This is a genomic window from Thermosynechococcus sp. GLH187 (assembly GCF_031583395.1).
In the GTDB taxonomy this organism is placed as follows: domain Bacteria; phylum Cyanobacteriota; class Cyanobacteriia; order Thermosynechococcales; family Thermosynechococcaceae; genus Thermosynechococcus.
In genome coordinates, this window is sequence record NZ_CP134175.1 from 918,544 (window position 1) to 1,149,229 (window position 230,686).

At 53.5% G+C, this 230,686-nt stretch carries 204 protein-coding genes, 1 tRNA gene, 4 pseudogenes and 1 CRISPR repeat array (2 of these 210 running past the window's edge); of the genes and pseudogenes, 103 read left to right on the plus strand and 106 right to left on the minus strand.

The window, feature by feature from the left end; all coding sequences use genetic code 11:
• On the minus strand, positions 1 to 810 hold the 5' portion of the coding sequence (locus RHI63_RS04310) for a folylpolyglutamate synthase/dihydrofolate synthase family protein (protein ID WP_315863473.1). The gene continues 501 nt to the left of window position 1, outside the view; 810 of the gene's 1,311 nt are visible here — the first part of the coding sequence; the start codon lies at positions 808 to 810; the stop codon falls past the left edge of the window.
• Complete coding sequence (locus RHI63_RS04315) at positions 780 to 1,412, minus strand: MORN repeat-containing protein (RefSeq protein WP_206201218.1); 633 nt, start codon at positions 1,410 to 1,412, stop codon at positions 780 to 782. Before RHI63_RS04315 ends, RHI63_RS04310 begins: the two co-directional genes overlap by 31 nt.
• Positions 1,413 to 1,827: 415 nt before the next feature.
• On the opposite strand from RHI63_RS04315, the gene RHI63_RS04320 reads away from it, so the two are divergent.
• The 5 genes from RHI63_RS04320 (at position 1,828) to purU (ending at position 8,813) form a co-directional block, all read left to right on the plus strand.
• Positions 1,828 to 2,652 carry a carbohydrate ABC transporter permease gene (locus RHI63_RS04320; RefSeq protein WP_315862916.1) on the plus strand — a complete coding sequence of 275 codons (825 nt, stop codon included), beginning with the start codon at positions 1,828 to 1,830 and terminating at the stop codon, positions 2,650 to 2,652.
• Between the two features lie 187 nt (positions 2,653 to 2,839).
• Positions 2,840 to 3,151 (plus strand): co-chaperone GroES, encoded by a 312-nt coding sequence (gene groES, locus RHI63_RS04325; RefSeq protein ID WP_149820030.1) that lies wholly within the window; start codon positions 2,840 to 2,842, stop codon positions 3,149 to 3,151.
• A 69-nt stretch (positions 3,152 to 3,220) separates the two neighbouring features.
• Positions 3,221 to 4,858: a chaperonin GroEL gene (gene groL / locus RHI63_RS04330; protein WP_310821911.1), complete on the plus strand. Its 1,638-nt coding sequence runs from the start codon at positions 3,221 to 3,223 to the stop codon at positions 4,856 to 4,858.
• A 174-nt stretch (positions 4,859 to 5,032) separates the two neighbouring features.
• The gene (gene uvrA / locus RHI63_RS04335) at positions 5,033 to 7,894 is read left to right on the plus strand and encodes an excinuclease ABC subunit UvrA (RefSeq protein ID WP_310821912.1); all 2,862 of its coding nucleotides are present in this window, start codon (positions 5,033 to 5,035) and stop codon (positions 7,892 to 7,894) included.
• Positions 7,895 to 7,937: 43 nt separating this feature from the next.
• Positions 7,938 to 8,813 carry a formyltetrahydrofolate deformylase gene (gene purU / locus RHI63_RS04340; protein ID WP_310821914.1) on the plus strand — a complete coding sequence of 292 codons (876 nt, stop codon included), beginning with the start codon at positions 7,938 to 7,940 and terminating at the stop codon, positions 8,811 to 8,813.
• Between the two features lie 7 nt (positions 8,814 to 8,820).
• Here the strand turns inward: purU and RHI63_RS04345 are convergent, their stop codons facing one another.
• Together RHI63_RS04345 and RHI63_RS04350 are read right to left on the minus strand one after the other, a co-directional pair.
• Positions 8,821 to 9,042, minus strand: coding sequence for a type ISP restriction/modification enzyme (locus tag RHI63_RS04345; RefSeq protein WP_225901655.1), 222 nt, complete (start codon positions 9,040 to 9,042; stop codon positions 8,821 to 8,823).
• Positions 9,043 to 9,071: 29 nt separating this feature from the next.
• Positions 9,072 to 9,618 (minus strand): annotated as a pseudogene (locus RHI63_RS04350) (transposase).
• 121 nt (positions 9,619 to 9,739) lie between these two features.
• Here RHI63_RS04350 and RHI63_RS04355 point away from each other — a divergent pair.
• Positions 9,740 to 9,928, plus strand: a pseudogene (locus RHI63_RS04355) (hypothetical protein); the annotation flags it as partial.
• A gap of 13 nt (positions 9,929 to 9,941) precedes the next feature.
• On the opposite strand, the gene yidD reads toward RHI63_RS04355, so the two are convergent.
• Both yidD and cobM read right to left on the minus strand, forming a co-directional pair.
• Complete coding sequence (gene yidD, locus RHI63_RS04360; protein ID WP_206201226.1) at positions 9,942 to 10,202, minus strand: membrane protein insertion efficiency factor YidD; 261 nt, start codon at positions 10,200 to 10,202, stop codon at positions 9,942 to 9,944.
• Positions 10,203 to 10,238: 36 nt separating this feature from the next.
• Complete coding sequence (cobM, locus tag RHI63_RS04365; RefSeq protein WP_206201227.1) at positions 10,239 to 11,024, minus strand: precorrin-4 C(11)-methyltransferase; 786 nt, start codon at positions 11,022 to 11,024, stop codon at positions 10,239 to 10,241.
• Positions 11,025 to 11,122: 98 nt separating this feature from the next.
• Here cobM and RHI63_RS04370 point away from each other — a divergent pair, with 98 nt between their 5' ends.
• Positions 11,123 to 11,722 (plus strand): DJ-1/PfpI family protein, encoded by a 600-nt coding sequence (locus RHI63_RS04370; RefSeq protein WP_310744872.1) that lies wholly within the window; start codon positions 11,123 to 11,125, stop codon positions 11,720 to 11,722.
• Between the two features lie 12 nt (positions 11,723 to 11,734).
• Entirely contained in the window at positions 11,735 to 12,313 is a 579-nt protein-coding gene (locus tag RHI63_RS04375) for a hypothetical protein (RefSeq protein WP_206201229.1), read from the plus strand.
• Positions 12,314 to 12,346: 33 nt separating this feature from the next.
• Here the strand turns inward: RHI63_RS04375 and RHI63_RS04380 are convergent, their stop codons facing one another.
• Complete coding sequence (locus tag RHI63_RS04380) at positions 12,347 to 13,969, minus strand: hypothetical protein (RefSeq protein ID WP_310743437.1); 1,623 nt, start codon at positions 13,967 to 13,969, stop codon at positions 12,347 to 12,349.
• 418 nt (positions 13,970 to 14,387) lie between these two features.
• Here RHI63_RS04380 and RHI63_RS04385 point away from each other — a divergent pair, with 418 nt between their 5' ends.
• Positions 14,388 to 16,202 (plus strand): ABC transporter ATP-binding protein, encoded by a 1,815-nt coding sequence (locus RHI63_RS04385; protein WP_310821915.1) that lies wholly within the window; start codon positions 14,388 to 14,390, stop codon positions 16,200 to 16,202.
• Here the strand turns inward: RHI63_RS04385 and RHI63_RS04390 are convergent.
• Complete coding sequence (locus tag RHI63_RS04390) at positions 16,186 to 17,343, minus strand: MFS transporter (RefSeq protein WP_302678957.1); 1,158 nt, start codon at positions 17,341 to 17,343, stop codon at positions 16,186 to 16,188. The genes RHI63_RS04385 and RHI63_RS04390 overlap by 17 nt on opposite strands.
• A 74-nt stretch (positions 17,344 to 17,417) precedes the next feature.
• Here RHI63_RS04390 and RHI63_RS04395 point away from each other — a divergent pair, with 74 nt between their 5' ends.
• The 4 genes from RHI63_RS04395 to RHI63_RS04410 all read left to right on the plus strand — a co-directional run bounded on the left by RHI63_RS04395 (position 17,418) and on the right by RHI63_RS04410 (position 21,414).
• Entirely contained in the window at positions 17,418 to 18,401 is a 984-nt protein-coding gene (locus RHI63_RS04395) for an AEC family transporter (protein WP_302678958.1), read from the plus strand.
• An 83-nt stretch (positions 18,402 to 18,484) separates the two neighbouring features.
• Positions 18,485 to 19,849 (plus strand): type IV pilus twitching motility protein PilT, encoded by a 1,365-nt coding sequence (locus tag RHI63_RS04400; RefSeq protein WP_302678959.1) that lies wholly within the window; start codon positions 18,485 to 18,487, stop codon positions 19,847 to 19,849.
• Positions 19,850 to 19,853: 4 nt separating this feature from the next.
• A complete protein-coding gene (locus tag RHI63_RS04405; RefSeq protein ID WP_310821916.1) occupies positions 19,854 to 20,582 on the plus strand; it encodes a circadian clock KaiB family protein in 729 nt (242 codons plus the stop codon).
• A 52-nt stretch (positions 20,583 to 20,634) separates the two neighbouring features.
• The gene (locus tag RHI63_RS04410; protein WP_310821917.1) at positions 20,635 to 21,414 is read left to right on the plus strand and encodes an FAD-binding domain-containing protein; all 780 of its coding nucleotides are present in this window, start codon (positions 20,635 to 20,637) and stop codon (positions 21,412 to 21,414) included.
• A gap of 2 nt (positions 21,415 to 21,416) precedes the next feature.
• Here the strand turns inward: RHI63_RS04410 and RHI63_RS04415 are convergent, their stop codons facing one another.
• The 5 genes from RHI63_RS04415 to RHI63_RS04435 all read right to left on the minus strand — a co-directional run bounded on the left by RHI63_RS04415 (position 21,417) and on the right by RHI63_RS04435 (position 25,247).
• On the minus strand, positions 21,417 to 21,854 hold the full coding sequence (locus RHI63_RS04415) for an ATP-binding protein (RefSeq protein WP_149817272.1): 438 nt from the start codon (positions 21,852 to 21,854) through the stop codon (positions 21,417 to 21,419).
• Between the two features lie 234 nt (positions 21,855 to 22,088).
• A complete protein-coding gene (locus RHI63_RS04420; protein ID WP_206201237.1) occupies positions 22,089 to 23,033 on the minus strand; it encodes a branched-chain amino acid ABC transporter permease in 945 nt (314 codons plus the stop codon).
• 8 nt (positions 23,034 to 23,041) lie between these two features.
• Positions 23,042 to 23,338, minus strand: a complete 297-nt coding sequence (locus RHI63_RS04425; protein WP_310821918.1) for a hypothetical protein — start codon at positions 23,336 to 23,338, stop codon at positions 23,042 to 23,044.
• Between the two features lie 14 nt (positions 23,339 to 23,352).
• Positions 23,353 to 24,594 carry a hypothetical protein gene (locus RHI63_RS04430; RefSeq protein WP_206201239.1) on the minus strand — a complete coding sequence of 414 codons (1,242 nt, stop codon included), beginning with the start codon at positions 24,592 to 24,594 and terminating at the stop codon, positions 23,353 to 23,355.
• Between the two features lie 44 nt (positions 24,595 to 24,638).
• A complete protein-coding gene (locus RHI63_RS04435; protein WP_310454368.1) occupies positions 24,639 to 25,247 on the minus strand; it encodes a hypothetical protein in 609 nt (202 codons plus the stop codon).
• Between the two features lie 173 nt (positions 25,248 to 25,420).
• Between RHI63_RS04435 and RHI63_RS04440 the strand changes: the two genes are divergently transcribed.
• From RHI63_RS04440 to RHI63_RS04465, 6 genes are all read left to right on the plus strand, one after another.
• Positions 25,421 to 26,431, plus strand: a complete 1,011-nt coding sequence (locus RHI63_RS04440) for an isochorismatase (protein WP_310821920.1) — start codon at positions 25,421 to 25,423, stop codon at positions 26,429 to 26,431.
• A 77-nt stretch (positions 26,432 to 26,508) separates the two neighbouring features.
• A complete protein-coding gene (gene fbp, locus RHI63_RS04445) occupies positions 26,509 to 27,555 on the plus strand; it encodes a class 1 fructose-bisphosphatase (RefSeq protein WP_206201242.1) in 1,047 nt (348 codons plus the stop codon).
• A gap of 3 nt (positions 27,556 to 27,558) precedes the next feature.
• The gene (zwf, locus tag RHI63_RS04450; RefSeq protein WP_206201243.1) at positions 27,559 to 29,088 is read left to right on the plus strand and encodes a glucose-6-phosphate dehydrogenase; all 1,530 of its coding nucleotides are present in this window, start codon (positions 27,559 to 27,561) and stop codon (positions 29,086 to 29,088) included.
• 66 nt (positions 29,089 to 29,154) lie between these two features.
• Positions 29,155 to 30,489, plus strand: a complete 1,335-nt coding sequence (gene opcA, locus RHI63_RS04455) for a glucose-6-phosphate dehydrogenase assembly protein OpcA (protein ID WP_310821922.1) — start codon at positions 29,155 to 29,157, stop codon at positions 30,487 to 30,489.
• Positions 30,490 to 30,500: 11 nt separating this feature from the next.
• Complete coding sequence (locus RHI63_RS04460; protein WP_310821923.1) at positions 30,501 to 32,750, plus strand: cation:proton antiporter; 2,250 nt, start codon at positions 30,501 to 30,503, stop codon at positions 32,748 to 32,750.
• 299 nt (positions 32,751 to 33,049) lie between these two features.
• Positions 33,050 to 34,132: a hypothetical protein gene (locus tag RHI63_RS04465; protein ID WP_310744877.1), complete on the plus strand. Its 1,083-nt coding sequence runs from the start codon at positions 33,050 to 33,052 to the stop codon at positions 34,130 to 34,132.
• Between the two features lie 145 nt (positions 34,133 to 34,277).
• On the opposite strand, the gene RHI63_RS04470 is transcribed toward RHI63_RS04465, so the two are convergent.
• The 4 genes from RHI63_RS04470 to RHI63_RS04485 all read right to left on the minus strand — a co-directional run bounded on the left by RHI63_RS04470 (position 34,278) and on the right by RHI63_RS04485 (position 38,278).
• Positions 34,278 to 35,114 carry an EcsC family protein gene (locus RHI63_RS04470; protein WP_310744878.1) on the minus strand — a complete coding sequence of 279 codons (837 nt, stop codon included), beginning with the start codon at positions 35,112 to 35,114 and terminating at the stop codon, positions 34,278 to 34,280.
• Between the two features lie 224 nt (positions 35,115 to 35,338).
• Complete coding sequence (locus RHI63_RS04475) at positions 35,339 to 35,911, minus strand: Uma2 family endonuclease (RefSeq protein ID WP_206201247.1); 573 nt, start codon at positions 35,909 to 35,911, stop codon at positions 35,339 to 35,341.
• 134 nt (positions 35,912 to 36,045) lie between these two features.
• A complete protein-coding gene (gene mnmG / locus RHI63_RS04480) occupies positions 36,046 to 37,959 on the minus strand; it encodes a tRNA uridine-5-carboxymethylaminomethyl(34) synthesis enzyme MnmG (protein WP_310821925.1) in 1,914 nt (637 codons plus the stop codon).
• A gap of 28 nt (positions 37,960 to 37,987) precedes the next feature.
• Positions 37,988 to 38,278, minus strand: a complete 291-nt coding sequence (locus tag RHI63_RS04485) for a YggT family protein (protein ID WP_149817300.1) — start codon at positions 38,276 to 38,278, stop codon at positions 37,988 to 37,990.
• 292 nt (positions 38,279 to 38,570) lie between these two features.
• Between RHI63_RS04485 and RHI63_RS04490 the strand changes: the two genes are divergently transcribed.
• A complete protein-coding gene (locus RHI63_RS04490; protein ID WP_310821926.1) occupies positions 38,571 to 39,521 on the plus strand; it encodes a hypothetical protein in 951 nt (316 codons plus the stop codon).
• A 69-nt stretch (positions 39,522 to 39,590) separates the two neighbouring features.
• Here the strand turns inward: RHI63_RS04490 and RHI63_RS04495 are convergent, their stop codons facing one another.
• The 4 genes from RHI63_RS04495 to RHI63_RS04510 all read right to left on the minus strand — a co-directional run bounded on the left by RHI63_RS04495 (position 39,591) and on the right by RHI63_RS04510 (position 42,187).
• Complete coding sequence (locus tag RHI63_RS04495) at positions 39,591 to 40,343, minus strand: BsaWI family type II restriction enzyme (RefSeq protein WP_310800501.1); 753 nt, start codon at positions 40,341 to 40,343, stop codon at positions 39,591 to 39,593.
• Positions 40,344 to 40,422: 79 nt separating this feature from the next.
• The gene (gene dcm / locus RHI63_RS04500; RefSeq protein WP_310743447.1) at positions 40,423 to 41,400 is read right to left on the minus strand and encodes a DNA (cytosine-5-)-methyltransferase; all 978 of its coding nucleotides are present in this window, start codon (positions 41,398 to 41,400) and stop codon (positions 40,423 to 40,425) included.
• 41 nt (positions 41,401 to 41,441) lie between these two features.
• Positions 41,442 to 42,074, minus strand: a complete 633-nt coding sequence (gene ruvA, locus RHI63_RS04505) for a Holliday junction branch migration protein RuvA (protein WP_310453314.1) — start codon at positions 42,072 to 42,074, stop codon at positions 41,442 to 41,444.
• 41 nt (positions 42,075 to 42,115) lie between these two features.
• Positions 42,116 to 42,187: transfer RNA gene (locus tag RHI63_RS04510), tRNA-Thr, on the minus strand.
• 142 nt (positions 42,188 to 42,329) lie between these two features.
• On the opposite strand from RHI63_RS04510, the gene RHI63_RS04515 reads away from it, so the two are divergent.
• The 3 genes from RHI63_RS04515 to RHI63_RS04525 are packed head-to-tail and all read left to right on the plus strand — an operon-like array spanning position 42,330 to position 45,511.
• A complete protein-coding gene (locus RHI63_RS04515) occupies positions 42,330 to 43,673 on the plus strand; it encodes an adenylosuccinate synthase (protein ID WP_149817309.1) in 1,344 nt (447 codons plus the stop codon).
• A gap of 14 nt (positions 43,674 to 43,687) precedes the next feature.
• The gene (gene rplY, locus RHI63_RS04520; RefSeq protein WP_310743449.1) at positions 43,688 to 43,993 is read left to right on the plus strand and encodes a 50S ribosomal protein L25; all 306 of its coding nucleotides are present in this window, start codon (positions 43,688 to 43,690) and stop codon (positions 43,991 to 43,993) included.
• A 51-nt stretch (positions 43,994 to 44,044) separates the two neighbouring features.
• Positions 44,045 to 45,511 carry a TldD/PmbA family protein gene (locus RHI63_RS04525; protein WP_206201254.1) on the plus strand — a complete coding sequence of 489 codons (1,467 nt, stop codon included), beginning with the start codon at positions 44,045 to 44,047 and terminating at the stop codon, positions 45,509 to 45,511.
• Positions 45,512 to 45,745: 234 nt separating this feature from the next.
• Here the strand turns inward: RHI63_RS04525 and ftsH4 are convergent, their stop codons facing one another.
• Complete coding sequence (gene ftsH4 / locus RHI63_RS04530) at positions 45,746 to 47,605, minus strand: ATP-dependent zinc metalloprotease FtsH4 (protein ID WP_206201255.1); 1,860 nt, start codon at positions 47,603 to 47,605, stop codon at positions 45,746 to 45,748.
• 188 nt (positions 47,606 to 47,793) lie between these two features.
• On the opposite strand from ftsH4, the gene prfB reads away from it, so the two are divergent.
• Positions 47,794 to 48,907 (plus strand): peptide chain release factor 2 gene (prfB, locus tag RHI63_RS04535; protein WP_206201256.1). Its coding sequence is split into 2 segments (ribosomal slippage): positions 47,794 to 47,868 and positions 47,870 to 48,907, totalling 1,113 coding nucleotides; the frame shifts between segments, so codons are not numbered across the junction.
• A 55-nt stretch (positions 48,908 to 48,962) separates the two neighbouring features.
• Here prfB and atpC read toward each other — a convergent pair.
• The 3 genes from atpC to RHI63_RS04550 form a co-directional block, all read right to left on the minus strand.
• Positions 48,963 to 49,379 carry an ATP synthase F1 subunit epsilon gene (gene atpC, locus RHI63_RS04540; protein ID WP_206201257.1) on the minus strand — a complete coding sequence of 139 codons (417 nt, stop codon included), beginning with the start codon at positions 49,377 to 49,379 and terminating at the stop codon, positions 48,963 to 48,965.
• A 67-nt stretch (positions 49,380 to 49,446) separates the two neighbouring features.
• Positions 49,447 to 50,895: a F0F1 ATP synthase subunit beta gene (gene atpD, locus RHI63_RS04545; RefSeq protein ID WP_310744881.1), complete on the minus strand. Its 1,449-nt coding sequence runs from the start codon at positions 50,893 to 50,895 to the stop codon at positions 49,447 to 49,449.
• Between the two features lie 228 nt (positions 50,896 to 51,123).
• Positions 51,124 to 51,318 (minus strand): DUF2862 domain-containing protein, encoded by a 195-nt coding sequence (locus RHI63_RS04550; RefSeq protein ID WP_149817325.1) that lies wholly within the window; start codon positions 51,316 to 51,318, stop codon positions 51,124 to 51,126.
• Between the two features lie 72 nt (positions 51,319 to 51,390).
• On the opposite strand from RHI63_RS04550, the gene RHI63_RS04555 reads away from it, so the two are divergent.
• The 6 genes from RHI63_RS04555 to RHI63_RS04580 all read left to right on the plus strand — a co-directional run bounded on the left by RHI63_RS04555 (position 51,391) and on the right by RHI63_RS04580 (position 58,625).
• Entirely contained in the window at positions 51,391 to 52,422 is a 1,032-nt protein-coding gene (locus RHI63_RS04555) for a D-alanine--D-alanine ligase family protein (RefSeq protein WP_302678976.1), read from the plus strand.
• A gap of 146 nt (positions 52,423 to 52,568) precedes the next feature.
• Positions 52,569 to 53,063 (plus strand): 4Fe-4S binding protein, encoded by a 495-nt coding sequence (locus RHI63_RS04560; protein ID WP_310821927.1) that lies wholly within the window; start codon positions 52,569 to 52,571, stop codon positions 53,061 to 53,063.
• Between the two features lie 48 nt (positions 53,064 to 53,111).
• A complete protein-coding gene (locus RHI63_RS04565) occupies positions 53,112 to 53,606 on the plus strand; it encodes an isoprenylcysteine carboxylmethyltransferase family protein (protein ID WP_206201260.1) in 495 nt (164 codons plus the stop codon).
• 84 nt (positions 53,607 to 53,690) lie between these two features.
• A complete protein-coding gene (locus RHI63_RS04570; RefSeq protein ID WP_310743451.1) occupies positions 53,691 to 56,414 on the plus strand; it encodes a CBS domain-containing protein in 2,724 nt (907 codons plus the stop codon).
• Positions 56,411 to 57,346 carry a DNA polymerase III subunit delta' gene (locus RHI63_RS04575; RefSeq protein WP_310821928.1) on the plus strand — a complete coding sequence of 312 codons (936 nt, stop codon included), beginning with the start codon at positions 56,411 to 56,413 and terminating at the stop codon, positions 57,344 to 57,346. The genes RHI63_RS04570 and RHI63_RS04575 overlap by 4 nt, the downstream gene beginning before the upstream one ends.
• A 37-nt stretch (positions 57,347 to 57,383) precedes the next feature.
• Complete coding sequence (locus RHI63_RS04580; RefSeq protein WP_310821929.1) at positions 57,384 to 58,625, plus strand: efflux RND transporter periplasmic adaptor subunit; 1,242 nt, start codon at positions 57,384 to 57,386, stop codon at positions 58,623 to 58,625.
• A gap of 8 nt (positions 58,626 to 58,633) precedes the next feature.
• On the opposite strand, the gene RHI63_RS04585 is transcribed toward RHI63_RS04580, so the two are convergent.
• Positions 58,634 to 60,142, minus strand: a complete 1,509-nt coding sequence (locus RHI63_RS04585) for a pyruvate kinase (RefSeq protein WP_310800503.1) — start codon at positions 60,140 to 60,142, stop codon at positions 58,634 to 58,636.
• A 376-nt stretch (positions 60,143 to 60,518) separates the two neighbouring features.
• Here RHI63_RS04585 and RHI63_RS04590 point away from each other — a divergent pair, with 376 nt between their 5' ends.
• From RHI63_RS04590 to RHI63_RS04625, 8 genes are all read left to right on the plus strand, one after another.
• Positions 60,519 to 60,851, plus strand: a complete 333-nt coding sequence (locus tag RHI63_RS04590; RefSeq protein ID WP_206201264.1) for a hypothetical protein — start codon at positions 60,519 to 60,521, stop codon at positions 60,849 to 60,851.
• Between the two features lie 89 nt (positions 60,852 to 60,940).
• Positions 60,941 to 61,252, plus strand: a complete 312-nt coding sequence (locus RHI63_RS04595) for a hypothetical protein (protein WP_310744885.1) — start codon at positions 60,941 to 60,943, stop codon at positions 61,250 to 61,252.
• 65 nt (positions 61,253 to 61,317) lie between these two features.
• Complete coding sequence (locus RHI63_RS04600; RefSeq protein ID WP_206201265.1) at positions 61,318 to 62,388, plus strand: Fe(3+) ABC transporter substrate-binding protein; 1,071 nt, start codon at positions 61,318 to 61,320, stop codon at positions 62,386 to 62,388.
• Positions 62,389 to 62,426: 38 nt separating this feature from the next.
• Complete coding sequence (gene cbiB / locus RHI63_RS04605; RefSeq protein ID WP_310821930.1) at positions 62,427 to 63,422, plus strand: adenosylcobinamide-phosphate synthase CbiB; 996 nt, start codon at positions 62,427 to 62,429, stop codon at positions 63,420 to 63,422.
• Positions 63,423 to 63,488: 66 nt separating this feature from the next.
• Positions 63,489 to 63,761 (plus strand): hypothetical protein, encoded by a 273-nt coding sequence (locus RHI63_RS04610; protein ID WP_310821932.1) that lies wholly within the window; start codon positions 63,489 to 63,491, stop codon positions 63,759 to 63,761.
• A 27-nt stretch (positions 63,762 to 63,788) separates the two neighbouring features.
• Positions 63,789 to 64,442, plus strand: a complete 654-nt coding sequence (locus tag RHI63_RS04615; protein WP_310821933.1) for a GAF domain-containing protein — start codon at positions 63,789 to 63,791, stop codon at positions 64,440 to 64,442.
• A 45-nt stretch (positions 64,443 to 64,487) separates the two neighbouring features.
• Positions 64,488 to 65,081 carry a PAS domain-containing protein gene (locus RHI63_RS04620; RefSeq protein WP_310821934.1) on the plus strand — a complete coding sequence of 198 codons (594 nt, stop codon included), beginning with the start codon at positions 64,488 to 64,490 and terminating at the stop codon, positions 65,079 to 65,081.
• Positions 65,082 to 65,194: 113 nt separating this feature from the next.
• Positions 65,195 to 66,379: a hypothetical protein gene (locus RHI63_RS04625; protein WP_206201267.1), complete on the plus strand. Its 1,185-nt coding sequence runs from the start codon at positions 65,195 to 65,197 to the stop codon at positions 66,377 to 66,379.
• Between the two features lie 13 nt (positions 66,380 to 66,392).
• On the opposite strand, the gene RHI63_RS04630 is transcribed toward RHI63_RS04625, so the two are convergent.
• Complete coding sequence (locus RHI63_RS04630) at positions 66,393 to 67,130, minus strand: 7-carboxy-7-deazaguanine synthase QueE (RefSeq protein WP_225901699.1); 738 nt, start codon at positions 67,128 to 67,130, stop codon at positions 66,393 to 66,395.
• 156 nt (positions 67,131 to 67,286) lie between these two features.
• Here RHI63_RS04630 and RHI63_RS04635 point away from each other — a divergent pair, with 156 nt between their 5' ends.
• The 3 genes from RHI63_RS04635 (at position 67,287) to coaE (ending at position 69,477) form a co-directional block, all read left to right on the plus strand.
• Positions 67,287 to 68,210 (plus strand): DUF928 domain-containing protein, encoded by a 924-nt coding sequence (locus tag RHI63_RS04635; RefSeq protein WP_206201269.1) that lies wholly within the window; start codon positions 67,287 to 67,289, stop codon positions 68,208 to 68,210.
• A gap of 99 nt (positions 68,211 to 68,309) precedes the next feature.
• Positions 68,310 to 68,873 carry an FxLYD domain-containing protein gene (locus RHI63_RS04640; RefSeq protein WP_310821937.1) on the plus strand — a complete coding sequence of 188 codons (564 nt, stop codon included), beginning with the start codon at positions 68,310 to 68,312 and terminating at the stop codon, positions 68,871 to 68,873.
• A complete protein-coding gene (coaE, locus tag RHI63_RS04645; protein WP_310437874.1) occupies positions 68,866 to 69,477 on the plus strand; it encodes a dephospho-CoA kinase in 612 nt (203 codons plus the stop codon). Before RHI63_RS04640 ends, coaE begins: the two co-directional genes overlap by 8 nt.
• Here the strand turns inward: coaE and RHI63_RS04650 are convergent.
• Positions 69,448 to 71,640: an ATP-binding protein gene (locus RHI63_RS04650; protein ID WP_206201272.1), complete on the minus strand. Its 2,193-nt coding sequence runs from the start codon at positions 71,638 to 71,640 to the stop codon at positions 69,448 to 69,450. The genes coaE and RHI63_RS04650 overlap by 30 nt on opposite strands.
• A gap of 158 nt (positions 71,641 to 71,798) precedes the next feature.
• Between RHI63_RS04650 and cobN the strand changes: the two genes are divergently transcribed.
• A complete protein-coding gene (cobN, locus tag RHI63_RS04655) occupies positions 71,799 to 75,476 on the plus strand; it encodes a cobaltochelatase subunit CobN (protein ID WP_310743457.1) in 3,678 nt (1,225 codons plus the stop codon).
• A 10-nt stretch (positions 75,477 to 75,486) separates the two neighbouring features.
• Here cobN and RHI63_RS04660 read toward each other — a convergent pair whose 3' ends face one another.
• Positions 75,487 to 76,029: a biotin transporter BioY gene (locus RHI63_RS04660; RefSeq protein WP_399382237.1), complete on the minus strand. Its 543-nt coding sequence runs from the start codon at positions 76,027 to 76,029 to the stop codon at positions 75,487 to 75,489.
• A 74-nt stretch (positions 76,030 to 76,103) separates the two neighbouring features.
• On the minus strand, positions 76,104 to 76,478 hold the full coding sequence (locus RHI63_RS04665; protein ID WP_206201274.1) for an FHA domain-containing protein: 375 nt from the start codon (positions 76,476 to 76,478) through the stop codon (positions 76,104 to 76,106).
• A 318-nt stretch (positions 76,479 to 76,796) separates the two neighbouring features.
• Between RHI63_RS04665 and RHI63_RS04670 the strand changes: the two genes are divergently transcribed.
• The 10 genes from RHI63_RS04670 to RHI63_RS04715 all read left to right on the plus strand — a co-directional run bounded on the left by RHI63_RS04670 (position 76,797) and on the right by RHI63_RS04715 (position 88,131).
• The gene (locus RHI63_RS04670) at positions 76,797 to 78,131 is read left to right on the plus strand and encodes an HlyD family efflux transporter periplasmic adaptor subunit (RefSeq protein WP_310801567.1); all 1,335 of its coding nucleotides are present in this window, start codon (positions 76,797 to 76,799) and stop codon (positions 78,129 to 78,131) included.
• 163 nt (positions 78,132 to 78,294) lie between these two features.
• Positions 78,295 to 80,130, plus strand: coding sequence for an NAD(P)H-quinone oxidoreductase subunit F (locus tag RHI63_RS04675; RefSeq protein ID WP_310821940.1), 1,836 nt, complete (start codon positions 78,295 to 78,297; stop codon positions 80,128 to 80,130).
• A 27-nt stretch (positions 80,131 to 80,157) separates the two neighbouring features.
• The gene (locus tag RHI63_RS04680) at positions 80,158 to 81,633 is read left to right on the plus strand and encodes an NADH-quinone oxidoreductase subunit M (protein WP_206201277.1); all 1,476 of its coding nucleotides are present in this window, start codon (positions 80,158 to 80,160) and stop codon (positions 81,631 to 81,633) included.
• Between the two features lie 15 nt (positions 81,634 to 81,648).
• Positions 81,649 to 82,962: a CO2 hydration protein gene (locus RHI63_RS04685; protein WP_206201278.1), complete on the plus strand. Its 1,314-nt coding sequence runs from the start codon at positions 81,649 to 81,651 to the stop codon at positions 82,960 to 82,962.
• A 96-nt stretch (positions 82,963 to 83,058) separates the two neighbouring features.
• Positions 83,059 to 83,322 (plus strand): glutaredoxin 3, encoded by a 264-nt coding sequence (grxC, locus tag RHI63_RS04690; RefSeq protein WP_206201279.1) that lies wholly within the window; start codon positions 83,059 to 83,061, stop codon positions 83,320 to 83,322.
• A gap of 10 nt (positions 83,323 to 83,332) precedes the next feature.
• Positions 83,333 to 84,289 carry a glutathione synthase gene (gshB, locus tag RHI63_RS04695; RefSeq protein ID WP_310801690.1) on the plus strand — a complete coding sequence of 319 codons (957 nt, stop codon included), beginning with the start codon at positions 83,333 to 83,335 and terminating at the stop codon, positions 84,287 to 84,289.
• A 67-nt stretch (positions 84,290 to 84,356) separates the two neighbouring features.
• Positions 84,357 to 85,358: a DNA methyltransferase gene (locus RHI63_RS04700; protein ID WP_315863346.1), complete on the plus strand. Its 1,002-nt coding sequence runs from the start codon at positions 84,357 to 84,359 to the stop codon at positions 85,356 to 85,358.
• 17 nt (positions 85,359 to 85,375) lie between these two features.
• Positions 85,376 to 86,041: a hypothetical protein gene (locus RHI63_RS04705; protein WP_310801570.1), complete on the plus strand. Its 666-nt coding sequence runs from the start codon at positions 85,376 to 85,378 to the stop codon at positions 86,039 to 86,041.
• A 145-nt stretch (positions 86,042 to 86,186) separates the two neighbouring features.
• Positions 86,187 to 87,590 carry a 3-isopropylmalate dehydratase large subunit gene (gene leuC, locus RHI63_RS04710; protein WP_310437865.1) on the plus strand — a complete coding sequence of 468 codons (1,404 nt, stop codon included), beginning with the start codon at positions 86,187 to 86,189 and terminating at the stop codon, positions 87,588 to 87,590.
• Positions 87,591 to 87,729: 139 nt separating this feature from the next.
• On the plus strand, positions 87,730 to 88,131 hold the full coding sequence (locus RHI63_RS04715) for a hypothetical protein (protein ID WP_206201284.1): 402 nt from the start codon (positions 87,730 to 87,732) through the stop codon (positions 88,129 to 88,131).
• Between the two features lie 5 nt (positions 88,132 to 88,136).
• Here the strand turns inward: RHI63_RS04715 and RHI63_RS04720 are convergent, their stop codons facing one another.
• Genes RHI63_RS04720 through RHI63_RS04735 form a run of 4 tightly spaced genes read right to left on the minus strand, consistent with a single transcriptional unit; the run spans position 88,137 to position 90,680 of the window.
• A complete protein-coding gene (locus RHI63_RS04720; RefSeq protein WP_206201285.1) occupies positions 88,137 to 88,838 on the minus strand; it encodes an MgtC/SapB family protein in 702 nt (233 codons plus the stop codon).
• Positions 88,839 to 88,841: 3 nt separating this feature from the next.
• On the minus strand, positions 88,842 to 90,218 hold the full coding sequence (gene mgtE, locus RHI63_RS04725) for a magnesium transporter (protein ID WP_206201286.1): 1,377 nt from the start codon (positions 90,216 to 90,218) through the stop codon (positions 88,842 to 88,844).
• 13 nt (positions 90,219 to 90,231) lie between these two features.
• Positions 90,232 to 90,480, minus strand: coding sequence for a hypothetical protein (locus tag RHI63_RS04730; RefSeq protein WP_225901658.1), 249 nt, complete (start codon positions 90,478 to 90,480; stop codon positions 90,232 to 90,234).
• A 44-nt stretch (positions 90,481 to 90,524) separates the two neighbouring features.
• Positions 90,525 to 90,680: a hypothetical protein gene (locus tag RHI63_RS04735; RefSeq protein WP_206201287.1), complete on the minus strand. Its 156-nt coding sequence runs from the start codon at positions 90,678 to 90,680 to the stop codon at positions 90,525 to 90,527.
• 712 nt (positions 90,681 to 91,392) lie between these two features.
• Here RHI63_RS04735 and RHI63_RS04740 point away from each other — a divergent pair.
• Positions 91,393 to 95,115 carry an EAL domain-containing protein gene (locus tag RHI63_RS04740; protein WP_310821942.1) on the plus strand — a complete coding sequence of 1,241 codons (3,723 nt, stop codon included), beginning with the start codon at positions 91,393 to 91,395 and terminating at the stop codon, positions 95,113 to 95,115.
• Here RHI63_RS04740 and RHI63_RS04745 read toward each other — a convergent pair.
• The 5 genes from RHI63_RS04745 to RHI63_RS04765 form a co-directional block, all read right to left on the minus strand.
• Positions 95,112 to 95,561 (minus strand): hypothetical protein, encoded by a 450-nt coding sequence (locus tag RHI63_RS04745; RefSeq protein ID WP_206201289.1) that lies wholly within the window; start codon positions 95,559 to 95,561, stop codon positions 95,112 to 95,114. The genes RHI63_RS04740 and RHI63_RS04745 overlap by 4 nt on opposite strands.
• Before the next feature lie 9 nt (positions 95,562 to 95,570).
• Complete coding sequence (locus tag RHI63_RS04750) at positions 95,571 to 96,740, minus strand: cysteine desulfurase family protein (protein ID WP_310821943.1); 1,170 nt, start codon at positions 96,738 to 96,740, stop codon at positions 95,571 to 95,573.
• Positions 96,741 to 96,794: 54 nt separating this feature from the next.
• The gene (locus tag RHI63_RS04755) at positions 96,795 to 97,025 is read right to left on the minus strand and encodes a hypothetical protein (RefSeq protein ID WP_149817400.1); all 231 of its coding nucleotides are present in this window, start codon (positions 97,023 to 97,025) and stop codon (positions 96,795 to 96,797) included.
• A 135-nt stretch (positions 97,026 to 97,160) separates the two neighbouring features.
• Positions 97,161 to 98,366, minus strand: a complete 1,206-nt coding sequence (gene rnz / locus RHI63_RS04760) for a ribonuclease Z (protein ID WP_310821944.1) — start codon at positions 98,364 to 98,366, stop codon at positions 97,161 to 97,163.
• Between the two features lie 2 nt (positions 98,367 to 98,368).
• Positions 98,369 to 99,016: a DUF3386 domain-containing protein gene (locus RHI63_RS04765; RefSeq protein WP_310821946.1), complete on the minus strand. Its 648-nt coding sequence runs from the start codon at positions 99,014 to 99,016 to the stop codon at positions 98,369 to 98,371.
• Between the two features lie 163 nt (positions 99,017 to 99,179).
• Here RHI63_RS04765 and RHI63_RS04770 point away from each other — a divergent pair, with 163 nt between their 5' ends.
• Positions 99,180 to 99,713: a P-loop NTPase family protein gene (locus RHI63_RS04770; RefSeq protein WP_310821947.1), complete on the plus strand. Its 534-nt coding sequence runs from the start codon at positions 99,180 to 99,182 to the stop codon at positions 99,711 to 99,713.
• Positions 99,714 to 99,725: 12 nt separating this feature from the next.
• On the opposite strand, the gene RHI63_RS04775 is transcribed toward RHI63_RS04770, so the two are convergent.
• The 6 genes from RHI63_RS04775 to RHI63_RS04800 all read right to left on the minus strand — a co-directional run bounded on the left by RHI63_RS04775 (position 99,726) and on the right by RHI63_RS04800 (position 105,534).
• On the minus strand, positions 99,726 to 100,592 hold the full coding sequence (locus RHI63_RS04775; protein ID WP_310801574.1) for an alpha/beta hydrolase: 867 nt from the start codon (positions 100,590 to 100,592) through the stop codon (positions 99,726 to 99,728).
• Positions 100,593 to 100,765: 173 nt separating this feature from the next.
• Positions 100,766 to 100,963, minus strand: coding sequence for a hypothetical protein (locus RHI63_RS04780; protein ID WP_206201295.1), 198 nt, complete (start codon positions 100,961 to 100,963; stop codon positions 100,766 to 100,768).
• Positions 100,964 to 101,083: 120 nt separating this feature from the next.
• Positions 101,084 to 101,896 carry a carbon-nitrogen hydrolase family protein gene (locus tag RHI63_RS04785; protein WP_302676632.1) on the minus strand — a complete coding sequence of 271 codons (813 nt, stop codon included), beginning with the start codon at positions 101,894 to 101,896 and terminating at the stop codon, positions 101,084 to 101,086.
• A 60-nt stretch (positions 101,897 to 101,956) separates the two neighbouring features.
• Positions 101,957 to 102,154 (minus strand): hypothetical protein, encoded by a 198-nt coding sequence (locus tag RHI63_RS04790; protein WP_206201297.1) that lies wholly within the window; start codon positions 102,152 to 102,154, stop codon positions 101,957 to 101,959.
• 444 nt (positions 102,155 to 102,598) lie between these two features.
• On the minus strand, positions 102,599 to 103,663 hold the full coding sequence (queA, locus tag RHI63_RS04795; RefSeq protein WP_206201298.1) for a tRNA preQ1(34) S-adenosylmethionine ribosyltransferase-isomerase QueA: 1,065 nt from the start codon (positions 103,661 to 103,663) through the stop codon (positions 102,599 to 102,601).
• Positions 103,663 to 105,534 carry a serine/threonine-protein phosphatase gene (locus RHI63_RS04800; RefSeq protein ID WP_310743465.1) on the minus strand — a complete coding sequence of 624 codons (1,872 nt, stop codon included), beginning with the start codon at positions 105,532 to 105,534 and terminating at the stop codon, positions 103,663 to 103,665. Before RHI63_RS04800 ends, queA begins: the two co-directional genes overlap by 1 nt.
• A 443-nt stretch (positions 105,535 to 105,977) precedes the next feature.
• On the opposite strand from RHI63_RS04800, the gene RHI63_RS04805 reads away from it, so the two are divergent.
• On the plus strand, positions 105,978 to 108,296 hold the full coding sequence (locus tag RHI63_RS04805; RefSeq protein WP_310821948.1) for a diguanylate cyclase domain-containing protein: 2,319 nt from the start codon (positions 105,978 to 105,980) through the stop codon (positions 108,294 to 108,296).
• On the opposite strand, the gene RHI63_RS04810 is transcribed toward RHI63_RS04805, so the two are convergent.
• Positions 108,291 to 109,553, minus strand: a complete 1,263-nt coding sequence (locus tag RHI63_RS04810) for a PAS domain-containing sensor histidine kinase (RefSeq protein WP_206201301.1) — start codon at positions 109,551 to 109,553, stop codon at positions 108,291 to 108,293. The genes RHI63_RS04805 and RHI63_RS04810 overlap by 6 nt on opposite strands.
• A gap of 57 nt (positions 109,554 to 109,610) precedes the next feature.
• On the opposite strand from RHI63_RS04810, the gene RHI63_RS04815 reads away from it, so the two are divergent.
• Genes RHI63_RS04815 through RHI63_RS04830 form a run of 4 tightly spaced genes read left to right on the plus strand, consistent with a single transcriptional unit; the run spans position 109,611 to position 114,812 of the window.
• Entirely contained in the window at positions 109,611 to 111,341 is a 1,731-nt protein-coding gene (locus tag RHI63_RS04815; protein ID WP_206201302.1) for an ABC transporter ATP-binding protein, read from the plus strand.
• The gene (locus RHI63_RS04820; RefSeq protein ID WP_206201303.1) at positions 111,342 to 112,202 is read left to right on the plus strand and encodes a 3'(2'),5'-bisphosphate nucleotidase CysQ; all 861 of its coding nucleotides are present in this window, start codon (positions 111,342 to 111,344) and stop codon (positions 112,200 to 112,202) included.
• A gap of 28 nt (positions 112,203 to 112,230) precedes the next feature.
• Complete coding sequence (ftsY, locus tag RHI63_RS04825) at positions 112,231 to 113,616, plus strand: signal recognition particle-docking protein FtsY (RefSeq protein ID WP_310743467.1); 1,386 nt, start codon at positions 112,231 to 112,233, stop codon at positions 113,614 to 113,616.
• Positions 113,613 to 114,812, plus strand: a complete 1,200-nt coding sequence (locus RHI63_RS04830) for an LL-diaminopimelate aminotransferase (protein WP_206201305.1) — start codon at positions 113,613 to 113,615, stop codon at positions 114,810 to 114,812. Before ftsY ends, RHI63_RS04830 begins: the two co-directional genes overlap by 4 nt.
• Here the strand turns inward: RHI63_RS04830 and RHI63_RS04835 are convergent.
• The 4 genes from RHI63_RS04835 to RHI63_RS04850 are packed head-to-tail and all read right to left on the minus strand — an operon-like array spanning position 114,799 to position 118,545.
• On the minus strand, positions 114,799 to 114,960 hold the full coding sequence (locus tag RHI63_RS04835) for a hypothetical protein (RefSeq protein ID WP_190278145.1): 162 nt from the start codon (positions 114,958 to 114,960) through the stop codon (positions 114,799 to 114,801). The genes RHI63_RS04830 and RHI63_RS04835 overlap by 14 nt on opposite strands.
• An 11-nt stretch (positions 114,961 to 114,971) precedes the next feature.
• Positions 114,972 to 115,676, minus strand: a complete 705-nt coding sequence (fabG, locus tag RHI63_RS04840) for a 3-oxoacyl-ACP reductase FabG (RefSeq protein ID WP_206201306.1) — start codon at positions 115,674 to 115,676, stop codon at positions 114,972 to 114,974.
• A complete protein-coding gene (locus tag RHI63_RS04845) occupies positions 115,673 to 116,395 on the minus strand; it encodes a M15 family metallopeptidase (RefSeq protein WP_206201307.1) in 723 nt (240 codons plus the stop codon). The genes fabG and RHI63_RS04845 overlap by 4 nt, the downstream gene beginning before the upstream one ends.
• 41 nt (positions 116,396 to 116,436) lie before the next feature.
• Complete coding sequence (locus RHI63_RS04850; protein WP_310743468.1) at positions 116,437 to 118,545, minus strand: transglycosylase SLT domain-containing protein; 2,109 nt, start codon at positions 118,543 to 118,545, stop codon at positions 116,437 to 116,439.
• A gap of 232 nt (positions 118,546 to 118,777) precedes the next feature.
• Between RHI63_RS04850 and RHI63_RS04855 the strand changes: the two genes are divergently transcribed.
• The 5 genes from RHI63_RS04855 to mreD all read left to right on the plus strand — a co-directional run bounded on the left by RHI63_RS04855 (position 118,778) and on the right by mreD (position 121,947).
• Positions 118,778 to 119,092: a hypothetical protein gene (locus tag RHI63_RS04855; protein WP_206201309.1), complete on the plus strand. Its 315-nt coding sequence runs from the start codon at positions 118,778 to 118,780 to the stop codon at positions 119,090 to 119,092.
• Positions 119,089 to 119,448, plus strand: a complete 360-nt coding sequence (locus tag RHI63_RS04860) for a YtxH domain-containing protein (RefSeq protein ID WP_206201310.1) — start codon at positions 119,089 to 119,091, stop codon at positions 119,446 to 119,448. The genes RHI63_RS04855 and RHI63_RS04860 overlap by 4 nt, the downstream gene beginning before the upstream one ends.
• A 188-nt stretch (positions 119,449 to 119,636) precedes the next feature.
• On the plus strand, positions 119,637 to 120,677 hold the full coding sequence (locus tag RHI63_RS04865) for a rod shape-determining protein (protein WP_206201311.1): 1,041 nt from the start codon (positions 119,637 to 119,639) through the stop codon (positions 120,675 to 120,677).
• 12 nt (positions 120,678 to 120,689) lie between these two features.
• Positions 120,690 to 121,454, plus strand: coding sequence for a rod shape-determining protein MreC (gene mreC, locus RHI63_RS04870; RefSeq protein WP_206201312.1), 765 nt, complete (start codon positions 120,690 to 120,692; stop codon positions 121,452 to 121,454).
• Complete coding sequence (mreD, locus tag RHI63_RS04875; RefSeq protein ID WP_206201313.1) at positions 121,420 to 121,947, plus strand: rod shape-determining protein MreD; 528 nt, start codon at positions 121,420 to 121,422, stop codon at positions 121,945 to 121,947. The genes mreC and mreD overlap by 35 nt, the downstream gene beginning before the upstream one ends.
• Positions 121,948 to 121,992: 45 nt before the next feature.
• On the opposite strand, the pseudogene RHI63_RS13155 reads toward mreD, so the two are convergent.
• Positions 121,993 to 122,163, minus strand: a pseudogene (locus RHI63_RS13155) (hypothetical protein); the annotation flags it as partial.
• Positions 122,164 to 122,410: 247 nt separating this feature from the next.
• Positions 122,411 to 123,093 (minus strand): annotated as a pseudogene (locus RHI63_RS04880) (IS630 transposase-related protein).
• A gap of 549 nt (positions 123,094 to 123,642) precedes the next feature.
• Here RHI63_RS04880 and RHI63_RS04885 point away from each other — a divergent pair.
• Positions 123,643 to 123,996: a hypothetical protein gene (locus tag RHI63_RS04885; RefSeq protein ID WP_206201314.1), complete on the plus strand. Its 354-nt coding sequence runs from the start codon at positions 123,643 to 123,645 to the stop codon at positions 123,994 to 123,996.
• Here RHI63_RS04885 and RHI63_RS04890 read toward each other — a convergent pair.
• The 5 genes from RHI63_RS04890 to RHI63_RS04910 all read right to left on the minus strand — a co-directional run bounded on the left by RHI63_RS04890 (position 123,993) and on the right by RHI63_RS04910 (position 129,190).
• Entirely contained in the window at positions 123,993 to 124,265 is a 273-nt protein-coding gene (locus tag RHI63_RS04890; RefSeq protein ID WP_149817855.1) for a DUF3143 domain-containing protein, read from the minus strand. The genes RHI63_RS04885 and RHI63_RS04890 overlap by 4 nt on opposite strands.
• The gene (locus tag RHI63_RS04895; protein WP_310801582.1) at positions 124,262 to 124,735 is read right to left on the minus strand and encodes a J domain-containing protein; all 474 of its coding nucleotides are present in this window, start codon (positions 124,733 to 124,735) and stop codon (positions 124,262 to 124,264) included. The genes RHI63_RS04890 and RHI63_RS04895 overlap by 4 nt, the downstream gene beginning before the upstream one ends.
• Positions 124,736 to 124,743: 8 nt before the next feature.
• Positions 124,744 to 125,964 (minus strand): type II secretion system F family protein, encoded by a 1,221-nt coding sequence (locus tag RHI63_RS04900; protein WP_206201316.1) that lies wholly within the window; start codon positions 125,962 to 125,964, stop codon positions 124,744 to 124,746.
• A gap of 36 nt (positions 125,965 to 126,000) precedes the next feature.
• Positions 126,001 to 127,098 carry a type IV pilus twitching motility protein PilT gene (locus RHI63_RS04905; protein WP_206201317.1) on the minus strand — a complete coding sequence of 366 codons (1,098 nt, stop codon included), beginning with the start codon at positions 127,096 to 127,098 and terminating at the stop codon, positions 126,001 to 126,003.
• A 67-nt stretch (positions 127,099 to 127,165) separates the two neighbouring features.
• Entirely contained in the window at positions 127,166 to 129,190 is a 2,025-nt protein-coding gene (locus RHI63_RS04910; protein WP_206201318.1) for a GspE/PulE family protein, read from the minus strand.
• 261 nt (positions 129,191 to 129,451) lie between these two features.
• On the opposite strand from RHI63_RS04910, the gene RHI63_RS04915 reads away from it, so the two are divergent.
• From RHI63_RS04915 to RHI63_RS04925, 3 genes are read left to right on the plus strand one after another with little or no spacing between them, the layout of a single operon-like run.
• Entirely contained in the window at positions 129,452 to 129,664 is a 213-nt protein-coding gene (locus RHI63_RS04915; RefSeq protein WP_206201319.1) for a hypothetical protein, read from the plus strand.
• Positions 129,665 to 129,862 carry a lipopolysaccharide assembly protein LapA domain-containing protein gene (locus tag RHI63_RS04920; RefSeq protein ID WP_206201320.1) on the plus strand — a complete coding sequence of 66 codons (198 nt, stop codon included), beginning with the start codon at positions 129,665 to 129,667 and terminating at the stop codon, positions 129,860 to 129,862.
• Between the two features lie 47 nt (positions 129,863 to 129,909).
• Complete coding sequence (locus RHI63_RS04925; RefSeq protein WP_310743471.1) at positions 129,910 to 131,385, plus strand: right-handed parallel beta-helix repeat-containing protein; 1,476 nt, start codon at positions 129,910 to 129,912, stop codon at positions 131,383 to 131,385.
• On the opposite strand, the gene RHI63_RS04930 is transcribed toward RHI63_RS04925, so the two are convergent.
• Positions 131,382 to 132,344, minus strand: a complete 963-nt coding sequence (locus RHI63_RS04930; protein ID WP_206201322.1) for an SPOR domain-containing protein — start codon at positions 132,342 to 132,344, stop codon at positions 131,382 to 131,384. The genes RHI63_RS04925 and RHI63_RS04930 overlap by 4 nt on opposite strands.
• A 90-nt stretch (positions 132,345 to 132,434) precedes the next feature.
• Here RHI63_RS04930 and RHI63_RS04935 point away from each other — a divergent pair, with 90 nt between their 5' ends.
• Complete coding sequence (locus RHI63_RS04935; RefSeq protein ID WP_206201323.1) at positions 132,435 to 133,391, plus strand: glycosyltransferase family 2 protein; 957 nt, start codon at positions 132,435 to 132,437, stop codon at positions 133,389 to 133,391.
• Here RHI63_RS04935 and leuD read toward each other — a convergent pair.
• The gene (gene leuD / locus RHI63_RS04940) at positions 133,384 to 133,974 is read right to left on the minus strand and encodes a 3-isopropylmalate dehydratase small subunit (RefSeq protein ID WP_286626447.1); all 591 of its coding nucleotides are present in this window, start codon (positions 133,972 to 133,974) and stop codon (positions 133,384 to 133,386) included. The genes RHI63_RS04935 and leuD overlap by 8 nt on opposite strands.
• Positions 133,975 to 133,983: 9 nt before the next feature.
• Positions 133,984 to 135,036, minus strand: coding sequence for an adenosine deaminase (locus RHI63_RS04945; protein ID WP_206201325.1), 1,053 nt, complete (start codon positions 135,034 to 135,036; stop codon positions 133,984 to 133,986).
• A 211-nt stretch (positions 135,037 to 135,247) separates the two neighbouring features.
• Between RHI63_RS04945 and RHI63_RS04950 the strand changes: the two genes are divergently transcribed.
• From RHI63_RS04950 to cas5, 10 genes are all read left to right on the plus strand, one after another.
• The gene (locus RHI63_RS04950) at positions 135,248 to 137,002 is read left to right on the plus strand and encodes an RDD family protein (protein WP_310821952.1); all 1,755 of its coding nucleotides are present in this window, start codon (positions 135,248 to 135,250) and stop codon (positions 137,000 to 137,002) included.
• A 12-nt stretch (positions 137,003 to 137,014) separates the two neighbouring features.
• The gene (locus tag RHI63_RS04955) at positions 137,015 to 137,626 is read left to right on the plus strand and encodes a hypothetical protein (RefSeq protein ID WP_206201326.1); all 612 of its coding nucleotides are present in this window, start codon (positions 137,015 to 137,017) and stop codon (positions 137,624 to 137,626) included.
• A gap of 20 nt (positions 137,627 to 137,646) precedes the next feature.
• A complete protein-coding gene (locus RHI63_RS04960; protein ID WP_149817833.1) occupies positions 137,647 to 138,219 on the plus strand; it encodes a Uma2 family endonuclease in 573 nt (190 codons plus the stop codon).
• 46 nt (positions 138,220 to 138,265) lie between these two features.
• The gene (locus tag RHI63_RS04965; protein WP_302676608.1) at positions 138,266 to 139,924 is read left to right on the plus strand and encodes a type I-MYXAN CRISPR-associated endonuclease Cas4/Cas1; all 1,659 of its coding nucleotides are present in this window, start codon (positions 138,266 to 138,268) and stop codon (positions 139,922 to 139,924) included.
• A 3-nt stretch (positions 139,925 to 139,927) separates the two neighbouring features.
• Positions 139,928 to 140,221 (plus strand): CRISPR-associated endonuclease Cas2, encoded by a 294-nt coding sequence (gene cas2, locus RHI63_RS04970; protein WP_149817829.1) that lies wholly within the window; start codon positions 139,928 to 139,930, stop codon positions 140,219 to 140,221.
• Between the two features lie 251 nt (positions 140,222 to 140,472).
• A CRISPR array of direct repeats spans positions 140,473 to 141,362; the repeat unit is 36 nt; unit sequence GTGCCTCTACCTTTGATGCCGTAAGGCGTTGAGCAC.
• A gap of 221 nt (positions 141,363 to 141,583) precedes the next feature.
• Positions 141,584 to 142,252 carry a type I-MYXAN CRISPR-associated protein Cas6/Cmx6 gene (cas6, locus tag RHI63_RS04975; protein WP_206201328.1) on the plus strand — a complete coding sequence of 223 codons (669 nt, stop codon included), beginning with the start codon at positions 141,584 to 141,586 and terminating at the stop codon, positions 142,250 to 142,252.
• A gap of 88 nt (positions 142,253 to 142,340) precedes the next feature.
• Positions 142,341 to 144,521 carry a CRISPR-associated helicase Cas3' gene (gene cas3, locus RHI63_RS04980; protein WP_310834785.1) on the plus strand — a complete coding sequence of 727 codons (2,181 nt, stop codon included), beginning with the start codon at positions 142,341 to 142,343 and terminating at the stop codon, positions 144,519 to 144,521.
• A gap of 14 nt (positions 144,522 to 144,535) precedes the next feature.
• Positions 144,536 to 146,053 carry a type I-MYXAN CRISPR-associated Cas8a1/Cmx1 gene (gene cas8a1 / locus RHI63_RS04985; RefSeq protein ID WP_310743476.1) on the plus strand — a complete coding sequence of 506 codons (1,518 nt, stop codon included), beginning with the start codon at positions 144,536 to 144,538 and terminating at the stop codon, positions 146,051 to 146,053.
• Between the two features lie 29 nt (positions 146,054 to 146,082).
• Positions 146,083 to 146,955, plus strand: a complete 873-nt coding sequence (gene cas7i / locus RHI63_RS04990) for a type I-B CRISPR-associated protein Cas7/Cst2/DevR (RefSeq protein WP_206201331.1) — start codon at positions 146,083 to 146,085, stop codon at positions 146,953 to 146,955.
• A complete protein-coding gene (gene cas5 / locus RHI63_RS04995) occupies positions 146,955 to 147,620 on the plus strand; it encodes a CRISPR-associated protein Cas5 (RefSeq protein ID WP_302676603.1) in 666 nt (221 codons plus the stop codon). The genes cas7i and cas5 overlap by 1 nt, the downstream gene beginning before the upstream one ends.
• A gap of 52 nt (positions 147,621 to 147,672) precedes the next feature.
• On the opposite strand, the gene RHI63_RS05000 is transcribed toward cas5, so the two are convergent.
• On the minus strand, positions 147,673 to 148,287 hold the full coding sequence (locus RHI63_RS05000; protein ID WP_206201333.1) for a histidine phosphatase family protein: 615 nt from the start codon (positions 148,285 to 148,287) through the stop codon (positions 147,673 to 147,675).
• Between the two features lie 123 nt (positions 148,288 to 148,410).
• Here RHI63_RS05000 and thrC point away from each other — a divergent pair, with 123 nt between their 5' ends.
• A complete protein-coding gene (thrC, locus tag RHI63_RS05005; RefSeq protein ID WP_206201334.1) occupies positions 148,411 to 149,499 on the plus strand; it encodes a threonine synthase in 1,089 nt (362 codons plus the stop codon).
• On the opposite strand, the gene RHI63_RS05010 is transcribed toward thrC, so the two are convergent.
• The 6 genes from RHI63_RS05010 to rsfS form a co-directional block, all read right to left on the minus strand.
• Positions 149,496 to 149,738, minus strand: a complete 243-nt coding sequence (locus RHI63_RS05010) for a hypothetical protein (protein WP_286626438.1) — start codon at positions 149,736 to 149,738, stop codon at positions 149,496 to 149,498. The genes thrC and RHI63_RS05010 overlap by 4 nt on opposite strands.
• A gap of 291 nt (positions 149,739 to 150,029) precedes the next feature.
• On the minus strand, positions 150,030 to 154,295 hold the full coding sequence (locus RHI63_RS05015) for a filamentous hemagglutinin N-terminal domain-containing protein (protein ID WP_310834786.1): 4,266 nt from the start codon (positions 154,293 to 154,295) through the stop codon (positions 150,030 to 150,032).
• A 322-nt stretch (positions 154,296 to 154,617) separates the two neighbouring features.
• A complete protein-coding gene (locus tag RHI63_RS05020) occupies positions 154,618 to 156,294 on the minus strand; it encodes a ShlB/FhaC/HecB family hemolysin secretion/activation protein (protein ID WP_310821957.1) in 1,677 nt (558 codons plus the stop codon).
• A 127-nt stretch (positions 156,295 to 156,421) separates the two neighbouring features.
• Entirely contained in the window at positions 156,422 to 159,247 is a 2,826-nt protein-coding gene (locus RHI63_RS05025; protein WP_399382212.1) for a cation-translocating P-type ATPase, read from the minus strand.
• 45 nt (positions 159,248 to 159,292) lie between these two features.
• Positions 159,293 to 161,164, minus strand: a complete 1,872-nt coding sequence (locus RHI63_RS05030) for a GTPase (RefSeq protein WP_310821959.1) — start codon at positions 161,162 to 161,164, stop codon at positions 159,293 to 159,295.
• Between the two features lie 3 nt (positions 161,165 to 161,167).
• Complete coding sequence (gene rsfS / locus RHI63_RS05035) at positions 161,168 to 161,587, minus strand: ribosome silencing factor (RefSeq protein ID WP_206201339.1); 420 nt, start codon at positions 161,585 to 161,587, stop codon at positions 161,168 to 161,170.
• A gap of 50 nt (positions 161,588 to 161,637) precedes the next feature.
• Between rsfS and RHI63_RS05040 the strand changes: the two genes are divergently transcribed.
• The gene (locus RHI63_RS05040) at positions 161,638 to 162,924 is read left to right on the plus strand and encodes an AMP-binding protein (RefSeq protein WP_310821960.1); all 1,287 of its coding nucleotides are present in this window, start codon (positions 161,638 to 161,640) and stop codon (positions 162,922 to 162,924) included.
• A 5-nt stretch (positions 162,925 to 162,929) separates the two neighbouring features.
• Here the strand turns inward: RHI63_RS05040 and RHI63_RS05045 are convergent, their stop codons facing one another.
• The 8 genes from RHI63_RS05045 to msrB form a co-directional block, all read right to left on the minus strand.
• Positions 162,930 to 171,095, minus strand: coding sequence for a hypothetical protein (locus tag RHI63_RS05045; RefSeq protein ID WP_310828271.1), 8,166 nt, complete (start codon positions 171,093 to 171,095; stop codon positions 162,930 to 162,932).
• 210 nt (positions 171,096 to 171,305) lie between these two features.
• On the minus strand, positions 171,306 to 173,051 hold the full coding sequence (locus tag RHI63_RS05050) for a ribonuclease J (protein ID WP_206201342.1): 1,746 nt from the start codon (positions 173,049 to 173,051) through the stop codon (positions 171,306 to 171,308).
• A 58-nt stretch (positions 173,052 to 173,109) separates the two neighbouring features.
• The gene (gene dapA, locus RHI63_RS05055; RefSeq protein WP_302679018.1) at positions 173,110 to 174,000 is read right to left on the minus strand and encodes a 4-hydroxy-tetrahydrodipicolinate synthase; all 891 of its coding nucleotides are present in this window, start codon (positions 173,998 to 174,000) and stop codon (positions 173,110 to 173,112) included.
• Positions 173,997 to 174,437 (minus strand): hypothetical protein, encoded by a 441-nt coding sequence (locus RHI63_RS05060; protein ID WP_310821962.1) that lies wholly within the window; start codon positions 174,435 to 174,437, stop codon positions 173,997 to 173,999. The genes dapA and RHI63_RS05060 overlap by 4 nt, the downstream gene beginning before the upstream one ends.
• Before the next feature lie 6 nt (positions 174,438 to 174,443).
• Positions 174,444 to 175,265, minus strand: coding sequence for a pyrroline-5-carboxylate reductase (proC, locus tag RHI63_RS05065; protein ID WP_206201345.1), 822 nt, complete (start codon positions 175,263 to 175,265; stop codon positions 174,444 to 174,446).
• Positions 175,240 to 175,809 (minus strand): cell division protein SepF, encoded by a 570-nt coding sequence (locus tag RHI63_RS05070; protein WP_206201346.1) that lies wholly within the window; start codon positions 175,807 to 175,809, stop codon positions 175,240 to 175,242. Before RHI63_RS05070 ends, proC begins: the two co-directional genes overlap by 26 nt.
• Before the next feature lie 288 nt (positions 175,810 to 176,097).
• On the minus strand, positions 176,098 to 178,278 hold the full coding sequence (locus tag RHI63_RS05075) for a GAF domain-containing protein (RefSeq protein WP_310821963.1): 2,181 nt from the start codon (positions 178,276 to 178,278) through the stop codon (positions 176,098 to 176,100).
• On the minus strand, positions 178,278 to 178,682 hold the full coding sequence (gene msrB, locus RHI63_RS05080; protein WP_206201348.1) for a peptide-methionine (R)-S-oxide reductase MsrB: 405 nt from the start codon (positions 178,680 to 178,682) through the stop codon (positions 178,278 to 178,280). Before msrB ends, RHI63_RS05075 begins: the two co-directional genes overlap by 1 nt.
• A 128-nt stretch (positions 178,683 to 178,810) precedes the next feature.
• Here msrB and RHI63_RS05085 point away from each other — a divergent pair, with 128 nt between their 5' ends.
• Positions 178,811 to 180,187 carry an isochorismate synthase MenF gene (locus tag RHI63_RS05085; RefSeq protein WP_206201349.1) on the plus strand — a complete coding sequence of 459 codons (1,377 nt, stop codon included), beginning with the start codon at positions 178,811 to 178,813 and terminating at the stop codon, positions 180,185 to 180,187.
• On the opposite strand, the gene RHI63_RS05090 is transcribed toward RHI63_RS05085, so the two are convergent.
• From RHI63_RS05090 to RHI63_RS05120, 7 genes are all read right to left on the minus strand, one after another.
• Positions 180,184 to 180,492, minus strand: a complete 309-nt coding sequence (locus tag RHI63_RS05090; RefSeq protein ID WP_226971987.1) for a hypothetical protein — start codon at positions 180,490 to 180,492, stop codon at positions 180,184 to 180,186. The two genes, RHI63_RS05085 and RHI63_RS05090, sit on opposite strands and share 4 nt — an antisense overlap.
• Before the next feature lie 178 nt (positions 180,493 to 180,670).
• On the minus strand, positions 180,671 to 181,831 hold the full coding sequence (petH, locus tag RHI63_RS05095; RefSeq protein ID WP_310821964.1) for a ferredoxin--NADP reductase: 1,161 nt from the start codon (positions 181,829 to 181,831) through the stop codon (positions 180,671 to 180,673).
• 147 nt (positions 181,832 to 181,978) lie between these two features.
• Positions 181,979 to 183,001, minus strand: coding sequence for a diguanylate cyclase domain-containing protein (locus RHI63_RS05100; RefSeq protein ID WP_310453412.1), 1,023 nt, complete (start codon positions 182,999 to 183,001; stop codon positions 181,979 to 181,981).
• A gap of 34 nt (positions 183,002 to 183,035) precedes the next feature.
• Positions 183,036 to 183,593 (minus strand): methanogen output domain 1-containing protein, encoded by a 558-nt coding sequence (locus RHI63_RS05105; protein ID WP_206201353.1) that lies wholly within the window; start codon positions 183,591 to 183,593, stop codon positions 183,036 to 183,038.
• Between the two features lie 151 nt (positions 183,594 to 183,744).
• Positions 183,745 to 184,209, minus strand: coding sequence for a PAM68 family protein (locus RHI63_RS05110; RefSeq protein ID WP_206201354.1), 465 nt, complete (start codon positions 184,207 to 184,209; stop codon positions 183,745 to 183,747).
• A gap of 5 nt (positions 184,210 to 184,214) precedes the next feature.
• Entirely contained in the window at positions 184,215 to 184,484 is a 270-nt protein-coding gene (gene rpsO / locus RHI63_RS05115; protein WP_206201355.1) for a 30S ribosomal protein S15, read from the minus strand.
• Between the two features lie 106 nt (positions 184,485 to 184,590).
• Positions 184,591 to 185,631, minus strand: a complete 1,041-nt coding sequence (locus RHI63_RS05120) for a LysR family transcriptional regulator (protein ID WP_310744911.1) — start codon at positions 185,629 to 185,631, stop codon at positions 184,591 to 184,593.
• A 373-nt stretch (positions 185,632 to 186,004) separates the two neighbouring features.
• On the opposite strand from RHI63_RS05120, the gene RHI63_RS05125 reads away from it, so the two are divergent.
• The gene (locus RHI63_RS05125; protein WP_302676583.1) at positions 186,005 to 188,182 is read left to right on the plus strand and encodes a CHASE2 domain-containing serine/threonine-protein kinase; all 2,178 of its coding nucleotides are present in this window, start codon (positions 186,005 to 186,007) and stop codon (positions 188,180 to 188,182) included.
• The gene (locus RHI63_RS05130; protein ID WP_206201358.1) at positions 188,179 to 188,439 is read left to right on the plus strand and encodes a FeoA family protein; all 261 of its coding nucleotides are present in this window, start codon (positions 188,179 to 188,181) and stop codon (positions 188,437 to 188,439) included. The genes RHI63_RS05125 and RHI63_RS05130 overlap by 4 nt, the downstream gene beginning before the upstream one ends.
• Here RHI63_RS05130 and RHI63_RS05135 read toward each other — a convergent pair.
• The 5 genes from RHI63_RS05135 to RHI63_RS05155 form a co-directional block, all read right to left on the minus strand.
• Positions 188,422 to 190,053 (minus strand): CTP synthase, encoded by a 1,632-nt coding sequence (locus tag RHI63_RS05135; protein ID WP_206201359.1) that lies wholly within the window; start codon positions 190,051 to 190,053, stop codon positions 188,422 to 188,424. The two genes, RHI63_RS05130 and RHI63_RS05135, sit on opposite strands and share 18 nt — an antisense overlap.
• A gap of 79 nt (positions 190,054 to 190,132) precedes the next feature.
• Entirely contained in the window at positions 190,133 to 190,477 is a 345-nt protein-coding gene (locus tag RHI63_RS05140; protein ID WP_206201360.1) for a helix-turn-helix transcriptional regulator, read from the minus strand.
• Positions 190,478 to 190,594: 117 nt separating this feature from the next.
• A complete protein-coding gene (locus RHI63_RS05145; RefSeq protein WP_206201361.1) occupies positions 190,595 to 192,280 on the minus strand; it encodes a B12-binding domain-containing radical SAM protein in 1,686 nt (561 codons plus the stop codon).
• 69 nt (positions 192,281 to 192,349) lie between these two features.
• Positions 192,350 to 193,135 (minus strand): 3',5'-cyclic-AMP phosphodiesterase, encoded by a 786-nt coding sequence (cpdA, locus tag RHI63_RS05150; RefSeq protein WP_310438436.1) that lies wholly within the window; start codon positions 193,133 to 193,135, stop codon positions 192,350 to 192,352.
• 62 nt (positions 193,136 to 193,197) lie between these two features.
• Positions 193,198 to 194,136: a DMT family transporter gene (locus RHI63_RS05155; RefSeq protein ID WP_399364969.1), complete on the minus strand. Its 939-nt coding sequence runs from the start codon at positions 194,134 to 194,136 to the stop codon at positions 193,198 to 193,200.
• Positions 194,137 to 194,357: 221 nt separating this feature from the next.
• Between RHI63_RS05155 and RHI63_RS05160 the strand changes: the two genes are divergently transcribed.
• From RHI63_RS05160 to RHI63_RS05175, 4 genes are read left to right on the plus strand one after another with little or no spacing between them, the layout of a single operon-like run.
• Complete coding sequence (locus tag RHI63_RS05160) at positions 194,358 to 196,292, plus strand: hypothetical protein (RefSeq protein ID WP_310821965.1); 1,935 nt, start codon at positions 194,358 to 194,360, stop codon at positions 196,290 to 196,292.
• Between the two features lie 53 nt (positions 196,293 to 196,345).
• Positions 196,346 to 198,154 carry a proline--tRNA ligase gene (locus RHI63_RS05165; protein ID WP_310821967.1) on the plus strand — a complete coding sequence of 603 codons (1,809 nt, stop codon included), beginning with the start codon at positions 196,346 to 196,348 and terminating at the stop codon, positions 198,152 to 198,154.
• Entirely contained in the window at positions 198,151 to 198,780 is a 630-nt protein-coding gene (locus RHI63_RS05170; protein ID WP_310801600.1) for a methyltransferase domain-containing protein, read from the plus strand. Before RHI63_RS05165 ends, RHI63_RS05170 begins: the two co-directional genes overlap by 4 nt.
• Positions 198,780 to 199,352, plus strand: a complete 573-nt coding sequence (locus RHI63_RS05175) for a hypothetical protein (RefSeq protein WP_206201367.1) — start codon at positions 198,780 to 198,782, stop codon at positions 199,350 to 199,352. The genes RHI63_RS05170 and RHI63_RS05175 overlap by 1 nt, the downstream gene beginning before the upstream one ends.
• Here the strand turns inward: RHI63_RS05175 and murA are convergent.
• Positions 199,308 to 200,627, minus strand: coding sequence for a UDP-N-acetylglucosamine 1-carboxyvinyltransferase (gene murA / locus RHI63_RS05180; RefSeq protein WP_206201368.1), 1,320 nt, complete (start codon positions 200,625 to 200,627; stop codon positions 199,308 to 199,310). The genes RHI63_RS05175 and murA overlap by 45 nt on opposite strands.
• Before the next feature lie 129 nt (positions 200,628 to 200,756).
• On the opposite strand from murA, the gene RHI63_RS05185 reads away from it, so the two are divergent.
• The 4 genes from RHI63_RS05185 (at position 200,757) to aroB (ending at position 206,427) form a co-directional block, all read left to right on the plus strand.
• The gene (locus RHI63_RS05185) at positions 200,757 to 201,188 is read left to right on the plus strand and encodes a hypothetical protein (protein ID WP_310821968.1); all 432 of its coding nucleotides are present in this window, start codon (positions 200,757 to 200,759) and stop codon (positions 201,186 to 201,188) included.
• A 163-nt stretch (positions 201,189 to 201,351) separates the two neighbouring features.
• On the plus strand, positions 201,352 to 203,952 hold the full coding sequence (locus tag RHI63_RS05190; protein ID WP_206201370.1) for a glycogen/starch/alpha-glucan phosphorylase: 2,601 nt from the start codon (positions 201,352 to 201,354) through the stop codon (positions 203,950 to 203,952).
• A 56-nt stretch (positions 203,953 to 204,008) separates the two neighbouring features.
• Positions 204,009 to 205,274 carry an AmpG family muropeptide MFS transporter gene (locus RHI63_RS05195; protein ID WP_206201371.1) on the plus strand — a complete coding sequence of 422 codons (1,266 nt, stop codon included), beginning with the start codon at positions 204,009 to 204,011 and terminating at the stop codon, positions 205,272 to 205,274.
• 46 nt (positions 205,275 to 205,320) lie between these two features.
• The gene (gene aroB / locus RHI63_RS05200) at positions 205,321 to 206,427 is read left to right on the plus strand and encodes a 3-dehydroquinate synthase (RefSeq protein WP_310821970.1); all 1,107 of its coding nucleotides are present in this window, start codon (positions 205,321 to 205,323) and stop codon (positions 206,425 to 206,427) included.
• Here the strand turns inward: aroB and RHI63_RS05205 are convergent.
• The gene (locus tag RHI63_RS05205) at positions 206,424 to 206,657 is read right to left on the minus strand and encodes a hypothetical protein (protein WP_206201373.1); all 234 of its coding nucleotides are present in this window, start codon (positions 206,655 to 206,657) and stop codon (positions 206,424 to 206,426) included. The genes aroB and RHI63_RS05205 overlap by 4 nt on opposite strands.
• Before the next feature lie 257 nt (positions 206,658 to 206,914).
• On the opposite strand from RHI63_RS05205, the gene RHI63_RS05210 reads away from it, so the two are divergent.
• Complete coding sequence (locus tag RHI63_RS05210; protein WP_206201374.1) at positions 206,915 to 207,349, plus strand: hypothetical protein; 435 nt, start codon at positions 206,915 to 206,917, stop codon at positions 207,347 to 207,349.
• On the opposite strand, the gene nusB is transcribed toward RHI63_RS05210, so the two are convergent.
• The 9 genes from nusB to RHI63_RS05255 form a co-directional block, all read right to left on the minus strand.
• Entirely contained in the window at positions 207,328 to 207,966 is a 639-nt protein-coding gene (gene nusB / locus RHI63_RS05215) for a transcription antitermination factor NusB (RefSeq protein WP_206201375.1), read from the minus strand. The genes RHI63_RS05210 and nusB overlap by 22 nt on opposite strands.
• A gap of 24 nt (positions 207,967 to 207,990) precedes the next feature.
• Complete coding sequence (locus tag RHI63_RS05220; protein WP_206201376.1) at positions 207,991 to 208,662, minus strand: DUF502 domain-containing protein; 672 nt, start codon at positions 208,660 to 208,662, stop codon at positions 207,991 to 207,993.
• 33 nt (positions 208,663 to 208,695) lie between these two features.
• Positions 208,696 to 209,805, minus strand: coding sequence for a M48 family metallopeptidase (locus tag RHI63_RS05225; RefSeq protein ID WP_206201377.1), 1,110 nt, complete (start codon positions 209,803 to 209,805; stop codon positions 208,696 to 208,698).
• 43 nt (positions 209,806 to 209,848) lie between these two features.
• The gene (dnaJ, locus tag RHI63_RS05230) at positions 209,849 to 210,982 is read right to left on the minus strand and encodes a molecular chaperone DnaJ (RefSeq protein ID WP_302676564.1); all 1,134 of its coding nucleotides are present in this window, start codon (positions 210,980 to 210,982) and stop codon (positions 209,849 to 209,851) included.
• A gap of 17 nt (positions 210,983 to 210,999) precedes the next feature.
• A complete protein-coding gene (dnaK, locus tag RHI63_RS05235) occupies positions 211,000 to 212,955 on the minus strand; it encodes a molecular chaperone DnaK (protein WP_206201379.1) in 1,956 nt (651 codons plus the stop codon).
• Between the two features lie 169 nt (positions 212,956 to 213,124).
• Positions 213,125 to 213,664 (minus strand): DUF2854 domain-containing protein, encoded by a 540-nt coding sequence (locus RHI63_RS05240; protein WP_310821972.1) that lies wholly within the window; start codon positions 213,662 to 213,664, stop codon positions 213,125 to 213,127.
• A 13-nt stretch (positions 213,665 to 213,677) separates the two neighbouring features.
• On the minus strand, positions 213,678 to 214,169 hold the full coding sequence (locus tag RHI63_RS05245) for a YajQ family cyclic di-GMP-binding protein (protein ID WP_206201381.1): 492 nt from the start codon (positions 214,167 to 214,169) through the stop codon (positions 213,678 to 213,680).
• A 2-nt stretch (positions 214,170 to 214,171) separates the two neighbouring features.
• The gene (locus RHI63_RS05250; protein ID WP_206201382.1) at positions 214,172 to 215,458 is read right to left on the minus strand and encodes an ABC transporter substrate-binding protein; all 1,287 of its coding nucleotides are present in this window, start codon (positions 215,456 to 215,458) and stop codon (positions 214,172 to 214,174) included.
• Between the two features lie 169 nt (positions 215,459 to 215,627).
• Positions 215,628 to 215,990: a hypothetical protein gene (locus tag RHI63_RS05255; protein WP_206201714.1), complete on the minus strand. Its 363-nt coding sequence runs from the start codon at positions 215,988 to 215,990 to the stop codon at positions 215,628 to 215,630.
• A 207-nt stretch (positions 215,991 to 216,197) separates the two neighbouring features.
• Here RHI63_RS05255 and petB point away from each other — a divergent pair, with 207 nt between their 5' ends.
• Positions 216,198 to 216,845 (plus strand): cytochrome b6, encoded by a 648-nt coding sequence (petB, locus tag RHI63_RS05260; protein WP_011056639.1) that lies wholly within the window; start codon positions 216,198 to 216,200, stop codon positions 216,843 to 216,845.
• Between the two features lie 106 nt (positions 216,846 to 216,951).
• Positions 216,952 to 217,437, plus strand: coding sequence for a cytochrome b6-f complex subunit IV (gene petD, locus RHI63_RS05265; RefSeq protein ID WP_011056640.1), 486 nt, complete (start codon positions 216,952 to 216,954; stop codon positions 217,435 to 217,437).
• Between the two features lie 57 nt (positions 217,438 to 217,494).
• Here petD and RHI63_RS05270 read toward each other — a convergent pair whose 3' ends face one another.
• Together RHI63_RS05270 and RHI63_RS05275 are read right to left on the minus strand one after the other, a co-directional pair.
• Positions 217,495 to 218,025, minus strand: a complete 531-nt coding sequence (locus tag RHI63_RS05270; protein ID WP_206201383.1) for an NYN domain-containing protein — start codon at positions 218,023 to 218,025, stop codon at positions 217,495 to 217,497.
• Between the two features lie 416 nt (positions 218,026 to 218,441).
• Positions 218,442 to 218,915 carry a hypothetical protein gene (locus RHI63_RS05275; protein WP_206201384.1) on the minus strand — a complete coding sequence of 158 codons (474 nt, stop codon included), beginning with the start codon at positions 218,913 to 218,915 and terminating at the stop codon, positions 218,442 to 218,444.
• Between the two features lie 175 nt (positions 218,916 to 219,090).
• On the opposite strand from RHI63_RS05275, the gene RHI63_RS05280 reads away from it, so the two are divergent.
• The 6 genes from RHI63_RS05280 (at position 219,091) to RHI63_RS05305 (ending at position 224,055) form a co-directional block, all read left to right on the plus strand.
• On the plus strand, positions 219,091 to 220,542 hold the full coding sequence (locus RHI63_RS05280) for a RecQ family ATP-dependent DNA helicase (RefSeq protein ID WP_310821973.1): 1,452 nt from the start codon (positions 219,091 to 219,093) through the stop codon (positions 220,540 to 220,542).
• A 120-nt stretch (positions 220,543 to 220,662) separates the two neighbouring features.
• The gene (locus RHI63_RS05285; protein WP_206201386.1) at positions 220,663 to 221,361 is read left to right on the plus strand and encodes an FxLYD domain-containing protein; all 699 of its coding nucleotides are present in this window, start codon (positions 220,663 to 220,665) and stop codon (positions 221,359 to 221,361) included.
• Between the two features lie 35 nt (positions 221,362 to 221,396).
• A complete protein-coding gene (locus RHI63_RS05290; protein ID WP_206201387.1) occupies positions 221,397 to 222,182 on the plus strand; it encodes an HAD family hydrolase in 786 nt (261 codons plus the stop codon).
• A gap of 65 nt (positions 222,183 to 222,247) precedes the next feature.
• Positions 222,248 to 222,529 carry a hypothetical protein gene (locus tag RHI63_RS05295; protein ID WP_206201388.1) on the plus strand — a complete coding sequence of 94 codons (282 nt, stop codon included), beginning with the start codon at positions 222,248 to 222,250 and terminating at the stop codon, positions 222,527 to 222,529.
• Between the two features lie 150 nt (positions 222,530 to 222,679).
• On the plus strand, positions 222,680 to 223,246 hold the full coding sequence (locus RHI63_RS05300; protein WP_206201389.1) for a DUF2808 domain-containing protein: 567 nt from the start codon (positions 222,680 to 222,682) through the stop codon (positions 223,244 to 223,246).
• Between the two features lie 122 nt (positions 223,247 to 223,368).
• On the plus strand, positions 223,369 to 224,055 hold the full coding sequence (locus RHI63_RS05305; protein ID WP_310743487.1) for a 1-acyl-sn-glycerol-3-phosphate acyltransferase: 687 nt from the start codon (positions 223,369 to 223,371) through the stop codon (positions 224,053 to 224,055).
• Between the two features lie 6 nt (positions 224,056 to 224,061).
• Here RHI63_RS05305 and RHI63_RS05310 read toward each other — a convergent pair whose 3' ends face one another.
• Both RHI63_RS05310 and hslO read right to left on the minus strand, forming a co-directional pair.
• Positions 224,062 to 225,435 (minus strand): 1-acyl-sn-glycerol-3-phosphate acyltransferase, encoded by a 1,374-nt coding sequence (locus tag RHI63_RS05310; RefSeq protein WP_206201391.1) that lies wholly within the window; start codon positions 225,433 to 225,435, stop codon positions 224,062 to 224,064.
• 26 nt (positions 225,436 to 225,461) lie between these two features.
• Positions 225,462 to 226,361 carry an Hsp33 family molecular chaperone HslO gene (gene hslO / locus RHI63_RS05315; protein WP_206201392.1) on the minus strand — a complete coding sequence of 300 codons (900 nt, stop codon included), beginning with the start codon at positions 226,359 to 226,361 and terminating at the stop codon, positions 225,462 to 225,464.
• A gap of 139 nt (positions 226,362 to 226,500) precedes the next feature.
• Here hslO and mazG point away from each other — a divergent pair, with 139 nt between their 5' ends.
• Positions 226,501 to 227,622 (plus strand): nucleoside triphosphate pyrophosphohydrolase, encoded by a 1,122-nt coding sequence (gene mazG / locus RHI63_RS05320; protein ID WP_310743544.1) that lies wholly within the window; start codon positions 226,501 to 226,503, stop codon positions 227,620 to 227,622.
• On the opposite strand, the gene RHI63_RS05325 is transcribed toward mazG, so the two are convergent.
• Genes RHI63_RS05325 through trxA form a run of 3 tightly spaced genes read right to left on the minus strand, consistent with a single transcriptional unit; the run spans position 227,619 to position 229,933 of the window.
• The gene (locus RHI63_RS05325; protein ID WP_302679040.1) at positions 227,619 to 229,367 is read right to left on the minus strand and encodes an ABC transporter substrate-binding protein; all 1,749 of its coding nucleotides are present in this window, start codon (positions 229,365 to 229,367) and stop codon (positions 227,619 to 227,621) included. The genes mazG and RHI63_RS05325 overlap by 4 nt on opposite strands.
• A complete protein-coding gene (gene thiS, locus RHI63_RS05330) occupies positions 229,367 to 229,588 on the minus strand; it encodes a sulfur carrier protein ThiS (RefSeq protein WP_302679041.1) in 222 nt (73 codons plus the stop codon). The genes RHI63_RS05325 and thiS overlap by 1 nt, the downstream gene beginning before the upstream one ends.
• A gap of 21 nt (positions 229,589 to 229,609) precedes the next feature.
• Complete coding sequence (gene trxA / locus RHI63_RS05335) at positions 229,610 to 229,933, minus strand: thioredoxin (RefSeq protein WP_310801613.1); 324 nt, start codon at positions 229,931 to 229,933, stop codon at positions 229,610 to 229,612.
• 207 nt (positions 229,934 to 230,140) lie between these two features.
• On the opposite strand from trxA, the gene psaX reads away from it, so the two are divergent.
• Positions 230,141 to 230,251 carry a photosystem I protein PsaX gene (gene psaX, locus RHI63_RS05340; protein ID WP_081711791.1) on the plus strand — a complete coding sequence of 37 codons (111 nt, stop codon included), beginning with the start codon at positions 230,141 to 230,143 and terminating at the stop codon, positions 230,249 to 230,251.
• A gap of 180 nt (positions 230,252 to 230,431) precedes the next feature.
• On the opposite strand, the gene RHI63_RS05345 is transcribed toward psaX, so the two are convergent.
• Positions 230,432 to 230,686, minus strand: partial view of a YccF domain-containing protein gene (locus RHI63_RS05345; RefSeq protein WP_206201395.1) — the 3' portion only. Its footprint extends 114 nt past the window's final position; 255 of the gene's 369 nt are visible here — the last part of the coding sequence; its start codon lies beyond the right edge, outside the window; the stop codon is at positions 230,432 to 230,434.

Here is a 230,686-nt window from a genome sequence, read left to right on the forward strand (position 1 = left end):
GATCGCGATCGCTGAATTGACCAACTGCATTTCTCCAGCCAAGGGCAAGGGGTACTCCATCCCCCTCCAAATCGCCCATCCCGGCCGCTTTGCACACCACTGGGCTGGTTCTGGCCAGATCGCTGGGCACCCCAAAGCTTCCAAACGCTGCGCAATCACCGCCTCTGCCTCGGGGGGAACAGGGCCAATGACGGCTGGCACGCCCGGCTTGAGAATACCTGCTTTTTCGCCAGCGATCGCCCCCAAGGTATTGCCCAACCGCTGCCAATGATCCCAACCGATGGAGGTAATCACACTCACCAAAGGGGGCTGACATACATTGGTCGCGTCCAAGCGCCCCCCCAAGCCCACCTCTATCACCGCCACATCCACCCGCTGCTGGGCAAAATACAACCATGCCGCCGCCGTGATCACTTCAAACTGACTGGGGGGATAAGCCACCTGTGGCAGTACCGCTTCAATGTGTTGAATCAAGGTCAAAAAGACCTCAGGGGCAATGGGTTCACCATCGACACAAATGCGCTCACACCAACTCAACAGATGGGGTGAAGTATAACGCCCCGTGCGATAGCCCGCCGCCCGCAAAACACTATCCAAATAGGCACACACCGACCCTTTGCCATTTGTCCCCGCAACGTGGATCAAGGGCACCTGTAACTGGGGAGACCCCAAAGCACTCAGCAGCGCTTGGATGGGTTCAAGGCCAAGGCGCACCCCAAAGCGGGCGTAGGGACTTAGCGCCGCCGTCAGCGGATCACTCACAGCCTGATTGAAGCAGATTAGCGGGGTTCGCGGCGACCATTGCGCCATGTGGCCACAATGCGGGAGCCATCCGGTAGCGTAAAGACCCCCTGTCCTTCAAATAAGCCATTGCGAAACTGTCCGGCATAGCTTGTGCCATCTCCGAAGGAGAGCGTTCCAGTTCCATGATACTTGCCCGCTAGAAACTGCCCCTCATAGCGGGTACCGTCGGGAAAGGTGAGCACCCCCTCCCCATGGTATTGACCATTGAGAAACGTGCCCTCGTAGCGTTGACCATTGGCCAGTTGGAGAGTGCCCTTGCCATTGAAGATGCCATCCACAAACCCCCCTTCGTAGCGTCCCCCATCGGCATAGGTGAGCACCCCCTGACCGTGGTAGCGGCCATTGCGAAATTCCCCTTCATAGCGGTTGCCATTGGCCATTGTAAGGATACCTTGGCCATTAAAACGACCATTGAGCAATTCCCCTTTGTAGGTGCTGCCGTCGGGAAGTGTCATGGTAACATCCCCGGTGACACGCCGCCCTTCATAGACGGCAATTTGGGCAGTTACAGGAGCTAAGTGCAGGGTTGCACATCCTAAACCAACAAGGCAAGAACTCATCACCCAGCGGTAAATAACAGCAGGATTTGGGTTGTACAGATGAGTCATTACTGGACACTCCACAAGGGTGGACAATTGCAACTTCTCTAACTGGCACAGCTTGTCTCCTATGCAAACTTGGGGAGGAAACTCAAAGCTTTGTCTTGGAATCGGTCTCTGTGCCTGCAGCACTTTGAATAAGCAAGTCCTCAGGAGGGTGGTCAAACACTCTCTTGCGAGACGCAAAGGGTGGTATAGTGCTCCCTTGATAGCGTCTTGAGCAAAATCTTGATTGCAAGGATGTCCTCAAGAGCCCTCCCAACCCCCTGAGTGGGGCAGATCAATCTCTATGAAAGGGGGAAGGAGAATGTACCTCACTGGCAGTTAAAGCAGGGATGAGGGAGAATTGGACATGCAGCTCTCAAGAGGCTGGCTTTCCGAAGGGCGCAGGGTTTTGTTTGGGGAGCGGAAGGTTGTGGATGGGCTGAAACGGCTCTTGGGCAGAGGTCACTCCTTGGGGTTGACCCTAGTATTGACATTGGGGGCGTTGCTGGTTCTCAGCCCCCTACTGGTGGTGCTCTGTACGTCGGGCTGGCCACCGGGAACCCTACCTACCCAATTGTTGCCACCCCAAGGCTGGACATGGCAGAGCTATCAGGCAGCATGGCAGGAGGGACACTTTATCTTGGCCTTTGCCAACTCAACGTTTGTGGCTTTAGCGGTAACGGCGCTCCAGTTGGTGACCTCAGCCCTAGCGGGTTACGCCCTTGCGCGACTTTCGTTTCCGGGGCAACAGACGATTTTGCTGCTGATGCTGGCAACCCTAGTGATCCCATTTCAACTTTTGGTGATCCCAATTTTCCTCATCCTCAAGGCGGGTCATCTGATCAATACCTATGGCGCCTTGATCTTGCCGACGGCGGCCAATGGCTTTGGCGTCTTTTTGATGCGGCAGTTTTTTCTCACATTGCCCGTTGCCCTTGAGGAGGCAGCCCTCTTGGATGGGGCAAATCGCTGGCAAGTCCTCTGGCATATTCTCTTGCCCCTGAGCCGACCGGCCTTGGTCACACTCTTTATCTTTACCTTTATTGGGGAGTGGAATGACCTCTTTAAGCCCTTGGTCTTTACCACTAAACCAGAACTGATCACAGTGCAGCTTTCCTTGGCCAGTTTTCAAGAGCAGTTCACCAATGATTGGCCGTTGATGATGGCGGCGGCGGTGATTGCCACTGTGCCGGTGATGATTTTGTTTATCTTGGGTCAGCGGCAACTGATTCGCGGCATTGCCACGACGGGACTAAAGAGCTAAAGTTCCGTTCGGAAAACCGTACTGCAACAGGAGTTGCGATCGCCAACCGTCTCTCGCTACATTAGCACTCGAAGGGTGAGAGTGCTAAACAACTGTAAGTGATGCTCTTGCCCCCCAGAAACTGCGCGATGAGCCGTGCAGTGAGTGCTATCAATCCATACTCTTACAATTGGGAGAACAGTACGCTATGGCAGCCGTATCTCTAAGCGTTTCAACTGTGAAGCCGTTGGGCGATCGCATTTTTGTCAAAGTCAGCGAAAGTGAAGAACGTACCGCAGGGGGGATTCTCCTGCCCGACAACGCCCGTGAAAAACCCCAAGTGGGCGAAGTGACCGCCGTCGGTCCTGGCAAACTCACTGAAGACGGCAAGCGTCAGCCCATGGATGTGAAAGTGGGGGACAAAGTGCTGTACTCCAAATATGCCGGTACTGAAGTGAAACTGGCGGGCGAAGACTACGTTCTCCTCTCGGAAAAAGACATCTTGGCCATTGTTGGCTAAGTCGCTGACACTCCTTACATTTCTGTGCGATTTTTCATCACTGTTGAACGATTGAGGTAGGAAACACCTATGGCGAAGCGCATTATCTACAACGAAAATGCTCGTCGTGCCCTCGAAAAAGGGATGGACATCTTGGCTGAATCCGTGGCCGTGACCCTTGGTCCTAAAGGACGGAACGTAGTTCTGGAGAAAAAATTTGGCGCCCCCCAAATTGTCAACGACGGGGTGACGATCGCCAAAGAAATTGAACTGGAAGATCACATTGAAAATACCGGTGTGGCGCTGATCCGCCAAGCCGCCTCGAAAACCAATGATGCTGCCGGTGACGGTACGACTACGGCAACGGTTCTTGCCCATGCCATGGTGAAAGAGGGGCTGCGCAACGTGGCTGCCGGTGCTAACCCCATTGCCCTGAAACGCGGGATTGACAAAGCCACCCACTTCCTTGTGGAAAAAATTGCTGAACATGCCCGTCCGGTGGAAGATTCCAAAGCCATTGCCCAAGTGGCAGCGATCTCTGCCGGTAACGATGAAGAAGTGGGTCGGATGATTGCCGATGCCATGGACAAAGTGGGCAAAGAAGGCGTGATCTCCCTCGAAGAAGGCAAATCCATGACCACCGAACTCGAGGTCACTGAGGGGATGCGCTTTGACAAGGGCTACATCTCCCCCTACTTTGCCACCGACACCGAGCGCATGGAAGCGGTGCTTGATGAACCCTTCGTGCTGATCACCGACAAGAAAATTACCTTAGTGCAAGATCTGGTGCCGATCCTCGAACAAGTGGCTCGCGCCGGTAAACCGCTGGTGATCATTGCTGAAGACATCGAGAAAGAAGCCTTGGCGACCCTCGTGGTCAACCGTCTGCGCGGTGTCTTGAATGTGGCTGCGGTGAAAGCTCCCGGCTTTGGCGATCGCCGTAAAGCAATGCTCGAAGATATTGCCGTCCTCACAGCGGGTCAAGTGATCACCGAAGATGCCGGTCTGAAGCTGGAAAATACGAAGCTGGATATGCTCGGTAAAGCTCGCCGCATCACCATCACCAAAGATCACACCACGATTGTGGCCGAAGGCAATGAAAAAGCCGTCAAAGCTCGCTGCGAGCAAATCCGTCGCCAAATCGAAGAAACCGACTCCAGCTATGACAAAGAAAAACTGCAGGAGCGGTTGGCCAAACTGGCCGGTGGTGTGGCCGTGATTAAAGTCGGTGCTGCCACTGAAACCGAAATGAAAGATCGCAAACTCCGTCTGGAAGATGCGATTAACGCCACCAAAGCCGCTGTTGAAGAGGGGATTGTCCCCGGCGGTGGTACCACCTTGGTGCACTTGGCGCCTGAGTTGAGCAACTGGGCGGCTGAGCACCTGACGGGTGAAGAACTGATTGGTGCCAACATTGTTGAGCGTGCCCTTAGCGCTCCCCTGCATCGCATCGCTGAAAACGCGGGTCAAAACGGTGCCATCATTGTCGAACGGGTGAAAGAAAAACCCTTCGATGTGGGTTATGATGCTGCCAAAGATGAATATGTCAACATGTTCGATGCTGGTATCGTTGACCCTGCCAAAGTCACCCGCTCGGCTCTGCAAAATGCGGCCTCTATTGCCGGTATGGTGCTGACCACCGAGTGCATCATCGTTGACAAACCCGAACCCAAGGACAACAATCCTGCGGGTGCCAGTGCCGGCATGGGCGGTGACTTCGACTACTAAGCCCAACCCGTTGGTGAATCCCTCAGACTCACTGGGTTCACCGCAAGTAACCTAAGTCACACTCACAGCGGGGAAACCACACCCCGCTTTTTTATTGCGTGGCGCCAAACGGGTCTGGCAGCGTTGCTATAATAACCCTCAATGTAACGTTTTTTAACATTCGCAGTTTGCAGCATGGGCGATCCAGTGCCTACGGGTGAAATTCGGGTTCGGGGTGCACGGCAGCATAATCTGAAAAACATTGACCTCGATCTGCCCCGCGATCGCCTGATTGTGATGACAGGGGTTTCTGGTTCCGGTAAGTCCTCTCTGGCCTTTGACACGATTTTTGCTGAAGGGCAACGCCGCTATGTGGAGTCCCTGAGTGCCTATGCACGGCAATTCCTCGGTCAGTTGGATAAGCCGGATGTGGATGCCATTGAGGGGCTGAGTCCAGCGATTTCCATTGATCAAAAGTCCACTTCCCACAATCCTCGCTCGACGGTGGGCACGGTGACGGAAATCTATGATTACCTGCGGCTGCTCTATGGCCGTGCGGGTGAACCCCATTGCCCCCATTGCGATCGCTCGATTCGCCCCCAAGCCGTTGATGAAATGGTGGATCAGGTGATGCAGTTGCCCCCTCAGACCCGCTTTCAAGTTCTAGCTCCTATTGTCAAGGGGAAAAAGGGCACGCATAAAAAACTGCTGTCGAGTCTTGCTAGTGAAGGCTTTGTGCGGGTTCGCATTAATGGCGAGGTGCGCGACCTCAGTGATGCCATTGAACTGGATAAAAACCATGCCCACACGATTGAAATTGTTGTCGATCGCCTTGTGCTGAAGCCGGGGATTGAGGAACGCTTAGCGGACTCGCTGCGAACTGCCTTGCACCATGCCAATGGTACGGCAATGGTCAGTGTGGTACCCCGCGAGGGTGAGGCTGAGGGTCAAACGCTCCTATTTTCCGAAAATTTTGCCTGTCCGGAGCATGGGGCAGTGATGGATGAGCTATCGCCGCGGCTCTTTTCCTTTAACTCCCCCTACGGTGCCTGTCCAGAGTGTCATGGCTTGGGCTATTTGCGCAAATTTAGCCCGGAGTTGATTGTCCCCAATCCTGAACTACCGGTCTATCTGGCGATCGCCCCCTGGGCCAAGAAAGAACATGATTACTACCTTGCTCTCCTCTGTGGTATTGCTGAGGCCTTTGGCTTTGACATCAATACACCGTGGTACCGCCTCACGGAGTTGCAACGGGAAATTATCCTCTACGGCACCGATACCCCAATTCTCATCCCCGCCGATTCCCGCTATCGCAAACGGGACTATTACCGCCAATTCCAAGGGGTGATCCCAATTCTAGAGCGGCAGTACCGCGAGACCACCTCCGAGGCCTACAAGCAAAAATTGGAAGAGTACCAAGTCAATCAAACCTGCCCCGCCTGTGGTGGTCAACGCCTAAAACCCGCCGCCCTAGCAGTGCGCTTGGGGCAATATCGCCTCACGGATCTCACCAGTGTCTCGATTCGCGAGTGTTTAGCACGGCTGCGATCGCTCCAACTGAGTGCCCGCCAACAGCAGATTGCGGAGCTGGCTCTGCGGGAAGTGATCGCGCGATTACAGTTTCTCGTGGATGTGGGGCTAGATTACCTGACGCTGGATCGCAGTGCGGCCACCCTCTCTGGTGGTGAAGCCCAACGCATTCGCTTGGCCACTCAAATTGGCTCTGGCCTGACGGGAGTGCTCTATGTCCTCGATGAACCTAGTATTGGCTTGCATCAGCGGGATAATGATCGCCTGCTGCAAACGCTGTTTCGCCTGCGGGACTTGGGGAATACGCTGATTGTGGTTGAACACGATGAGGACACGATCCGCGCTGCCGATCACATTGTTGATATTGGCCCAGGGGCGGGAATCCACGGCGGCCAGATTGTGGCTCAAGGCAGCCTAGAGGCGATTCTCAATCATCCCGACTCCCTGACGGGGGCTTATCTGTCGGGGCGCAAGCGCATTGAAACTCCCAGCGATCGCCGGCCGGGGAATGGTCAATCCCTGATTCTCAAACAGGTATCTCGCAATAATCTCAAGAACATCACCGTAGAAATTCCCCTCGGTAAGCTGGTGTGTCTGACGGGGGTATCGGGGTCGGGGAAATCCACCCTCATGCACGAAGTCCTCTATCCTGCCCTGCAGCACCATCTTGGTCACAGTGTGCCGCTCCCCAAGGGACTTGGCGAGATTGAAGGCTTAAATGCCATTGACAAGGTGATTGTCATTGACCAGTCTCCCATTGGTCGTACCCCCCGCTCGAACCCTGCCACCTACATTGGGGTGTTTGATGTTATCCGTGAGGTCTTTAGCCAAACCGTGGAGGCCAAGGCACGGGGCTATAAACTAGGGCAATTTTCCTTCAATATCAAGGGCGGACGCTGTGAAGCCTGCGCTGGCCAAGGGGTCAATGTGATTGAGATGAACTTTTTGCCCGATGTCTATGTGCAGTGTGAAGTGTGCAAGGGGGCACGCTACAATCGCGATACCCTGCAAGTGAAGTACAAAGGCTGCTCGATCGCCGACGTTTTGGATATGACCGCCGAGACGGCACTGGCCTTTTTTGAAAATATCCCCAAGGCAGTGAGCAAGCTGCAAACTCTCGTGGATGTGGGCTTGGGCTATCTCAAACTAGGGCAAACGGCACCGACCCTCTCTGGGGGCGAAGCCCAACGCCTCAAATTGGCGTCTGAACTGTCGCGGCGTGCCACGGGCAAAACGCTCTACTTGATTGATGAACCCACCACCGGTCTGTCCTTCTACGATGTGCATAAACTCCTCGATGTATTGCAGCGTCTCGTGGACAAGGGCAACTCGATTTTGGTGATTGAGCACAATCTGGATGTGATTCGCTGTGCCGATTGGATTATTGACCTTGGACCAGAGGGGGGCGATCGCGGCGGAGAGGTGGTTGCCGTCGGCACCCCTGAAGCGGTGGCACTGGTGCCCCAATCCTACACAGGGCAGTACCTCGCCAAGGTGTTAAATCGCGCCGCCAGTCCTCAGCAGTAGTAGAATACAGGTTGCTCTGCCTTGCTTTATTCCCTTTATTCCTATGTCCATGCCCACCATGACCCTCTGCATTTCCTGTCCTGATCAGCGGGGGTTAGTGGCCAAGTTGGCGCAGTTTGTCTATCGCTACAACGGTAACATTGTTCATGCTGATCACCACACGGATGCTGTCGCGGGCATTTTTCTCTCCCGCCTCGAGTGGGAACTAGAGGGCTTTGAAATCCCCCGCGATCAGATTGCTGCCACATTTATCAACTATGCACAGCGGGAAAAAGTCTTTGCCAGTTGGCAGGGGGTGCGCTGGCAGTTGCGGGTGTCGGATATTCCCTATCGCTTGGCCATTTGGGTGAGCCGCCAAGATCATTGCCTGTGGGATTTGCTCCTGCGGCAGCGAGCCGGGGATCTCTTTGCGGAAATTCCCCTGATTATCAGTAACCATGAGCATTTACGTCCCATTGCCGAACAGTTTGGCATTGACTTTCACTATATCCCCGTGACACCAGAGACCAAGCCCCTTGCCGAAGCCAAGCAGCTGCAACTGCTCAAGGACTACAACATCGATCTGGTGGTGCTGGCCAAGTATATGCAGGTACTCAGTCCAGAATTTATTGAGGCCTTTCCCCAAGTGATCAACATTCACCATTCATTTTTGCCTGCCTTTGCGGGGGCGAATCCCTACCACCGTGCCTATGAGCGGGGGGTAAAAATCATTGGTGCCACGGCCCACTATGCTACAGCGGATTTGGATGAAGGACCGATTATTGAGCAGGCAGTTGTGCACATTAGCCATCGCGATACGGTGGCAGATCTGATTCGCAAGGGCAAGGATTTAGAACGGGTGGTCTTGGCACGGGCAGTACGGCTGCATTTGCAAAATCGGATTCTGGTGTATGGCAATCGCACGGCAGTCTTTGCCTAGGCGCTAATCAGGGGGCAGTTGCCTTTTTGCTGAGGAGCTTGAACTTTGGAAGCTGTTGGACAATCTGGAGCGTTTCGACGCTCACTCGCACCACGCGCTTCAGTAAGTCAATAATGTAGCGGGGATCTGCTGACCAGTCGTTGGGGTCATTGCGAATTTGGCTGTCTTTATCCACAGTGACTTGATAGCGATCCATCACCCACTCGATGGCAGGCTTGCCATTCACCACATATAGCTATTCCAATAAAAAATGAGATATCATCCAGCACAATACTTGCGAATCACTTCATCAATCGAACTGTTTGACCCTGCATACATCCGCGCTCGCTTCAGCGCACTAAAGTCGTGCTCAATCACATTCAAATCAGGAGAGTATTTCGGTAAAAATAACACCGCGTGACCCGCCGCTTTCACCACTGCCTGAATCGCCCCTTTTGGATGAATCGGTGCATTATCCATCATCAACAACGACGGTCTCTTTAACGCCGGCAAACAGTACTGACTTAGCCAGCTCACAAACCCTAACGCATTCAAGTATCCGCAAAACAGCATTGGGGCGATGAAGTCTTTCTGGTGTCTATACCGTCCTGCGACTCAACTCTCTCTTTTCTGACGCTTCCCCGCTCGCTCTCCATCAATCGGGATGGGCAGCAACATCGGCTGCTAAGGCCGCCCAATCCAGTTTCCAAGGACGACGGGGGACAACCGTGGGGGCTGAGTCCTCTCGCTTCAGCCAGCGATGGATAGTGGCGCGACTGACCTGGAAGATTTGAGTTGCTTCACTGATTTTGCCACCTTGCTGGATGTAGGAGACAACCCGCTCTCGTCAGTCCAAGCCATAGCTCATATTCTTGAGTAACATTCATGACGCTTTGAGTATAGCCTATCCCTCTTGAAAATATCTCACTCCTTTTCGAAATAGCTATAAATCTTCAATTGACAAGGCAGGGATGTATATCTTTGATCGCAAGGTGAATTTTTATGCACGCCACCCCCAACGCCAAATTGACCGTAAAATCGTGATTTCGCCAATGGTAGAGGATCGGGCACGACCAGTTGCCGCAGCATTGGGAATAGAAATTTATCGCTATGCCGATGCCGTAGAGGGTCGATAGGCTCTCCCGGACACTAACAAGGGGAAGAGGGGGGCACAGAGTCATCGTGGGGATCGGGTACAGGGTCATAGCCGCCGGCGGCAAAGGGGTGGCAGCGCAAAATACGACGAATAGCTAAATAGGTTCCCTTGACTGCTCCAAATCGGGCGATCGCCTCAATCGCATAGACAGAACAAGTGGGCCTATAGCGACAGGTGGGCAAAAATAAGGGCGAAATCCAATGCTGATAAGCGCGAATCAAAAAGATCAGTGCTTTGCTTAGCCAGTTGTCCACAGCCTTTGCCTACAAGGTATCCCAATTATACGCAGGTTAATGGGGGCGAAATAGATGGTGATGTTCTGGACTATAGAGGCAGGAGCGCAATGAGCCATGGCCTTGATGTTGTACTGCCAGTGCTGGACTGATCAGGTAAAGGGTGGTGCGCGTCAAGCGCTGCTGCTGACTAAACGCCGCCATTTCAGCCAAGGGAACCAGCCACAACTGCTCATCGGGCCATCCCAAGCGGTAGCCCACAGCAACTGGGGTTTCGGGTGGATAGTGCTGAAGCAAATCTCGCTGGGCACGGTGGACACAATTCGCACTCAGGTAGAGGCAAAGGCTGGCTTTGTGGGCGGCTAGACTGGCCAATTCTTCTGTTGGTGGGACGCGTGTACGGCCACTGGCACGGGTGAGGATAATTGTCTGTACCAATTCGGGTAGGGTGAGTTCGGCATTGAGGCGGGCGGCGGCCAATTGATAGGCACTGATGCCGGGGACAACTTCAACGGTAATGCCTGCTTCGGTGAGGCGGGCAATCTGCTCGTGAATGGCACTGTAGAGGCTCGGATCTCCCGATTGCAACCGTACCACTTTTTTACCCGCTTGGACTGCTTCAACCATCAGCGGAATCATTTCTTCAAGAGTCATTGCGGCTGTGGGAATACAGGTGGCACTCGGCGGTGCAAACTGCAAAATCCCCGTCGGCACAAGAGAATCGGCATAGAAAATCACATCGGCCTCTTGGATCAGCCGTTGTCCCTTGAGGGTGAGTAATTCTGGATCACCGGGGCCAGCACCCACAAAGTAAACCCCAGCCGAGGTCTGTCTTTTTAGCACTACACTGCACCTGATTATTCCCCTTACTAAGATTAACTTTTGCCGGTAACACAAGTTATGTCAGGATCAAGACAGGTCAGTTTAAGAGGCAGCGAATCATGAGCGGCAAACGGATTCTCATGCTTGTGGGTGACTATGTGGAAGATTACGAAGTGATGGTGCCGTTCCAAGCCCTCCAAATGGTGGGTCATACCGTGCATGCTGTCTGCCCTGATAAAGTCGCTGGGGACATTGTTCGCACGGCAGTTCACGATTTTGAGGGGGATCAAACCTATAGTGAAAAGCGGGGACATAACTTTACCCTCAATGCCACTTTTGCAGAGATTGACCCCGTTACCTACGATGCACTAGTGGTGCCGGGGGGTCGTGCCCCAGAGTATTTGCGCCTCAATCCACGGGTCCTAGAAATCACCAAGCACTTCGGCGAGACCCAAAAACCGATTGCAGCCATTTGTCACGGCCTCCAACTGTTGGCGGCAGCAGGCGTTATTGCGGGCAAAACCTGTACGGCCTATCCGGCCTGTGGCCCTGAGGTCGTGAGTGCTGGGGGTAACTTTACCAGTGTGGCAGTGGATGCAGTCGTAGTGGATGGCAATCTGGTCACGGCGCCCGCTTGGCCTGCCCATCCCCAGTGGTTGGCGGCATTTTTAGAGATTTTGGGAACAACGATTAGCCACCAACCCTTGGCAGCAGTGTAGGATCACCGTGGCATGGCGATCGCCCTCAGCCAAATTGCCCAATATCTCCAACGGCACCAACTGAACTATCGGTTGAATGCGGCCAACCACCAAATTATTACGGGCGTCAACGGTGATCACCTTGAGCGATTTATCGTCGTCATTGAGCTAGATGAGGGAGGCGAGTTTTTTAAGCTTTATGCCCCCAATCTTTTGCCGGGGATTAAAACCCACCAGTTTCGTGATGCCATTTTGCAAACGCTACTGTGCATTTCGTGGCAGACAAAAATGTTGCAGTGGGAGTACGACCCCAATGAGGGTGAAGTGCGTGCCATGATTGAATTCCCCATTGAGGACAGCACCCTCACCGAACGGCAATTTTTTCGCTGCTTGGGGGCACTCGTGGAAATCGTTGACAATACAGTGCCGCGACTGCGAGAGTTGGTTGAACAGGAGCCTCCGCCGCTCGACGCGGATCTGGCCATGGGCGAACGCCTATTGCTGACGATTCAGGAAGAAGCACCGGGGCTATTGGATCTCATTGCCCAAGCTCTTGAAGCCCGTCGCCAACGGGGTCGGGTTAGTTTGAATTTAGAGAATTTAGACACCTAAGTCAGACATCTAGAGTTCTGTTTAGATTCAGATTCAAGACGAGGGGGGTGCAGGGGGCGTTTGCCGCGCGTAGAAGCGGCCATTCTTCATTTCAATCAACCCTTGACACTTTTCACAACTAAAGCGCCACAGCTTACCGACCGGAACTTTCAGCGGGTGATGACAATGGGGACACTCGCCACTCCATACCTCCTCATCCCCAAGCATCCACATACTGCCCACGACCATCGGCAGACCGATGATGGTTCCTAATCCCGTGGCACAAAAGCCCAGACCCATGACTATGCCGGCAAGACCTGCCACCTTTGATTGATGATCGCGGGGGACTTTTTCAATGGTGGGAATGGTGTAAATCTCGGATTCAGAGGGGGGCTGGGGGGGTTCTGTGGCGGTTTCAGGGGGTGGTGGGGGTTCTTGTGTCTTATCTGCCTGAACCTGTGGCCCAGGCTCGGCCTCTAACCAAGGATCCCGTAGGGGAGGATAGTTGGCGGCTTCTTGGTGTTGGGGAAGGGCAGAAGATTCTGAAGGAACTGGGGGTGCAGTGGGCAACATGTCTGAGACTGCCCAAGGATCCTCAACAACAGAGGCAGCGTCTGGGGCGATCGCCCCCTCAGGCGAGGATTCAGCTTCAGCCGTCATCTCAGCAGTCATGGCGGGCTGGGGGTCGATCTCCGCCTCTAAGGCTTCTAGGGCGGCAATGTCCTCAGTCGTCGGTTCAGGGAAGTCGTATGCTTCAAGGGTCGGTTGCTCTAGGGTAGCTTCAGAGAGTTCGGGTGCTGGTTCAGGGATCTCAGCAATACTGTCTTGGGCTTCTGGTGTTGCAATGCTCTCTTCTATGGACTCAGAAGCTTCTGGAGGTGGTTCAGCAGCGACCTCGAAGACTGGCAATTCTCCTGAGAACCCATCAAGGGTGTCGGATTCAATACGCTCTTCTTGAAGGGGGGGCGACTCAGATGGAGATTCTTCACGATCAGTATTGGGTTCTGGTGAGGGTGGGTTGGGGTCAAAGGCGGCAGCTAAATCTGCCAAACTAATGTCCTCATCAGGATCGATTTCTGGAATCTCATCTAGGAAACGCTCTTGCGGCTCACTGATGGGTTCTGCCCCTGTTCCATTCTCAGTGACTTGCTCTAGGGGAGGAGCTACATCCCCATATTCAGGTATGCTCTCTACTGGAATTGGCTGTTCTTTCTCTTCGGGCGATCGCGCCACAGCATCCTGACTTTCAGATGTGGCAGGTACCTCGGAGGTCATAAAAGCAGACATTAAATCCAGCAGCGTGGGTTCAGGGGAGGGTGGCTCAGTCGCTGCCGTTTCGGTGCCCCATGGATCCTCGACCACGTCTCGATGGGGTTGGGTGGGTGGCAGGACTTGGAGCTGAAAATGACTTTCCCAGAGAGGGACGCCCAACACCCGTGACTCAATGAAAACCCGTTGAATCTCTGGCAAGTGCAATTTTTCTAAGGCAGTGCGGATCAAGGTTACGGCTGCCCCCTGATTGAGTATTTTTTCTGAATGCAGCGTGATCATTAACTCCTCGGCCTGACGTACCACAGTGGCCTTTACCCGCTTTGGCAGGAGGACAGCATTCAGCAGCGTACCAATGGCACGGGGGTCGCCCTGCCGCGCAATATCCAGCAAACGGGAATCACTCATAAACCGATCAATAGAATGGAACGGGGTGCCGCTAGTTCTAGCCTACTGCGATTTCAAAAGAGTGATAGGAAGCGGGTGGCGATCGCTTGACTATCCTACGTATCAACGACCAAGCTAACCTACACCCTAAGTTTAGAGCGGTTGAGAAGCTTGGAAAAAATCCCTTCGGCATCAAGGACGTCCATACCATTTTCTGAAGCGGCGGCTACAGGATCCTTGATTTGTGCGTTACCCTTTCGGCGTAACTTACCTTTTCGGGGATTTCAGTGGGGCTATGCGGGGGATTAATAGCCCGAACTACCTTTAGTGTAGCTAAGGGATGGCCAGATGACAACTCCCTAAAGCGTGTAAATTGTTACAAACAATTACAAGCACCCACTAGACTGGGAAAAAGGATGTTCACAAATTTCAGCAGGGCATGACAGCGGCAACACGCTCCACGGATTGGCAACTTTTGCAACGACTGATTCCTTACCTCAAGCCCTATCGCTGGGGACTGGTGGGAAGTGGCTTGCTCTTGATTCCCTTGGCGGCAGCAGCAGCATTACAACCGATCATCATTGGTCAGGCGATCGCCTTCCTCAAAGGCGAAGAGAGTACCTATAGCTTTTTGAAACCTTTGACCCTGACCCAAGGGATTGATCTACTGAGCATTGCACTGCTGATGACTGTGGTGCTGCGCTTTGGGGTGCAGGCGGTGCAGGGGTACTGGATTCAAAAAATTGGCCAAAACATTACTGCCGATATTCGCCATGACTTATTTGACCACGTGCTCCGGTTATCGTCGCGCTTTTTTGACCGCACCCCCGTCGGTAAGCTCATTACCCGCTTGACCAGTGATGTGGATGCTCTGGGGGATGTGTTTGCCACTGGCGCCGTGGGGGTTCTCAGCGATGTCTTCTCAATGCTGGTGGTCATCCTGACAATGTTTTTCATTGACCGCCTCCTAGCAACGCTGCTGCTGGCCTTGGTACTGCCGATCACTGCCCTGATTATCTATTTTCAACATCGCTACCGCGTGGCCAACTACAAATCCCGCGAGGAGCTGTCGCTACTGAATGCCGATCTTCAGGAAAACATCGTTGGCATTACCGTGGTGCAACTGTTTCGCCGTGAGGCCTTTAATAGCCAACTGTTTCGGCGGCGCAATCAACGCTACATCAAAGAGGTGGATCGGACGATTTTCTACGATTCGGCAGTATCAGCAACGTTGGAGTGGATTGCCTTTGTGGCGATCGCGGGGGTTCTCTGGCTGGGCGGTGCCTTGGTGGAGCAGCGCACGATTGACTTTGGCACTTTGGCCACGTTTATTCTCTTTTCCCAGCGCGTTTTTGATCCGTTGCGGCAGTTGGCGGAGAAATTTACCACGGTGCAAGCGGGCTTAACCGCCATTGAGCGCATCCATGATCTGCTCTCAGAACCGATTGAAATTCAGGATCCCGATCGCACCTTTTTGCGTTTGCCCAAGCCAGAAAATACAGCCGCTGCCGTTGAGTTTCGCGATGTCTGGCTGGCCTACAAAGACGATGACTATGTCCTCAAGCAACTTTCCTTTCAGATCCATGCTGGCGAAAAGGTGGCGATTGTTGGTCCTACGGGTGCAGGTAAAAGTTCAATTATTCGCTTGCTTTGTCGCCTCTATGATCCAACGCGCGGTGAAGTCCTTGTTAGTGGTCGCAATGTCCGCGACTTTACCCAAGCAGAACTGCGGCAGCACATTGGCGTGATTTTGCAGGATAGCTTTCTCTTTTCAGGGGATGTGAAAAGCAACATTGCCCTCGGTGACAACTACACCCTTGCCGAAATTCAGCGGGTGGCCGCCGAAATGAACATTGCCGACTTCATTGAGCAGTTGCCCCAAGGCTATGACACTCCCCTGCGGCAGCGGGGCACGAATCTATCAGCGGGGCAGCGACAACTTTTAGCCTTTGCGCGGGTAGCGATTCGCAATCCAGAAATCCTTGTCCTTGATGAGGCAACCGCCAATTTGGATGTGGGTACAGAGGTAATGATTCAGGAGGCCTTGAACCGCCTGTTGGTGAATCGAACCGCCATTATGATTGCCCACCGCCTAGCCACGATTCGCCATGTGGATCGCATTTTTGTGCTCAAACGGGGACAACTGGTGGAGCAGGGCACCCACAGTGAACTCTTGGCCCGCAATGGGGTGTATGCCCATCTCTACCGGTTACAGGCGCTTGCCGAAGAAGCAGCCCCTACCCAGGACGCCTGATCCTAATCCACAACAGCAGTGGCAGCCCTAGCAGTTGTAGCACTACCGACACCAATACCAACAGCCCCAAGGAGCGATCGTAGAGCACTCCCATGAGGAAACTGCCGAGAAACCACGCTAAGCCATAGCCAGTGCTAAAGATGCCATAGGCTGACCCCCGCCGCTCTGGGGGGACGAGGTTGGCGACGATCGCCCGCACAATGGATTCTTGGGCACCCATGCCAATACCCCACAGCACCATGCCCCAAATCACCGCAGAACTGAGGAAGACCAAGGGAGCAAAGCCTACCGACAGCACAACCGCAAGGATCAAGGCCATGATGCCAATGCGATCCAGTAAGTACCCAAAGAGCAGCGCAGCCACGGCATCAACCCCCATCGCCAAGGCGTAGAGCAGCGGGATTTGGCTCGTTTGCAGACTGTCTCCCTGCTGTAAATGAAAAGCAATCAAGGGGAAATCCACATAACCGGCGCCCAGAAAGGCCACGGCCAATAGATAAATCCAAAACAGTGTTGGTAGTCTTTTGGTATTCAGATCCTGCACCACCGTTTCAAAGTCCCGTGGCTCTGGGTACCGCCGCTGCGTCACCAATAAAACGACCAGCCCCATCAGGGCAGGGATGGCGAGGACGGCAAAACTCCATTGATAGTGCTGGGTGCGGGCAAAGACGCCGGCCACCATCAGCGGCCCAACAACGGCACCAATTTGATCCATCGCCTCATGGAGACCAAAGCCAAAGCCGCGACCCACTTGGCGAGCACCGTAGGAGAGCAACACATCGCGGGGGGGTGTACGAATCGCTTTACCGGTGCGCTCAGCAATCATGAATCCCGCTAGGACTTCCCAACGATGGGTCAAGGCCATGAGGGGCACAGCTAAGGTATTGATGGCATAACCAAGGGTGGTAATGCGCCAATAGGCACGGGTACGATCGCTGAGATAGCCAATCCCAAGGCGTAGACCATAGCCGATGAATTCCCCCAAACCCGCTACGAGGCCGACAACGGTACCACTGGCACCCAATACTCCTAAATAGACCCCCGTAAGACTGCGGGCGCCTTCATAGGTGGCGTCGGCACAGAGGGAAACCACCCCTAGGAGCACGACAAACCTGAGGGCGGAGCCTTTTTGGCAAACCATGACTCAACTCCTGTATTTAGGAATTTAGGAATGTCCACAGTATATTGAGTGGAGAATCGTTAAGGGCGATCGCGATGGTGGGTGCACTCAGCGCAGCTAGTCCCTTAGTCATTTGGACAAGTCTGGGGTTCATCTGTGGCCGTTGGTTGCCAGCAGTGATTCCCCAATGGTTGGGGCGCAGCCTCTATTGGGTCGGGGTACCCATTCAAATTTTTGCTTTGGTGCGGCAAACCAACTTCGCGGGGTTAATTTGGTTGGCACCGCTGCTGGCCTTTGTGGCGCTCATTGTCGGCTATACCCTTGCCCAAGGCCTTTACTATTGGCAGCAACGCTACTTTCAGCCCCAATGGCTCCACTATACTCCTCCCTTCCTGACAAGTACAGTTCCCGAAGGAGAAAGTCGCCGCTTTCAGGGGAGCTATCTGATTGCCAGCATTCTCGGCAATACGGGCTTTGTCGGTTTGGGGGTCACGATTCCTCTCCTGAGTGCCACGGCATTGCCCTGGGCGGCCTTCTATGCCATTACCCAAAATGCCCTCGGCACCTATGGATTGGGTTCATTTCTCGGTCAGTACTACGGTAAGGGCAATGATCAACCTTGGTGGCGCGCCTTGGCGGTGATTCCAACCGTGCCGACCCTTTGGGCCTCCATGGCCGGCTTTGCGACCCATGATCTTTCCTTTCCCGAGGCGATTGAAAAGTTGTGTGAGATGGATATTCACTTGGTGATTCCCTTTGCCTTTGTCCTCACTGGAATTCGTTTGAGTCGGCTCCCCGGCTGGCAAAGTTTTCGTATGGGGTTGCTGCCTATGTTAGTGAAGACGTTGTTGCTGCCATTGACGATGATGGCGATCGCCTATGGTTTGGGCTTGCGGGGCGATACGTTGCTGGCGATCGCGATTATGACTGGTACGCCCACCGCCTTTGCCGCGCTAATTTTGGCAGAGGAATACGAACTCAATACCGAACTGCCACCGGCGGTGATTGCTCTGAGTACCCTGAGCTTTGTGGCGGTGTTACCGCTGTGGGTGTTCCTGTGCCGCCAAGTTTTAACATAACGCTAACGACTGCTCTCCTTTTCCAAGAACAGTGGCACACTGAAAATACCTGATCCATTGCTAGCCCTCTCACGAGTTTCCCTATGACGAATCCCCAAAGTCCTCCTCCTCCACCGCCACGTGTTCCCAATTCACCCCCGATGCCACCGCCCCGGCCGCCAATGGGGGCGGGTGTTCCGCCGCTGCCTCCCCAACCGGGAATGGCGCCTCCCCGTCCTGCTGCCCCCCCACCGCCTCCCCAAGGGATGCCCCCACAGCCCGGCATGCCGCCTCGACCCATGCCACCACAACCGGGGATGCCGCCACGACCAATGCCGCCGCAGCCGGGAATGCCCCAACAGGCAGTACCGACCCAACCGATGCCCACACCAGCCGCGCGGATCTCTGGCCCGACAATGGAACAACTGGTGCGGGAGGCTTTTGAGCACGGCTATTCCGATATTCATGTTGGGGTTGGCGAAGCGCCGCGCTTTCGCGATCGCGGACGTTTAGAAATTACCAACTATCCCGTTACTGATGAGGAAACCTTTAACTACTGGCTGAATGAACTGCTGACCCCCCAACAAATTGAGCAGTTTCGCACCCACCTTGAATACGATGGTGCCTATCAGTACGAAGGGCTATGCCGTGTGCGGATCAACATCTTTGTCGCCCTCAAAGGCCCCGCCATGGTGCTGCGCTTGATTCCGGTGAAGATTCTGACCCTAGAGCAATTGAATTTGCCGCCGGTCTTCAAGGATCTCTGCCACTACCACAAGGGTCTGATTCTGGTGACAGGGCCAACGGGTTCCGGGAAATCCACCACCCTTGCGGCAATGGTGGACTATATCAATACCGAAATGCCGAAGCACATTATCTCCATTGAAGACCCGATTGAGTTTGTGCACCAAAGTCGCCGTGCCCTGATCCGCCAGCGGGAGGTGGGTATCCATACACTGAAGTTTGACAATGCTCTGAAGGCGTCATTGCGGGAAGACCCCGATATTATTCTGATTGGGGAGATGCGCGATCGCGAGACAGTGAATACAGCCCTAAAAGCAGCGCAAACGGGTCACTTGGTCTTTGGTACGTTGCACACCAACAGTGCCGTGAAAACGATTGAGCGGATCCTCAACCTCTACAACCCCGATGAACAAGGACCGATGCGGATGCAGGTGGCGGAGTCGCTGGTGGCAGTCATTGCCCAAGCCCTTGTGCGTACGACGGATGGTAAGCGGGCAGCGATTCACGAGATCATGATCAACACCGATGCCATCAAGGACTACATTTTACGGGGTGAAGTGGAGGAAATTGAGGCGATTATTCCGCAGTGTCGGTATGACGGCATGTGCACGATGAACCAATGCCTCTACGAACTCTATGAGGCGGGGCGCATTGATGAGGAAACCGCCATCGAAAACTCCCCCAAACCCAACGAAATGGCGCAAATTCTACGGGGTCGTGTCTAGGGCAATGGTTGGCCTCAAGCCTGTCTTATACAAGGGGTTGGCCCTCTTTACACCGGGGGAGGATGTGGTCTTTTGCCGTGACCCATCAAAACAGGGGCATTGGCATCAGTCGCTTTGTCAAGCCCTGCAACAACTGTTGGATTTGGAGGAGCCGCCCCTTTTCCTATCCCCCTGCTACACAGCGGCGGTAGATTACTGGTTTGATGAGGAGCAGCAATGCCTGCGAGTGGCGGCGGAGGTCTATCCCTTGGCATGGCCCCATCGTCCCCTATTGAATGCCCTCTTTGCCCCTGCTCATCAGCCCACATTGCCGTGGCAGTTGGTACAGGATCCGCAGCATCCCTGCGATGTCCAAGCCCTAGAGGCCTACCGCAGCAGCTTTCCCCAACTGTGGGAGCATCACCAACTGATCTATGATTTGCAGGAAGCCACCCCCCTGAGCAGTTTTGCACCGCGTCCTTCGGAACCCGATCGCTATGTCTTTCGCCTCTATGTGCGTGGAGAAACCCATGCCACGGAACTTGCCCTGAAGAATCTCCATGACTTGCTGAGTCGCTCCCTCAAGGTGCCCTATACGCTCAAAGTGGTGGATGTCACCAAGCAACCCGATCTGGCGGAGGAGGATCAAGTGCAGGCCACGCCAACCTTAGTGCGGGTCTATCCCCAGCCGGTGCGCCGCCTTGTGGGACACTTGGATAATCGCGATCGCCTGCAACGTTTATTAAGCCCTTAGACCGATGCCAAATTCTGCTAAAGATCTGCTCGCGGCTGCTGCTGTGGAGCGAATGGCGGGAACTCGTGATGCCTATGTGCCCTATCTGCGCCAAGTCTTTGCCGATGTGGTGGGGGCGGATGACGCGGTCAGTGAAACCCGTGGTGGCTTAGCAGCAGCCCAAGAGCGTTTGGCCAAGATACAGCCTCTACGGTATGGCAAAAGTCGCAACTTTTTGGCGGGGGCAGTAACGGGGCTTTCGGCCTATTTGCGCCATGGGGTGATTAGTTTGGCAACTGTGCGCGATCGCCTGCGGGAAGTGGTGTCTCACCCCCATCAAGCGGAAGCCTTACTGCAACAACTGGCGTGGCGAGACTATTGGCAGCGCCTCTATGCCCGTTGGGGCGATCGCCTGTGGCAGGACATCGAACCCTATAAAACGGGTTGGCAAGCAACCGATTATCAAACCGACTTACCTCCTGCACTCATCGCAGCGAAAACGGGACTGGCCTGTATGGATGCCTTTAGTGCCGACCTACAACGAATGGGCTACTTGCATAACCATGCGCGGTTATGGTTGGCGGCCTATGTGGTGCATTGGTGTCGGGTGCGCTGGCAGGCGGGAGCCGCTTGGTTTTTGCAGCATCTCCTCGATGGCGATCCGGCCAGTAATAACCTCTCGTGGCAGTGGGTGGCCAGTACCTTTAGCCACAAGCCCTACTTTTTTAACCGTCAAAACCTCGAGCGCTATAGCGATGGCAAATACTGTCGCCAGTGTGCGATGGGCGATCGCTGTCCCTTTGATGCCACCTACGAGGAATTGGCAGCCCGCCTTTTCCCCCACAAGGAATAGGGTTATTGGGGAGTCGGCTTCACGGTTTTGCGCAGAATCAAACAGTTACCCGTATTGCCCACGCGCTGATAGTCCAATTCATCCATGATGGTTGCCAAGAGGCGTAGGCCGCGTCCCCCTTCGGCATCGAGGGCAATTTGGCTGGGGAGTGTTGCCAGTTTGGCCATCAAATCAAAGGGATCCCCTTGATCCCAAATGCGCAATTCAATCACAGTGTCTGCAAGGGAGAGATCAATGCGAATGGGGGTATCGCTGGCGCGATCGCGATGGGCATGGCGCACAGCATTGGTAAACCCCTCGGCAAGGGCGAGTTCCAATTTCAACCACTCTTCGATGGGCAGCGTCGTGGGGCGATATTGATTGAACCATGCCAAGAGAGCCTCCAGTTGGGTCAGGTCACTGGTCAGGGTTAGGGAAACCGTGGTGAAGGGAGGCGTCATAGGCTGAGTTGTCCTTGCTGGGGTGGAATCAGTTGCAGAGCTTTAGGATCGGATACCAAGAGGTCAAAAACAGCTCCGCAGCTCGCCCTGCCCACTGAATGTAAAGGATGCAAATGGAGCCATGACGAATAGACGTTTCGCCGCTGGAGGGCTGCTGAGATGGGCTGCAGGAGAAAGAGGGTTCAATGGGGCAACGCAGATGGGACATGAAGCAGCCAAATGCAGGAGGACTGATTACATTTTCCTCGTTTTGTTGCCCAATAGGGTGCACCAGAGAGATCGCCAGTTGGGAGGCTGGCACAACCCCTGGGGAAAGAACCGTGTGCCGAGGATAATCAGCAACCCATAGAGCATCAGACGGCCATCGCGGAAAAAAGTGGCCACTGCCACTGGCAAATAGGGTTGATCGGCGAGTCCCCGCAGGAGTTCAGGCAGAGCTGTAAAGAGCATACCGCCAGCGATCGCCCCCACAAACGTGCGATTGCCCCCCACCAGCACTGCTGTCAGTGCCAACACCCCCATATCAAACGTGCCCTGACGCGGATTCCAAGTATTCAAAAGATGGGCCGCCAAAACTCCCGCCACCCCCGCTAGAATTGCCCCCAAGACAAAACCCAAAACCTTGTAGCGAGTGGTATCAATACCGAGGGTCTGTGCCACCAATTCATCGGCACGAATGGCCTGCATCGCCTTGCCCGCACGGGTCTGTTCCAAGCGACCGATGGCGATCGCCACCATGACCAGCAAGGGCAGCGTCAGCCACAAATAGCCCAAGGGTGTACTAAAGGGTTGGGGAATGCCAAAGATGCCGATCGCCCCCCCGGTCACCTCCAGATTGAGTGCCAACACCCGCAGCACCTCAGAGAAAGCAATCGTGGCAATGGCAAAATAAATGCCCCGTAACCGCAGCACCGGCACCCCCAAGCCCCAGCCCACCACACCACAGACCACAGCCGCCAACACCATTTCCCCCAGCACCAAGGGCACGGGATAGGGGTTCAGGTCAGGAAAAAGACGGGTTGAGACCAAGGCAGCAATATAGCCACCCATGGCATAAAACGCTGGACTCGCAAGGGAGAGTTGGCCACTCATCAGGGGCAAATACAGCGACAAGGCCAGCATCGCCCCCAAGGTCATCGAAACCAGTAGGAAGTCGTACGTGCCGAGCCAACCCGCCATAATTACTGCTAAGCATCCATTGCACAGGCCGGCACGCTGGCCGCAGCAAGCTGCTGCAACTCCGCAATAATGGCTGCTTTGAGGGCGTTATCCCCAAGGCGAATCGTCAGACGCGACAGCCGCAGGGAGGCCGTAATCCGACCGCTAGGGAAATCGAGCCACACCAACTGTTGAAATTGGCGACAGCGACCACCATGGCGCTGGGCAAGGGTAGTGAGTTCCTCGTTGGTGGGCGATCGCCCCAGATCCACATCAACCACCCATGTACCGCCACATTCCCGCCGTTTAGAGAGTTGAATTGGCATTCTCAGAACTGAACTTATAGGCGTTGAGCATAAAATTCACACCAGGGATCGCCCTTTTCCCGCGCCTTCACCTCTGCCCCTTGAAACACACCGCCCCGTTGAAAGAGACGATTGTAAAACGCCTCATCTAAGACAGGCTTCTGTTGAATGCGCCCGTTATAGACAATGTTCATCATTGCCGGTACCGCCCCTTGGGCAAAATAACAGGCCGGTTGCAGGGTATGGGGATAGGAAGCCAAGAAGTAGTTGGTTTCGTAGTTGCCATCAATGGCCACCCGACAGGATTCATTCCCGACCACCTCTAGGGCTTGCCAACGCCCCCATCCCAAACTACTGGCAACAGCATACCCCCCGTGAATCCAATCGGTATCGGTTTTTAACATCGGGCCAACGACCGTTTCCCACTCCAAAGACTCCATGATATTGCCAAAGGTGTAAAAGACACAAACATGGCCTGATTCACGGATCAAGGCCTGCCCCACCTCTAGAAGCTGCGGATCTACCTTTTGCAGCTCATCCAAGAAACGGTACTGAATGCGGTTGTAGTAGTTGGCGGGCATCCGCGTCAGCAGCACATTAAAGGCACGAATTTGACCATTCACATCCCCTTCTAGGGGCAGTCCCCAGAGGGCTTCGTTCACCGCATCGTAGTCCACACTGGTTTCTGGCTGCGGCAGGGGCGCTGGTTGATCAATGAGCTTGCCCATTTGCGGACTCGGTGTTAGGGAGCGGCGCACCGGTGCTTTGGTCACATGGATCATGCAGTGATCCTGCCGCGTCACTACCATACAACTGGTTTCTTCAGCCACATAGGTACCCAACGCCGCAAAGGTGGCATCTAGGGCTGCGGCCACATAACCCACCGCCAAGTGATCAATGGGTTTCGTGCGGCTCACCTGCTCACCGTATTTTCCAAGCCAGCCCTCTGCATAGTGGGAGTGGGTTAATTCCACCTCACCCCCCTCTTCTGTCACCTCAAAGTTGAGGCGGCCAAAGCCCAAAAAGCTAAAAATCTGGGCGGCGGTGGCAAGGCGTTCCGCTGGCGTTTGCACTCCCAACGTATTAAAGGCATTGGCGAGCAAGCTATAGAAAATCTCTTGGGCTGAGGTCTGTAGGATACTGACGCCATCAATCCAGTCGGGGTCTTCAATGGTTTGCTGGAGAAATAGGTTGTAGTGGTGGCAGTGGAAAATCACTGGTTCGTCAAAAAAAGCCACCAGCTTGCGGGGGCGATCGATACGGAGATGCTCAAACATAGGGCCAATCTTTTGTTAAATGGTGAAGGGTGAGTCAAATCAACCTAGGGAAGGGCAACCGGCAGGCGTTCCACACCCAAGATATCGGCCACGCCCTTGTAGAGAATCCGCACTTCCCGTTCATCCAACTGGCCTTTTTCCAATCGCTCGCGGTGCAAGCCCGTTTTCAACGACAACCGCAGCGTCACAAAGTTGGGATCCGGAGCATAGCGACGGGCATAGCTAAGCAGCAGTTGAGCGACGGAGGTCGTGTTATCCTGCACGGGGGGCAACAGGGGCTTGCCATCCGCCAAGATCGCCTTGATCCGCTCAAAGACCAGCTTCAGGTTCGTGCTACCCTTGGTGAGAAACAGGACAAAGTAGGGAGTTTTGCTAAAGGCTTTGATCACCAATCGCACCTCTGCCGAACCCGCTAGCAGATAGTCTGCCTCCGAGGCCGGATCCACCACTTGGCACACGCGATTGTTGGCTCGCAGCAGATCGCTGGCATAGGCCCCCAAAGAACTCAAGGACTCATTTTCAAGGCTATTGCCACTGTAGTTAATTTCGGCAATGGTTGCTCCATCCGTCATGCGGCCAATTAACACAGCTAACACACCCGGAACTCCGGCAATATGTTGCTCTAAAACACTCTTGAGTGTACGCACCAGCATTGCGAGTTTCCCAATCAAGATTAAGCTTTGACTAACTCTACTTTATAGAGGTAATCAATTGTTGCGCATCCGTAGAATTTCTGATATTCTAGACTTTTATTAAAAATTAACAATTGTATCCACAAATACTTTTTACACTATTTTGCAGCGGGTCTGCAGCGGATCCCTTGCCTATGGCGCCGATCAAAGAACTGCCTATCCCCGATTTTTTTGATGCCACTAAGGTTGCTCAAGTGTGGCGCGTTCCCTACCAAGAGCGAGCAGTGCAGGCGCGGCAATGGGCACAGCAGTATCAAATTCCCCCTGCCGCTGAGGATCGGCAGCGTACGATCCTGTTGCTCATTGATGTGCAAAACACCTTTTGCCTACCCGACTTTGAGCTATTTGTCCAAGGGGCGGTTGCGGATAATCAACGCCTCTGCCGCTTTATCTACACCCACCTTGCCCACATTAGCGAGATTATCGTTACCCTCGATACCCATACCGCCAGTCAAATTTTTCATCCCCTCTTTTGGAGAGATGCTACCGGGGAACCGCCGCCACCTCTAACCACGATTAGCGTTGACGATGTTGAGCGCGGGCGCTGGCAACCCAATCCCCATCTGCTGACCTCCCTCGGCATGACTGATCAAGAGAGTTTGCAGGCCTATGCCCGGCACTACGTTGCCCAGTTAGCCGCCAAAGGCAAATTTCCGTTGACGATTTGGCCTTACCACTCGATGCTGGGGGGGATTGGCCATGCCCTTGTGTCTGCTGTGGAGGAGGCCTGTTTCTTTCATACTGTGGCGCGACAGCAGCAAACCCGCATCGAACTCAAGGGGAGCCACCCCCTGACGGAGAATTATTCGGTGTTGCGTCCAGAGGTGAGCCATGACCTCCAAGGGCGTCCTTTAGTGGCGGTGAATAGCGCTTTGATTGAGCATCTGCTGGCGGGCGATCGCCTGATCATTGCCGGTCAAGCCAAAAGTCACTGTGTTGCTTGGACGGTAGCCGACCTGCTCAGTGAAATTCAGCAGCGCGATCCCCAACTCGCCCAGCGGGTCTATCTCCTTGAGGATTGTATGTCCCCTGTGGTGGTGCCGGGGGTCGTGGACTTTAGCGAAACTGCCAATGCAACCTTTGCCGAGTTTGCTGCTGCCGGCATGCACCGGATCACCACTAGCAGTGCTCCTTGGAATCTTTAGTTGATCTAAAGACTTACCACTTCTGAAAAGAGACAGTTTAGGATCGGGGCTAGATGCATCCTCACTAGGGAGGGGCTATGACTGATTTTGCAGCCCACGAACAAGCCCTCGATCGCGATTGTTTGACCCTATCTCGGCACGTTCTCCAGCAACTCCAAAGCTTTGACGCCGCTGCCCAAGACCTGAGTGCCCTAATGAATCGCATTGCCCTTGCTGGCAAGCTCATTGCCCGCCGTTTGAGTCGAGCGGGTCTCATGGAGGGGGTGTTGGGCTTTACAGGGGCAGTGAACATCCAAGGGGAAGACGTCAAAAAAATGGATGTCTATGCCAATGAAGTCTTTATTGCGGCCTTCAAGCAAAGTGGCTTGGTGTGTCGCCTTGCTTCTGAGGAAATGGAGAAACCCTACTACATTCCCGAAAACTGCCCCATTGGCCGCTACACGCTGCTTTACGATCCCCTCGATGGTTCCTCCAATGTGGACATTAACCTGAACGTAGGCTCCATTTTTGCGATTCGCCAGCAGGAGGGCACTGATCTAGACGGCACCGCTGCTGATCTTCTACAAGATGGCCACAAGCAAATTGCCGCGGGCTATATTCTCTATGGCCCTAGTACGATGCTGGTCTATTCCCTGGGCAGGGGCACCCATGTTTTTGTCCTTGACCCTAGCCTCGGCGAGTTTATTCTGGCGATCGAGAACCTGCAAATTCCCGCTAGTGGCTCCATCTACAGTGTCAACGAAGGCAACTTCTGGGCATGGGAAGAATCCATTCGTAACTATGTCCGCCATGTCCATCGCCAGCCCGGCTACAGTGCCCGCTACAGTGGTGCCCTTGTCGGCGATATTCACCGCATCCTCATGCAGGGGGGGGTCTTTCTCTATCCGGGCACCCAGAAAAATCCCGCGGGGAAGTTGCGTCTACTCTACGAAGCGGCACCGATCGCCTTCCTCGTGGAACAGGCCGGTGGCAAAGCCAGTACCGGCACCCAACCCCTCCTCGATGTCGTGCCTGATCATCTGCACATGCGCACACCACTCATTATTGGCAGCCCTGAGAACGTTGCCCTTGTGGAATCCTTTATTCAGCCTACCCCTGCCAACGCAACTGTGACACAGGTGTAACCCATGGTAATCCTATTTGAAAATCCCCTGCGGGTCGGATTACGCCAAGAGCGCACCCCAGAACCACTGATTCTAGTGATCTTTGGTGCCAGTGGAGATCTCACCCAGCGCAAGCTCATTCCCTCCATTTATCAACTGAAACTGGAACGCCGTCTGCCCCCAGAACTCACGATTGTTGGTGTGGCGCGTCGCGACTGGAGTGATGACTATTTTCGCGAGCATCTGCGCCAAGGGGTCGAGGAATTTGGCGGTGGCATTCAGGCGGAACCCCTGTGGCAGGAATTTGCCCAAGGCCTGTTTTACTGCTCTGGCAATATGGATGATCCCGCCGCCTACACCAAACTGAAAACCCTCTTGGCCGAGCTGGATGAAAAACGCCAAACTCGCGGCAATCGCGTCTTTTACCTTGCGGTCTCACCGAACTTTTTCGTTGAAGCGATTCAACAACTAGGGGCAGCCGGTCTATTGAGTGATCCCCAAAAGCATCGCCTCGTCATTGAAAAGCCCTTTGGCCGCGATCTCACCTCTGCCCAAGCCCTCAATGAAGTGGTGCAGTCGGTGTGCAAAGAGGAGCAGGTTTACCGTATTGACCACTACCTCGGCAAAGAAACCGTTCAAAACCTGATGGTGTTTCGCTTTGCTAATGCTATTTTTGAACCCCTCTGGAACCGCCAGTACATAGATCATGTGCAGATTACCGTTGCCGAAACCGTGGGGGTTGAAGACCGCGCGGGCTACTATGAAACTTCGGGTGCTCTGCGGGACATGGTGCAAAACCACATCCTTCAGTTATTGGCCTTGACCGCCATGGAACCCCCCAATGCCCTCGATGCCGATAGTCTGCGCAACGAAAAGGTGAAGGTGCTCCAAGCCACCCGTTTAGCAGATTTGGATAATCTCGATGCCTGTGCTGTCCGCGGCCAATACCGAGCCGGCTGGATGAAGGGCAAACCTGTGGTGGGTTACCGCGAAGAGCCGGGGGTGAGTCCCACCTCCACCACGCCCACCTATGTGGCACTCAAACTGGTGATTGATAACTGGCGCTGGCAGGGGGTGCCCTTTTATTTGCGCACGGGTAAACGCTTGGCAAAAAAAGTGACGGAAATCTCGATTCAGTTTCGCGATGTGCCCCTGCTGATTTTCCAGTCGGCCGCCCGCCAAACCAACCCCAATATTCTAACAATGCGTATCCAGCCGAATGAGGGGATTGCCCTGCGCTTTGAGGCAAAGATGCCCGGTGCAGATCTGCGCACGCGCACGGTGGAAATGGACTTTAGCTACGGCTCCTCCTTTGGAATGGCAACGGCGGATGCCTATGCGCGGCTCTTGCTGGACTGCATGCTCGGGGATCAAACCCTGTTTACCCGGGCGGATGAGGTGGAAGCAGCTTGGCGGGTGGTGATGCCGGTGCTCAGTGCTTGGGATGCCCCTACGGATCCAGACACGATTCCCACCTATGAAGCGGGGACATGGGATCCCGATGCCGCAGAAGCGATGATTAATGCCGATGGTCGGCGGTGGCGGCGACTGTGATCTTTATCCATCATGGGAAGAGATGGGAATCAAGGCCGAACTTCATTCACAGATAGGTACCTAGGTATGGCAATTGAATCAACTCCCCTCGTAGCGCTCCAAGATCCCGTGGATGTCTCGTTAGATGATATTGAGCAAAGTTTGCGGCAAATTTGGCTCAGCCATGGCGGGGATGGTACGGCGCCAGCAGCAGTGCGGGCAACCACCTTTACCCTAGTTGTCTATGAGGCGGATGATACCCAACAATTGCTAGCGGCCTTGGGCTACTACACAGGCCCCATTGATGGTATCCTTGGCCCCCGCATGCAGTCGGCGATTCGTGCTGCTGAAAAGAATCACAACTTGCCCTTGACGGGTCGAGTCACGCCCCAACTGCGGCAGGCCTTGCAGGCAGAATATGCTCAGGGAACCCCTCGGAGCGATCGCTATGCCGTGGATATGCGCGGTAGTGGCATTGCTGACGCGATCGCCAGCCAAAATCCCTGTCGGGTGATTGCCCTGTGTCCTACCCTTGGCGAAGATACGGGAATTACTGCTCAGGTGGCGGCCTACTGCCCGATCAACAAAAAGATGCGCAGTTCCCTCGTTTGCTGTGAATACATTACCCTCAAGGGCACCCATAGCGCCTTCCAGCGGGTGGAACCCCTGTTGCAGTCTTTAATCATTCGCGAACTCCCCCGCTTTTTGTGGTGGAAGGGGGACTTGTTCAATAACTTTGAGCTGTTTCAAACCCTTGCGCCCCAATTTAGCCGCGTGATTGTGGATTCCAGTGAATTTCTCGATCCGCTGCGGGGCTTGCGGGCAATTGCCCCCCTCCTTGAACAACCGCTTCCCCTAACAGATCTAAACTGGCGCCGTCTGGGGGCATGGCAAGAACTGGCGGCTGAAGCCTTTGATCCCCCCGAACGCCGTTTGGCCATTCAGGAAATTGATCAAGTGGTCATTGACTACGAAAAAGGGAATCCCGCCCAAGCTTTAATGTACCTTGGCTGGTTAGCTTCCCGGCTTCAGTGGCAGCCGCGCCAGATCCGCCACGAGTGCGGTGACTATGATGTCTATCACGTGGAACTGGTGGCCTCCGATCAACGGTTGATTAAGGCAGAATTAGCAGGCATTCCCACGGGTGATGCTGGCCTCGTGCTGGGGGATTTAATTGACCTCAAACTCACCTCCTCCAATCTCCAAGCCGATTGCTGTACAATCATTTGCTCAGAAACCCGTGGCTGTATGCGCATGGAGGCCGGGGGCAGTGCTCAAATGTGCCGTACTTATCATGTGTCTCCCCTGAGTGATCTCACGGCTGAGGTGCTCTTGAGTCAGGAACTTCAGCGCTGGGGACAAGACTTCCTCTACAGTGAGAGTTTTGCCGTTGTGGCTCAGATGCTAGCCTTGATGCCCTAGCATTAGATCCCATGACTGAAGATTTTCGCCTTGTCATTGACCTCAGTGTGGTACTGGGGGCAGCGGCAGTGGGGGGTGTGTTGGCGGCTTTGCTGCGACAACCGATCCTGCTGGGCTACCTTTTGGCCGGTATGTTGGTCGGGCCAACGGGCTTGGGACTCCTCAAGGAAGTACCTCAAGTGGAAGGTTTGGCACAACTGGGGGTGGCCTTTTTGCTCTTTGCCCTAGGGGTGAGCTTCTCCCTCGGTGAAATTCGCAAAGTTCAAGGGGTTAGCTTGGGGGGCAGTGCCCTGCAAATTCTCCTGACCATTGCAGTTACAACGCTCATTTCCGTTGGGGTTGGCTGGGTAAGTTCCCCCAATCAGGGGATTTTCCTCGGTGCTGTCCTCTCCCTCTCTTCAACAGCAGTGGTGCTGCGCAGCCTCATGGATCGCAATGAGCTGGAGTCGATCCAAGGGCAAATTATGCTGGGCATCTTGGTGGTGCAGGATCTGGCGGTGGGCTTGATGATTGCCGTCTTACCCGCCCTGAACAAACCCCCAGAGGAGTTGGGACTTGCCCTCGGCCAAGCAGTCTTGACCATTGCTTTGATTGCCGTGGGGGCGATCGCCGCTGGGATGTGGTTGCTGCCCCCCTTGCTACGGCTACTGGCCAAAACAGAAAGTCGTGAGCTTTTCCTTTTAGGCGTCGTTGCCCTCTGTTTGGGAATTGCCCTGCTGACCCAGTATTTGGGGCTTTCGATTGAGATTGGTGCCTTTATTGCCGGTCTGATGATCTCCGAGGTGGAGTATGCCGATCAAACTCTCGATTACGTGGAATCGATCCGCAATGTCTTTACCACGCTCTTCTTCGCTTCCATTGGTATGCTCATTGATCCAGTGTTTCTCTGGCAGCACTTGGATCGCATTATTGAACTGGTCAGCCTAGTGATTCTGGGTAAATTCCTGATCACCACCCCCATAGTCAAGCTCTTTGGCTATTCGTGGAAAACGTCATTACTGGCTGGGATTGGGCTGGCTCAGATTGGGGAATTTTCCTTTGTGCTGCTGACGGCAGGGCGGGGCTTGGGATTGGTGTCCCAACAAGTTTATCTGCTCACCCTCGGCACGACAGCAGTGACGTTGCTGGTGACGCCCTTTTTGTTAAAGCTGGTGCCTGTGCTGTTGGAACTGCCCCTACTGCGCCGCATCCTCAAGGAAGATGAAATCCTCGACATGGATTTAACGGGGTTGCCGCAGCGGAACCATGTGATTGTCTGTGGCTATGGTCGCGTCGGCAAGAGTGTGGTGAAACTCCTCCAAAAACAAAATTATCCCGTGTTGGTCATTGAGCAAAGTGAAACGGTGATTAACGAAGTGCGCGATGCCCAACTGCCCTACATTTACGGCAATGCCGCTAGTACCACCATTCTGGCCAAAGCAGGCGTCGATCAAGCCCTTGGTATGGCGATCGCCCTCTCGGATAGTATGAGTACCCGCCTCTGTCTCAAGCGTGCCCTAGAGTTTGCCCCGGAACTGGATGTCATTGTGCGCGCCAATAGCGATCGCGACATTGAGTTGCTTTATCAACTGGGGGCACGGGAGGTGGTGCAGCCCGAGTTTGAAGCCAGTCTGGAGTTGGCCGCTCATCTATTCTTTACGCTAGGCATGGGTGAACGCCACATTCAGCAGCAGGTACAACAGGTGCGCGACAGCCACTACGCCAATTTGCGCGGCGATACTCCCCCTGAGGGAACCGCCCGTCTCCTGCGGCAAGCAGCTCAGGATATGAATAGTCGCTGGCTGACCGTCCCTGAGGATTCCCCCATTCGGGGCATGAGTCTTGCGGAAATTCAACTGCGCCAGTTGACGGGGGTGACTCTGTTGGCCATTGTCCGTGCCGATGGTACTGAGGTGGATTATCCCAGTGGTGAAACCTGTCTTGAGGGGGGCGATCGCCTCCTGATTGTTGGTCAGCCAGCAGAGTTTGCAGCTTGTGAAGCCCTGATCAATGGCCGTGTCAGTGTGCCCCAAGGGGAAACCTTGTTTCTTTGGATCATGTTGCCCAAAGAGATTGGCGAACAACATCGCACCATTGCCGATCTGCATCTGCCTGAGACCATCACCATCCGTGCCCTGCGGCGAGAGGGAACGCTGCTCTTGGAACCCAAGGAGGACTGTCCCCTAATGGCGGGCGATCGCCTCCTCCTCACTGGCTCTATGGCTGCCCTACAGCGCATTGGCGATCAACTGCAAGCACGATCCACTCCGCTGCCACCGTGAGCACGCAGTAGCCAGCACTGTAGAGATACTCATGATCCTTGACTATAGACTATAGCTAGAAAACTCACCCCGACGTGCCCCAAATGATCTTCTGTTCAGCCACAATCTCACTGCTAGGAGCATAGATCCAACTCTTGGATCATTTTCAGACCCAACAGTACCGCCAATGTCATTTGCCCAAACTTAATAAACTCTATTACTAACCAAATTAGCTTTAGCTTCTGTTAATAAGAATCAGCGCCTAGTATAATCTTAGACGAAGAATTATTCCTCCTCTAAAAACGGATATACAAGAAGTCATGCTACTAAATCGATCTTTGTCAAGAGGGATTGAGAAAACGATCAGGGCTATTAGACTGTTTCTGATTGCACCTGCAAGAAACCCAATTACAAAACTTGAGTCTTACCTATATTTGCCCTACATAGAAAAGAATGCAAACATACTTCAGTTTGACCGGGATATTAATAACGTAGATATCCCTATGAGAATTTGCTATCACTTAGTTCCGGAAGAATTTTCACAAAACTCACTCTATGGTATATCCAAAACAATCAAGCATTATGCTGGCATTCAGCCTAAAAAAAAGCTTCTGGCGCCTATCGAACATGGTTGCTATCTAGATGATTCCGGAGCACCTGACGATGATCCCTTTGCAAGGGCAATTATTACATTCAGTGAGTTTAGAAAAGAAGTTATTTCAAAACATACAGAGAGGAAAGTATTACCTATAGGGCCATATATACATTACGCAGAGTTAATCGATATTGAAACACTAAAGGATTACAAGAAAAAACTTGGAAAAACGCTACTATTTTTCCCTGCACACTCAACCCATCTAATTAAAACTTCATTCAATCATTTACAGGCTATCGAATGGCTTAGAAGAGTATCAAAGGATCATCAGTTTGAATCAGTACTTATTTGTTTTTACTGGAAAGATTGCCGTCCTGAAATTGTAGAACTCTACCTGAATGCAGGGTTTCACTGCACAACAGCAGGTCACATTTATGATTGGAATTTTCTGAATCGTCTTAAATCAATCATCTGGCTGTCAGATGTCACTGCTTCTAACGCTATTGGTACTCACATTGGGTACTGTATTTACATGAATAAACCCCATTGGCTATTTGAACAACAGATAATCTGTACAGCAGATGTTCTGATCAACATTCCCTTGAAAATCAGGGTAGAGAATGGTATAAAATCTTATCAAGAAAGAAAAACATATCAATCAATTTCATCACATTTAACGAATTTATTTCGCGATATCTCACTGAGTGTTACACATGATCAGTATGAAGCCTGTAACTATTTTTGGGGATTTAACTGTATCAAGACAGCAGAAGAAATGAAAAGAGAATTGACTCCATTAATTGAATAAAATTGAGTAACCCCGATAGTGACAAACGACTGTTTCTTTTCTTGAGGTAGCCATTCCAAAACAGCGTCATCGGCAAGATAGTAGTGGATTGTTTCTTCCACAGAGATTTTGGCACGACCATGGACTTTGGCGGCGGTAGCCGCTGTCAACCATCCACTCCGCTGCCACTGTGAGCACACAGTAGCCAACGCAACTGATAAACATATCGCGCGGTCGTTGCCACTTCTCGGGCAAATTGTTCGCTTTCCAGAACCCCCAAAGCAGTGCCAATCACGGGGATCAACTCGCCACTCAATTCTTCCCTCAACATCACTAATGCGCGACTCAACACCGCCTCCACCGTGTTGTCGGTAAAAACTTCAAAGGCACTGTCTTCCAAGAGGCCGGCGATCGCCCCCCGTTCACTGTCCTCAGAAGGATGCAGCAAACTCAACAATAGATGCTGACGTTCCTTGGCAGTGCCGGCAAAACTGATCCCCAATGTGCCCCAGATGATGTGCTGTTCAACTGTGGTCTCACTGCCAAAGCCATAGCACAAGCCCACCGCTTGAATGGTTTTGAGACCCAATAGCAGAGTCAACCCCACATCCACCAGTTCGCCCAGAAAGTCAAAGGGAGCAGTGATCAGGGCTTCCAAGGCAGCGTTGGTCAAGGCCGCACCGGCAACCCTAGCTTGCAGGCGATCGCACACCTCTAGGGGTTGATCCTTGAGATCCTGCCAATGATCGACTGGCACCCGAGTGTTCCCCAATCGCTGTTTCAGGTGTTGCCAAGCCTGATCACTATTGGCCAGTAGGCGATCGCCCGCCTTACGCAGAATCGCTAGATGTTCAGGGGACAACATCCGACTGACATGACGCTCGACTGTGGCATTGACCGATTGCACCGCCTGTTGCAGAGGGTTCGTTTCTTCCCGCAGCCAAGCACTGATTTTTTGAATTTGTTGCCGCTCATAATCCGTAAGAGCAAGATTGCGGGTCATCGTGGCCACACCCGGGAATAACAAACCGTAAGATGAGAACCTTGCTCCTGCCGCAGCAATTGCCAAGCCGCCACAAACCAGCGCCATAATTCCCCCATAGAGTAACCGCGATAGCGACAAACCACTCCACGAATCAGGGCACTGACCTAGGGCGCGCCAAGCCTCGACACTCATGCTGGGGAAGGGCAGTACGAACGGCAGAGCCGTCCTATAATAGAGAATCCCTAATCCCAAATCAAGGTGAAATCCATTACAAAGTTAGGCAACAGGGGCTCTCCTGAAAGACAAGGGGGATGTTCCAAAACCTGCACAGCTTGCCCAGATCGATAACAGTAAACCTGTCGCATTTCGGGATCAACTAACCAACCCAGTTGGGCACCATTGTCCACATACTCCTGCATCTTGACTTGGAGAGCAGCCAAATCATCGGTTGGCGACTTGAGTTCCAACACAAAATCAGGACAGATGGGGGCAAAGCGGCGCCGTTGCTCAGGGGTGAGGCGTTGCCAGCGACTTTTTTCAATCCAAGCAGCATCAGGGGAGCGAATGGCGCCATTGGGTAAACGAAAACCAGCGGAGGAGTCAAAGGCTACACCCAGCTTTGTTTGTTGGTTCCAGTGCCATAACTGGGCACTGAGACTGAGGTTTTGACGGCTACTTTCACTGCCGGCAGGCGCCATGGCAATCAATTCTCCCTGAGCGCTACGCTCTAGCCGTAGCTCAGGGTTACTACGGCAAAGTTGCTCGAAGGCTTCATCAGTTAATTCAATCGTGGGACGCAGGTTCAGAGCAATCATGGGTTTGTTTTGCAAAAAAGGGAGCTTTTGGCCAAGGGAGATGCTTGCTCGCTTCCCCAACTGGGTTGCCAGAAGTATACAGGGGAGCTTGATGTCTGACATAGGACAACTCTAGTTCAGCCGGCCACACGGTTCTAGCTCCCCACCGCCGTTAGGGATTGCCGCTGCTGTTGCACTTGGAGATAGACCAAAAGGGCATTAATATCTGCCGGGTTGACCCCACCAATACGGCTGGCTTGACCAATGGTGAGGGGGCGGATGGTACTGAGTTTTTCCCGTGCTTCCATTGAAAGGGTGGGGATGGCAAAGTAATCCAAATCCGCAGGGAGCGGACGCTGGTCTTGACGGGCAATCTGCTCAATTTCCCGTTGCTGCCGTTCAATGTAGCCGGCGTATTTAATGGCAATTTCAACCGCCTCTTTCTCTTGGGGAGTCAGATCGGGATTGCCAAGGCCATGGCGATCCAGTAGGTCGTAATGTACCCCCGATCGCCGCAGCAACTCATCAAGGGCAATGGCACTCTTAATCGCTTGACCCGTCGCGACCACAATCGCTTCGCCCACGGGTTCATGGGCTTTAATGCGGGTGCTTTGCAGGCGTTGGGTCTCCGCCGCAAGACGGCGTTGCTTGGCTTGAAACACTTGCCACTGGGCTTCACTCACCAAGCCAATCTCGTACCCCAAGGGGGTGAGCCGCTGGTCAGCATTGTCCGATCGCAACACCAAGCGGTATTCCGAGCGGCTGGTGAGCATGCGGTAGGGTTCCCGCAGTTCCTTCGTGCACAGATCATCAATCAGGGTGCCGATGTAGCTCTCTTGGCGTGGGAAGGTGATCATCGGTTTCCCCTGAACAAAGCGAGCCGCATTGATCCCGGCCACAATCCCTTGGGCGGCGGCCTCCTCATAGCCGGTGGTACCGTTGATTTGTCCGGCACAAAACAGCCCCTGAATCTTTTTCGTCATCAGGGTGGGAAAGCACTGGGTTGCCGGCAAGTAGTCGTATTCCACTGCATAGGCCGGACGCAGCATGATGCAGTTTTCTAGCCCCGGCAGGGTGCGCAACAGTTGCAATTGCAGCGGTTCCGGTAGCCCCGTGGAAAAGCCTTGGATATAGAGTTCTGGTGTATCGCGGCCTTCGGGTTCAATGAAAATTTGATGGCTTTCTTTGTCAGCAAAGCGGACAATTTTATCCTCAATGCTGGGGCAGTAGCGGGGGCCTTTGGCATCCACCCAACCGCCATAGACGGGCGTCAGGTGCAAATTCTCGCGAATGAGTTGGTGGGTAGCAGCGGTGGTGCGCGTCAAGTAGCAGTTCATTTGGGGTCTTTCCACCCATGCGGTGGGGTCAAAGCTAAACCAGCGTACCTGCTCATCTGGGGGTTGCGGTTCCATCTTGCTGTAGTCCACCGATCGCCGATCTACCCGTGCGGGTGTTCCTGTTTTCAGGCGATCCACCTCAAAACCGAGCCGTGCTAAGGTTTGGGAGAGTCCCTCAGCGGCAAATTCGCCAGCCCGACCAGCGGCCATGGATTTATTTCCCACCCAAATGCGGCCACCGAGGAAGGTTCCCGTTGTCAGGATCACTGCTTGACAGCGAAAGGCGACGCCAAAGTAGGTTTCAACCCCAATCACCGTGTCATTGGCATCAAGGACTAAATCCGTGACCATGCCTTCGCGCACGAGCAAGTTGGGCTGATTTTCCACCACCTGCTTCATGACGGCGCTGTATTCGCGCTTATCGGTTTGCGCCCGCAATGCCCAGACCGCTGGCCCCCGTGAGGCATTCAGGAGCCGCTTTTGCAGATAAGTGCGATCGGTCACACGCCCAATTTCGCCCCCAAGGGCATCCACTTCATGCACCAGTTGCGATTTTGCGGGGCCACCCACGGCAGGATTACAGGGCTGCCAAGCAATTTTATCGAGGTTGAGGGTCAGCAAGAGGGTACGACAACCCAACCGTGCCGTTGCCAAGGCCGCTTCACAGCCGGCGTGACCGGCACCAACAACAATGACATCAAATTCATCCTGAAACGCAGGCAGCGTTGACATGGCGATTGCACCCTAGGCTAGCGATGGTTTAGAAGAACGTGGCGCTACTGGAGAACCCCGATAAGAGTTGGACAATAAATTGCAAGAGGAAGAAGGCAATAATCGGCGAAAAGTCAAGGCCACCGATGGGGGGAATCAGGCCACGAAAGATATTCAGGTAGGGATCCGTTAACTGACTGAGAATCGAAAAGGGCGGATTGTACCAGTTGATATTGGGAAACCACGACAGCAGAACCCGAATCAGCAGCACAATTAAGTAGATCTGCAAAAAGTTCGCAATCCCCATCAATAGAATGGGCAATACAGGTGCCTCGGTCATTGGTCTTCCCCTTGCAAATTCAAGTGCATCCCTTATTGTACCAATGCTGGCAAGAAGCTAGCCCCAGCGGTCATTCTCCCTCGCTAGACTAGGAAATAGAAGTTTCTGCATGCATTCCCATAAAGTTATCGCTGTGCCCCTGCATAGGGGAGCGATCGCCAAAGGATAAAGAGATAGAGGCCTGTCCGACAGCGGCTTTGACTGTTTTGGGCGGGTTCCATCCTTGGGAAAAGGGCTGTATTCTGGATGGCGGCGTTTTCATTGACATTCAACTGAAGTTCAGGGGTTCAATATGTTACAGATGTCGGCCACGGGTCATATATTGGTGGGCACCTATGCCCTGATTGGATTTACCATCTCTGGCCTATCGTTTTTGCGGGCTTGGGTACAGCGGCAGTACAAGGGTTCTGTGCAACGTTTGAAGGAAGAGTGCGATCGCCTGCACCGGATTGTCAGCGAACAAGCCCAGCGCATCGAAGGGCTAAAGGAACTAGTCAGCCGTAGCGAGCAGGAGCGCGATCGCCAGCGCCAAGAAATTGAGCAATTGCGCTCAGAGGTGGAACGGTTGCAAAACCGCTGTCAAGAGCTAGAAGACCAACAGCAGCAACTACACACTCAAGTTAGTGACTATCGCCAACAGGTGGTGGAATTGACGCATGCCCTCAACACTAGCCAAGCGGAAAACGAAGCCCTACGGGACAATTGCGATCGCTATCGCCAAGAGCTAGAAGACCAACAACAGCAACTACACACTCAAGTTAGTGACTATCGCCAACAGGTGGCGGAATTGATGCATGCCCTCAACACTAGCCAAGCGGAAAACAAAGCCCTACGGGACAATTGCGATCGCTATCGCCAAGAGCTAGAAACCGCCTACCAGCGCAGTAGCAGCCTCGAAGAAGAATACGCCAGTCAAACGGCGACATTGACCGCTTCTCTGACCACGATTGAAGCCACCTGTCGCGAAAAAGAGGCAGAACTAGCGGCTTGTCATGCCACAGTCAGCGAGCGCGATCGTGAAATTGACGGGCTACGCCATGAGATTACAGATCTTAACCAAGAAGTCGAGCAGCTTCAGCAAACTGTTGAACACCTGCAAACACAGAAGCAAGGAGCAAATATCTACGCCCAATGGCTGACATGGCTCAGCAGCACCGTGGCGATCGCAACTCTAGTACTCAACCTTGGGCCTTGGAGTCCGCTGTGGACAGCCATCTATTCTCACCTGCCCATGTTTTCCTAGAGATTCAAATTGTTCGCTATAGTTTGCTAATACTAGGGGGCATAAAACTGCCCCTTTTTTATTTGCGGGTTAAAACAAACTAAGCTGAACATAGGGATTTGACAGCTTTTCTATAGCAAATGGAATTAAGTTAGAAAGAGGATAAATAAACGCATCTTCTGTAAAATCTATTATTTCCTTAGCGATAAAAGACCGATCAAAGAATTTCAACATTCCGCGTTGCTGAGGGTTATTAATTTCGTTATAAAAGTTTGTTGTTGCAAAGCAAATAATCGGAACTACTGACGATCGATAGGAGATATTATATTTTTCGCATAATTCAGGGCTATGTAGAGCAACTTCCATTAGGAGTTTCCACTTATAAGTTTGAGCCGCCCTTTCCCTTAAGGATGTTTTAAGAGACAAAATGATATAGCTTTCAGGTGTATGTTTTTGCTTAATATTATTATTTGCATAAATCACAATATCCATATCTGGTTTTTGCACTTCATTTTGGATATTGATATTAATTGACTGCCTGAAATTTGGAACACTTGATAGCTGAGATGTTATGAACATCCATTCAGGTATGTTTTTGCAACATTTGTTAACAAGAAAGATGTAAATTAAGGCGTTTGAAAAAGCATTGCCAGCAATGCTCTTTATTGCTTGATTTTTATTCTCTATTTTCCCCTGTTTAACCTTTTGATCTAAAAGTATTTCCACATCAATCTGAGAAGCTCGTATGATGTCGTGTAACTGGTTAAGCACTAATAGCCATGCTTCCTTAATGTTTTTCTGACTAGCAACCCATTGATTAACTCTCTTAACAATAGGCTTCATGTAATACTTATTGCCTGAACATATCTTTCTTAAAACTTTCTTTTCCTGCTTGCTTAAAACCTTGAATGACATATCTGAACTAAAAGAGCGTAAGCTGCCTAGTTTGTTTTAATAATTTTCCCTGCTTTAGGGATTTTAGTATCTCATCAGCAATAACTTTCACCAGCGGCACCACGACTGAATTGCCAAACTGCTGGTATGCCCTTGTATCACTCACCACAATTTTGAAAGAGTCGGGAAACCCCATTAAGCGGGCACATTCCCTTGGCGTCAGGCGGCGGGGATTCTTGTTTTCTTGGGGAATGAGGATTTCCGAGCCATCTTTGTAATACCTTGCGCTTAATGTTCGGGTTACTCCCTCTAAATCAACTAGCCCATAGCCAAATCCATTACCACGGGCACGATGCTTTTCAGCATAGTTTTGCAAATACTGCCACAGATGATTGCTCAACGTATATTTAGCATCTACTGACGGTTCCAGAATATCCCTAACTCTATGTTGCTGAATTGGTACCTGAGGAAATGTAAATTCAAGGGGTTCTCTAAAACCCACAATAAAAATTCTTTCTCGATGCTGGGGCACAAAATGAACAGCATTGATGACTTGGTAATAGATGTAGTATCCCAAATCATTTAGAATTTCTTGAATCCTTTGAAAGGTTCTACCGCGATCGTGGCTTTGAAGATTTTTAACATTTTCTAGCAAAAAAGCCCTAGGACGTTTATCGTTGATGATCCTCGCAATTTCAAAAAATAGATTGCCTTGAGTCGGGTGCTGAAAACCATGATCAATTCCTAGGGCATTGTGCTTGCTGACACCCGCAATGCTAAAGGGCTGACAGGGAAAACCCGCTAATAATATGTCATGGTCAGGAATCCTCTCCGAGGGGATTTGAGTAATGTCTCCTGCTGGCACTTCGCCAAAGTTTGCTTCGTAGGTTATTTGGGCAAACTTATTCCACTCTGAGCTAAAAACACAGCAACCACCTGCTTGGCTAAAACCGAGCCGCATGCCACCAATGCCAGCAAATAGATCAATGAAGGTTGGCTGCCCCATAGCAGTCTAGAGTTAAGTGTCGTCTCTATTTATCCTAAAGCCTAGGTATTGGCACTTAGCCATGTGATGGCTTCCCGTAGCCATGCCTCTGGATCGCTATTCTTGGCGAGGGTGCTCGTTTGGCCGATGGCAGTAAGGGCAGCTTCAATCTCGCGATCGCTATAACCCAAGGCTAAAAGAGTCAACTCCAGTTCTTCACGCATCGCTTCCGTGGGCAGGCCAGCGGGAGCCGTTGTTAACCCCGTTTCCTGTCGCCAAGCACTCAGGGCGGCTTTCAGTTCCAAGGCAATGCGCTCAGCGGTTTTATTGCCGACTCCGGGCGCGCGGCTGAGACGACGGGTATTGCCACTGACGATCGCTTGGACTAGCTCTGGCAAAGGTAGGGTATCCAGCAACGATAGCGCCATCTGTGGCCCAACCCCATTGACACGGATCAAACGCAAAAAGAGATCCCGCTCCGCTGCCGAGGCAAAGCCATAGAGGAGCATCTGATCCTCACGGACACTGAGATGGGTAAAAATCTGCACCACCTCAGCACTCGGTGGGTACTGCCGCAACAGATGGGACGGGACCAGTAAGCGATAGCCGACCCCATTCACCTCTAGGATGAGGGCAGAGCGATGGCTCCCCTCCGATTGATGGGCAACAACAGTTCCTCTGAGGTAGGCAAACACAGTCTGTTCCTGCTCGCAGACGATTGGAAATGGGTGAGCCAAGCCGATGATGAGATTCGAACTCACGACCGCTCGATTACGAATCGAGTGCTCTACCACTGAGCTACATCGGCATTCAAAGCATTATTTATGCTAGCACGATCGCCCCTAGGACGGGCAGGGCAATGGCAAAATTTTTGCGATCGCGCGCTTGTGTGCATTTGCCCCAAGGGTTACAATAGACGATTGTGTTAATTAACGAGTTAAGAAAATCACTTGGCAAACGTCGTCGTTGTTGGTGCCCAGTGGGGCGATGAAGGCAAGGGTAAAATCACCGATCTCCTGAGCAAGTCTGCCGATGTGGTAGTCCGCTATCAGGGCGGTGTCAATGCAGGTCACACGATTGTCGTCAAAGACCAGACCCTAAAATTGCACCTGATTCCGTCAGGGATTCTCTACCCCGATACCCAGTGCATCATTGGGGCGGGAACGGTGGTGGATCCTAAGGTGCTCCTTGAGGAACTCGAACAACTGGAACAGTTGGGGGTGAGCACTGAGAATCTGCTGATTGCAGAAACAGCCCATGTGACGATGCCCTACCATCGCCAGTTGGATATTGCTGCTGAGGAACGGCGTGGCTCACGGCGCATTGGTACCACAGGACGCGGCATTGGCCCCACCTATGCCGATAAATCGGAGCGCACGGGGATTCGCATGCTGGATCTGCTGGATGCTGATCAGTTGGCCGCCAAGCTGGAGTGGGCGATCGCCCAAAAGAATTTGATCCTCGAAAAGCTCTACGGACTGGCGCCCCTCGAACCGCAGCCGATCATTGAAGAGTACTGTGCCTACGGTGAGCGCCTGCGATCGCACATTGTCGATGGTTCCCTCGTGCTGGATGATGCCATCCGCCGGCGGCGCAACATTCTCTTTGAAGGTGCCCAAGGTACTCTTTTAGACCTTGACCATGGCACCTATCCCTACGTCACCTCCTCAAACCCTGTGGCCGGGGGTGCTTGTGTCGGGGCGGGGATTGGTCCAACGATGATTGACCGCGTCATTGGTGTGGCCAAAGCCTATACCACGCGGGTCGGCGAAGGGCCTTTTCCAACGGAATTACTGGATGAGGTGGGAGAACTCTTGGGCGATCGCGGTGCTGAATTTGGTACCACAACTGGACGGCGCCGCCGCTGTGGCTGGTTTGATGCCGTGATTGGCCGTTATGCGGTGCGCATCAATGGTCTCGATTGCTTAGCAATTACGAAGCTCGATGTCCTCGATGAGCTGCCAGAGATCAAAGTCTGTGTTGCCTACGATATTGACGGTGAGCGCTGCGAACACTTCCCCAGCAATGCTCTCAAATTTGCCCGCTGTCGTCCCATCTATGAAACCCTGCCGGGGTGGCAGCAATCCACCCGTCATTGCCGCTCCCTTGATGATCTGCCCAAGGCGGCATTGAACTATCTCAAGTTTTTGGCTGAAATTATGTCTGTGCCCATCGCCATTGTCTCGTTGGGGGCAGAGCGCAGCCAAACCATCATTGTTGAGGATCCGATCCATGGTCCGAAACGGGCACTCCTCAAGGATGATGGCACCCAAGTCCATCCCGTTTTATCTTAATTGGAGTTGCAGCAATGTCTCGTTCCTTAGCTATTGAGGGGCAACTACGCCCTGCCGATGCTAAACCCAATGCCCTACGCCGTGAGGGCAAAACCCCTGCCGTCCTCTACGGCCCGACGATTGAGTCTTCGATTTCCTTGGTGGTGGATACCCATGCCGCCGAATTTTTGGTGCGGGATGCCCGTCTCCAGAAAACCCCGATCCAGCTTTCGATCCCCGATTTGCCGTGGCAGGGAACGGTGGTGCTCCAAGAGGTGCAAGCCCACCCCGCCAAGGATACCCTTTACCACCTCTCCTTTTTAGCCAAAGCTGAAAACTAGGCTGCGAGGGGGAATTTGCTATAGTGGGGATATGTTAAGTGATTGTTAACAATGCCAGCCACGCTACTTCGTTCTGCGGATCTTGCCCACCTTAGCTATTCCCCCGAAGGCGATCGCTTTGATGGCTCTTGGGAATCTCCCCTCGCTACGCTCCTTGGCCTTGGGCGGGCGGCTGGCGCTGATTTTGTCGAGATTTTCCTTGAGCGCAACCATTACCTTAGTACTCTTGTCGAGGACGATCGCCTGACGAGTGTCTCCCCTCGCTTGAGTTTAGGGGCGGGTATTCGCGTTTTTCGCGGTACCAGTGATTGCTATGTCAGCACCAATGATCTCAGCTTCAACGGCTTGCGCGCCGCCCTTGAAAAAGCCCTTGGCTTAATGGGGCTGCTTTTGCCCAGTCCGCAAGCTTACGTGCCTGAAATCCACCTTGAATTGCTGCGGGACTATGCCCAAGGCCGCAAGGAAGGCTGGCTAGCCGCCTGTAGTTCTATTGCTGAAGTGGCCGATATTCTGCTGGCGGGCAGCGATCGCCTACGCCAGAAAACCCAGCATCTGCAATCCCGCCGCCTCAGTTATTTTCGCGATTGGCAAGAGGTCATGGTGGCCGCCAGTGATGGCACCTTTGGTCGCGATATTCGCCTCACCCAATCAGCAGTGGCCTCTGTTCTCTGTGCGGATGGCGAGCACCGCGCCTCCATTGGTGAGCGCAATGGCGATACCAGTAATCCAGACTTTTTGCGCCAGTGGGACTACACCACCTTGGCCGATACCGTTGCCGAAGCGGCGGGCAAAATGCTCTATGCTGACTATGTGGAATCGGGCACTTACCCGGTGATCATGGCCAACCAATTTGGCGGGGTGATCTTCCATGAAGCCTGTGGTCACCTCTTGGAAACCACTCAAATTGAACGCGGTACGACCCCCTTTGCCGATAAAAAAGGCGAAAAAATTGCCCATGAAAACTTGACCGCTTGGGATGAGGGAATTACCAGCGGTGCCTTTGGCAGTATTGATATGGACGATGAGGGGATGCCGACGCAGCGCACGTTGCTGATTGAAAATGGCATCCTTAAGAATTTCCTGAGCGATCGCGCGGGTTCGATGCGCACAGGGCACCCTCGCACGGGCAGTGGCCGCCGCCAAAGTTATACCTATGCTGCCGCTTCGCGGATGCGCAATACCTACATTGCCCCCGGTGAATACCGTGTTGAGGACTTAATTGCCTCCATTGATCGCGGCATTTACTGCAAACGCATGGGGGGTGGCAGTGTCGGTGCCACGGGGCAATTTAACTTTGCCGTTGAGGAAGCCTACTGGATTGAACATGGCCAAATCAAACAGCCCCTCAAGGGAGCCACACTGATTGGCGAAGCCAAAGAAATCATGCAGCGAATTTCAATGTCTGCCAACGATCTCGCCCTTGCCCCCGGTTTCTGTGGCTCGATTAGCGGCAGCATCTACGTCACCGTTGGTCAACCCCACATTAAAGTCGATGCCATTACCGTCGGTGGCCGCTAAACTGATTACCTGCGGTTATGGGTTTGAGTAGAAATGCCTAAAGATTTTATATGTGAATTTTTGTGACTCTGGCTACATTATCATGGAAGAAGAAGGGGAGCTAAGGCAGTGCAGCTTTTTGATCGCCCTCACCGCTTTGTGTGCGCCTTGACTTCTCTTCTGAGACAAAAACATTGGACTGAATGACCAGTAATCCGCTGGTCTTTTTTTTTGGCGGTTTTGCAGCTCCCTTGGTTAGGCAGCGGTTGGGGTTTTTACTTGGCTCAGTAGTTCGTGGAGTTCTTCGCCCTCAATCACTTCTTTTTCCAAGAGTTTTTGGGCGATCGCTTCGAGAAGGTCACGGTTCTCCTTAAGAATACTGAGCGCCTGCTGGTGAGCTGACTCGACAATTTCTTTGACTTCGCGATCGATGGCTTGAGCGGTTTCCTCACTGACTGCCCGTAGCATCATGCCATTGTTCGTCAAAAAGCTCGCCTGTTGTTGCTCAAAGGCAAGAGGACCAAGGACTTTGCTCATGCCGTAGCTGCGCACCATCCGCTCTGCCAAATCTGTGGCCCGTTGTAGATCGTTCGCGGCTCCAGTTGTGATCGTGCCAAAGACAATTTCCTCTGCCGATCGCCCCCCTAGCAACGTGGCAATTTGGGCGCGCAATTCTTGCTCATCAAGGAGGAAGCGATCCTCCGTCGGCAACTGCAATGTGTAACCAAGAGCCGCCATGCCACGGGGCACAATCGAGATTTTCTCTACCCGACCACTGCCTGGCAGCGCACAGCCGACAAGGGCATGACCGACTTCGTGGTAGGCAACAATTTTCTTCTCCTTGTCGTTGAGGACACGGCTTTTTTTCTCAAGGCCAGCCACGATGCGTTCAATGGCTTCAGCAAAGTCCTGCTGCGTCACCACTTCCCGTTGATTGCGCGCCGCCAGTAGGGCTGCTTCATTGACTAGGTTGGCCAAGTCTGCGCCAGCAAACCCCGGTGTACGGGCAGCGATTGCGTGTAGATCCACTTCAGGGGCCAGTTTCACCTTTTTGGCATGAATTTTCAAAATTGCCTCCCGACCACTCAAATCGGGGCGATCGACCAAGACTTGGCGGTCAAAGCGTCCAGGGCGCAGCAATGCCGGATCAAGGGTTTCGGGGCGGTTGGTTGCCGCAAGGACAATGACCGTTGCCCCCGTGGCATCAAAGCCATCCATTTCCGTGAGCAGTTGGTTGAGGGTTTGCTCCCGCTCATCGTTACCGCCATAAAAACCGGCACTGGAACGGGACTTACCAATGGCATCTAACTCATCAATAAAGACAATACAGGGGGCTTGCTTTTTCGCCTGCTCAAAGAGATCCCGTACGCGGGCCGACCCGACACCCACAAATAGCTCGACAAACTCCGAACCCGAAATGGAGAAGAAGGGGACATTGGCTTCGCCAGCAACAGCTTTGGCCAGCAGGGTTTTCCCTGTTCCCGGTGGCCCCACCAGCAGCACCCCCTTGGGAATGCGGGCACCAATTTGAATATAGCGTTGGGGATTTTTCAGAAAATCAACAATTTCGACCAGCTCCGCCTTAGCTTCCTCAACCCCAGCCACATCATCAAAGCGAATCCCCGTGTTGGCACCCTCGACATAGACCTTAGCGCGGCTTTTGCTGATGGAGAGAACCCCCTGAGGACCACCGCCCGCTTGGCGACTGGCAAAGAATTGAAAGATGAGCACAAACACAATCGGCGGAATGACCCAACCAAGGACATTCAACAACCAACTGTTGCGCGGTGGGGGGGCAGCGGCAAACTCAACACCTTTTTCCTGTAGGAGTTTCGGTAGCTCCAGATCAAAGATTGGCGTTGTCGCTAGTACTTGGGGCGGTTTATCTCCCTCTGGCTTTAATTGGTAGAGAATTTCATTTTGGCTGACATAGGCACGCGCCACTTTCCCCTCTTGCACCTGATGGATAAACATACTGTAGGGAACCTGAGGTGGACGGGGGGCAAAAAGTTGGGGGAAAAGTAGGTTCAATAGGAGAAATCCCAACCCCACGAAAAGAAGCAGATTACCAATCCAGCGATTACGGGGTACTTCGGGCGGGTTCTTGATGGCCATAGGTTAGATTCCCCAGAGTTCACCTACCGATCATGGTGACACTTGGAAGGGACTCAGGGCAAGGGCAAGAAGCTTAACATTCGGTCACTCAACCCCGCAGCTAGCCTAGAAATGCCCGACGCTACAGTGAGGAAGCGGGCAAGCCTTTGATAAAATATCAACAGAATTCCTCTCTTTTGCATCGTAGAATGATTGATTTAAGTACCCTCAAACGCGATTTTTCTTTGTTGCGCGATCGCCTGGGTCATACCCAGGACTATCTTTGACCCAGCAGCATTAAACGCCAAGATTCACGACCTTGAGCACACCGCCGCTCAGCCAGACTTCTGGAATGATCAAGCGATCGCCCAAGTCACACTCCAACAGTTGACCGAAGCCAAAGACGCCCTCAACCAACTTCAGCAATGGCAAAAAACGATTGAACACGTGGAAACGGCACTGGAACTGCTGGAGCTAGAGCCGGATGAAGGGCTGGTGACAGAGGCGACTACGCTGCTCAAGGATTTAGACGCCCAATTGAGTCGCTGGGAACTGGAACAACTCCTCAGTGGCCCCTACGACAAAAACAACGCCATTCTCACGATCAATGCTGGTGCTGGCGGGACTGATGCTCAGGATTGGGCAGAAATGTTGCTGCGAATGTACACCCGCTGGGCGGAGCGCCATGGTTACCAAACCCATCTGGCCGAGTTATCGGAGGGGGAGGAGGCGGGCATTAAGTCAGCCACCCTAGAAATTCGGGGGCGCTATGCCTACGGTTATCTGCGCTCTGAAAAGGGCACCCATCGGCTGGTGCGCATTTCTCCCTTTAATGCCAATGGTAAACGGCAAACCAGCTTTGCCGGCGTGGATGTGATGCCCGAACTGGATCAATCCGTTACGGTAGAGATTCCCGAAAGCGACTTAGAAATTACCACCTCTCGCAGTGGCGGCAAGGGAGGACAAAACGTCAACAAGGTGGAAACAGCCGTGCGCATTGTCCATAAGCCAACGGGCTTGGCCGTCCGCTGTACGCAGGAGCGATCGCAACTACAAAACAAGGAAAAAGCCCTTGCCATTCTCAAGGCCAAGCTATTAGTCATTGCCCAAGAACAAAAGGCCAAGGAAATTGCTGATATTCGCGGTGATGCTGTTGAAGCGGCTTGGGGCAACCAAATTCGCAACTATGTCTTCCATCCCTATCAACTGGTCAAAGACCTGCGCACGGAGGTGGAAACGACAGCCATTCAAGAGGTCATGGATGGTGACCTCGATCCCTTTATCCAAGCCTACCTGCGGCAGCAAACGGAGGAAGCCAGTTAAACAAAAAACTCCCCCTAGGGGGAGCAATTGCAGTTCAGCAAATCAGGGAAAGAACCTAAATCTCGACCACGCCCCCTGCGGCCTGCAAGCGAGCACGGGCACGACGAAAGGCTTGGGTGGCTTGAATTTTGGCCTGTTTAGATTCCCCCTGTTCGGCTTTAGCGAGGGCGGCCTGTGCTTCAGCAAATTCGGACTTGGCTTTTTCGAGGTCAATTGTGTCCCCGCGCTCAGCACCGTTGACAAGAATGGTCACTTCGTTGTTTTCAACTTCGGCAAAGCCCCCCATGAGGGCGATCGCCACCCATTCGCGGTCTTGGCGCACCCGCATCACGCCCGTTTCCAAGGCGGTTAAGAGAGGGGCATGATTTGAGAGAATACCCAATTGCCCCGTTGTGCTGGGCAAAATCACTTCCTCAGCGGGGGCATCCCAAACGGTTTTATCGGGTGCAATTACCCGGACGGTCATCACCATAACGCTTCCCTTGCCACTCAATGATCAAAGGGCGGGTTGCCCCACCCTGTATGGACACCTGTGAAACCTAGGCTTTGAGTTTTTCAGCCTTAGCTTTGGCTTCTTCGATATTGCCCACCATGTAGAAGGCTTGTTCGGGCAGATCATCCAGCTCACCGCTGAGGATCATCTGGAAGCCTTTGATGGTTTCTTCGAGGGTGACGTATTTGCCGGGGGCACCGGTGAACACTTCCGCCACAAAGAAGGGCTGAGACAGGAAGCGCTCAATTTTGCGTGCCCGCGCCACGGTTAGACGGTCTTCCTCTGAGAGTTCATCGAGACCCAAAATGGCGATAATGTCCTGCAGCTCTTTGTAGCGCTGAAGGGTGGCCTGAACCGCCCGTGCCGTTTGATAGTGCTCCTGACCCACAATGTTCGGCTGTAACATGTTGGAGGTGGAGCCAAGGGGATCCACAGCGGGGTAAATCCCTTTTGCGGCTAGACCACGGGAGAGCACTGTTGTTCCATCCAAGTGGGCAAAGGTCGTGGCCGGAGCAGGGTCAGTCAGGTCGTCCGCAGGCACATAGACCGCTTGAATCGAAGTAATCGAACCTTCCGTGGTCGAGGTAATCCGCTCTTGTAGGGCACCCACATCGGTACCGAGGGTGGGCTGGTATCCCACCGCAGAGGGCATCCGACCGAGTAGCGCCGACACCTCAGAACCGGCTTGCACAAAGCGGAAGATGTTATCAATAAACAGCAGCACATCCTGCTTGTTGACATCGCGGAAGTATTCGGCCATCGTCAGCCCCGACAGACCCACACGCATCCGTGCGCCGGGGGGTTCGTTCATTTGACCGTACACAAGGGCGATTTTAGATTTGCTGGGATCGTTTTTGTCGATCACGCCCGATTCAATCATTTCGTTGTAGAGGTCATTGCCTTCGCGGGTACGTTCGCCCACGCCAGCAAACACCGACACTCCACCGTGTTGGGTCGCAATGTTGTTGATCAGTTCCATCATGATCACGGTTTTGCCGACGCCCGCACCGCCAAAGAGGCCAATTTTACCGCCACGGCGATAGGGGGTGAGCAGGTCAATCACCTTGATGCCCGTTTCAAACACCGAGGGCTTGGTTTCCAGTTGCGTAAAGCTGGGAGCAGGACGGTGAATGGGCAGGGTTTCAGTGGCACTGACAGCGCCTTTTTCGTCCACGGGTTCACCCAGCACGTTGAAGATGCGACCCAAGGTGGCTGTCCCTACGGGCACGCTGATGGGGGCACCGGTATCTACGGCTTCCATTCCCCGCACTAAGCCATCGGTGCTGCTCATGGCAACGGCACGGACGCGGTTATCGCCAAGGAGTTGTTGCACTTCACAGGTTACAGCCACGTCTAAGCCGGCCTCGTTTTTGCCTTGAATCCGCAGGGCGTTGTAAATGGCGGGCATTTTGCCGCTGGGAAATTCAATGTCAACGACAGGGCCAATGACCTGAGTAATAAAGCCTACATTGGTTCGTTCTGCTGATATGACCATGGACGTTTGCCTACTGTCTAGGTAAATTCATTTGCGTTTTTTCAGAGGGCGATCGCTCCCCAAGGGGCACAACGATCGAGACTGAAAGTGGAATGCAGCGTTTGGTGCAAGCGCACCACAATACAACGTACCACTAATGCAGCCTTTTTCTATCGGATTCAGTGGGATCCAAATCTGAGGTCTTATTGACCCCGCTCAGTTGCTGTGAAAAAGGCGGCAGGGCAGGAATTAGCCGACGACTTCAATTTCGTCCTCAAAAAACCAAGTGCTGGAGCGATCGTCAAAGGTGACAATGACGCCAACCCCACTGCCATCGGTCATCTTAAAACCAGTAATTTGACCCACTTGGCCGAGTTTTTGAATGATGTCTTGGGCGACGCGATCGCGAATTCGACAGACGCGCACTTTTTGCCCCACGTCCATAGCAACTCCCAAACTTTGTATAATCCTTGAAAATCGTACCAAGAAACCGTCACATTCACACGGGTTTGTCCTATGGGTCGTCTGCGGGTCGGGCTATTGTTTGGAGGTCGCTCACGGGAGCATGAAGTTTCGGTGGTCTCGGCGGCAGCGATCGCCCAAGCCTTTACCGAGGGCGACAATCGCGATCGCTATGAAGTGATTCCGATCTACATCCAAAAAGACGGTCGCTGGCGCTCCACAGACCGCGTTGGCATCCCCGAGGGCGCAGCACCAGAGGACTCCCTGTGGCAGTTTCCTGCGGTTGCCGAAACCATTGACGTTTGGTTCCCGATTCTCCACGGCCCCAATGGTGAAGATGGTACGATGCAAGGCCTGCTGCAATTGATGCAACGCCCCTACGTGGGTTCGGGGGTGGCTGCCTCGGCCATTGGTATGGACAAAATCTTGATGAAAACGGTCTTTGGGGCTGTGGGCTTACCCCAAGTGCGCTACGTAGCCCTGCAGCGCAGTGACCTGTGGTCGGATCCCTGTCGTTACAACCATTTGTGCGATCGCATTGAAACTGAATTGGGCTATCCCTGCTTTGTCAAACCTGCCAACCTTGGCTCCTCCGTGGGCATCTCCAAGGCCAAAAATCGCCAACAACTGACAACTGCCCTTGAGGCCGCTGCCGAACTGGATCGCCGCATCATTGTGGAAGCGGGTGTGGTTGCCCGTGAGCTAGAGTGCGCGGTGCTCGGCAATGATAAACCCCAAGCTTCGGTGGTGGGGGAGATTACCTACAGCAGCGAGTTCTATGACTACGAAACCAAATACACCGATGGCCGCGCTCAACTCCATATTCCTGCGGAGATTCCCCCAGCGGTGAGTGAGCAGATCCGCACGATGTCCCTACAGGCCTTTCAAGCCCTTGATGCCGCTGGCCTTGCCCGCTTTGATTTTTTCTATGTACCCAGCACTGGCGAAATCCTGATTAATGAAGTAAATACCCTACCGGGGTTTACCGCCCTGAGTATGTACCCCCAACTGTGGGCGGCGAGTGGTGTGCCCTTTCCAGAATTAGTCCATCGCTTGGTGCAATTGGCCCTAGAGCGGCACGGCTAGCTATTCCCCTGAGCAACGTAAAGAGTCATAAAGACACTGCATCTAGGCCTTGATTTTTTCTATTAAATAACTCTATAGTCATATAAGACTATACGACTAGGCAGGTTATGAAGCGATCGTTGAGGGGCAAGCCCAGTCAGTGGGCAATGATTTGGCTATTTTTTCTAATTGCGATCGGTGGCCTCTGGTATCCTTGGTTGGGGTACCTCATGCTGGCCATGATGCTGGGTATTCCTGTGCTGGCCTATTTTCGCAGCCGCTATTGGTGTGGCAACCTCTGCCCGCGTGGCGCGTTCCTAGACATTGTGCTTTATCACTTTAGTCCCCACCGTCCCTATCCCAAACTCTTCAAAAAACAAAGTTTTCGCTGGGCGGTGTTTAGCTTCATCATGACGGTTTTTGCCCTTCGCATGACATTGGCATGGGGCAACTGGGTGGCGGTGGGTGGCCTCTTTGTCAATATGTGCGTCGTCACCTCCATTGTTGCGATTCTCTTGGGGGTGATCTTTAATCAGCGGGCATGGTGCGCGATTTGCCCGATGGGCACACTCCAAGAATCCTTGGGTAAACTGGGAAGTGGCCAGACGAAGGCGAAAAAGGCCAGTGCGAAAGCCACAAAATTGTTGCCCCCTGTGGAATGAGCGCGCGATCGCTAGAATTGAAGATATCCACCAACAGCGGCAACCAAGGTGAATAAACTGCAAGAGTGGGGCTTCAGCAAAGACTGGTGGCGCAATCAACGGGGAGAATTTTGGGTCATTGGCCAAACGGTACTCAGTATCGGCTTTATTCTCTTGCCAGTGGTTCGAGTGGTTAGCCTGCCCTTGGTGGTGCGCCTAGGATTGACCCTTGGCTTGGGTCTGATTGGCCTTGGTCTAGGCATGGCTGGCTTGTTTCACCTAGGGAACAACTTGACGCCCCTACCCCATCCCAAGGAGGACAGTCAGTTAGTGACCACGGGGGTTTATGGTTGGGTGCGCCATCCGATCTATAGCAGTGTGATCTTTTTGGCCTTGGCCTATGGTGTATGGCAAATGAGTCTTTCCCACGGGCTGGGGGCGATCGCCCTCTTTATCTTCTTTGACCACAAGGCCGCTCAAGAAGAACAGTGGCTGTTGGCCAAGTTTAAGGACTATGCCACGTATCGGCAAAGGGTGAAGAAACTGATTCCCTTCCTGTACTAAAATACTTAACACTAATTTTTGTACTCATTTATTGCCTAGGCCATTAAGCTACGCTATGATTGCAATCCCCTTGCGGAATCTTTGATGGATGTTGTCCTTTGTCATCAAATTGCTGATTTTGACACCCTTGGGGCAGCCGTCGGTGTCACACGCCTTTATCCGGGAACCAAAATTGTCTTGACTGGGGGAACCCATCCCAAGGTGGGGGAGTTTTTGGCCTACCATCGCGATGAATATCTCCTCATTGAAGCAAGAGCCGTTGACCCCAGTCAATTGCGCCAGATTTGGGTGGTGGATACGCAGTGGCGTCGCCAGTTGGGGCAAGCCGCAGGATGGCTGGATCAACCCCAAGTCCAAATTGGCCTGTACGATCACCATTTGGAGATGACGGGGGATATTGTCTCCCAGCAGCAATGGTTAGAACCCGTTGGAGCCACCAGTACTATCATTTGCGAGCAGTTGCAGACCGCAGAGATTCGCCTCACACCCACAGAAGCAACGGTTCTCGCCCTAGGGATTCATGCGGATACGGGTTCCTTGACCTTTGAGCAAACCACGGTGCGGGATGTGCAGGCCTTGGCGTGGCTGTTGAGCCAAGGCGCCAATCAGCGGGCGATCGCCACCTATTCCGAGGCTGGCTTGAGTGCAGACCTGCAACCTTATCTACGCCAAGCATGGGCAAATCTCCAGCAAGTAGTTTATCAGGGCTATCGGCTGGGCTGGGTGCTGCTGCACACGGCGGAGTATCTCCCCGGCCTCTCGCGGTTAATCACCCAATTGGCGGATCTCAGTGAATGCGATGCCATTCTCCTTGGGCACTACTATCGCCAACATCATCTCGCCATTATTGCCCGCAGCCAAATTCCCAATGTCAATGTTGCCCATTTGCTGGCTCCCCTTGGCGGGGGTGGCCATGCCCAAGCCGCCGCAGTGACGATGACCACAGACCAGCCAGAGGCGGTGCTCAAAGAGATATTTACAGCGCTTCAAGCACAGATTCCCCATCCGCCAACAGCGGCAGAACTCATGTCCTCACCCGTACGAACAGTACGTCCAGAAACCCCCATTGCCGATGCCCACCGCGTCTTGCTGCGCTATGGCCACTCTGGTCTGTCGGTGGTGAGTGCCGCAGGGGAATTGCTGGGGATTATTTCACGGCGAGATTTGGATGTAGCGCTGCACCACGGCTTTGCCCATGCCCCGGTCAAAGGATACATGAAAGCACCGGTGCGCACGGTTTCCCCGACAACGCCACTGCCAGAGATTCAAGCCCTAATGGTGCAGTACGATATTGGGCGGCTACCGGTGGTGAATGAGCAAGGTGATCTTGTGGGAATTGTCACCCGTACCGATGTGCTGCGCCACCTCTATGCCCTCAGCCGCGAAACGGAAACGGTCTGCCCCTTGCCAACCCTAAATCTTTACGAGGCACTGCAACAACGGCTGCCGGAGCAACTGTGGACACTACTACAACGGGCGGCAGCGATCGCCAAGGAACGCGGCTGGCAACTATACCTTGTGGGTGGCGCAGTGCGGGATCTGCTGCTGGCGATCGCCCAAGGAAATCACCATTTACCGACACGGGAGTTTGATTTGGTGGTGGATGGGGTGCAACAGGAGGAAGCTGCTGGCGTGCATTTGGCACAAGCGCTCCATGACCTCTACCCAGAGACCGATTTACAGATATACGGTCAGTTTCAAACCGCTGCACTTCACTGGCCGAAGGCCTTGCCCTTAGCCGGGTTTGCTGTGGATATTGCCACCGCCCGCAGTGAGTTTTATCCCTATCCAGCCGCGCATCCGGAAGTGGCTGCCAGTTCGATTCGCCAAGATCTCTACCGCCGCGATTTTACCATCAATGCCCTAGCCATGCGCCTAACACCACCGCGCCATGGGGAAGTCCTTGATTTTTTTGGCGGACGGGAGGATTTGCAGCGGCGACTGATTCGGGTGCTCCACCCCAATAGCTTTATTGAAGACCCGACGCGGATTTTTCGAGCCGTGCGCTTTGCTGTGCGCCTTGGCTTTGACCTAGAGCCGCAAACCCGCCAGTACATTGAATATGCCCTCACCAGCGGTGTCTTTGCCACCCGCGATCGCCCCACCTCAAAACGGCCTTCCCTCCAAAGTCGGCTGCGCAATGAACTGCGCCACATCCTTGAACTGCCCCTTGCGCCAACGGAACACTTTGGCGGTGAGCGTGCCTTGACGTTACTCGCGGAATTGGGTGCCCTTGAGTGTTTAGATCGCCAAGTGAGGTTTGATCAGGCGGCCAAGGTGCGCTTGAAATTGGTTTGGGAGTGGTGGCCAGAAGTGCCTGAGCGGCAAGAGTGGCAAACCTTTCCCCTGTGGGAGCTAGAACTCTTGGCCTTGATTGTGACTGTCCCCACGGCGGGGGCGATCGCCCGTCAACTGCAACTGGGGGAGCACATCTGTGAGTGGCTGGACACTTTTCCTCAATGCCAACAGGAGTGGCAGAGATTGCGGCAGAGCCAGCAACAGCGCAGTCGCTACTGTGAATTTTTAGAGCGTCACCCCTTACCCGTCATTGTGCTTTTGGCCGCAGTACAGCAGGCAAAAGGTAGCGCAGCCGATTTAGGGGATGTCGCCCTATTGCGGGAGTATCTCTGGCATTGGCGATTGCAAAAGCCGCCCCTAAATGGCCATGATCTGCAACAGTTGGGCTATCCTCGCGGACCGCAGTTACGGCAAATTCTCCTTGCCCTGCGATCGGCAATGCTTGATGGCCTTGTCAGCGATCGCCCCAGTGCCATTGCCTATGTTGCAGCCCATTTCCCCAAACCATGAATTGGTTTCGCTCCGTCATTGGTCAGCCAACCGCTGTGCAACTCTTGACCCATGCCCTCGATCGCCAGCGACTCGCCCCCGCCTATCTCTTTGTTGGACCTGAAGGGGTAGGCCGTGCCCTCACTGCCCGCTGTTTTCTGCAAGCAATTCTCAACGAGGCCAGTGATCTCAGCAACCACCCGGATGTCCTCTGGATTGAACCCACCTACAGTGTCCAAGGGACGCTCTACACCCGTCGCCAACTCCTCGCCGCTGAGAAGGAGATTCCCCGCAGTGCCCCCCAGATTCGTCTAGAGCAAATTCGCCAACTCAGCCGTCACCTCAGCCAACCGCCGATGCGTGCGTCGCGATCGCTAGTGGTCTTGACCCAAGCTGAAACCATGAACGAAGCCGCCGCCAATGCCCTGCTAAAAACCCTCGAAGAACCGGGGCGTGCCACGTTGATTCTCATTGCTCCCAGTCCGTCAGCACTCTTGAATACGATAGTTTCCCGTTGTCAGAAAATTCCCTTCTATCCCCTGAATCGTTCCGATGTCGAACAGGTATTGAAACAGGTGGCGCCCCCTGAATTTTGGCAGGAGGTTAGCCCCGCCCTCTTTGACCTAGGAGCTGGCTCCCCAGGAGCAGTTCTGCAAGCGTGGCAAACATGGCGAGAGATTCCTGAGCCGTTCCGCCACCTCGGCAAACAACTGACCACACCCCTCCCTTTACAAACTGCTTTGGAATTGGCACGAGATATTAGCCAATCCCTTGATGTGGAACGACAGCTCTGGCTCCTCGGTCTAATGCAGCAGCAAATTTGGCAAGGGGGATCGTTCCCGCAGAAGGTGTCTATGCTTCAGCAATTGGAGCGTGCCCGTCAGTATTTGCAGCAGTACGTTCAGCCTCGCCTTGTCTGGGAGGTGTTACTGATGCAGTTGGGGACGGTGTGATAGGCTATCGGCAGCAGTTGGGAAGATAAATAGACAGATGATGGCGAAACAACAATGGCTGGGGGCGATCGCGATCGCGGTGCTCTTGGGGGGATGCCAGTCGGCAATAAATCGCTTAGAATCACCGGCAGTCGCGCGACCAGAAAGGGAAGGGGTCGCTGCTGATGTGACGGTGGCACGCTTGGAACGGCTGGAAACAGGCTCAACCCTGACAGGTACCACTCGCCCCTACCGTGAAGTGATGGTGCGATCGCAGGTGGAAGGTCAAGTGATTCGCCTTGGCGTGGATGTGGGCGATCGCGTGCAATCGGGGCAACTGTTGGCGGAGGTGGATCCCGTTGTCCTCAAAAATGCCGTCTTTGAAGCAGAGGCAGAACTGGCTGCCCGTCGCAACGAGGTAATCCAAGCCCAAGCCGCCGTCAATCGCGCTCGTACAGCCGTCGAAGAAGCCCGTCTTACCCTCCAACAGGCAGAAAGTGACGCCCGCCGCCTTGAAACCCTGCTGCGGGATGGTGCCGTCTCAGCGCAAGCAGCGGAACAGGCACGCACAACGGCGCAAACAGCACGGCAGGTACTGCGGTCTCGTGAAGCAGAGGTGGTGACCGCCCAACAGGGGGTGGCCGTTGCCCAAGGTCGGGTGCAAGCCCAAATCGCCTTTGTCCAACAGGCACGGGCACGGTTGAATCAAGCCCTCCTGCGATCGCCCCTCAATGGCGTGGTGCTAGAGCGACTGACAGAAGTGGGCAACCTACTGCAACCGGGGGGAGAAGTTCTTCGCCTTGGCGATATTCGTCAACTCAAAGTTGTTGTGGAAGTCTCGGAACGGGAATTAGCGAGATTAGCTCCCGGCCAAGGGGCAACAGTGACGTTTGATGCCGTGCCCAACCGCACCTATGAAGGACGGATTACGCGAATTTCACCTGCCGCCGCCGATGCCCGTCTGATTCCTGTGGAAGTCGTGATTGACAATGCCGATGAACGCTTGGGCAGTGGTTTACTGGCACGGGTGGCCTTCCAAGGAGCGAATGCGCCGCGTTTGATGATTCCGCAATCCGCCCTCAGTGGTTTTGAGGAGGGGCAACTATCCTCACGGCAAGGCAGCGTTTTTGTGGTGGTTGGCGATCGCGTGCAGGAGCGGCAGGTCACCCTAGGCCAACGGCGGGAGGGCAAAGTGGAAATCCTCAGTGGTTTGAATGCTGGCGATCGCTATGTCGTCCGTTCGGGTCGGCCCCTGCGGGACGGGGATAAAATTCGCCCCAGCATCCTCTCTGAAGGCTAACTAGAGGTTTATTGGCGCACAATTGTCTCGTAGGGGTGCCACGAGTGCAGTGCCCGCAGTTGCGGTGTTTTCTTCTGCTGGTGGGCTTCCATGCGGGCAAGGACATCATCGAGGATATCTACTGCCAGTCCCACATAGGGGCCTTTGTTGAGCATGACACACTCCGCTCGCTCCGCCATCGCCGCATCCGTGATTTCTGCACGGGAGGGCACGCCTTTTTTCACCAAGTTTTCAAGGACTTGGGTGGCCCAAACCACGGGCACATGGGCGGCTTCACAGAGCCAGAGGATTTCCTCCTGCATTTCTGCCAAGCGTTGGTAGCCAATTTCAACCGCGAGATCACCCCGGGCAATCATGACGCCAAAGGGTTGCCGACCCGCCGCTTGGATGATCAGTTCTGGCAGTGCTCGAATTGCTTTCGGGGTCTCAATTTTGGCAATGATGCCCATCTGGTCGGCGCGATCGCCACAACAATGCTCCAGTTCCCGTTGCAGTAGGGCAATATCCTCGGCGGACTGGACGTAGGAGTAGCCAATGATGTCGGCATGGCGGCAAGCAAAGGCCAGATGCTCGCGATCGCTTTCGGTCAACGGACAGAGGCGCAAATCACTGTCGGGGAAGTTCAAGCCTTTGGCCACTTTCAACCGCTGTCCTTCTTTGCAGTGGGTGATAGTCAGTTCCACCCCTTGCTCATCTTTGCTGACAATGCGACCGCCAATGTGGCCATCATCAATCCAAACCCGCTGCCCCACCGCCAATTGCGGCAAAATTTCTGGCAAGGAGCAGGTGAATTGCGGTATTTCTCCACCATCAGGGCAAATTTCCGTTGTCAGCCGCAGGCGATCGCCGCCGTGGACGCGCACCGTTTCCGGAAAAATGTCGGCAATGCGGGGTTTTGGCCCCCCCAAGTCCATGAGAATTTTGCAGGGTTGACCCGTAATGTGGCTTGCCGCTTGCAGGTGCTCAATCATCGCTTCCCAAGTGGCAGGGTCATCGTGGGCACAGTTGATGCGGGCACAGTTCATGCCCTTGCGCAGCAGGGTAATGCTCCATTGGGGGTCAGTCACCGCCTCAGGGGGCAGGGTCACCATGATGCGCCCATGGCGTTTGCCGCGAATGGATCCAAAGAGTTCTTCCGTCTGGCGGCGCAGTTGGCGATCGCCCGCAAAAAAGGCATCTAAGGGTGGGCGGGGGGGCAGTGACTCATGGGTATGGCACAGGGCGCCCAAAGTATTGATCACCGCATCCAAATTGGGGAGCACCCGCGACTCGATCCGTCCTAAGGACGATAACCCCCAAGGCATCAAGGCCATTTGAATTGCCCGTAGATCCCGCCAGCGCAAGGCCAAATAGTAGGCAAGATTGCGGGCACTAGGTATAAATTCGGATCGCTTAATTTTTGATTGCCACTGTTGAAAACGGGCTTCCCCCTCTTTAGTAATTTCCTGCCGCAGTTCTAACAAGCTATGGAGCAAGGCAACCGGTGAAACCGGTACAGTCGGTGCCTCCAGCAACATAACTGCCTCCTAGATGATTTTAAGGGAATTCATGATTCGGTTGGACTCATGGCAAAGCCAGATTTCATGGGGATTTGCGGGAAATTTAGTGATTCTTGAAAACCATGAATTGATGGCTTAACAATACCCCTCACTGCAAAACATAAATAAACACTTCTTTACATCACTCGGCTGCAACGAACGGTGGTGTAGGAACCGTTGTGCTTTCTGACACAACTCTATCTATCTTTCAGTATATCTGCTGACCTCTTTCGGGAATCTTAATTTTCTCCCAAGCAAAAGGATTAAGAGTTACTACAAGGGTTCCAAACCGATTTCCCAGTTCTGTTATGTTCTCAATAGAGATGTTCATTGTCTTGCCCTGACCAGTGCCCCTATGGATCGTCATCCTTCGTTGCAATTACTCAAATACTCCTATCAGTCCGCAGTGGCCTGGTGCCAAGAACATGGCTGGACAGATCTCTTTATTGAGCAGTACCAGTATTGGGCGTTTCCCCCTGGCGGCGTGATGCCCTTACCTTTGCCCACCGATGGCTTGCAATTCATTGACCTGCCGGCTGCCCCATCCCCGCAGCAACGCCGCCTACAGATGTTGGCACTGGCGATCGCCCTAGTCACCACGGGCTTGAGTGGCTGGCTGCAGTCTTTGCTCCCCCTCGTCATTGGCTTTAGCTGCTGTGCCCTTTTGATTGCCGCCCAAGAACCCTAGGGGGGATTCCTGATACACTGGAAAGCTGGCCTGCACGTTAGCGCATCCCCTTGATTGGCTTAGATTCAACCATAGAACAGCCACCTGTCTTGGCGAGTGGGACTCAATTCTACAGTCCCGGCTATTCATTCAGCTATGAGGTCATGGGTGCCTGTTGTCGCCTTTTTGACCGCGAGCAGTTACCGTGGCCCTGTTGCCGCATTGCTTGGCGCAGCAAAGAACCCAGTTGGCGGCGCATTGGGCGGCGGCTTGTTCTCGACAGTGCCACAAAACGGCATCCCAGCTATTGGGTGCGCCACCTCGAAACGGGCGCCATGATGGTGATTACGCTCTATTGGGTGGAGTTATCCCCTAGCGATCGCCAGTGGTGGTACAGCAAAGACTTAACTTATTGCAACTAAATTGCAAAAACAAAGCCATCGTCCTAGAATATTTCTCAGATTGCATTTAGGAGAAATTCTCAACTATGCAGAAAGTCGGTCGCCGTGTACTCTTGGGCATGGGCGCTGGGGCAACGGCCTATGTCGCCCACCACCTCTGGAACCAAAAAGCAGAATCGAGCAATGCTCAACAGCGGCAGGCAGGGGGTGTGATCAATGTCTATTCAGCACGGCACTACGATACCGACAAAGCCCTCTACAACGGTTTCACCGAGCAAACTGGCATTCGGGTCAATCTCATTGAAGCTGAGGCTGATGCCCTAATTGAACGGATTCGCAGTGAGGGCAGTCGGAGTCCTGCCGATGTGTTGATTACGGTGGATGCTGGTCGCTTGTGGCGAGCCCAGCAGGCCGGTCTTTTGCAGCCGATTCAGTCAAGGGTACTCAACAGCGTGGTGCCAGCCAACCTGCGGGAACCCCAAGGTCACTGGTTTGGCCTCTCGCGGCGCGTACGCGTTCTAATCTACAACAAATCCAGCGTCAATCCCAATCAACTGTCCACCTACGAAGACTTAGCTAATCCTAGGTGGCGGCGGCAGATTCTCACACGCAGCTCCAGCCATGTCTATAACCAATCCTTGGTAGGCTCACTGCTGGCGATTCATGGTTCTCAAAGAACAGAAGAGTGGGTGCGGGGATTGGTTGCCAACTTTGCCCGACCCCCAGAGGGAAATGACACCGCACAAATTCGCGCTTGTGCAGCGGGTGTTGGAGGTATTGCAATTACAAATCATTACTACCTCGCTCGATTAATGGCCTCAGATAAAGCAGAAGACCGCGCAGTTGCTGAGAAGGTTGGTTTGTTCTTCCCGAATCAGCGCGATCGCGGTGCCCACGTGAATATCTGCGGTGGTGGCGTGGTGGCGGGTGCCCCCAATCGGCAAGGGGCCATTCGTTTTCTCGAATACTTAGTGAGTCCCAAGGCGCAGGAGATGTTTGCCATGGCCAACTTTGAATATCCCGTGCGCTCCGGGGTACCCTTGCATCCGGTTGTGCGGCGCTTTGGCAACTTCCGTGGCCAAAATGTCAATGCTGCAGTGTTTGGCCGCAACAATGCCGACGCTCTGCGGATTATGGACCGGGTGGGGTGGCGCTAAGGTTCTAAAATGAGCGATCGCCCCCGTTGATCGTTCCTGTGTCTTGCGCCTTCATTGCCTACACGATTCTTCTGGCTGCTGCCCTCCTTGACTTTGGCCTTGGGGATCCGTGGGGCTGGCCGCATCCCGTGCGCTGGATGGGAGCCTATATTCAATCCCTTAGCAACGGGTTCAACTATGGCCAAGGCTGGCCAGTTTGGGGACAGCGGTTGGGGGGGGCGCTGCTGACACTGAGCTTAATCCTAGGTTCTGCCCTCATCAGTTGGGGGGTGGTGGCACTGGGAATGACGATTTCGCCCCTCCTCGGTTGGGGGATTGCAGTCGTGGGCACCGCCAGTGGCTTTGCGGGTCGTAGTCTGCGGGATGCAGCGGCAGAGGTATTGGCACCTTTGGCGGCTAGCAATCTTGAGGGGGCACGCCAGTCCTTGGCTAAGTATGTGGGTCGCGAGACTGCCCACTTAGAGGCGCCTGAGATTCTGCGGGCGGTTCTGGAAACGGTGAGTGAGAATACGACCGATGGCATGATGGCACCGCTGTTTTATGGGGCGATCGCCACCCTTATCGTTCCGCAACTAACCCCCTTGCCCCTCGTCATGGCCTACAAAGCTGCCAGTACCTTGGACTCAATGATTGGCTATCGCGAGCCACCCTACACACACTGGGGATGGTTTGCTGCCAAAACCGATGATGTGCTCACGTGGTTGCCCTGTCGGTGGCTCGTCTTTCTAGTTGCCCTTTGCTCTAGGCAGTGGCAGCGGGTATGGCAGTGGTGTTGCCAGGATGCGCCCAAGGATCCCAGTCCCAATTCCGGTTGGAGTGAGTGTGCCTATGCAGCCGCTTTTGGCGTACGGCTGGGGGGTACGAATATCTATCGCGGCACGGTGAAAGTGAAACCCTTTTTAGGAGAACCGCTGCACCCCATTGATCAAGGCACGATTATTGCGGCTCTGCGGCTCAGCCGTTCCCTCTACCTGATCACCCTTACAGCCACAGGCGGCATCGTTTTGGTGTGGCATAAAGTGTTTTCCATTTAGCAGTTCATCTTGGCCAGAATCGTTTAGAGTAGACGGATTAAGAAATAAAATTTAGAAACATTGGCCGTGGTTCAGCCCTCTCCTCTGCAAGGCCAGACACTGGCCGCTTCCTCCCTCTCCATGACCGATCGCCTGTTGGAGATTCTTTTTAACTACAGTGCCCAAGGGCTACTACTGATTGGTGTTTCTGCCACCCGCCCACCCCAATATCAAGTCATTAGCGCCAACAGCATTGGCCAGCAGCTTTTGGGGGATCACCTCTCCGTAGCTTCACTGCTTCAGGATGGAGCACTGCTAACCTTTTTCGACCAGTGTTGGCACCAGCAAATGCCCCTGTAAGGTTGCCACCGCGAACTCTGCTTCACCATGGTTCCCCTCAGGGAGACGGCATCGGCATCCGGATTCATTGTTGTCTTTCTGCAGCAGTGGAAGGAATTGCACGACGCCCTTGATCAGCCGATTATTCACCTCAATGAAAGCTTGGGCAATGACTTTTGCCGCGATTTAGTCCTTTATCTGAGTCAGCGATTAGGCATTGATTATGTCTTTATTGGTGAACTGACTGGCCGCCAGCAGGATTGGGTGACGACGCTTGCCCTGAATTATCGTGGTGAACTTCAACCCCCCTTAAGCTATGCCCTTGACGATACCCCCTGCGCGTCAGTTCTAACAGCCGATACCTGTTTTTACAACCACGGTGTGGCGCGTTTGTTTCCCAAGGATGCGATGCTCAGAGACTTGCAGATTGAATCCTATATTGGCGTGCCCCTGCGCAATGCAAAGGGGGAAACCCTCGGTATGATTGCCCTCATGCATTGCCAACCCCTTGAACGCATTGCTGCCATTGAAAGTCTGCTCAAAATCTTTGCCGTGCGGGTGACTGCTGAACTAGAGCGTATTCGCGCCGAACGAGCACAGCAAGCCCGCCAAGCCCAACTCGATCAGCAACTGCGCTATGAACGCCTGATTAGTACCGTTGCCAGTGAGTTTATCAACCTGCCCCTGACGGAGATTCCCTAGGCCATCCACAAGGTGCTGGGTCTTTAGGAACAGCTTCAGGGGATTGTGACTCAAGACTATCCCCGTTTTTTCGAAGAAATTCAGAGCCAGCATCATGTCATCTGGCCTTGCATCCAAAACCTGCCCAAGGATTCCCCCGATCGCCAAGGTCTAGACGTCCAGCAAATTCAGTCCCTCCTTGTGGTTGCCCTCAATCGCGGTGAGGAGTTGATCGGCTTTTTGGGATTAGACTTTGTACGTCAGGCTCATTCCCACCTAGAGACCCTCCTACCACTGCTGCAAGTGATGGGTCAAGTATTTACCAATGTGCTAGAGCGCCAAGAGATCGAGCGATCGCTCCGCCTTGCCGAGAGCCAGTACCGCAGTATTTTTGAAAATGCCACAGAGGGGATCTTGCAATCTAGTCCCAATGGTCATTACCTCAAGGTCAACCCCGCCTTGGCTCGCATCTACGCTTATGACTCCCCAGCGGATCTACAGGCTCACATCACTGACATTGCTGGTCAGCTCTATGTCAATCCGCGTCGCCGCGAAGAGTTTATCCAAGCCCTCACCGCCACTGGTACTGTTACCGACTTTGAATCGCAGGTCTATCGTATAGGTGTGAGAGCAGCATCCCTTGTGGAGTTTTCCACATAAGGTTAGGATGATGAATCGATTGGCCACTCCGCTTCCCTACATTGCCGCGCCTTAACCCCCACCTGCGATGCGAGGATTAGGGAGTGCAGGCTAAACATGTTCAAGGTCTGCTTATGCGTTTCTATTGGCTGAGTGCGGCAAGTTGTCTGAGTCTGATGTTTTTGGCAGTGGGCTGTCAAGCGGCAACGGTTCCCTCAGCACCAGTAGAAGCATCTGCAACGGTTACAACGTCCCCTGTGGCTGTATCTCCCCTGTACACCGTGCTGGATGAGTTTGGCCAGCCCCAGTTTCAAGTGGATGGGCGGAACCTGTTTCGCGATCGCCCCCTGCCCGCCCACCGCATTAGCACCGCCCCGATGAAGCTGCTGCAAGTGTTGCGTAGCACTCGCCAGTATTTTCAAGACTTTAGGGAAACAGACCCGATTACCCAGCGGGAGGGCATTCTGGCGATTCAGGGGGTGACGCTGCCCCAAGTCCTCGACACCCTAGACTTTATGATTGCGACGCTCACGGAGGATATTAGTCGCAAGCGCCCAATTCGTTTGCAAGACCCCGCATTTATTAATCGGCACTTTCGCGTCATTCAATGGCTGCCCCACAACCCCCGCAATCCGCATCAAACTAAGGAATTGCGCCTCACCAACTATGCGGTATTTACCCATCGCGGATCACGCACCCGCACAGAGACGTACAATACGGCGCTTTATGCTCTGCCGCCCCGTGTTCCCGATCAACCCGAGGACTTATTTTATAAGCAACTGACAAAGCAACAGGTACTGGAAGGGATTTTTGAACCGGGTGGCTCCCTCTATGGACGGGTGAAGCCTTTGGCCTACTTGACGAGGAGAGGGCTTGAGGATGCCCTGATGCAGGGGACGATTCTGGTGCAATTTACCGATGGCACTGAAGCCTTTTTCAATGTGGATCGCAATAATGATATTCCCTTCGTCAAGGGGGTTGATCCCTACGAGCAGCGACGCTACTGGTATTTTCGTGAAGTCCCTTTCCTTAAGGGCTATGGCAGCACCATTGAAAACAAAATCAATACCCAACCTGAGGTGACCTTTGCGGGGGATGTCTGGAATATCGGTCTTGGGCGAGTCATTGTAGTTGAAGATACCCAAGGCGGTCAGCCTAAACTGCGCCTCGGTGTGATTGCCGATACGGGGGGAGCCTTTATGCCCAATCTCTATCAGTTGGACTTTCTAGCGGGAATTTTTCCAGACCGTGCTACCTACCAAGCGGCTGCCCGTCGCATCCCCAATTATGTCCGTGCCTACATTTTGATTAAAAAGTAATTAAAAAATACCCCTAGCGCTGGCCGAGATATTTATGGGTTTGGGGGACGACGCGCACTTGGGTCAGCTGTGCCTTCAATTGCGCTTGCCATCTGAGGAGTTGTTCCGGGGTGGGTGGGGGGGTACAGCGACCGGTACCTACGGGCGTTACAGGTTGGAGAAAGACCGGGATATGGGGATTGACGCTGGCCACAAGGGTAGCGAGGCGGTCTAAATCAGCAGGATCCGTTGTTTGGGAAATAATCACTTTGCAAAAGACCTCGACAGGGGCGCGATCGCACAGGCGCAAAAAGGCTTCATGGGCTGACCAATGGCACTCACCACTGACGCTGGGGAGCTTAATGTCCATGCCGACACTATCGAGATAGGGAAGAATTTGCTCCAGTGCTTCTGGATGGTGTCCGCCAGTTTCAAGGTAGAGGGGCAGGGAGCTATGGGCTTTGAGGAGGGGCAAAAATAGTGCCAGTGTTGCAGCATGGAGCAGCGGTTCGCCGCCGGTGAGACTAATACTGTCGTGGATGGGGGGAGTATTGAGCTGCTGTACGGCTTCGAGAATATGGGCGGCAGTGACGGGATTGGGTACGGTTTGAAAGTAGCGATCGCCCGCTTGTGCTTCAATTAGGGCATGGGGGGGAACAAACCATGTGTGGGCACTGTCACAATAGGTGCAGCGGAGATCACAACCCGCCAAGCGAATAAAAATTTGCCGACACCCCACATTAGCGCCTTCCCCTTGAATCGCTGAGAACATCTCCACCAAGGGAAGCGTGATCGGCGCAAGGGAGGAATGATTGCTCGTTTGCTGCTCTTTTACGGAAATCACAGGGGATGTGCAAGCCTGATCACAATCGGGTTTTCTTTCCGATAGTACCTTAAAGATAGTTAGCATGTTCAGTAGGTAAGTGCTATGTCTACCCACCGTTTTGGCCTTTCGTGGCTGCTTGTCGGTACCTTGGCAATGGGGATGGGTGCCCTGCCAGTTATTTTGCCATCGTTACCTGCTGTTGGCCAAACTTCCCCTAGCGAAGCCAGTGAGTTCGATCGCTACATGCAGCGGGGGTATCAACTCACCGCCAAACGCGACTATCCATCCGCCTTGGTGAATTTCCGCCGTGCCCTCAGTCTGCGCCCCGGTAACCGCTATGCCCTCACAGCGATTAGTAATGTCGAGGCCTATATTGCTCGCGATCGCTACGCTGCCCAATCGAGTAATCGTCTCACCTTTGTACCCTCAAATCGCGGCATGCCAGGGCAACGGATCGCAGGCGCCACCCGCTTTGGGGAATGTACCCAAGGCTCTCTGACAAAAATTGTTGCTCTTGTGCCCGATAACAACTTGGGGATGACCGCTGCGGCCAATCCCAGTCTCTTTTTCTTTGTTCCCCAAAGCACGGCCAAATCGGCGGAACTGATGCTGCTCTCAGAAGCTGGCGATCTGCTCCTCACCCAACAAGTGCCCCTGAATGGTAAAGCCGGCATTTTACCTGTGACAGTGGATGCCAGTAAGGCGAAGCTACAACCGGGGCAAAAATACCAGTGGATCTTCTCCCTCACCTGTAAGTCCAATGAACCCGATGCCAATCCCTTTGTGACGGGCTGGATTGAGCGGGCTGAGCTGGACAGCAACCTTGCCCAGGTAATTACCACCATGCCTCCGGCTGATCGCCTGCCCCTTTTGGCCACCAGTCAACTCTGGAACGATACCTTGGCAACCCTTGTGGAGTTGCAGCAAAGCAATCCCAATGACGCTGCCATCAAACAGCAGTGGCAAGATGTGCTCAAGAGTGCCGGTATTGATCCCCAAATTGTTAATATGCCGCTGTTGCGATAGCTGCCCCTGTGCCGATATTGAGGGCGGTTGGCTGACCCCAAACCCCACATCAAGTTGCAGTAGGATGGAGAGTAGGCTGCATTGACAGGAGCGTGCGCCATGCTAAAGATAACTCGATCGCCATTTCCCCTTTGGCTAACCAGTATTGTGCTTCTTGGAGCGATCGCCCCCCTCCCTGCCTTGGCACAGCGGGCTGCGGGCGACATTGTGATTATTGGCAACTCTCCCTATGAGTGGGGACGCAATCAACGCTACTGGAATCATTTGCTCAACCTTTCTGGCGCAACGGCAGCCGCTTCTACGCCAACACCATCAGAGACGCCCCAAGAAGTCGATCCCAAAGTGCTGGAACAACAGCTCCTACGCAATATCCGTGTGGGGCAGCCGCAGCTTCAACCTGTACTGAAGTTACCAGGCTCTTCAGTGGTGACCGGTACCGTGACGAACAATAACCGCCAACCGGTAACGATTCAATCCGTTAACTATGAGGTCGTGGGGCCTAATGGCCAAATTCTACAAACGGGTGCAGCGACGCCAGAACCGGCAACTGTCGATCCCGGTCAGACAGTGACCTATCAACAAATGCTCCCCACTGTGCCAGCGGATATTGGGGCACGGGTGCGCTTAATGCAGCCAGCGGTGCGGCTCCAAGGGGGTGTCTAGACCGCTTCGCCTCGGTATCACGGGGGGAATTGCCTGCGGTAAATCGGTGGTGGCTGCCTATTTGCAGCAGCAGTATGGTGTGCCTATTGTCGATGCCGACCAGTTAGCGCGGCAGGCGGTTGCCGTCGGAACGCCCATTTATCAAGCGATTCTCGATCGCTATGGTGTTGAGATTTGCCGTGATGATGGCAGCCTCGATCGCTCCCGTTTAGGGGAAATTGTCTTTGCCCAACCCCAAGAGCGCCACTGGCTAGAAGCGCAAATTCACCCTTGGGTTATTGCCCAGATGCAGCAAGCCATTCAAGCATGTGATCAGCCCCTGCTGACCCTCGTGATTCCCCTATTGTTCGAAGCCCACCTCGAAGGGTTAGTGGATCAGATTTGGGTCGTTGCCACCACAGCTGCACAGCAGTTAGCTCGCCTTCAGCAGCGGGATGGTCTCTCTGAAAGTGCCGCCGCCCTGCGCCTAGCCAGTCAACTTCCCCTAGAAGAGAAAATTCGACGAGCAGACACCGTTCTTTGGAATACAAGTGGTCTTCAAGAACTCTACCGTCAAGTGGATCAAGCCTTTTCCCTACTGGGCAGGGATCGCAAGGGAAGTTAGCCCCATCGTTACCTGTTGCAGAAAACTTTCTGGATGAATGGGCAGAGAAATGTGGCGATCGGCCCCCCGATAAGGGCGCTCTGATCCCAAAATAAAAATCTTCAGTTGCTCAGGGGTACAGCGTTGTCGCAATTGATCTACAAGCTCCTGCAAATCCCCAGAGCTAAAGGGTTCTGCCAAAAGAACGGCAATGGGCGTCAGGGCTAGCAACCGTTCCACTTCACCATCGACGAGCCAAATCACTTGGTAACCCGCTGTGGTTAAAATCGAGCAGATGAGGGTGGCTGTGGCTTCCTCTTCACTGACAAGCACAATTCGCCCCTCCGGTTCGACCAGTACATCCGTTGTGGCGAGGGGCGGCACATCCAATTTGACTTTGGTCGGCTCCAAGAGGGTGTCCGTAGAGGTTGCAGGTAAGCCAACGGTGAAGGTGCTGCCTTTGCCTTCAGTGGACTCAACTTCAATCCAGCCATTGTGCAGATCCACCCATTGCTTGGTGAGGGCTAAGCCGAGACCAGCGCCGGTATAGGCACGGCCAAAGGAGCTATCCAACTGCTGAAACTTCTGAAAGAGCAAGGGTTGCAGGTGCGCAGGGATGCCGATGCCATTGTCCTGCACTTGGAAAATCAGTTCATCCTCTTTCCACCATGCCCGCAGAATCACTTCCCCCATCGCAGGCGTGAACTTAATGGCATTACTGAGCAGGTTAATGAGAATTTGCTGGATGCGGCGGTAGTCTCCCCAAAAGCGATCGCGACTTGGCGGGATCATCAGTTGATGCTGCAAGTGAATTTGATGGCGCTGGGCTTGGGATTTGACCACTTCGAGGCAGTCGGTACAGAGTTGCCGAATCGAAAAGGCACTGTAATGCAGCCGCGATCGCCCCAATTCCGCTTGGGAGAGATCAAGAATGCTGTTAATTAACTCCAGCAGGTGCGTGCCACTCTCATGGATAATTTCCAAATACTCCCGCTGTTTTTCCGTTAGCGGACCGAGGGGCCAGCGCAAGAGGGTGGCCGAAACCCCAATCACACAGGTGAGGGGCGTGCGCAACTCATGACTCATGGTGGCCAAAAAGTCATTCTTAATCCGATGAGCGGCTTCCATGGCACTCAGGGCTTCCCGCAGGGCTTGGGTGCGTTCATTCACGCGCTGTTCAAGGGTAGCCTTTTGCTGTTGCAGCTCGCTGTAGAGTTGCGCTTGGTAAATGGCAATACTCAGGTGTTGACTCAAATGGGTCAAAAACTCAACTTCTTGGGGTTGCCATTGGCGGGGGCGATCGCACTGGTGGGCAATGAGCACTCCCCAAAGTTTTTCTTGAACAATGATTGGCACAATTAGCCAGGCCTTGATCTGCCAGCGGACGGCAAAGGCCTGTAGGCAGGGAACCTCTTGATAAAATTCGTCAATGTCACTGACTGTGATGGTTTGGCCACGACTGAGACGCTGATAGCTACTGCTGGGTAGGGCAGACCACTGCCAGCAGTCATCCCAGAGCCCAAGAACCGACGGAATTCCGCCATGGCGGCAAGATTCGTAGGCAATTTGCCCCTGCAATTGACCAGTAGAATTGTAAAACTGTCCCACCAGTAGCCGATCGGCACCTAAAAATTCGCGAATCCGATCCACTGCCATCTTCAACAGTTCTGGTAGCTCCAGACTTTGGCGAATTTGGGTGGTGACCTGATGCAGCAGGCGCTCTTTGGCCTGTCGTTCGCTCAAGGCAGCAGTGACAAGGGGGGCACAATTTTGACACTGCTGAGCCATGTCTTCGCTGAGCACATTCATCAGCGAAAGGGCCAAGTCGGCGGGCAACGTTTGGTCTTTGGCGGTCAAGGGAATCAACTGCTGCAAAACTGAGCGGATCAGGGAACGCTGGCCTAGGGGTGTCTGGCTGCGAATTTTGCGCAGAAAGCGAGCGATCGCCACCGGCTCAGTGAGGATTTTTACCCGATAGGCACTCATCTGCGGTACGGTTTCTGCCTGCAACAGCAGCGCAAAGGTCTCTGCTACGACGACGAGAAAAGGGGCATCGGCAGACGCTATCACCTCTTCACGGGTAAGGACAGTTGCGCCGCGATGGCTAGCTTCTGCGAGCAGGACTGTGGCGATTCGCTCGTAGAAAAATGCTGGTAAAATTCGATCAAAGACGGGCTGGCGCATAGTTTTTGAAGTTCAATCCTTGATCGGTTCATCACAGAAAGTGGCATTGCCATGCGGGTTGCGATCGCTAGAGGCTTTTCCCATTAATTTCTGTTGTAGCGGCTCAAGGGGGACAGGGGGGAAAACCCACCAGTTTCTTTAATGATTGTTGTCAACGCATGCATCGAATTCTTACATTAAATGATCTGACTGTTGCCACAGATAACAGCGATGTTGCATTTCTACAGCAAAGCAGTGCTCCCGTTATTATTTTAACGGCAGCGGATACGGATATTGCCCTGCTGGCTCAAGCCTACAAGCAGCTACCCGAGAACTTTCCCCCTCTACGCTTGGCGAATTTACTGCATTTACAAGCAGCAGCAGCCATTGATGACTATGGCGATCGCGTCCTAGCCAAGGCCGACGTGGTCGTGATTCGCCTCTTGGGGGGACGGGGCTATTGGAGCTATGGCCTAGAGGTGGCGCAGCAAATGGTCAGCGATCGCGGTGGGCAGTTGATCTTATTGCCGGGGGACGATCGCCCCGACTTAGAACTCATGAGCCTCTCCAGTTGGCCGCTGGCCCAAGTTGATCGCCTCTGGCAATACTTCCGCGAGGGCGGACAGGAAAATATTCAGCGTGCCCTAGAGTTCATTGGCCACTACGGTTGCGGTTGGGGTCAGCCCCCCCCACCCCCCCAAAGGATTCCCCGCTGGGGCAGCTATCCGATTGCGGGGCAGATAGCCAGCGACTGGCCGCAGGTGGGGATTCTCTTTTACCGTGCCCATTACTTAGCGGGCAATACGGCGGTGATGGATGCCCTCGCTCAGGCCTTGCTGCAGCGGCAATTGGCACCTGTCCCCCTGTTTGTCTCCTCGCTGCAAGATCTAGACATTCAACGGGAACTGCTGGCGGCATGGCGGGGCAAGGTGGAATTGATTCTCAATACGACGGGGTTCGCGATCGCCAAGCCCAAGGAGGTCAACTTTTGGCAGCAATTGGATGTCCCCGTGCTACAGGTCATTCTCAGCAGCAGCACCCACGAGACTTGGCAACACCATCCCCAAGGACTGACGCCCCGCGACCTTGCCATGCACGTCGTCCTGCCGGAGGTGGATGGCCGCATCATTACCCGTGCGGTGTCCTTTAAGGCGGTGTCGCAAATTCAAACAGATGTGGAAACCACCGTGACCACCTATGCCCCGGTGGGCGATCGCCTGCACTGGGTCAGTGATCTGGCAGCCAACTGGCTGAAACTGCGCCACAAAGCCCCCCATGAGCGCCGCATTGCCCTGATTTTAGCCAACTATCCCTGCCGCGATGGTCGTCTTGCCAATGGCGTCGGTCTCGACACCCCCAACAGTACGGTAGCACTCCTGAAGGCATTGCAGCAGGCTGGCTATGATCTGGGTACTGACCCGTTGCCCAAGGATGGCGATGCCCTGATCCACCACCTCAGCCGCTACCGCACCAACGACCCCGAAGGCAATCACTGGCGGCAGCCCCGCTACACCCTTCCCCTTGAGGCCTACCAGCACTATTTTCAGAACCTACCAAGGGCAGTACAGGCGGCCATTAACGAACGCTGGCCGTCGCCCACCACAGACCTCCCCATTGCTGGTGACTGTTGGGGCAACATTTTTGTCGGTGTCCAACCCAGTCGGGGCTACGATCGCGACCCCAGTTTGAATTACCATGCCCCCGATTTGGAACCCACCCCAGCGTATCTCGCCTTTTACTTTTGGCTGCGCCATGTTTTTGGGGTGGATGCGATTGTCCATGTCGGCAAGCACGGCAATCTAGAATGGCTCCCTGGCAAAGGCATTGCCCTCAGTGACACCTGTTTTCCCGAAATTGCCCTTGGCCCTGTCCCCCACTTTTACCCCTTCATTGTCAACGATCCCGGTGAAGGTGCCCAAGCCAAACGCCGTGCTCAAGCAGTGATTTTGGATCATCTGACCCCCCCCCTCACCCGTGCTGAGCTGTACGGCGGTCTAGAGACCCTCAGCCACTACATTGAGGAATACTACGCCGCTGAGCAGTTCGATCGCTCCCGTTTGAGTGTGCTGCGGCAGCAGATTGAAGCCCTCGTCAAAGAACTCGATCTCGATCAAGAAATTGGTGCCCCTAATCCTGAAGAAACTTGGACGGCGTGGCTAGCGCGCACCGATGGCTACCTCTGTGATCTGCGGGATGCCCAGATTCGCGATGGCCTGCATATTCTTGGCCAATGCCCCCAGGGACGGCAGTTGCGAGATCTGATGGTGGCGATCGCCCGCAGTCCCAGTGGCCAGCACATGGGTCTCACTCGTGCCTTAGCAAAGGATCAAGGGGTTGATTTAGATCCCCTGACCGCTAACCCAACCGATCCAAGTCCTGTACCTGGATACCGTTCCGTTGGTGAGTGGCAGCATGCCCTCGAGGAAACCGCGGCAAAACTGGTGGAGGACTTACTGAAGGGCACCCCTGATCTCCCCTGTGGCCGTGCAACTCAGCAGGTACTGGATTGGATTCGTACGGTGCTCTACCCTGCCCTGCAACAGACCCGCCAAGAAATTGACCACTTTCTCCATGGCCTCAATGGCGGCTATGTTCCCAGTGGCGCTGCCGGTGCCCCCAGTCGTGGTCGTCCGGATGTCCTACCCACCGGACGGAATTTCTATGCAGTGGATTTGCGAGCGGTACCGACGGAAGCTGCTTGGGCATTGGCGGAGCGATCGGCGGCAGCCCTCATCGAACGCTATTGTCAAGAGCAGGGAGAATTTCCCCGTACCCTAGGTCTTTCGGTATGGGGCACCGCAACCATGCGCACCGGGGGCGACGATATTGCCCAAGCCCTTGCCCTGTTGGGGGTTCGTCCTGTCTGGGAGGGCGCCTCGCGGCGGGTGGTGGATTTGGAGGTGATTCCCCTGTCGCTGTTGGGACGACCGCGTGTGGATGTCATGCTGCGGATTTCTGGCTTTTTCCGCGATGCCTTTCCCAACCTGATTGCTCTTTTTGATGAAGCGGTGCAGCGGGTGAGCCAGTTGGATGAACCCGCGGATCAAAATCCCTTGGCAGCCCAAGTGGCCAAAGAAACGGCCTATTGGCAACAGCAGGGTCTCTCCCTGAATCAAGCTCAGGAACGGGCACGCTTTCGCATCTTTGGTTCCAAGCCCGGTGCCTATGGGGCGGGACTCCAAGGACTGATCGAAGCCCAAAACTGGCAGGGGGATGACGATCTTGCCCGCGCCTATATTCACTGGAGTAGCTATGCCTACACCGGCGAAGCCCACAGCCACAATGCAGCGGAAGCCCTAGAGCAGCGGCTGAGTCAATTGCAAGTGGTGCTGCAAAACCAAGACAACCGCGAGCATGATCTATTGGACTCCGATGATTATTACCAGTTTCAGGGGGGCTTGACCGTTGCCGTGCGATCGCGATCGGGGCAGCAGCCCACGGTTTACTTTGGCGATCACTCACGGCCAGAGCAGCCGAAAATTCGCACCCTCCAAGAGGAACTGCTGCGAGTCTATCGCTCCCGCGTCATTAATCCCAAATGGCTAGCCGGCATCAAGCGCCATGGCTACAAAGGTGCCTTTGAAATGGCCGCCACAGTGGATTATCTCTTTGGCTATGCCGCTACGGCTCGCTGTGTGCCCGATTATGTGTTTACAGGCATTGCTCAGACCTATTTGCTTGATAGCGAAATGCAAGCCTTTGTGGCGCAGCATAATCCTTGGGCACTGCGGGACATGGCCGAGCGACTCCTCGAAGCTGCCCAGCGTCAACTGTGGCAAGCACCGGATCCGCAGATCCTAGACCGCCTGCGAGCGATCGCCCTAGAGGCCGAAGGTTTAATTGAAGGCAAATTTTAATGGTTTAGCTTTAATACAGCAAAATCAAGCGCAATACCCGCGCGATCGCTGCCACCAAGCAGACAATCACCAACTGCCCTGGCAAGGCAAAAAGCGAATACTGCTCTAGTAGCTCCACCAAGGGTTGACTCAACTGCCCTGCAAGAGCCAGACCACTGAGGTAGAGGGCACCGCAGATATGAATGAGCACCAGTCCCGCTAGGCCACTCAAAGCAAGCCATTCTAAACTCACTCGCTTTTGGGGGCGAAAAGCCAGCCAACCACAGACCCAAGCCCCCGGCACAAAACCCAAGAGGTAACCGAATGTCGGTTCACGCCAGTAGTCCAGACCGCCCCCTTGGGAAAACACCTGAAACCCGCTGAGACCCAGAATCAGATAAGCCACCTGAGAGAGGGCGGCGGCTTGCCGTCCCCCCATGCAGCCCACTAGAAGAACCGCCGCAACTTGATAGGAGACGGGTAACCCATACACGGGAACGGCGGCCCATGAACTGGGCAAAACAAATTGCCCTTCCTCATTGAGGAGGTTGGGGAGGGCGATCGCCGCCTCCATGAAGGTTCCAGCCACTGTCAGCAGGAGGCCTAAAATGGCCCACAAAAATTCATCGAGGGGTGACAGGTTGGTTCTCAAGAGCACTGCAACACATTAGGCGGGACAGACGGGGTCGGACTTGTATAGTGAAACGCGAGATCCGTATCCCCCATCATAATAAGGTCTCCATGGTATAAGACTCGCTCCTCCGACAGGGGTGTACCGTTAATTAATGTGCCATTGCGACTATTGTTGTCACGGATCAGGTACACTAGGGCATTGCCCCGAGGGCGTAGTTCAATAGTTGCCTGATGTCGGGAAATATAGGGGTCGTGAATAATAATGTCACAGTCGCTGGCGCGGCCAATTTTCCAGAACGCCTTTCCTGCGAGGTGATACTTGCCGACCACCGTACCTTGGGAGCGCACAATTAGCCATGCTTGTTTGTCAACGTCTGGAAGGTGGGTCATAGGGGTCTGCCACGGATACTTTTATCATACGTACTCTATCCATACTTTTGGGGCGGGCTAAGGCTCTGAAAACCTGTGGTAATCCAAGATTGGATGTCTTTAATTAGGTAATTTTCGGATGTCAGCTTCAGTAGTTGTACGGATAACAAAAGGTTAGTGAGTATGTTTAGATGAAGCTAGTAAAAAAATATTCAAGACTCTTTAAGGTTCAATTGTGAGGGAAACATGAGGCGTTTTTAGCACAAAGCTTTTACCTGTCAATTATGCAAAATAGCTGGGCGATTTTATTCACTTTAATTGACTTGTTGTGAGTTTTCTATGAAAAAGCCAGCTTCAGATTCTGCATCTAGTTTAAGCCAAGTCTCCCCTTTGACGGAGATTAAAAATCAGGTTGTACCGACTCAGCAACTGAAGCTACGGCGATCGCTCCTTGCCAATTTGTTAGTGTTCGCAGCCGGGTGTGGCATCCTTGCCTTTGCAGGGGTGTTTCTCTACCAACATTTGACAACGGTTCGCAGTCGTGATGCGGTCATTAATGGCGTCATTGTGAATGTGCGGGCTCCGGAGGAAGGAACCCTCCAGCAACTGAGGGCAAAGGTGGGGCAATTTATCAAGCCAGCGGAGGAGACGCCCCTAGCCGTGCTAGAAAATGACTACCTTAGCCAAGGCGACCTCAAGGAAGTTGAAAAATGGCTCGAACGGCGGCAGGGTGAACTAGAAGCCGCTCAGGCAAAACTGGCTCAGTTGCAGGGACTCCTCGCCTCTGCCCAAGGGGATGAACGCCATCAACAGCTGCTTGAGGTGAAACAAACCAATCGCCAAGTGGCGGCTGCCCAAGCGGAACTAGGGGCTGCTAGAGCGAATCTGGCTGATGCCAAGGCACGCTATCAACTCGCAAAAATTAACTACCAGCGCTTTAGCCAGTTGGCGCAGCAGGGAGCGGTACCCCAAGCCCAAGCAGATGCGGCTCTAACGGAATTGCAGCAAAGCCAAGCGCAAGTGGCTGCTCGCCAACGGGAAGTGGAGGCTGCCGCTGATAGGGTAGAGGCGCTCAAGGCCGATGCCCGTGCCGCTGAATTGGGACTGACCCTGCGCAACACTCGCAGTAATTATGACCCCCGCCTGCGGCTTCAGGAGCTAAAAATTCAGATTAGCGAACAGCAGGCGATCGTCCAAGGGCTGAAACGGGAAATTGCGGCTCAACAGCGACAGGTTGCCCAAGCCCGGCAGGAGGTTGCTCAGCGCAAGGTGGTGAAGGTAACGGCTCCCATTGCCGGCTATGTCTGGCGGGTGGATGCCCGTCCGGGGATGTTTCTCGGCAAAGGGGATCAAATTTTGCAGTTATTGGATTGTCAACGGCGCTGGATTGATGTGTTTGTAGAGGAACAGTCCCTGCGGCTAATCCACCCCGGTACCAAGGCCAAAATTGAACTCTATGGCAGCAAAGGCAAGGTGGTTTGGGGCACAGTCACCAACATTCGCTCTGGCTTGGGTCGCCTCAACCCCGGCGACGATCAGGTCATTCCCATTCCCGAAAACTATCCACGTCAAAGCCAAGTGCGCGTTGAATTAGACGCTGATCAAGACTGGGGCGAAGGCAATTTCTGTTATGTGGGCTACACCGCACGAGTGACCTTTCAAATTTCCCCCTAAGCTTTTATAGCTATCCTAAACAATGCTCAATCCTTCATAGTTGCCTTTTATCTGGGCAATAAGGGATATTGATGCAACTTTATTCTTGACCCTGTGAAGTGCAGTACCGTTCATAGATAAGATTAAATCTAATTAGTCTTGTCCATAGGCATAAGCGGGGTTTATGTTGCAATCATTTGCGGACACAGTATGGCTCATTCCCTTTTACTCGCTGGCGGGAATGGTGCTGTCCTTGATTTGGTCACCGGGGATTACTCGGAAAACGGGACCTCGTCCAGCGGGCTATTTGAATCTCTTGCTCACGTTTTTCTCCTTTGTTCATGCACTGTTGGCCACGGTGGCGATCGCCAACCAGCCGCCGCAGTCTTTGCACTGGACGTGGCTTGATGTTGCAGGCCTGCACTTTGACGTTCCCGTTGAAATTTCGATTTTGACGACCACTGCCCTGATGCTGATCACGGGCTTGAACCTCATGGCTCAGGTCTTTGCGATCGGCTACATGGAGATGGATTGGGGCTGGGCGCGCTTTTTTGCCCTATTGGCTCTGTTTGAAGGGGGGATGGGGGCGCTGGTGCTGCTGGATTCTCTGTTTTTTAACTATGTCATGCTCGAAATTCTGACCCTAGCGACCTATTTGCTCATTGGCTTCTGGTTTAACCAACCGCTGGTGGTGACCGGTGCCCGCGATGCCTTCCTCACCAAGCGGGTGGGAGACTTGGTGCTGCTGATGGGGGTGTTGGCGATTTATCCCCTTGCTGGCTCTTGGAACTACGACGATTTAGCGGCTTGGGCAGCTACGGCTCAGGTGGATCCCACCCTCATTACCCTAATTTGTTTGGCGCTGATTGCTGGGCCAATGGGGAAATGTGCCCAATTCCCATTGCACCTGTGGTTGGATGAAGCGATGGAAGGGCCGATTCCCGCTTCGATTCTCCGGAATGCCATTGTTGTAGCCACGGGGGCATGGGTACTCGTTAAGCTAACCCCTGTCCTGACTCTTTCCCCTGTGGCTCTGACGGCGCTGTTGGTGATTGGTAGCGTCACTGCCTTGGGGGGAACCCTGATTGCCATTGCCCAGGTGGACATTAAACGCGCCCTCTCCTATTTGGTGAGTGCCTACATGGGCTGGGTGTTTATTGCCGTTGGTCTCAAGGAGCCGGGCTTAGCCTTTGTCTTTATCCTCACCTACGGCGTGGCCATGGCACTGCTGATGATGAGCATTGGCAGCATTATTTGGAATAGCATTACCCAAGATCTGCGCCTATTGGGCGGGCTGTGGTCGCGGCGCCCCATTTCCGGTATTTCGTTTCTCGTTGGTTCTGCAGGGTTGCTGGCGGTTCCCCCCTTGGCCAGCTTTTTCCCACAGGCAGAATTGCTGGATACGGCCTTTGCCCAACTGCCTTGGGTGGGGGTGGTGCTTCTATTGATGAATGCGTTTGCTGCCTTTAGTCTTGGTCGCACGTTCTGCCTGATTTGGGGCGGTGAGGTCAAACCAATGACGGCGCGATCGCCCGAGGTCTTTTGGCCGATGATTTTGCCGATGACCGTTGATCTGGGTCTGGTGCTGCACTTGCCCATTCTCATGGGGCGCTTTGATTGGGTGATTTGGACAGATCCTTCCCTAACCACAGCAGCTGCCCTGACGGTAACCGCTATCTTGGGCTGGGGAGCAGCCGCATGGGTCTATCTCGGCAAAGCCATTCCCAAGCCGGTGCAGTTTCCGCTACCGTCGGTACAGGATCTGCTGGCCTACGATTTCTATACGCCCAAGCTCTACAAAGCCACAGTGGTGGGAGCAGTGGATATGATTTCCCGCATGACTGCTTGGTTTGATCGCACGTTGGTGGATGGCACTGGCAATGCCTTTGGCGGAGCAACCCTCCTAGGGGGCGATCGCCTGAAGTACAGTACAACGGGTCAATCCCAAGCCTATATCCTCACCATTTTGATGGGGGTCGCCCTTCTGGTGATTGCCATTTGTTGGCCACTGCTGGCTTAGTGCTCCATTCCTTGAGGTTCTTGCCCTATGCTGACGCTGTTAATTGTTTTGCCTGTCATCGGTGCGCTGCTGATGCCGCTGCTGCCAGAACGAGCCTTGCGTTCGGTTGCTTTGGTGAGCGCTGGTGTCACCTTTGCCCTGTCCCTCTGGATGCTGACGCAGTTTGATGTCCAGCAGACCGCACTACAATTTACGGAATTTGTGCCGTGGCTGTCGCCCTTGGGATTGAACTATTCCCTTGGTGTGGATGGGTTGTCCCTCCCGCTGATTGTCTTGGGAACGTTCTTAACCCTTGTGGTTGTGTTCACGGGTGAAAAAAGTGGCCATCGGCTCTTCTATGCCCTTGTTCTTTTGGCCAATGCGGGAATTACCGGGGCGTTCGCAGCACAAAATCTGCTGCTGTTCATTCTCTTTTACGAAGTTGAGTTGGTGCCCTTTTACCTGTTGATTTTGATCTGGGGCGGGCAGCGTCGCGAGCAGGCAGCGATCAAGTTTCTGATCTATACGGCAGTCTCAGGAATTCTCGTGCTAGCTGCCTTTTTGGGGATGGGCTGGCTCACCCACGCTCCTAGCTTTGACTATCAAGATATTCAGGTTGCTGGCTTGGCACCGACGACCCAAGGGATTCTGCTGCTGCTGTTGATCCTAGGTTTTGGCATCAAAATGCCCTTGGTGCCCCTCCACAGTTGGTTGCCCGATGCCTATGTGGAAGCCTCAATGCCAACCGCCATTCTCCTTGGGGGGATCCTAGCTAAGCTGGGTGCCTATGGCCTAGTGCGGTTTGCCTTAGGCTGTTTTCCAGAGGCTTGGGGGCAGTTTTCTGGCCTGCTGGCCCTTGTGGCGGCTCTTGGCATTAGCTATGGAGCACTGGCTGCGATCGCCCAAAAGGACATTAAACGCATGGTGGCCTATAGCTCCATTGGTCACATGAGCTACGTATTGTTGGCGGCAGCAGCCCATACCCACCTCAGCATCGTCGGCGCCATTGCCCAAATGATTAGCCATGGCCTGATTTTGGCATTGCTGTTCTATTTGGTTGGCGTCATTGAAACGAAAGTTGGCACCCGCGAACTCAATGTGCTCAATGGCTTGCTCAATCCTCTGCGGGGGTTACCGACCACCAGTGCTCTCCTCATTTTGGGGGGGATGGCCAGTGCCGGTATTCCAGGATTAGTGGGGTTTGTGGCGGAATTTTTAATCTTCCAAGGCAGCTATGGTACCTTCCCGATGCCAACTCTAATTGCGGTGGTGGGCACCGGCCTCACGGCTGTTTATTTTGTAATTTTGATTAACCGCACCTGCTTTGGTCGTCTTGACAATGCCACTGCCTACTACCCACGGGTGGTTTGGTCAGAGAAGTTCCCCGCTATGGTACTGACACTGCTGATTCTGGTTCTGGGCATCCAACCAACATGGCTGGTGCGTTGGAGTGAAACCACCAGTGCGCAGCTGGTTGCCGCCATCCCCACTGCCACCGAAACCGTTGCCAGTTTACCCCTATAGCTCAGAGAGGAAACCATGGTTGAAACAATTGAGCGTCCCAGTTCGGCAAAACTGCCCCCACTGGATCACCCCCTCGCCGACATTATTTACCGCCTTGAGGCGGGGGGTGCCCTCATTCCCGACACGCCAGTGAACCTGATGAAGATCATCGGTATGTACAAGGCCTACGCCATTCCAATGGACTTTTACTGGCGGAATTTGCTGTACCTCGGTGAGCGGGTATTTATCCATCCTTTTCCCTTCTTCAAGTATTTTCCAACCAAGGACTACTTTGAATTGGCCAATCACTATGCTGGGGATACAGCGGATCTGCGGATTTGGCGTGGCCCTGCCCATGCCCACCCCGAATTGATGGAATTTATTGCAAAGGGGGAAACAGGGAAAATGCCGCGTCTGCTCCACCACCTTTGGCACGACCGCATCAACATGGAGTTTTCCGAAAGCTTGGCGCGCTCAATGATGTGGCATCGCATGGGTGGGCAGCTGGATATCTACCTTGACACTGAAGAGTACAAAGCCGCCGCCGATAGGGCAATCCGCGCCTACTTCAAAGGCAACCCGCTGATGCTCGGGCTGTACAAGCTCTTTCCCGACCTCTTCTTGGAGCAGGCTCGCCAAGCCACCTACATGAACGTGCTGGGGCTATTTTGGGAAGTGATGGCACCCGTCTTCTTCGAGATGAGCGATCGCTATGACGAGGGCAGCATTACCAGCGTCAAGGATGCCATGAACTTCTTGGTCAATGGAATTTTTGCCATTGCCGGTCGCCCGATTTACCACCACGTCTATATTGATGGCGAGGTGCATGTCCTTGTGCCCAAGGAAAAGGGCTTTATGTGGCTCTATGAAGCGGCCTTCCCCTATGTGGAAGCGGTCTTTTACCGCACGGCGCCCTTCCGGGGAACGAAGTCCTACAATGCCCAAGCCAATCAGGTGCCCACTGATCAGGTGGACTTCCACTATGGCATTCTCTTTGCCGATAAATTCCCGGTGGGGACGGCGGGGATTCCCCCCACACTGCTGCATCAGGACATGTATCACTTCCTACCCCAGTACCTGAAGGATTACTTCCACCAGCACTGTCGCGGCGAGGATGATATTTTGGTGCAGTTGGGAATTGCCTTCCAGCATGCGATGTACACGGTGACCTCCGCTGTTTTGCAAGCAACCCGTGCCGCCTTCTACTACCCCTTAGATGATCCCAATCCGGAGCATCTCATGGCCAACCGGCGTTTCTTTGTGGCTCAGATGGATCGCTTCTTGCGACCGCAGTACGGCATTGCTGAAGCCTGCAAAATTCGCAATGTCCAAGATCCCAATTATTTGTAGGGAGTTGTAGGACAGGACATTAGGGAGAGGGGGTGTGTCTCTTCTCCCTTTTTGCTAGGCTGGAATCAAAGTGAATTTTTGTAACGAGGTAAAGCCGTGGCCAACGTGGAAATTTATACGTGGTCTCGTTGTCCTTTTTGTATTCGGGCAAAGCAGCTGTTAACCCGCAAGGGAGTAAAATTTACCGAGTACGTCATTGATGGCGATGAAGCGGCTCGTGCTGCAATGGCTCAACGTGCCCATGGCCGGCGATCGCTCCCGCAAATTTTTATTAACAACGAACACATTGGCGGCTGCGATGATCTCTATGCCCTAGAGGCACAAGGCATCTTGGATACGCTCCTGCAAGCGGCAGCCTAGCGGAATGGCCGTGGATATTGCCTTTATTATTGACCCGATCGCCCGCCTTGACCCCGGCCACGATACCAGTGTGGCCTTGATGGAAGCAGCGCAAGCGGCAGGCGCACAGGTGTGGGTAACGGAAATTTCCCAACTGCTGATCCGCGAAGGTCAGGTATGGGCAGCGCTCACCCCGATCCAGTTATCGCCCGTGCAACTAGTGGCCAGCCAGTGGCAGATTCCCCAACCTTGGTTTCAGACGGGGGCAGTGGAATGGCGACCCCTCAACACCTTTCGAGCCGTGTGGATGCGCAAGGATCCCCCAGTCAATACCGCCTACCTCTATGCCACGTACTGTCTTGATTTAATCGATCCCCAGACCACCCTTGTCCTCAACTCGCCCGCAGGGTTACGCCACGCCAATGAAAAGATGTATGCCCTGCAATTTACGAGTGTGATTCCCAAGACGATTGTCACAGGAGATAAGCAGCGCATTCGGGAATTTGTGCAGCAGCAGGGCATGGCGGTGCTCAAGCCCTTGGGGGGCAAAGCCGGAGAAGGCATTCTCTTTTTGCAGGCGGGCGATCGCAACCTCAATTCCATGATTGAAATCAGTACCCAACGCGGACAACTGCCCGTGATGGTGCAAGAGTATCTACCCGCGGCCAAGGAAGGCGATAAACGAATCATTCTCCTCAATGGGGAACCCATTGGTGCTGTGAATCGGATTCCCACAGGGGATGAATTTCGGGGCAATATGGCCACAGGGGGACGGGTGGCAGCAGTGGAAATTACCGAGCGCGATCGCCAGATTTGTCAAACTTTAGCCCCTGCCCTACGGCGCGATGGCCTGTACTTTGTGGGGATTGATGTCATTGGTGGCTATTTGACAGAAGTGAATGTCACTAGCCCCACGGGCGTTCGTGAGATCGATCGCCTCAATGGGACTTGCCTTGGTCAACAGGTGATGGCTTGGCTATTAGGTTAACATTGAGTCATGCTTAGCCACTCAGGGGATGTGATTCAAACCAGTAATCAAGTTTTGATAAAGCGATATGGTTCACAGCAAAGAACGCGCCCCCAGAAATAGAACAATTACGTTGACCGAGCAAGAACAAGCGAAGTATCGACAGCGACTCCTACGGTTGAGTCATCCTGTGAGCCTATCAGAAATCATTAACCGCACCATCCATCAAGATATCTTTGAGGTCATCAAGTTTCTCCCAAGTCAATTTGTTGATTTGCTGTTTATTGATCCACCTTACAACCTGAACAAAGTATTTAACTCAATTAGCTTCAAGAAAAAAAGTTTAGAGGATTACATCAACTGGCTAGAGTCTTGCTTGTCGAGTCTTGAAAAAATTCTAAAACCAACTGCATCTATTTACATTTGCTCTGATTGGGAATCCTCAACTGCTGTATTTGAAGTCATTAAAGACCGTTTTCAAATCCGCAACCGAATTACATGGGAGCGCGAGAAAGGACGAGGAGCAAGCAAGAATTGGAAAAATGCCTCTGAGGATATATGGTTCTGCACTGTTTCTAATGAGTACACCTTTAATGTTGAGGCTGTTAAGCTCAAGCGTAAAGTCATCGCTCCCTATAGAGTCAATGGACATCCCAAAGATTGGGAAGCCACGGAAGAAGGAAATTACCGCCTAACGCATCCTTCTAACCTGTGGACAGACTTAACTGTGCCCTTTTGGTCAATGCCAGAAAATACAGATCATCCCACCCAAAAGCCCGAGAAACTACTGGCTAAGGTCATTTTAGCTAGCTCCAATCCAGATGACATTATTTTTGATCCGTTCCTCGGCTCCGGAACAACCTCTGTCGTTGCCAAGAAGCTCGGTAGGCGTTTTTTGGGGGTTGAACTGGATGAGACTTATGCTTGCCTAGCGGAGAAGCGCCTTGAAATGGCTGAAGTAGATGCTTCGATTCAGGGCTATGCTGATGGCGTGTTTTGGGAAAGAAACACATTAAGTGAGCAAGGACGTTTTACGCAAAAGCAGTATCAGTGCGAAAAACTATTTCACCAACCAGAGCTTTTTCCCTAGAGGAAACATAAGAATCAATGGAAAAAAGACATATTTTCTATGGTGATCAGATTGGTCAAATCGAAGAAAACATCAAAGAACTCTTAAACTCACAGGAAGATTTCTTGTCTGCTGTGACAATCAATAGCCCAAGAGCTGTTGGCGATGCTGTTCAGCAAATTCTTGCCAATCATCTACAGGCGGTTCTTGGTGAAGAGATTTGTAAAAACTATTCAGCACATTTTGCCCGTAGAGCCATGGCTGATCTCGCTTTCAAGGATGATCAAGGATTTTACTATGTCATTGACGTGAAAACCCACAGATTGAGTACACAGTTTAATATGCCCAATTTAATTTCTGTAGAACGCCTCACTCGTTTCTATCAATCAGATGAAAATGTTTTTGCAATTTTGCTGATTGCCTATGAGGCTCAAAGAACTCGTATCGGTATTGAAAATGTTCAATTTCTGCCAATCGAGTTTTTGGGGTGGGACTGCTTAACAATTGGCGCTTTGGGTTGGGGGCAAATTCAGATTGCGAACTCTAATGTTTTAACGATTAACCGTGGCTACTCCCGTAAGCAGTGGATGCTTGAGTTGTGTGATGCATTAGCTGAATTCTATCCCCGTGAAATTAGCAAAATTGAAGGGCGGTTGAAATACTTTACAAAGGTTCGCGAGTTTTGGCTTAATCATAGCGATTAAAGCTTTTTTCATAAAGTTAAACATCATAAACCAAGCTGCAACATGGCTGTGATGCGACTGAAAACGGATAGTTGCCTTGTATAATCACTGTACTGAATCTCTTCCTTTTGCCTATAATTGATAGGCTGGATTTTTTCACGAGTCTATGAGTCGCGGCACACTCTTTGATAAGGTTTGGGAACAGCACACGGTGGCGACACTGCCCTCAGGGCAAACGCAGCTCTTTATTGGCCTGCACCTGATTCACGAAGTGACGAGTCCCCAAGCCTTTGCCATGCTGCGGGAGCGGGGATTGGCGGTGCTGTATCCGCAGCGAACCGTGGCGACGGTGGATCATATTGTGCCGACAGATACGCTGGCGCGTCCTCTCCAAGATGCCCTTGCCGAAGAGATGCTGCAAGCCCTTGAGGCGAATTGCCGTGCTCACAATATTCCTTTCTTTGGGATTGGCTCTGGTCGTCAGGGCATTGTCCATGTGATTGCTCCCGAGCAGGGGTTAACGCAACCGGGGATGACGATCGCCTGCGGGGATAGCCACACCTCTACCCACGGTGCCTTTGGGGCGATCGCCTTTGGGATTGGCACCAGTCAAGTGCGGGATGTGTTGGCGACTCAGACCCTCGCCCTCAATAAGCTCAAGGTTCGCAAAGTAGAAGTGAATGGCTCCCTTGGCTCTGGGGTCTATGCCAAGGATCTCATCCTCCACATTATTCGCCACCTTGGTGTTAAAGGCGGTGTTGGCTATGCCTATGAGTTTGCTGGCAGTACCTTTGCCCAGCTCTCAATGGAAGAGCGGATGACCGTCTGCAATATGGCCATTGAAGGGGGAGCCCGCTGCGGTTATGTCAACCCCGATGAAACCACCTTTGCCTATTTACGAGGCCGCCCCTTTGCTCCCCAAGGCAAGGCTTGGGATGAGGCGCTGGTGTGGTGGCGATCGCTCGTCAGTGATGCCGATGCTGAATACGATGATGTTGTCACATTTGCAGCTGCAGATATTGCACCGACGGTCACTTGGGGCATTACCCCCGGCCAAAGCGTTGCGGTGGATGAGACCTTGCCCACCCTAGAGAGTTTGCCCGAGGCAGAACGGGCGATCGCCGCTGAAGCCTATGCCTACATGGATCTGCAACCGGGGCAGCCCATTCAAGGCACCAAGATTGATGTCTGCTTTATTGGCAGTTGCACCAATGGTCGCATTAGTGATCTGCGGCAGGCTGCCAAAGTTGTCGAAGGGCGCAAAGTCAAACCCGGTGTCAAAGCCTTTGTGGTTCCCGGTTCAGAACGGGTGAAAGCGCAAGCCGAAGCGGAGGGTCTCGATGTCATTTTCCAAGCCGCAGGGTTTGAATGGCGCAATCCTGGTTGCTCGATGTGCCTCGCCATGAATCCCGACAAGCTGCAAGGGCGTCAGATCAGTGCCTCATCTTCCAATCGCAACTTCAAAGGACGCCAAGGATCAGCAGCGGGACGGACACTCCTCATGAGTCCAGCGATGGTGGCCGCCGCAGCTATTACGGGTGAAGTTACAGATGTGCGGGCATTTCTTTGATGTCCTGCTTAATAGATATCAAGTTCTTTATCAGCCCTGTCACATTCCCTAAAGTATGAAATTATCCTCCTAGACAATGACAATAGAGACAAGGGGAGGAGCGGTTTATGTTTCCAATCTTTCCAAAAGGAGGCTGTCTATGAAAATGTTACAGGGCTTGCTAGGCGCAGTGGTTCTGGGTATGGCCTCTATTTTGCCTGCTGCTGCTGAGACGCTAGTTTCTGATAGCGGGCTGACTGAAATTTACGGCTACCAGCTTAGCCCCTTGCCGGGAGATATCTTGCCCTACACCACCAAAGTCAATGGACGAGTTTATGAGGGCACCATTAACGTCACGGCAAGCGGCAATGGCTTCGTGCGCGGCTTTTTTAGCGATCGCGATCTTGGCGGTAATTTTGGCTGTAGTGGCGAAGTAACCATTCAATGGGTACGGGATAATCGCTATATTTCCGTGTGGCGAGTTGGCGGTACTTATACGCCGCGTCTGCAATGTCCGCAAGCGGGCACCACGGCTCGTCTGAATATGCGCCTCTATCCCTAGAGAAATCAACCATACTCCTGCTCTGTAATGCGCCAGCGCGCCGAAAGAACACTGGGTTCTAAACTCAAGCGGCTCACCAGCCCTTCTACAAAGTCATCATTGCGCTCTTGACTGAGGAGTTCTGCTTCAATATGGACGCGATCGGGGGTGTCTTCAATATCCTCGCTGAGGAGCGATCGCAACTTCAGCCGACTGCCCGCTAATGACTGCAACAGCAGTGCCCGCAAATGAGCCTCTGCCTCAGCACGGCAGACAATATCACAGCGATAGCACAACTCCACTTCGGTGCCCTTGAGGGGCTGCTGATTGATGCGATAGCCGAGGGGACGCAAGAGCAGATTGGCCATGAGCACTGCCACTGCTCCTAAGGTTGCCTGATAGAGTAATCCCGAACCACACAGTGCCCCCACCGCCGCTGCACACCAGAGAGTAGCGGCCGTATTCAAACCCCGTACTGAGAGGCCTTCCCGCAGGATCACGCCCCCGCCGAGAAACCCAATACCAGAGACAATTTGGGCGGCAATCCGCGTTGGACTCGCTTCCCCCGGCGTCAAAGCCGAGAGCATGACAAATAGTGCTGCCCCCGTTGCCACGAGGGTATTTGTGCGCAGACCGGCCATGCGCTGCCGCCATTGTCGCTCCAAGCCGAGGGCTGCCCCAAGACAAAAGGCCGCTACCAAACGGACAATAAAATCACTTGTTGACATCGGTTAAAACGACAGCCCTAGGAAGGCACTCACCAGATAGAAGTAGAGCAACAGCCCTGTAAAGTCCTTGATGGTTGTGATAAAGGGATCCGCCGATGGTCCGTGGTCAAAACCCAACTTCAGCAACACCCAAGGAATTAATGCCCCTAAGACCGCCGCGAAGGTAATCACAATAAAAAGGGAAAGTCCCACGGCCAAGCCCAGTTGGGGAATGTCGTTGGGTAACCCTTGCCAGAGGAAGGCAATCAAGCCGCCAGCAGTTCCCAAGATAAGACCCATGATCGCACCAATGCGAAACTCGCGAAAGAGATAACCGCCATAGCGACGAATATCAATGTGCTGCCAAGCAAGACCACGGGCAAAGACAGTGGTGGATTGGGTACCGACATTGCCTCCCATGTCCATGACCACAGGAATAAAAATGGCCACAGCAACGACGGCTTCCAGAACTTCCTCAAAGTACTGAATCACGCCGCCAACAATCATACCGCCAATGAGGGTAATGATCAGGCAGATAATCCGCAGTTGCACTGCATAGCGAATGGGACCGCGCACCAGTCGTTCACTCCAAGCTTGATCGCGGTTGAGCAGGTTACCCACACCTGCTTGCGCCAAAATGGTGCTCGTTGCCTCCTCCTCAATCAGGTCAATCACATCATCAAAGGTGATATCGCCCACCAGTCGCCCCTCTTGATCCACCACAGGAATAGCAGGGACATCGTATTCCTTGAGGAGTTTGGCTGCGGATAGTTCCGGCGCGGTCACAGCGATCGCCAGTTCCTGTCCTTGCACCAAATCCTGAAGCGGCTGGTGGGGATTTGCTTTCATCAACTGGATCGGCTGCACAAAGCCACGATAAAAGCGCTGTTCATCAATGACAAAAATAATGCTCAGGTCATTAATATCCAAGGAACTCTCACGGATAGCGGCGATCGCCTGCTCCACGGTCAAGTCTTGCCGCAGCGCCAAGTAGCGCAGATTCATGCGCCGACCAATTGTGCCCTCAGGATAGCCCAACAGCAGGTTCACGGCGTCGCGGGATTCTGAGCTTAACTGGCTGAGCAACCGTTTGGTGACCTTGGCAGGTAATTCCTCAAAGAGACGCACCCGTTGATCGGCCTCAAGGGCTTCTAGAAAATGCAGAATCTCAGGATCCGTCATCCCTTCAATGAGGGTTGCCTGCTCATCGGGAGTCAGGGCTTCAAAGACTGCGATCGCCTTGTCTTTTTCGAGGAGGCGAAAGGCCAATACCCGCTTATGGGGGTCAATTTGGCGCAGGGCACGCACTAGCTCAGGAATCGTCAGTTGGTTGGCTGTCCGCTTGGCAGCACCGAGACCCTGCGGATAGGTCAGCAGATCATCGAGGGGATTGATTACCATCGCATTGCTCCTTCTATGGTTGACAATTTAGGGTGGGTGAGACAGGGGCATAGGCTTCGCTCAATTGATGCCAGAGATCAGCCAACTGGTTGTAGGCTTCGGATGTAGAAAGTTTCCCACTCGTATGGAGAGCAGCAATAAACCCTGCCCGTTGAGCAAATTTCTGCAGGTAGGCATCAAAGGTCAGCGCGTCTAGGGTGACGTGCCCACGGTAAAGGGTATAGGGGCACAGAAATGCCTGCTTTGCATCGTGGGTCATCATGGTTCTAAGCTCCATTGAGAAACGACAATAGGATGTTTTAGGGTTTAACGAGACAACTCAAAGGGTGAGAACTCTCCCAAGTGGGCGATCGCTTGGCTCATGACCGTAATCATCAGGTGGCCAAGGGCAACACCCAGCACTTCCGAAAGGGTAATTCCCAGCATTTCGGCCATCATGCTGAACAAACAAACTTCAAACATAGAAACTCTCCGTTGCTAATGGTTTTGCCACGCAACAACTTGAGCGATGAAAAGTAGTCGTTCAATAAAAACGCTTGACTACGGGCGATCGCTCTCAACAAAAAACAGATTTGAGCCAGCCAACCTTAGGCAGACTCAGGTAGATACGAGACTGAGACCTATTGACCAACTTGCTTCGTGATCCATCTCCATTTGCAGATCGACTGCCTTGGAACGCGCGGAGATGAACCAGAAGTTCAAGCCATTAGGCAGCAGACAAGTCTGAATTCACCTCGGCGATCCTTAGGGGAGAGAGGCTCCACCTATGGCAGGGATCTTCATTAGCGGAGATGGGGTCACCAGAAGCAGCATTACAGTGACTCCTACTAGACTCCATTAAGAAAATCTCCAAAAATAGACAAATGCCAGCAGCCTAGGAAATCTTCCAACTGCCAATAGGCATTTTAGGGGGTGAGCAAGTCTTTGTCAAGGATCATATGAACAGCTAGGGCATTGCAGTAGGGCATTTCTGGTCGTATCGCCCTTTTCACAGCGATCGAACACCCTCACCCCGGTAAAAGCCCCGATGGCAGAGCACCGCACTCCCGTTATGTCGCTGATATTTCAGGAAAGGGCTGTCATTCGCTAAAATTGTTAATCATTACTTAAAGTTTTATAGTGTAAAACGTCCAGAAGTATCTTAATGCGTGATAAAAATTGTGGATTCTAGCGAATGATTATAGATGAACTTGAGCACTTTACTGAATTATTGGTCAACTACACCGATGATCTCATTTGCCTGCACGAACCGGATGGCAACTATCTATATGTGACTCCCTCCAGCAAAACCCTTTTAGGCTATTCTCCTGGAGAACTGATTGGTAAGAGTCCCTACACATTATTTCATCCTGAGGATGCAGAGCGCATTCGCAGTGGTGCCCATGCCCTCGCCCTGCAAGGCAGTGTGAATGTGATAGAAACCTATCGCATCCGCAAAAAGCATGGCGGATATGTTTGGTTGGAAACCCTCACGCACCCCATTTGTGATGCAGGGGGAAATGTTTTATTTTTAGTCTCCACATCGCGGGATATTACCCGTCGCCGTCAACTCGAGCTAGAGCTACAAGCCAAGCAAGAACTACTGGAAGCCTTTTTTCAACAATCCCTTGAGGCCTGCTTCTTCATGATGTTGGATCAGCCCATCCGCTGGGATGACACAGTCAACAAAGAGGAAATCTTGGAGTATGTCCTTGATCATCAGCGGATTACGCGTGTCAACAGTGCCTTTGCCCAGCAGTATCAATTACCGCCGCAGGAGCTGATTGGCCTGACGCCGCGCATTTGCTTTAAGGATGATCTGGAACTCGCCAAACGGCTGTGGCGAGCACTCTTTGATCTGGGCTATTTTCACATTGAAATTGAACTCCACCGCCGCGATGGTAGCTCCTTTTGGGTTGAGGGGAATTATGTGTGTCTCTACAACCAAAATAAGGAAATCATTGGCCACTTTGGTGTGCAGCGGGACATTAGCGATCGCATGCGTCTGCAAGCAGAAATTGCCCAAAAAACAGCTGAATTAGAGTATTTCTTTGGCTCCTCCCTAGAGCTATTTATGATTGCCGATAGTGAGGGACGGCTGCGGCGGGTGAATCAACACTGGCATACCTGCTTGGGCTATGACCTGAATCGGTTGGCAGGGGCAAAGTTTGAGGAATTTCTCCACCCCGGCGATCGCCCCCGCCATCGGGAGATGCAGCAACGTCTCCTTGCTGGGGAGCAAATCAGTAACCACACAATTCGCCTGCGCACCCAAGGGGGAGACTATCGCTGGTACGAATGGCAAGGCCTGCTCAGTCAAGGGCGCATCTATGGTGCTGCACGGGATGTCACGGAACAGCGCCAATTTAGCGATCGCCTGCAAGCGGCCTACAACCAAGTGACTGATATTTTGGAGAGCATGTCGGATCACTTTTTTGAAGTGGATCGCGACTTCACAGTTATCTATGTCAACGGAAATTTTTGCCGTCTAGTGGGGAAATCTGCCTCAGAGATGCTGGGGCAAAACCTCTGGGATCTCTTTCCCGATGAGCGCAACTCAATTTTTGAAAGCCAAAGTCGGCGGGCAATGGCAGAGCAAACTCCCGTCCAATTTGAAGCCTTCTATGAGGGGCTGAACCAATGGTTTGCGGTACGGGCTTTTCCCACTGGCCGAGGCCTTGCCGTTTTCTTCCGGAATATTACGCTTCAGGTGGACTCCACTACTTCGTTACAGCGACGGCAAACCCAAGCGGAACTCCTGCATCGGCTAACCTTGAAAATTCGCCGTTCCCTTGATCTGGAAACGGTTCTTAAAACCGCCCTTGAGGAAGTGCGTCAACTGCTGGGGGTCGATCGCACGCTGCTTTTCCAGTTCTATGCCGATGGCCGGGGTGAGGTGGTGGCTGAATCGGTGGCGGCACCGCAGTTTTCTCTCATGCACCGCACCTTCTATGACCCCTGTTTCCACCGTGAGTCTGCCGAAGCCTATCTTCAGGGACGGGTACTGGCGGTTGCTGATATTAACACCGCTGAAATAACCCAGTGTCATCGCGACTTTCTCAACCAATTGCAGGTGCGTGCCCTCTTAGTGGTACCGATTATTGAGGAGGAACGTCTCTGGGGATTACTCCTGTGCCACCACTGCTCTTCTCCTCGACCTTGGGCAAGTGACGAGGTCGAATTGATCCGCCAACTGGGCGAACAACTGGGCTTTGGCATCAACCGTGCTGAACTGGTGACTGGGCTGCATCAGGAAAAAGAACGCTATCGGCGGGTGCTGGAGGCTCAAACAGAACTGCTCTACCGCTGTACCCCTGAAGGACACCTCACCTTTGGCAATCCCGCCTTCTTTCGCTATCTTGCTGCTGCGGGCATCAATTGTGATCTGGGGGATGTGCTCCAGCATCCCTTTGATGCGGTGACCCAGCAACGCTTCCAACAGCATCTGCAAGCCCTCACACCAGCGCAGCCCCTCAGCACAATTGAGTGTGGGGTGACATTGCCCCAAGACCAGATTCTTTGGTTTGAATGGACAACCCGCGCTTTTTTTGATCACCAGGGTCGCTGTGTGGAGTATCAATGTGTGGGACGCGACATTACCCGCCGCAAGCAAATGGAGGAGCAGCTGATTCACGATGCCCTCCACGATGCCCTAACGGGACTGCCGAACCGCACCCTGCTCCAAGACCGATTGCAGCATTGCTGGCGGCAGTATCAACGCCATCGCGATCGCCCCTTTGCGGTTGTTTTTATTGATATTGATCGCTTTAAGCGGGTTAACGATAGCTTGGGTCACCAAGCAGGAGATCAGGTGCTGATTACCCTTGCCCAGCGGATGCAAAGTGTGGTGCCGGAGGGGGATACCTTGGCTCACCTGAGTGGCGATGAGTTTGTGGTGCTGTGTGAAGATCTGGATCCTGAGCAAATGGTGGCTCAGGTAGAAGCACGGGTTGCCGATCTAGAGCGGGTGATTCAGGAGCCCTTGGTCATTGATGGCCATCTGTTAAGTCTCAGTGCCAGCATTGGCGTCACCTTTAGCGATCGCGCCGACACCTCGGCCACTACCCTGTTGCGGGATGCCGATATTGCCATGTACCAAGCGAAAAAACAGGGGCTGGGGCAGTATCGGATTTTTGACCCGCAAATGCACACCCAAGCCCAGAGTTGCTTTACGCTGGAGAGTCAACTGCATCAGGCGATCGCCAACAGTGAGCTACAGGTCTATTTTCAGCCCATTGTTCAACTGGAGACGGGGGCGATCGTGGGTCTTGAAGCCCTGAGCCGTTGGTTTGATCCTGAAAAGGGTGAAATTCCTGCCGCCGAATTTATTGGCCTTGCGGAGCAAGCCGGTCTCATTGTTAGCCTTGGCCGACAGGTCTTTGAACGGGCGATGCAGGAATTCAGCCAGTGGCGGCAACAGGACAGCCGTCGCCAGACCATGACCTTGGGCATTAATATCTCGCCTCAACAACTGGTGGATGCCAACTTTGTCAGTGATATTTTGGCAGCGCTGCGCCGTGCCCAATTGCCCCCCCATCTCCTTCATCTGGAGATTACGGAAACGACCATGATCCGCAACCTTGAAGCCACATTGCAGGTGGCCGAGGAACTGCAACAACTGGGGGTTGCCCTCAACATTGATGACTTTGGCACGGGCTATTCCTCCCTGAGTCGGTTGCATCAGTTACCGATCCACGCCCTGAAAATTGATCGCTCCTTTGTCCAGAACTTAGAGAAAAGCCAAGCGGCACGGGAAATTATTGGTGCCGTGATTGCCCTCGGTAAAAGCCTGCGCTTAGATGTGGTGGCAGAGGGGGTGGAGACAGCAACCCAAGCCGCCCAATTAATCGACCTCGGTTGTCGCTATGGCCAAGGCTACCTCTTCTATCCACCATTGCCGATTAATCGCTTGTCCTAGGACTTGCTGCTGGTATCCTCATGGGGAAGAAAGGGCAGGCTTTCCCACCAACTTTGATAGTTTTTCGTCATTTCCTGCCACCAGTCGGCGGGCTGTTGCAGTGCCTGTTGCAGGCGATCGCGCTCCTGTTCGAGACGTTGAAGGTTCATCTCCAGTTGGTGATAGGTGGTTTCTAGGGTGGTGAGTTGAGCATTGAGGGCTTGGTGTTGCTGTTGCCAGTAATCGCTGCCTGCTCGCAATTGTTGATTTTCGGCGGCTATTGCCTGAAGTTGGTGCTGGAGTTGATTGCAGTGATCTTGCAGTCGCACGACTTCGGCTTCGAGGGCGGCTTTTTGCGAGGGGTGTTGTAGCGATCGCAGAATTGTCCACAGCAGAATCAGGGTGGCAACCACGCCATAGCTGGCCAGTGCCCAAGTCCCCTGTGCAGATAATGCCGCCCACACCATGGATACACCCTAGGAAAGAGATACCGCTAAGGGGGGGGCGATCGCCTCTGCAAGATATTGCCGCAGCACCATGGCCAGCCAATCGACATCGGCAGCGGTGGTCTCTCGCCCCAAGGTAATGCGTATTCCCGCTTTGGCGGTTTCAGGATCGTAGCCCATGGCCAAGAGGGTGGGACTGGGTTGGGTTTGACCACTTTGACAGGCGGATCCCGCACTAATGCCAATGCCCGCAAGGTTGAGTTGTCGTACAAAGGTTTTGCCATTCAAGGGCTGGCCGTGGCGATCGCGCACGATCAAACTCAAATGATGGGGCAACCGCTGCCATGGATGCCCTGTTCGTTCCACTTGGGGATGATCCTGCAACTGCTGCCACAGGCGATCGCGCAGTTGAGCAAGGTGCATCGGTTCTGTCGCTAGTTCAGTGGCGGCCCATTCCGCTGCCACCCCAAAACCCACCAAGGTCGGCACTGCTTGGGTTCCCGCCCTGAGGCCCAGTTCTTGTCCCCCGCCACGCAAGAGCGGTTCTAGGGGTACCCCCGATCGCACATAGAGCGCCCCCGCTCCCTGAGGGCCATAAATTTTATGACTGGACAGCGAGAGTAAATCCACGCCTAGCCGTTGCACATCCAAGGGAACTCGTCCGGCCACTTGAACCGCATCCGTATGGAAAAGCACCCCCGCCTCTTGGCAAATGGCTGCGAGTTCAGCAATGGGTTGCAGCGTGCCCACCTCACTTTGGCCGTAGATGATCGAGACCAAGACCGTGTTCGGTTGCAGGGCCTGCCGTAGTTGGGCGGGTTCCACCTCTCCCCAGGGATTCACCGCTAAGCGGGTCACTTGCCAGCCTTGAGCTTCAAGGGCAGCCGCCGGTTTGGCCACCGCCGAATGCTCGACCGCAGAAATAATCAGATGCTGAGGTTGGCGATAGCGTTGGCAAATTCCCCACAGGGCAAGATTATCCGCTTCTGTGCCCCCAGAGGTAAAAATGATTTCATCCGCTTGGGCATGAATCAGTGCTGCCACCTGCATCCGTGCCTGTTCAAGGGCGATCGCTGCACGTTGCCCCCACTCGTGAATACTCGATGGATTACCCCACTGCTGTTCATAGGCCGCCACCATCGCTGCAATAGCCTCTGCTCGACAGGGGGTTGTTGCACCATAGTCGAAATACAGTTGCATGGGCAGGAGCAGCTCCCAAAAACCAATGGCGGAACTGTCATAAAACCCAGTCCCTTAAGCCAATTGTAACCGATTATTCCCTAGCTCCTTTTTGCTGCCAAACCGCTGAATCTGAGAGATAACTTGAATTTCCCCCGCAATAATCCCCGTAACCAGCTCCTGCATTGCTTGATATTCCGTGGCGCTCAGGGAACGCTGCCACAATAATTCATTGATCTGCCGCTCTTGAGCAGGGGTTACGATCCGAGTCGCCTGAATACGGCGGATTAGCTCCAGCAGCGTCATACATCAATCCCCTTGCAATTTGCGTGTATGGTCTCAACTATGCCAGTGCTTCACAAAGCTTAACTGTGATCAACAGCACACAAAGACGTTGATCTCAATCACAAGTTCCTATTTGAGACTGAAAATAGTTGCTCTTTAGAACTCCACGTTGAGGGTGTCCCATGCCACCTGCGGATACAGGCGTTCGAGTTCCTCTAGGCAGGTAAACTTTTGCTGCCGCCGCCGCTCCAAAATCGCATTGGCTGTAGCAGCGTCAATTCCCAGTTTCTGCCGCATCTGCTGGCGCGTGGCACGGTTGATGGCGATCGCTGGCGCAATTTTCTGAGCAACAGCAACCGTTTTCTCCTCACCCCGATTGATCAGGATATCCCCTTTCTCTGGCGCAGTAGCCACGGCTGGATTGTCTTGGGGCGCGTCCCGGAGAATTTCGTAATGGAGAAAATCCCACGCTAAGCGAGTATTGGGGAAAATGGCTTGTGCTTCCGCAAGCAGATCCTCCACCTGCACGGGATTGCCGGGGGCGTAGCGGGCACTAAAGTGGGTGAGGAAGAGCAATTTCACTTGGGCAAAGGCCGCCACCTGAGCCGCCATCGTGGATGTAGAATGCAGCCGTGCAAAAGCCAGATCCGCCTCCTGATGGGAAAATGTCGCCTCGTGGATGAGGACATCCGCCTGCTGGGCTAATTCAACCGCGCTTTCACAAAAGACTGTATCGGTGCAATAAACCATACTGCGCCCCCGCTGCGGTGGATCACAGAAGTCGCGGCCATCAAAGGTGCGGCCATCTGCGAGGGTGATCGTTTTGCCCTGCTTGAGTTGACCATACAGTGGCCCAAAGGGAATTCCCAAGGCTTGGGCTTTTTCCACATGAAAGCGACCGGGGCGATCGCTCTCGGTGACGCGGTAGCCAAAGGCGGGAACACGATGATGCAGCAGCCGACAGGTCACCGTAAACTCGCCATCACTAAAGACTTCCCCCGGCTCGACGGTATGCACCTGCAACTTGTAGGGAAGCCGCATCACCGACCAGCGCAAACAACTGGCAATGTAGCGATCCAACGTCGGCGGGCCATAGACATCAATTTGACTCACGGTTCCCGCAAGGCCACAACTGGCAAGCAAGCCCATCAGGCCAAAGATGTGATCGCCGTGCATGTGGGTAATGAAAATGCGGCGGATCTGACTGGTTCGCAGGTCACTGCGCAGCAATTGGTGCTGGGTGGCCTCACCGCAGTCAAAGAGCCAAATTTCCTTGCGCTGAGGCAGCCGCAGAGCCACACTGGAAACATTGCGTGTGCGGGTGGGCACCCCAGAACTGGTGCCTAGAAATGTAATTTCCACGCTTAGTCGGCTAAAAGTTGCAGATCATCAAAACGAATTTCAAAGGTGCTGGTCTGACCATTTTCATGGGTGTGCACCACCTGCCGGCTCATCAGGTAGTAATTGCCGACGGGCACATAGGTATCCTCAAATTCCATTTGCCGCAGCACTTCGTTGGTTTGCGGATTGCGGAAGACAGCCACATAGTTGGTGGAAATGTAGCCTGCACCGGTATCAAGGGCTTCACGGTGGGTAATGGCAAAGGCAACTCGCCCCATGACACGGCTGACATAGACAATTTGATTGTCCCGCACCTTGTAGTTCGACCCCATGGCGTCACCGCTAACGAGGATTTCCACTGCCCCGCTGGCGTCGGTTTCCCCAGTTTGGAAGGTGTTTTTGCCGTGGGCCTCTTCAAAACGGTTGCGCTTGCGATGGACAATCACATCCCGCAATTGGTTGTAGAGGGATTCGCGAACTTGTTCGTCTTCTATGCCACTCACTTCAACGGCGTAGTCGCGGCTCACTTTTACCTGCCCTTGGTAGGCGCGATCGCCCTCAATGAGCGTGACCTTGGCCGTAAAGCCGGGAAAATTCTCATCCCATGTGTAACGATTTTCGTAGGCAGCGCGAAAGAGCGCCTCAGCATCAAGAGCCTGTGTCGCTGGCATGGGGGCATCCTCAGTAACAGTCACATTGTTTTAAGATAACTCAATTTTCTGACCCCTTGACGACCACGTATATCTAGTGTTCACTAGGGTTAAATCATTGCGCACTACACTAGATGTATAACCCCTAGGGGGTCGTTCTCCTTTTTAACTGGACAGGAACACGATGGTGGCACAACTCGCGGTTTCCGTTTCTGAGGCAGGCTTGCCCCTAACCTATGGTATTGAGGGAGTGGTGCAGGTGTTTACCTGTCCGCAGCGACACTTTTTCACCACGGTCATGGCGCAGGCGTTGCGGGTTGCTGCCCAAGGCAGTGGTGTCCTGATTGTGCAATTCCTCAAGGGGGGGATTCAAACGGGAATCGCGCATCCGATTCAGTTGGGTCAGCATCTCACGTGGTGGCGACCGGCGCTGCAACGCTGTTTAGGCCAAGGAGATTCGATCACTGCCGAAGAAAAAGCCGCAGTGCGTGAGCTATGGCAGCATCTGCAAACCACGGTGCAAGGGGGACAGCATCGCTTGGTGGTCTTAGACGAGGTGAGTGTGGCCATTCAACTGGGGGTACTGAGTGAAGCAGAGGTACTGGATTTTCTCCAGAATCGCCCACGTACTCTCGATGTCATGCTGACAGGACCTGAAATGCCAGAATCGCTGCTGGCGATCGCTGACCAAATTACACAGTTGCGGCGTTTAATTTAGGTTGGTTTAGGTCTAATTTAGGGCAGCAGAAACGGTCTCTAGCCACTCTAGCAAATACTCATTGACCAAATCGGGTTGCTCCTGCTGCACAAAGTGGCCACAGTAGTCCAAGTATTGAATTTTCAGTTCCTTGACGTAGGCTTCCGTGCCGTAGGTGAGTTCCATACCCAAGGTGGGGTCTTGGCGCCCCCAGAGCATCAAGGTTGGTACATCTAGGACGCCCCACTCCCGACTCCAGAGACTTTGCAACCCGGCACGGTAGTAGTTGAGCATTCCCGATAGGGCACCCCGTTGGGCGGCCGCATCCTGATAGCGGGCAATGTCCACCGCCCGAATTGCCTGCTGGTTCACCGCTGCCCAGCGAAAGATTTGGGCGATCGCTCCATAGCCCCCCCACTCCAAGAGCAGCTCCGGCAGCCACGGCAGTTGAAACAGCAGCATATAGCTACTGCGCAACCATTGCTCGAAACTCAACAGTTGAAACTTAGCAGGATGGGGACAGGCTAGCACACTCAGGGTTTGAATCCGCTGCGGCACCGCATAGGCCACGCCCCAAGCCACCATCCCTCCCCAATCATGCCCCACCAAATGACAGCGACGATAGCCAAGGCCGTCAATGACACCAACAATGTCGAGAATTAACTCGTCAAGAACATAGCTAGCGGTATCTTGGGGTTTATCGCTGAGATTATAGCCGCGCAAATCTAGGGCAACGACTTTGTGCTTTTCCGCCAAGACAGGAATTTGATGTCGCCAAGAGTACCAAAACTCGGGAAAGCCATGGAGCAGCAGCACTAACTCCCCTTCTCCTTGGGTGACATAGTGGAGACGAATCCCATTGGAGACAATAAACTTATGGATCCACGGGCCTTCAATCATATGCACCTTGGGGGCTGGCACTTTACCACTATAACCAAGGGAACGCCAAAGGATAGGGTTGCCCCAACCTCGAATATCAACCCCCCCAAGGAATGCGCCGTGAGGGTAATATGTGACCTCAGGAGTCAGAATGCTCCTCGTATAGGGGCAAAGCTTACAATTCTTACCAATTTTTAATAGGCAAGGGTTTCGAGAGCCTGACGCAGGTAAGCGGTAACGCAAGCATCAAGATCCGTGGGCTGCTCAACGACAACACTGGCCTGCTTTTCGCTCAGCCAACGCTGAAAACCCGAACTGTGGGCGATCGCCCGCTTCAGGGAGTTCCAAACCTCGGCGGAGGCTTGCGGATTGGGAACCGTAACGCTATCCATAGATACTCTCCTAGTGGGTTTGGAGTGAGGGCAAGGATTCACCTATGGTTCTACGATAGCGTAGGAAACTTCCCCCGGCTGTATGCCATGTTACGATTTATTGCAGAATTTGCCCAAAACCTAGAAAAAGACGCGATGTTGCAGGCAGGGCATTTGCTGGCGCACCTGTTCGAGGCGGCTGGGTTCAATGGCCGCAATGGCGAGGCCGGGGCGATCGCCGGCATCCGCCAAAATGGTTCCCCAAGGATCCACAATCATGGCATGGCCATGGGTTTGCCGCCGCGCATAGTGAATTCCCGTCTGAGCCGGTGCAATCACGTAGCAGGTATTTTCAATCGCCCGCGCTTGCAGGAGAACTTGCCAGTGATCCTTACCCGTGAAGGCGGTAAAGGCCGCCGGCACAAACAGCACCGTTGCCCCCGCTTGGGAGAGCGCGCGGTAAAGTTCTGGAAAGCGAACGTCGTAGCACACCGACAAGCCGATATTCCCCAGTTCCTTACTGGGATAGACAGAGGGCAACTGCCGTCCCGCTAGCACTGTGCCCGATTCGTGGTAGATATTGCCATCGGGCAAATCGACATCAAATAAATGCACCTTTTGGTAACGGCTCAATTCTTCTCCGTTAGGACCAATGAGGACTGCTGTGTTATAGACTTTGCCTGCAGTTGCTGGTACTGGGTAGCCACCCCCCACTAAGGTAATCTGAAATCGCTGCGCCATGCGTTTCAAAAAAGCCTCAGTCCGCTCAGCGATTGTTGCCGCTTGGGCGACCTTCTCGCGATCGTCACCGAGAAAAGAAAAGTTTTCTGGCAACCCAATGAGTTCTGCTCCCCGTCTCACCGCCAATTCAATCAATTCTTCTGCCTGCGCCAGATTTGCCTCAAGATTCGGTTGGCTCGTCATTTGTACTGCGGCAGCGAGATAGGATTTCATGCCCATTGAAAAAAAGACAGCAATCCCTCATTCTATCGTCACAATCTGCCTAGGGCAAGTCTAGCGAGAACGCAGGTTCCGGAAGATCGGATTGCGTTGGGTCGGGAGCTGATGCTCATGGGCAGTGCGGTAGGCCCAAAAGACATAGCCGGCAATAAAGAGGTTCAACAGCACGACTAGCAGTAGCTTGGGACCACTAATGGGATGCAAGCGCGGCGTTTTTTGCCGTGTTTTTTGGGGTAGGAATTGAACGGCCATGGCTGCTCTCAGAACGCAACAGTTCCAGAGTCCACCATCATTAGTCGTTGTCCACTCTCAATTTGTCTTCTCTGGCCAATAATGGCGATGTTCCGGTTGCCCCTACTATAGATCGCTACCCCATTCGCCACCCAGCATCTGAAATGTTTTTTAATGCCTAGTCACAAAACTACACTATCGCTCAGACGCCCCCAACATGCCCCTAAAAAGCCATCCGCCCCCAAGGAAGGCCTTAGGAGCGGTCTGGTGGTTATCGTGGGTATCAACTGCTAGGAGAAGTGGCCTCCTAGGTGTGATTTCAAATCAACAGATGGAGAACAACTCTTCCCTAGAGCTGAGCTACTCCAAAACGACGACCCAAGCGCTTACTACTATCTGCCATGGGCATCACCTCCATCTCCCTGAACGGTAGTTTGCAAAACAACTGGCTTTAAGATAGCACACTCAAACGGTATTGTGGCAAGCGCTGGGCAAAATGAGCATGGCATCGCCAAAGGAATAGAAGCGGTACTGGCGATCGATGGCCTGTTGGTACAACTGAAGCAACCGTTCGCGGCCAATAAAGGCACTGACGAGCATCATCAAACTAGAGCGGGGCAGATGAAAGTTGGTAATGAAGCCCTCGACTATCTTGGGCTGATACCCCGGATAGATATAGAGATCACTCTTGCCACAAAAGGGCTGAAGGGTGCCGGATTGGGCTGCCGTTTCTAGGGAGCGAATAACAGTGGTACCGACGGCAATAATCCGTCCTCCGTCAGCTTTGGCGGCCTGAATCCGCTCGACGGTAGCAGCTGGTACCTCAATCCATTCTTCGTGGAGATGGTGATGGCGAATATCGCTGGCCTCCACAGGACGAAAGGTGCCAATGCCCACGTGGAGCGTCAAAAAACAATGATCAATGCCGTGATAGGCCAACTTACTCAAGAGTTCGGGGGTAAAGTGCAAGCCAGCGGTTGGCGCAGCCACAGCACCGGGACGGCGAGCATAGACGGTTTGGTATTGTTCAGTATCTTCAATGGGGTTGTCAATGTAGGGAGGTAAGGGCACTTCCCCTAGGTGATCAAGATAGGACCACAGGCGATCGCCCGGCGGCAGGTCAAATTCAATCACCCGGCCTCGGGTCTCCTCATCAATGGCCTGTACCGTTGCTTGCAGTGTGCCGATTTGAATCACGGCTCCAGGGCGCAATTTTCGTCCCGGTTTGACAAGGGCTAGCCACTGGCGATCGCTCAATTCTTCGAGAAGAAACACCTCAACGGTACGGCCAGAGCCGCCCACTTTTTGACCCCTCAGCCGTGCCGGAATCACCCGTGTATCATTGAGTATTAGCAAATCCCCCGGTTGCAACAGTTGCGGTAGCTCATAGAAGTGGTGATCGGTAGCAGTCTCCTGTGCCACCACCATCAGGCGGGAATGATCGCGGGGAGAAACGGGCTGTTGGGCAATCCGTTCCGGAGGCAGGTGATAGTCGTAGGCGTCGAGGGAAAAATCGTCAGAACTCGGCATTATTGGGGTGGGGTCAACGGTGAGGGGGATGGCTCTACCACAGAGCGATTCATAGAAGTCATCACAGCCAGAAAGCCAAGGGCAGCGGTGGCAACGCCCACAGCCACCAGCAGTAGCAGCCACGCTTGGAAACGAGACCTTTGGGCTGGCGGCGGCTTGGGTTGGGGTTGAGGGGGTTCCACAATCTGGGAAACCGTCAGGTCGAGATCCGCTGGATCGGGTGGGGGGACGTAGCCCATTGTAATGTCTGTCACCTCTGGCAACTCCCCTTGACAAACAATATCGCTGTAGTCCAAGTCAATGACACCCGCTGCATTCTTCACCCGACAGTGAATGAGCACCACCGTCACATTGTCATGGCCATTGAGGCGATTGGCAAGATCAATGAGTTGTTCGGCCGCAGCAGTGAGGGCAAGCTGACCTTGGAGCACAGGCAGGAGGTACTGTGGCCAGTAGGTTTCGACACGATTAAAATCACTGAGGCCGTCGGAACACAGCAAAAGAATTCCCTCTTCATCCAGTAAAAAGCGTTCTACTGTGGGGTGCAGATGCTGGGAGGGTGCCATCCCCAACGCTTGCACCAAGGAACCACCATAGGGCAGCTCAAGGGCTTGATGGTAGGTACTCATCCCCAAGCGCACATCACGGCTGGCCACATCGTCATCGAGGGTGAGCTGGTAGCAGCCCCAGCGGTTGATCCAGTAGGCGCGGCTATCGCCAATGTGGGCAAGGTAAAGATGGGCGTGTTCAATCAGGGCACCGACAACTGTGGTTCCCATGCGCTGGCGTTCGTGGCGCTGCTCCGTATCATTGCGTTGATTGATTGCATCATTGGTGCGGCGAATAGCGGTTTGAATCGCCTGTTCAACTGTAGCAGGGGACATCTCCAGCAGCTTGAGGGGGGTTAGCGTCTCCTCAAGAATGTCAATGGCCAAACCGGAAGCGACATCGCCCCCTTCATGCCCCCCGACGCCATCACACACGAGGGCGAACACCTGTGATTGGCTCGTGAGATCGCGCTCTGGAAAGCATTTGTCCTCATTGCGAGTCCGACTAGGCCCTTGGTCGGAGCGGCTAGCAATATCGTAGTGGTACTCATAACCGAGGTGATCGAGAGCCTGTTGAAAGAGGGTCTCTAGGGTGTCACGAATAAATTCAGGGGTGGTTTCCTGAGGATCCTGCATGTGTTGACACAGGATCGTGAAGGCCTGCTGAAAGTTTTCCCCTTGGTCGCTAAAACTGAAATGGGTTTGCCAGAATTTGCCAAGGTCAGTCAAGGTGGGATTATGGCCTGCTTGCAGTTGCAGCAGCCGCACAAGGGATCCCTCGGCTCGCAAAAGCTGGGGATTGAGCAGTGTGAGAGCCACATTTTCTGCCACCAAGGCTGGCCAAAGGGAGATGATTTGCCATAACCAGTTGAGGCGGCGTACTAAATTGGCTTTCTCCCAGATGGTGGTGAGGGGAGCGGCATGGGTGAGACCGGGGGCAATTTTGGCATCGGCAATGTCAATGCAACTGACGGGGGCATGCTCAAGGAGCAACAGTTCACCTTCAGGGAGGGAAAGGGCGCCAAATAATTCCGGGACATGGGGACGCTTGGGAAAGAGGCGCAGATAGGGACGGTAGAGCTGGGAGGTGTTGTCCACACTGGGCGCTGGCTCCCCCGGCAATAGGTCTAAGAGCAAGTGTTTGCCTTGCACTAGATAGCGATCGCCCAACAGTTCACCCACCCTGTAGGGATCCAAACCAGAACCGATCGCCCACAAGTAGCGTTTCAGGAGTGGCACCTGACAGTGGCAACACTCAACTTGGTGAATGGAATTTGCAGTGCCACACTCTGGGCAAATGAGATTAGGCGCAGGTGGATTCATCGCTTCAATCCTGAGGGGGCTGCCGCAGTCACAATCACCCGCAGCAGGTACGCATAAAGTCTCTGATCCAGTAATTCGCTAGTCCATAGCAGCAGCGAATAGAATACATTCAATTCCCTATCCTAGCTTTTCTCCGGCAACAGCGGAATATCCCAGTGACAGCTCTTTGGCGATGGATCGAACATACTCAAAACGGTGAAAGCCCCTACAGAAGAGACTCACATCCCATATTTTAGACAAGGGCTTATTCAGCCCTGTCAACATCCCTGATGTTGCCACGAACTATCAAGATAGAATTAGAATAATTAATCCGGGGTAAAAAGGATCACAATTAGTGATACAAACTTTTGTAAGTCTTGTTTTTATTTACCAGAACGATTAAAAACGATAGACACAACTTTAGACATTATTTTAACAGTATATCTTGGCGAAAGAGGGGCACTATGGAGCAATTGAATTCAGGCTTAAATTTGCAAGCCTTGGTACAGGCTCAGTTAGTGACGATCGCTCCAAGGGGTTCCTTCAATGAGATTCTCCAAGGATTACAAAGCAACCAAGGATTGGGTTTAGTCGTCGAAGAGCAGGGACAGTTTCGGGGCTTGATCACCCAACGGGAAGTGATCCGTGCCCTTGGTAAGGGTTACTCGCCACAGGCGATCACGGCTGCCCAGATCATGCTGCCATCGGATTATTGCCTGCGCCTCAGTGATCTCGATGATCCACTGGCGATTTTAGGGCGTTTTCGCTACTTGGGCGTGGATGCCCTTGCCGTGGTCAATGAATCGGGACGGGTTGAAGGACTGCTGACCCGCCAAGCCTTTCGGGAGAGCCTGCGCCCTGTGGATCTCCTGCGAATTAAACGGGTGGCGGAGGTGATGGTACCCGATGTGGCCACCATTGCAGCGGAAGCTTCGCTACAGGAGGCCGCTGTCCTGATGACCGAACGGGGGGTCACCAGTTTAGTGGTTCCTGAGGCATCCGCCTCGGGTGTGCTGCCGCGCGGCATTATTACGGAAAAGGATATTTTTGAGGCACTGCAGGGCCAAGGGGGAGTGCTCACAGGAACCGTTGGCAGTATTATGTCTCAGCCCGTGCTGACCGTGAAGCCCAATCAAAGTTTGTGGCAGGTGAATCATTTCCTCAAGGAGCACCAAGTGCGGCGGGTGGTGGTTGTGGACGATGATGGTCAAATGGTGGGGATTGTGACCCAAAGTAATCTTTTGGCGGCCATTGACATTACGGAAGCTCAAGGGGTGATTCAGGTGCTAACCCAAGAGCTCAATAAGGCCACGGCGGAACTGCGCTGGCAACTGTCACGGCAACAGGCGATTACGGTGGCGATTACGGAGAGCGAACAGCGCTATAACACTCTGATTAGTCATTTGCCCGTTGCGATCTATCGGCGCGATCGCGATCGCCTGTGGCGGTTTAGCTATGTTAGCGATCAGATTTATCACCTCACGGGTTACTTTCCCCAAGATTTACCGGATCTGCGCCAGATTATCCCAGCGCCGGATTTGGCCTTGGCGGAACGGGATATTGAACAGGCGATTCGGCAGCAGCGTGCCTACAGTACCACCTATCGCATTCAACACCGCGATGGTTGTTTCCGCTGGTTGAGCGATCGCGGGCAGCTAGATCCCCAGAGTCACATGCTCCATGGGGTGCTGTTAGATGTGTCGGAGCAACAGCGCACAGAAGAGCGGCTAAAAACTGCCCTAGAGCGGGAAATGATTGTCAGCACAATCATTCAGGACATTCGCCAGTCCATTCGCTTAGAGGACATTTTGCAGCGGGCAGTCACCAGTATTCAACAACTGCTTCTGAGCGATCGCGTGCTGATTTACCGCTTTTTAGCCGATGGCAGTGGCGTTGTGGAAGTGGAAGCCACCACCTCGCCGCAGTATTCAATCCTAGGTCAAGTGATTCACGATCCCTGTTTTAGTAAAGAGACAGCGCAGCGGTTTCTAGAAGGACGCACTGTGACCATTAGCGATGTCAATCAAGCGCAATTACAGGATTGCTACCGCGAGCTACTACTCAGCCTGCAAGTTCAGGCCAATCTCGTGGTGCCACTACTTCAGGGGCAAGACCTCTGGGGACTGCTGATTGCCCACCAGTGTCGTGGCCCTCGCCTCTGGCAGCGGGAGGAGCTGTTCCTACTGCAACGGATTGCTGAACCCCTAACAGTAGCACTGCAGCAGGCGGAGATGTATGCCGCGTTGGAAGCCGCCAATGCCAATCTGCAGCAGATGGTGTACATTGACAGTCTGACGGATATTGGCAATCGCCGCTGCTTTGATGAACTGTTTGCAAAGGAATGGCGACGCTGTCAGCGGGAGCAGCAGCCCCTGAGCTTGGTGATGCTGGATATTGACTGTTTTAAGGCCTATAACGATCACTATGGCCACTTGCAGGGGGATCAAATCCTCAAACAGGTGGCGCAAATTTTAGAGAGTCATCTACAGCGGGCGGGGGATTTGGCCACGCGCTTTGGTGGGGAAGAGTTTGCCCTGCTGCTGCCCAGTACGGATCAAGCAGGGGCTATCCATATTGTCGAAAAGCTCCAGCAGGCACTAGCGGAGGCAAATATCACCCACGCAAAAAGTACAGTCGGCCCGCAATTGACGGCCAGCTTTGGGATTGCAACGACGCTGCCCACTCCAGAGCATGAGCCAGCCATGTTGTTGCATCTGGCGGATCAGTGTCTCTACGAGGCGAAGACCCTTGGGCGCGATCGCTGGGTCGCCAAGGAACTATAGCGAAGTCAGAGGCAGATAAATACGCAACCATGCGCCGCCATAGTCGGGATGATTCGCCGCCTGCATATAGCCGCCATGGCATTCAACAATTTGGCGAGCAATGGCTAATCCTAGGCCACTACCACTACCGACGGGGGGCATCCGCCCTTCACTATCCGTAGGAATCACAAAGCGATGCCGCCGTGCCTGTGCCCGATAAAAGCGTTCAAACACATAGGGTAAGTCCTTGGGGGGAAAGCCACTGCCCGTATCAATGACTTCGAGACACAGATAGCCCCCCTCGCGATCGCTCAGCAGCCGCGTCAGCACTTGACCACCCACAGGGCCGTATTTAATGGCGTTGTCATAAAGATTGACCAGGAGCCGAAACAGTTGCGATTCATTGCCGCAGTAGGAAAATTGCTCTGGGCCTGTGTACTCGTGGTGAATGTTTTTAGCCGCAGCGAGGGGGGCGAGGGATTGCCACGCAGTATCAATGAGTTGGACAAGGTCAAGGGGATGCCGCTCAAGGCTATCGGCGGGAGTGTGACTCAGGCGGTTTAACTCTAGGAGTTCTTGAACAAGGAGGCTGAGGCGAATAATTTCCTCAAGGAGGCGATCGACCCAATCCCGTAAGGACTCCGGCACCCGTTGTTGTAGGGTTTCAGTCACCAAGCGCAGGGAGGTCAAGGGGGTTTTCAGTTCATGGGCGACATCCGCTGCCCAGCGATCGCGCTCATCCCGCAGCCGCACCACCTCTTCGCAGTCCTCAATAAATACACCCACATGCCCCTCGCCAAGGCAGAGTCCCCGTGCCCGCAGGGGTTTGCGCTTGGTTTGCCCCGTCGGTGTGAGGTAGGCATAGAGCCATTCCTGCTCCCGCATCGTTTCCTCTTGGCGCACCTCTTGGATGAGACAGTCCAATTCATAGGAGCGCACCAGTTCCAAAACAAGGCGGCCTTCGGGATGCACCAAACCAAGGAGCGATCGCGCCGCTTCGTTACAGCAGACCACGCAATTGGCCTCATCCACCTCCAAATAGGCAATGGGGGCATATTCAAGGAGCGTTTGACAGCGCAGCATTTTCTGACGGCAGCGTTCCTGTTCCTGAAGCTGTTGGCTGAGTAGGGTTCGCAAGCGTTGCCACGGTGAGGATTTGAAGGGGCGAGCCGCGTACTGCTCAAGGAGCGTCTCCAAAGCGTGTCGCACTTGCTGCCACTGCCAGAACCAGACCATTAGCCCCAACAGCAGGCCAACCCCAAAAAAGATCAACTCCATGCCTAAGTGTCAGAATCGCCTCTATTCTAGGATTATTCCGAGTTGGTTTGCCCTGTGATGTCATCACCCCTTTTGCGTGTGGAAGCACTTACCGTTGACTTTCGCCAAGCCGATCAAACCCTACGGGCAGTGGATGGCATTTCCTTTCGCTTGGAGCGGGGTCAGACCCTTGGCATTGTCGGTGAGTCGGGGTCAGGGAAGTCGGTGACCTGTTTGGCACTTTTGCAGTTACTCCTGCCGCCGGGACAGATCAGCCACGGCGAAGCGTGGTTTCAGCCAGAGCCAGAGGGGGAGGCCATTGACTTGCTGCGCTGCACCCCCCGCCAAATGCAACAGATTCGGGGTCGCCAAATCAGTATGGTCTTCCAAGAACCGATGAGTTCTCTCAATCCGGTCTATTCCATTGGCTTTCAACTGGCAGAGGCCATTGATCCGCAGCAACGACTGCCCCAAGGGCAATGTCAACAGCGGGCGATCGCTCTCCTTGAGCAGGTGCATCTTCTCAAAGCGGCAGCCCCCCTGGAGGAGAAAAAGCGGTTTCTCCGTCGCTATCCGCACCAACTCTCTGGGGGACAGATTCAGCGGGTCATGATTGCCATGGCCATGGCCGCTTCGCCAGCGCTTTTAATTGCCGATGAACCCACCACTGCCCTCGATGTCACTGTCCAAGCGGCGATCCTACGGCTGTTGCGGGAGTTGCAGCAGCAGTACCCTCTCTCATTGATTTTTGTCAGCCATGATTTGAATCTGATTGCGGAATTGGCGGATCAGGTCGTTGTCATGTACCAAGGGCAAATTGTTGAATCGGGGACAGTTCAGCAGGTCTTTCGTCACCCCCAACATCCGTATACCAAGGGGCTACTGGCTTGTCGTCCCCGCTTGGATCAGCGTCTGGCGATTCTGCCAACAGTGGCGGATTTTCTAGCGGCCACGCCCCCGCGATTAGAAGTGATTTCCGCAGCGCAGCAGCAGGAACGCTTGGCGCATTTGGCGAGCCAACCCCCCTTGGTGCGGGTTGAACATCTCTGGGTCAAGTATCCCGTGGCGGGCAAGCAGCGCTTTGTCACTGCCGTCAGGGATGTCTCGTTTACGATTCGCGCCGGGGAGACCCTTGGCTTGGTGGGGGAATCGGGCTGTGGCAAAACAACACTGGGACGGACCCTCTTGCGCCTCCTAGAACCCGCACAGGGAAAAATTATCTTTGGCGATCGCGACATCAGCCATTTATCGCCTCGCCAATTGCGTCCCCTGCGGCAACGGATGCAACTCATTTTCCAAGACCCCTATAGTTCCCTAGATCCCCGCATGACCATTGGCGAGTTGGTGGCAGAACCCCTGCGGATTCACCGCCGTCATCAGTCGCGACGGCAACACCAAGAGCGGGTGGCCTATCTCCTTGAACGGGTGGGCATTGACCCCCAAGCCCAGAATCGCTATCCCCATGAATTTTCCGGGGGGCAGCGGCAGCGAATTTGTATTGCCCGTGCCTTGGCCTTGAATCCTGAGTTTGTCGTTTGTGATGAGTCAGTGTCGGCCTTGGATGTGTCGGTGCAGGCGCAAGTCCTGAATTTGCTCAAAGAACTCCAGCGGGAGTTTCAACTGACCTACCTCTTCATTTCCCACGATCTCAGTGTGGTGAAATTCATGAGCGATCGCCTCATGGTTATGTACAATGGCGAAATTGTGGAAATGGGTGACGCGGAAACCGTTTACCAACAGCCACAGCACGACTATACTCGCACGCTAATTGCCGCGATTCCCCGTGGTCTTTCCCTTGAGGCAGCCTAGATGTCCCCCGCCCTTGATCTTGAGAATACCCTTGCCACCCTGCGCCCGCTTCTTTGGCAAGCCCTTGAGCAACTGCGCCAGTTTTACCGTCAGGTGCAGGATCTAACGGTGCAGGACAAAGGCGGTGATCCCGTCACCCTTGCCGATGAAACGGTTGATTGCTTTTTGCGCCACGCCCTCCAAGCTCATTTTCCGCCGACGCAGTTTGGTTATTTAACCGAAGAGACCTACACCCCAGGGCAGCCCTTGCCCCAGCCCTACCAGTGGATCATTGACCCCCTCGATGGCACCTACGACTTTTTGCAGCAAACGGGGGAGTATGCGATTCACGTTGCCCTTGTCCATGAACACCGCCCTTGTTTAGCCGCTGTCGTCTGGCCAGAGCAGGAGGTGATCTACACTGCCATTGCCGGCGCAGGTGCCTATCGAGAGACGCGCCAAGGTGCGACGCGACTGCGGGTACAACCCCCCACTGAGGGGCAGTCGTTGCGGGTGGTGATGAGTCGGAGCCACGGCGGAGAGCGCCTACAGGCCTTTTTAAGAACCCTAGGACGCGTACAGCAAATTCCGATGGGGAGTATGGGCTGTAAAACGGCGAGTATTTGCCAAGGGGATGCAGATCTGTACGTCAATCTCACAGGGCGCAGTGCCCCGAAGGACTGGGATTTAGCGGCACCGGATTTGATCATGCAGGAGGCGGGGGGAGCCTTTACCTATGCCAATGGTGAGTTGCCCCGCTACAATCGCGCCGATGTGCAGCATTGGCCGCCCCTAGTGGTGTGTCATCCAGCTTTGAGTCGCACGGTGGGCGATCGCCTGCAAGCCTTTTTACACGAAAATCAAGGCTATTCTGGGAAATAGGCAAGTTCAGTCGCACAGAGGATAGGCCATGGTTTTTAATTGGTTTCGACGCAAGTTTGGTGGCAGTGGTGAGGAGCCATCGCCCCCTGCAGAAACCCCAACGGCAGCGCCATCCGCAGAATCCCCGCAATCTACAACTGAATCCACTGCTTCCCCCGGCATCCTCAACTGGGCAAAAACGGCACTCCAGTCGATTCAAGCGCGACAGCAATCGGAGAGTGCCGCGACGATTGAAACCATTGAAACCGCTGAAGAAACTCAAGAAACACCGCCTGCCGATGATGCCCCCGTTCCCGTCTCTATCGAGTCTGAAGAGACCGCTGTTGCTGAACCTGCCCCTGTCCAGCCCGTTGTGGAAGCTGAGTCGGTAGAACTAGACTCCTCCCTTGTCCTTGATGAGGGCTTTTTGTGGTCGGCGGAGGTGCTTGCCGCCCAAGGCCGGCGCCCAGAGGAGGTGGATATTGAGGAAATTACTTGGTTGCAACGTCTGCGCCAAGGTCTGGGCAAAACCCGTCGTGGCCTAGTACATCAACTGCGGGCGATCGTCGGCCAAGGCCCCTTAAGTCGGGATGCCGTCGAAGAAATTGAGATGCTGCTGTTGCAGTCGGATGTGGGGGTCAAGGCCACGGATCAGATTATTGCGGCGCTGCAAACAAAAATTCGCCAAGAAACACTCCCTGCCGATCAGGCGATCGCCTACCTGAAGGAAATTCTGCGGGACATTCTCGATCGCCCCTTTGAAGCCGGCTACCGCCGCGACTTTGCTCCGAAAAAAGGCACGCTGAATATCTGGTTGATTGCCGGTGTCAACGGCGTTGGTAAAACCACCACCATTGGTAAACTGGCCCACATTGCCACCCAGTCAGGCTATCGCTGTCTGATTGCAGCGGCAGATACCTTTCGGGCAGCTGCCACGGAGCAGGTGAAAATTTGGGGACAGCGCTCCGATGTCGAGGTGATTGCCAACCCCGGCAAAAATACCGATCCTGCTGCTGTGGTCTTTGATGCCATTGGCGCTGCCCAAGCCCGAGGCACAGAATTGCTGCTAGTGGATACCGCTGGCCGCTTGCAAAACAAGGCCAACCTGATGGAGGAACTCAAGAAAATCCGTCGCATCATTGATAAAAAAGCGGGTGATGCTCAAATTGAATCGCTACTGGTTCTCGATGCCACCCTCGGCCAAAATGGCTTGCGCCAAGCACAGGTGTTTGCAGAAGCGGCGCAACTCACTGGCGTGATCTTAACCAAGCTGGACGGGACGGCCAAAGGAGGAGTGGCCTTGGCGGTAGTGCAGGAATTGGGACTACCGATTCGCTTCATTGGTGCGGGCGAGGGCATTAAGGATCTGCGCCCCTTTTCCAGTTTTGAATTTGTCGAGGCCTTGCTCTCCAGTGAGGTGGAGGTGGCAGCATGAAGCTGGCCGATCGCCTGCGGTATTTCCAAGGCAATGTCTTTGACGCCATGGATCGGGCTAAGGCGGCGGTGGCGGCCACGGGACAGCCAATTGTTGATCTCTCCTTGGGGTCTGCAGATCTACCGGTAGCGGATCATATTCTTGCAGCCATTGAAGCCTCGGTGCGTGATGCCAGTACCTACGGCTATCAACTCTTTGCCAGTACAGCGGCCTTTCGACAGGCAGTGGCCACTTGGTTTGAACGCCGCTTTGGCCTCAGGGTAGATCCCGAGCGGGAAGTGCTGACGCTGATTGGTTCACAGGAGGGGACGGCGCACTTGCCCCTTGCAGTGATGAATCCCCAAGAGTATGCGCTAGTGCTTGATCCGGGGTATCCCTCCCATGCGGGGGGGGTGTATCTTGCGGGGGGACAACTGTATCCCTTGCGCTTGCGGGCAGAAAATCACTTTTTGCCGGATTTAGAGGCCATTCCGTTGCCGGTGCGAGAGCAGGCCAAACTTCTCATTCTCAGCTATCCCCACAATCCCACCACGGCGGTTGCGCCCTTGGACTTTTTCAAGACAGCAGTTGAGTTTTGCGATCGCCACGGGATTTTACTGGTGCATGATTTTCCCTACATTGATCTCGTCTTTGATGCGGAGCGGGCACCCTCGATCTTTGAAGTGGATCGCGATCGCCAAGTGGGCATTGAATTCTATAGCCTGTCTAAGTCCTACAACATGGGTGGGTTTCGCATTGGCTTTGCCATTGGCCGTGCCGACATTATTGCTGCCCTGCGCCAAATTAAATCGGTGATTGATTTTAACCAATACGCTGGCATCCTGCGGGGTGCGATTGCCGCCCTCACGGGAGATCAAACCTGTGTCCAGCAAACGCGGCAGATCTTTCGCCAGCGGCGTGATACCTTTGTCCAAGCGCTTTGCGACCATGGCTGGCCGGTGCCCCTCCCGCCAGCGACAATGTACGTGTGGGCAAAACTCCCTGACCCTTGGCAGCGGGATTCCCTGGGATTTTGCCAAGCCCTTGTTAAGGCAACAGGGATTGCCGCCGCTCCAGGCTCTGGCTTTGGTCAAGGGGGAGAGGGGTATGTGCGCTTTGCCCTCGTGCGCGATCGCCCCTGTTTAGAAGTGGCGGCTGCCCAAATTGCCGAATTTAGCCAAACGGTCGTTCAGGTGTCGGGCGCTAATCGCCCATGATCCATGCCAAGAGTAGGATCAGGCCGCCCCAAAGGACAATTGCAGGAATATGAATGGAGCGCAACACCTCTAGGGGAGTTAAAACTAGCACCTCCGTAAAGAGATGGGTGACCGTACAAAGAAGAATGAGCAAAATGATAAAGAACATGGCAACTCGCTCTAGGCATTGCCATAGATGGGAATCACGGCACCACTGATCGCAGCCGCTCCCTCGGAAATGAGATAGGCAATCAGGTCACCGATCGCCCGAGGACTCACCCAATTGACCGCTTGCGCTTCGCCCATCGCTGCCCGATTGGCAGGGGTATCGATAATGCTGGGAAGGATGACATTGGCGGTAATGTTTTTGCCTTTGGTTTCGGCAGCGATCGCCCGCGTGAAGGCCACGACTGCGGCTTTAGCAGCACAATAGGCAGCCAGTTCAGCCGCTGGTTCAACTGCACCCCGTGAGCCAATGGTGACAATGCGCCCATATTGCTGAGTCTGCATACGTTTGAGGGCGTGCTTACAAACCAAGAAGGTGGTCTCGACATTGAGGCGAAAACTCTGCTGCCAATCACTGAGGGCAAATTGTGCCGTTGCGCCCATGCTAAAGCCACCGACAAGGTGAACCACGGCATCCAATTGCGGCATGCGCTCCACGAGAGCGGCCACTTCACTTTCATTGTTCAAATCCGCTGCCACAAACCGCACGTTGGCCAACTCCGCTGCCGCCAATTGCTTTTCGAGGGCGTCTCGGGCAGCCGCATCAATGTAGGGCACCGTCAGCGTATAGCCTTGACTGAGGAGAACCGGCACTACCCCTTGACCGAGTCCGCCTGTGCCGCCTGTCACTAAAACCGCGCGATGGGCAAATCCCCTCATGGCTGATCCCTCAGTGTGAGTTGTCGTGCTCTGTAGAAGGTTTGCAAACTGTGGCGATCGCCAACGAATCGCCAGTGCCAAGGCTCATAACTCACCCCCTGCGGGTTATGACGGGGAAAGGACAGTTCAAAACTAAAACGCGCTGCATTTTTTTCCAGCCAGCGAAAGGCGGGGGTGTCCTCAAAAGTCTCCTTGAGATGGGTGTCTGGCCGACTGCCATCGCCAATATCAATGGCATAGCCCGTATGGTGTTCGCTATAGCCGGGGGGCGCACTCACCAATGCCCGCTCACTTGCCCGTTGTGCCCGTTGCTCCTTGACCTCAAAAAAAAGATAGTCCTGATCCTGTTTGGAGCGAAATCCAGAGAGGGGCATCAACACCACCCCCTCCTGCTGCGCGGCGGCGACCATCGCCCGGAACCGTTCTGCTGCGGCTCGCCGTAATTTAATTTGGCCATCGGCACTCACCGCTTCAAGTTCTGAGAGGGGCGCCTCTTCATAGGGCAGATGTCCCAGCAGATTTTCTGTTGGCGTTAGCGTTGGCTCCGTTTCCGTAGCCGTTGGCGATTCCGTGGGACGATTGAGGAACCACACGGCTCCCACGCCCATTAGCCCCACAAGGACAAGGGTGCTGGCGATCGCCCACCCCCCTCGCCGAGGTTCTACTGTGCCCTGAGTGATTGGTTGTAGCCGCTCCGCAACAGGAATATCTTGATCCATGACGCAGTCCCGTGCCTTTTTATGAGAATAGACGATTTTTCCTAGGGCTGGGCATACAGTTGCCAGTAGTTCCAGTAGTTCTCCAAGACATTCTTGACATAGCCATAGGTCTCAGAAAAGGGAATCGATTCCACAAAGCGATCGCTATCGGTCATATCAAAACGCTGCAACCACTGATTGACATTTCCCGGCCCGGCATTGTAACTGGCCAAGGCTAAGAGCGTGTTTTGATTGTACTGATTGTGGGTGTAGTCAACGTACCATGTGCCCAAGCGGATATTGTCCTCTGGATCCACAAGGGAATAGCTCTCTAGGTTCAACTTTTCGGCAATCCAAGCAGCCGTCTCTGGCATCAACTGCATCAACCCCGTTGCCCCCACCACTGAGCGGATCTGCTTTTCAAAGCGAGATTCTTGGCGAATCAAGGCCATCACCAATAGAGGATTTAAGTTGCGAGCTAGGGACCACTTTTCCACTAATTCCCAGTAGGGCAGGGGGTAAAGGGCATACCAGAAGCGGACATCGCGGCGAATGGGCGCAAAGAACGTTGCCACCTCCGGTTCACTGGCTGAGCGCGTAAACAAGTTTTGCAGCATAAAGATGCCATCGAGGTATTCCCCAACGCCAAGGCGAATCAGGCCATCAGTGAGTTGTTCTGCCGCTGTCGGTGTCACCCGATTGTGGAATTCCCACTGCCAGCGCTGCCAAGCCTCCTGAGACTGCCGCAGCAGGTACAGTTCGCGTAGGGTGGCACTCCCCGTGGCCAAGGGAAGGAGGGGCTTGCGATCGCTCGCCACTGAGGGTCGCTGTTGTCGCAGGGTTGTAAAGGTGCCCACGGGTTTCTTGAGCAGACTGGCGGCTCGCCAAGCATAGTAGGTGTGGGGATAGCGCTCTATGACCAGTTGCCAAGTTTGGCGTTGCCCTTGGGGTTGTCCTGCTTCCCCTTGCCATTTTCCTTGCCAAAAGGCGGCTCGCGGTGCCAGCTCACTCTCAGGGTTCAATTTGAGAATTTCGCTAACCCACTGTTGTGCCTGAGACCACTGCCGTTTTTGGGCAGCCCCTTGGGCCAGTTGCCAGCGCAGTTCCGCTGCGGCGCTGCTTTGGGGATAGGTCTTGAAGAGTTGTTGTTGGCTTTGTTGTGCCCCCTTGGTGTTGCCTAGTTCCTGATGAGCTTGGTACTGTGCCAGAAGGGCATCGGCAGCGATCGCGGGTGCTTGATTTTGCCTCGCTAACTGAAGACACTTGGCCAGCAAAGGGAGACGCTCCGCCGGTGTTTTGGCTAAACGGGCAAGGCGCAGTTGGGCAAGGGCTGCTTCGGAACTTTGGGGAAAGCGGTTGATCAGGGCTTGATAGGCGGCGATCGCCCCAGAGGTGTCCTCACTCAATTGACGTCCCCGGCCCACCCGATAGAGATTCAAGGGGGTTGGTGGTGCCTTGGCATAGGCCGCTGCTGCCGGAGCATACTGCATTTTCTCCCAATAGCCAAAGGCGATCGCTTCCCAATCGGCGGGCGTCAGTTGATCGGCGTAGCGCTGCCGCAAAATTTCAAGGTAGGTGCCGTATTCCTCAAGAAAGAGGCCGTGGCGTGCCACCAGCTTCAGGTAGGGCACTTGATCGGGATTTTTCTGTAACTGTTGCGCCACATAGTTGACGACGGCAGGATGCTGTGGAAAGCGGGCGATCGCCTTTTGCGGTTGATTGAGGCTCAGGAGTGCCACTGCCGCTTCAGGTTCACTGCCATAGTCCCGCAGCAACTGTTCCCACGTTTCCTTTGCCTTGCGGTTATCTCCCTGTTGCCGATAGGCCTCCGCCCGCAGCAGGAGAATGGGTGCGGCCATGGGACGGTAAGTCTGCTCAAGATCTTGGAGCCACTGAAGTGCAGCTTGGGGTTGCTGTTGACTCAGGCTTTCTACGGCCAAAAGATAGCGGGCGCGATCGCGCTTGAGGGGATCCGCAGACTCTGCCCATTGCTTTAACTCTTGCGGACTTTGGGGCGGCGCTTCAACAGTCAGCGTGTAAAGGGGCGAAGGCGATCGCCAATGGTACCAACTGAACAGCCCACCGCCAACCATCAGTGCCGCCAACAACAGCGACACCAGCCAAGGCCGTATGCCTCGCCGCTGCTTTCGTTTTGGGAGTGATTTAACCATAATTTGCAATTCCAGCCAGCAACCCCGCTCTCCAATCTCCACAGTAAACTAGGGAGTACAACCCTATTCTTATTAAGTATGTGGCGGTCTTGGATGCAGCAGTGGCAACTGGGTGCTAGCGAGGGGCGATCGCGCTGAAGGAAATCGAATTAACGACCTCACCCGCACATCGCCCTCCACTATGGCAATCTATGAAAAGATAAACCAACAATCGTAAACTTCGATGCCCCCTATGCCACGAATGGTCTGGATTGTGATTGGCTGCAATTGCCTGATTGCGCTAATTGCCCTGTGGTTGGCATGGCAGTTGGTCAAGCTGCGCCAGATTCTGCGGGGGGTGTCCCGTGCGCTCCTAGATGCGGAGCGGAGTACCCACGGGGTCTTAGGCGGTGCCCCTGAGGTGATTATCATTGGCCAGCGGGGGGTAGCAGGCTTGCGATCGCAATTGCCCAAATGGCGGCGGCAACAGCGCAATGTTCGTCTGTTTTTAACCTTGATAAGCTGGATAGGGCGACATGGTATCCGCCTGCAAAGGAGAAAGCGATGAGTCAGCAACAGGGTGGCGGTGGTGCTTTTTGGGGGGGACTGCTCCTAGGGAGCGCGATCGGGACAGTCGTGGGGCTGTTGATGGCTCCCCGCTCTGGCAAGGAAACCCGACAACTCCTGCGCAAATCCGCTGATGCCCTGCCCGAACTGCTCGAAGACATTACTGCGAGTTTTGAGCAACATCGCGATCGCCTCTCAGAAACCACCCAAGAACGCTGGCAAGCCACCTTAGAACGGCTCAAGGAAGCGATCGCCGTCGGTATCGAAGTCACGCAGCAGCAGCGGCAAACCCTGCGGCGCGAAGCCAATGGCATGGCCTTGAGTGACCCTGACGAAGAGGATGCTGTCAATCAATAGCCTGCGGTGGGTCATGAGTCAAGAAATCATGAGCCAAGATAATGAGGAGTTATCCCTTTATCAAACAATCTCGACCGAGGGAGAACCCACCGAGATTTTCCAAACAAAACGTAATACAATCTTGCCATCACGTTTTTTGGTAACAGCACTGTTACAACCAACAGGATTCAAAGAAGGGGTACACCATCGTGGGAGTATTTAGTCGGCTATCACGAGACATCGGCATTGACTTGGGCACAGCCAACACCCTGGTTTATGTGTCTGGGCGGGGGGTGGTTTTAGAGGAACCCTCTGTTGTTGCTATTGACCAAAATACCAAACAACCCCTTGCCGTTGGCGTTGAAGCAAAGCGAATGCTGGGACGGACACCGGGCAATGTGGTGGCCGTACGTCCCCTGCGGGATGGCGTCATTGCCGATTTTGAGCGTGCGGAACTCATGCTGAAGCACTTTATGCGCCAAGTGCACGGCGGTAAGAATTTGTTTGCCCCCCGTGTGGTGATTGGGATTCCTAGTGGCGTGACCGGTGTCGAACGCCGTGCCATTGAGGATGCTGCGCGGGGTGCTGGGGCGCGGGAAGTGTATTTGATTGATGAACCCGTCGCCGCCGCCTTTGGTGCGGGTTTACCCGTGGAAGAACCGACGGGCAACATGATTGTGGACATTGGTGGTGGCACGACTGAAGTGGCGGTTCTCAGTTTGCAGGGCACCGTTTTGAGTGAATCCGTCCGCGTTGCTGGCGATGAAATTTCTGAGGCGATCGTCCAGTATTTGAAAAAAGTACACAACCTGATTATTGGTGAACGCACGGCTGAGGAGATCAAGATTCGCATTGGCTCTGCCTACCCCAATGACAGCTATGACTCCGAAGCCATGGAAGTGCGCGGACTGCACCAACTCTCTGGCCTACCACGCACAGTTACGGTCAAAGCAGAAGAAATTCGCGAAAGCATGGCCGAGCCCCTCTCGGCAATTATTGAAGCCATCAAGCGTACCCTTGAGCGGACGCCCCCAGAACTAGCCGCAGACATTGTGGATCGCGGGATTATGCTGGCTGGCGGCGGTGCTCTGCTACGGGGTCTCGATACTCTGATTAGCCATGAAACGGGCATTGTCGTTCATGTAGCAGCGGATCCCCTGCGGTGTGTGGTCATGGGTACCGGTCGGGTACTGGAAAACTTCAAAGACCTTGCTCGTGTCTTTTCCACACAACCGGCAGTGATGGGTTAAGGATCAGCAGCTATGGCTTTTCTGCTGCGCTGGTGGGGACGATATGCCGGTGGCTTAGTCCTTGTTGCTTTGGTACTCACAAGTGCTTGGATTTTGCGTGAGACCAATGGGGCAGCAATTCGTGAACTGTACCGCCTTCTTAGTTTGCCCTTTCAAGGCGCAGTGGACGATCAGCAAGCCTTGATTCAAGCCCGCACATGGCAACTGGAGCAGCAACTGGCCGCCGTCCAAGCAGAAAACCAACGGTTGCGGCGAATGCTGAATGCACCGATGCTGCCCAATTTCAATGGCCGCGTTGTGCCGGTGATTGGTCGCAGTTCCGATCAGTGGTGGCGATCGCTCCTCTTGGGGGAAGGCAGTCGTCAGGGTCTCACCATCGGTTCAGTCGTGGTGGGCAACGGGGGCCTTGTCGGGCGCATTACCAGCATTACCCCCAATACCAGTCGGGTGATGTTGCTCACGGATCCCGCCAGTCGAGTGGGGGTTGTGGTGGGTCGGACGCGGCAGATGGGGATTCTGCGGGGACAACTCAACCAGCAGGTGATTGTCGAGTTTTTAGAGAAAGACCCGAAGGTACAGCCCAAGGATGTCCTCTATACCTCAGCCTTGAGTAGTCTCTATCCAGCGGGCATTCCCATTGGTGAGGTGCAATCGGTAGAACTGAGCGATCCCACCCGCCCCCATGCCACTGTTATTCTGGGCGCACCGATTGATCGCCTTGAGTGGGTCACCGTCATTCCCTATGCTGAACCGACAGACACGTTTACGCCGAACTAGCCTCAACTGGTTGATTATTATTAGCTCTGTGGGACTCTGTGCCCTGCTGAGCTTTATTCACTTACCCAACCTGCATCTATTGGTGCCCGACTGGTTTTTAATCTGGGTGGTGGTGTGGAGTGTCAAGCGATCGTGGGGACAAGGGGTACTGGCGGGTATTGCCCTCGGTTGGATTCAAGATGGTTTAGTCAGTGCTCATCCTAGCCACGCAGTCAGCTTAGCTTTGGTGGGGGGGCTGACCGCCCTGATGCAAAAGCAGCGCTTTGTTTCTGAGGATTTTATTTCGGTTGCTTTGATTACCTTTGCAATGGCCATTCTTCAGCAAACGGTCATCGCAATCCAAATGAGCCTTGGTAGTGGCTTTCCCCTCGAGGAGATTTGGCAGCACCATCGGCAAGTCGCGCTTAGTTCAGCCATTATGAGTAGTCTTTGGGCACCCTTGCTCTATGCCCCCCTGAATCGCTGGTGGACGTGGTTGCGACAGCAGGAGTAGAGAGCGCAACAATAAACCCGCCTCATGCCCAACTTGCGGCAGCCACTACTCAATCGCTGCTTGCACTTCACCCATAAAGCCGAATGCCCATTCGATGCCCCTGTTTGAGCTTGCCCACCTTTTTGAAGTTCGCCTCAGATGCGCCAGACATTTCTGTTGCCCTTTCACCTCATCACCGTTATACACGCTGAAGTCATCCGAGACGAGTACCCCTGCAAATCCCTCACCTAATAGGGTCTCTAACTCTGCTCGTAGACGGCTGCCCGCCGCGTGGAATCAGCAAAATCCCCAGTCTCCGAGTGCTTCTACCGTTGGCTTCACGCTTTCTGCTGCTCTGGCATTCGTCTGTTGCAGTATCCCCACTCGGACAGTCGGCGTTCTGAGCGTTTATGAAGGTCACTGAATGGTGGTTTTGATGAAATTCAACTGAAGTTGTATAGCTATTCCAATAAGGAATGAGATATCATCCAGCACAATACTTGCGAATCACCTCATCAATCGAACTGTTTGACCCTGCATACATCCGCGCTCGCTTCAGCGCACTAAAGTCGTGCTCAATCACATTCAAATCAGGAGAGTATTTCGGTAAAAATAACACCTCGTGACCCGCCGCTTTCACCACTGCCTGAATCGCCCCTTTTGGATGAATCGGTGTCTTTCTGGTATCTATACCGTCCTGCGACTCAACTCTCTCTTTTCTGACGCTTCCCCGCTCGCTCTCCATCAATTCGTTGGCCTTGCGCTGACCACCCATACTCACACTCTACTCGAGAGTCAAACCCCGTCTCATAGACTACCGTTTCCTCCCCATGGCTCTCTACCCATGTGTCGAGCTGCTGTTGATACGCTTGCCGCTCTTCTTCACACCGTTCTTGGTAACGCATCTGTTTTTTTTCGGGTGATGCCCATCTGGGCGAGGGCATAACTAATGGTGGAAACTTGAACGCCAAATCGCTGGGCACGGTCGATTAAACGGTCATCGGAATGAGTAGCAACATCCGCTGCTAAGGCCGCCCAATCCAGCTTCCAAGGACGACGGGGGACAACCGTGGGCGCTAAGTCGTCTCGCTTCAGCCAGCGATGGATAGTGGCGCGGCTCACCTGAAAGATTTGAGTTGCTTCACTGATTTTGCCACCTTGCTTGATATAGGAGACAACCCGCTCTCGTCAGTCCAAGCTATAGCTCATATTCTTGAGTAACATTCATGACGCTTTGAGTATAGCCTATCCCTCTTGAAAATATCTCACTCCCTTTCGAAATAGCTATATTAGTCGCGCCCGATTTTCGGTGCTAGCTCAATATATCCAGCAACAATCTGAGATTGAGTGACTGCTCCCTCCGGTCGCCCGCCGCCTCACCACTACCTAACTGCTTTGCGGTATAGACGGAGCACTGCGGCGAATTTTGGTAGATTTATATTTCTTAATACTTATAATTTCTTAACGTAAATTTACAATATTCCCAAGTGCCGATAACGTCATGGTTTCCGTGATCTAAATCACATCTAAAAGCGCTTTTACGTGGAATTACGCATGATCCCCAAGTTGCGAAGTTCATAGAATAATAACGTACAGTAAATCAATCCTTAACGAGCAGCTATATCCCCTGTTGATCCCCCACAAAATTTGCCCATGGGTGGAAGTGGACAGCGGGAAATTAATAGATGCTGACATAAGTAATTGGGGGAACACAACATGACAAAATTATTGCCCGTTACTGCCTACACAATTCGCCGTCTGTTGCGGCAATACCAAGGGCAGCTCAAATCCGTGGTGGTGGAAGGGGCTTGCTTAGTTGCTGATCCCGAAGCAGACTTGAATGCGGTGCTCGAGAGCCTTTATTTAGATGAGGAAGAAGTCTGCACCCAAGTGGCTGAAATTGAGAAGCTGATGATGACCCATCAACTGCTGTTGAAAGCAGGGGCAAAAGAGCAAGCAGCAGCCATCGAAGATCAAATCCTCTGGATTTTTGGCCTGAAGCGGATCAAGAATCAAGCCACCCAAGAAGCAGCCCCTGCAATGCCGATTATGATGGCCGTGGGCATTTAAGGCCCCGCAAAAATGGCTTCCTCCACCTCGGCACGGGGGCAGGAGTACTTAAAAGAGCGCTGAATCACACTGCCCTCAAGGCGATCGTGATAGACCACCTGTAGCTCCTCAATATCCAAGCAAATCCGAGCTGACCACTGGGGATACTCTAACTCCCAACAGTGGATATCCGTTTCGTCCCGCACACAGCCCTTTTGCTGTAGCCATGCTTCAATTTGCGGCAGGGCATGGTTGTAGAGGGGTGTTTGGGGATTAGGCAGAGTGTTCATCCAAGTTCTGAGATGCGACTGACAATTTGCAAGATCCATTCTTGCCCCTGTTGGGACAAACCGACAATTACCGCCAGAACCAGACAGCCGACAAACGTGACCCCCAAGATAAACAGAGCAAATAGCTCCCCCGGCGAGAGGGGGCGATCGTCGGGTGGCACAGCAGTAGAGCGAACAGACCCCTGAGAGCGAGAAGAGGCACCTATCCCCATCGTGCTTGACTGTTTTGACTGTGCTCGCAGGCGTAATTGCAAGTCATACCACTGCCGCTGCTCTGGATTGGTCAGCACTGCGTAGGCCTCATTGAGGCGATGAAATTCCTCGCGGGCGATCGCCACCGGCAACGTCGTCGTATCAGGATGGTAGAGCTTACTCTTTTCTCGATAGGCACGGCGAATCTCCGCCAACGAGGCCGTGGGTGCCACCTCGAGAATGTCGTAGTGGGTTCGCGACGGGGACAGATGTGCCATGGCAAGGCTTACTTGACCAGATCGAAGATCTTGAACATGGGCAGGTACATCGCCACCAGAATTGACCCTACCATACCCCCTAGCACCGCAATCATCAAGGGTTCCATCACACTTGTTAGGGACTTCACCGCCTGTTCCACTTCATCTTCATAGAAGTCGGCCACCTTCATCAGCATCTTATCCAGTTCCCCTGTCTCTTCGCCCACGTTAATCATCTGGGTCGCCAGCACTGGAAAGACCCGTTCCTGTTGCAGGGCAAGGCTGAGCATTCCTCCCTTCTGCACTTCCTGTGCCGCTCGGTCAATGGCATTGGAGATCACTTGGTTCCCCGCTGTGGCACTGACAATTTCAAGGGAACGCAAAATCGGTACCCCTGAACGGGACAGCGAACCAAATGTGCGGCAGAACCGTGCCACCGCTGTTTTTTCCACCAAATCACCAAAGAGGGGTAGCTTCAACAGCAAGCCATCAATCATCAGCCGGCCAGCCGGAGTCTTGTAATAAAAGCGAATCCCCAATACCAAGCCCACCACACAGATAATCAACAATGCCATATACTGCGGCGTGCGCAGGAATTCACTAAGCGCCACCATCATGGCGGTAAAGGGCGGCAATTCCCCCCCCAACTGTTTGAAAATACCCTCAAACACAGGGATCAGGAAAATCACCATCCCCAAGAAGATGCCCACCGCCAGCAGGCCCACCACCACGGGATAGGTCAGGGCGGACTTGATTTGGTTATTGAGGCGGGCTTGATCCTCCAGTAACTTCGAGAGACGGTTGAGCACCTCATCGAGCACCCCCCCCGTTTCCCCCGCTTGGATCATAGCCACAAACAGGTTATCAAAGGCCTCAGGATGGGGACGCATGGCATCAGCAAGGCTGCTCCCCTGTTGAATGTCATTGTTGACGGCCATGAGGATTTTTTTTAATTTCGGGTTGGTGCATTGATCTGCCAAAACACCAATCCCACGCACCAAGGCCACACCTGCATTCACCAGTGCCGCAAACTGCCGCGCAAAGATCGCTCGATCTTTCACCGTAATTTTGGAGAGGAAAGTGAGGTCGAGGTCTGACTTGAGGGTGAGTTTTTTGGCCTCCTTGACCTCTAGAACCTGTACCCCTTGCAATTGCAAAGCCATGCGTGCTTCCCTTGGTGTCGAAGCTCGCTCGCGGACGGTCTTGTATTTGCCTTGGGCATCCCGGATCCGCACTTCATAGGTTGCCATGACTCAATACCCCTTCTTTTTATCAATAATTGCTAACTAGCGTGCTGCTGCCGCAGGTGTACCCGTACCAATCAGACGTTGCAACTCGTCCTGACGCGAGGACTTGGCCATTGCTGCTTCATAGGTGATGATGCCCGCACGATAATAATCGGCCAAGACTTTTTCAAGGGTCTGCATCCCCAGCTTGCCGCCCGTTTGAATTGCCGAATAAATCTGCGAGGTTTTGCCTTCGCGAATCAGGTTGGAGATAGCAGGGGTCACCACCATGATCTCTTGTGCCATAATCCGCCCAAATTCACCGGGCTTGGGATTTTTCTTAGGAACCAGCGTTTGGCTAAAGACCGCCACTAACGAGTTGGACAACTGGACGCGAATTTGCTGCTGCTGCTCTGGCGGGAACACATCCACCATACGGTCAACGGTTTGGGCAGCTGAACTGGTGTGCAAGGTACCAAAGACCAAGTGACCGGTTTCTGCCGCTGAGATGGCAAGCTGAATTGTTTCCAAGTCCCGCATCTCACCCACAAGGATAATATCGGGGTCTTCCCGCAGCGCTGCCCGCAGAGCATTGGCAAAGCTCTTGGTATCTTCCCCCACCTGCCGTTGGTGGATCAGGCTCTTGATGGGTTCATAGACAAACTCAATGGGGTCTTCAATCGTCAGGATATGCTCAGCGCGGGTTTTGTTGATCAAGTCAATCATCGCCGCCAAGGTTGTGGTTTTCCCTGATCCTGTCGGCCCAGTCACCAGAATCAAGCCCCGTGGCCGCTCACTCATTTCGCGGACAACATTGGGCAATCCCAACTGCTCAAACGTGGGAATTTTGGAACTGAGTGCTCGCAAGCAAGCAGCATAGGTTCCCCGGTCTTTATACACATTGACGCGGAACCGGGCGAGGCCACGTACACCATAGGAGCAGTCCAACTCCCAGTTTTGCTCTAGGTGCTTGCGTTGGGTATTGTTGAGCATGCTGAAAATCAGGCGCTGGCATTGCTCTGGGGTGAGGGGTTCGTAGTCGGTCGGGGTTAATTTGCCGCTAATGCGAATGTAGGGGGGTAAGCCAGCGGAGATATGCAAATCGGAGCCACCATTGGCCACCACTTGCTCCATTAGGTCTTCAATCATTAGCTCCATAGGGTGTTCCTCGTCTAAGCAGTTTGGTCAACAACACGAAAGTTCATCACTGACATTAATAATCTTGTTAATCCACAAAGCGGGGTGTCATGCAATAGGGGCATTCTAACCATTCGGGCTGCGCCTCGGCACCGCAGGTACGGCAGGTTAAAGAACTCTTACGTTTGGCCTTGAGTTCTGCCTCTAGTCCAGTGTCCGTAAAGGTGACGCGCTCCACTTCTTCGAGGGTGGTGAGTCCTTCCTTGACTAACCCCAAGCTATAGGCAAGCAGGGTTTTCATGCCCTCTTCGACGGCCGCCTCCTTGATTTGCTCGGTGGGGGCACCTTCGGTAATCAGCCGTTGCAGTCGCTCGGTGATCCGCATAATTTCGTAGACGCCGACCCGTCCTTTGTAGCCCAAACCACCACATTTACTGCAAATGGGTTGGCCAGTTGCCTTAGCCGCTTGAATTTGCTCGGGTGTCAGTTTATTGGCTTTGTAGAGGGTGAGGTTGACATCCTTGGAGGCAGACAAGCCAAAGCGCGCCAGTTCCTCACGGGTGGGTGTATAGGGAATCCGACACTCACTGCATACCCGCCGCATCAGCCGTTGGGCAACAACCCCAATGAGGGAGGCGGAAACCATAAAGGGTTCAATGCCCATTTCCGAGAGGCGGGCAATTGCACTGGGGGCATCGTTAGTGTGCAGGGTTGTCAAGACCAAGTGCCCCGTCAAAGCCGCTTCAATGGCGGTTTTTGCGGTTTCTTTGTCACGGGTTTCGCCCACCAGAATTACATCGGGGTCTTGGCGGAGAAAGGCTCGCAAAATTGAGGCAAAGTCCATGCCTTTTTCGCGAATAACCTGTACCTGCGTTAGGCCGGGGAGCGTGTATTCAATCGGGTCTTCCGCTGTACTGATGTTGACACCGGGACTATTACATTCAGCCAGCGCAGAGTAAAGCGTGGTGGTTTTCCCTGAACCAGTGGGACCTGTAACGAGGATGAGGCCAAAGGGGCGCTTGGTCATCTCCCGCACAATAGCAAGGCTCTCAGGGTCAGTAATCAGCTTGTCGAGACCGAGTTGGGTGGCGGAGTTATCGAGAATCCGCAGTACGACTTTTTCGCCCCAGCGGCTGGGGAGGGTATTCACTCGGAAGTCCACCCGTCGCCCTTGGAACATTTTGCGGATACGACCATCTTGGGGGGCACGCCGCTCAGCAATATCAAGGTCAGCCAAGATTTTGAAGCGGGAAACGACGGCTGGCACGATTTTCTTCGGCAGTGGATCAAAGGCTTGGTGAAGCACCCCATCTTTGCGGAAACGAATCCGCAGGTATTCCTCTTGAGGTTCGATGTGAATGTCGGAAACGCCTTCGGTGAGGGCTTTGGCCAAAATTTTGTTGACAAGGGCAATAATCGGCGCATCTTCTGCACCTTTCAGCGCCTCAGCAAGGTCAACCTCCTGCTCCCCTTCCAGCTCTTCGAGGCCGCCCATGGCTTCGATGTCTTCTTCGATGTTGATGTCACCGATCGCAGCCGGGGCGCTTTTGCTAGCGGTGGTTTCAGCTACCTGTTTATTGAGAATCGGGTCAATGAGGCGTTGGTAATCCTCTAGGGTGATCACCATTCGCTTGAGGGTGAGGTTGTGGGCGCGGAGTAAGCGGGTGAGGTTGTCAATGGCTTGGAGGTTATCTGGATCCACCATCGCCACGAGCAGATAGGGGGGATCAGCGTCGAGGTGCTTGGCAATGGGGATGACTTGGTAGGTGCGGCAGGTGTCAATCGGTACAATCGTGTTGATCAGTTCCTCGATTTGCTCGGTGGGGAAACGATTGAGTTCGGGATCGAGGCAATCAACCCCGTAGATCACTTTGAGTTCAAAAAGCTGTTGCTTGTGGTACTGGCGTAACACATCGGGGGGCATGGTGGTGCCCGTAATCTCCTGCAACACGGTTACGAGGGACTTGCCCGTTTTGCGGGCGGTGTTCATGGCTTCCCGCACCTGATCGATACTGGCGTAACCGGAGGCAACAATGGCTCGTTCTGTGGGGCTAGCGGCTCTGCCGCGCACGGTAAGTGCTTTCCGAGAAGAAGATGACGATGTGTTGACCATAGGGCGCGTTAGGGTCTGGATGGCTTGCCTACTATAGTAGCAACAACCTTCCCAGAGATTTCATGGGTATTTTCACGGTTTATGTTTATTGACATTTTTGTTGACAATTCTTGCTATAGACGCTTTGTAACCGCGATCGCGCTCTTTTGCATAGGCTGAAAATTATTTACAATCCTGCGGCACATTAGAAACTATTAGTTATCTGTTCTCCCTGTTAGCGCGTCCTCTTGATTCCGCCATCATCCTGTGGAGGTTTGCCCTATGCGTGTCAAAGACTTGATTTTGCCTGTGCTGGTGGTTGGTTTGGTCTTTGTTGGTTTTGGCGATCGCTTTTTGCCGGCACCTTTGAGTACGGCCAGTGCCAGTACCCGCGAGCAACTGAATGACTTTCTTAAGGGCATGTTTACGGGGTTTTCTGTCTATAACCGCTACCATAAGACGGAGGAGATGATCCGCCAAGCGGAAGGGAAGTAAATGCGCCGCTTTTTGCTCTTTTTACTCTGGATGATCAGCAGCGGGGCGATCGCCCTCTTTTCGGTACAGAATGCAAAAGCGGTGTCGCTGCGATTTTTGTTTTGGCAATCCATTGAGATGCCCCTTGGCTTGCTCTTGATCTTTGTGGCTGCGATCGCCCTCTGGGTGCCCTATTTAGCCCGTCCACTGCGGCGATGAAGTGGCCACACGCGCTGCTCATTCTACTTGTGATTGTTTTGTGCTTGATGGGGCAACCAAGAATTGCGGCCATTCCAGCCTCACCCCTCACCCTAGAAGTCAATCCAGCCGATCCACAAGCCAGTGATGCCGTAACCCCTTTCCGTACGATTGCTGCTGCTTTGGCGTGGGCACAGGCGCACGATCGCCCCACCGACATTTACATTCATGGCGGCATTTATCGGGAGGCATTGGGAACGATTCATCATCGGCAGATGCCCCTGCGACTGGTGGCTCAGGCGGGCGAACGCGTGATTGTGCGGGGCAGTCAACAATGGTCAGATTGGCAAGAAGTCTCCAGCACCCCTAGGTTCACCATTTACCGTCACCCTTGGACACTGGCTTGGGGCTTTTCGGGTAACCCGTGGACAAACTATGGCATTGAGTTACCCCTCGTAGCGCAGCGGGGCGAACTGGTGTGGTGGCGGGATACTCCCCTGCGGCAGCGACTTTCATTTAGGGAATTGCAGGGGGATGATTTCTACGTGGATGATACGGAGCAACAACTGTATGTGGCTCTGTCTGTGGGCATCTCACCCAGTGAATTGGAAGTAGCCGTTCACCGTGAGGCCTTACGCATCTTAGACAGTGGTTTTATCAGTTTGGTGGGCCTACGCTTTGAGCACTATGGCGGCACATTTAGCCAAGCGGTGCGCATTGAACGCAGCCATGACATTGAGGTTAAAGACTGTACTTTTTGGGGCAATAATTGGGGCGGCCTCGAAAGTCATCAGAGCGATCGCCTGCGGGTGGAACGAACACAGTTTCTGCAAAATGGCTGGCGGGGCATGGCGGGGGTTCATTTGCGGGACTTCACAGTGCAGCAGGTGCTCGTTCAAGGGAATAATTGGCGGGGGGCATGGGCAGGCTTTTACGATTGGGATGCGGGGGATAAGTACTTTCATTTGCGCCGCGCCGTCTTCGATCGCTACCGCGCGATTGAGAATCAAGCGGCCGGTCTGTGGCTTGATACTGATAATCAAAACGTTGAGATTCGGCGATCGCAATTTCTCGGCAATGCCGTTGTCGGTCTTTTCCTCGAGGCGAGCACAGGTCCAGTGACCATTGAAGATTCCTTAATTGCCTATAACTACAGCATTGCCCCGAACTATCTACAAACCCCCGGCATTTTTGGCTGGGCGGTTGCCCATGTTACCCTGCGCCACAACTGGATTTGGGAAAACCAAGGGGCACAAATTGGCGTCCGCGATCCTTCGCCTCGAACCGTCACCCTACCCGAAACGGGTGAGGAAGTCACGATGACCTCTCAAGATTGGTACCTAGAGGGGAATTGGATTGGTAGCCGCCAAGAGCAACTCCTGACCACCCTCAAGGGGGAACCCTTCTTGCAAACGCTGAAATTGCAGGATAACCACTGGTGGAGTGAAGCGGCCTATCCCTTTCGCCTAGAGGGGGAAAATCTCACTTGGTCGCAGTGGCAGGAGCAATACGGCAATGCCAGCGATCGCTGGCTCATCCCCTAGAGGCGATCGCGTAACTGATTGACCATCGCTTGAGCCGAGGCCTCATCGACAAACATCCCCAGTTGAATCTTAGTTTGGTCGCCGTTGCCCACCAAAAAGGCATCAGGCACCACAGCTTGGACTTTTTCTAAGTCCGCAGGTTCCTTGTAGGGAGCCAGCACATAGTAGCGACCATTGGGCATTTTTTCCACAAAAAGCTGCGTCGTATGTTCAGGTTCAGCCGGGGTTGGGCTGGCCGTAGGGGTGGGTGAGGCACTGGTTGATGGACTCGCCGCAGGTTCCAATTGGGCAAGGGTGCTGCGATTGACATCGGGAAATTCCCGCGCAGTCATATCAGGGCCGACGGGGGGCGTGGGTGATGCTGCTGTTGGCGTTGCAGGTGATTCAGTGGCAACGGGGGCAGGTCGGCGGTTGAACCACCAGAGGGCTGCGCCACTAAAGCCGGCCAGAATGCCAACCACAATTAACCAGCGTTGCACCAGATGTTGACTATTGCTTTCACGCCGTTGGAACCAAGGCCGCTGTTGGTTTTTTCGGGCCTGCTTGAGCAGCTCGCGGGTAGAGGCAAAGGGGCGCTTTGTTCGGGTTGGCGTTTGCGGGGCAGGGGGATCGCTGGCATAGGAGGGGGGCAAGAGTTCTGCTAAATCTGTGGGATCAAACTCGAAAAAGGGATCGGGAGCCACCTCATTGGTACGTTCATCGGTGGCTGGTGCTGTCTCAGGGGTGAAGGCCAAAGAATTGACAACGGGAGGAACGGTTTGGGAAGCTGTTTCTGCGGCAGCAGGGGTGACACTCGGTTCTGGGGAAGTTGCAGACTCGGGAACCGGCGGCGCTTCAAAGGGGGAATGGGCTTGTACCATGCGATGGCAGCGATATTGAGTGAGTTCTGCCTCTAAACTAAGGTTGAGGGAAGCCAAAGCCGCTTGCAAACGTTGGCGATCGACGGTGGCAGAGGTCATAGCAATCGCTCCGAAAACAGTGCCCTACAGTCCCTTCACTTAACGCACCACCCCGATGGATTATGCAGCACCCTGTGCAGGTTCCCAACAATGGCACAAGCACCCCTATTGAGCATTTGCATTCCGGCCTATAACCGTCCCCAAGGATTGGCACAAGCGGTTCGCTCAGTTGTCGCAGCCTTGCCCCCTGAGAGCCACGATCCGGTGGAAGTCATTATTATCGATGATTCTGCCACCCCCACAGCAGTGGAGGATTTGCTGGCTGGATGGTCAGGCCGCTGGCACTACCAGCACAATGCCCAGCGCTTAGGAATGGTGGCCAATTGGAATGCCAGTTTAGCGCAGGCCGCTGGGGAGTTTATCCTGCTGTTGCACGATGATGATTACCTATTGCCCCAAGGGATCACGAGGATTCTGGAAACCCTCATCCAATATGGTAGCCAGTTTGAAGTCTTTCTCTTTGGCGTGCATTTGGTGGATTCGCATCAACGCTGTTTGCGACGGCAGATACCCCGGCAGCAAACATGGCTCTCCCCAGCTCAAGCCCTTAGGCAATTGCTGCGTCATTCCTCGTTTGTGCGATTTCCCGCCTTGATCTGGCGGCGATCGCTCCTCGAGGAGGTGGGCTATTTTGATCCCGCCTACGGCGAAGCCACAGACCTCTACCAATGGCTACGCTTCTTTGCCCAGAAGGGGGTTTACACGGTTCCCCGCGCCACTGCTGCCTACACGATCCACGATCAAGCCCTGACAATGGGGATGTTTCAAGCCCAGACCTTGGCTACCCTAGGGAATATTTTTGCCGCCGCTGCGAATTTATCGATTCTCTCACCAGCGGAACTGCGGCAGTGCCAGTGTGACTTTTTTCACCAGTTTATCTTGGCGGGAACGTGGCGATTTTTGCGGCGACGGCAGTGGCAACGGGCAGAGGCAGTGTACCAGCTGTTTGATCTACCAGAGGTGATTGCATTGGGGCGATCGCGCCGCTGGCAAGGCTGGCGTTGGCTCTTTGGGGCTTGGCTTTGGCTACTGCGACGGGTTAACTAACTGCCCACCGCACATAGGGCAGCCGCGCTGCAACGTCGTGAATTTTGTCCTGATTGGCCAACAGTTGACCACAGGCATCCCATTGACCCGAAAGGAGCATTTGCCGCGTACTTTCCGCCATGGTTAAGGGAATCACTTGATCGCCTGCTGTCAAGGTCAGCGCCTGTAAGTCTAGGGTCAGTTCCGTAGTGGGCTGATCTTCTAAGAGAGTTTGCAGTGCTTGTACCTGTTCTGGAGCTGCCGTCAGACAGGGAACCCCCATTGCCAAGCAGTTCCCGGCAAAGATCTCGGCAAAGCTTTCGCTGACAATTGCTTGAATTCCCCAACGGGCGATCGCTTGGGGGGCGTGTTCGCGACTAGAGCCACAGCCAAAATTGGCATTCACCACCAGAATCCGTGCCCCTTGGTACTGAGGCAGGTCAAAAGGGTGTTGCCCCGACTGGCGATCGTCAGCAAAAACGTGTTCCCCAAGGCCATCAAAAGTGACACAGCGGAGAAACCGTGCGGGAATAATGCGATCCGTATCGATATCGTTGCCCCGCAGAGGAAGGCCACGACCGGTAATGCGTTCAATCTTGCTCATAGGTCTATCTTACTGGATTGCGCAGCCTGCAAGTGCATTTTGGGGGGAATTGCCCTGAAGCAGGTTACTCAACAGTAGGGTCGGCGGTTGCGCATGGGGCCAAGCAAAGGCATGGCGAAAAGCAGCTTCCTGACAGGCTTGTAACTCCTTGAAGTTGAGGATGTCGTGGGTGAGCAAGTTTTCGTACTCAAAGGGCAGCCGCACGTTGTGCAGACCCGCGTTGTCGGTACAGATGGCCACGTCCACCCCCGCTTCAAAACAGCGTTCAAAGACGAGGCGTAATTGCGCGTAGCTCTCAAGGGTACCCGTTTGAAAATAGGTGGTGGGGCACACTTCGAGGCATTGACCGGCTGCTGCCACTTCCTTGAGCAGCTCTGGATAGCGCAGGGGAATTTGAATGCCATGACCAATGCGTTGCAGGTAGGGTAGCAATTCGGGATAGCAGCCATTCACCGTTTCGTAGAGGTGGCCAGTGGTTTTAAGACCGCGATCGCGGGCATAGGTATAGAGTTCAATAAATTCCGCCATGCGATCGCCATAGACGCTATCGCCCCCGGCCAAGTCAATGCCACAGACAAACTGCGGAAAACTCGCCGCCAGATCAACAATGGCACGGTTCACCGCATAGGGTAGCCGCGTGTGCATACAGAGAATTTGGCTCGTGACAATCGGGTATTCTGGTACTTGGCAAGCCAGACCCACCGTTTTAACAATGTCGGCCATCTGCTCAATGCGATCGCTCTGGGATCGCTGCGGATCCGTGCGCAGATAGGGGGTATAGCGCAGCTCTAGATAGGCCAAGTTTTCAAAAATATAGGCGCCGCGAATCAAGCGAAAGATGAAATAGGGCAAAGTTTGCGGCGTTTGCACACTCTCCACTAGGGTGTGGAGTTCGAGGTATTCTTCAAGGGATTGGCGGGGGCGCGTATAAAAGGTTTCAAATTCCTCATAGTCAGGAAAGCGATCTGCAAGGGCGCGATCGTTCCGCTGAAAATACCGCCAAAGAATACGCGGTACAACTGAGCCACCCAAATGCCGATGTAGTTCTGCGTACAGTGCCATACGTGCTCCTTGAACTGGCCAAAACGCAATCAATACCTAAGCTGGCCAGAGGGGTCAATGCCCGCACCTCAGCCATCGAAAACAGAACGAAAACAGTGATGAACGAAGGATTAAATTGTTCTAATGTTAACAAATTTTACAAAGGTGGCGCAGGAACCAATGGGCGCAAACGCTAGGATCATTTCGATCTCCAATTGGTTGGGTATCGCGAATGTGGCCTTTTCGGCGGCGAGGACGGCTTCCCCATTCTCTCTCTAGCGGCAATGTAGTCACGATTGCTTTGCAGCTGTACCGTCATCAGGGCAATCGCTACTTTCTTTTGAGCCTTTTTGCCCATGCGTGGTTTTTTCTGCTCACCATTACCGCCGTGCTGATCGTGGCCGTAGCACTGATTGTTGGGGGGATTCTTGCTGGGGCGATGGATAATGTTGCCCCCTTTCTCTGGCTCACAGGCATTAGTGTCCTCGTAGCTTTGCCCTTTTATCTCTTTGGTTGGACACGGCTAATGGCCAGTGGTGCGCTGCTTTCTCGCCGTATTTACGCTGTCCTGACGGCCCTTGAGGAATCAGAATCGGCAGCCCGCAGCTTTATTTTTCCCAAGATGCTGAATTATTTGCTGGCCACTCTGATGGTCGGTGTCATTTTGCTCTTGGTGTATGGGGTCTTGGGGGCGATCGGCTACTTAATTTATTTGGTGGCATCCCCCTTAGTGCAATTCCTCGAGCAGAATATCCAAACGGAACCCGCAAGAAGTCTCTTCTTTTTAACTTTTCTGCTCAGTATCCTGTTGCTAGTGCTCCTTGCGCTGTTGGTGATTAGCTACTTTATGGCGCGGCTCTCCCTTGTTGATGTGGTCTTAGCCCTTGAACCCGACTGTACGCCCCTCAAATCCGTTCGGCGCAGTTGGCAACTGACGCAGGGACAGGCATGGCATACCCTAACGGTATTTTTTGTTGCTTCCCTTGCAACGATTCCCGCCAATCTCCTTGGCAGTATTATCAACAGCGTGGTGATTCTTCCCGTTGCTGGCCTCTTTGTAGGGGTTTTGCTCCTGCCCCTCTGGCAAGGGATCAAGGCAGTTCTGTATTGGGATCTGCGAGTCCGCAATGAAGGAGCAGCGTTTCAAGTCCGCCCTGAAGCAGTGAATCCCCTGCGCTGGTTGCGGCGGGTCACACTACGCACACCGGAAAGCATCGAGTTGGACTTTGCCCTAGCAGGAATTGGCAGCCGCGTTTTGGCTTGGCTGATTGATCAGGTGATTCTCTACACGGCACTTGTGCTTTTTTCGCTGGCGGCAGGGTACATCTACTTCTATGCCCTTTACCCGTGGCTGATTGAGGTGCTACCCGCTAGTGGCCAAAGTATTGAGGCTTGGAGTTTGGGCATTTACCTATTGGTGATGTTTGCCTTCTACAACGGCTATTACATCTTCTTTGAAACCTACTGGCAGGGACAAACCCCCGGCAAGCGCTATGCAGAAATTCGCGTTGTTCAAGATAATGGCCGCCCCATTGGTCTGCGGGAAGCGACCTTGCGCAGTCTGCTGCAACCCATTGATTTTGCTTTTTTTGGTATAGGGGCATTCCTAGTGGCGTTATCTCGATCAGAAAAACGTTTGGGAGATAGGGTGGCGGGTACCCTTGTGATTCAAGATGAACAGGCGACACGGTTGGCACCTAAAGCTACAACCGGTCAGCAACCACAGGCGGCTTGGGTGCAGGAGTTGCGATCGCTCGCCCATTGGGAACAGATGACTCCCGAACACTATCTCCTAGTACGCAATTACCTCAACAATCGCGATCGCCTGAGTCCTGTCGGTCGTTATCAAGCGGCTCAAGAGCTGCGCCAGCAATTAGAACCCCTGTTGCTGCCCACCTATCCCGCCAACTGGCCTGCCCTCAGTGCCGAGGACTTCCTAGAAGGTCTATACATAGCCTATCGTCAACAATACCAGTCATCCCCCTAGTGTGAGGCCGTTATGCGTTTGCTGCTGACCCTTGGTTGTAGTCTGACCCTTTTGGGCGCTTTTCCCCTGCTCATAGGTCGGGCGAGTGAAGTGACGATTCAGGCTGCTGCCCCTATCCCCCAACGCTATCAACTCCTAGGCTTATCCTTTGAAACACCCCTACAATTTTCGCCACCCACTTCTTTTGGTGAAAATGGCGTTGCTGTGGTCTATCCCGCCAATGCCGTACCGGGGGAGCACGAGTTAATGGTGAGCCTGATTAGCCTACCCAAAACAAGCGAGGTACTGGGGGGACTTTCCGATCAGGAGTTGCGCAGTTGGCTACGGTTTACCCAAGTGGGGGGTCCTCTCTCAGCAGCCCCCGCACGCATTGAGCGGCGAATTTTGGGACGGCGAGTCCGTGGTGAACTGTTTTATTATCCAACCCCCCGACCGATTCACCAAGAGTTATATTTGATGCATCTCCAAGGGGGGCAGCGGCTGGCTATTCTCTTTGAAGCCGAAGATCGGGTGCCCTTACTCGTGGTGGAGCAGGTCTTTAACCACGTGGCAGCATCATTCCAAGAATTACCCCCGCGATCGCGAGAATGGAAACGTAGTTTTGAATGGTGGAAAAACCGTTAGATCTTTGAGGGGCAATAGCTATGCACCATGCTCCCCCCGTGTATCTACCCAAAACCCTTCAGTTCACTGAAGAGCAATTCGCAGAGATTATCAAAGCCAATCCTAATCTACGGTTTGAATTAACTGCTGCGGGAGAATTGGTTGTTATGCCCCCTACAGGCGGCGAAACGGGTCGCTACAATGCCGCCCTCACGGCTGACATTAGTCTTTGGAATCGCCAAACTCAACTAGGTGAGGTCTTTGACTCCTCAACGGGATTTCGCCTGCCCAATGGCGCCATTCGCTCACCCGATGTTGCATGGATTACCAAGGAACATTGGCAGCGCCTAACCCCAGAGGAACGTCAAGGCTTTGTGCCTCTTTGCCCCGATTTTGTGATTGAACTCGCATCTGCTAGTGATGACTTGTCCCATTTAAGGGCAAAAATGCAGGAATACATGGACAATGGTTGCCGCCTTGGCTGGTTGATTGTCCCCCAGCAACAAATGGCAGAAATTTATCGCCCCCAGCAAACACCAGAGAGCGTGTCTCTGCCAACAACGCTTTCAGGAGAGGAAATTCTTCCTGACTTTTGCCTTGCATTTTCTCCCTAAGGCCAATGGATAAACCAGTGGAATCTTCTCACTGGAGATATCAATCATGGAACAGACCGTTGCCTGCGCTGAAACGGAAACACTGCGCGTTAGCTCTCTGCGTGCTTTTGCCTACTGTCGGCGGCTATTTTATCTCGAAGAAGTTGAGGAGCTTTATACCCAAAATGAATCCGTCTTTGCGGGGCGGCGGCTCCACGCTGAGCTACAAAAACTAGAACGGGAAGACTGGCAGGAATTTAATCTGGAAAGTGTAGCCCTTGGCTTACGAGGGCGGGTTGATGCACTGCGTACCTTGGAGGGGCATTTGATTCCCTACGAGCACAAAATTGGCCGTTCTTATCGCGATCGCCAGCAGCAGCCCCAAGCTTGGCACAGCGACAGGGTACAAATTCTGGCCTATGCCTGTTTACTAGAAACCGTTCTCGGCGTCACTGTCCCCGAAGGCCGCATTCACTATCACCGCGATAACATCACTGTACGGGTTCCTGTAGATGAGGCAGGCCGCCAACTGGTGCGGGACACAATCGAGCAAGCGCGTCAACTGCGTGCTTCCCTAGAACGTCCCCCTGTCTGTAGCAATGAAAAACTCTGTCTCAACTGCTCCTTGGCACCTGTTTGCCTGCCTGAAGAAGCCCGCCTCGCCCGAGATCCTGAGCATTTACCCCTGCGGTTATTTCCGCGAGATGACGAGCGTGAGATTATCCATGTCACGGCTGGCAAATCGGTAATCAGGCGAGCTGGCGAGCAGCTACGGATTGCCATTGACGATGAACCTGAGCAAAAGCTGCCCATTCAGCAGGTGGGTCAAGTTGTTATCCACAAATTTGCCCAAATTACCACCCCAGCCATTCATCTCTGTGCCTATGAGGATGTCGGTGTTCACTTCATCAGCAGTGGTGGGCGCTATATCGGCAGCATTGACAACCGCAAGGGCAGTATTCAACGGCGTATTCGTCAATATCAAGCCCTGACGAACCCAGACCAATGTTTACGTCTTGCCCAGTTACTGGTGAATTGTCGCGGACAAAGTCAGCGTCGCCTGTTACTCCGAGGACAGCGGAATCGCCAAGATGCTCTGCCTGCATTGCAAGAGACCACTACGCAAATGGATCGGCTCATTAGCAGCATCTCCCACGCCAATTCCCGAGAGGCTCTACGCGGCATTGAAGGCAATCTCGCTGCCCTGTATTTTTCGGGATTGCCCTATCTTCTAGGGGATCAAGTCCCGAAGGAGCTGCGCTTCAACGGTCGCAATCGCCGCCCCCCGAAAGATCGTTTTAATGCGCTGCTCAGTTTTGGCTATGGCATGCTGCTCAAAGACGTAATGAATGCCATTCTTACGGTTGGTCTTGAACCCGCCTTTGGCTTCTATCATCAGCCGCGTACCCAAGCACCACCCCTTGCGTTGGACTTGATGGAAATTTTCCGCGTCCCCCTTGTGGATATGGTCGTTATTGGTTCGATTAACCGTATGCAGTGGAACCTTGACCAATGCTTTGAGGTACGCCGAGATCACGTATGGCTGAGTGACTATGGGCGCCGCAAGTTCATTGAACTCTATGAAGCCCGCAAAGGTGAAACGTGGAAGCACCCAGTAACCAACTACTCGCTCACTTATCGGCGACTCTTGGAGCTGGAAGTGCGTTTGCTTGAAAAGGAATGGTGTGGGGAAGCAGGTCTATTTGGCAAACTCATTTTGCGTTGACCTATGGGTGAATCCAAAAATTGGTACCTCATCTGCTACGACATCCGCGACCCCAAGCGCTGGCGACAGGCTTATAAGCAGTTAGAGGGCTATGGTGAACGATTACAGTTCTCGATTTTTCGCTGTCGTCTCACGCCACGGGAGCGGGAAAAGCTGCGCTGGCAACTGGAAAAAATCCTCACCAAGGAAGACAGTCTCCTAATCGTAGGATTGTGCAGCCAATGCGTTGAGCGGGTATGCGCTTGCAACCGAGCGGGGACATGGCCAATGTCGGAGCAGAACTTCAAAATCTTTTAGCATGCAAGCACCTCTGGACTCAAATATTCTCCGAACGCACTGATATTCAAATACAGCCCCTTGACTAGGTTTGAGAGTTTTTGTTAGATTTAGAGGTGCTTGAAAATCTCTGAACCTATTCCCCAGAGCGGGATCGACAACTGAATACTGACCGAGGCTAAAAATTTTACAGTCACAAAAAAACGAAGTGCCTGAGGTGCTTGAAAAGTGACTGTGCTAAGCTAGTCCTAGAGGCATTTCTAGGGCGCGGCTGTGCCTCTACCTTTGATGCCGTAAGGCGTTGAGCACAATTACCTAGATTAAAAATCTAGGGGTAGAGTTTGTGCCTCTACCTTTGATGCCGTAAGGCGTTGAGCACGAATTTCTTCTCCAGTCAAAAACCGCACAAAAGTATGTGCCTCTACCTTTGATGCCGTAAGGCGTTGAGCACAAATTTGGGTTACCTAGATCCAAAAGATCTAGGAGTGTGCCTCTACCTTTGATGCCGTAAGGCGTTGAGCACACATTGAAAACATTGTATTACAAATAGCTGGGTTGTGCCTCTACCTTTGATGCCGTAAGGCGTTGAGCACTGTGATGCATCAGACCTTATTGCAAGACCTGATAGTGCCTCTACCTTTGATGCCGTAAGGCGTTGAGCACGCTAGGCTCCTGACTTTATCTCAAGCTGAGCTGCTTGTGCCTCTACCTTTGATGCCGTAAGGCGTTGAGCACTCTCTTGGACGTTTTTCTAAGGCTCGTTTTTCTGTGTGCCTCTACCTTTGATGCCGTAAGGCGTTGAGCACGCTCCAGTATCATGGTTAAATATATCAGCTGTAAAAGTGCCTCTACCTTTGATGCCGTAAGGCGTTGAGCACATTAATCCTAGCGGCTATCCTTTTGAACCCCCTCCTGTGCCTCTACCTTTGATGCCGTAAGGCGTTGAGCACAGCTTAGCGATAGCGGTGTTGTGGAGACGCTATTTGTGCCTCTACCTTTGATGCCGTAAGGCGTTGAGCACTAAGAATCTTAAAGATGTGGTGGGAGGATATTTATTGTGCCTCTACCTTTGATGCCGTAAGGCGTTGAGCACTTTTGCCAGAGGACGTTGTGGACAAGATTAATAGTGCCTCTACTCCTAGCGCTGTGGGCTAGCCCAGTGGTTGGTTAACTTTCTTGAATAAAAATAAAAATTTGTATCCAAAAGCTTTTTTGCTCCTTGTGGTTACCTACAGTAGAAGTTAAAATTTTTGTAAGTTGACAACTATAAGCCATCCATTAGCATGATTCTTGAAACTAGACAGTGGCTACCCTTGGCAGTGCTCCAGAGACCCATAGTTGAGGGAAAGCATTCAGATTAGGCGGGGATAATAAGATAGCGTTATGACTAGCCACAATCACTTTCTTGAAATCCATTACAGCTTGCGTGGAAGAACACTGCCAGCAGATCATGGCTATGCATTGTACTCTGCTATTAAAAAACAGTTGCAACAATTGGGGCGGCCAGATCTACCTTCAGATATACCAAGTGATCTTCGCCTTAGCAGTATTGCTGGGATTCCTAACGGTGAGGGAATGATTTATCTAAATCGTGCTTCACGCTTTCGCCTTCGCTGTCCTACAGATCAAGTGCAGACGTGGTATCGCTTTTTCCAGAACCAAGTGTTGGATATTCAGGGGCATCTGATTCGCCTTGTGCAACCTCGAATTACATTGCCAGAGCCTTCAGGAACCCTCGCAGCTCGCCTAGTCACTTTCAAATTAGAAGCAATTGATCACCTAGAAGTGCCCCGCTATTTTTTGCAATCTTGTCAAAAAGGCCTAACTCATTTAGGCATTCAGGGCAGAGCCTTTATTCCCTCTGACGCCAATGGCGACTTAGCACGGCGCACGATTCAAGTAAAAGGCAGGAAGGTAGTGGGCTACCGCGTGATTGTCGAAAATTTAACTCCTGAAGATTCTCTAAAGTTGCAGTGGCATGGATTAGGAGGACGAAGACATTTTGGCTGCGGCTGGTTTTACCCGGTCAAGGAGGAACCAGATGCCGCCTAGTTCTACACCACCAAAACTGGAACCTGATATCTTATTAGCCAAATCTTCGGTTCCGGGAGCAGCAGATTGGCAAGGAGCTTACCATCTTGTGGGTCATACTGCCGCTGTTGTGAAATCAGTCACCAGCCTCGTGGATTGCTTGGGCGATCGCCTGATCGAGCAATTTGGGCTAACCTGTGAATTTAACACCCTGAGGGCAACGGCACGGCTGGCAGCCTATTTACACGACTGGGGCAAGGCCAATCACCAATTTCAAGGGGTGGTAAGGTACCCGCTCAGGGCTTCAAATCCATCCGTGCAGCCTCAACAGAACCCCTTGCAATACCCACAACTTATCCGTCATGAAGTGGGGTCTGTCTTGCTGGCGTGGGAGTTCCGAAACTGGCTTGGCCAATGCCCCAACGCTGACTTGATGACAGCGATCGCCGCAGCAGGAGGACATCACCTCAAATTAGGCGGTCAGCAGGGGCGAAACACCGGTGCACTGGGGGAGATCCGCGAGGGCAGTGGCGACCCTTACCTGTACTGGTATGTCCATCATCCTTCCTTCCACAAGCTGCTTCGCTATGGGGTGAGAACCCTAGGGCTGCCTCAAATCAAAATCATTCCTCCTTTTGCGTTCTCATCGCGATGGGATATTAAAACAATCAAAGATAAGCGTGACGAAGTCTTGAATGCTTTCATCGAATGGGAACCAGATCTAGCGTTTCTTGCCGTTGTTAAAGCGCTACTGATTGCAGCAGATGCCATTGGTTCTGCCTCGGCGCAGGTTTCAACGAATATTCAGGAGTGGATTCGATCAGAGCTAGAGAATACCCTCACGGAAGCTGATTTACAAAAGGTCATTGATGCGCGTCGGGGGGAATATCCACTACGCCCATTTCAGATTGATCTTAAAGACAAGTCGAAACGGGTAACATTGGCACGGGCAGGTTGCGGTACCGGCAAAACCTTGGGGGCTTATAATTGGGCGCTCCGCCACGGCATTGGACGCAAGTTATTTTTCTGCTATCCAACAACGGGCACTAGCACCGAGGGCTTTCTGGGCTATGTTCATCACCAAGTAGAGTCAGAGCTGTTGCACTCTCGGTCGGCTATTGATTTGGAGTTGGCTTGCACAGGAGAAGAAGAAGACAATGGCGATGGAGCGGTTAATGAGGCCGCTCAGAAATTAGAAGCCTTCAAGGCGTGGGGGGCAAAGGTTAATGTTTGCACTGTGGATACCGTTTTGGGACTCCTGCAATGTCATCGCCGTCCCCTGTACTGCTTTCCAGCTCTTGCCAAGGCTGCTTTCGTCTTTGATGAAGTTCATTGCTATGACGATGCTCTCTTTGGTGCCTTACTGCGATTTCTCAAGGTTGTTAAAGCGCCGATTTTGCTGATGTCTGCCTCATTTCTACCGGCGCAGGTGGCGGCGATTCAGCAGGCAGTGGCAGAGGAAATTGCAATAATTCAAGGCCCTCAAACGCTAGAAGACCTGCCCCGCTATCGTTTCCATGAGCTAGCACAGCCAGATTGGGAGCGGGTTCAGCAAGAACTTGACCAGGGCGGTAGAGTTCTGTGGGTTTGCAATCAGGTCGATACAGCGATCGCCATCTACCAAGAGGCAAAAAAGAGGGGCTTGACGCCTCTCCTTTATCACAGTCGCTTTCGCTATGAAGATCGGGTGAAACACCATCGTGCCGTGGTGGAGGCTTTCCAGCAAGATCAAGCTGTTCTAGCAATTACGACCCAAGTGGCAGAAATGTCTTTGGATCTATCTGCAACCCTCCTTGTGACTCAAGTGGCGGATCCCGCAGGGCTAATTCAGCGATTGGGGCGACTAAATCGCCAATACTGTGGTCATTCCTGTGATGCTCTCTTTTACCCTGACGAAAACGTTGGTTTTCCCTATAAGCAAGGGGACTTAGAGGCAGGCTGGGCACTGGCACGCGCCTTCAAAAAACAAGATGTGAGTCAAAGGCAACTGTCAGACTGGCTCAAGCAAGTGAATATTAACACCAAGCCAAAGGAGCACTGCATCTGGCTAGACGGTCGCTGGCAAACCTACTCTGCTCCCTTGCGTGAAGCAGGCTATACCATTACTGCACTCCTCGAACAAGAGCTGGAAAAAATTGCCCCACTGAAGTCGAGTGAATTGCCGCGCTACACCCTTCCCCTCCCTACTAAGAACATCAAAGGTTGGCAGCGCCATAAGAGCGGTTATCTCATTGCCCCTAGAGAGCAGTGGCGCTATTGCCCAGAACTGGGTGCTGTTGAACCTAAGTAGGAGGTGAGTGAGCTTTGAGTCAGTTTACCCTGTCCCTTTTTGACCCTAATTTCCTCCTCCCCCATCGCGCAGGGGTTGCAGGATTGGCTCTAGCCTTATCTGAACTGGAGAACCAACGCAATGATGCTCCATTGGCGTGGAACATTACTGATGAAGCAGTTGAGTTGACATGGAAAGACAGTGATCAAAAGGTTGTGACATGGCTGCTAAAGCAAACCTATCAGATTAATCACCAAGGCTATCTAGAGGTTCCTGCCCTCAAGCTTGATGCACAGGGGCAATACACGTTTACCCAAGGGGTACTCACCACATTCCTCCAGCACAATACGCAGCGCAAACTCAGCAACACTTCTGTCACTTGCACGTTCTTAATTGAGCCGGATCAACCAGAGATCTCGATTGAGGTGAAGCCCCTAGAGAGCTGTTATTACACCAGCGACTTCAAGGAAGCCTTTAACAATAAGGGAGCCTTCAAAAAAGAAATTCCCCTGAAGGGAAACCATCTGCCCGGACTGGTGGAATGTTTTGTCAATGGTCCCTATCAAGAATCGCCGCAGGGCTTTCTGGCGTTGCTTTTTTTGCCCCTTGCCTGTGGCTACTACCAACTTCCTCCCCAAACTGTTGGTGGCAAGCTCTCTGCCCGCTCAGCACTGGTGATTCCTGAAGTTCAAAATCTAAAGCACTGGGTTAAGCGCCGTCGGGCGATGTCGGGGTGCACCTATCGAGACTTTCGTAGCAGTGGCGCTGGTGAATCTGCTTTGCACTTTCTACTGCAAGAGAAGGCGATAGAAGAGAGTCAGCAGTTTGGCGGGCACTACTGCGAGGTTTACCAGTTGGGGAAGCAAGTCTGGGATGCCCAGCAAGCTTACCTGAAACAGGCGGTGTATCGCGTAGAGGTTACGGATGAAGTCCTCGAATTGTATGAAGTCGCTCGCCAAGTTTTTCCTGCGCACGTGCGACAAAAGGAGAATGGTGAAACTTGGTTAGCTCTTTCTAAAGCACTGCCTTGGATTTGTGACAATTTAATTGGAGGTCAGCCTTGGTATGCAGGTTTCTTTGAGTTTTACAAACGTAATAAGGCCTATGAACGTGAAGGGTTGGTAAAAATGACTGAATACTTGAATCCTGATGAGCGAGTGCTGTTTGAGGTGGTCCAAGGTGCCTTTAGCGTATACCTGTCTGGGCAATTCAAACAGGCTCAAAAGCAAGGTCGCAACTTAGACTATGGGCAAGTGACCGATAAGGTCATCTACCGATTCCAACGTCCGAGTACGCAACAGGAATTTGCTACTGCATTGGTGGATTTCCTAAGCCAGTTTCGCAGCAAGGCCGCTCGCGATAAGGGCCCGCAAATTGTTCACTGGATTCACCGTGAGGAAAACTGGCGGCGAGCAAGAGATCTGGTACTGCTGGCGATCGCTACCTACCGCAGTAAGAGAGGAGACTCTCTCAACGGTGTCGATATCCCCTTGGAATCAATGGCTGAAGGGGATGTCACAGAAGATGAAATGTTTTCCTTCGCCGATGAATAGTTTCTGTCTCTAATTCAGGAGAAATAACAATGACGAAACATCTTTTTGCAACAATTGTAACGACCACTGCTGTCGCAGCCAACAACCGCGGGGAAGGGGATGGCAGCACCCTCTCAACTTTGCAAAAAATTACCCGTGGCAATGATCAATACACTACTGTGAGTGCAGAAGCGATCCGTTGGGGATTGCGGGAGTATTTTCAAAACCATTACGAAAAAGAGACCAACCGTACATTTAACCCTGAAACCGATCGATATAGCTTCAAAGATGAAAAGTTCAGTGCTGAGAAATATATTGATGATGACTTGTTTGGCTACATGGACGCCAAAAAGGGGAAGGATAATGAAGATGCCACGACCAAACGGCGGGGTGCCCTAGAAATTAGTCGCGCTATGAGTCTGGATCCCTATTGGGGGGATATTGCCTTTGGCTCGAAAGGGGGGGAAAAGGGCAAAACCTCGATTCACAGTACAGAGGTGCACTGCACTGCCTATCAGTACACGATCGCCCTCACGCCAGAAAGTCTTAAGAAACCGGAACGGGCACTACTCGCCTTGGATGCTATTGGCGCTGTCCGTCATGTGGGCGGTAACCATGCCCGCTTTTTGTACGACTTTCGTCCAGAGTCCATTGTGCTTCGGATAACCGATGATCCGAGTCCTTGGATTATGGACGTGTTTAAGCGCATTGGCGAATCGGTGGGCTGCCCGCGGCTAGTGCGACTAGTGGAAGTGGGGGATGTGAAGGCTGATGAGCTAATTGTTGGCGGTGAGATTGCCGATACCCCCTATGGTCAACAGTTAAAGGCGTTAGGGGTTCAGGTCTATCGCGGGGTCAAAGAAGCGATCGCCCACGCCAAAGAACAATTAAAGCAACAACTCAAGCTTGAGGTGCCTGTCTAATGCAACTTTACATTGATTGTCCCTGTACCAGTTTTCCCCGCAGCTTTGCCCGTGACTTTAAGGAGACCTACCGCTATCCACCCCCCTCCACGATCTATGGCATGCTCCTTTCCCTGATCGGTGAAGAGAATTTGGATCAACATTGGGGTGTCAAACTGGCCATTGGTATCGTTGGTGCTGACCCGCCCATTTCGCGAATTTTACGCAAACAGCGGCATCACAAGTTCAGTAAGAATCGCCTCGGCACCTATTCCACGAGTAAATTCTCCAAGCCGAATCACCATGAACTGCTCACAGATGTGCAAGTGGTTGTCAAAGTTGATTCGAGTGAGGAAAATGCACCACTGAAGCTGGTTGATCGGCTGGCGATCGCCCTCACCACACCCCAGCAAATTTCCCGCTTTGGTGGCCTGAGTTTGGGGGAGTCGTGGGCACTGGTCAATGGTGTACGCCCCTATCGGGACAACGATGGCTCGATCCGCTGGCTCATTAAAGACAATCGAGGTCTCATTAGCCTGCCCATCTGGATTGATCGTCAGAGCAGCCAAGGAACCTTTCAACGCTTTCGCTTAGGCAACGAATTTGAAGACCATTGCTGGGTCAGGATTCCGCAGCTAACTGTGCCAACCCCAAGATCGCGACCCTCCGCCGCTCGCAGATCTTGATGCCAATCGAGCAAATTGCGGTTTGTTAACAACCTTAACCTGAGCTGGCCGTCTAGGAGCACTGATTAAAGGCATTGATGCGCCACCAGCGGATATTTTCTGCCTCAAAGCGGCCATCTAAATCCACTCGTACTGAAAAGTCAAACCAAGCAGCGGGGGGAATTTCCATCCCCCACAGGCGATCGCTCCCCAACACAACACTAATCAGGCACTGCAAAAAGCCGCCATGACTAATACACCAAACACACTGCTCATCCCTGTGGCGTCGGAGTTGTTTCCAAGCCTGTTTTGCCCGCTGCCAAGCCATGGCCATTGACTCTGCCTCTGGTACGGGAATCAGGTAGTCACTCTCTTCAAGTTTTTCACAGAGATCGGGATGCTGCGCCTGCGCCTGCGCCCACGTGAGTCCTGTGAAAATGCCCTGATCAATTTCAATTAACTCCGCCAACTCTTGAACCTTTAGGTCAGGACGAGGATTCATGAGCATCGCCGTATCGTGGCAGCGTTGCAGCGGACTCGTGTAAATGGCATTCGGCGGTGGGAGTTTTTCCCGCAGGGCAAGGGCTTGCTGCCGTCCCCGTTCTGTGAGGGGCACATCTTGCCGTCCTAACATGACACCTGAGGCATTACCCACAGCCTCACCATGGCGGATCAAAATTAAGCGCATTGTGTAGCTCTCCCCTAGGGCGGCAATTGGCAAGTGCAACCCCTGATCGCTAAAATTATCGTACTGTGTGGCTGCGCTCTATCCTCAGCCTCAAATTTATTCATATTTCTTGACTGCGTACCTGTGCCTGTAACACTCTCTGCTCCCCCCATCCGTCCTGCTTGGCATGGCCTGATTCACGCCTACCGTGACTTTTTGCCCGTGAGCGATCGCACCCCAGTAGTTACGCTCTATGAAGGCAATACACCACTGATTCCCGTGCCTCAAATTGCTGCACGGATTGGCCGCAATGTCTCGGTTTATGTCAAGTATGATGGCCTCAACCCGACGGGGAGCTTCAAAGATCGCGGCATGACGATGGCCATTTCCAAGGCCAAGGAAGCGGGAGCCGAAGCCGTGATCTGTGCCAGCACAGGCAATACCTCAGCCGCTGCTGCCGCCTATGCCCGCCGAGCGGGACTGCGCGCCTATGTCTTGGTGCCCGAAGGCTATGTTGCCCAAGGGAAACTCGCCCAAGCCCTCCTGTATGGTGCCGAAGTCATTGCCATTGAGGGCAACTTTGATAAAGCCCTAGAGATTGTGCGCCTAATGGCCGAAACCTACCCCGTGACGCTGGTCAATTCCGTCAATCCCTATCGGCTAGAAGGACAGAAAACCGCCGCCTTTGAGGTGGTGGATAGCTTGGGCAATGCCCCCGATTGGCTGTGTATCCCTATGGGTAATGCAGGAAACATTACCGCTTATTGGATGGGCTTTTGCCAGTATCGTGAGCAAAATCGTTGCGATCGCCTGCCGCGCATGATGGGCTTTCAAGCAGCGGGATCTGCCCCCCTTGTCAAGGGTGAGATTGTCACCCATCCGGAAACGATTGCGACGGCCATTCGTATTGGTAATCCTGCCAACTGGCAACGGGCGATCGCTGTCAAAGAAGCCAGTCAAGGAACCTTTGAGGCCGTCACCGATGAGGAGATCCTCAATGCCTATTGCCTGCTGGCCTCCGAGGAAGGCATTTTCTGTGAACCTGCTAGTGCGGCTTCTGTGGCGGGTCTCTTGAAATTGGCCGATCAGGTGCCCAGTGGTGCCACGGTGGTTTGTGTACTGACGGGCAATGGTCTCAAGGATCCAGAAACAGCGCTCAAGCAACAGAGCGATCGCTTCCACCGCCACATTGAACCCACTGAGCAAACCGTAGCCAAGGTCATGGGCTTTTAGAAACCGCGTTCCGCTCGCATCAGGTGGCGACTGGCCTTCAAGAGTTGTACTGCGGCTCGATTGGTGGCTAAGCTGGCAACATTGGCGGTGGTGGGTGCAGCTGCTGTCAAGCTGGCAGGTTGGGCTAACTGCTGAGCACGGCTAAACAGATCGCGCACGGTGGGATTGCCCCCACGAAAGTAGGCCATTTCTGCTTCGGTGCGGGTCAACTCACGACTCAGCGGATTGGGCTTTGGCAATATCTCGAAACGCACTCCTTGCCTCCCGCTCAATGGATCGAGGCGCAGCGGATCCGGGACGCGCTATTGCGGCGGGGGCGATCGTCGTCGGCAGAAACATCGAATTGGCAACGTGGGTGTTGAGCCGCTCAAGACGTGTAAACAGCTCCGCCTTTGACCGGTTGAGCCCAAGGAACAGAAGCTTGAGGGTCTTAATGAGCGTTGCCATGTTGATACCATACCAATGTCCCGTGTATTTGCAAAAGATATCCCCCCTAAAAGAGGGGGGACTTACAGCGCTAAGGGTAATAGTTACTGCAAAGAATCAGTCTCTAGCTCAAGGTTTACGCATTGACCCTCGTCTGTCCACTCCTCATTTTCATATATTGTCAGTTGTGTTAGCGGATCAACAGCTGTTTGTTGGCTATTGATGAGTACAAGACGAGACTTCGATTTACCTTTTTGATCCTCTTCTGTAAATCCCTCCCTATTAGAAGAACAGCTTGCACTGGTTGTTCCTGCTATGGTCACACCACCACGTTGCCCCTGTAAGGTTGCTTTAGAAGCACCTTGGTCACCATTAAGAGGCTGATTCCCACCACTAGGAGGCTGATTGCCGTCACCGGGTAGATTGGGGGCACTAAGGCCGGTAGTTGTTACAATGTCACTACCAACAGTGCTAGTTACTGTACCAATATCAACCGAGTTTAGACCATTGTAAAGCAGGCTACCATTTACCTGTGCAGCAAACAACGTTACGGCAACAGGGGCATTGTTCAGGTCAAAGGTGCCACTGCCCTGCAGACCCAGTCCGGCGGCGGTGATGCTGCCTGTTGCTGTCTGAGTGACCCCACCATTACTGATCAGGGTTAGGTTGCCGCTGCCAAGGTTGCTGCTGGCGGCTAGGGTGAGGGTGTGCCCGCTCTCGATGATGGCATCGTTGTTGGTGGTGGTAAGGCCAGCTGCGGTTGTTGCTGTATCGCTGCCCACCGTGCTGGTGACAGGTCCGCCAATGGTCAGGTCATCACTGTCTTTGAAGCTGACGCCACCATTGACGTTGGCCGCCAAGGTGTTCACATCATTGTTGGCATTGTTCAGGTCAAAGGTGCCACTGCCCTGCAGACCCAGTCCGGCGGCGGTGATGCTGCCTGTTGCTGTCTGAGTGACCCCACCATTACTGATCAGGGTTAGGTTGCCGCTGCCAAGGTTGCTGCTGGCGGCTAGGGTGAGGGTGTTCCCGCTCTCGATGATGGCATCGTTGTTGGTGGTGGTAAGGCCAGCTGCGGTTGTTGCTGTATCGCTGCCCACCGTGCTGGTGACAGGCCCGCCAATGGTCAGGTCATCACTGTCTTTGAAGCTGACGCCACCATTGACGTTGGCCGCCAAGGTGTCCACATCATTGCTGGCATTGTTCAGGTCAAAGGTGCCACTGCCCTGCAGACCCAGTCCGACGGCGGTGATGCTGCCTGTTGCTGTCTGAGTGACCCCACCATTACTGATGATCAGGGTTAGGTTGCCGCTGCCAAGGTTGCTGCTGGCGGCTAGGGTGAGGGAACTGCCGGTACGGAGGATGACATCAGCGTTGTTGGTGGTAATACCATTAGCAGTTAAGGGTATTGTGCTGGCAGTGCAGCAATTAGGATACGTTGTAACAAAAGGAATGCTCAGATTCCCAACCGTCAGATTGTCCTGATCTTGGTATGTGATGGCGCCAGTTGAATTCGCGGTTGCAATTGTATTGACGTTGTTTGAAGGTTGATTCAGGATAAAACTGCCGCTGCCACCCAAAATTAAGCCACTTGCTATGAAGGGAGATGCTTGAGTGACAGAGCCCCCATTACTGAAAAGTGCTAGCGTGTTTCCTCCTAAGTTAATTGATGAATTCAGTTGAATGTTGCCCCCTCGAAGGGTAAGGTGTTGATTTCGAGTAATGGAAGAGTTGATGGTAACTGTTCCTGTGCCATTTTCATGGCCAAAGATGACATGACTAAAACCAGTCGTTAGACCAAATTCGGCGTTGCTTAGGGCAAGATGAGTTGTATCGGGCGCTGCCCCAGCAATATCAATATCACGACCCGGTGTAAAGGGCTGGACGACCAAGATACCCCCATTGCTACTTAATGTAGTGGAACCGCTTAGATCAAGCCTGTCACCCACAAGAATAATGTTGCCACCACTCGTACTTTGAATCGTTGGAGTAGTACCTGCTGTACGAATACTCATCCAACCTGGGAGGGTGGTGCTGGCAGTACCGGTATGTTCACCGATTAGGCAGATGTTGCCCGTATTGCTGGTCACTATAAAGGCATTATTAGGGTTACCCGAAGGCGAAGGCTCACCAAACTTAATTGCATAATCGCTTGAGTTACCACCCCGCAAAACGCCCGTTAGGGTAATATGGCCTGAACCCATTGCCGAGATTTCAGCAGAGAAGCCGTCGGTTAAATGACGCTGTAACTCAAGACCGTCTTTGTTTCCGTTATTTGACCCTGTACCTGAATAACCCGTGTAAGTGATGTTGCCGCTTCCTGTGGTTTGAACTAAAGCATTCCAGTGAGTAATTCCGTCATCCGTTGCACTGCTGCCGTTGGCATAGCCTGTAATGGTTATGTTTCCATCTTGGTTAGTGATTTGTGTTTGGCGCCTCTGAGAAGGTGGAGGCAGAGTACCGGGATTGTCATTGTTGCGTGGAGTTGTTGTAATGAAAACACCATCGTTGTTTTGGCCGCTACCCCCAAGAGCAGTACCGCTAATGCTGATATTTCCTGTGTTATTTCCAATGTGAGCACCCCGGCTGAGATAAACACCATAGTTATTACTACCTCCCGTACCGCCAGTACCGTCGAGGGTAATTTGGCCACTGTTACTTTGCAGCGTGGCATAACCTGTTAATTGAATACCGTAGTTATTATTACCTGAGGTACCTCCCTTACCCGTGAGGGTAATGTTACCTGAGTTTGTTTCTAGTCGCGTGGGTTGAGCCGTCGTTCCTTCAATGAGGATACCCCTAAAATTACCAGTAGCATTACCATCGGCTTCTAGTGTGATGCCACCCCCGCTCGTATTTTGGATTGTTACACCGGGCTGAATGACAATGTTACGGCCTGCCTGTAGCGTTAGAGTAGTATTCTGACTCCATGTAATGTTTGTATTGGTTTGAACAGTAATTGTCTCCGGGCCACCACTAGTTGCAGCTGCCGTGCTGATGGTCAAGTTAGCCGACCCAAGTTGACCAACGATATGTGCATCATCAAAGGTGTTAGGGCCAGTGTTAGAGCCGAGGCCATCTTGAATGGTAATCGAGCCGGGATCAAGGAGAAGGGTACCAAAGGAACCGTTGGGCGCCCTGAGATCGGCAAAGCCTGTGACGTATAGGTTATTGCGTGCCGAAACTTCGGCAAAGCCGCCATTACCACTAAGGCTGCCCCCGCGGGCACTAATGTGGCCGTGGAAATGGGTGGCTTCATCTGCCCAAGCAATGACAGTACCCCCATTCCCTTGGGTTAGCGCATTAGCTTCTAGGCGTGCCCCTGCGTCAATGAAGGTGTTTCTGGCATTGGGCAGAGGACCTTGCCCTTGAGGACTGCCGCCAATAAAAATCTGCCCACCGCCTAGGTTGCCATTGGCCGATAGATGGGCAGTGTTCTGAAGATGAATATCTTGACCTGTTACGGTAATTTGACCGCCGTAAATACCATCTGCATCTAGGCGTCCGCTAATATTCACTTCGCCTGTGGGGCCGCCTGCTAAGATAATCCGCCCTTGACGATTCTCAACTGCACGCGCTTCGATGATGCCATCAACGTTCATCACCCGATCCATGATGCGCTGAGCAGCACTGGCAGAAAGGATAACATGCCCCGCGCTAATGTGCCCCTGCTGATCAATCAGACTAGAAAGTGGGCGACCATAGATATCCGTTACTTGCTGAGATAGATCACTATCTACCCTGACGCTGAGCAACCCATCTCCTGTGAAGTCTAGGGTAACACCAGTGCCGCTCACTAGGGCAACTTGACCCAAACGTGCTGAAATGAACCCTGTGTTTTGAACTGCTGGCGCAATTAGGGACACCACACCTCCCTCCTGGGCAGTGATGCGCCCTTGGTTGGTAATAGCAGCCGGCGGCCTATTGGAGAGGTTGTAAAAGCGGAAATTGTCCTGCAAAAAGTCTTGATCTTTAATGTCAAGGGTACTTGCAATAAGGCTGCCCACATTAACTTGGGCACTGGGTAAAAAGACGATGCCGTTGGGATTGATTAGAAAGATGCGACCGTTGGCGTTTAGTTGACCGGCAATACTTGAGGGGGTTAGCCCTGTCACTCGGTTGAGTGCGGCTGCTGTTGCGCCCGGCTGGACAAAGAATACCCCTTCATTGGCTCCAATGCTGAAGCCCTCCCAGTTAATGATGGCTTTATGACTGCTTTGCAGAATATGAAGCTGATGGGGGGTACTCTGCTGAAAAGAGACTTGCCCCTCACTCACTGTTGGGTTTTGTGGCAGTGCCTCAGCTATCCGAGGATTGAGACTTGTTAGGAAAATACTCGACAGGGTAAGGGTGATACCATTTAGAAACACACTGAATATCCTTTTCATAGGTTCAACCTCAACAGCCTTTGGAGGGTTGCAGAATGGTTTAAGAAGGTAGGTACAGTAGCAGAATTCAATTCTAGATTTTAGAACATCCTTGACTATAAACTCAATAAGTATTTAGGCTGACCTAGTCATTGATTCTAGGGAAGCAGCAGAACCATGTTTCGGCTTCGTGACTCGGTTTTCCTTTCTGCTCCATGCAACTGAATCCCTAAGAACACCAGTTGATGGCTGCTTCCCTACCTCAGAGTCCCTGCGCTGCCCAGTTCTCTTGCCCACAATGTAAGACCGTAGTATCCCCTAAAAGCTAGAATATGCCCTGAACTTGAAAGAATAGACGCGGGCTCCGTTCAAAGGCGGGTTCAATTCTCGTTAGGGGAAAGGCTAGCTCTAGGCGAAGTTGTAGGCTAGGGTTGATGAGCTGTCGCAAACCCAAGCCCGTTGACAAGGCCTCCTGACTGCTAGGCTCAGCAATCGTCGGTCTTTTAAGAAAGGTCTGGCCATAGTCTACAAAGGCATAGGGCTGGCTAGTGAAGCTTGTTTTACGAAATTTATAGGAACGGGTATGTTGTAGCTCAAGACGTAGAGCGTAGCCATCATCTCCTAAAATGGCGGATTGAACATAGGCAGAGCCAGAGTTGAAGCCACCAATTCCAAATTGCTCAGAGGCAACAAGGGGAGCGGCTGCTGCTTGGGCTGCACCTGTTAGGCTGACTGACCAATTTTTAGGGAGAAAGAAAATCTGTGTAAAGTCCAAATTTGCTTTGAAGGCTGCAGGGGTAGCATTGAAGCGAGAAAGAGGTAAAGTGGGAGTTCCGCTCAGACGCGCCCCCAAACCTGCAATGCCTTGAGAGAGCTGTATAGAGGCACTAGTGAACCCAACCCGGCTTGTATAAGTGACCTGACTCGATGTACGGAAAACACGAACTCGATCCTGACTGAGGAGAACTTGTGGCCCTAAAAATGTGGTACTAACCGTGCTATTGAGGGCATCAAAAGAAGCACTTGTGAGCAGGTTGAGTTTCCTTGAGCGAATGGGGTAATAGGAAAAGCCTATGCTGCCCAGCCAACTGTTGCTTTTGATCCTGAAGGGGGCAAGGTTATCTCCAGGCTCACTTTCAGCATAACTGAAACTGCCTACAAATTTGAGACTATTGGCGTCTAAGGGAATGTTTACATCGAAGCGACCACTTTTGAGTTCGTTGAAATCGAAAGGAACGGTTGTACTACTCAGAATAAATTGCTCACCTCTGTTCAGCAGAGAATTAAAGTAAGCCCCTGCCTGAAGACGAATAGGACCAACACTGTCGGCATACCAATTGTTGAGTGTAAAGAAGGGTTGAAAGGAATCCTTCTTGGCAGTAATCGTCAGAATAGTTGCGCCGGGCTGGTTACCAGCTTCAAAGCGTCCACTCACTTTGTAGCCGGCCAAATCGCTCATCAATAGTAGATTACGCTCGAGAACTTTAGTTCTGAGAGGGCGAGAGGATTGAATACGATCAGCATAGGGCTGTAATGGCTTGATCGTTCCCGCGGAACCTTCAAACCGTACTTCCTCGACATAGCCTTCGACAACTTTGAGACGAACAATGCCTTCGGTAACTTCTTGGGCAGGTACAAGGACACGGATTAGAAGATAGCCTGAGCGGCGGTAGTGCTCGCTGATTTTTTGGGCAATGGTATAAATGTCAGCAAGAGTCACGTTGCGATTGAGCTGATCTGCGTATAACGCTTTAAGTGCTTCGGGGGAATAGACAGTTGAGCCACTAATAATGATGTCTTTTAGAAGGAAGCGAATTTGATCGGAATCGGTCGGTGGCCGGATCTCTTGACCCTCAGGAATTGTAATCTTTGGCTCACGAGGGGGCAGGGGAGGGGGTTGAATTTCTTCGATGAGGCGCTCAGGGGAAAAAGCTTGGGCAAGAAGCACTCTTGCTTGCAGTTCGGCAAGATTGGTGTCCAGGAGTCCAAGTACAGAAATCATAGCTTGTCTGTAAAATACTTTCAGTTGCAAAATATCAGAGCCTCTCTCTTTTGTCTAGGTTCTCAAAACGTTAGCCCCTAATTCAGGGGGTAAGCAATAGCGGATATTACGAAATTAGTTAACAAAATTAATCTAGGAGTTGTAATTCATGCCCTTTATGCAACCAGTGGAGCACGAGCTTTTCCAATTCAATCCAGACAAACACCAGTGTGCTAAAGCCGATGCACACGGCTAGCTCAGTTCCCGAGAGCAGATAGGTACCAAAGAACCGTCGCAAGGGGGAGGCGTAGATCAGCAGGAGTTGCAGAATCGTTGTCAGGATGACTGATCCCCAAACAAAAAGGTTGGAGGTGGGGCTCATTTCAAGCGTCAGCCGTGTACTGGAACGGGCGGCAAGGGCATGACCCATTTGAGCGAGACAGAGGGTGGTAAAAACCATGGTTGTCCAACGTCTTGGATCGAGTCCTCCTTCCAGATGTTCAGCGGTGTAGCTGTAGGCCCATACCATCAGGGAGATGCCGACGATCGCCAAGATCAAACCGACACGAATCATATAGGAACCCAAGCCACGGCTAAAAATACTTTCATTGGGTTTAACCGGAGGACGCTTCATGACATCGGGATCCCCCGGCTCAACAGCAAGGGCAAGGGCAGGCAGACCATCCGTCACCAAGTTCATCCAGAGGATTTGCAAGGGCGTTAGAGGCACACCTCCTAGTCCCAGTAGGGGTGAGCAGGCAATCGTGATCACCTCACCAATGTTGGAGCCGAGAATGTATTTAATAAAGCGACGAATATTGCTGTAGATCACTCGCCCTTCCTCGGTAGCGGCGACAATGGTGGCAAAGTTATCATCCAAGAGCACCATATCGCTGGCTTCCTTGGTGACATCCGTCCCCGTAATCCCCATGGCTACGCCAATGTCGGCCTGTTTGAGGGCAGGGGCATCATTGACGCCATCACCGGTCATGGCCACAATTTCACCGTGACGTTGCAAGGATTTCACAATCCGCAGTTTGTGTTCTGGAGACACCCGCGCATAGACATTGACGGTCAGGGTTGCTGCATCCAGTTCTGCGGGACTCATTTTTTCGAGGTCTCGACCGGTTAGCGCCTGATCGCCCCACTGACAGATACCAATTTGACTGGCGATCGCTTGGGCAGTCAGTTGATGATCCCCCGTAATCATAATCGGGCGAATCCCAGCAGTGCGACAGGTGGCGACGGCCGCCAGGACCTCTGGACGCGGGGGATCAAGAATGCCCACTAGCCCCAACCAGATCAAATCCTGCTCACTGGTATCTACACTCTCCGCTGGTGGCAGCGCTGACCAGTAGCGATGGGCAATGCCCAAGACCCGCAGCCCTTGAGCGGCAAAGCGATCGTTTTCGGCGAGAATCTCTTGGCGATCGGCCAGTGTTAGGGGTTGAATGTCGCGACCCACCTGCCGCCATTGACAGCGTTCCAAGGTCAGTTCGGGTGACCCTTTGGTAATCATCCAGTAGGATTCCTTGGCGGCAATCGCAGGAACGGACTCACTGCGGTAGAACGTACTCATGCGCTTGCGATCGGCATCAAAGGGAAACTCCGCGACCCGCTCCGCCTTTTCCTGCAATGCTTTGAGGTCAATCCCCCCTTTAGCGGCCAAGGGCAGGAGAGAGCCTTCGGTCGGGTCGCCGAGAATCACCCATTCGGCTGCGTGTTGTTTGAGCAAGGCATCATTACACAGTGCCCCTGCCAGTAGCAGTAGGTGCCGTTCGTATAATGCTGAGGCGTCATCGGTATTGGCGTCGTAAAAGTCGCCCTTGGGTTCATAGCCATTGCCGCTCACCTTGGCGCGATAGAAGGTAGTAGCCACTGCCTGCACCACCATTTTGTTTTGGGTGAGGGTACCCGTTTTATCCGAGCAGATCGTTGTCACACTCCCCAGTGTCTCCACGGCCGGCAGCCGCCGAATCAGGGCATGGCGTTTCACCATCCGTTGTGTTCCCAATGCAAGGGTGACGGTAATCACGGCGGGCAAGCCTTCGGGAACCACGGCCACCGCCATACTGAGGGAGACTTCAATGAGATGCGGCAGCAGTGAGGGATCGTAGAGACCCCCAGCAATCACGACAATGCTCACCAGCACCAACGCAATGGCGACTAGGCGATTGCCCAGCTCGGTCATCCGTTTTTGCAGGGGTGTGGGTTCCTGCTCCACCCCTTGCAGGGCAGCGGCAATTTTCCCTAGTTCAGTGTCCATGCCGATCGCGGTGACGACGGCGATCCCTCGCCCTTGGTTAACCTCTGTGCCCGCAAAGACTAGATTGGCGCGATCGCCCAGTTCCGTATCAAGGGGCAAGATTTGCGCAGCATTTTTACTGGCGGCTTCTGCTTCACCGGTGAGTGCTGCCTCGCGGATTTGCAGGTTGACCGCTTCAAGGAGGCGACCATCGGCAGCTACTTTGACCCCCGCTTCCAAAAAGAAAATGTCCCCAACCACCAGTTCAGGGGAATCAATTTCCATGACCTTGCCCTCGCGCAGGACACGCACCTTGGGCGCCGCCATACTTTTCAGCGCAGCGAGTGCCTCTTCAGCACGGGCTTCTTGGACATAGCCTAGAATGGCATTGAGAATAACCACCACCAGAATTGCAGTTGCGTCCTTGGGGAAGGGGATGGTGTTTTCTTCGAGGGATTCGAGAATCTCCAATGTGCCAGAGATGAAGGCCACCACGAGCAGCATGATCAGCATGACATTGCGAAACTGATCAATGAAAATCTGCCAGCGCGGGCGGCGGCCATTGTCAACGAGTTCATTGCGGCCATATTGGGCTTGTCGCCGTTGCACTTCTGCAGAACTCAGTCCCTGTTGGCGATCGCTCCCCAGGCGGCTAATGACTTCATCAGCACTCAGAGCATGCCAAACTGATTCACGATCCATGGGGGAGGAGGCATTGGAGGAGGTCATGGCGGGTGAGGAGATGAACAGTTTTTATCCTTTCTTTATCTTCGTCTATTTTTCTGGAACCATACCAAAGCGCTGCCAATAGTCCTCATAGCGCGCCATCAGCGTCAGAGGTGGCTCAGGCTGTGTCCAAAACTCTACGAGGGTGTGTCCCGTTGCCCAAGTGTCTTGATTGAGGGGGCTACGACGTTGTAGCAGCAAGGGAGCCAAGGTTTTCAGATCAAAGGGGCGCGTTGGTACCTCGATGCAATCGCTGGCATTTTGCAACAGCGTGTAGAGTTCATAGGCCAGTTGCAATTTACAAAGAATCACCGGCAGGTGTTCTAGGGGCAGTTGTTCGGCGAGGAGCCATGCAGCGGCGGGAGACCCCGTGAGCATGGTCGAAAGAAACTGGAGCACTGGTCGCTTGAGCAAATCGGTAATGCCCTGACTGGTGGTGATGCGGTGGCAATAGGTGTCAATGAGGCGAGAAGCAGCGTGAAGCCGTGTCTGGCGATCGCTAAGCCAGCGAGCCATGCGGATCTGCTTGGCGGGGGCAATTAAATTCACAAGGGTATCACTGAGGGCATCGAGTCCCCAAGCCATGCGTTCTTCAGTGCCGTTGACAATCGGCAAAATATGGGGCGTATAGGTGCCCAACTGTTCTTGGCGATAGGCCACCGCCTCGCGAATACTCACTTCCTTGGGATGGGTACCCCGTTGCCAGTCGTAGGGGGGATGCCATTCCCGCAGGGGGCGTAGCCGATCCACTTGGGTGACCGCCACCACAATCGGCAAGTCCCTCACCTCTTGGCGAATCAATTGCAGGGCGGTGATGTCCGGGGCAAGGGCAGGATCCAGCGCTGGGGTCAGCAGCAGCACTACATCCATGCGCGGCAGTAATTCCCGCAGGCGAGCTTGAATATCGGCACCGCGAATATCTTCGTAGCCGGGGGTATCCCACAGGGTCAAATCCTGCTGCCAACGGTATTGCCGGATCTCGTTTGTGTTGGGCAAGGGGGAAACACGGGTGGTGGGGGCAGCAAATAAACTATTGATCAGGCTACTTTTGCCTGCGCCGGTGCGACCCACGAGAAAGACGTTCACAGGCTCAGTTTCGGCACGGGCAAGGGGCAGACTCTGCTCTAAAATGTCCTGTAATGTGCCTGTATCTGTGCGCGGGGTGGGTAATTCCAGTTGGGTGAGGCTGCCACTGTAGAGGGCGATCGCCCGCAGTCCCAAGGCCTTGAGCACCTGTTCCCGCAGGGTGAGTCCCAAGTTAGCAATCAGGGCTTGATTGGCCTTTTGCTGCTGCTGTTGGGTAAAGGTTTTGGTAATCGCCACACTTGGATTGAGGAGCCACTGCGCCCAATTCCAAGCCGTAAAGCCCCAACGCGCAACGGGTGCCACCTGCCGTGAAAGTTCATAGGCGCGCACTGCCTGCCCCAGAGTTACCCGCGACAAAATTGGGTTGAGGGTTTCCAGCCAGCGATCCACATCATCAATCGTGTCCCGCAAGAGGCGGTAGGCTTGGGGCACATAGATTTGCAGCAGAGGACGCTGAGCATTGGGATAATAGACCTTGGCAATCTCACTGACGAGGGTTTGTGCCCGCTGCCAAAAGAGTGGCCAATTTTCCCAAGGGGGTGGGTCTTGACGACTCTGCTCAAGGGTGTGTTGGAGAATCTTCAGGGCGCGTTGATCCGTTTCTGAATCACTGCTTCTTGGCAAATCAAAGGGACGGGGGTCAATCTCTGTCGGCTGACCCTTGAGCCAATGGGCAACCCCCCACCGCCACAGCAGCAGAATCAGCACGACTACTGCCCAGACCCAACTCAGTCCCCAAGCATGAATTTGTATTGAGGCCGCGGTGAGGATAAAGCTGGCGATCGCCACCAGTGGCAAGATCAAAAGAATCCACTGCCACCAAGAGGGCTGCATCGGCTAGGTGGTTACTAGTGACTCAAAGGGAATGCGTTGGGCGTGGCCCCAAAAGGCCTCAAGGTTGTAGTATTGACGTTCCTTGGGCAACTGCACATGGACAATCACATCACCGTAGTCCATCAGCACCCATGAACATTCCGCTTGGCCTTCAATATGTTGGGGCTGGCGTTGGCAATGTTCAAGAGCCGCCTCCTCAATCCCTTGATAAATGGCGCGCACTTGGGTTTTTGAGAGTCCCGTAATGATCACAAAGTAATCGGTGAGGTAGGACACGCCACTCACATCCAAAAGGCAGATATCCACTCCCTTGCGATCGTCGGCGGCATAGGCTGCGGTCCATGCTAGTTTAAGGCTAGGGTCAGCAATTGCGGCTACCCGTTGCATCTGTTGAATAGTCAGGCTGCTGTCTCCTAAACGCACTCCTTTATCCTTTGATTTTACCTATTGGTTTAGGGAGGGGTAGGACAAATTTGTTACAAAACCTTACGAGTATTGCCCCCCACTGGCTGTGGTATCCCCACAACGGACAATGGCACATTGCTACCGCCAGACTCCTCGAGCAATTAGCCAACTATCAAGAGCAACTCCAAGAGCAACAACCCACTCTCCTCGTTCTCGCAGAACCCGATCCCCTCTCGTTTCTCAGTGGTTTTCTCGCAGCGCTCTCCACAGGGACGCCTCTATTACTGGCCAATCCCCACTGGCAGTCCCAAGAGTGGCAGCAGGTGGCAGCGATCCTACCCCAGAATTTCATGGCTTGGGGAACGGTGCCCCCCCTCGACCCCCAAGGTTCTGGAGAACCATTGCCCCAGGGCTGGATTCTGATTCCCACTGGCGGCACTCAAGGGCGGTTGCGCTGGGCAATTCACACGATCGCCACCCTCAAGGCAGCTGTTGCCGGGCTACAAACCCACTTGCAACAAGGGGCGATTCACTGTCTGAGTATTTTGCCCTTGTACCATGTCAGTGGTCTCATGCCCGTGGTGCGATCGCTCTGGAGTGGTGGAGAACTCTATCTCGGTACCCATCTACGGGATCTACGGCAAACGGCACCTCCTGCCAATGTTGATCTGTGGCTGTCTCTGGTACCTCGGCAACTGCAACAGGTGCTTGCAGACCCTCTGCCATGGCTAGCGGATTTAAGGGGCATTTTCGTGGGCGGTGGCCCCACTTGGTCGCAACTATTAGAGGAAGCAGCAACCCAGCGCTTGCCTCTATGTCTCAGTTATGGCATGACAGAAACTGCTGGCATGATCTGTGCCCAACGGCAGGGGGAATTTTTGGCGGGCGATCGCTCCTGTGGTCAGGTCTTACCCCATGCCCAGATTGCTTTAACCCCTACGGGCGAGATTCAGATTCAGGCCGCCTCCCTTGCCCTTGGCTATTACCCTGGGTTATTCCATGAAGGGATATTCCAAACGGACGATCGCGGCGAATGGCGGGGCGATCGCCTCTACATTTTGGGACGCAGCAGCCGCAAAATCATCAGTGGTGGCGAGAATATCTACCCCGAAGAGTTAGAGGCCTTACTCCTTAACAGTGGCCTTGTCCAAGACATCCATATCTATGGCGCACCCGACCCCCTCTGGGGCGAACAAGTCATTGCCCTCTATGTGGGAGACTCCTCCCCTGAGGAACTCAGCCGATGGCTCAAACAGCAGTGCAGCGCCTACAAATGCCCCAAGAAATGGATTTCCGTGCCCCAAATTCCCCGCACGCCCCAAGGAAAAGTGCGACTATCCTCGATTGAGACCTAGCCACTCTAAAAGGCAGGATTATTGGGGTTCTCCTTTACTGCTCTGCGAACATCCCAATTCTCATCCATAGCAAGGGTTCTCAAAACAGAAGCAGGAGTATTCGGGTTCAACGCTACTGCTGCGCGAACATCCGTACAAAAGTGGCTAGCTAGTTCGGCTAGTCGGTCTGTAGAAGTGTTGCCACTGTTAGCTTCCGTGATTAAAGCAGCAATTTCAGGTCTTTCTGCTACTGCTTCGCGAACAGCCCAATACTCATCCTTCGCAAGGATTTCCAAAACAGAAGCAGGAGTATTCGGGTTCAACGCTACTGCTGCGCGAACATCGCTATCCTGATCCTTCGCACGGGTTTCCAAAACAGAAGCAGGAGTATTCGGGTTCAACGCTACTGCTCTGCGAACATACCAAACCTCATCCTTCGCAAGGGTTTCGAGGGCAGAAGCAGGAGTATTCGGGTTCCGTGCTACTTCTGCGCGGACAGTCCAATCGTTCTCCTTCGCAAGGGTTTCGAGGAGTGAGGCAGGAGTATTGGGGTTCCTCGCTACCGCTTGGCGGACATAACTCTCCTTATTCTTCGCAAGGGTTTCGAGGGCAGAGGCGGGAGTCTTCGGGTTCCGTGCTACTGCTGTGCGAACATCCTGAGCCTCATATTCATCCTTCGCAAGGGTTTCGAGGGCAGAAGCAGGAGTATTCGGGTTCCGTGCTACTTCTGCGCGAACATACCAAACCTCATCCTTCGCAAGGGTTTCGAGGAGTGAGGCAGGAGTATTGGGGTTCCTCGCTACCGCTTGGCGGACATAACTCTCCTTATTCTTCGCAAGGGTTTCGAGGGCAGAGGCGGGAGTCTTCGGGTTCCCCGCTACTGCTGCGCGAACATCCTGAGCCTCATATTCATCCTTAGCAAGGATTTCGAGGGCATAGGTAGGAGTCTTCGGGTTGCCCGCTACTGCTGCGCGAACATCCTGAGCTTCATCCTCAGCAAGGATTTCGAGAGCATAGGTAGGAGTCTTCGGGTTGCCCGCTACTGCTGCGCGAATATCTGTACAAAAGTGGCTAGCTAGTTCAGCTAGTCGGTCTGTAGAAGTGTTGCCACTGTTAGCTTCCGTGATTAAAGCAGCAATTTCAGGTCTTCTTGCTACTGCTCTGCGGACATCACTTTCCTTATCCTTCGCAAGGGTTTCGAGGAGTGAGACAGGAGTCTTCGGGTTCCCCGCTACTGCTGCGCGAACATCCTGAGCTTCATCCTCAGCAAGGATTTCGAGAGCATAGGTAGGAGTCTTCGGGTTGCCCGCTACTGCCACGCGGATAACCCATTTGTTCTCCTTCACAAAGGTTTCCAAAACAGAAGCAGGAGTATTAGGGTTCCGCGCTACTGCCACGCGGATAACCCATTTGTTCTCCTTCACAAAGGTTTCCAAAACAGAAGCAGGAGTATTAGGGTTCCGCGCTACTGCTGCGCGAACATCCGTACAAAAGTGGCCAGCTAGTTCGGCTAGTCGGTCTGTAGAAGTGTTGCCACTGTTAGCTTCCGTGATTAAAGCAGCAATTTCAGGTCTTCTTGCTACTGCTTGGCGGACATACTTATTCTTATCCTTCGCAAGGGTTTCGAGGGCAGAAGCAGGAGTATTGGGGTTCCCCGCTACTGCTGCGCGAACATCCAAATACCAATCCTTCGCAAGGGCTTCCAAAACAGAAGCAGGAGTATTAGGGTTCCACGCTACTGCTCTGCGAACATCCCTATCCTTATCCTTCGCAAGGGCTTCCAAAACAGAAGCAGGAGTATTGGGGTTCCCCGCTACTTCTGCGCGAACATCCAAATACCAATCCTTCGCAAGGGTTGCCAAAACAGAAGCAGGAGTATTGGGGTTCCCCGCTACCGCTTCACGAACATTACTCTCCTTATCCTTCGCAAGGGTTTCCAAAACAGAAGCAGGAGTATTGGGGTTCCCCGCTACTGCTTGGCGGACATCCGTACAAAAGTGGCTAGCTAGCTCTGCTAGTCGGATGGTAGCGGTGTCGTTCCTCTTAGCCTCTTCAATCAACCAAACAATTTCAGGTCTTTCTGCTACTGCTCTGCGGACAGTCCAATCGTTCTCCTTCGCAAGGGTTTCCAAAACAGAAGCAGGAGTATTGGGGTTCCCCGCTACTGCTGCGCGAACATCAAAAGCAGGAGTATAGGGGTTCGCTACTGCTCCTTTGCGCGAACATCCAAATACCAACGCAAGGGTTGCCAAAACAGAAGCAGGAGTATTGGGGTTCCCCGCTACTGCTGCGCGAACATCCAAATACCAATCCTTCGCAAGGGTTGCCAAAACAGAAGCAGGAGTATTAGGGTTCCACGCTACTGCTTGGCGAACATCACTCTCCTTATCCTTCGCAAGGGTTTCCAAAACAGAAGCAGGAGTATTGGGGTTCCCCGCTACTGCTGCGCGAACATCCAAATACCAATCCTTCGCAAGGGTTGCCAAAACAGAAGCAGGAGTATTGGGGTTCCCCGCTACTGCTTGGCGGACATCCGTACAAAAGTGGCTAGCTAGTTCGGCTAGTCGGTCTGTAGAAGTGTTGCCACTGTTAGCTTCCGTAATTAAAGCAGCAATTTCAGGTCTTCTTGCTACTGCTTCACGACAATCCCCATCCTTCGCAAGGGTTTCCAAAACAGAAGCAGGAGTATTGGGGTTCCCCGCTACTGCTTGGCGGACATCCGTACAAAAGTGGCTAGCTAGTTCGGCTAGTCGGTCTGTAGAAGTGTTGCCACTGTTAGCTTCCGTAATTAAAGCAGCAATTTCAGGTCTTCTTGCTACTGCTTCACGACAATACGAATCCTTCGCAAGGGTTGCCAAAACAGAAGCAGGAGTATTGGGGTTCCCCGCTACTGCTTCACGAACATCCCTATCCTCATCCTTCGCAAGGGTTTCCAAAACAGAAGCAGGAGTATTGGGGTTCCCCGCTACTGCTCTGCGAACATCGCTATCCTCATCCTCAGCAAGGATTTCCAAAACAGAAGCAGGAGTATTGGGATTCCCCGCTACTGCTACGCAAACATACCAATCCTCAGCAAGGGCTTCCAAAACAGAAGCAGGAGTATTGGGGTTCCCCGCTACTGCTCTGCGAACATCCCAATCCTCATCCTTCGCAAGGGTTTCCAAAACAGAAGCAGGAGTATTGGGGTTCCCCGCTACTGCTCTGCGAACATCCCAATCCTCATCCTCAGCAAGGGTTTCGAGGGCAGAGGCGGGAGTATTGGGGTTCCCCGCTACCGCTTCACGAACATTACTCTCCTTATCCTTCGCAAGGGTTTCGAGGAGTGAGACAGGAGTCTTCGGGTTCCCCGCTACTGCTTCACGACAATACGAATCCTTCGCAAGGGTTTCAAGGAGTGAGACAGGAGTCTTCGGGTTCCCCGCTACTGCTGCGCGAACATCCGTACAAAAGTGGCTAGCTAGTTCAGCTAGTCGGTCTGTAGAAGTGTTGCCACTGTTAGCTTCCGTGATTAAAGCAGCAATTTCAGGTCTTCTTGCTACTGCTTGGCGGACATACTTATTCTTATCCTTCGCAAGGGTTTCGAGGGCAGAAGCAGGAGTATTGGGGTTCCCCGCTACTGCTTCACGAACATCCCAATCCTTATCCTTCGCAAGGGTTTCGAGGAGTGAGACAGGAGTATTGGGGTTCCCCGCTACTGCTGCGCGAACATCCGTATAAATATAAAAAACATCCGTATAAATATAAAACGTATAAAAGTGGCTAGCTAGCTCTGCTAATCGGGTGGTAGCAGTGTCGTTGCTCTTAGCCTCCTCAATCAACAGTCTTTTTGCTACTGCCACGCAGAGAGTCCAATCGTTCTCCTTATCCTTCGCAAGGGTTTTCGCAAGGGTTTCCAAAACAGAAGCAGGAGTATTCGGGTTCCCCGCTACTGCTTGGCGGACATCACTCTCCTTATCCTTCGCAAGGGTTTCGAGGGCAGAAGCAGGAGTATTGGGCTTCCACGCTACTGCTGCGCGAACATCACTCTCCTTATCCTTCGCAAGGGTTTCGAGGAGTGAGACAGGGGTATTCGGGTTCCCCGCTACTGCTTGGCGGACATCCCTATCCTCATCCTTCGCAAGGGTTTCGAGGAGTGAGACAGGGGTATTCGGGTTCCCCGCTACTGCTTGGCGGACATACCAATGCTTCGCAAGGGTTTCGAGGAGTGAGACAGGGGTATTCGGGTTCCCCGCTACTGCTGCGCGGACAGTCCAATCGTTCTCCTTCGCAAGGGTTTCCAAAACAGAAGCAGGAGTATTGGGGTTCCCCGCTACTGCTCTGCGAGCATATCTATCCTCATCCTCAGCAAGGGTTGCCAAAACAGAAGCAGGAGTATTGGGGTTCCCCGCTACTGCTGCGCGGACAGTCCAATCGTTCTCCTTCGCAAGGGTTTCCAAAACAGAAGCAGGAGTATTGGGGTTCCCCGCTACTGCTTCACGACAATACGAATCCTTCGCAAGGGTTGCCAAAACAGAAGCAGGAGTATTGGGGTTCAACGCTACTGCTGCGCGAACATTACTCTCCTCATCCTCAGCAAGGGTTTCGAGGGCAGAAGCAGGAGTATTGGGCTTCCACGCTACTGCTGCGCGAACATCACTCTCCTTGTCCTTCGCAAGGGTTTCGAGGGCAGAGGCAGGCGTCTTCGGGTTGACCGCTACTGCTGCGCGAACATCCTGAGCCTCGTCCTCAGCAAGGATTTCGAGGGCATAGGTAGGCGTCTTCGGGTTGCCCGCTACTGCCGCGCGAACATCCTGAGCTTCATCCTCAGCAAGGATTTCGAGGGCATAGGTAGGCGTCTTCGGGTTCCCCGCTACTGCTGCGCGAACATCCGTCCAAAAGTGGCTAGCTAGCTCTGCTAGTCGGATGGTAGCGGTGTCGTTGCTCTCAGCCTCCTCAATCAACGAAACAATTTCAGGTCTTTCTGCTACTGCTCTGCGGACATCGCTATCCTCATCCTCAGCAAGGGTTTCCAAAACAGAAGCAGGAGTATTGGAGTTCCGCACTACTGCTTGGCGAACATCCGTATAAAAGTGGCTAGCTAGCTCTGCTAGTCGGATGGTAGCGGTGTCGTTGCTCTTGGCCTCCTCAATCAACGAAACAATTTCAGGTCTTTCTGCTATTGCTCTGCGGACATCGCTATCCTCATCCTTCGCAAGGGTTTCCAAAACAGAAGCAGGAGTATTCGGGTTCCCCGCTACTGCTCTGCGAACATCCCTATCCTCATCCTTCGCAAGGGTTTCGAGGAGTGAGACAGGGGTATTCGGGTTCCCCGCTACTGCTGCGCGAACATTACTCTCCTCATCCTCAGCAAGGGTTTCGAGGGCAGAGGCGGGAGTATTGGGGTTCCCCGCTACTGCTGCGCGAACATCCGTACAAAAGTGGCTAGCTAGCTCTGCTAGTCGGATGGTAGCGGTGTCGTTGCTCTTAGCCTCCTCAATCAACGAAACAATTTCAGGTCTTTCTGCTACTGCTCTGCGAACAGCGCTATCCTCATCCTTCGCAAGGATTTCCAAAACAGAAGCAGGAGTATTGGGGTTCCCCGCTACTGCTCTGCGAACATCGCTATCCTCAGCCTTCGCAAGGGTTTCGAGGAGTGAGACAGGGGTATTCGGGTTCCCCGCTACTGATGCGCGAACATCCTGAGCCTCATCCTCAGCAAGGATTTCCAAAACAGAAGCAGGAGTATTGGGGTTCCCCGCTACCGCTTGGCGAACATCACTCTCCTTATCCTTCGCAAGGGTTTCGAGGGCATAGGTAGGCGTCTTCGGGTTCCCCGCTACTGCTGCGCGAACATCCTGAGCCTCATCCTCAGCAAGGATTTCCAAAACAGAAGCAGGAGTATTGGGGTTCCCCGCTACCGCTTGGCGAACATCACTCTCCTTATCCTTCGCAAGGGTTTCGAGGAGTGAGACAGGGGTATTCGGGTTCCCCGCTACTGATGCGCGAACATCCTGAGCCTCATATTCATCCTTCGCAAGGATTTCGAGGGCATAGGTAGGCGTCTTCGGGTTGCCCGCTACTGCCGCGCGAACATCCTGAGCTTCATCCTCAGCAAGGATTTCGAGGGCATAGGTAGGCGTCTTCGGGTTCCCCGCTACTGATGCGCGAACATCCGTATAAAAGTGGCTAGCTAGCTCTGCTAGTCGGATGGTAGAGGTGTCGTTGCTCTTAGCCTCCTCAATCAACGAAACAATGTCAGGTCTTTCTGCTACTGCTCTGCGGACATCGCTATCCTCATCCTCAGCAAGGATTTCCAAAACAGAAGCAGGAGTATTCGGGTTCCGTGCTACTGCTGCGCAAACACCCGTATAAAAGTGGCTAGCTAGCTCTGCTAGTCGGATGGTAGAGGTGTCGTTGCTCTTAGCCTCCTCAATCAACGAAACAATTTCAGGTCTTTCTGCTACTGCTCTGCGGACATCGCTATCCTCATCCTCAGCAAGGGTTTCCAAAACAGAAGCAGGAGTATTGGGGTTCCCCGCTACTGCTTCACGAACATCCAAATACAAATCCTTCGCAAGGGTTTCCAAAACAGGAGCAGGAGTATTGGGGTTCCCCGCTACTGCTCTGCGAACATCGCTATCCTCATCCTTCGCAAGGATTTCCAAAACAGAAGCAGGAGTATTGGGGTTCCCCGCTACTGCTCTGCGAACATCGCTATCCTCATCCTTCGCAAGGATTTCCAAAACAGAAGCAGGAGTATTGGGGTTCCCCGCTACTGCTCTGCGAGCATATCTATCCTCATCCTCAGCAAGGGTTGCCAAAACAGAAGCAGGAGTATTGGGGTTCCCCGCTACTGCTGCGCGGACATACCAATGCTTCGCAAGGGTTTCCAAAACAGAAGCAGGAGTATTGGGGTTCCCCGCTACTGCTCTGCGGACATCGCTATCCTTATCCTTCGCACGGGTTTCCAAAACAGAAGCAGGAGTATTGGGGTTCCCCGCTACTGCTCTGCGGACATCGCTATCCTTATCCTTCGCACGGGTTTCCAAAACAGAAGCAGGAGTATTGGGGTTCTGTGCTACTGCTTCGCGAACAGCCCAATACTCATCCTTCGCAAGGATTTCCAAAACAGAAGCAGGAGTATTGGGGTTCTGTGCTACTGCTTCGCGAACAGCCCAATACTCATCCTTCGCAAGGATTTCCAAAACAGAAGCAGGAGTATTGGGGTTCTGTGCTACTGCTCCGCGAACAGCCCAATACTCATCCTTCGCAAGGATTTCCAAAACAGAAGCAGGAGTATTGGGGTTCCGTGCTACTGCTCCGCAGACAATCAAATCGTTCTCCTTCGCAAGGGTTTCGAGGAGTGAGACAGGGGTATTCGGGTTCCCCGCTACTGCTGCGCGGACATACCACCAATGCTTCGCAAGGGTTTCGAGGGCAGAGGCAGGAGTATTGGGGTTCTCCGCTACTGCTTCACGAACATCCCAATCCTTATCCTCAGCAAGGGTTTCGAGGAGTGAGACAGGGGTATTCGGGTTCCCCGCTACTGCTTGGCGGACATCGCTATCCTCATCCTCAGCAAGGGCTTCCAAAACAGAAGCAGGAGTATTGGGGTTCCTCGCTACCGCTTGGCGGACATCACTCTCCTTATCCTTCGCAAGGGTTTCGAGGAGTTCAGGAAGAATCGTTGTTGCCCTAGCCGCCTGCTGTCTTACTTTTGCGCTTTGACGCTGAACTGCAACTGTCAATGCCCAAGTCGGCGGCTCTGTAAGCTCTAATATTCGTATTAAGGCTTCATCACTAATGCTCTGTCGTTCACTGTCTTGGAGCACAAGGAGTTTCATCCCAGGATTGCGAGCTACTGCCGCCGGAAATTCCTCAGCTAGTTTATAGAGGGTCGCTGGAGGGGTCTGGGGATTCATCGCCACTTTACGGCGGACATTGGCCGCTGGATGTTGTGCTAAAGTTGTCAGGAGAGTATGGGATGCACTGAGGTTCTGGGCAAGAGCTTCTGCTAACGGTTTATTGCTTTGAGCTTCCGATAGCCAAGCCTCTAGGACTTCAGCAGGGGTATTGCCATTGGCAGCAACCGCAAGGCGCACTTTTTCATGGGGGTCATTGGCCAACATCCGCAAAATGTTTGGTGAAGTAGTAGCAGACTGCGCTACCTGCCGACGCACACAAGGGTCAGGATGCTGAGCTGCAGTAGTCATCGAATTAAGATCAAAATCATCAATATCCATTGCGCGCCACAATTTTTATTTGCGACATTGGTACTAGTCAGTTATTGTAATTCTAGCTTTAGTTGTTAACTACTGAAAGCCCCCGATCGTTTCAACGCTAGCTAGCGCAGCGGCAACAAAAATAAACGGGCAGGGATGCCCTACAAAATAGGCACCTTCTCCTGCCCAAGGGGCTTGATGCTAGCCAACCACAGAAGCGGTGCTGCGACGCCGCCGAATTCCTGTCGTCACAGTGGGGGTGACTTCGATGGGTTGCAGAAGCAATAGGACTGAGGCATTGCCCTGAAGTTCACGGCGCACCAGTCGCACCAGTTCGCGTTCAATGTGGGCTTTGACCCCTGCCCAATCGATATCGCCGTTGCGGGCATATTCACTCCAGCGATCGCTCAAAGCAGTTTCGACCGTGGCATGTACCCAAGCCTGCCAAGCCTGTGGCTCAATCGCCGTGACCACACCCCGCAGGTGGACTTCAGGAGTAGCTTTCAGACTGCCATCAGTACCCACCGCCACCGCCACGGTGATAATGCCTTCCTCAGCCAGTTGTTGTCGCTCTTGCAGCACATGGGCTTTGACAATGCCACCGCGATCCAGTAACTCAATACCAGCAGGTACCTTATCGACGACCCGAATCGAGTCACGGGTGAGTTCCACCACATCGCCGTTGTCAATAATCACCATATTCTCCGGGGGAATGCCCATGCTCTGAGCCGTTTGGGCATGTTTCACCAGCATGCGGTGCTCGCCATGTACGGGCAAAAAGAACTTGGGCTTCGTCAAGGCCAGCATTAGCTTTTGATCCTCTTGGCAGGCATGGCCAGAGACGTGGATGCCCTGTTCGCGACCGTAGATGACTTTGGCGCCTTGCATCATCAGGCGATCGATCATGTTGACCACGGCAATCGTGTTCCCCGGAATGGGGTGAGCCGAGAGAATCACAGTATCGCCGGGGCGAATTTTAATTTTGTTGTGTTCCCCTTTGGAAATCCGCGTCAGGGCAGACAGAGGTTCCCCTTGGGAGCCAGTGGTCAGGTACATCACCTGATGATCGGGGTACTTGTGCATCATGTGCAGTGGCACAAAGAGATCGTCTGGGCAGTGAATGTAGCCCAACTGCCGCGCATGGGCAATGACATTGAGCATCGATCGCCCCAAGACCGAAACCACGCGGCCATGCTTTTGCGCCAATTCCAAGGCCATACTGAGGCGATGTACCGAAGAGGCAAAGGTGGTAAAAATAATCCGCCCCTCTGCTTGGCTAAAGGCACGATCCAAGTTGGGAAACACCGATCGCTCCGAGGGGGTGTGGCCGGGCACTTCCGAGTTGGTGGAGTCACTAATGAGACAGAGAACCCCCTTTTCTCCATGCTCTGCCAGCCGCTGAATGTCAAAGCACTCGCCATCAACGGGGGTAAAGTCAAATTTGAAATCCCCGGTGTGGATAATCACGCCAATGGGGGTATGAATCGCCACGGAGAAGCTATCGGCAATGGAATGGGTATTGCGGATATACTCCACAAGGAAGTTTTTGCCCAAACGCACCATCTCCCGCGGCTGTACCGTGCGCAGTTCGGTGCGATCGCCAACCCCTGCCTCTTCCAGTTTCCCTTGGAGCAGTGCCATCGCGAGACGCGGGCCATAGATGACGGGAATATCAAACTGCTTGAGATGAAAGGGGATGCCACCAATGTGATCTTCATGACCATGGGTCACAATCATTCCCTTGATTTTTTCGCGGTTTTGCCGCAGGTACGTCATATCGGGTAAGACGATATTGACCCCATGCATGCCATCAGTGGGAAAAGCTAACCCTGCGTCCAGCAAAATAATTTCATCTTGGAATTCAAAAACACAGGTGTTCTTGCCAATTTCGTGCAGCCCACCGAGGGGAATAATTTTTAGGGCAGCAGTTGCAGCGGATTGACTCATAGGTCTCCTTACGATGAAACAACAAAAAGGTGCAGCTTGGGAAATGCCCAGCGTTGTCTTAAGACTTCAGTAGGCCAAGAGCATCTAAAACAGGCTTCAATTGGTCAATCACAGCGTCACTCGCAGACGTGAGGGGCAGTCGGGGAGCACCCACCGCCCAACCTTGCAGGCTGAGGGCAGCTTTGATCGGAATCGGATTCGTCGTCACAAATAAAACCTTGAACAGGGGCAATAGTTGACAATGAATAGCAGTCGCTGTTGCTGTGTCGCCTTGGATAAAAGCTTGGATCATCTCTTGAATCCGTCGACCAACAAGGTGACTGGCCACACTGACGACACCATAACCACCCACGGCCAGCAATGGCAACGTTAGGGAATCATCCCCAGAGTAAATGCGAAAATGTGGCGGCAGCTGGGCACGAAGGGTGCTGGCTTGGTCAAGGTTGCCACTGGCCTCTTTGATGGCAATAATGTTGGGATATTCGGCAAGGCGGATGACGGTTTCAGGGAGTAGATTTTGCCCTGTACGGCCGGGGATGTTGTAGAGCATGAGGGGAAAGTCCGGCACTGCCTTGGCGATCGCCTGAAAATGGGCATAGAGTCCTTCTTGAGGGGGTTTGTTGTAGTAGGGTACCACCAAGAGGGCACCATCGAGGCCGAGTTCTGCGGCCTTTGCCGTGGCATGAATGGCTTCACGAGTGGAGTTGGAACCCGTACCTGCAATCACCTTGGCTTTGCCTGCCACAGCCTGCTGCACTGTTTGAAAGAGTTGAAATTCCTCTTCCCAAGTGAGGGTGGGGGATTCGCCGGTAGTGCCGCAAACAACAATACCATCGGAACCGTTGGCCACAAGGTGCTGTGCCAGTTCTGCCGCCACATCGTAGGCGATCGCGCCATCCTCTGTAAATGGCGTAATCATGGCGGTAATCACACGTCCAAAGTCAGTCACAGTCCACCCTCAGCCAAGTCCCGTTGTAGTTGCCCAATGGTAACCGCGCGGCTGTACACGCGCCGGCGATCGCCCAAGGTTTCTAAAATAATGGCTCCGCGTCGCCAGCTTTGGGGCGATCGGTAAATCGCCAAATTATTGTCGGTCTCTACACTTCCATAGCCGTTATTCCTCAGCCATGCCTCCAGTTGTGGCATTTGTGGCAGTGACACCGCCAGAACTTTCGTGTGATGCCAATAGGCCGCGATCGCTCCCACGACGACCCCCACGACTAGTCCCCAACGGTAGGGCAGGGGAGACAACAGACTCCAGTGGCAAATTTGGCTCAAACTCAAGGCAGTGATGGCAGTGACACAGGCAAAGTAGTCAATGAACACCACCTTCACATCTAAGCCTTCAATGGCGGGGGGGTCAGCGGTTGTGGCAGAGTTGGGCATAGGCACTTAGTTGAGGGCTTGGGCACGCTCGTAGGCCGCTTTTACCGTTTGCATGAGGGTTCCACGCACACCAGCAGCTTCCAGTACTTCGAGACCCGCAATGGTTGTCCCCGCAGGACTGGTGACCGCATCCTTGAGTTGCGCCGGATGCAGCCCGCGCTCATTAAGTAATTGTACTGTGCCTGCTATTGTGCCATAAACGAGTTCCTGTGTCAGCGATCGCGATAGCCCCACTGCCACCCCCGCATCGCATAGTGCCTCCACCATCAGGGCAACAAAGGCAGGCCCTGAGCCAGAAAGTGCGGTGACTGCGTCCATTTGCCCTTCACTGACAGCCACCACCTGCCCCAGTACCCCTAACAAATTCTTAATCTTGCGAATCTCCAGTTCACTGGCGGCACTATCGCTAACAAGGGCAATCACGCCGGCGCCCACTTGGGCTGGTGTATTCGGCATCGCCCGAAAGATCAACCGCTGGGGAAACAGTCGCCGCAGCCGCCCACTGTTGATCCCTGCCATAATGGAAAGGGCAACGCCAGTGCCCTGAGCTACCGGCGTATCCGCCAGTTCTGACTCAATATCGGCAAAGACCTGTGGCTTGACCGCCAGTAGGAGCGTTTCGGCTGTAGCGACTTCTAGGTTCGTTGTCACCCTGACCCCATAGGTGTGGGCTAGATACTGCTGCCGCTGAGGCGATCGCGCCGATACCCACACCTGCTCTGGCAAGAGACCATCTGCCAGCAACCGCGAAAGCATTGCCTCCGCCATGCGGCCACAGCCAATGATTCCAAGAGCCGGCACCCTAGGCACTACGCTGTTGTTGGGCATTCATCCCCCAAGCGGGTGGGGGGGCAACAGGTGTGGTAGCTGGGCGAACGCCACCCACTTGCGTACTCACTTGCACACAGCTCGGTGTAAACAGGAAAATGCTTTCACCAATACGCTCTTGGTGACCATCAATCGTGAACGTGGCACCGGCAACAAAATCCACTGAGCGTTGGGCTTGCTCTGGCTCCATCAAGGTCAGATTTAGCACCACAGACTTCCGCTCTTTAAGAGCCTTGATCACCTCAGGCATTTCACTAAAACTGCGGGGCTGCATCACCAAAACTTCCGCCACTGCCCCCCACCAACGACCGGCATTGGGCATCCCAATCACATTCGAAGGAGCTGATCCCGTCGGCACTGAACCAGTGGCAACTGAGGGAGACGGACTAGTGTCAAAGTCATGACTCAGGGTTGGCCGCGATGCGGGCAGCGGTTCCACCTCCGGTTCCGTGGTTAGCGTTCGTGCCGTTCCTTGAGGGTATTCCTCATCGTAGATGTCAGTCTCTGGGGTTAGGCCCATGAGGTCACGGAGTTTGCCCAACATAACGACTCACTATTGCTCCTAATAAATAAATGTATGAGTTGTAAGAGTTTTCTGACGTGCCGTAGCGGAGTCACCGCGACAGGTCAGAGGGATAAAAGCCAGATGATATGTTTCATGTCTTAACAATCCTAGTTTCGTGGCTAAAAGGGAACCTATGCACAAACGCCCACGAGAGTTGAGTTAAAACAGAAAGGTTCAACTGGCCATTTTACAGGAAACCGGGAGAAAACGATGAAGTTGGCCTTAAGTCTCTCGCTTTTCCTTGGGTTTGTCAAGGGTAACAATGCTCTAAATTGGGTTGGCTAAGGGAATCCGAAACCAAAACGTCGCTCCCTGCGCATCGCCCTCTTTGACGCCGATTTCACCCCCATGAGCGATAATAATTTCTCGGCAGAGATACAGACCTAAACCAATGCCCGTGCGATGGTGGTTTGCACCGCCACGATAATAGAGATCAAAAAGGTGCGATCGCTGGTCAGGGCGGATGCCGACGCCATCATCCTTGACGGTGCAGTAAAGGCTATCTCCCTGTTCCTCTGCCGTCAGGGTGATGGTGATCCCGGGACGATTGTGTTTGAGGGCGTTGGTGATCAAATTCTCATAGACTCGCCGCAGTTGCATAGGATCAACAGGCACAAGGGGCAACGTGGGGGGGATATCAAGTTTCACGGTGGCTTTATTTTTCTGGAGCAGCGGTTGTAGCTCCGCCAAGATCTCCTTGACAAGCGTGGCTAAGGATGTGGGCGCGATCGCCAAAGAGAGGGAAGGTTGCTGATCCACGTCAATGTGCAGCAGTGTTTCAATCAGATGTAGTTGCCGCTGCTGGCTATGCTGAATACAGGTCAAGGTGCTGCGGGGCACAGGAATCGTGTCGCTGGTGTCGTTCTGCAAGAGATGGTTAATGACCATCAGGGTACCTAGGACAGGGGTGCGTAAATCATGGGATACGGCATGCAAAAAGACATCCTTGAGGTGGTTGAGTTCCTCTAGTTCACGCATTTTTTGCTGCAACTGCTCGGTGCGTTCTGCCACCTGCTGTTCCAAATTGGCATTCAAGGCCGCCAGTTGTTGATAAAGTTCTGCTTGTTGCAGGGCGATCGCCACCTGAGTCGCCAACTGCTCCAAAAAAGCGCGCTCGTAGGGCTGCCACTCTCGCGGGCGGTCACATTGGTGGACTCCCAGTAAAAAGCACGGGCCCTGGGGCTGATGTTGGATCGGAATCAGCAGACAAGACTGGATATGGTGCGCTGCATACACCTGTCGCAGATGGGGATCAAGCATTTCCCGCTCCCAGGAGAGTGTGGCCGGTGTGGTCAGCAGCCGTGAACGGTAATGCACGTTTTGCAGGAGAGCCTCAAGATTCGTGTGCCACTGGGGCGCCATCGCCGCCGCCACCACTTGAATCTCCTCTGTCCTCGGATCAAAAGAGACAATAAACACGCGATCGCTGAGGAGATAGCGGCGCACTTCCACCACCGTGGTATTGAGAATCTCTGGCAATTCCAGCGTTTGGCGAATGCGCAGGGCAATTTCCGCCAGCAGTTGTTGCCGTTGGGCAGCCAATTGTACGTTCTGTTCAGCGGTTTTGCGTTGGGTAATATCCCGTATTCCCACCACCCTCGCCCAGCGCCCCCGATAGAGAATGGATTTTCCCTGAACCTCAACAATCAGTGCTTCACCACTTTTGGTGCGAGCAAGGGCTTCAAAGGGAACATCAATGGGCTGCTGAATTCGCTCTAAAATCAGCGATCGCGCCTCTGGATGGGTCAGCAACAACACCGACTGCCCCACTAGTTCTGAAGCCGTATAACCAAACAGCCGTTCAGTTGCGGCGTTGACATCAAGAATTGTCCCCTGCTCATGGATGACTACTGCCTCAGAGGTGGCTTGAAAGAAGGTGGCTAAGCGGGCTTCGCTTTCCTCTAGTGCTCTGAGGGCACGGTGGCGATCGCGACTTTCTACCACCAAAGACACCAGATCCGCGAGGGAAGCGGCAAACTGCTCTTCGGCAATAGTCCACTGGCGGGGTGAACCAATGTGTTCGTGGCAGAGGATGCCAATCATGCTCCCTTCAACCCAAATCGGCACATCCAACAGCGAGGTAATGCCAAGAGGTTCTAAATAGGTCTTGCGAAACTCCCGCGTGCGGGGATCGTGCCAAGCGTCATGGGCCGTAATCGTGCGCTCCTGTTCAAGGGCAGCAAAATAGTCGGGGTAATGACTAGCAGTGAGGGTCATCCCCACCGTAAAGGCCTGGGGCGACTGCTGAAACAACTGCACACATTGAATTTGCTGGCGATCGCCCGAATAAAACCACAGACTCACCCGTGCCACATTGAGACTGCGGGCACTCGTCCAGAGAATGTCCTGCAAAATCTCCTCAAAGTTTGCTCCGTGGAACGGCTGCCGCCGCGCCAGTTCTACCAAAATGCGGTTGAGACTTTGCAGTTGTTCAATCACGGGGGTCATCAAGAGGCGGCAGAGTCAGGGATAAATTCCAGTGCCGCTGAGTTAATGCAGTAGCGCAGTCCCGTGGGTGGCGGGCCATCCTCAAAGACATGGCCGAGGTGGGCATCACAGACATTACAGAGAACTTCTGTGCGCACCATGCCATGGGACAGATCCCGCTCCATGCGGATATTTTTGGGGTCAAGGGGTTGCCAAAAACTCGGCCAGCCACTGCCAGAGTCATACTTGGTCTCAGAGCGAAAGAGCGGCGTGCCACAGCAGACACAGCGATAGAGTCCGGGCTTTTTGTTATTCCAGTAGCAGCCCGTAAAGGCGCGCTCCGTTCCCTTCTTGCGGGTGACATAGTACTGCTCAGGGGTAAGTTGAGCTTGCCATTCCGCATCTGTTTTCACAACCTTAGCCATGTTTGCCTCAGAAATAGACCGTGATCCTACTCCTCAGCATACTCAGGCAGACAGGGAAGTTCCAGTCTTTTTGCCAAAGGTTCCCTGCCAAGGGGAAAATGTAAGGGCAATCTTGACCTTGTTTGGTTATGCCCGTTTCGCTGCCCCTTACTTTTGATTTGGCCTCTGAGTCCGAGTTTTATACTCAGGTCAGCGCTGGAATGCAGGCAGCACAGCAGGCCAATTGTCAGTTCCTCAGTTTAGGCATCTCCTTACCCACCGTTGATCCCCTGATGCTGTTGGCTGGCCTGATGCAGGTCAGTGGCGAAAGTGAGCATTTTTACCTTGAGCAAGCGGGAGAGATTGTTGCTGCCTGTGGTGCGGTGGCGACCCGCAGTGTTCAGGGACATCAACGGTTTGGGGAACTCCAGCGTTTTAGTGAACAAATCCTCAGCCGAGTGTGGGCGATTGCTCCAGCCGAACCGCGCCTGTTCTGTCAATTTAGTTTTTGGGATCACCTAGGCTCTAACTGGGGGTTCTTACCCCGCTGGCAGGTGATTCAGCGTCTGGATCAGGTTTGGCTCACCCTTAGTTGTGCCTTAGAGACCAGTACACCCCATCGCCTCTGGCAAGACTGGCAACTAGTGCAGCGGGCACTGACCCACATTCTGGCTGATCCGCCCCCCTGTCCACCACCACTGGCGATCGCTCTTCCGCCTCTAGCTGAGCAATACGGGCAATTTATTACCAGTGTCCAGCAGGCTCTCAAGCTCCTTGAGGAGGGAGACCTCGAAAAATTGGTTTTGGCCGCTGCCCTCACCCTAGAGCAGCCTCAGGGGTTCAACTGGCTGGGAACGTTGCAAAATCTGCGTCAGCAGTACGCCAATTGCTACATCTTTAGTGTTGGCCAAGAGCGGCAGCAGGTCTTTTTGGGGGCGAGTCCCGAACGCTTGGTCAAGATTGCCGATGGCGTTCTCTGTGCCGATGCTTTGGCGGGTTCCCGTCCCCGTGGGCAAACCCAACAGGAGGATCAAAGCCTGCGCAATGGCCTTTACCACAGCCCCAAGGAACGCTACGAGCATCAGGTCATTGTTGAATTTCTCTGCCAAACCCTCCAACAGTTGGGCATGACCTGTGAGGTGCCTCCCAAACCGCACATCCTTGAGCTAAGTCATATCCAACATCTGCAAACGCTGATTCAGGCCCCGCTGCCGCAACCCATTCATATTCTCCAAGGGGTGGCGGCCTTACATCCAACGCCCGCAGTGGCGGGGTATCCTGCTTCACGGGCACAGGACTGGCTGCGGCAACTGGAACCCTTTGATCGCAATGGCTATGCTGCTCCCCTTGGTTGGGTGACACCCAGCGGAGAAGGGGAATTCATTGTCGGAATTCGCTCTGCCCACCTTCAGGGCAACCATGCCCATCTTTTTGCTGGGGCGGGGATTGTCAAAGGCTCTCACCCGGAACGGGAATGGCAGGAAATCCTGTGGAAATTTCAGACGATGATCTCAGCTTTGGCTTAGCGCAGGGGGGGCTGTTTTTTGCTCATCGTCAGCATCGGCAAGGGCTGGGAGGATTGGGGCGGCAGCGCATACTGGGGCACTTTCTCAGGGAGAGGACGTTCGGGCGATCGCTGGAGCAGGCGATAGAGCAGCGCGCTGCCCATCAAACCTAGACCCAATAGCAGCAGACCGTTGTAGCCCCCCAAGCCACCAATGGTCGAATCCACACCTCCCATTAGCAGAAGGAAGGCGGAGATGGGTTCTTTACGGTAGGCTTTGCGCAGAAAGCGAGGATAAATCATAGGCGATCGCTGGGTACTCACCATTAGAAGAATACGAGAATGCTCATGACTTGGCGTTAAATAGGTTACATTTTAGCGACCCTACGCCACACATTGATTTCTCAGTAACAGCTCGATCAGGTGATTTACTTCTATCCTGACAGATCCAAAGGGCACTTGGCATTGAGGAAAAAAGGGGGCGATCGCCCCCCAACTGATCTCCCTAGTAGGTTTCCACGTGCCAACGGCCTTCTTTTTTGAGCGTGCCCTTGAGGAACTCTTGCCAATCGGCACCATTTTTGGCTGCCGCTGCTGCCATTGCTTCATCAATACCCGGCTCCATCCCCTTCAGACCACAAATATACACATGGGTGTTTTTCTTCTGCAGGAGTTGCCAGATTTCATCCGCATGCTCAGCAATGCGACCTTGGATGTACATCTTGCCGCCGTCGGGGGTTTTCTGCTCACGGCTAATGGCATAGGTGAGGCGGAACTGATCGGGATACTTTGCCTGCAGTTCTTCTAACTCATCCTTGTAGAGGATATTCGCGGTATAGGCAACGCCAAAGAAGAGCCATGCCAGACCCTTGAATTGATAGTCTGGATTATTTTCTTTGAACATGCGCCACAAAAAGGCACGGAAGGGGGCAATCCCCGTTCCTGTTGCCAACATAATGATCGTTGCTTCTGGATCATCGGGCAGGAGCATTTCCTTACCCACGGGCCCAGTGATTTTCACTTCATCGCCAGGTTGCAGTTGGTTCAGGTAAGAAGAACAGACCCCATAGATGGTTTCGCCGGTTTCTTTGTCCTTGTACTCTAGGCGCCGCACACACAGGGAGACGGTTTTATCATCTTGAAAGTCGCCGTGGCGGGTCGAGGCAATCGAGTAGAGGCGCAGCTTGTGGGGTTTGCCGTTGGCGTCAGTACCCGCAGGAATAATGCCAATACTTTGGCCTTCGAGATAGCGCAACTCGGTACCAGAGATGTCAAAGATGATATGCTTGACGGTTCCCTCGCCCCCTTCGCGCACCAACTCTTCATTGGAAATGACCTTACCAATGCAGGGATTATTGGGACGATAGATATTGACGGGAATATCAACTTTCTTTTCTTTAACAGGGGCAGTACCATTATTGGATACGGGTTCCGTGGTGGCAGCCAAGGGCGCAGCTGTACCATCGAGGGGTTGAATGCTGACAATTTTGCCCCCCCAGCGGGTAATCTGCTGCATAAACTGATTCATGCGGTCATAGGGAACGTTGAAAAATTGACTGCCACTGTTGCGGATGGCATAGTCGGTTTTATCGGTTTCGGCATTTTGTCGCAGTCCCACCACTTCATAGCGAAACATCCGACTGCCAGAATTCGTCGCATTGTACATGGGCTACACAATCTCCAAAAATTTACTCAGCTTTACATTCTGCAACACAACGTCCCAACCGCGATCAACTATCACGTTTTGGCTAGGGGATTGCCGTGCTTTGGCCACCCACATTATATCTAGCAGGGGCAGCTACAGGGGCTTTCCCTAGGGGTAGGACTGAATTTCTTGGCTGGAAGAGACAGGCGCACTCATCCAAGCATAGGTTTGTAACACATAGCGATCGCGCCCTGAGCGTTTGGCCTCGTACAAGGCAGCATCAGCAGTCGCTACCAGCTCCGCCATTGGGCAGTCCCTAAGGGTGGCGCTCACGATGCAAATGCCGGCACTGACGGTGAGGTAGGGTTGCACTGGTGAACTGGCATGGGGAATCCCTAGGCTGCGAATGTAGTTAAAAATCCGCTCTAAAACGCAAATGGCAACGTCATGGTGGGTGTGGCGCAACAGGAGAATAAACTCTTCACCGCCATAGCGAGCCACGAGATCAGCTTCCCGCACTTGGGATTTAATGGCGTGGGCTACCCGTTGCAGGGCGCGATCGCCCGCCAGATGGCCATAGGTGTCGTTGTAGCGCTTGAAGTGGTCAATATCCAGCAGGGCAATGGCAAAGGGGGTATGGGTGGTGGCCGATTCCCGCCAAGCTGTCCGCAGACAGGCTTCAAAGGCACGGCGATTTGCCAATTTAGTCAGGCTATCTTGCTGTGAGACCCCCTGTAGGTGGCGATTTTCCGCCTCTAGCTGTTTTTGCCGCTGCTGTAGCTCCACAATTAGAGCTGTTTGCCGGGCCATTTGCTCTTGCAAGCGCTGAAACTGCTGCCGTTGGACGATGAACTGTCGCAGAAAACGGGGCTGGCGAAACAGGCGCAGGAGAATCAAGGGGGGCTGGCAACGGTGGATACCCACGGCTTCCACTTCGATTTTTTGTCCTTGGTGGCTGCGGAGGCTGCCGGGTACCATTTGGGTGGCTTGCTGCCAAAGGGGCAGCCATTGATGCAGTTTCTCTGGCGGGGTGACCACCAGTTCACTGAGGCTGCGACCCAGAACGTTGCCGCCGAAAAATTCACGACCGCTAGGGTTAATGGCCACAATTTGGCCTTGGACATTCATGACCAGCGTTGGCTCTGGCAACAGATCGATCCATGCGCCAATATCGAGTGTAAAGTCGCTCATCTTAACCCCGCCGGAATGTAAGGACTTGACTGGCTTAGACTGACTCAATGCGATAGTATTCTCGCCCCTTGGCCGCTGAGGCCGCAGCAGTAGGTTGGGTATAGATCACCACGTGGCACCCTTGATCCCCATTGGCGATCGCCTTTTCAATACAGACCTTGGCATAGCCCAAATGGTGCGCCACAATCACGCCAAACACATTTGAGGTCATCATGCACAACGAGGGATGACCCACCACGCCACTGCCAAGGGGACAACGCTGATTCCCTAAGATAATACGTTCCTCATCCTGCTCAATCAGGAAAAATCCCCCTTCAATGCGATTTTTGAGATCCACAAGAATTTGGGCAACCGTCTTGGCATCAAGGGGGCGATCGCCAAGGGCTTGAGTGTAGAGAGCGTTGATTTGATTGCCCATTTGCTGCCCTACAAGGGCAATAAACCCAGAGGCATCATCGAGACCCACGACATCTTCTAGCGTCTCCGCTACCAACCCCAGCAAATTTTGCAGAAAGATCGAGGACTGTAGGCTGATTTGCAGATTCCCTATCTCTATGGGAGTCTCAACAGGGGACGGTTCAGTGGCTGTCATGGGTAGTGCCCTCAGGGAACGGCGGTTAAGCGACCCTCACTGCCCGAGTGTATAGTAAATAAATCGAGAAAAGCAACTGGAATTCATCAAGAATTCTTTATACTTTTTTGATTTTTTAATCAGAAGCTGCTCCTCGTCTCAAGGGGTGCGCTCACTCGGCATTTTGCGATCGCTGAGCCTGATAGGCCTGCCAACTCTCGACCACACGACCAAAATTGGTGCGAAACTCTCGCCAGCCGAGCCAACTTCCCTGCTCGTGCTCATCCCAAGATGCAGAAAGAATGCCATAGCTCAGTCCCAGCGCCCCAAGGCCAAACAGGCCTAAGCTAACGATAACCACTGCCACATTGGGCAACTTGAACCAGCCCTCGTGGACGACCAAATAGCTCAGGGGAAACGTCATCAATCCCAAAAGCGTGGGGGTACCACAGCAGATTGCCATCCGGGTAACCATGCGTTGGCTGACAATTTCTGGAATGCCTGTACTTTTTTTGGCTGGCTTGGCTGGGGATTTTGGGGTATTAGAACGGACGGCTGCGGCAGCAGGAGCTTTGGCAGACTTGGTTGCTCCTTTTTTCTTTTTAGGCTCAAAAGGCAGATCCGACCGTTTTGCCATTGTCTTTAACCCCGAATTCCTAGACGTTCAATGAGTTGGCGATAGCGCTGGGCATCGTGGCGATGGATATAGGCCAGTAGCCGCTTGCGACGGCCAATAATTTTCAGCAGTCCTCGGCGAGAGGCGTGATCTTTTTTATTCGCCTTGAGATGCTCAGAAAGCTGCTTGATCCGCTCCGTGAGGATGGCAACTTGGACATCCGCAGAGCCAGTATCGGTACCGTGGATCTGGTAGGTGTTGATGATTTCTTGTTTAATGTCGTGTTGCAGGGCCATGGTCATCAGTTATGAACAGCGCGATCTATTATCATACTCCGATCTTTTGAAATAATAAACTCTCCTGAGCGCGACTATTCTGCCTGTTGGCTGCCACTGCGTCGCCCTAAGAATTACTGACATTGGTGCTGTTGTCCTCAAGGGGGGCGATCGTCAGCAGTTCCTTAAGGGGTTTTTCACTATCGGAGATGGGGGACTTGGCCGTTGTCAGTTCTGTATCAATGGCAAAGGTGGCGAATTGGGTGAGAATTTCACGGCAGAAGACCTCGGCTGCCCGCGATCGGTAGCGATTGGGATTGGTAATCAGTGACAGGGTGCGTTTCACCACCACATTTTCGATACCCATCCGCCGTAGGCTCCCCAGTTGTAACTCCTTCTCAATGGCGGAAATGGAGACAAAGGCAGCCCCCAAGCCCGACTGCACGGCGTTTTTAATCGCCTCAATGGAATTCAGCTCCATCTCCACCTTCAGGCGGCGGGGGTCAATGTTGGCGCGCTGCAGCACCTGATCAATCACCTTGCGAATGGTGGATTGGGCATCGAGAGCAATAAAGCCCAGCTTGTACAAGTCTTCTTTGGTGAGGGTTTCAGCACTAGCCAAGGGATGATCCACGGGTAAAACCAGTGCCAGTTCATCCTCAGCATAGGGGGTGACGGTAATTTGCTCGCTGAGTTCTGAGGGAACTTCACCACCAATAATTGCCAGATCAATTTGACCGTTGACCAAGCTCCAGCAGGTGCGGCGGGTGGAATGCACATGCAGTTGAACAGCGACTTCGGGATATTTGCTGCGAAACAGGCCAATCATGCGGGGCATCAGGTAGGTGCCGGTGGTTTGGCTGGCTCCAATGATCAATGTCCCCCCCTGCAATTTTTGTAAGTCTTCGATGGCACGGCAGGCTTCATGGCACAGGGAGAGAATTTGATCGCCGTAAGCCAGTAGGAGTTGTCCGGCTTCGGTGAGTTGGGCACGGCGTCCCCCGCGGTCAAATAGGGGAACATCCAGTTGGCGCTCAAGGTTTTGCACCTGTAAACTCACTGCGGGTTGGGAGACGTAAAGGCTGTCAGCGGCTCGCTTAAAGCTTCCTTCGAGGGCGATCGCCTTCAGGATGCGCAATTGATCAAGGGAAAAGGGCAGTTCGGACATAGGCATTGAGGCCATAGGCGTGCCACTAAGAGGCGTTTTTCTGAACTTATCAGGAATCATGCCCAATTGATATCTATCCCCGCACAAGAAAGCTGAGTTTGGCTTGCCAGTGACGCAAAATAGCACATCTGAAACCTATTGTAAGGGTTCAGTTTCCCCCGCGCGATCGCTGACTTTTGTTACATGTTGTTACATTATTGCGCTGGGGAGCAAGCGATCGCCATCTAGCACCAAGAGAACAGTGACCTCTATTGGCTGTATATCCCGTTGCTCATCCCCTAGCAGCAGCGGAAAGGGAAGATGGCGGTTCGCTAAAATCGATCTAGTGATGCTCTCAAGGCGCCGCTGCACAATTGCGCGAGGAGTTGAAATCGTGCCCTACCCTTGGCCAAAATGGCTGCCGATGCCGGTTGTTGCCACCACACTGGGAGTAGCCGCTGTGGTGATCGGTGTGCGCCAACTGGGACTGCTTCAGCCGTCGGAACTGAGTCTGTATGACTTCTATGTGCGATCGCAACCCGCCCGTGACCCTGATTCGCGTATCCTGACGGTGCTGGTAACGGAGCAGGACATCCAAGCCCAAAAAACGTGGCCCCTGCCGGATGCTACCGTTGCCGATCTCCTCACCCGCCTCAATGCCGCTAGCCCGCGTGCCATTGGCTTGGATATTTTCCGCGATTTGCCCCACCCCCCCGCCCACGACGAGCTGCAAAACATGATTCGCATCAACCCGCGCATTATTCCAGTGTGCAAATCAACGGGGGAAACAGCGGAGCAACCCGAAGTGCCGCCACCACCCAGTATTCCCGCAGCACAGGTGCCAGAGCGAGTGGGCTTTGCCGATATCCCCCTCGATAATGATGGTGTCATTCGCCGCAATCTATTTGTGATCAGCAATCCTAAGGCACAGCGGTGTACAACGCCCTTTTCCTTTGCCCTGATGCTGGCACTGCGCTACCTAGAACAAGACCCCGCTCAGACTATCAAACTCGATGACAAGGGTTTGACGCTCAATGATGTGCATTTTCCCCTCCTCAGCAGCGATGCCGGTGGCTATGTGGGGGTGGACGATCGCGGCATGCAAACCCTGCTGAAGTACCGCTCACGCACCGCAGTGGGGCCAACGGTTTCCCTAACGGATGTACTGACTGGACGAGTGAGCGAAGACCTGATTCGCGATCGCGTCGTTTTGATTGGGGTGTCTGCGCCGAGCATCAAGGATATTTTCCTCACCCCCTATAGCGGTAGTGATGCCGTGACGCAGCAAATGCCGGGGGTGGTTGTCCATGGCCAGATGGTGAGTCAATTCCTGAGTGCGGCCCTCGACGGCGAAAGTCCCATTTGGTATTGGCCGCTGCCGGTGGTGCTTGGCTGGATTCTGCTGTGGGCTGGGGTGGGCAGTGTCCTTGGCTGGTGGTTGCGGCAACCGCTGTGGTTGGGGGGCGCGGTAGTGGGGGGACTCATTGTCCTTTTTGGTGGCGGCTTTGGCATTTTTGTGATCGGGAGTGGCTGGATTCCCGTGGTGCCGCCGGCGATCGCCCTGGTGCTCAGCAGTGTCGGCATGGTTGGCTATGTGAGTTATCAAGCGCAGCAGGAGCAAAAATCTTTCCAAGAAAAAGTACAGGAACAGGAAAAAGCCTTGGCGCTGTTGCGATCGCTGATGGCCGAGGATACGGCAGCCCTCAATGCAGCCCTGCGAGAACCCACAGAAATTACCGGCAAACCCCGTTCTCTCCTCAGTGGTCGCTACAAAATCCAAAAAGTCTTGGGGTCAGGGGGCTTTGGCCGCACCTATTTGGCTCAGGATACCCAGCGACCGGGGAACCCCCTCTGTGTGGTCAAGCATTTGCGACCGGGACGCACCGATGAGCGCTTTATGCAGGTGGCGCGACGGCTCTTTCATACCGAAGCAGAAATCCTTGAAAAGTTAGGACGCCACGATCAAATTCCCCTCTTGCTGGCCTATGTTGAGGAAAATCAGGAATTCTATCTAGTGCAGGAGTTTATTGATGGTGCTTCCCTAAGTGAGGAGCTGAAACGCAAACACACGGAAGCCGAAGCCACCCAACTCCTACGGGAAATCTTGGAAGTGCTGAGTTTTGTCCACAGTCACTATGTGATTCACCGCGATATTAAGCCCGACAATATTATTCGCCGTGCCAGCGATCGCAAGCTGGTGCTGATTGACTTTGGAGCGGTGAAACAAATTCAACCCCAAGAAGTGAAGCAAACCCAAGGGAGCACCGTGATTATTGGCACAATGGGCTACGCCCCCCCCGAACAACTCTCTGGACAGCCCACCCTCAGCAGCGATATTTACGCTGTGGGTATGATTGTGCTGCAGGCTTTAACGGGCATTAAACCCCGCGATCTTCCCCGAGACCCCCGCACGGGTGAAGTGGATTGGCAACAGTGCGTTACAGTCAGTGAGCGGCTAGCGGCAGTGCTAAATAAAATGGTGAAGTTTAACTTTAGCGATCGCTATCCCTCCGCCAAGGAAGCCCTTCAGGACGTGCGGCGCTTGGGAACCCCTGCTGCATCTGTTTCATGAGGCGGCCTGTGTTGCTGTCTGAACTGCCCCTTGGGACGCTGGCACGCATCACTGCCATTGAGGGAACCCCTGCTTGGCAACGCCGCCTTGCAGCCGTGGGATTGACGGTCGGCCAAACCGTCACCCTGTTGCGTCGTGCCCCCTTCAGTCAAACCTTGGCCGTACGGGTGGGTGCCCTGACCGATGTGGCCATACGGGCAACAGATGCTAGCACTATCCTTGTGGAACCGCTGCGAAATCTAGAGGCTTGGGACTAACTGGGCATCCTCACGGTTAGAATCCTTGGCTGCTGCTGCCAGCAAACCGTAAAAGAGAGGATGAGGCGCATTGGGACGGGAACGAAACTCGGGGTGAAACTGCACCGCAATAAAGAAGGGGTGAGCCGGATACTCGATAATTTCTACTAAGCGGCCATCAGGCGAGGTGCCCGTAATTTGATAGCCCGTTTCCAAAAAAAGGCTGCGATAGGCATTATTAAACTCGTAGCGATGGCGGTGCCGCTCGTAGATGACCGTCTCCCCATAGAGCTTTTCGGCAAGGGAATTGGAGGCTAGGCGGCAGGCATACAAGCCCAAGCGCATCGTTCCCCCCAAATCCACAATGTCCTGCTGTTCGGGCAACAGGTGAATCACGGGATGGGGGGTATTGGCATCAAACTCAGCACTGTTGGCATTTTCTAAGCCCGCAATATGGCGTGCCCACTCAATGACGGCACACTGCATCCCCAAGCACAGCCCTAAAAAGGGAATCCCCTGCTCACGGGCGTACTGAATAGCCGCAATTTTCCCTTCGACCCCGCGGATGCCAAAGCCCCCCGGCACAACGATGGCCGCCACATTGCTGAGGGCATTTTCCACCCCGTTTTCAACCACTTCTTCAGAGTTGACCCAGCGGATCCGTAGTTCTTGATCAAGGGCGATCGCCGAGTGCCGCAGGGCTTCCACCACCGAAAGATAGGCATCACTGAGGCGGACATATTTGCCCACAATCGCCACCTCTAAGGGGGTATGGGAACGGTAGAGCCGCTCCACCAGAGCCTGCCACTGACTGAGATCCGGTTGCCGTTGCTCCAAGTTCAAAAGACTCAAAACTTGGGTGGCTAACCCTTCGCGCTCAAGCAGCAGGGGCACTTCATAAATACTTTTGGCATCCGGCGAGGGAATGACACATTCCACAGGGACATCACAAAATTGGGAGAGCTTTTCTTTAATGCCGGGGACAAGGGGGCGATCGCAACGACAGATCAGAATATCCGGCTGAATCCCAATGGAGCGCAATTCCTTCACCGAGTGCTGGGTGGGTTTGGTTTTCATTTCCCCTGCCGAGGGAATCCAAGGCACCAAGGTTACATGCATAAACAGCACATGGTGCCGCCCCACCTCCGTGCGAAACTGACGGATGGCCTCTAGAAAGGGCAGCGACTCAATATCGCCAACGGTTCCCCCAATTTCAATGATCACCACATCGGGGTTTTTGTCCTTCGCTACCCGCAGAATGCGTTCTTTAATCTCATTCGTAATGTGGGGGATGACCTGCACTGTTCCCCCCATATAGTCGCCGCGTCGCTCTTTGTTAATCACCGCTTGGTAAATGGATCCCGTCGTGACGCTATTGAGGCGGGACATGGGGGTATCCGTAAAGCGCTCGTAGTGCCCCAAGTCCAAATCCGTTTCGGCACCATCGTCGGTGACAAACACTTCCCCGTGCTGGAAGGGACTCATCGTGCCTGGATCCACATTGATGTAGGGATCCAGCTTGAGAATTGACACGGAATACTGCCGCGATTTCAAGAGGCGGCCCAGACTGGCGGCAACAATTCCCTTACCAATGCTGGAGACAACACCGCCGGTCACAAAAACATATTTCGTCATTGCTAAATGCTAGTGGTGAGCCGCAAAGGGCATACTCGTAACACGTACGCCACTATTCTCGCATATTGGGGCATGGCGCCTAGGAGAAATTGTGCACCAATTCCTTGACCATTTGGGATTGCTCTTCAATCCGCTGCTTCAGCCGCTGACACACCAGATCACACAGCGGAAAGATCGTCGGGTCAGCAATTTCGTAATAGACGGTAACCCCTTGGGGCTGGCGCCGCACCAGACCTGCCTGAGCAAGGGTTTTCAAGTGCTTTGAGACATTGGCCTGCCCCAAGCCCGTTTCCTGAATAATCTCCGAGACATTGCGTCGTCCCTGTTTCAGGGCACAGAGCACTTGCAGCCGACTCGGTTCCGCCAGCACTTTGAAATAGTCGGCAACGTGGACGAGTAACTCAGGGGAAGGGAGATCAACCATAGGGGATATCGCACACTAGAGACACAGATCAAGATAACTTAGCTTAATGATTCTATTATATGACTGTACAGTAAATAAAGCAGCCCACCCTAGGGATGGGGAATGCTGCGAGGAGCGTTAGCGCAGCTTCACTGGCAACTTGATGGCCGATTTGGGTGAGGTGGCCGTTGTGTTTTTTTGCCGTAGCCGTTGGGCATAGAAGGACGCCGCCTCATCCCCACGGGCACATTCTTGGGCAAAGTTAATCAGATGATGCCCCACCACACCCACGTGGATCACTTGTTCAATTTGGCCTTTTTTCAGGGCCGGCCCTGCCAGTTTCCAGAAGGTCTTGCGGTAGCTGCCCCAAAGCCCCACGTGCCAGAGGAGATTTTTCATGATCCGCAGTCCCCGCAGGATATTTTCGCGGCTGAGGCGAGCTGGGCTATTCGGCACTGCAATGCGGTTGGGATAGGTGTGTTCCATTTGATAGGCAAACCGCTCGTAGAGAAATTCGGGTTCATAGGCCGTTGTGATGGTGCGGCGCCACATTTCCACCACCTCTTCGTAGGGCATGAGGAACTCAACATTGGACTCGCGGTTTTCATCATGGTTGAGGCGACCTTCTGCTTCCAGCCGGCGCCAGAGAGGCGTACGCGGTAGAGCGTGTAGCAGGTTAATTGTCAGAGTGGGAATGTGGGAGGCGCGAATAAACTCAAGGATGCGATCGCCCGTTTGGGGTGTATCGGTATCAAAGCCAATAATGATCCCAGAAACCACTTCCATGCCGTAACGATTGAGGGTTTGCACCGCCTGCAAAATCGGCATACTTAGATTTTGATCCTTGTGGATGGCGTGGAGGGCTTCAGGTTCCGGGGTTTCAATGCCACAGAAAATGGTACAGAAATAGGCCTCCCGCATCATTTCTAGGAGTTTTGGGCTTTGGGCAATGTTCAGGGTCGCTTCGCAGGCAAATTGCAGCGGGTAGCCATTGGCCCTTTGCCAGTGAATGAGGTGCGGCAGTAATTCGGTCACCGCGCGGCGATTGCCAATAAAGTTATCGTCAACGAAATAGACCGCCCCCGGATTCCCAGAAGCCAGCATTGTATCCAGTTCCTTGAGGATTTGCTGCGGCGTTTTCAGGCGCGGATTGCGGCCATAGAGTTCGGGAATATCACAAAACTCACAGCGAAAGGGACAGCCACTAGAAAACTGCACACTGCCGAGGAAGTAATTTTCCATGCGCACGTGCTGGTAGGCAGGCACAGGAAATTCACTCAGGGGTAACCGTGCCGTGGTTTCAAAGATCAGTTGTTGGGGCGGGCGCTGGCTGCCGTACTCGTCAAAGTAAGCAATCATTTTATCGGTGGCATCCCCCAGTTCCCCTAGGTGGAGAATATCCACATCGGGATAGTATTCCGGACAACTGGAGACCGAAGGCCCGCCGAGGGCAGTGAGTTTACCGTGACGATGGGCAATGTCGTTGATTTCTAAAATTTGTGGCCGCTGAATGTGCATGCCGCTAGTAATGACAATATCAGCCCAAGCATAGTCAGCATCGGTTGCTGGCCGTACATTTTCATCAATCAGGCGCACTTCCCAAGATTCTGGAAGATAGGCGGCCACCAACAAAATCCCTTGGGGTGGCATAAAGGCGCGCACCGTGCCCATGAGGGGGTAGGCGTGGTGAAAGGTGCCAAAGGAGCGGCTATAGCGGGGGAAAATGCAGAGAATACGGCGATGATTGCGGGGGGTATAGGGGACTCGACCACTGGTCATCTCGGGAACCGGTTTAATCTCATCGGTGCTCCGACTGAGGTTCATAGCCCACCACTCCTACCTACACGCACTTTTCAATAGGTATAGCCTACAAATGTGTCTATCGCCTAGGTTTTAGTACCCTTTGGCACTAAAGTCCAATGTGAGGGGAATCTCAACCCGCTCAATGTGGGTTCTAAAGGTGCCATCGGGGTATAACGACAGATGACGAAAACCGGGACCAATGGGTTCAAGGGAAAATTCAGGGGCGCGAGGCAAAAACTGGATACAGGTGGAGGGGCAGCCGAGATACATTACCCCTTGCCGCTCGGTGACAAATTCCTGATGAATATGGCCAAAGAGGACAAGCTTCACCTGCGGATGGCGATCCAAAACAGCAAAAAGGTGCTCAGGGTTTTGTAGGCGGCTACTATCAAGCCATGGGGCACCGGTCTCAAAGGGGGGATGGTGCAGGGCAATGAATGTGGGGCGATCGCCCCCGCGACTCAAGGTTGCCTCTAGCCAGCTTAAGGTTTCAGGACGCAATTCACCATGGACTTTGCCATCCGCTTGGGAACTGAGGAGCAGGCCTTGCCAAGTCCCAAGATTGATCTGGCGATCGCCCCTCAGCGGCGGACGTTCCAGCGCCGGCAGCATTACCCTTGGTTCATCATGGTTACCGGGAATCCAATATACGGGACAGGTAAAGTCCCTGAAAGCAGTGGCCAAACGGTCGTAGGTGGTGGCAACGGGTTCCTGTGCCAAGTCTCCCGTCAACAGCAGGGCAGCAGGGGCATGACGGTGAATTACCCCTAAAACAGCAGCTAGGGATTGAGCCGTGGGCAGGCCAAGGAGTCTGCCTTCATCTGTGGCAAATAGATGCAGATCTGATAACTGGATCAGGTGAAAGGGATCATTCATAGACTTGCTGGGGTGTGGGGACGCTGGGCAGGAAACTGACCTATTTGACTGAGGTTAATCGACTACTTTTGATCGACTACTTTAACGCTGACCGAAGTTGCCGATTCCCGCAAGCGAGCGGGTAAGGGGAGTTGTTGCCACCACCGCCCAAGCACTTGGCGCTGATTGATGATGTAAATGCTCATGAGCGTTAGCCCCACCCCCACCAACTGAACCTGACTCAGGGTTTCCCCTAAGAACCAATGCCCAAAGGTGAGGGCAAATACTGGGGTGAGAAAGGTCAGGGCACTGAGACTAGTCAGATTCCCCTTGGCAGCGAAATAGAAAAAGACACCGTAGGACAGGGCACTACCGAAGAGGGTGGCATAGCCCAAATTAAAGACATCCGGCCACTGTAGAGCCGCCCAAGGTGCTGGGGTATTCAGGCTCGGCAAGAGCAAGAGGGGCAACCCGCCCAAGACCATGTGCCAGCCGGTAGCCACAACGGGATCCGCATAGCGTGCCAAGGGACGCATGAGAATGGTTCCCACGGCCATTGAGAGGGCAGCCAACAGCATCCACAGTTCACCTCGCTGCCACCACTGTCCCCAAGGAATACCTTGCCATGCGCTGGGTTGATGGAGCAACGTCAAGAGATCATCGCCTAGACCAATACCACTAATGCCCACTAAGCCAAGAAATAACCCCAGCCAGCCCCAGCCGCCAACGCGCTCTTGATATAGCCAGCGGGACAGCAATGCCACCGCAAGGGGTTGGGAGTCAATCATGACAGAACCCAGCCCGGCTCCCGTTTTTGCTAAGCCAGTGGCCAGAAACCCCTGAAATAAAAAGCCATCCACAAGGGCAAAAAGACTAATCCATCCCCACGCCCGTAAGCTATTGGGTTGGGGCTTACCGAGGGCGATCGCCACCGCTAAAACCAACAGGCCTGCGGGCACAAGGCGCACACCGGCAACCCACAGCGGCGAGGTATGGGGCATCACCTCTTTCATGGCCACCATGGCAGTTCCCCAAAAGAAAAAGGGGGAAATTAAAATCAAGCGTTGCCAGAGTGCGGTCACAGGCGTTGCAAAATCAGGAGAAATGTTAAGGATTATTGCGATTCGTATCCTTAAATTATAATCCTGCCGTGGGAAACGGCAACTTCAGGAGGGAATTGCCAAGTTGATTTGCTATAACAAGTTCTAACGACCTCCCTAGCATCCTAGGGAAATTGCAGGCAGTGGGTGAGGAGCCGCAGCAGGAAATGAAAGCACTAGAGGTTTGGCAACGGTGGTTCCGGCAGGTTCCTAAGTCAGCGGAGCCAGCGATCGCCCCTGCGGTAACAACAGCTGTTGAATCTATTCCCTCCCGCTGGCAAGCCTATCGTCAACGACTCATGGCATATGAGGGGTGGCCTTGGCTCATCCCCTTTTTAATCTCCGGCGTAACCCTGATGACCGCCAGTGCTTGGCTATTGGTTTTACCCCCCTTGCCCGATTGTCGTCACTCCGGCCTCGTCATGAGCGATGGCGATCGCCTCTACTGTGCCGATCAAGCCGCCCTCCACGGCAACTTACCCTCTCTGGCTCAAGCCATTGAAACCGTCAGTCAGTGGCCCGAAGATCACCCCCTTTTTCCCCAAGCAAAGCGGCGTGTGGATGAATGGTCAGCCGCCCTACTCGTGATTGCCCGCCAACAGTTGAGCCAAGGCAATATTGATCTGGCAACGCTGCTCCTGAAAAAAATCCCCACCACCGCAGCGAGCTACTCCCAAGCTCAAGAGCTACTGACCGCAACGAATGTGGGAGAAGGGGGAAACTTATTGGCCACGGCAGAGGCGGCGCTGCGCCAGCAGGACTGGGGGTTGGCATTACTGCAAGTGAAACTGATGAACCAGTTGGGCACCGACTACTGGCGCGAACAGGCACAAAAGCTCTCGGTGCGTATCTCCCAAGAACAGGATGCGTGGGTGCAATTGGTGCAGGCACGGGATTTGGCGGCTTGGTTAACAGCCAATGAACTGGCCGAGGCGGTCATGCTGGCTCTGCAAATTCCCCCCGAGGCGGTTGTTTATTCCCAAGCCCAAGCGGATATTCGCCGTTGGATTCCTGAAGTGTTTGTGTACGCTGAAGAACGCTTAACGGCAGGTGATCGCGAGGGTGCCCTAGCACTGATTGAAAAAATTGCCCCCGCTCTCGATGTGTCCTACCACGATCGCCCGATTGTCATCTTGGGGCAGGCCAAAGCCCTTGCGGCCAAGGGAACGGTTTTGGGCTACTGGGAAGCGATCGCCCGCGTGCAGCAGATTCCCACCACGGATCCCTTCTATGAATCGGCTCAGGCCTACCTCAAAACATGGCAGCAGCAGTTGCGCAACCAGCAGCATCTTCAGTGGGCATCGTGGCTCGCCAATTCTCATCTGCGCTGGGGGTATGCCTTGGCCATTGCTCAAGCTCGGCAGGTGCCCCTTGGTCAGCCGGAACGGGGTCAAGCCCAAGGTTTGATTGCCCTTTGGCAGCGGGATCTGCGTACGATTAATGAGCAGCCCTTGCTCCATGCGGCGATCGCCCTCGCAGAACAGAAACAGTATCAGGCCGCCCTAGGGGTTCTGCAATACTTCCCCAGCAATGCTGTGCTTGCTTCTGTAGTGGCCAACTACCGCAACGAGTGGCAGGAAAAACTGGAAGAAATTGAGGATCGTCCGATTCTGGATCGAGCGATTCGCTTGGCACGGGAAGGCAAACTAGAGGAAGCCATTCAAACCGCTGAGCAAATTGGTCGCGATCGCGCCCTCTACCGTGAAGCTCTCAATCGCATCTGGCAGTGGGACTATGAACTCAGTGTGCGCCAACGGCAACAGGCAGCACCCACGCCCGCTTGGTGGGAAAGCCCCCCCAGTACTCCTGAAAGGACTTCTGAACCAGTCACCGAACCAGAATCAGCTCCGCCAGCAACACCAAGGACTTCTGAACCAGTCACCGAACCAACATCAGCTCCGCCAGTAACACCCACGCCAGAGGCTGCTACCCCTGCACCCACCCCTGAGGCATCTCCCACCCCTGAAACCACGGTTACCCCTGCCAGACCTGCACCGACACCTGAAGCCACTGCTGCCCCGACGCCGACACCTGTTCAACCGCCAGCAGCGGATCCCGAACCAATGGCTACCCCCTAGCGATCGCTGGTCATCGTAAAATAGAGGCTCTGTGCAGTATCGGTAGCCCAGCTATGCGTCTCTCGCAAATGCTTTTTGTCACGCTTCGCGATGATCCAGCGGAAGCAGAAATTCCCAGCCACAAATTATTGCTGCGGGCGGGATATATTCGGCGGATTGCCAGTGGCATCTATAGCTATCTGCCCTTGATGTGGCGAGTGCTGCAAAAAGTGAGCGCCATTGTCCGTGAGGAAATGAACCGCAGTGGTGCTTTGGAATGTTTGCTGCCGCAATTGCAACCCGCTGAACTGTGGCAAGAGTCGGGACGCTGGGACACCTATACCAAGGCCGAAGGGATTATGTTTTCCCTCACTGATCGCGCTGAGCGGCAGTTGGGACTAGGGCCGACCCATGAAGAGGTCATCACCATCCTCGCTAAGGACTTGATTCGCTCCTATCGTCAGTTGCCCGTTCACCTGTACCAAATTCAAACCAAATTCCGCGATGAGATTCGCCCGCGATTTGGTCTGATGCGGGGACGAGAATTCATTATGAAGGACGGCTACTCCTTCCATGCCGATGTGGCCAGCCTCAAGGAAACCTATCAGGTGATGTACGACACCTATAGCCGTATTCTTCAGCGCTGTGGCCTGACGTTTCGAGCCGTGGAGGCGGATTCGGGTGCCATTGGCGGATCGGGATCCCATGAGTTTATGGTGCTGGCTGCCGCTGGCGAAGATGAAGTGCTCTATACGGCTGACGGCCAATATGCCGCCAATGTGGAAAAGGCCGTTTCGCTGCCCCCTGACGCGGTGCCCACAACCTACAAAAAGGTGGCGACACTAGATACCCCCAATACAGCAACCATTGATGCCCTTGTTGAGCACTTGCAGTGCCATCCGACGCAAATTGTCAAAAATGTCCTCTATCGAACGGTTTTCGATAATGGGCGGGTGGGTCTGGTGTTGGTGAGTATTCGCGGCGATCAAGAGGTGAATAGCGTCAAGCTGCACAACACCCTCACTTCCCTTGCGCCCAACTACGGGGCAACGAAATTGCTGGATCTGCGGGTGGCGGATGCCAATACCGCCCAAGAGTGGGCAGCCACCCCCATTCCCTTTGGTTACATTGGCCCTGACATAGAGGACGGCGTTATTAAAGCCGATCCCCAGATCATTCCCCACTGGATTCGCATTGCCGATCACACCGTAACGGAGTTAAAGCGGTTTATTACAGGAGCCAATCGCGATCAACAGCACCGTGTCGGTGTCAATTGGGGCAAATCCTGTCCATTACCGGCCATTGTCGCCGATGTTCGCAAAGCCCAAGCCGGCGATCGCGCCTGCCACGATCCAACACAGCACCTAGAGACCGCCCGTGGCATTGAAATTGGCCATATTTTCCAGTTGGGGACAAAGTACTCTGAGGCAATGAAGGCCACCTACACCAACGAACGGGGGGAAGAGGTGCCGCTGGTGATGGGCTGCTATGGCATTGGGGTTTCCCGCTTGGCTCAGGCGGCGGTGGAGCAGCACCACGATCCACAGGGCATTATTTGGCCGCTGGCGATCGCCCCCTATCAAGTGATCATTGTCGTTCCCAACATCGAGGATGGGCAGCAAATGCAGGTGGCCACTGACCTCTACGATCAGCTTCAGGCGGCAGGAATTGAGGTGCTCCTCGACGATCGCGATGAGCGGGCAGGGGTGAAATTCAAAGATGCGGATCTCATTGGCATTCCCTATCGCCTAGTGACGGGGCGGGCGATCGCCAATGGTGAAGTGGAACTCGTGATCCGCGCAAGCGGTGCCAAATCCACTCTCCCTATAAGCGAAGTTGTTCGTTATCTTCAAAAGGAGATTGCTCAGCAGTTAGGTCCATGATTCTCAATCCCTACCAGCGCACGAAACTGGATAGCCGCAGCGATGATCTCTTTTACGCGGCACCGCGCTTTGTTACCCACGTGGATGATTTCTTTCTTGCCCGCCTCACGGATCTCTACCGCGAATACCTGCAGCCACAAATGCGGGTTTTGGACTTAATGAGTAGTTGGGTGTCCCATCTACCACCAGAGCTATCCTTTGCGGAAGTGGTGGGCCATGGGATGAATGCGGCGGAGCTAGCCCGCAACCCCCGCTTGGATCGTTATTTCGTTCAGAATCTCAATGAAGAGTTGGCCTTGCCCCTAGAGGATGCTAGTTTTGATGCCGTCTTGATGGCGGTGTCGGTGCAGTACCTCCAGTATCCTGAGGCCACTTTTACAGAAATTGCCCGTATCCTCAACCCCCAAGGGGTGGTCATTGTCAGCTTCTCGAATCGCATGTTTTTTGAGAAGGCGATTCAGGCGTGGCGCGAGGGTACCGAGGGCGATCGCCTGCGCTTGGTGCAAACCTACATTGATAGCATTCCCTCCCTCAAGGTGGTAGAAACTCAGCTGCCCCGTCGCTGGCCTTGGCTGGGATTTACTGATCCTTTCTATGCTGTCGTGGGTCAAAAGCAGTCGGCGTGATGGTCAGAGGAGGCGTCTATGAGCAGTTTCGCGGTGCCCTCCTTGGACTTCTGTGGGGCATCGCTAAAGAGGATATCTATCTAGCCCAGGCACTGCCCCACCAATGGTTAACCCCCAACCAAGGGGAGTGGCCCGTTCAGCTGCCGCAGTTGTTGGCATCATGGGATCAACCTTTGATCTCAGTCCCCGCGGCGTTGCAGGAGATTCAGACCCTACTCCATGAATACCTCGCGGCGGCTTGGGCACCTGAGCCTTTGGCCGTACCTCTAGAGAGAGGAGAGGTGATCCGCTATGCCTTGGCGATCGCCCCGTGGGACTTAGAATTAGCCCATGAAATTGTTATCAAGCAGCAACCCAGTGCTGGTCTTCTCTTAAGCTGTCTTTTTGGTGCCTATTGGGGGGCATTAGCCTTACCCCTCAGAGCCTGGGAGTATTGGACGCCGACAGTGGCTGCGGTGCTGGGGAACGTGATGATGCAATGGACAGGGGGTATGGGAACCGAGATGGCACTTGCCCCCAAGGACGGACTAAAACACTGGAGAAGGGGCTGTACTCGGAACATAACGCTCTAGCTGTGCACCCAAACCCCGCAGCTTGGCTTCAATTTGCCAGTAGCCCCGATCTAAGTGCTGCAAGCCATAGACGTGGGTTTCGCCGTGGGCAGCCAGTCCAGCAACGACTAAAGCCGCTGTGGCACGCAAATCCGTACCTGTTACCGGTGCACCCGAAAGATAGGGCACCCCTCGGATGGCAGCGTGATTTCCCTTGACGCGAATGTCGGCGCCCATGCGATTGAGTTCAGCCACATGGCCAAAGCGATTTTCAAACACCGTTTCGCTGACTAAACTATTCCCCTCACTGATGGCCAGCAACGTCATCATCAAGGCCTGCATATCCGTGGGAAAGCCAGGGTAGGGGAGCGTTTCAATGTCGGTGGCACGATAGCGCTGCGCAGGGGTAAAGCGGACACGGGTGGGATCGGGAAATTCAATCCTCGCTCCCATTTCTTCCAGTTTGGCAACCACAGGTGTTAGGTGACTGGGAATGACCGGTGCCAATGTAATGGCCGAGCGGGTGACGGCAGCCGCCAAGAGAAATGTGCCCGCTTCAATGCGATCGGGGATAATTTCGTATTCAGTGCCGTGGAGGCGATCGACCCCAACAATGGTAATCGAATTGGTGCCTGCCCCATAGATTTTTGCCCCCATGGCGATACAGAAGTTGGCCAAATCCACCACTTCCGGTTCTTGAGCGGCATTTTCAATCGTGGTTTCCCCCTCGGCAAGGGTGGCGGCCATCATCAGGGTTTCCGTTGCACCAACGCTGGGATAGTCCAAATAGATGCGGGTTCCCTTCAGTTTGGGGGCACTGGCGGTAACAACACCGTGGTCAATCGTGACTTCGGCTCCCATCGCTTGCAGACCGCGCACATGCAGTTCCACCGGACGAGCGCCAATAGCGCAGCCGCCGGGCAAGGGAACACGAGCAATCCCCAACCGTGCCACCAATGGACCAATGGCAAAGAAACTCGCCCGCAGTTGGCTGACCAAACTATAGGGGGGATCATTGGTATTTAATTCCGTGGCATCAATGGCGATCGCTTCACTACCGAGGCGGTGTACCTTGACCCCCAATGCCTGTAAAATTTCCCCAAGGCGACGAATATCCGCTAAGTCAGGCACTGCACGAAGAATGGTTGTATCCGCTGCTAAGAGTGCCGCCGCCATCAAGACTAATGCTGAATTCTTGGCCCCGCTAATCCTCACCTCCCCCGATAACCGATAGCCCCCCTGAATCTTGAGGTGTGCCTGCTCTGTGGTCAGCGGCGTTGCGGTCGAGGTTAGCATATTTCACTCTCACAGCCAAAAGAATTCCAAGCGATTATATCCTATCAGTGCGAATTTTATGCAAAGATCAGTATTAACAAAAGAGAGACAAATGCACGCCTGTTGTTTTGCAAATAATTTAAGGATTGGATGGAACACCAAAACCTCAGCGATTTACTGCGGCAAGAGGCAGCTAAACAGCGTCAAGCGCCCAGCAAGCGGAGTCGACACCAGCCCACCAAGGCAGAACTAGAGCAAGAACTGGCCGCCCTCAAAGCAGCGTTAGCAGCGGCAGAAGCTGAGAAAATTGCTCACAGTACCCAGATAGAGCAACTGCAACAGGAAGTGCAAACGTGGCGCGATCGCGCCCAAGCCCTCGAAACTGAGCTTCAGGACCTCCAAACCCGCCATCAGACCCTAGAAGCCGAATTTGAAGAGGCCAAAGAAGTCATTCGCCAACTCACGGCGCCTCAGCCCTACCGCTTTGAGGATGTGGGATTTAAACCCCTTGTTAATGAAGTTCCCATCCCCAATCCCAATGCCTCTCCCCTTGGGGATGCGGAAATTGGTTGGTTTGATTAGGGATTGCCCAAGGGATTGGCAGACTCTTTGAGAAGATTAAAAAAATGTAAAGGCAGATAAATCAATTATTAAAATTCCCGCAGCGGTAGTCTAATGTACATTTCACAAATCTGTATTAGCCTTAAGTTAAGTGATTGCCGATTCCTTCAGAGCTACAGGTTGCATGAATAATTCCGCCACGCCCAACGGTCATCCTGTTCATTCAGTTTCCCACACCAACCCTACTGCCAACGACGAACACTGCGATTTGTATATCGAGAGCGATCGCACAGGGATGACCGTGCAAACCCTGAAGCGCGCCTTTGTTGATAACCTGCACTACATCCAGGGCAAGGATGCCATGTTTGCCACGCCCTACGATTACTTCATGGCACTGGCCTACACGGTGCGCGATCGCCTGCTGCATCGACGGATTAAAACCGCCCAAACCTATTTTGAGCAGGATGCCAAGGTGGTCTATTACCTGTCGGCAGAGTTTCTCATTGGTCGCTTGCTCCTGAATAATCTGATTAACGTCGGCCTCTATGAGCAAACCAAACAGGCCATGACCGACTTTGGCTTAGATCTCAATGAACTCATGGATCGCGAACCTGAACCAGGCTTAGGAAATGGCGGCCTAGGACGGTTGGCGGCTTGTTTCCTCGACTCCTTAGCCACCCTCGAAATTCCCGCCGTTGGCTACGGCATTCGCTACGAGTATGGGATTTTCGAGCAAATCATCACCAATGGCTGGCAGCACGAAGTCCCCGACAACTGGCTGCGCTTTGGCAACCCTTGGGAGATTGCCCGCCCCGACTACAATGTCGAAGTTAAGTTTGGCGGCCACACCGAAGCCTACACCGATGTCCAAGGGCACTACCGCGTGCGCTGGATTCCCAGTACCACCGTCTTGGGCACCCCCTACGATACACCAATTCCAGGCTATGGCAAAAATACGGTGAATACGCTCCGTCTGTGGAGTGCCCGCGCTGCTCAGGATTTTAATTTACAGGTCTTCAACGCCGGCGACTACACCCAAGCGGTCTCGGAAAAAACCTTTAGTGAGAATATCTCGAAGGTTCTTTACCCCAACGACAACACTCCCCAAGGCAAGGAGCTGCGCCTGCGGCAACAGTATTTCTTTGTCTCCTGTTCGTTGCAGGACATTATTCGCCTTTACCTGCGGCGGCACACCAGCTTTGATGCCTTCCCCGACAAAGTAGCCATTCAGCTCAATGATACCCACCCCGCCATTGGGGTGGCTGAACTGATGCGATTGCTGGTGGATGAGTACCAACTCCCGTGGGAAAAAGCGTGGGACATTACCCAGCGCACTTTTGCCTACACCAACCATACCCTGCTGGCGGAAGCCCTTGAACGCTGGTCGGTGGAACTTTTTGCGCAACTACTGCCGCGCCACCTTGAAATTATTTACGAGATTAACTACCGCTTCCTCAACGAGATTCGCCAACGCTATCCCGGCAACATTGCCCGCTTAGCACGCATGTCCTTGATTGAGGAAGGTCATCCCAAGCAGGTGCGCATGGCGCATTTGGCCTGTGTCGGCAGCCATACGGTCAACGGGGTCGCCGAACTGCACACAGAGCTGATCAAGCAGGAGCTGATGCGGGACTTCTACGAGATGTACCCCAACAAGTTCCAGAACAAAACCAATGGCATTACCCCCCGCCGTTGGCTATTGATGAGTAATCCCCGCTTGGCCAGCCTGATTACCGAAACACTGAAGAGCGATCGCTGGATTACCCACCTTGAAGACCTGCGCGGCCTAGAACCCTACGCCACGGATCCCGCCTTTCAGGCCAAGTGGCAGCAAATCAAGCAAGCCAACAAAGAACGCCTAGCGGAGTACATTTGGCGCCACAACCAGATTGAGGTGGATCCCTATTCCCTGTTTGACATTCAAGTGAAGCGGATCCATGAGTACAAGCGGCAGCACTTGGCGGTGCTCCACATTATTACCCTCTACGAACAAATCAAGGCCAACCCCAGCATTGACATTCAGCCGCGCACATTTATTTTTGGCGGCAAGGCAGCCCCCGGCTACTTCATGGCCAAGATGATCATCAAGCTGATCAATGCGGTGGGGGATATGGTCAACCATGATCGGGATGTCAATGGCCGTCTGCGGGTCGTGTTCCTCAGTAACTATTCCGTTTCCCTTGGGGAAATGACCTATCCTGCGGCTGATCTTTCAGAGCAGATCTCCACCGCTGGTAAGGAGGCCTCCGGCACCGGCAACATGAAATTTGCCCTCAATGGTGCCCTGACGATTGGTACTCTGGATGGGGCAAATGTGGAAATTCGCCAAGAGGTGGGGGCAGAGAACTTCTTCCTCTTTGGTCTGACGGCGCAAGAGGTAATGAGCCTGAAAGCTGAGGGCTACAATCCCTGCGAGTACTACAACAGCAACCCAATGCTCAAGAAAGTGATTGACAGCCTGATTTCCGACTACTTCAATCCACGTGAGCCGGGGCTATTTGAACCGATTGTCAGTTCCCTGCTCAACGAAGATCCCTATATGCTGTTGGCGGACTACCAATCCTATGTGGACTGTCAGCAACGGGTTGCCCAAGCCTTCCGCGAGAAGAGCCACTGGACACAGATGTCTATTCTTAATGTGGCGCGCATGGGCAAATTCTCTAGCGATCGCACGATTGCGGAGTACTGCAAAGACATCTGGCACGTCAAACCCGTCCCCGTTTCCCTAGATACCTGTCGGCCCGCTTTTCGCCCCAGCCGCATCAGTCAAGCCAGTAGTCTTTAGGTGACTGCCCCTTTTGCTCTACACTAGGGCAAGTCTCAAGCAGGGAAACGACATGAATGGCGGGAATCGGCGCAGCTCTACGGGTGTTTCAAAGTCGCAAAATGGCAGCACTGCTCTTGCTGGGCTTTTCCTCAGGGTTGCCCCTGTTTCTCACCAGCCGAACACTGCAAGCATGGATGACCGTTGAGGGCATTGACTTGACCGCTATTGGTCTCTTTAGCCTCGTGGGGTTGCCCTACTCATTGAAGTTTCTCTGGTCTCCCTTACTGGATCGCTATACGATTCCCTTTTTGGGACGGCGGCGGGGCTGGTTACTGCTCATTCAGGTGCTCCTCTTGGGGGCGATCGCCCTAATGGCGGTACAGGATCCCAGTACGAGCCTACGGCTATTGGCAGTGAATGCCTTCGCCATTGCCTTTTTGAGCGCCAGCCAAGATATTGCGGTGGATGCCTATCGTGCCGATGTCCTAGAACCCCTTGAAATGGGGGCGGGTGCGGGTATTTACGTCCTTGGCTATCGCATTGCGCTCTTGGTCACGGGTTCCCTAGCCCTGATTCTTGCCGATCAACTGCCTTGGCCCGTGGTTTACGTCCTGATGGCGCTGCTGATGCTCGTGGGCATGGTCACGACCCTTTGGGCACCGGAACCCGAAGTCCATCCCCCGGCTCCTCCTTCATTGGCGCAAGCAGTGATTCGCCCCTTCCTTGATTTTTTCCAGCGCTACGGCTGGGGAACAGGGCTGATTATTCTGCTCTTTATCTGCCTCTACCGCTTGGGGGATGCGCTCACAGGGAACATGATGACCCCTTTCCTGTTGCAGCAGGGCTTTAGCCAAACCCAAATTGGTGCGGTGCAAGGGGGTGTCGGGCTGATTGCCACCATTGTTGGTGCCCTTGCCGGCGGGGCGGCCATCAGTCAAATCGGTATTCACCGTGCTCTTTGGATCATGGGGGGATTGCAAGCTTCTAGCAATGTCTCCTACTTTGTTTTGGCCAATGCCGGTGCCAATCCAACGGTGATGGTGGCCGCCATTAGTATTGATAACTTCTGTGCCGGACTGGCGATCGCTGCTCTGACGGCTCTTTTAATGAGCCTCTGCAACCCTCAATTTAGCGCAACGCAGTATGCCCTGCTCTCTAGCCTTTTTGCCTTTAGTCGAGACGTGCTAGCAGCCCCTGCGGGCAAAGCGGCAGAGATCATGGGGTGGCCGCTCTTTTTTCTCTTTACAATTGGCGCTGCCTTACCCGCACTTCTCCTCCTGCCGTTTTTTGCCCCTTGGCAAGCGAAGCCGGCCTTTCCCCGCCCCGGCAGTGATGACTGAAAATACTTAAAAATACTTAATGTAGTTGTCCCCAGCAAATCCGACAATGACGACGCTGATTCCCGTTCCCCTTGGTGAGCACGCCTACCGAATTGCCATTGGTGCCAACACACGGCGGCAGTTGCCTGCACTGTTGGCTGAATATACGCCCTTGACGCCGAAAGCCCCTGCCCTCATCGTTTCCAATCCGCAAATTTGGCGGCACTACGGCACGGATGTGCAAGAGGCATTAACGCAAGCGGGCTGGCAAGTCACCCCCTGTATTCTCCCAGCAGGGGAACGCTACAAAACCCTCAGAACCGTTGAAAAGATTTATGATGCTGCCCTGAGTCAGCGTTTAGAGCGGGGTTCTACGCTCTTTGCCCTTGGTGGTGGCGTCATTGGCGACATGACGGGCTTTGCGGCGGCGACTTGGCTGCGGGGGATTGCCGTGGTTCAGATTCCCACCAGTCTCTTGGCGATGGTGGATGCGGCGATTGGTGGGAAAACAGGGGTGAACCATCCCCAAGGCAAAAATCTCATTGGAGCCTTTCATCAACCTCGTCTTGTGGTCATTGATCCCGATGTTTTGGCAACCCTGCCCCCCAGAGAATTCCGGGCTGGTATGGCAGAGGTGATTAAGTATGGTGTGATTTGGGATACTGAGCTGTTTGATTTGTTGAGTCAGCTGCCGCGTTTGGATCGCATGGCTGCTGTGCCTGCTGAGCAGTTGCTTCAAATCCTACAGCGTTCCTGCCAAGCGAAGGTGGATGTGGTTAGCAAGGATGAGCGCGAAACCGGACTGCGGGCCATTTTGAATTACGGGCACACCATTGGCCATGCCCTTGAAAGTATGGGCAACTATCGCCTTTTGAATCACGGCGAGGCTGTGGCCATTGGCATGATTGCCGCTGGGGAACTGGCGGTGGCCTTGGGGTACTGGTCAGCAGAAGCCGCCGCTGCCCAACGGGCATTGATTCTCAAGGCAAAGTTGCCGACCACAATCCCGGCTTACTTTGATGTGGAGGGACTGCTGGCACTCCTAGAGCATGACAAGAAGGTTCAGGCGCAACAGGTGCGATTTATTCTCCCCACCGCCATTGGCCATGTGGACATTTTTGATCAGGTACCGACCGACTTGATTCGGGAGACACTCCATCGCCTCCAAGCCTAGCTAGGGGGCGCCGTATCTAGCAGCGCTTTTTTGGTTGCTTTCAGTTCTTGCCAAAGGCGTTTAATTTGCTCATAGGCTTCCTGAGGGGAAAGCTTGCCACTGTTTTCGAGACTGGAAATGTAGCTCACTCGGGTCGCAAACTCCTGTAAGTTGGCATCAAATAAAAAGTTTTCGGGTGTAAACTCACCGTGGTAACGGCTGTAGGGATGTAAAAATTCGTATTTATTCATTGCTTACCTATCCTTTTTCTCAGGGGTTAACCTATTCTTAACTTCATTTTAACCATTTTCTCTCGGATAACTGTAGCTGCCGCAACAAAACAGTGATCTTGCTGGGGGCAAAACGGCGCTTTGTTAACAACTATGGGCAAAAGATTAAGCATTATTAACTTTGATTGATCAAATAAAGGAGACTTATCACACTACATATACGAGAGTGATCCCTTGCGATCGCCAGATATCAATGCTGTGATTTAGGAAATGGATAAATGATGCACGGACTCTCCTTGGCTCCCCGTTATCGCTTAGATGATGTTGATCCTTGGCTTCTGGGAATTGATCCCAGCCGTCATTATTGGCTGCAAGTCAATGGGGATCCCCAGCAGCGGGTGGCCATTCCGGGGGTCTGTGTCCAGAGCATCTCGGAACTACGGGAGATTATGGAGGCGGTGCGATCACTCCTACCGGGGCAGCAGTTGCAAATTCAGCGAGCAGCCACCTGTTTAGAAATTCACTGCGTGGCTGAAAATCTCTTGGCGATCGCCCACCCTGTTGCCGGTGCCCCTGTTTGGCATCTCTTTGATCGCGAAACCCTCGAAAGTTTAGTGATGAGTGCCCATCCCCACTGGCAATGTCGGCCTGAGGATGTGGAATTGGGGCGGCAGCAATTGTGGCAGTCGTTTCAGTTACCAGTGGCCGCTTGAGCCGTGTCAAGGGCCTCACTGATCCGCCGCAGCACACCATTGATAAAGCGATGACTACCTTGGTCGCTGTAGCGTTTGGCCAGTTCGATCGCCTCGTTGATGGCCACTGGCTTGGCCACGTCAAGATAGCGCATCTCTGCGACGGCCATTTCAATAATGGCGCGATCTAAGTGCGTCAGTCGCTCCAGTTGCCAATCCACCATTGAGCGATTCACCAGTTCTTGAATCTCCGTTTGGTGTCGCTGCAAACTGCGCAGTAGGGCGATCGCGTAGGCTTGAACTTCCTCTTGATGGGCAAAGTAGAGAATTTCGGGTAAATCGAGGGCAGCACCTATTTTGTTCAAGCCCTTTTCCGCCCGATTGAGGGCATCTTGAAGCACCATCTGTGCCTTTTCGAGGTGGGGCAACTGAAACTCGCTATGGTTGAGCAGTCGCTGACTTTCACTAAGTTCAGTGCCGGCCTGTTCGAGGGTATCGCGCACATCACTCGCCAGCGTCCGTACCGCCATCAGGATCAAGCTGCGGCAGTCACTTTCATCGAGCAGTTTCGGTTGGCGTAACACTTGAGCGGCACTGAGCAACGCCAATTCACGGGCAACACGACGAGCAGTAATCATGGGTAAATCCTCAAAAACGAGTTCTTAACGCAACGACGCAGGGGCGGGGGGCAGGGTCGAGGTCGGAACTGATCCCGGTGTAACAATCCCCCCGGAAATAATCAGCTTAAAGGCATCCTCGATCGAAATATCCAAATCTCGCACATCCCGCTCACTGGCAATCACATACCAACCGGTGGTGGGGTTAGGCGACGAGGGGATAAATAGACTCAACATTGGCTCGGAAAAGACCGTTTGCAATGAACCATTAATCGTGCCAGTGACAAAGGCCACGGCCCACAGACCCGACCGCGGGTATTCTACGAGCACCACTCGGCGAAAGCGATCGCGCGAGTCCCGCAGAATTGTCTCTAGGAGTTGTTGCAGCACCTTATAAATGGTGCCCGCCAAAGGGATGCGCTTGAGAATGCTCTCACCTGTGTTCAACAGCCACTGGCCAAAGATATTGCGTGCCATCAAGCCAATGAGCAAGATCCCTGTTAAGGGCACCAAAATCCCCACCGCCACATTGAGCAGATCCACCAACAGGGGGTGCCATGTTTTGAAGGGGTTCACCTGCTTAGGAATACGGGTGAGGAGATCCAAGACCCAACTGGAGACAGAAATCGATAGCCAAATCGTTGTTGCCAGCGGGATCACCACCAGCAGACCAGCAATGAGATCATTTTTAATTGCTTGTTGGAGTCGGTGCAACACAGATACTCGCACGAGCAGACTTCTGTTTCTAGCTTAGCGGTTGCTGCCACTGCGGTCACGGTGAAAGGCCAAACTGCTGTAGAGCATGAAGGCGGCATCCCAAGGACTGTCTTCACGGCGAAAGAGGTTAATGTGGGGGGGAATTTTACTCAGGAGTTCGCTAAAGTCCAAAGCAGTTTCAGCAAAACTGGTAAAGTCTTGCCACACGGGGCGATCGCCACAGTGCTGCTGCCACAGACTCGATAACTGCCGCCACTTCACCCATGAGGTATTTTGATCCAACTCCAGATCACTCTGGATCACCTCTGCCACTTGATTGAGGGGAATCCCTTGGTGAAACTGGTAACCGCCGCGATAAAAGCGCAGGATTTGATTTTGCTGAAACAGGTGAAGATCACAGCACTGGGCATGATCCTGAATTTGTTCTTTACGGGTGACTTTTCCTTGGCGATCGCGATCGAACACTTGCTCAAAAATCGGCAGCAACCCCTCTACCCGCTGGCTGACCTGTGACCAAGTAAACGTTAACTCCACTGGCTCTGGCGAGAGCGAACTGGTACACACCACACGCGGCTGTGGCTCCAAGGCCACAAAATAACGCACCTGCAAGACGGGTGTGGCTGTCAGTGCCTCAAAGGGGACACAAAAGAGGGTAAACCCCTGCTGTTTCAGTTCTTGGCAATAGACGGTGAGTTCCGCAAAATTGCCCGTGCGGATCAAACGCCAGCCCCGCGACGGAATCAACAGTCGCGCCGTGTAGGGGTCAATCTTAAACATGGTGGCCAAAAGACGGGCAAGGATCGTCCGCTGCTCAGAGGCAGCCACCCCCTCCAAAACCAGAAGGCCCTGCTGCTCGACTCCCACCACGGCATGGGTTGCTAAAATCGCCTGTTGCCGCTGCTGTTGGCGAATTTGCTCAATTTTTTCAAGGCCGCGCCGAGCCATTTGCGTCAGCTTGGGGCCACAGTTCAGCCGCAGTAATTGGCGAAAGTCTGACTCCGCCTCCTCTAGCCGCTCTGTCTTGAGATAGAGTTGACCTCGGCACAGGAGGACACGGGGGTCCTCAGGAGGCAAGGTGGCCAGCAATTTTTCTGCCTGTTGGAAATTTCCTTGATCCAGTGCTGTCAAAACCTCAGTCAGCATGGCCAGCGCCCCCAACGGTTTTTTCTATTTTAGGCAACGCGCCCTAACCACCAAATAAGCTGCCGAGGAAGCCCTCTAGACCGCCTTTGCCCATACGCTCGCCGCGAATCTTGGCCAATTTCTCCAGCAGTTCTCGCTCCTCATGGGTGATATGGGTGGGAATTTCGACATCAACGGTAATGAGGTGATCGCCCCGCGCCACGGGATTGCCCACACGGGGGACGCCTCGGCCTTCTAGGATTAACACCGTACCGGGTTGGGTGCCTGCGGGAATCTTCAGTTCTGCTTCGCCATCCACGGTACTCACGGGAATCCGACAGCCAAGAATCGCTTGCAGGTAGCTAATTTTAATCCGTGATAGGATGTTGTTGCCTTCGCGCTGAAACTCAGGATCGGGTTCGACAAACAGATACACATAGAGATCGCCGGGAGGGCCTCCGCGCAGACCGGCATCTCCTTCCCCTGAGACCCGCAGCCGGGTGCCATTGTCCACCCCCGCAGGAATCGTAATTTTCAATTTTTTGCTGACTTGGATGTGGCCTTGGCCACCACAGGACTCACAGCGAGATTCAATCACTTCCCCCGAACCGCCACAGGTCGGACAGGTGGTCAATTGGGTAAAACTGCCGAAGGGGGTTCGTGCCGATCGCCGCACTTGACCGATGCCACCACAGGTACTACAAGTGACTGGCCGTGTGCCGGGTTTGGCCCCTGTGCCTTGACAGGTTTTACAGGTTTCCAAATGATTAATGCGAATTTCTTTCTCACCGCCAAACACCGCTTCGCGAAACTCGAGTTTGAGGTCATAGCGCAGATCTTCACCGCGGGTTGGCCCCTGCGACCGCCGCCCACTGCTGGTAAATCCACCAAATCCACCCCCAAAGAAGGTTTCAAAAATATCGGCGAAGCCGCCCATGTCACCAATGCCAAAGTCACTGAAGCCAGCAGCCCCGACGCCACTGACCCCGGCTTCACCAAAGCGATCGTAGTTGGCTCGCGCTTGGGGATCCGAGAGCACCTCGTAGGCGCGGTTGATTTCCTTGAACTTTTCTTCAGCGCCCGGTTCTTTGTTGACATCGGGGTGATACTTGCGAGCCAAGCGCCGATAGGCTCGTTTTAATTCTTCAGCATCCGCAGAGCGTGAGACACCTAAGATCTCATAGAAATCACGAGCCATAGCCACCGTTACCTAAATTAATCAACCGCTTCATAATCTGAAACAACTGTTTCTTCATTATCACTGATTATTGTGGCATCACTATCTAAAACTTGAGTGGCTTGGGAACTAATCGTAGCACCCCCCATTGTCGGGGTTGAGGTCATCATGGAACCGCCTGCGGTTTGTTGATAGACCACCGTTCCCAAGGTCACCAAGGCCTGCTGCAGGGCTTCCATCCGCTTGCGAATTTCATCGGGGGTAATATTGTCATCCACCATTGCTGCCTGCATACTCTGAACCACCGGCTCAATCCGTGCCCGTAGATCGGGAGTTAATGTGATGCCATGGTTTTTGATGGTTGATTCATAGCTGTACAGCAGGGCATCGGCTTGGTTGCGCAGTTCGGCAATCTCTTTCTTGATTTGGTCGGCTTGGGCATAAATCGTTGCCTCTTGGCGCATGCGCTCGATTTCCATACTGCTGAGGCCACCGCGATTGGTAATGCGCACACTTTGTTGGCGACCGGTGGCGCGATCGACGGCAGACACACTCAGGATACCGTTGGCATCAATATCAAACGTGACATCAATTTGCGGCACGCCGCGAGGGGCAGGGGCAATGCCCGTGAGCTCAAAGCAGGCCAGTTGTTTATTGTCTTTTGCCATCGGGCGCTCCCCTTGATAGACAGCAATTTCCACGACCGTTTGGCCATCGGTAGCGGTGGAAAAGGTCTGCGTCTTACTGGTGGGGAGGGTGGTATTACGTTCGATGATTTTGGTAAAGACACCGCCAAGGGTTTCCAACCCCAGAGACAGCGGGGTGACATCTAGGAGCAGGAGATCTTTGACCGTTGTTTCCTTGCCCAGAATGCCGCCTTGAATGGCTGCCCCTACGGCAACGGCTTCATCAGGATTAACGGAGCGATCGGGAGTTTTGCCACAGAATTCCTTCACCAACTGCTGAATGGCAGGAATACGGGTTGAGCCACCGACAAGTAACACCCGATCAATCTCTTGAACCGTCAAACCGGCATCGGCGATCGCCTGCTGCATGGGTTCGAGGGTGGCCTGAACCAAGTGGGCGCAGAGTTCCTCAAACTTACTGCGGGTGAGTTCCATTTCAAGGTGCTTAGGCCCTGTTTCATCAGCCGTAATGAAGGGCAGGTTAATGGAAGTGCTCAGGGTGCCCGATAACTCCACCTTGGCTTTTTCAGCCGCTTCGCGGAGGCGTTGCAGTGCCATTTTATCTTTCGAGAGATCGATCCCCTCCTGCTCCCTAAAACAGGCCAAGAGCCAATCAAGAATACATTCGTCAAAATTATCGCCCCCTAGGTGGTTATTCCCCGCTGTGGAGCGCACCTCAAAGACGCCATCCCCCAGTTGCAGAATCGAGACATCAAAGGTGCCCCCGCCCAAGTCAAAAACCAAAATGGTTTGATCTTGATCCTGCTTGTCGATGCCGTAGGCCAAGGAGGCCGCCGTTGGCTCGTTGATAATGCGCATTACCTCAAGGCCAGCGATCGCCCCCGCATCTTTGGTGGCTTGGCGTTGCGCATCACTAAAATAGGCTGGCACAGTAATGACGGCTTGGGTCACGGGTTCCCCCAGATAGGCTTCCGCATCCTGCTTCAGCTTTTGCAGGATCATGGCAGAAATTTCTTGGGGGGTATAGGTGCGATCGCGAATCTGCACATCCACCATGCCATCGCGACCCGGCACACAGGTATAGGGCACGCGCCCCCGTTCTTCAGCGGTTTCCTCCCAGCGGCGACCAATAAACCGCTTGATACTGAAAATCGTGTTCTCGGCATTGGTGACAGCTTGCCGTTTCGCCAGTTGACCCACCAACCGTTCGCCCGATTTGCCAAAGGCAACAATACTGGGGGTGGTGCGCCCACCCTCGGCACTGGGGATCACGACAGGATTCCCCCCTTCTAAGACTGCCACACAACTATTTGTGGTTCCAAGGTCGATGCCAATGACTTTACCCATAGCCGTAATCGCCGTTTCCAAAAATGCGTTGTCAGGAGGAGACTGCTTGCAAAAAAGTCTTACTCTTTAGGCTAGAATGCCGCAATGATGATGCTATCGTAACACCTGAATTCAGGGCAAAACGGTTTACCAATCATCTTAGGCAACTGGAACAGGGTTGATCACAGGCTTACTCGCGAATCAGCGACACTGCCACACGGTTGTTTCCCTGATCCGTCATGCTTACCCGAATATTGGGGCCAAAGAATGTCTGCATCTTGGCTTGCTTCGATTGCCACACCTCAAGGGGAACCGCCGGGGAGTCAAATTCTAAAATTAATGTATAAGCACCGTCTGTTAAGGTCTCGGCGATCGCCACCAAGACAGGACGCTCGGCATCCGAGGGACTCAGACCTAAACTGGCCAATGTGCTATCTAAGTGTGCTTCTTGACCGTAACGATAACGGGTGACATCCTTACGGATTTGCGTTTGGGTGGGGGTTGCTTGGGCACGGCCAGCGATCGCCTCTGGGGTTGGGGCTTCACGATAGGGTACCGGTTTGAGTTCTGCCGCTTTGAGTGCCAAGCCGCCTAAGAGCAGGGGCACACCGTAGAAAAAGCCCGCTAGATTCAAGGTGGCATTCCCTGTGGCATAGGCCACCACTCCCACCACCGTCAGCAGTGAACCGACAATTAACCCCAACGTTCCCAGCGATACAGACCCCAACATGACCCTTTAACCCCTAGCGGTAGTTCGTAAATTGTAATGGCACGGGGTAATCCTCAGTTTTCAGGCGCTGGATCACTGCTTGTAGATCATCCTTTGATTTGGCACTGACCCGTACCACATCCCCTTGGATCGCGGCTTGCACCTTCTTAAATTCATTGCGGATAAGCTTGCTAATCTCTTTGGCTAGTTCTGAATTGATCCCGCGCCGCAATTTGATCAACTGTTTGACCCGTTGACCACCCGCTGCTTCCACAGGCCCATAGTCAAAAATTTTCAGAGACAACTGCCGCTTCGCCGCCTTCTGTTGCAGAATCGTTTGCACTGAATTGAGCGTAAATTCACTATCGGTGTGAATTGTCAGTCCCTCTTTTGTCAGTTCAAGGGTGGTCTGGGTATCCTTGAGGTCATAGCGGGCTTTGATCTCTCGCTCCGTTTGATCCACTGCATTGACCAGCTCTTGCCAGTCAAAATCACTCACAATATCAAAGGAAAATGTGCTTGCCATGCCTAGGGTTTTTGGGGATTCACTTGACCAATTACCTTTAATTTACCGTCATCAGTGACCTGCCAAATGTCATAGACCCCGACAACATCGCCATTTTCATCAATATCGACATTGCCACTGGCGCCTTGATAGTTGATTTCTTTGCCTTCCCGCAGTAAAGCCAGTCCCTTGCACACATCATCCACTTCTTCCCCCGGTGCGTTGGCCACATCGCGCAATTTGCTGCGAATCCCTTCACCCGTATTTTGTCCTGCGGCCTGTGCAGCTAGTACAAGGAGCGCGGCGGCATCCCAAGTCTGAGCACCAAAGGCCGGCAGATCGCTCCCTTTTTTAGCACGCCACAGTTCTCGCAGGCGACTCAGGGCTTGACCATCGGCGCCGGGAACGGTTCCCTTGGCACCGGCAATAATGTATTTGCCATCGGGAGTACGGCCCACTTGCTCAGGGAAACTTTCGGACTTGACGCCATCGGTGAGGAGAATGGCCACGTTTTGGGTGAGACCTTGCTCAAAGGCGGATTTCAGGAGCAGGCTACCCGTTTCCGGATACAAAATAGCCACCACCGCATCGGGGTTCCCGCTAAAAGCGGCAGCGGCTTCTGTTGTGAAGGTGGTTGCCCGCTCATCATAACGGGTGGGGCGGTCTTCATTGATCACGGTTCCCCCTAGGGCTTTGAAAGCGCGGGTAAATTCCTGCTCAAAGCTGCGGCCATAGTCATTGTTGATCACCACGGTGGCGACTCGTTGATACCCCTGTTCTTTGGCCAGTTGGGCAAGGGCTTGGGCTTGGTAATTGTCGGGGGGAGCAGTGCGTGCCCAATAGCCGTTAAAGTCTCCTTTCTTGGCGCGTTCAGTCAGGAGTGTACTCGTACTGCCGGGGGAAATTAGCATCACTTGACCGCGGGTGGCAATATCGGCGGCGGCATTGGAGACACTACTGCCAAAAGAACCAACGACTCCGGCAACTCGGTCAATCTCCACCAACTTCGTCATCGCTTCTGCCCCAGAGGCAGGATTGGATTGATCATCAGCAGCAATAAGCGTGACGGGCTGGCCATTAACACCACCACAGGCATTCACCGTTTCCACCAGCAGGGGGACAACTTCAGCTATAGGGGTTCCCACCGAGGCTAAGTCGCCGGTTGAGGGCAACAATGAGCCAATCCGCAGCCCCTCACCCGTTGGGGTTGTGGTGGTGGTGTCCGCCTCGCAGGCGCCAATGGTAAAGAGGAGGAGTAATCCTGCAAAAATCTTGGCAGCTGCCCATCCGCTTGACGGCTTCTGACCCATAGCTATACACCCTCACAATTTGTCAGCATGCTACTGCAACTGCGGGAATCTTGCAATGCGCAGAGAGGATACCCTGCACAAAAAAAGCAGAGAGGATACCCTGCACAAAAAAAGGGGCATTCCCACATCAACAGCCCCTTTACATCCAATGCTCTGTGGATGAGGTTTCCTAGGTAGAGGGACGAACTTGCCGCGCCATATTCAAGAAGGCAGCCATATTAGCCCCCGGACGACGCCGCGCAAAACGGGTGTAGGGAACACTGGGGGTGACAGGGGTGGGGGTGGGTTCTGCGGGAGCTGTGGCAACGGGGGTGGGTGCGGCGGCAACGGGTTGAGCGGGTTGAGGAGCAGGAGCAGGTTCAGGGGTCGAGGCAGGTTCTGCCGCTTTAGTAGGGGTTGGCGGTGCAGCAGGGGCAGCCGTGCTCTTATCTAATTCAATGTAAAACTCGCCCTTTTTGCCCAAACCAAAGAGTTTCGCGATTGCCCCCAATAGGCCAAAAATCGCACCAAAGAGTTTCTTCAACAGATTCATCTCAAAGCCTCCCAAGCGGTCGTTGTGAGTAAGGTAGCAGAGGAGACAGCCCCAAGTCAGCATCCTGAAGCTGTTGAGACTTTATTATCGGACGCTCGGTGGCGCCAATCAACCTGAGAGTGCCGGTAACTCAATATGGAAAGTCTGAGAGGGCATATGTTACATTTTTCAAAGTAAAGCAGCGGTTTCGCAGGACTAATCACTGTTATGAACAAAGTTTACGACTGGTTTGAGGAACGCCTCGAAATTCAGGCGATCGCTGACGACATCACCAGCAAATATGTGCCGCCTCACGTAAACATTTTTTACTGTCTGGGTGGCATTACCCTCACCTGTTTTTTAATCCAATTTGCCACGGGCTTTGCCATGACGTTTTACTACAAACCGACGGTGGCTGAAGCCTTTGCCTCTGTGCAGTACATCATGAATGAGGTCAACTTTGGCTGGTTGATCCGCTCCATTCACAAGTGGTCGGCCAGCATGATGGTCTTGATGATGATTCTGCATGTCTTCCGCGTCTATCTTACCGGTGGCTTCAAGAAACCCCGCGAACTTACTTGGGTGACGGGTGTGGTCTTGGCGGTGATTACCGTCAGCTTTGGGGTCACGGGCTACTCCCTGCCTTGGGATCAAGTGGGCTATTGGGCGGTCAAAATCGTTTCCGGTATCCCTGCGGCGATTCCCGTGGTGGGCGATCAACTGGTGGAACTAATGCGCGGTGGTGAAAGTGTCGGTCAAGCCACACTCACTCGCTTCTATAGCTTGCACACCTTTGTGCTGCCGTGGTCGATCGCCGTCTTTATGCTGATGCACTTCCTGATGATTCGCAAGCAGGGCATTTCGGGTCCCCTGTAAGCCAAGCATCAAGAAATGTAACAGAGCCTGCTCTTTTCGGCGGTTCCACTTGTTATGCTCCAAGTAATCTCCCCCCTTGCTGACCCTCTAGGAGAACGATTCATTTATGGCAAAAGTTTTGAAAAAGCCTGATTTAACGAATCCGGCGCTGCGGGCAAAACTGAAAAAAGGCATGGGCCACAACTACTATGGCGAACCCGCTTGGCCCAATGACCTGCTCTATATCTTCCCCGTGGTGATTATGGGCACGATCGCCCTTGTGATCGGTCTAGCGGTGATGGATCCTGCCATGGTCGGTGAGCCAGCGGATCCCTTTGCCACCCCCTTGGAAATTTTGCCGGAGTGGTACCTCTATCCCACCTTCCAGATTTTCCGGGTGGTGCCCAACAAGCTGCTGGGGGTGCTCATGAATGCCTCCATTCCCTTGGGCTTGATGCTGATTCCTTTCATTGAAAGTGTCAACAAGTTCCAGAATCCTTTCCGTCGTCCTGTGGCCATGACAGTCTTCCTCTTTGGCACATTGGTGACGCTATGGCTGGGGATTGGTGCTGCTTTCCCCTTGGATAAGTCGCTGACTCTCGGCCTGTTCTAGGCATCTTAAGAAAACACCTCATTTGCTTGCGCGTCTGGCGATCGCTGGGTGCGCTTTTTAGTTGGGATTTTGCGAGTCAGTTTTTTCAATAAAGGGCCGAATTTCGTTCAAATCAATGTAGCGATCGGTGGCATTGCGCAGCTCACGGGCAATCATGCCTTCGGTGGAAACAACCGTAATGTGGGTGTTTTTGGAGCGCAGGAGTTCGATCGCCCGCTCAAAATCGCCATCGCCACTAAAGAGAACGACGCGATCGTACTGACCGACGGTGTTGAACATATCAATCACAATTTCAATGTCTAAATTGGCCTTTTGGTAATACTTGCCTAGGGTCTCGTCGTAATATTCCTTCAACAGTTTTGTGCGCACCGTATAGCCAAGGTTAATGAGGGCATCGCGAAATGAACGCTGATCTTGCATGTCCTTGAGGCCGGTGTACCAAAAGGCATTCACCAATACAATGTTGGGATCACGGGTGAAGAATTCGAGAACACGACGGGGATCAAAAAACCAGCCATTTTTCTGCTGGGCATAGAACATATTATTCCCATCGATAAAAATTGAGAGCCGTTCTTGATGGGGAAGCATAATTAGGGAGAACCTATAGATCAGTGATGTATGTGTAATAGAAGAACCGTTGATAGAAGTTTGAATAGGCGATGGATTTTATACATTCTATAGGAGAGAATTTGACAGGATTCAAGGGAGCAAGAGCTAGTCCTTCAACAGGTAACAAGATAAAAAGAAGGTAAAAAGAAATATACGATAAGTTTTGCGATCGCTCGTAATCAGAAAAGTAAAAGTTCGCTAATGGTTCAGTGGGAACACTTTTAAGAAAAAGAAAAAATTTATTAATGCTTTTTAACCACTGCAATCTATTTTAACCACTGCAATCTATTTTAATGGAACTGCATAGCGGATGCTATAGTTTTTTCCTTGGCGATCGCCCCTTAAACACCAAAAAAGGGGGCAGTGCCCCCAATCCTTCATGTTTTTCACTGCGTTTAATACAGGGCACGTACCGGCGGAGCTGGCATCACCGCTGGGGGGGGTGGGGGGGCAAAGAAGGGTTGTTGCGGCGGTGGCAGCGGCGACTCCACCATCAAATTGCAGGGAAAGGGCGTACCGTACATCGAGGTACAGAAGGGACTATCAAGATCACGGGTGCGCACAGGGGGTTGATTGCTTTGCTGATACCACGCATCCGTAGAAACGTAGTTGATCCGCCGTGCCCGATTCACAATGTCATTATCCCGATAGGTGGGAAGCCCAAACGTAAAGGCCGCGTCGCCAGCGATCGAATCATCTTGCCAGTACCCCTGACTGCCATCAATACGATCAAAAGCCTGCGGCAAGGTGGGCTGACTGACAGGAAATTGTTGGGGATTGATGGGTTGGCGGCGGCTTTGGGCAGTTGCCGGAGCGACCACCGCTGCCAACATTGCCACGCACACCAGCGGCACAAATTTCATGCCCATAGGTTCATCTCCATAAGCGTTTTACACTTCGGCAACAGTGATAGGCCTAAAGGGTCTTAGGCATCCTAGGATTTCTTGCTTAAAATTATTCTAAATTCACTCCTCTTGCTGTTCCCAGAAGACTGTGCCGCTTTTTGCAACGCTGAGACTTCTCATCAAGGCTTAAGCCAGTGCAATGCCGGATGCCGATTTAGATCTCATACAGGCCGCCCTACAACAATACTGGGGCTATTCTGAGTTGCGATCGCCTCAAGCAGAGGTGATGACGGCACTCTTACAACGGCGGGATGCCTTAATTGTCCTCCCTACCGGAGCGGGCAAAAGTCTTTGTTTTCAATTGCCAGCAGTGCTTCAGGGCGGATTGACGCTGGTGATCTCGCCGCTGCTTGCCCTCATGGAAAATCAGATCACTGAATTGCGGCAACGGGGTCTTGCGGCAGCAGCCTATCATAGTGAACTGCCCAGCTGCCAACGCCGCCAGATTCTCTCGCGCCTAACCCACTACCGCCTGCTGTATCTTTCGCCGGAGTCCCTATTTTCCACCCCCCTTTGGCAGTGCCTCTGTGCAGCACCGATTCAACTCAATGGCTTGATTGTGGATGAAGCCCATTGCCTTGTACAGTGGGGCGATCGCTTTCGACCCGTTTATCGTCGCTTGGGAACGGTGCGGCCTGCCCTGCGCCAATGTAAACCGCTGCACCCCCGGCTGGCGATCGCTGCTTTTACTGCTACCGCCGATCCCAATGCCCAACGCACCCTCATTGAGGTTTTAGGTCTAGAGCAGCCTGTGCAGATCATTCACAGCCCCTATCGTGCCAATCTCCATTTAGCCGTACGCTCTGTGTGGAGTCGGGGGTATCGCCGCCATTGTCTCCAGCAATTTCTCAAGCAGCAGGGCAGAACCTCAGGCTTGATCTATGCCCGCACTCGCCGCGACTGTGAAACCTTGGCCACTTGGCTTCAGGAGCAGGGGTACCGCACCACCGCTTACCATGGCGGACTGCCGGCAGCACAGCGACGCCAAATTGAGAGCGATTGGTTGCAGGATAAGCTACCCTTTGTGGTCTGTACCAATGCCTTTGGTATGGGGGTGAATAAACCCAATGTGTGTTGGATTTGCCACTATCAGCCACCCCTGCAACTCAGTGAATACCTCCAAGAGGTGGGACGCGCTGGGCGAGATGGCCAACCAGCACAGGCACTGGCCTTGGTGAGCGATCGCTGGGGTTTAGATCGCGAAGATCAACAGCGTTGGCACTTTTTTCAGCGCCAAAGTCAAGATACTTACAATCGTGCCATGGCACTTCAGACGCATCTGCCCCTCAGGGGTAATCTTCCGCAACTGCGACAACACTTTCCTGAGGTGGAACTGACCCTAGCATTACTGCATCAACAGGGGGCACTCCGCTGGCAAGACCCTTTTCACTATTGCCGTCAACCCTTAGCACAGGTGCCACCGCCGCCCAAAGACACTCAAGAACAGTTGATGCAAGAGTTTCTCTATCACCGCGGCTGCCGCTGGCAGTTTCTCCTCCAAGCCTTTGGTTTTGCCACTGAGGCAGGGGGATTGCGTTGTGGCCATTGCGATCGCTGTCGGCCTGCGAACCGTACCTGTAAAATACCGTGAATTCACAGATTGGTATCACTGGGACTTTGTGTACACTGGCACATAGAACGGTAGGTTTACCATCGGTAGGTACAGGTTTCCCAGCAGTCATTCTGTTGCCACAGGGTAGGGGTTGCGGGCATGGGGCTACTACAAGTTGAGCAAATTCGCGAAACACTTCAGGATGTGCTTTCAGAACACGCCGTTGTTGTGCAGGTGAACCAGTTTCGCAACCAATTAAACATTGTTTTGAACAAACCCCCCGGCACCGTTGCCCACTATTCTGCCTTGGTGGGTCTCCTCAAATCCCGCTTGGGACAGTTTCACCTCGACGATATTGCTCGCATTAAAATTATTGGCCGCATTCAAGGTTCGCCTAAACCCGATTGGGAAGAGGTCATTGATCTACGCCCCCCCAACCCAGCCCTAGCTGCCCCTGTGTATGCTTCCTCGGCTCCGTGGGTGGTGGCGATCGCCGCTGGGGTTGTGAGTTTACTAGTGATCTTTAGCTATCATCTCGGTCAGTGGCAGCAACAGCAACGCATGCAGCACTTGATTGGCGGTACCCTTGCGCAACAAGGCGTCACTATGGCCGATTTTAAGTGGCACATCGAGGGCGGTGCACCGTTTATTGTGGGCGTTCTGAAAAACTACAGTGAAGAGCACTTGCGCATGATTCAGGCGGACTTTGAACTTTTTGACAAGGCAGGGCAGCGGGTCGGCGCCGTTTCAGTACAGGTTTATGGCCTTGGCCCTGAGGAAACTTGGCACTTCCGTGAACCCGTGGGCAATCATCAGGCAGTGCGAGCACGACTGGTAAAATTACAGTCATTCCATTAAGTTTTCCCCTAAAAGGGGTAGAGTAAAAACCCTCTATGGCTCACCTCAACGCCCTGATTTTTGACGTGGATGGCACCTTGGCGGACACTGAGCGGGATGGCCATCGCATTGCCTTCAATAAAGCCTTTGCTGCGGCAGGCCTAGATTGGGAGTGGGATATTCCCCTCTATGGTCAACTGCTGGCGGTGGCGGGGGGTAAGGAGCGCATGAAGTATTACCTTGATTGCTTTCGTCCCGATTGGCCACGTCCCCAAAATTTGGATGCCCTGATTGCCGACCTGCACAAGGCGAAGACCCGCTACTATACGGAGCTATTGGCAGAAGGGGCGATTCCCCTGCGGCCGGGGGTGAAACGGCTGCTCACTGAAGCCCGTGAAGCAGGATTACGTTTGGCGATCGCCACCACAACCACCCCTGCCAATGTCACCGCACTCCTTGAAAATGCCCTTGCTGCTGATGGCGTCAGTTGGTTTGAGGTGATTGCCGCTGGGGATGTGGTGCCCGCCAAGAAACCTGCGCCCGATATTTACTTCTACACCCTTGAAAGAATGCGCCTCTCGCCCCAAGAGTGCCTTGCCTTTGAGGATTCCGCCAATGGGATTCAGGCAGCCACCGCCAGTCGCCTAGCGACCATTATCACGATCACCGACTACACCAAGGATCATGATTTTCGGGATGCAGCGCTTGTCTTGGATTGCTTAGGGGAACCCGACTACCCCTTTCAAGTGATTCGCGGTGAAGTGGGCTGGACCACCTATGTGGATGTGCCCCTATTGCGATCGCTCCACCAACAGTGGACAAGTACGTTGAGTCACCGATGATTTTCTGGCCACAGCGTTTTACAGTGAAGAATATACGAACCTAGCCTGAGTGATTAAAGAACGCAATGTACACGATTGATTTAATTCTGCGTCATGTCCCCATGCCCGTGAGCATTGAACGCAAGGAAAGTGCCGCAGCGACAGCAGTCTATCAGCAAATTCAGCAGGCGATGGCCAGTGGCACCCCGACTGTCCTCGAACTGACGTGCGATCGCCAAGTGGGCAAGAAGTTAACTGTCCTCACCTCAGAAATTGTGGCCGTACAGATGGCCGATAAGGATGCCCCCTCCAGTGTCGCCAGCCGGGGGGGATTCTTTGCTCAGTTGGTGCAGCAAACCAGCAATTAAGTAAAAATCTCTCAATAAAGTTTAGTTTTTCTTCGCAATGGTGAGTCTTTGCCGTTAGGATACTAAGCAGACTGATCCGTAGGGGAACGTTGAGCGAATCCTCCCCGTCTGAAAGTCAGGTATCTGTGGTGTGTCGTAATAGGGTTGTCTATGGTGAAGCGTTTCCTACCGGTTCTGATTCTGTTGGGGTGTAGTCTTGGTCTTGTGACCCCTGCCCTTGTGCGAGCTCAAGTCAATCAGGGTTTTACCTTCACTTGGGGAGATGGTCCCAGTGGACGGCAGCAACTCCAGTACCATTTAGAAAACGGTACGCCCGGCTTTATGGGCGATCGCTACTGGCTGCGCTTGGGTGAACAAAAAGTCGCGATTAATCGCATTAACATTACTTATCCCGATTACTACAACGGCATTATTGATCCTAGGGGTATCGAGGTACGGGTGGGGGGCGATCGCGGGAATCGCTTTTTTCAATTCCGCCGTAATCTTGGCCAAAAAATTGAACTAGCGGAGGTGTCCCTTGACCGCGATAACCGCGTCATTGACATCGTACCCGCAGAGGTCATTCCCGCAGGCACGCCCGTGCAAGTGATCCTCAACAATGTGCGCAATCCCAATCATGGCGGGATGTACTACTTCAATGCGCGCATTGGCTCCCCCGGCGATATTCCCCTGATGCGTTATATCGGGACTTGGATTCTGAGTATTGCCAATAACTAAGCCAATAACTCACTGGAACTCAATTTGCCAATTTGCGAACTGGTTCGCCATCCCTAGCCAGATTGGGGCGATCGCCCGAGGCTAGTCTTTGTGTGTCACAGCCGGTTCACTCTTCACGCCTGATGCTAGATTCTGTCAAGTCTTCATTCCCCCACATTTCGCCTCTCCTCACTCCCCTGATGTACCGTCTGGTGGGGGATATTGTCCTGCGGCGCTATTTTCGTACCCTTGAGGTGCAAGGGCAGGAGCAGATACCCAAAAGGGGGCCCGTGATCTTGGCACCCACCCATCGTTCCCGTTGGGATGCGCTCATTATTCCCTATGTGACGGGACGGCGGGTGAGTGGACGCGACCTCTACTACATGGTCTCCCACGATGAAATGCTGGGACTGCAAGGCTGGGCAATTGGTCAGTGTGGTGGTTTTCCCGTCAATACCCAAGCGCCTTCGGTGAGTGCCTTGCGGACAGGTGTGGAACTTCTGCGGCAGGGACAGGCCTTGGTGGTCTTTCCTGAGGGCAATATCTTTCGCGATCGCCAGATTCATCCCCTAAAGCCGGGCTTGGCGCGTTTAGCCCTTCAGGCAGCTCAGCGCTGTCAAGAAGCGATCCAGATTCTGCCGATTTTACTCGATTATGCTCAGCCCTATCCGCAGTGGGGAAGCGAGGTCAAGGTGATCATTGGTGCTCCCTTGAGTACGGGCAATTACAATGTTACCCACCCCAAAAGTGCTGCCCAAGAACTGACGAGTGATCTTTTGAGGGCACTGCAGCAGCTTCAAGAGGGGCGATCGCTCCTGTGTTTGGCTTGAATCCCTCTAAGAATCCGTAGGCACAATTAGCGCTTCAAATTGCTGGCGAATCTGGTCAGTGACTTCCTTAACGGCCTGTCGTGCCCCTTGGCGATCGCGACGATACAGCGGCCAATAGCTCTCTAAATTGAGGGGGTCTCCGACACTGAGGCGCACCTGCCGCAAGCCCACCAAGCGATTCACATTGGGGCTTTTTCCCTCTAACCAATCAAACGTCCGCCAGAGGATCAGTGCCACATCGGCAAAGCGATCAATCGTGAATTTCTCACGGATATAGCTACCCGTAATCGAGGTAAATCGCTCCGCAAGACGCATATGACGTAATCGCACATTGGCTTCCTCGGCCAACCAATCGGCTAAACAGCGCTCTACGGCAGACAGTTGTGCCAAATCACCGCGAAACATCCGTTCCCAAGCGGCCTGTTCAATCCGTCGGCAGCGACTCACAAAATCTTCACTGGCCTTAAGACCAAAGTAGGACTCTGCCACTACAAGGGCACTGTTGAGGAGTCGCTGAATCCGTGCTGCCAATTCGGCATTGGGGGAGTCAAAGGGGGGCAGTTCGGGAAAATCTTGGCGGTAGGACGTGGCATAAAAGGTCTCTAGGCGATCCAGCAGGTGCATCGCTAAATTGAGCAGGCGGCGGTAGAGGTCCTGCGGTTCGGTACTCTGAGAATTGGTGGGGCAGCCAAGGCGGTTCTCCAGTTGTGCCATCAGCATGGCCATGCGTTCCCAAGAGGGCTGACTGAGGCTGTACTGAATGCCAACGGGGAGAATGACCACAGGGAGCGATCGCCCCGCCTTCGTCAAATCTTCCAGACACCAAAATCCCAGTTGTGCCACGCCCGGCTCTAAAGGTGCGACCAGTTCATTGTGTTCATTCGTTGCCCCCTCCGGCGCTGCTGCTAGGGGAAATCGTCCCTCCAAGAGTAACTCCCGTGCCGATCGCAGGGCTTGGCTATCGAGCTTGCCGCGCATGATGGAAATCCCCCCCAACCGTGAGAAGAGCCAACCAATTTGCTCCCCTGCCCAGAGGGGAATCCCGCGATCGTAGAGAAAATAACCATTCGTGGGGTGACGCAAGCGAATGCCCAGCCGCCGTGCTGTTTGCGGCAATAGATGCCACATCAAATAGCCCATCACCAAAGGATCATCCGTACAAGGATGGCGAAAGGCAATGAGGAGCCGCACCTGTCCCCGCTGAAACTGCTCGTAATAACGGGCAAGGGTCTCGACATTCACCCCTTCCACCCGATTGAGACCAAGGCCGTAGCGGATGTAAAAGGGCAGGAGCCGTGCCGCCGTCCACCAAACTGGATAGCTAAACCGCTGGGGGAGAAAATGCAACGGGGGTTGGGCAGTCGCAACCACACTGGACATGACGCAAACTCCTCAGAAACAAGGGTTTAGACTGAGGCAGTGGCCAACTCCGCAATCAACTGTTCCAACATCGGCTGATCCGCCCAATAGACAGCATTACAGAACTGACAGGTGGCTTCCGCCTTCGCCTCTGTGGCTAGAATATCCTTTAATTCTGCCTCCCCTAGGAGCTTGAGTGCCGCTAGCATCCGTTCATGGGAACAGCCACAGTGGAAGCGCACCATTTGCCGTTGGGGCAAGAGTTGCAAGTCCATATCCCCAAGGAGTTCCTGAAAGATATCTGGCAGTGTCCGCCCCGCCTGTAGCAGGGGTGTAAAGCCCTTGAGATTGGCCACCCGTTCTTCAAGGGTGGCGATCAGGTGTTCATCATTGGCAGCTTTGGGTAGCACCTGTAACATCAACCCACCGGCGGCAGTCACCCCGGCCTCTTCAACAAAAACGCCTAACATCAGGGCTGAGGGGGTTTGCTCTGAAGTGGCGAGGTAGTAGGTGACATCTTCGGCAATTTCCCCGGAGACAAGCTCCACCGTACTGGAATAGGGATAGCCGTAGCCAAGATCGTGGATGACGTAGAGATACCCCTGACGCCCCACTGCCGCACCCACGTCCAGTTTGCCCTTGGCATTGGGGGGCAGTTCAACACTGGGATACTGCACATAGCCGCGAACCGTGCCATCGGCACCCGCATCCGCGAAAACCGTTCCTAGGGGGCCATTGCCTTGAATGCGCACATTCACCCGTGCTTGGGGCTGTTTGAAACTAGAGGCGAGAATTAAGCCAGCGGCCATGGTTCGTCCCAAAGCAGCCGTGGCAACGTAGGAGAGTTGGTGGCGTTGGCGGGCTTCATCGGTGAGTTGAGTGGTAATGACGCCCACGGCACGGATGCCTTCAGCCGCAGCCGTTGCTCGCAACAGAAAATCTGCCATGATTAGCCTAAAGAAATGTTTCGTTACACTTAGTTTATCTCCTTTCAATTGACCCTAAGGGCAGCCACCTGACGGGCAACATTTAGGAGACCCCTAGCAAGAACATCAGGAAATTGGCGATGATAGGCAAACAATCGTGATGCAGCGTCCAGTGATTGCGCCTATGGCCATGTCCTTAACTGTTTTGTCGGCGGCAACTGTCTTGGCAGAAGCAACAGAATTGCCTGAAGGGGGTCTGATTACGGAGATTCCGACGCTGGCGATCGCCCACCGCTTAGCACACCACCTCCGCCACCACTGGCCTTTAGAGACACCCTTGACACTCATTGACGCCCAACACCAGAGCACACTCCTCACCCTTGGCGAATTGGCAGAACTAACAGAGGCCACCTGCCCGCTACAACTGTATCTGCCACCCCCCCTACCAGAGGCACTGATTCAGTTTCAACGCTTGATTGACGTGGTTCGAGAACTGCGCCATCCTGAGCGAGGCTGCCCTTGGGATTTGCAGCAAACACCCACTACCCTCATTCCCTACGTTCTTGAGGAGGCCTATGAAGTTGTCCATGCCCTTCAAGAGGGAGACACCGGGGCGATCGCCGAAGAATTGGGAGACCTGTTGCTGCAAGTCGTGCTCCAGAGTCAACTGGCTCAAGAAGCCGATCAATTTACCCTCGCCCAAGTTATTCAAGGGATTACCGATAAGCTGATCCGCCGCCATCCCCATGTCTTTGGTGAAGTGGCACTCACCACTGCGCAAGAGGTGCGCGATCAATGGGAGCAAATCAAAGCGGCTGAAAAAGGGACTGAAGACCGCCTCCCCCTGAGTCAAAAGCTGCAACGCTATGCCCGTACCCTGCCCCCCCTGATGGCGGGTATGAAAATTGGTGAGCGAGCCAGTCGCGCTGGCCTAGATTGGCCAACCATTAGCGGTGCATGGGAGAAATTTTACGAGGAGCTGGCGGAGTTTCAGGAGGCGCTTCTACAAGGGAATGCCGAGCAACAGGCTGCGGAATTGGGAGACCTGCTCTTTAGTGTGATTAACCTTGCCCGCTGGTGCCAACTAGATCCTGTGAATGCCCTGCAACAAACCTACCAACGCTTTATCCAACGCTTGGAGTGTATTGAGGCGGCCATCGATCGCCCCCTTGAAACTTACACCCTAGAAGAACTGGAAGCCCTATGGCAACAGGCCAAGGTACAGTTAGCCGCAGACAACCGAACCGAAGTGCCACCGGAGACCAAACCCGAAGAGGCCTAATCCATGGCTGCCATTTCCACTTTCAGTTCATCGAGATTCCACAGGGCACCCCCCAGCGCCGTGGGATTCGCGCCCACCACATGATTGCGAAAAGCCGTGAGGGAGAGGGGATTCACCAAGTAGATAAAGGGGAGATATTCCTGAGCCAGCCGCTGGGCTTCGGCGTAGATTTGCTTGCGGCGTTCTAGATTGAGTTCCTGTGCTCCCTGCACATAGAGATCACTAATGCGCTGCTCCCAGTCGGCCACCACTCGACCCGTGATCGGCGGTTGGTTGGGTGCCGGTTGCTGATTGAACGTATGCAAAAGGCCATCCACGCGCCAGATATTGGCACCGCTATTGGGTTCATTGCCACCCCCCGTAAAACCGAGGATATGGGCTTCCCACTCTAGGGAATTGGAGAGACGATCCACGAGGGTGCCAAAGGCCAAAAATTGCAGATCCACCTGCATGCCGATCGCCCCCAAGTCCTGCTGAATTTGTGTCGCTATCGCCTCACGGATTTTGTTGCCCGCATTGGTAATCAGTGAAAAGCGGACGCGGTTCCCTTGAGCGTCAAAGAGGCGACCTTGATTGTCGTAGCGGAAGCCTGCCTCTTGCAGTAATGCCTTGGCTTTGGCCACATCGTAACGGTAGGTGGGCAGTCCCTGCTCTGGGGAGAAGTAAAAGGGGCTTTGGACGGGAATGGTGGAATGTTGGGGTGCCCCTAGGCCTTGGTAGATGTTGTTAATCATCCGCTGGCGATCGAGGGCATAGGCCACTGCCTGACGGAACCGCACATCGTTAAACCACTCGGACTTCACGGGATCCACAAGGGGCTTGCCATTGCGGCGACCGCGATTGAGATTAAAGGAAAGGAAAAGGGTATTGGGACTCGGCCCACTGTTGTAGATGCGAAACTGGCCGCGCTTTTCTTCCCGCTTGAGGAGGGAAAACATCTCAGGGGTGACGGCAAATAGATCCAGACCGCCCGAGCGAAATTGCAGCATGGCGGTGTCGGTGGATTCCACAATTTGCCAAATAAAGCGTTCCAGATGGGGCAGGGGCGATCGCCAGTAGAAGGGATTGCGCCGAAAAATCAACCGCTGGCTATTCACATAGCGATCCATGACAAAAGGGCCATTGCCAACAATTTGCCGTGGATCCGTATCAGTTCCCCACATGGACAAAAACTTCAACCGCCCTTGGCTATCCCGTTCTCGTACCGCTTGCCGCAGCAGATGGGCGGGTAAAATCGGCAAGCCAGTATTGCGTAAAAACGGCGCAAAGGGTTCAGGGAGCTTAAACGTCACTTGGCGATCGCCTTGGGCGGTCACTTCGGGCAGCAGCCCCTTCTGGCCAATACGGAGAATATCGCGGCTACTGGTGGGAATCTCAGGATTGAAATAGATCTCATTGTAGGTGAAGACCACATCCTCACTGGTGAGGGGCATCCCATCCGACCATTTCAGATTCGGCTTGAGTTGAAAGACAATCTCGAGGGTTTCAGGCTTAATTTGCCAAGATTCAGCGAGGGCTGGCTCCAGCTCACCCGTGAGGCCATTTTCTTGAATTAACCCTGTATAAAGGTAGCTAAAGACATTGGGGGACTCTTGGCTCAGGGCATAGTTAAAGGTTTTTGGGTCTGAGGTGACGGCGGTCACCAATTGGTTGCCACGCGGCGTAATTAGGCCAGCACAGCTTCCGAGGCTGAGGGTGCATAGACAAACCAGTAGCGCAATTAGAGGCCATCGCCACCCGCGCATCAGCCGCCACCGACAATCGTGACAATTTCCAAGCGATCGCCCGCCTGCACATAGGTGGTTTCCCAAAACTGCCGATGTAAAATCTCACCATTGTATTCAATGGCAACAAGGCGGGGGTGAATATTGAGCAAGTCACAGAGTTCTGGAATCGAGAGCGATCGCCTCAGGGTGTGAGGAGTGCCATTGACATGGATGACGATCGCTGGCTCAACAGGAACCATAGCAGTAGGGGCAAATTCGACCTACAGGAACTGCTCAAGGGTCGCTTCAATTTTGGTTTTGGGTACTGCACCCACCAAAATATCCACCTTTTGGCCGCCCTTGAAAATCATCAGCGTCGGGATGCTGCGAATACCGTAGTCGGTGGCCACCTTAGAGTTTTCGTCAGTGTTCACCTTGACAACCTTGACTCTGCCCTGGTACTCATTGGCAATTTCATCAACAACGGGTGCTACCATGCGGCAGGGTCCACACCAAGGTGCCCAAAAGTCTACCAGTACAGGAATATCGCTATTTAATACTTCTTCTTCAAAGGTGGCATCTGTAACGGACAATGCACTGGACATAAACAGAACCCTTATAACGAATCAGCAGCCTTAAAAATATACTCTAGCAACCTTTAGACCAATCTTGGGCTTTAGATTATTTTTTGATACCCTAGGCAGTCTAGCTCGTGGCTAGGTTTGATTTGCAGTATATCACGTCGCCCTCGGCATACAGGAGACTATCGGCGTATAATAGGGTTGCCGTTTCCTATCCAGAGGATGTCAACTATGGCAACAAAATCTGCAAAACCCACCTACGCTTTCCGTACCTTTTGGGCTGTGCTGCTGTTGGCCATTAACTTCTTGGTTGCCGCCTACTACTTTGGCATCCTCAAGTGACGCTCATCCCGCTAGTGAAAGTCCCTGCGGGTGCGGGCAATCTGTTCATGCAGCTTCGCCACTTTCTGTTGAATCTTCTTCCAGTTGGCTGACCCAATCTGTTTCCGCTTCAGTCTGCGTTGCAGCAATTGAAGCTTGCGTAAGCATCGAGGGGGCACCCTAGCCCCCCATTACTGGTAATCACTTCAACTCACGGCCAAAGGGTAGTAATCCTAAAATCATCAGCTTGAAATGCTGCTGCGCAAAGGGCAGGCCAATAATCGTCACCGCCAAGAGCAACCCCCAAAAGAGGTGATTGAGGGCAATGCCCCAGCCCACAACCAAAAGCCACAGGATATTAAAGATCATCGTTAGGGTGCTGTTGGCATCGGGCGCTTCAACAATTTGCTTTCCAAAGGGCAATAGAGCACTCCAACCCAGTTGAATCGCTTTAAT

Bases quoted from the DNA above. Each gene is read 5' to 3' on its own strand.
- RHI63_RS05000 (WP_206201333.1), bottom strand. From the start codon at position 148,287: ATGCGCTTAATTTTGATCCGCCATGGTGAGGCTGTGGGTAATGCCTCA.
- RHI63_RS05285 (WP_206201386.1), top strand. From the start codon at position 220,663: ATGGGGCTACTACAAGTTGAGCAAATTCGCGAAACACTTCAGGATGTG.
- RHI63_RS05155 (WP_399364969.1), bottom strand. From the start codon at position 194,136: ATGGTGGCCATGAAAGAGGTGATGCCCCATACCTCGCCGCTGTGGGTT.
- RHI63_RS04915 (WP_206201319.1), top strand. From the start codon at position 129,452: ATGCGTGTCAAAGACTTGATTTTGCCTGTGCTGGTGGTTGGTTTGGTC.
- leuC (WP_310437865.1), top strand. From the start codon at position 86,187: ATGAGTCGCGGCACACTCTTTGATAAGGTTTGGGAACAGCACACGGTG.
- RHI63_RS04640 (WP_310821937.1), top strand. From the start codon at position 68,310: ATGCTAAAGATAACTCGATCGCCATTTCCCCTTTGGCTAACCAGTATT.
- RHI63_RS04490 (WP_310821926.1), top strand. From the start codon at position 38,571: ATGTTACAGATGTCGGCCACGGGTCATATATTGGTGGGCACCTATGCC.
- RHI63_RS05130 (WP_206201358.1), top strand. From the start codon at position 188,179: ATGAGGCGGCCTGTGTTGCTGTCTGAACTGCCCCTTGGGACGCTGGCA.
- RHI63_RS05140 (WP_206201360.1), bottom strand. From the start codon at position 190,477: ATGGTTGATCTCCCTTCCCCTGAGTTACTCGTCCACGTTGCCGACTAT.
- RHI63_RS05100 (WP_310453412.1), bottom strand. From the start codon at position 183,001: ATGAGCGACTTTACACTCGATATTGGCGCATGGATCGATCTGTTGCCA.
- RHI63_RS05020 (WP_310821957.1), bottom strand. From the start codon at position 156,294: ATGATTTCTGTACTTGGACTCCTGGACACCAATCTTGCCGAACTGCAA.
- RHI63_RS05195 (WP_206201371.1), top strand. From the start codon at position 204,009: ATGGCGGGAATCGGCGCAGCTCTACGGGTGTTTCAAAGTCGCAAAATG.
- RHI63_RS05270 (WP_206201383.1), bottom strand. From the start codon at position 218,025: ATGCTTCCCCATCAAGAACGGCTCTCAATTTTTATCGATGGGAATAAT.
- RHI63_RS04390 (WP_302678957.1), bottom strand. From the start codon at position 17,343: ATGGTTTGCCAAAAAGGCTCCGCCCTCAGGTTTGTCGTGCTCCTAGGG.
- RHI63_RS04485 (WP_149817300.1), bottom strand. From the start codon at position 38,278: ATGACCGAGGCACCTGTATTGCCCATTCTATTGATGGGGATTGCGAAC.
- RHI63_RS05110 (WP_206201354.1), bottom strand. From the start codon at position 184,209: ATGGCAAAACGGTCGGATCTGCCTTTTGAGCCTAAAAAGAAAAAAGGA.
- RHI63_RS05305 (WP_310743487.1), top strand. From the start codon at position 223,369: ATGCTAGATTCTGTCAAGTCTTCATTCCCCCACATTTCGCCTCTCCTC.
- uvrA (WP_310821912.1), top strand. From the start codon at position 5,033: ATGGGCGATCCAGTGCCTACGGGTGAAATTCGGGTTCGGGGTGCACGG.
- RHI63_RS04580 (WP_310821929.1), top strand. From the start codon at position 57,384: ATGATGGCGAAACAACAATGGCTGGGGGCGATCGCGATCGCGGTGCTC.
- RHI63_RS04370 (WP_310744872.1), top strand. From the start codon at position 11,123: ATGAGCGGCAAACGGATTCTCATGCTTGTGGGTGACTATGTGGAAGAT.
- RHI63_RS04705 (WP_310801570.1), top strand. From the start codon at position 85,376: ATGGAAAAAAGACATATTTTCTATGGTGATCAGATTGGTCAAATCGAA.
- RHI63_RS04395 (WP_302678958.1), top strand. From the start codon at position 17,418: ATGGTGGGTGCACTCAGCGCAGCTAGTCCCTTAGTCATTTGGACAAGT.
- RHI63_RS04855 (WP_206201309.1), top strand. From the start codon at position 118,778: ATGCCACGAATGGTCTGGATTGTGATTGGCTGCAATTGCCTGATTGCG.
- RHI63_RS04410 (WP_310821917.1), top strand. From the start codon at position 20,635: ATGGCGGGAACTCGTGATGCCTATGTGCCCTATCTGCGCCAAGTCTTT.
- RHI63_RS04600 (WP_206201265.1), top strand. From the start codon at position 61,318: ATGCAGAAAGTCGGTCGCCGTGTACTCTTGGGCATGGGCGCTGGGGCA.
- RHI63_RS04630 (WP_225901699.1), bottom strand. From the start codon at position 67,130: ATGTTCTCAGCGATTCAAGGGGAAGGCGCTAATGTGGGGTGTCGGCAA.
- psaX (WP_081711791.1), top strand. From the start codon at position 230,141: ATGGCAACAAAATCTGCAAAACCCACCTACGCTTTCCGTACCTTTTGG.
- murA (WP_206201368.1), bottom strand. From the start codon at position 200,627: ATGCTAACCTCGACCGCAACGCCGCTGACCACAGAGCAGGCACACCTC.
- RHI63_RS05300 (WP_206201389.1), top strand. From the start codon at position 222,680: ATGGTGAAGCGTTTCCTACCGGTTCTGATTCTGTTGGGGTGTAGTCTT.
- RHI63_RS05105 (WP_206201353.1), bottom strand. From the start codon at position 183,593: ATGACAGCCACTGAACCGTCCCCTGTTGAGACTCCCATAGAGATAGGG.
- RHI63_RS05185 (WP_310821968.1), top strand. From the start codon at position 200,757: ATGGAACACCAAAACCTCAGCGATTTACTGCGGCAAGAGGCAGCTAAA.
- RHI63_RS04435 (WP_310454368.1), bottom strand. From the start codon at position 25,247: ATGCTGGTGCGTACACTCAAGAGTGTTTTAGAGCAACATATTGCCGGA.
- ftsH4 (WP_206201255.1), bottom strand. From the start codon at position 47,605: ATGGCCATCAAGAACCCGCCCGAAGTACCCCGTAATCGCTGGATTGGT.
- cpdA (WP_310438436.1), bottom strand. From the start codon at position 193,135: ATGAATGATCCCTTTCACCTGATCCAGTTATCAGATCTGCATCTATTT.
- RHI63_RS04820 (WP_206201303.1), top strand. From the start codon at position 111,342: ATGTCCCCCGCCCTTGATCTTGAGAATACCCTTGCCACCCTGCGCCCG.
- mazG (WP_310743544.1), top strand. From the start codon at position 226,501: ATGCAGCGTCCAGTGATTGCGCCTATGGCCATGTCCTTAACTGTTTTG.
- groL (WP_310821911.1), top strand. From the start codon at position 3,221: ATGGCGAAGCGCATTATCTACAACGAAAATGCTCGTCGTGCCCTCGAA.
- RHI63_RS04740 (WP_310821942.1), top strand. From the start codon at position 91,393: ATGATTATAGATGAACTTGAGCACTTTACTGAATTATTGGTCAACTAC.
- RHI63_RS04470 (WP_310744878.1), bottom strand. From the start codon at position 35,114: ATGACCCGCAATCTTGCTCTTACGGATTATGAGCGGCAACAAATTCAA.
- RHI63_RS04420 (WP_206201237.1), bottom strand. From the start codon at position 23,033: ATGGCGGGTTGGCTCGGCACGTACGACTTCCTACTGGTTTCGATGACC.
- fbp (WP_206201242.1), top strand. From the start codon at position 26,509: ATGACTGATTTTGCAGCCCACGAACAAGCCCTCGATCGCGATTGTTTG.
- RHI63_RS05135 (WP_206201359.1), bottom strand. From the start codon at position 190,053: ATGACGAAATATGTTTTTGTGACCGGCGGTGTTGTCTCCAGCATTGGT.
- RHI63_RS04715 (WP_206201284.1), top strand. From the start codon at position 87,730: ATGAAAATGTTACAGGGCTTGCTAGGCGCAGTGGTTCTGGGTATGGCC.
- RHI63_RS05255 (WP_206201714.1), bottom strand. From the start codon at position 215,990: ATGAATCTGTTGAAGAAACTCTTTGGTGCGATTTTTGGCCTATTGGGG.
- RHI63_RS04755 (WP_149817400.1), bottom strand. From the start codon at position 97,025: ATGACGCTGCTGGAGCTAATCCGCCGTATTCAGGCGACTCGGATCGTA.
- dnaK (WP_206201379.1), bottom strand. From the start codon at position 212,955: ATGGGTAAAGTCATTGGCATCGACCTTGGAACCACAAATAGTTGTGTG.
- RHI63_RS04315 (WP_206201218.1), bottom strand. From the start codon at position 1,412: ATGACTCATCTGTACAACCCAAATCCTGCTGTTATTTACCGCTGGGTG.
- RHI63_RS04525 (WP_206201254.1), top strand. From the start codon at position 44,045: ATGCCAGCCACGCTACTTCGTTCTGCGGATCTTGCCCACCTTAGCTAT.
- atpD (WP_310744881.1), bottom strand. From the start codon at position 50,895: ATGGTCATATCAGCAGAACGAACCAATGTAGGCTTTATTACTCAGGTC.
- dnaJ (WP_302676564.1), bottom strand. From the start codon at position 210,982: ATGGCTCGTGATTTCTATGAGATCTTAGGTGTCTCACGCTCTGCGGAT.
- RHI63_RS04810 (WP_206201301.1), bottom strand. From the start codon at position 109,553: ATGGAGTTGATCTTTTTTGGGGTTGGCCTGCTGTTGGGGCTAATGGTC.
- RHI63_RS05175 (WP_206201367.1), top strand. From the start codon at position 198,780: ATGGTCAGAGGAGGCGTCTATGAGCAGTTTCGCGGTGCCCTCCTTGGA.
- RHI63_RS04670 (WP_310801567.1), top strand. From the start codon at position 76,797: ATGAAAAAGCCAGCTTCAGATTCTGCATCTAGTTTAAGCCAAGTCTCC.
- RHI63_RS04685 (WP_206201278.1), top strand. From the start codon at position 81,649: ATGGTTGAAACAATTGAGCGTCCCAGTTCGGCAAAACTGCCCCCACTG.
- RHI63_RS04830 (WP_206201305.1), top strand. From the start codon at position 113,613: ATGAAGCTGGCCGATCGCCTGCGGTATTTCCAAGGCAATGTCTTTGAC.
- RHI63_RS05085 (WP_206201349.1), top strand. From the start codon at position 178,811: ATGCCCGTTTCGCTGCCCCTTACTTTTGATTTGGCCTCTGAGTCCGAG.
- RHI63_RS05025 (WP_399382212.1), bottom strand. From the start codon at position 159,247: ATGACCTCCTCCAATGCCTCCTCCCCCATGGATCGTGAATCAGTTTGG.
- petH (WP_310821964.1), bottom strand. From the start codon at position 181,831: ATGTACAATGCGACGAATTCTGGCAGTCGGATGTTTCGCTATGAAGTG.
- RHI63_RS04615 (WP_310821933.1), top strand. From the start codon at position 63,789: ATGGTTCCCCTCAGGGAGACGGCATCGGCATCCGGATTCATTGTTGTC.
- mnmG (WP_310821925.1), bottom strand. From the start codon at position 37,959: ATGTCAACGCTGCCTGCGTTTCAGGATGAATTTGATGTCATTGTTGTT.
- RHI63_RS05245 (WP_206201381.1), bottom strand. From the start codon at position 214,169: ATGGCAAGCACATTTTCCTTTGATATTGTGAGTGATTTTGACTGGCAA.
- RHI63_RS05210 (WP_206201374.1), top strand. From the start codon at position 206,915: ATGATGCACGGACTCTCCTTGGCTCCCCGTTATCGCTTAGATGATGTT.
- RHI63_RS05190 (WP_206201370.1), top strand. From the start codon at position 201,352: ATGAATAATTCCGCCACGCCCAACGGTCATCCTGTTCATTCAGTTTCC.
- RHI63_RS04680 (WP_206201277.1), top strand. From the start codon at position 80,158: ATGCTGACGCTGTTAATTGTTTTGCCTGTCATCGGTGCGCTGCTGATG.
- RHI63_RS05075 (WP_310821963.1), bottom strand. From the start codon at position 178,278: ATGACCCCCGTGATTGAACAACTGCAAAGTCTCAACCGCATTTTGGTA.
- cobN (WP_310743457.1), top strand. From the start codon at position 71,799: ATGCATCGAATTCTTACATTAAATGATCTGACTGTTGCCACAGATAAC.
- trxA (WP_310801613.1), bottom strand. From the start codon at position 229,933: ATGTCCAGTGCATTGTCCGTTACAGATGCCACCTTTGAAGAAGAAGTA.
- RHI63_RS04560 (WP_310821927.1), top strand. From the start codon at position 52,569: ATGATTTGGCTATTTTTTCTAATTGCGATCGGTGGCCTCTGGTATCCT.
- RHI63_RS05275 (WP_206201384.1), bottom strand. From the start codon at position 218,915: ATGGGCATGAAATTTGTGCCGCTGGTGTGCGTGGCAATGTTGGCAGCG.
- RHI63_RS04385 (WP_310821915.1), top strand. From the start codon at position 14,388: ATGACAGCGGCAACACGCTCCACGGATTGGCAACTTTTGCAACGACTG.
- RHI63_RS05325 (WP_302679040.1), bottom strand. From the start codon at position 229,367: ATGCGCGGGTGGCGATGGCCTCTAATTGCGCTACTGGTTTGTCTATGC.
- RHI63_RS04555 (WP_302678976.1), top strand. From the start codon at position 51,391: ATGGGTCGTCTGCGGGTCGGGCTATTGTTTGGAGGTCGCTCACGGGAG.
- cas2 (WP_149817829.1), top strand. From the start codon at position 139,928: ATGGGTGAATCCAAAAATTGGTACCTCATCTGCTACGACATCCGCGAC.
- RHI63_RS04550 (WP_149817325.1), bottom strand. From the start codon at position 51,318: ATGGACGTGGGGCAAAAAGTGCGCGTCTGTCGAATTCGCGATCGCGTC.
- RHI63_RS05120 (WP_310744911.1), bottom strand. From the start codon at position 185,631: ATGTCCGAACTGCCCTTTTCCCTTGATCAATTGCGCATCCTGAAGGCG.
- nusB (WP_206201375.1), bottom strand. From the start codon at position 207,966: ATGATTACTGCTCGTCGTGTTGCCCGTGAATTGGCGTTGCTCAGTGCC.
- queA (WP_206201298.1), bottom strand. From the start codon at position 103,663: ATGCCGAGTTCTGACGATTTTTCCCTCGACGCCTACGACTATCACCTG.
- RHI63_RS04770 (WP_310821947.1), top strand. From the start codon at position 99,180: ATGGTGGCACAACTCGCGGTTTCCGTTTCTGAGGCAGGCTTGCCCCTA.
- RHI63_RS04735 (WP_206201287.1), bottom strand. From the start codon at position 90,680: ATGTTTGAAGTTTGTTTGTTCAGCATGATGGCCGAAATGCTGGGAATT.
- RHI63_RS05225 (WP_206201377.1), bottom strand. From the start codon at position 209,805: ATGCTGACTGAGGTTTTGACAGCACTGGATCAAGGAAATTTCCAACAG.
- RHI63_RS04570 (WP_310743451.1), top strand. From the start codon at position 53,691: ATGGATGTTGTCCTTTGTCATCAAATTGCTGATTTTGACACCCTTGGG.
- petD (WP_011056640.1), top strand. From the start codon at position 216,952: ATGGCAAAAGTTTTGAAAAAGCCTGATTTAACGAATCCGGCGCTGCGG.
- RHI63_RS04815 (WP_206201302.1), top strand. From the start codon at position 109,611: ATGTCATCACCCCTTTTGCGTGTGGAAGCACTTACCGTTGACTTTCGC.
- RHI63_RS04965 (WP_302676608.1), top strand. From the start codon at position 138,266: ATGGAACAGACCGTTGCCTGCGCTGAAACGGAAACACTGCGCGTTAGC.
- RHI63_RS04665 (WP_206201274.1), bottom strand. From the start codon at position 76,478: ATGACCCACCTTCCAGACGTTGACAAACAAGCATGGCTAATTGTGCGC.
- rpsO (WP_206201355.1), bottom strand. From the start codon at position 184,484: ATGGCCCTGCAACACGACATTAAACAAGAAATCATCAACACCTACCAG.
- RHI63_RS05050 (WP_206201342.1), bottom strand. From the start codon at position 173,051: ATGAGTCAATCCGCTGCAACTGCTGCCCTAAAAATTATTCCCCTCGGT.
- hslO (WP_206201392.1), bottom strand. From the start codon at position 226,361: ATGGCAGATTTTCTGTTGCGAGCAACGGCTGCGGCTGAAGGCATCCGT.
- RHI63_RS04945 (WP_206201325.1), bottom strand. From the start codon at position 135,036: ATGGCACTGTACGCAGAACTACATCGGCATTTGGGTGGCTCAGTTGTA.
- RHI63_RS05060 (WP_310821962.1), bottom strand. From the start codon at position 174,437: ATGCCCAACTCTGCCACAACCGCTGACCCCCCCGCCATTGAAGGCTTA.
- RHI63_RS04625 (WP_206201267.1), top strand. From the start codon at position 65,195: ATGCGTTTCTATTGGCTGAGTGCGGCAAGTTGTCTGAGTCTGATGTTT.
- mgtE (WP_206201286.1), bottom strand. From the start codon at position 90,218: ATGGTAATCAATCCCCTCGATGATCTGCTGACCTATCCGCAGGGTCTC.
- RHI63_RS04375 (WP_206201229.1), top strand. From the start codon at position 11,735: ATGGCGATCGCCCTCAGCCAAATTGCCCAATATCTCCAACGGCACCAA.
- RHI63_RS05295 (WP_206201388.1), top strand. From the start codon at position 222,248: ATGTACACGATTGATTTAATTCTGCGTCATGTCCCCATGCCCGTGAGC.
- RHI63_RS04465 (WP_310744877.1), top strand. From the start codon at position 33,050: ATGCTACTAAATCGATCTTTGTCAAGAGGGATTGAGAAAACGATCAGG.
- RHI63_RS04440 (WP_310821920.1), top strand. From the start codon at position 25,421: ATGGCGCCGATCAAAGAACTGCCTATCCCCGATTTTTTTGATGCCACT.
- RHI63_RS04430 (WP_206201239.1), bottom strand. From the start codon at position 24,594: ATGTTTGAGCATCTCCGTATCGATCGCCCCCGCAAGCTGGTGGCTTTT.
- RHI63_RS05170 (WP_310801600.1), top strand. From the start codon at position 198,151: ATGATTCTCAATCCCTACCAGCGCACGAAACTGGATAGCCGCAGCGAT.
- RHI63_RS04660 (WP_399382237.1), bottom strand. From the start codon at position 76,029: ATGGAGGCGGCGATCGCCCTCCCCAACCTCCTCAATGAGGAAGGGCAA.
- RHI63_RS05240 (WP_310821972.1), bottom strand. From the start codon at position 213,664: ATGTTGGGGTCTGTATCGCTGGGAACGTTGGGGTTAATTGTCGGTTCA.
- RHI63_RS04575 (WP_310821928.1), top strand. From the start codon at position 56,411: ATGAATTGGTTTCGCTCCGTCATTGGTCAGCCAACCGCTGTGCAACTC.
- RHI63_RS04885 (WP_206201314.1), top strand. From the start codon at position 123,643: ATGACAAAATTATTGCCCGTTACTGCCTACACAATTCGCCGTCTGTTG.
- RHI63_RS04785 (WP_302676632.1), bottom strand. From the start codon at position 101,896: ATGAAATCCTATCTCGCTGCCGCAGTACAAATGACGAGCCAACCGAAT.
- RHI63_RS04650 (WP_206201272.1), bottom strand. From the start codon at position 71,640: ATGCGCCAGCCCGTCTTTGATCGAATTTTACCAGCATTTTTCTACGAG.
- RHI63_RS04590 (WP_206201264.1), top strand. From the start codon at position 60,519: ATGGATCGTCATCCTTCGTTGCAATTACTCAAATACTCCTATCAGTCC.
- RHI63_RS04415 (WP_149817272.1), bottom strand. From the start codon at position 21,854: ATGACGCCTCCCTTCACCACGGTTTCCCTAACCCTGACCAGTGACCTG.
- RHI63_RS04925 (WP_310743471.1), top strand. From the start codon at position 129,910: ATGGGGCAACCAAGAATTGCGGCCATTCCAGCCTCACCCCTCACCCTA.
- RHI63_RS04400 (WP_302678959.1), top strand. From the start codon at position 18,485: ATGACGAATCCCCAAAGTCCTCCTCCTCCACCGCCACGTGTTCCCAAT.
- RHI63_RS04720 (WP_206201285.1), bottom strand. From the start codon at position 88,838: ATGTCAACAAGTGATTTTATTGTCCGTTTGGTAGCGGCCTTTTGTCTT.
- atpC (WP_206201257.1), bottom strand. From the start codon at position 49,379: ATGGTGATGACCGTCCGGGTAATTGCACCCGATAAAACCGTTTGGGAT.
- thiS (WP_302679041.1), bottom strand. From the start codon at position 229,588: ATGGTTCCTGTTGAGCCAGCGATCGTCATCCATGTCAATGGCACTCCT.
- RHI63_RS04405 (WP_310821916.1), top strand. From the start codon at position 19,854: ATGGTTGGCCTCAAGCCTGTCTTATACAAGGGGTTGGCCCTCTTTACA.
- RHI63_RS04800 (WP_310743465.1), bottom strand. From the start codon at position 105,534: ATGAATCCACCTGCGCCTAATCTCATTTGCCCAGAGTGTGGCACTGCA.
- petB (WP_011056639.1), top strand. From the start codon at position 216,198: ATGAACAAAGTTTACGACTGGTTTGAGGAACGCCTCGAAATTCAGGCG.
- cas5 (WP_302676603.1), top strand. From the start codon at position 146,955: ATGCAACTTTACATTGATTGTCCCTGTACCAGTTTTCCCCGCAGCTTT.
- RHI63_RS05205 (WP_206201373.1), bottom strand. From the start codon at position 206,657: ATGAATAAATACGAATTTTTACATCCCTACAGCCGTTACCACGGTGAG.
- RHI63_RS04895 (WP_310801582.1), bottom strand. From the start codon at position 124,735: ATGGCACATCTGTCCCCGTCGCGAACCCACTACGACATTCTCGAGGTG.
- RHI63_RS05145 (WP_206201361.1), bottom strand. From the start codon at position 192,280: ATGAACCTCAGTCGGAGCACCGATGAGATTAAACCGGTTCCCGAGATG.
- RHI63_RS05030 (WP_310821959.1), bottom strand. From the start codon at position 161,164: ATGCAGCCCTCTTGGTGGCAGTGGATTCTTTTGATCTTGCCACTGGTG.
- mreD (WP_206201313.1), top strand. From the start codon at position 121,420: ATGCTGAACCGACAGACACGTTTACGCCGAACTAGCCTCAACTGGTTG.
- RHI63_RS04860 (WP_206201310.1), top strand. From the start codon at position 119,089: ATGAGTCAGCAACAGGGTGGCGGTGGTGCTTTTTGGGGGGGACTGCTC.
- RHI63_RS04750 (WP_310821943.1), bottom strand. From the start codon at position 96,740: ATGCAACTGTATTTCGACTATGGTGCAACAACCCCCTGTCGAGCAGAG.
- groES (WP_149820030.1), top strand. From the start codon at position 2,840: ATGGCAGCCGTATCTCTAAGCGTTTCAACTGTGAAGCCGTTGGGCGAT.
- msrB (WP_206201348.1), bottom strand. From the start codon at position 178,682: ATGGCTAAGGTTGTGAAAACAGATGCGGAATGGCAAGCTCAACTTACC.
- RHI63_RS05070 (WP_206201346.1), bottom strand. From the start codon at position 175,809: ATGTTGGGCAAACTCCGTGACCTCATGGGCCTAACCCCAGAGACTGAC.
- RHI63_RS04955 (WP_206201326.1), top strand. From the start codon at position 137,015: ATGCGTTTGCTGCTGACCCTTGGTTGTAGTCTGACCCTTTTGGGCGCT.
- RHI63_RS05250 (WP_206201382.1), bottom strand. From the start codon at position 215,458: ATGGGTCAGAAGCCGTCAAGCGGATGGGCAGCTGCCAAGATTTTTGCA.
- RHI63_RS04905 (WP_206201317.1), bottom strand. From the start codon at position 127,098: ATGGAGCTAATGATTGAAGACCTAATGGAGCAAGTGGTGGCCAATGGT.
- RHI63_RS04790 (WP_206201297.1), bottom strand. From the start codon at position 102,154: ATGGCCGTTCAATTCCTACCCCAAAAAACACGGCAAAAAACGCCGCGC.
- RHI63_RS04935 (WP_206201323.1), top strand. From the start codon at position 132,435: ATGGCACAAGCACCCCTATTGAGCATTTGCATTCCGGCCTATAACCGT.
- RHI63_RS04585 (WP_310800503.1), bottom strand. From the start codon at position 60,142: ATGTTGCTGGAGGCACCGACTGTACCGGTTTCACCGGTTGCCTTGCTC.
- RHI63_RS05290 (WP_206201387.1), top strand. From the start codon at position 221,397: ATGGCTCACCTCAACGCCCTGATTTTTGACGTGGATGGCACCTTGGCG.
- zwf (WP_206201243.1), top strand. From the start codon at position 27,559: ATGGTAATCCTATTTGAAAATCCCCTGCGGGTCGGATTACGCCAAGAG.
- mreC (WP_206201312.1), top strand. From the start codon at position 120,690: ATGGCTTTTCTGCTGCGCTGGTGGGGACGATATGCCGGTGGCTTAGTC.
- RHI63_RS04930 (WP_206201322.1), bottom strand. From the start codon at position 132,344: ATGACCTCTGCCACCGTCGATCGCCAACGTTTGCAAGCGGCTTTGGCT.
- cas6 (WP_206201328.1), top strand. From the start codon at position 141,584: ATGACTAGCCACAATCACTTTCTTGAAATCCATTACAGCTTGCGTGGA.
- RHI63_RS04900 (WP_206201316.1), bottom strand. From the start codon at position 125,964: ATGGCAACCTATGAAGTGCGGATCCGGGATGCCCAAGGCAAATACAAG.
- RHI63_RS04675 (WP_310821940.1), top strand. From the start codon at position 78,295: ATGTTGCAATCATTTGCGGACACAGTATGGCTCATTCCCTTTTACTCG.
- proC (WP_206201345.1), bottom strand. From the start codon at position 175,265: ATGCCCAACAACAGCGTAGTGCCTAGGGTGCCGGCTCTTGGAATCATT.
- dcm (WP_310743447.1), bottom strand. From the start codon at position 41,400: ATGGGGCAGCCAACCTTCATTGATCTATTTGCTGGCATTGGTGGCATG.
- RHI63_RS05045 (WP_310828271.1), bottom strand. From the start codon at position 171,095: ATGACTACTGCAGCTCAGCATCCTGACCCTTGTGTGCGTCGGCAGGTA.
- RHI63_RS04805 (WP_310821948.1), top strand. From the start codon at position 105,978: ATGGAGCAATTGAATTCAGGCTTAAATTTGCAAGCCTTGGTACAGGCT.
- leuD (WP_286626447.1), bottom strand. From the start codon at position 133,974: ATGAGCAAGATTGAACGCATTACCGGTCGTGGCCTTCCTCTGCGGGGC.
- RHI63_RS04775 (WP_310801574.1), bottom strand. From the start codon at position 100,592: ATGATTGAAGGCCCGTGGATCCATAAGTTTATTGTCTCCAATGGGATT.
- aroB (WP_310821970.1), top strand. From the start codon at position 205,321: ATGACGACGCTGATTCCCGTTCCCCTTGGTGAGCACGCCTACCGAATT.
- rplY (WP_310743449.1), top strand. From the start codon at position 43,688: ATGTCTCGTTCCTTAGCTATTGAGGGGCAACTACGCCCTGCCGATGCT.
- RHI63_RS04845 (WP_206201307.1), bottom strand. From the start codon at position 116,395: ATGGATCAAGATATTCCTGTTGCGGAGCGGCTACAACCAATCACTCAG.
- RHI63_RS04890 (WP_149817855.1), bottom strand. From the start codon at position 124,265: ATGAACACTCTGCCTAATCCCCAAACACCCCTCTACAACCATGCCCTG.
- ftsY (WP_310743467.1), top strand. From the start codon at position 112,231: ATGGTTTTTAATTGGTTTCGACGCAAGTTTGGTGGCAGTGGTGAGGAG.
- RHI63_RS05280 (WP_310821973.1), top strand. From the start codon at position 219,091: ATGCCGGATGCCGATTTAGATCTCATACAGGCCGCCCTACAACAATAC.
- RHI63_RS04780 (WP_206201295.1), bottom strand. From the start codon at position 100,963: ATGGATAGCGTTACGGTTCCCAATCCGCAAGCCTCCGCCGAGGTTTGG.
- RHI63_RS04425 (WP_310821918.1), bottom strand. From the start codon at position 23,338: ATGCCAATTCAACTCTCTAAACGGCGGGAATGTGGCGGTACATGGGTG.
- RHI63_RS04765 (WP_310821946.1), bottom strand. From the start codon at position 99,016: ATGCCAGCGACACAGGCTCTTGATGCTGAGGCGCTCTTTCGCGCTGCC.
- RHI63_RS04475 (WP_206201247.1), bottom strand. From the start codon at position 35,911: ATGATTGCTCTGAACCTGCGTCCCACGATTGAATTAACTGATGAAGCC.
- fabG (WP_206201306.1), bottom strand. From the start codon at position 115,676: ATGAGGGGATTTGCCCATCGCGCGGTTTTAGTGACAGGCGGCACAGGC.
- RHI63_RS04700 (WP_315863346.1), top strand. From the start codon at position 84,357: ATGGTTCACAGCAAAGAACGCGCCCCCAGAAATAGAACAATTACGTTG.
- RHI63_RS04635 (WP_206201269.1), top strand. From the start codon at position 67,287: ATGTCTACCCACCGTTTTGGCCTTTCGTGGCTGCTTGTCGGTACCTTG.
- RHI63_RS05310 (WP_206201391.1), bottom strand. From the start codon at position 225,435: ATGTCCAGTGTGGTTGCGACTGCCCAACCCCCGTTGCATTTTCTCCCC.
- RHI63_RS04495 (WP_310800501.1), bottom strand. From the start codon at position 40,343: ATGAAGCCTATTGTTAAGAGAGTTAATCAATGGGTTGCTAGTCAGAAA.
- RHI63_RS04380 (WP_310743437.1), bottom strand. From the start codon at position 13,969: ATGAGTGATTCCCGTTTGCTGGATATTGCGCGGCAGGGCGACCCCCGT.
- RHI63_RS04850 (WP_310743468.1), bottom strand. From the start codon at position 118,545: ATGGTTAAATCACTCCCAAAACGAAAGCAGCGGCGAGGCATACGGCCT.
- cas7i (WP_206201331.1), top strand. From the start codon at position 146,083: ATGACGAAACATCTTTTTGCAACAATTGTAACGACCACTGCTGTCGCA.
- RHI63_RS05165 (WP_310821967.1), top strand. From the start codon at position 196,346: ATGCGTCTCTCGCAAATGCTTTTTGTCACGCTTCGCGATGATCCAGCG.
- RHI63_RS04910 (WP_206201318.1), bottom strand. From the start codon at position 129,190: ATGGTCAACACATCGTCATCTTCTTCTCGGAAAGCACTTACCGTGCGC.
- RHI63_RS04950 (WP_310821952.1), top strand. From the start codon at position 135,248: ATGTGGCCTTTTCGGCGGCGAGGACGGCTTCCCCATTCTCTCTCTAGC.
- RHI63_RS04920 (WP_206201320.1), top strand. From the start codon at position 129,665: ATGCGCCGCTTTTTGCTCTTTTTACTCTGGATGATCAGCAGCGGGGCG.
- RHI63_RS05090 (WP_226971987.1), bottom strand. From the start codon at position 180,492: ATGGTGAGTACCCAGCGATCGCCTATGATTTATCCTCGCTTTCTGCGC.
- purU (WP_310821914.1), top strand. From the start codon at position 7,938: ATGTCCATGCCCACCATGACCCTCTGCATTTCCTGTCCTGATCAGCGG.
- RHI63_RS04460 (WP_310821923.1), top strand. From the start codon at position 30,501: ATGACTGAAGATTTTCGCCTTGTCATTGACCTCAGTGTGGTACTGGGG.
- RHI63_RS04730 (WP_225901658.1), bottom strand. From the start codon at position 90,480: ATGATGACCCACGATGCAAAGCAGGCATTTCTGTGCCCCTATACCCTT.
- RHI63_RS04960 (WP_149817833.1), top strand. From the start codon at position 137,647: ATGCACCATGCTCCCCCCGTGTATCTACCCAAAACCCTTCAGTTCACT.
- opcA (WP_310821922.1), top strand. From the start codon at position 29,155: ATGGCAATTGAATCAACTCCCCTCGTAGCGCTCCAAGATCCCGTGGAT.
- RHI63_RS04835 (WP_190278145.1), bottom strand. From the start codon at position 114,960: ATGTTCTTTATCATTTTGCTCATTCTTCTTTGTACGGTCACCCATCTC.
- RHI63_RS04745 (WP_206201289.1), bottom strand. From the start codon at position 95,561: ATGGTGTGGGCGGCATTATCTGCACAGGGGACTTGGGCACTGGCCAGC.